The sequence below is a fragment of the Kitasatospora sp. GAS1066B genome (assembly GCF_041262605.1).
Classification (GTDB): Bacteria; Actinomycetota; Actinomycetes; order Streptomycetales; family Streptomycetaceae; genus Kitasatospora.
Genome location: NZ_JBGCCO010000003.1, coordinates 111855 through 342540 on the forward strand (window position 1 = coordinate 111855; position 230686 = coordinate 342540).

Annotated in this window: 200 protein-coding genes, 6 tRNA genes and 5 pseudogenes; 121 read left to right on the top strand and 90 right to left on the bottom strand. The window is 71.8% G+C overall.

Going from position 1 to position 230686, the window contains the following annotated elements:
- Window positions 1–179 precede the first annotated feature (179 nt).
- Window positions 180–2009 carry a phosphatidylglycerol lysyltransferase domain-containing protein gene (locus tag ABH937_RS03885; RefSeq protein WP_370146483.1) on the bottom strand — a complete coding sequence of 610 codons (1830 nt, stop codon included), beginning with the start codon at window positions 2007–2009 and terminating at the stop codon, window positions 180–182.
- A 184-nt stretch (window positions 2010–2193) separates the two neighbouring features.
- Between ABH937_RS03885 and ABH937_RS03890 the strand changes: the two genes are divergently transcribed.
- From ABH937_RS03890 to ABH937_RS03900, 3 genes are all read left to right on the top strand, one after another.
- A complete protein-coding gene (locus ABH937_RS03890; protein WP_280691273.1) occupies window positions 2194–2856 on the top strand; it encodes a response regulator transcription factor in 663 nt (220 codons plus the stop codon).
- On the top strand, window positions 2853–4070 hold the full coding sequence (locus ABH937_RS03895) for a sensor histidine kinase (protein WP_280691274.1): 1218 nt from the start codon (window positions 2853–2855) through the stop codon (window positions 4068–4070). The genes ABH937_RS03890 and ABH937_RS03895 overlap by 4 nt, the downstream gene beginning before the upstream one ends.
- Window positions 4071–4274: 204 nt before the next feature.
- A complete protein-coding gene (locus ABH937_RS03900; protein ID WP_280691275.1) occupies window positions 4275–4520 on the top strand; it encodes a chaplin in 246 nt (81 codons plus the stop codon).
- A 29-nt stretch (window positions 4521–4549) separates the two neighbouring features.
- Here the strand turns inward: ABH937_RS03900 and ABH937_RS03905 are convergent, their stop codons facing one another.
- The gene (locus ABH937_RS03905) at window positions 4550–5377 is read right to left on the bottom strand and encodes a hypothetical protein (RefSeq protein WP_280691276.1); all 828 of its coding nucleotides are present in this window, start codon (window positions 5375–5377) and stop codon (window positions 4550–4552) included.
- Window positions 5378–5503: 126 nt separating this feature from the next.
- Between ABH937_RS03905 and ABH937_RS03910 the strand changes: the two genes are divergently transcribed.
- A complete protein-coding gene (locus tag ABH937_RS03910; protein WP_370217231.1) occupies window positions 5504–6724 on the top strand; it encodes an MFS transporter in 1221 nt (406 codons plus the stop codon).
- Here ABH937_RS03910 and ABH937_RS03915 read toward each other — a convergent pair.
- Entirely contained in the window at window positions 6696–7433 is a 738-nt protein-coding gene (locus tag ABH937_RS03915; protein WP_370217232.1) for an alpha/beta hydrolase, read from the bottom strand. The two genes, ABH937_RS03910 and ABH937_RS03915, sit on opposite strands and share 29 nt — an antisense overlap.
- 183 nt (window positions 7434–7616) lie before the next feature.
- On the opposite strand from ABH937_RS03915, the gene ABH937_RS03920 reads away from it, so the two are divergent.
- Window positions 7617–7994: a hypothetical protein gene (locus tag ABH937_RS03920; RefSeq protein WP_280691279.1), complete on the top strand. Its 378-nt coding sequence runs from the start codon at window positions 7617–7619 to the stop codon at window positions 7992–7994.
- Window positions 7995–8030: 36 nt separating this feature from the next.
- Here the strand turns inward: ABH937_RS03920 and crcB are convergent, their stop codons facing one another.
- Genes crcB through ABH937_RS03940 form a run of 4 tightly spaced genes read right to left on the bottom strand, consistent with a single transcriptional unit; the run spans window position 8031 to window position 9818 of the window.
- Window positions 8031–8405: a fluoride efflux transporter CrcB gene (gene crcB, locus ABH937_RS03925; RefSeq protein ID WP_280691280.1), complete on the bottom strand. Its 375-nt coding sequence runs from the start codon at window positions 8403–8405 to the stop codon at window positions 8031–8033.
- Entirely contained in the window at window positions 8402–8734 is a 333-nt protein-coding gene (locus tag ABH937_RS03930; RefSeq protein ID WP_280691281.1) for a DUF190 domain-containing protein, read from the bottom strand. The genes crcB and ABH937_RS03930 overlap by 4 nt, the downstream gene beginning before the upstream one ends.
- Window positions 8731–9156, bottom strand: coding sequence for a CrcB family protein (locus ABH937_RS03935; protein WP_370217233.1), 426 nt, complete (start codon window positions 9154–9156; stop codon window positions 8731–8733). The genes ABH937_RS03930 and ABH937_RS03935 overlap by 4 nt, the downstream gene beginning before the upstream one ends.
- Window positions 9153–9818, bottom strand: a complete 666-nt coding sequence (locus tag ABH937_RS03940) for an MOSC domain-containing protein (RefSeq protein WP_370217234.1) — start codon at window positions 9816–9818, stop codon at window positions 9153–9155. Before ABH937_RS03940 ends, ABH937_RS03935 begins: the two co-directional genes overlap by 4 nt.
- An 89-nt stretch (window positions 9819–9907) precedes the next feature.
- Between ABH937_RS03940 and ABH937_RS03945 the strand changes: the two genes are divergently transcribed.
- Genes ABH937_RS03945 through ABH937_RS03955 form a run of 3 tightly spaced genes read left to right on the top strand, consistent with a single transcriptional unit; the run spans window position 9908 to window position 11331 of the window.
- A complete protein-coding gene (locus ABH937_RS03945; protein WP_280691284.1) occupies window positions 9908–10438 on the top strand; it encodes an ion channel in 531 nt (176 codons plus the stop codon).
- Window positions 10439–10469: 31 nt separating this feature from the next.
- A complete protein-coding gene (locus ABH937_RS03950) occupies window positions 10470–10664 on the top strand; it encodes a hypothetical protein (RefSeq protein ID WP_280691285.1) in 195 nt (64 codons plus the stop codon).
- Window positions 10665–10704: 40 nt separating this feature from the next.
- On the top strand, window positions 10705–11331 hold the full coding sequence (locus ABH937_RS03955) for an HAD family hydrolase (protein ID WP_370217235.1): 627 nt from the start codon (window positions 10705–10707) through the stop codon (window positions 11329–11331).
- A gap of 98 nt (window positions 11332–11429) precedes the next feature.
- Here the strand turns inward: ABH937_RS03955 and ABH937_RS03960 are convergent.
- A tRNA-Leu gene (locus tag ABH937_RS03960) sits at window positions 11430–11513 on the bottom strand.
- 464 nt (window positions 11514–11977) lie between these two features.
- On the opposite strand from ABH937_RS03960, the gene ABH937_RS03965 reads away from it, so the two are divergent.
- The 5 genes from ABH937_RS03965 to pknB all read left to right on the top strand — a co-directional run bounded on the left by ABH937_RS03965 (window position 11978) and on the right by pknB (window position 19186).
- Window positions 11978–12856, top strand: coding sequence for a DUF3662 and FHA domain-containing protein (locus ABH937_RS03965; protein ID WP_280691287.1), 879 nt, complete (start codon window positions 11978–11980; stop codon window positions 12854–12856).
- 11 nt (window positions 12857–12867) lie between these two features.
- On the top strand, window positions 12868–13437 hold the full coding sequence (locus ABH937_RS03970) for an FHA domain-containing protein (protein WP_280691288.1): 570 nt from the start codon (window positions 12868–12870) through the stop codon (window positions 13435–13437).
- A 98-nt stretch (window positions 13438–13535) separates the two neighbouring features.
- Window positions 13536–15200 carry a PP2C family serine/threonine-protein phosphatase gene (locus tag ABH937_RS03975; RefSeq protein WP_280691289.1) on the top strand — a complete coding sequence of 555 codons (1665 nt, stop codon included), beginning with the start codon at window positions 13536–13538 and terminating at the stop codon, window positions 15198–15200.
- 143 nt (window positions 15201–15343) lie between these two features.
- Window positions 15344–16804: a penicillin-binding protein 2 gene (locus ABH937_RS03980; protein WP_280691290.1), complete on the top strand. Its 1461-nt coding sequence runs from the start codon at window positions 15344–15346 to the stop codon at window positions 16802–16804.
- 276 nt (window positions 16805–17080) lie between these two features.
- Window positions 17081–19186: a Stk1 family PASTA domain-containing Ser/Thr kinase gene (pknB, locus tag ABH937_RS03985; protein WP_280691291.1), complete on the top strand. Its 2106-nt coding sequence runs from the start codon at window positions 17081–17083 to the stop codon at window positions 19184–19186.
- A gap of 90 nt (window positions 19187–19276) precedes the next feature.
- Here pknB and ABH937_RS03990 read toward each other — a convergent pair whose 3' ends face one another.
- The 6 genes from ABH937_RS03990 to ABH937_RS04015 all read right to left on the bottom strand — a co-directional run bounded on the left by ABH937_RS03990 (window position 19277) and on the right by ABH937_RS04015 (window position 23853).
- Window positions 19277–19948 (bottom strand): hypothetical protein, encoded by a 672-nt coding sequence (locus tag ABH937_RS03990; RefSeq protein WP_370217237.1) that lies wholly within the window; start codon window positions 19946–19948, stop codon window positions 19277–19279.
- Between the two features lie 156 nt (window positions 19949–20104).
- Window positions 20105–20851, bottom strand: coding sequence for a class E sortase (locus ABH937_RS03995; protein ID WP_370146486.1), 747 nt, complete (start codon window positions 20849–20851; stop codon window positions 20105–20107).
- Window positions 20852–20900: 49 nt separating this feature from the next.
- Window positions 20901–22040, bottom strand: coding sequence for a class E sortase (locus tag ABH937_RS04000; protein WP_370217238.1), 1140 nt, complete (start codon window positions 22038–22040; stop codon window positions 20901–20903).
- 13 nt (window positions 22041–22053) lie between these two features.
- Window positions 22054–22716: an aminodeoxychorismate/anthranilate synthase component II gene (locus ABH937_RS04005; protein WP_280691294.1), complete on the bottom strand. Its 663-nt coding sequence runs from the start codon at window positions 22714–22716 to the stop codon at window positions 22054–22056.
- An 85-nt stretch (window positions 22717–22801) separates the two neighbouring features.
- Window positions 22802–22972, bottom strand: a complete 171-nt coding sequence (locus ABH937_RS04010; protein WP_280691295.1) for a hypothetical protein — start codon at window positions 22970–22972, stop codon at window positions 22802–22804.
- Between the two features lie 98 nt (window positions 22973–23070).
- Window positions 23071–23853 (bottom strand): DUF881 domain-containing protein, encoded by a 783-nt coding sequence (locus ABH937_RS04015; protein ID WP_370146488.1) that lies wholly within the window; start codon window positions 23851–23853, stop codon window positions 23071–23073.
- A 153-nt stretch (window positions 23854–24006) separates the two neighbouring features.
- Between ABH937_RS04015 and crgA the strand changes: the two genes are divergently transcribed.
- The gene (crgA, locus tag ABH937_RS04020; protein WP_280691296.1) at window positions 24007–24258 is read left to right on the top strand and encodes a cell division protein CrgA; all 252 of its coding nucleotides are present in this window, start codon (window positions 24007–24009) and stop codon (window positions 24256–24258) included.
- Window positions 24259–24610: 352 nt separating this feature from the next.
- Here the strand turns inward: crgA and ABH937_RS04025 are convergent, their stop codons facing one another.
- Together ABH937_RS04025 and ABH937_RS04030 are read right to left on the bottom strand one after the other, a co-directional pair.
- The gene (locus ABH937_RS04025; protein WP_280691297.1) at window positions 24611–25486 is read right to left on the bottom strand and encodes a rhomboid family intramembrane serine protease; all 876 of its coding nucleotides are present in this window, start codon (window positions 25484–25486) and stop codon (window positions 24611–24613) included.
- Window positions 25487–25587: 101 nt separating this feature from the next.
- Window positions 25588–26112, bottom strand: coding sequence for a peptidylprolyl isomerase (locus ABH937_RS04030; protein ID WP_280691298.1), 525 nt, complete (start codon window positions 26110–26112; stop codon window positions 25588–25590).
- Between the two features lie 193 nt (window positions 26113–26305).
- On the opposite strand from ABH937_RS04030, the gene ABH937_RS04035 reads away from it, so the two are divergent.
- Window positions 26306–27151 carry a DUF5324 family protein gene (locus ABH937_RS04035; RefSeq protein WP_370217239.1) on the top strand — a complete coding sequence of 282 codons (846 nt, stop codon included), beginning with the start codon at window positions 26306–26308 and terminating at the stop codon, window positions 27149–27151.
- A gap of 70 nt (window positions 27152–27221) precedes the next feature.
- Here ABH937_RS04035 and ABH937_RS04040 read toward each other — a convergent pair.
- From ABH937_RS04040 to dnaA, 13 genes are all read right to left on the bottom strand, one after another.
- Window positions 27222–27294 (bottom strand) — tRNA-Ala (locus ABH937_RS04040).
- A 121-nt stretch (window positions 27295–27415) separates the two neighbouring features.
- Window positions 27416–27544, bottom strand: a complete 129-nt coding sequence (locus ABH937_RS04045; protein ID WP_211786189.1) for a DLW-39 family protein — start codon at window positions 27542–27544, stop codon at window positions 27416–27418.
- A gap of 216 nt (window positions 27545–27760) precedes the next feature.
- The gene (locus tag ABH937_RS04050) at window positions 27761–28519 is read right to left on the bottom strand and encodes a protein phosphatase 2C domain-containing protein (RefSeq protein WP_280691300.1); all 759 of its coding nucleotides are present in this window, start codon (window positions 28517–28519) and stop codon (window positions 27761–27763) included.
- 71 nt (window positions 28520–28590) lie between these two features.
- Window positions 28591–28664, bottom strand: a tRNA-Ile gene (locus ABH937_RS04055).
- A gap of 16 nt (window positions 28665–28680) precedes the next feature.
- Entirely contained in the window at window positions 28681–30093 is a 1413-nt protein-coding gene (locus ABH937_RS04060; protein ID WP_370217240.1) for a class I SAM-dependent methyltransferase, read from the bottom strand.
- Window positions 30094–30414: 321 nt separating this feature from the next.
- On the bottom strand, window positions 30415–31029 hold the full coding sequence (locus tag ABH937_RS04065; RefSeq protein WP_280691302.1) for a DUF3566 domain-containing protein: 615 nt from the start codon (window positions 31027–31029) through the stop codon (window positions 30415–30417).
- Between the two features lie 247 nt (window positions 31030–31276).
- Entirely contained in the window at window positions 31277–33901 is a 2625-nt protein-coding gene (gene gyrA, locus ABH937_RS04070; protein ID WP_280691303.1) for a DNA gyrase subunit A, read from the bottom strand.
- A 59-nt stretch (window positions 33902–33960) separates the two neighbouring features.
- Window positions 33961–35985 carry a DNA topoisomerase (ATP-hydrolyzing) subunit B gene (gene gyrB, locus ABH937_RS04075; RefSeq protein WP_280691304.1) on the bottom strand — a complete coding sequence of 675 codons (2025 nt, stop codon included), beginning with the start codon at window positions 35983–35985 and terminating at the stop codon, window positions 33961–33963.
- Window positions 35986–36245: 260 nt separating this feature from the next.
- The gene (locus ABH937_RS04080; protein WP_280691305.1) at window positions 36246–36755 is read right to left on the bottom strand and encodes a DUF721 domain-containing protein; all 510 of its coding nucleotides are present in this window, start codon (window positions 36753–36755) and stop codon (window positions 36246–36248) included.
- A 67-nt stretch (window positions 36756–36822) separates the two neighbouring features.
- On the bottom strand, window positions 36823–37956 hold the full coding sequence (gene recF / locus ABH937_RS04085) for a DNA replication/repair protein RecF (protein WP_370217242.1): 1134 nt from the start codon (window positions 37954–37956) through the stop codon (window positions 36823–36825).
- A gap of 45 nt (window positions 37957–38001) precedes the next feature.
- Window positions 38002–38877: a phosphogluconate dehydrogenase (NAD(+)-dependent, decarboxylating) gene (gene gnd, locus ABH937_RS04090; RefSeq protein ID WP_280691307.1), complete on the bottom strand. Its 876-nt coding sequence runs from the start codon at window positions 38875–38877 to the stop codon at window positions 38002–38004.
- Window positions 38878–39018: 141 nt separating this feature from the next.
- Window positions 39019–40149 carry a DNA polymerase III subunit beta gene (gene dnaN / locus ABH937_RS04095; protein WP_280691308.1) on the bottom strand — a complete coding sequence of 377 codons (1131 nt, stop codon included), beginning with the start codon at window positions 40147–40149 and terminating at the stop codon, window positions 39019–39021.
- Between the two features lie 931 nt (window positions 40150–41080).
- Complete coding sequence (gene dnaA / locus ABH937_RS04100; RefSeq protein WP_280691309.1) at window positions 41081–43105, bottom strand: chromosomal replication initiator protein DnaA; 2025 nt, start codon at window positions 43103–43105, stop codon at window positions 41081–41083.
- Window positions 43106–43525: 420 nt separating this feature from the next.
- Here dnaA and rpmH point away from each other — a divergent pair, with 420 nt between their 5' ends.
- From rpmH to ABH937_RS04145, 9 genes are all read left to right on the top strand, one after another.
- Window positions 43526–43663, top strand: a complete 138-nt coding sequence (gene rpmH / locus ABH937_RS04105) for a 50S ribosomal protein L34 (RefSeq protein ID WP_035799375.1) — start codon at window positions 43526–43528, stop codon at window positions 43661–43663.
- Between the two features lie 19 nt (window positions 43664–43682).
- Entirely contained in the window at window positions 43683–44108 is a 426-nt protein-coding gene (gene rnpA, locus ABH937_RS04110; protein ID WP_280691310.1) for a ribonuclease P protein component, read from the top strand.
- Complete coding sequence (yidD, locus tag ABH937_RS04115) at window positions 44105–44506, top strand: membrane protein insertion efficiency factor YidD (RefSeq protein WP_280691311.1); 402 nt, start codon at window positions 44105–44107, stop codon at window positions 44504–44506. Before rnpA ends, yidD begins: the two co-directional genes overlap by 4 nt.
- A 3-nt stretch (window positions 44507–44509) precedes the next feature.
- Complete coding sequence (gene yidC / locus ABH937_RS04120; RefSeq protein ID WP_280691312.1) at window positions 44510–45685, top strand: membrane protein insertase YidC; 1176 nt, start codon at window positions 44510–44512, stop codon at window positions 45683–45685.
- A 72-nt stretch (window positions 45686–45757) separates the two neighbouring features.
- Window positions 45758–46297 carry a R3H domain-containing nucleic acid-binding protein gene (locus tag ABH937_RS04125; protein ID WP_280691313.1) on the top strand — a complete coding sequence of 180 codons (540 nt, stop codon included), beginning with the start codon at window positions 45758–45760 and terminating at the stop codon, window positions 46295–46297.
- Window positions 46298–46467: 170 nt separating this feature from the next.
- Window positions 46468–47223, top strand: a complete 756-nt coding sequence (gene rsmG, locus ABH937_RS04130; protein WP_280691314.1) for a 16S rRNA (guanine(527)-N(7))-methyltransferase RsmG — start codon at window positions 46468–46470, stop codon at window positions 47221–47223.
- Between the two features lie 221 nt (window positions 47224–47444).
- Window positions 47445–48455 carry a ParA family protein gene (locus tag ABH937_RS04135; protein WP_280691315.1) on the top strand — a complete coding sequence of 337 codons (1011 nt, stop codon included), beginning with the start codon at window positions 47445–47447 and terminating at the stop codon, window positions 48453–48455.
- Complete coding sequence (locus tag ABH937_RS04140) at window positions 48452–49555, top strand: ParB/RepB/Spo0J family partition protein (protein WP_370217244.1); 1104 nt, start codon at window positions 48452–48454, stop codon at window positions 49553–49555. The genes ABH937_RS04135 and ABH937_RS04140 overlap by 4 nt, the downstream gene beginning before the upstream one ends.
- 168 nt (window positions 49556–49723) lie before the next feature.
- Window positions 49724–50341, top strand: a complete 618-nt coding sequence (locus tag ABH937_RS04145; RefSeq protein WP_280691317.1) for a GNAT family N-acetyltransferase — start codon at window positions 49724–49726, stop codon at window positions 50339–50341.
- Window positions 50342–50434: 93 nt separating this feature from the next.
- Here ABH937_RS04145 and trxA read toward each other — a convergent pair whose 3' ends face one another.
- The 7 genes from trxA to ABH937_RS04180 form a co-directional block, all read right to left on the bottom strand.
- Complete coding sequence (trxA, locus tag ABH937_RS04150; protein WP_280691318.1) at window positions 50435–50776, bottom strand: thioredoxin; 342 nt, start codon at window positions 50774–50776, stop codon at window positions 50435–50437.
- 99 nt (window positions 50777–50875) lie between these two features.
- Window positions 50876–51847, bottom strand: a complete 972-nt coding sequence (gene trxB / locus ABH937_RS04155; RefSeq protein ID WP_280691319.1) for a thioredoxin-disulfide reductase — start codon at window positions 51845–51847, stop codon at window positions 50876–50878.
- A 157-nt stretch (window positions 51848–52004) separates the two neighbouring features.
- Complete coding sequence (locus ABH937_RS04160; protein ID WP_370217246.1) at window positions 52005–52931, bottom strand: anti-sigma factor; 927 nt, start codon at window positions 52929–52931, stop codon at window positions 52005–52007.
- Entirely contained in the window at window positions 52928–53755 is an 828-nt protein-coding gene (gene sigM, locus ABH937_RS04165; protein ID WP_370217247.1) for an RNA polymerase sigma factor SigM, read from the bottom strand. The genes ABH937_RS04160 and sigM overlap by 4 nt, the downstream gene beginning before the upstream one ends.
- 80 nt (window positions 53756–53835) lie before the next feature.
- Window positions 53836–55818, bottom strand: coding sequence for a protein kinase family protein (locus ABH937_RS04170; protein WP_370217248.1), 1983 nt, complete (start codon window positions 55816–55818; stop codon window positions 53836–53838).
- Window positions 55819–56023: 205 nt separating this feature from the next.
- Window positions 56024–58417 (bottom strand): murein biosynthesis integral membrane protein MurJ, encoded by a 2394-nt coding sequence (gene murJ / locus ABH937_RS04175; RefSeq protein ID WP_370217249.1) that lies wholly within the window; start codon window positions 58415–58417, stop codon window positions 56024–56026.
- 89 nt (window positions 58418–58506) lie between these two features.
- A complete protein-coding gene (locus ABH937_RS04180) occupies window positions 58507–60915 on the bottom strand; it encodes a hypothetical protein (protein ID WP_370217250.1) in 2409 nt (802 codons plus the stop codon).
- Window positions 60916–61203: 288 nt separating this feature from the next.
- On the opposite strand from ABH937_RS04180, the gene ABH937_RS04185 reads away from it, so the two are divergent.
- Window positions 61204–62652: a CCA tRNA nucleotidyltransferase gene (locus ABH937_RS04185; RefSeq protein ID WP_370217333.1), complete on the top strand. Its 1449-nt coding sequence runs from the start codon at window positions 61204–61206 to the stop codon at window positions 62650–62652.
- A gap of 61 nt (window positions 62653–62713) precedes the next feature.
- Here ABH937_RS04185 and ABH937_RS04190 read toward each other — a convergent pair whose 3' ends face one another.
- The 4 genes from ABH937_RS04190 to ABH937_RS04205 form a co-directional block, all read right to left on the bottom strand.
- Complete coding sequence (locus ABH937_RS04190) at window positions 62714–63787, bottom strand: hypothetical protein (RefSeq protein WP_370217251.1); 1074 nt, start codon at window positions 63785–63787, stop codon at window positions 62714–62716.
- A 127-nt stretch (window positions 63788–63914) separates the two neighbouring features.
- Window positions 63915–65228, bottom strand: a complete 1314-nt coding sequence (locus tag ABH937_RS04195) for an MFS transporter (RefSeq protein ID WP_370217252.1) — start codon at window positions 65226–65228, stop codon at window positions 63915–63917.
- Between the two features lie 89 nt (window positions 65229–65317).
- Window positions 65318–66400: an inositol-3-phosphate synthase gene (locus ABH937_RS04200; RefSeq protein ID WP_280691327.1), complete on the bottom strand. Its 1083-nt coding sequence runs from the start codon at window positions 66398–66400 to the stop codon at window positions 65318–65320.
- 135 nt (window positions 66401–66535) lie between these two features.
- The gene (locus ABH937_RS04205; protein WP_280691328.1) at window positions 66536–67219 is read right to left on the bottom strand and encodes a PadR family transcriptional regulator; all 684 of its coding nucleotides are present in this window, start codon (window positions 67217–67219) and stop codon (window positions 66536–66538) included.
- A 424-nt stretch (window positions 67220–67643) separates the two neighbouring features.
- On the opposite strand from ABH937_RS04205, the gene ABH937_RS04210 reads away from it, so the two are divergent.
- Window positions 67644–70394 carry a transglycosylase domain-containing protein gene (locus tag ABH937_RS04210; protein WP_370217253.1) on the top strand — a complete coding sequence of 917 codons (2751 nt, stop codon included), beginning with the start codon at window positions 67644–67646 and terminating at the stop codon, window positions 70392–70394.
- Window positions 70395–70526: 132 nt separating this feature from the next.
- Window positions 70527–72137 carry a glycosyltransferase family 87 protein gene (locus tag ABH937_RS04215; RefSeq protein WP_370217254.1) on the top strand — a complete coding sequence of 537 codons (1611 nt, stop codon included), beginning with the start codon at window positions 70527–70529 and terminating at the stop codon, window positions 72135–72137.
- Window positions 72138–72144: 7 nt separating this feature from the next.
- Here ABH937_RS04215 and ABH937_RS04220 read toward each other — a convergent pair whose 3' ends face one another.
- The 3 genes from ABH937_RS04220 to ABH937_RS04230 form a co-directional block, all read right to left on the bottom strand.
- Window positions 72145–73242, bottom strand: a complete 1098-nt coding sequence (locus ABH937_RS04220) for an alanine racemase (RefSeq protein WP_280691331.1) — start codon at window positions 73240–73242, stop codon at window positions 72145–72147.
- A gap of 54 nt (window positions 73243–73296) precedes the next feature.
- Window positions 73297–74415, bottom strand: coding sequence for a lipid II:glycine glycyltransferase FemX (locus ABH937_RS04225; RefSeq protein WP_370217255.1), 1119 nt, complete (start codon window positions 74413–74415; stop codon window positions 73297–73299).
- 256 nt (window positions 74416–74671) lie between these two features.
- Window positions 74672–74971, bottom strand: coding sequence for a hypothetical protein (locus ABH937_RS04230; RefSeq protein ID WP_280694613.1), 300 nt, complete (start codon window positions 74969–74971; stop codon window positions 74672–74674).
- Between the two features lie 335 nt (window positions 74972–75306).
- On the opposite strand from ABH937_RS04230, the gene rpsF reads away from it, so the two are divergent.
- From rpsF to rplI, 4 genes are all read left to right on the top strand, one after another.
- On the top strand, window positions 75307–75597 hold the full coding sequence (rpsF, locus tag ABH937_RS04235; RefSeq protein ID WP_280694614.1) for a 30S ribosomal protein S6: 291 nt from the start codon (window positions 75307–75309) through the stop codon (window positions 75595–75597).
- A 98-nt stretch (window positions 75598–75695) separates the two neighbouring features.
- The gene (locus ABH937_RS04240; protein WP_280694615.1) at window positions 75696–76313 is read left to right on the top strand and encodes a single-stranded DNA-binding protein; all 618 of its coding nucleotides are present in this window, start codon (window positions 75696–75698) and stop codon (window positions 76311–76313) included.
- A 79-nt stretch (window positions 76314–76392) separates the two neighbouring features.
- Window positions 76393–76629 (top strand): 30S ribosomal protein S18, encoded by a 237-nt coding sequence (gene rpsR, locus ABH937_RS04245; protein WP_030304537.1) that lies wholly within the window; start codon window positions 76393–76395, stop codon window positions 76627–76629.
- Window positions 76630–76646: 17 nt separating this feature from the next.
- Window positions 76647–77093 (top strand): 50S ribosomal protein L9, encoded by a 447-nt coding sequence (gene rplI / locus ABH937_RS04250; RefSeq protein WP_280694617.1) that lies wholly within the window; start codon window positions 76647–76649, stop codon window positions 77091–77093.
- A gap of 133 nt (window positions 77094–77226) precedes the next feature.
- On the opposite strand, the gene ABH937_RS04255 is transcribed toward rplI, so the two are convergent.
- Window positions 77227–78627: an MATE family efflux transporter gene (locus tag ABH937_RS04255; protein ID WP_370217257.1), complete on the bottom strand. Its 1401-nt coding sequence runs from the start codon at window positions 78625–78627 to the stop codon at window positions 77227–77229.
- Between the two features lie 473 nt (window positions 78628–79100).
- On the opposite strand from ABH937_RS04255, the gene dnaB reads away from it, so the two are divergent.
- From dnaB to ABH937_RS04275, 4 genes are all read left to right on the top strand, one after another.
- The gene (gene dnaB, locus ABH937_RS04260) at window positions 79101–80651 is read left to right on the top strand and encodes a replicative DNA helicase (RefSeq protein ID WP_370146688.1); all 1551 of its coding nucleotides are present in this window, start codon (window positions 79101–79103) and stop codon (window positions 80649–80651) included.
- A gap of 49 nt (window positions 80652–80700) precedes the next feature.
- Entirely contained in the window at window positions 80701–81270 is a 570-nt protein-coding gene (locus tag ABH937_RS04265) for a sugar O-acetyltransferase (protein ID WP_370217258.1), read from the top strand.
- 232 nt (window positions 81271–81502) lie between these two features.
- The gene (locus tag ABH937_RS04270) at window positions 81503–81937 is read left to right on the top strand and encodes a YciI family protein (RefSeq protein WP_370217259.1); all 435 of its coding nucleotides are present in this window, start codon (window positions 81503–81505) and stop codon (window positions 81935–81937) included.
- A 130-nt stretch (window positions 81938–82067) separates the two neighbouring features.
- Window positions 82068–83366: an RNA polymerase sigma factor gene (locus tag ABH937_RS04275; protein WP_370217260.1), complete on the top strand. Its 1299-nt coding sequence runs from the start codon at window positions 82068–82070 to the stop codon at window positions 83364–83366.
- Window positions 83367–83418: 52 nt separating this feature from the next.
- Here ABH937_RS04275 and ABH937_RS04280 read toward each other — a convergent pair whose 3' ends face one another.
- Complete coding sequence (locus ABH937_RS04280; protein WP_280694622.1) at window positions 83419–83742, bottom strand: DUF1330 domain-containing protein; 324 nt, start codon at window positions 83740–83742, stop codon at window positions 83419–83421.
- A 129-nt stretch (window positions 83743–83871) separates the two neighbouring features.
- Between ABH937_RS04280 and ABH937_RS04285 the strand changes: the two are divergent.
- Together ABH937_RS04285 and ABH937_RS04290 are read left to right on the top strand one after the other, a co-directional pair.
- Window positions 83872–84540: pseudogene (locus ABH937_RS04285) on the top strand (HAD family hydrolase); the annotation flags it as partial.
- A 147-nt stretch (window positions 84541–84687) separates the two neighbouring features.
- On the top strand, window positions 84688–85164 hold the full coding sequence (locus tag ABH937_RS04290; protein WP_370217336.1) for a class I SAM-dependent methyltransferase: 477 nt from the start codon (window positions 84688–84690) through the stop codon (window positions 85162–85164).
- Window positions 85165–85218: 54 nt separating this feature from the next.
- On the opposite strand, the gene ABH937_RS04295 is transcribed toward ABH937_RS04290, so the two are convergent.
- The gene (locus ABH937_RS04295; RefSeq protein WP_370217338.1) at window positions 85219–85572 is read right to left on the bottom strand and encodes a winged helix-turn-helix transcriptional regulator; all 354 of its coding nucleotides are present in this window, start codon (window positions 85570–85572) and stop codon (window positions 85219–85221) included.
- A gap of 193 nt (window positions 85573–85765) precedes the next feature.
- Here ABH937_RS04295 and ABH937_RS04300 point away from each other — a divergent pair, with 193 nt between their 5' ends.
- The 5 genes and pseudogenes from ABH937_RS04300 (at window position 85766) to ABH937_RS04320 (ending at window position 89998) form a co-directional block, all read left to right on the top strand.
- Entirely contained in the window at window positions 85766–86425 is a 660-nt protein-coding gene (locus tag ABH937_RS04300; RefSeq protein WP_280694623.1) for an FMN-dependent NADH-azoreductase, read from the top strand.
- A gap of 214 nt (window positions 86426–86639) precedes the next feature.
- Window positions 86640–87593 (top strand): MBL fold metallo-hydrolase, encoded by a 954-nt coding sequence (locus ABH937_RS04305; RefSeq protein ID WP_370217261.1) that lies wholly within the window; start codon window positions 86640–86642, stop codon window positions 87591–87593.
- Window positions 87594–87624: 31 nt separating this feature from the next.
- A pseudogene (locus ABH937_RS04310) lies at window positions 87625–88292 on the top strand (molybdenum cofactor guanylyltransferase); the annotation flags it as partial.
- Window positions 88293–88463: 171 nt separating this feature from the next.
- A pseudogene (locus ABH937_RS04315) lies at window positions 88464–88757 on the top strand (DUF6457 domain-containing protein); the annotation flags it as partial.
- Window positions 88758–88807: 50 nt separating this feature from the next.
- On the top strand, window positions 88808–89998 hold the full coding sequence (locus ABH937_RS04320; protein ID WP_370217339.1) for a molybdopterin molybdotransferase MoeA: 1191 nt from the start codon (window positions 88808–88810) through the stop codon (window positions 89996–89998).
- Between the two features lie 12 nt (window positions 89999–90010).
- Here ABH937_RS04320 and ABH937_RS04325 read toward each other — a convergent pair whose 3' ends face one another.
- Window positions 90011–90856: a bifunctional 5,10-methylenetetrahydrofolate dehydrogenase/5,10-methenyltetrahydrofolate cyclohydrolase gene (locus ABH937_RS04325; protein ID WP_280694627.1), complete on the bottom strand. Its 846-nt coding sequence runs from the start codon at window positions 90854–90856 to the stop codon at window positions 90011–90013.
- Window positions 90853–91473: a cyclodeaminase/cyclohydrolase family protein gene (locus tag ABH937_RS04330; protein WP_370217263.1), complete on the bottom strand. Its 621-nt coding sequence runs from the start codon at window positions 91471–91473 to the stop codon at window positions 90853–90855. Before ABH937_RS04330 ends, ABH937_RS04325 begins: the two co-directional genes overlap by 4 nt.
- A 213-nt stretch (window positions 91474–91686) precedes the next feature.
- Here ABH937_RS04330 and ABH937_RS04335 point away from each other — a divergent pair, with 213 nt between their 5' ends.
- Window positions 91687–93735, top strand: a complete 2049-nt coding sequence (locus tag ABH937_RS04335) for a carbohydrate binding domain-containing protein (protein WP_370217265.1) — start codon at window positions 91687–91689, stop codon at window positions 93733–93735.
- A 67-nt stretch (window positions 93736–93802) separates the two neighbouring features.
- Window positions 93803–94780 carry an NAD(P)H-quinone oxidoreductase gene (locus ABH937_RS04340; protein WP_280694631.1) on the top strand — a complete coding sequence of 326 codons (978 nt, stop codon included), beginning with the start codon at window positions 93803–93805 and terminating at the stop codon, window positions 94778–94780.
- A 100-nt stretch (window positions 94781–94880) separates the two neighbouring features.
- Here the strand turns inward: ABH937_RS04340 and ABH937_RS04345 are convergent, their stop codons facing one another.
- The gene (locus ABH937_RS04345) at window positions 94881–95948 is read right to left on the bottom strand and encodes a hypothetical protein (protein WP_280694632.1); all 1068 of its coding nucleotides are present in this window, start codon (window positions 95946–95948) and stop codon (window positions 94881–94883) included.
- Between the two features lie 160 nt (window positions 95949–96108).
- Here ABH937_RS04345 and ABH937_RS04350 point away from each other — a divergent pair, with 160 nt between their 5' ends.
- From ABH937_RS04350 to ABH937_RS04440, 19 genes are all read left to right on the top strand, one after another.
- A complete protein-coding gene (locus tag ABH937_RS04350; RefSeq protein ID WP_280694633.1) occupies window positions 96109–96273 on the top strand; it encodes a hypothetical protein in 165 nt (54 codons plus the stop codon).
- A 225-nt stretch (window positions 96274–96498) separates the two neighbouring features.
- The gene (locus tag ABH937_RS04355) at window positions 96499–97674 is read left to right on the top strand and encodes a peptidogalycan biosysnthesis protein (protein ID WP_370217267.1); all 1176 of its coding nucleotides are present in this window, start codon (window positions 96499–96501) and stop codon (window positions 97672–97674) included.
- A gap of 100 nt (window positions 97675–97774) precedes the next feature.
- Entirely contained in the window at window positions 97775–99076 is a 1302-nt protein-coding gene (locus ABH937_RS04360; RefSeq protein ID WP_370217269.1) for an acetyl-CoA carboxylase biotin carboxylase subunit family protein, read from the top strand.
- 65 nt (window positions 99077–99141) lie between these two features.
- A complete protein-coding gene (locus ABH937_RS04365; protein WP_280694636.1) occupies window positions 99142–99330 on the top strand; it encodes a lysine biosynthesis protein LysW in 189 nt (62 codons plus the stop codon).
- Window positions 99327–100214: a RimK family alpha-L-glutamate ligase gene (locus ABH937_RS04370; protein WP_280694637.1), complete on the top strand. Its 888-nt coding sequence runs from the start codon at window positions 99327–99329 to the stop codon at window positions 100212–100214. The genes ABH937_RS04365 and ABH937_RS04370 overlap by 4 nt, the downstream gene beginning before the upstream one ends.
- Window positions 100215–100228: 14 nt before the next feature.
- Window positions 100229–100882 carry a degT/DnrJ/EryC1/StrS aminotransferase gene (locus ABH937_RS04375; protein WP_370217271.1) on the top strand — a complete coding sequence of 218 codons (654 nt, stop codon included), beginning with the start codon at window positions 100229–100231 and terminating at the stop codon, window positions 100880–100882.
- On the top strand, window positions 100879–102198 hold the full coding sequence (locus ABH937_RS04380) for a DegT/DnrJ/EryC1/StrS family aminotransferase (protein ID WP_370217273.1): 1320 nt from the start codon (window positions 100879–100881) through the stop codon (window positions 102196–102198). The genes ABH937_RS04375 and ABH937_RS04380 overlap by 4 nt, the downstream gene beginning before the upstream one ends.
- Window positions 102191–103234: an N-acetyl-gamma-glutamyl-phosphate reductase gene (argC, locus tag ABH937_RS04385; protein WP_280694640.1), complete on the top strand. Its 1044-nt coding sequence runs from the start codon at window positions 102191–102193 to the stop codon at window positions 103232–103234. The genes ABH937_RS04380 and argC overlap by 8 nt, the downstream gene beginning before the upstream one ends.
- Window positions 103231–105081, top strand: coding sequence for a M20/M25/M40 family metallo-hydrolase (locus ABH937_RS04390; RefSeq protein WP_370217275.1), 1851 nt, complete (start codon window positions 103231–103233; stop codon window positions 105079–105081). The genes argC and ABH937_RS04390 overlap by 4 nt, the downstream gene beginning before the upstream one ends.
- Entirely contained in the window at window positions 105078–105875 is a 798-nt protein-coding gene (locus ABH937_RS04395) for a thiamine pyrophosphate-dependent enzyme (protein WP_280694642.1), read from the top strand. Before ABH937_RS04390 ends, ABH937_RS04395 begins: the two co-directional genes overlap by 4 nt.
- Window positions 105872–106804 (top strand): transketolase, encoded by a 933-nt coding sequence (locus tag ABH937_RS04400; RefSeq protein WP_370217277.1) that lies wholly within the window; start codon window positions 105872–105874, stop codon window positions 106802–106804. Before ABH937_RS04395 ends, ABH937_RS04400 begins: the two co-directional genes overlap by 4 nt.
- Window positions 106805–106848: 44 nt before the next feature.
- A complete protein-coding gene (locus ABH937_RS04405; RefSeq protein WP_370217279.1) occupies window positions 106849–108480 on the top strand; it encodes an ABC transporter substrate-binding protein in 1632 nt (543 codons plus the stop codon).
- A gap of 53 nt (window positions 108481–108533) precedes the next feature.
- On the top strand, window positions 108534–109871 hold the full coding sequence (locus tag ABH937_RS04410) for a hypothetical protein (protein ID WP_280694645.1): 1338 nt from the start codon (window positions 108534–108536) through the stop codon (window positions 109869–109871).
- A gap of 204 nt (window positions 109872–110075) precedes the next feature.
- On the top strand, window positions 110076–111314 hold the full coding sequence (locus tag ABH937_RS04415; protein WP_370217280.1) for an MDR family MFS transporter: 1239 nt from the start codon (window positions 110076–110078) through the stop codon (window positions 111312–111314).
- A 56-nt stretch (window positions 111315–111370) separates the two neighbouring features.
- On the top strand, window positions 111371–112735 hold the full coding sequence (locus ABH937_RS04420) for a hypothetical protein (RefSeq protein ID WP_370217282.1): 1365 nt from the start codon (window positions 111371–111373) through the stop codon (window positions 112733–112735).
- Window positions 112720–115293, top strand: a complete 2574-nt coding sequence (pepN, locus tag ABH937_RS04425; RefSeq protein WP_370217284.1) for an aminopeptidase N — start codon at window positions 112720–112722, stop codon at window positions 115291–115293. The genes ABH937_RS04420 and pepN overlap by 16 nt, the downstream gene beginning before the upstream one ends.
- A gap of 161 nt (window positions 115294–115454) precedes the next feature.
- A complete protein-coding gene (gene alaS / locus ABH937_RS04430) occupies window positions 115455–118121 on the top strand; it encodes an alanine--tRNA ligase (RefSeq protein WP_370217285.1) in 2667 nt (888 codons plus the stop codon).
- A gap of 4 nt (window positions 118122–118125) precedes the next feature.
- Entirely contained in the window at window positions 118126–118929 is an 804-nt protein-coding gene (locus tag ABH937_RS04435) for a 4'-phosphopantetheinyl transferase superfamily protein (RefSeq protein WP_280691652.1), read from the top strand.
- Window positions 118922–119530: a flavodoxin family protein gene (locus ABH937_RS04440; RefSeq protein WP_280691653.1), complete on the top strand. Its 609-nt coding sequence runs from the start codon at window positions 118922–118924 to the stop codon at window positions 119528–119530. Before ABH937_RS04435 ends, ABH937_RS04440 begins: the two co-directional genes overlap by 8 nt.
- 127 nt (window positions 119531–119657) lie before the next feature.
- Here ABH937_RS04440 and ABH937_RS04445 read toward each other — a convergent pair whose 3' ends face one another.
- Entirely contained in the window at window positions 119658–120587 is a 930-nt protein-coding gene (locus ABH937_RS04445; RefSeq protein ID WP_280691654.1) for a helix-turn-helix transcriptional regulator, read from the bottom strand.
- Window positions 120588–120849: 262 nt separating this feature from the next.
- Here ABH937_RS04445 and ABH937_RS04450 point away from each other — a divergent pair, with 262 nt between their 5' ends.
- The 14 genes from ABH937_RS04450 (at window position 120850) to ABH937_RS04515 (ending at window position 137908) form a co-directional block, all read left to right on the top strand.
- Window positions 120850–121056 (top strand): hypothetical protein, encoded by a 207-nt coding sequence (locus ABH937_RS04450; protein WP_370217287.1) that lies wholly within the window; start codon window positions 120850–120852, stop codon window positions 121054–121056.
- 134 nt (window positions 121057–121190) lie between these two features.
- Entirely contained in the window at window positions 121191–122210 is a 1020-nt protein-coding gene (locus ABH937_RS04455; protein ID WP_370217288.1) for an iron-containing redox enzyme family protein, read from the top strand.
- Window positions 122211–122244: 34 nt separating this feature from the next.
- Window positions 122245–122961 carry a 2OG-Fe dioxygenase family protein gene (locus tag ABH937_RS04460; RefSeq protein WP_370146679.1) on the top strand — a complete coding sequence of 239 codons (717 nt, stop codon included), beginning with the start codon at window positions 122245–122247 and terminating at the stop codon, window positions 122959–122961.
- A gap of 105 nt (window positions 122962–123066) precedes the next feature.
- Entirely contained in the window at window positions 123067–124008 is a 942-nt protein-coding gene (gene dapF, locus ABH937_RS04465) for a diaminopimelate epimerase (protein ID WP_280691658.1), read from the top strand.
- Window positions 124005–125120, top strand: coding sequence for a pyridoxal phosphate-dependent aminotransferase (locus ABH937_RS04470; RefSeq protein WP_370217290.1), 1116 nt, complete (start codon window positions 124005–124007; stop codon window positions 125118–125120). The genes dapF and ABH937_RS04470 overlap by 4 nt, the downstream gene beginning before the upstream one ends.
- Window positions 125121–125122: 2 nt before the next feature.
- Window positions 125123–128326: an amino acid adenylation domain-containing protein gene (locus ABH937_RS04475; protein WP_280691660.1), complete on the top strand. Its 3204-nt coding sequence runs from the start codon at window positions 125123–125125 to the stop codon at window positions 128324–128326.
- Complete coding sequence (locus ABH937_RS04480; protein ID WP_280691661.1) at window positions 128319–129155, top strand: alpha/beta fold hydrolase; 837 nt, start codon at window positions 128319–128321, stop codon at window positions 129153–129155. Before ABH937_RS04475 ends, ABH937_RS04480 begins: the two co-directional genes overlap by 8 nt.
- Complete coding sequence (locus ABH937_RS04485) at window positions 129152–130492, top strand: MFS transporter (RefSeq protein ID WP_280691662.1); 1341 nt, start codon at window positions 129152–129154, stop codon at window positions 130490–130492. The genes ABH937_RS04480 and ABH937_RS04485 overlap by 4 nt, the downstream gene beginning before the upstream one ends.
- A gap of 1 nt (window position 130493) precedes the next feature.
- Window positions 130494–131384: a pyridoxamine 5'-phosphate oxidase family protein gene (locus tag ABH937_RS04490; RefSeq protein ID WP_280691663.1), complete on the top strand. Its 891-nt coding sequence runs from the start codon at window positions 130494–130496 to the stop codon at window positions 131382–131384.
- Between the two features lie 21 nt (window positions 131385–131405).
- Complete coding sequence (locus ABH937_RS04495) at window positions 131406–132620, top strand: GNAT family N-acetyltransferase (RefSeq protein WP_280691664.1); 1215 nt, start codon at window positions 131406–131408, stop codon at window positions 132618–132620.
- A gap of 157 nt (window positions 132621–132777) precedes the next feature.
- Window positions 132778–133782: a hypothetical protein gene (locus ABH937_RS04500; RefSeq protein ID WP_280691665.1), complete on the top strand. Its 1005-nt coding sequence runs from the start codon at window positions 132778–132780 to the stop codon at window positions 133780–133782.
- A 56-nt stretch (window positions 133783–133838) separates the two neighbouring features.
- Entirely contained in the window at window positions 133839–134474 is a 636-nt protein-coding gene (locus tag ABH937_RS04505; protein ID WP_280691666.1) for a bacterial proteasome activator family protein, read from the top strand.
- Window positions 134475–134590: 116 nt separating this feature from the next.
- On the top strand, window positions 134591–136045 hold the full coding sequence (locus ABH937_RS04510; RefSeq protein ID WP_280691667.1) for a protein kinase: 1455 nt from the start codon (window positions 134591–134593) through the stop codon (window positions 136043–136045).
- Between the two features lie 135 nt (window positions 136046–136180).
- Entirely contained in the window at window positions 136181–137908 is a 1728-nt protein-coding gene (locus tag ABH937_RS04515; RefSeq protein WP_370217292.1) for a protein kinase, read from the top strand.
- A gap of 12 nt (window positions 137909–137920) precedes the next feature.
- On the opposite strand, the gene ABH937_RS04520 is transcribed toward ABH937_RS04515, so the two are convergent.
- Both ABH937_RS04520 and ABH937_RS04525 read right to left on the bottom strand, forming a co-directional pair.
- Complete coding sequence (locus ABH937_RS04520; protein ID WP_370217293.1) at window positions 137921–139015, bottom strand: phosphotransferase enzyme family protein; 1095 nt, start codon at window positions 139013–139015, stop codon at window positions 137921–137923.
- Window positions 139016–139124: 109 nt separating this feature from the next.
- On the bottom strand, window positions 139125–139784 hold the full coding sequence (locus tag ABH937_RS04525) for a response regulator transcription factor (RefSeq protein WP_280691670.1): 660 nt from the start codon (window positions 139782–139784) through the stop codon (window positions 139125–139127).
- 360 nt (window positions 139785–140144) lie between these two features.
- On the opposite strand from ABH937_RS04525, the gene pdhA reads away from it, so the two are divergent.
- The 6 genes from pdhA to ABH937_RS04555 all read left to right on the top strand — a co-directional run bounded on the left by pdhA (window position 140145) and on the right by ABH937_RS04555 (window position 147872).
- Complete coding sequence (pdhA, locus tag ABH937_RS04530) at window positions 140145–141290, top strand: pyruvate dehydrogenase (acetyl-transferring) E1 component subunit alpha (RefSeq protein ID WP_370146672.1); 1146 nt, start codon at window positions 140145–140147, stop codon at window positions 141288–141290.
- Between the two features lie 6 nt (window positions 141291–141296).
- A complete protein-coding gene (locus ABH937_RS04535; RefSeq protein WP_280691672.1) occupies window positions 141297–142268 on the top strand; it encodes an alpha-ketoacid dehydrogenase subunit beta in 972 nt (323 codons plus the stop codon).
- Between the two features lie 13 nt (window positions 142269–142281).
- On the top strand, window positions 142282–143709 hold the full coding sequence (locus tag ABH937_RS04540) for a dihydrolipoamide acetyltransferase family protein (protein WP_280691673.1): 1428 nt from the start codon (window positions 142282–142284) through the stop codon (window positions 143707–143709).
- Window positions 143710–143839: 130 nt separating this feature from the next.
- Window positions 143840–145060 carry a benzoate/H(+) symporter BenE family transporter gene (locus ABH937_RS04545; protein WP_280691674.1) on the top strand — a complete coding sequence of 407 codons (1221 nt, stop codon included), beginning with the start codon at window positions 143840–143842 and terminating at the stop codon, window positions 145058–145060.
- Between the two features lie 135 nt (window positions 145061–145195).
- The gene (locus ABH937_RS04550) at window positions 145196–146440 is read left to right on the top strand and encodes a M64 family metallopeptidase (RefSeq protein WP_280691675.1); all 1245 of its coding nucleotides are present in this window, start codon (window positions 145196–145198) and stop codon (window positions 146438–146440) included.
- A gap of 151 nt (window positions 146441–146591) precedes the next feature.
- Window positions 146592–147872: a nitrate/nitrite transporter gene (locus ABH937_RS04555; RefSeq protein ID WP_370217295.1), complete on the top strand. Its 1281-nt coding sequence runs from the start codon at window positions 146592–146594 to the stop codon at window positions 147870–147872.
- A 33-nt stretch (window positions 147873–147905) separates the two neighbouring features.
- Here ABH937_RS04555 and ABH937_RS04560 read toward each other — a convergent pair whose 3' ends face one another.
- Window positions 147906–148742 (bottom strand): maleylpyruvate isomerase family mycothiol-dependent enzyme, encoded by an 837-nt coding sequence (locus ABH937_RS04560; RefSeq protein ID WP_280691676.1) that lies wholly within the window; start codon window positions 148740–148742, stop codon window positions 147906–147908.
- A 121-nt stretch (window positions 148743–148863) separates the two neighbouring features.
- On the opposite strand from ABH937_RS04560, the gene ABH937_RS04565 reads away from it, so the two are divergent.
- The 3 genes from ABH937_RS04565 to ABH937_RS04575 all read left to right on the top strand — a co-directional run bounded on the left by ABH937_RS04565 (window position 148864) and on the right by ABH937_RS04575 (window position 151408).
- Window positions 148864–149661, top strand: coding sequence for a carbon-nitrogen family hydrolase (locus ABH937_RS04565; protein ID WP_280691677.1), 798 nt, complete (start codon window positions 148864–148866; stop codon window positions 149659–149661).
- 144 nt (window positions 149662–149805) lie between these two features.
- A complete protein-coding gene (locus ABH937_RS04570) occupies window positions 149806–150663 on the top strand; it encodes a GntR family transcriptional regulator (RefSeq protein ID WP_370217297.1) in 858 nt (285 codons plus the stop codon).
- A gap of 97 nt (window positions 150664–150760) precedes the next feature.
- The gene (locus ABH937_RS04575; RefSeq protein ID WP_370217299.1) at window positions 150761–151408 is read left to right on the top strand and encodes a hypothetical protein; all 648 of its coding nucleotides are present in this window, start codon (window positions 150761–150763) and stop codon (window positions 151406–151408) included.
- A gap of 58 nt (window positions 151409–151466) precedes the next feature.
- Here ABH937_RS04575 and ABH937_RS04580 read toward each other — a convergent pair whose 3' ends face one another.
- On the bottom strand, window positions 151467–152261 hold the full coding sequence (locus ABH937_RS04580) for an SLATT domain-containing protein (protein WP_280691680.1): 795 nt from the start codon (window positions 152259–152261) through the stop codon (window positions 151467–151469).
- Window positions 152262–152642: 381 nt separating this feature from the next.
- Between ABH937_RS04580 and purD the strand changes: the two genes are divergently transcribed.
- The 4 genes from purD to ABH937_RS04600 all read left to right on the top strand — a co-directional run bounded on the left by purD (window position 152643) and on the right by ABH937_RS04600 (window position 158635).
- A complete protein-coding gene (gene purD / locus ABH937_RS04585) occupies window positions 152643–153899 on the top strand; it encodes a phosphoribosylamine--glycine ligase (RefSeq protein WP_280691681.1) in 1257 nt (418 codons plus the stop codon).
- A gap of 506 nt (window positions 153900–154405) precedes the next feature.
- Window positions 154406–155956, top strand: coding sequence for a hypothetical protein (locus ABH937_RS04590; protein WP_280691682.1), 1551 nt, complete (start codon window positions 154406–154408; stop codon window positions 155954–155956).
- Between the two features lie 112 nt (window positions 155957–156068).
- Window positions 156069–157658 (top strand): N,N-dimethylformamidase beta subunit family domain-containing protein, encoded by a 1590-nt coding sequence (locus ABH937_RS04595; RefSeq protein ID WP_370217301.1) that lies wholly within the window; start codon window positions 156069–156071, stop codon window positions 157656–157658.
- Window positions 157659–157735: 77 nt separating this feature from the next.
- Window positions 157736–158635: a phosphoribosylaminoimidazolesuccinocarboxamide synthase gene (locus ABH937_RS04600; RefSeq protein WP_370217302.1), complete on the top strand. Its 900-nt coding sequence runs from the start codon at window positions 157736–157738 to the stop codon at window positions 158633–158635.
- Window positions 158636–158678: 43 nt separating this feature from the next.
- Here ABH937_RS04600 and ABH937_RS04605 read toward each other — a convergent pair whose 3' ends face one another.
- The 7 genes from ABH937_RS04605 to ABH937_RS04635 all read right to left on the bottom strand — a co-directional run bounded on the left by ABH937_RS04605 (window position 158679) and on the right by ABH937_RS04635 (window position 163202).
- Window positions 158679–159293, bottom strand: coding sequence for a response regulator transcription factor (locus tag ABH937_RS04605; RefSeq protein ID WP_280691685.1), 615 nt, complete (start codon window positions 159291–159293; stop codon window positions 158679–158681).
- Window positions 159290–160519, bottom strand: coding sequence for a sensor histidine kinase (locus ABH937_RS04610; RefSeq protein WP_370217304.1), 1230 nt, complete (start codon window positions 160517–160519; stop codon window positions 159290–159292). The genes ABH937_RS04605 and ABH937_RS04610 overlap by 4 nt, the downstream gene beginning before the upstream one ends.
- A 43-nt stretch (window positions 160520–160562) precedes the next feature.
- Window positions 160563–161399, bottom strand: coding sequence for an ABC transporter permease (locus ABH937_RS04615; RefSeq protein ID WP_370217305.1), 837 nt, complete (start codon window positions 161397–161399; stop codon window positions 160563–160565).
- The gene (locus ABH937_RS04620) at window positions 161396–162397 is read right to left on the bottom strand and encodes an ABC transporter ATP-binding protein (protein ID WP_370217306.1); all 1002 of its coding nucleotides are present in this window, start codon (window positions 162395–162397) and stop codon (window positions 161396–161398) included. Before ABH937_RS04620 ends, ABH937_RS04615 begins: the two co-directional genes overlap by 4 nt.
- Window positions 162398–162551: 154 nt before the next feature.
- Window positions 162552–162624: transfer RNA gene (locus ABH937_RS04625), tRNA-Gly, on the bottom strand.
- 48 nt (window positions 162625–162672) lie between these two features.
- Window positions 162673–162745: transfer RNA gene (locus ABH937_RS04630), tRNA-Gly, on the bottom strand.
- Window positions 162746–162884: 139 nt separating this feature from the next.
- Complete coding sequence (locus ABH937_RS04635) at window positions 162885–163202, bottom strand: Lsr2 family protein (RefSeq protein ID WP_184936468.1); 318 nt, start codon at window positions 163200–163202, stop codon at window positions 162885–162887.
- A gap of 471 nt (window positions 163203–163673) precedes the next feature.
- Between ABH937_RS04635 and purS the strand changes: the two genes are divergently transcribed.
- The 4 genes from purS to ABH937_RS04655 all read left to right on the top strand — a co-directional run bounded on the left by purS (window position 163674) and on the right by ABH937_RS04655 (window position 167818).
- On the top strand, window positions 163674–163931 hold the full coding sequence (gene purS / locus ABH937_RS04640) for a phosphoribosylformylglycinamidine synthase subunit PurS (RefSeq protein ID WP_280691689.1): 258 nt from the start codon (window positions 163674–163676) through the stop codon (window positions 163929–163931).
- Entirely contained in the window at window positions 163928–164626 is a 699-nt protein-coding gene (gene purQ, locus ABH937_RS04645) for a phosphoribosylformylglycinamidine synthase subunit PurQ (RefSeq protein ID WP_280691690.1), read from the top strand. The genes purS and purQ overlap by 4 nt, the downstream gene beginning before the upstream one ends.
- Before the next feature lies 1 nt (window position 164627).
- Entirely contained in the window at window positions 164628–166883 is a 2256-nt protein-coding gene (purL, locus tag ABH937_RS04650) for a phosphoribosylformylglycinamidine synthase subunit PurL (protein ID WP_370217308.1), read from the top strand.
- A gap of 95 nt (window positions 166884–166978) precedes the next feature.
- Window positions 166979–167818, top strand: coding sequence for a sterol carrier family protein (locus ABH937_RS04655; protein ID WP_280691692.1), 840 nt, complete (start codon window positions 166979–166981; stop codon window positions 167816–167818).
- 78 nt (window positions 167819–167896) lie between these two features.
- On the opposite strand, the gene ABH937_RS04660 is transcribed toward ABH937_RS04655, so the two are convergent.
- The 3 genes from ABH937_RS04660 to fbaA form a co-directional block, all read right to left on the bottom strand.
- Window positions 167897–168316 carry a DUF3151 domain-containing protein gene (locus ABH937_RS04660; protein ID WP_280691693.1) on the bottom strand — a complete coding sequence of 140 codons (420 nt, stop codon included), beginning with the start codon at window positions 168314–168316 and terminating at the stop codon, window positions 167897–167899.
- Window positions 168317–168408: 92 nt separating this feature from the next.
- The gene (locus ABH937_RS04665; protein WP_370217309.1) at window positions 168409–170703 is read right to left on the bottom strand and encodes an ArnT family glycosyltransferase; all 2295 of its coding nucleotides are present in this window, start codon (window positions 170701–170703) and stop codon (window positions 168409–168411) included.
- A 229-nt stretch (window positions 170704–170932) separates the two neighbouring features.
- Entirely contained in the window at window positions 170933–171955 is a 1023-nt protein-coding gene (fbaA, locus tag ABH937_RS04670) for a class II fructose-bisphosphate aldolase (protein ID WP_280691695.1), read from the bottom strand.
- 315 nt (window positions 171956–172270) lie between these two features.
- Here fbaA and ABH937_RS04675 point away from each other — a divergent pair, with 315 nt between their 5' ends.
- On the top strand, window positions 172271–173008 hold the full coding sequence (locus tag ABH937_RS04675; RefSeq protein WP_280691696.1) for a DedA family protein: 738 nt from the start codon (window positions 172271–172273) through the stop codon (window positions 173006–173008).
- Window positions 173009–173136: 128 nt separating this feature from the next.
- Here ABH937_RS04675 and pyrE read toward each other — a convergent pair whose 3' ends face one another.
- The 6 genes from pyrE to ABH937_RS04705 form a co-directional block, all read right to left on the bottom strand.
- Complete coding sequence (gene pyrE, locus ABH937_RS04680) at window positions 173137–173700, bottom strand: orotate phosphoribosyltransferase (RefSeq protein WP_280691697.1); 564 nt, start codon at window positions 173698–173700, stop codon at window positions 173137–173139.
- A 26-nt stretch (window positions 173701–173726) separates the two neighbouring features.
- Window positions 173727–174746 (bottom strand): hypothetical protein, encoded by a 1020-nt coding sequence (locus tag ABH937_RS04685; RefSeq protein ID WP_370217310.1) that lies wholly within the window; start codon window positions 174744–174746, stop codon window positions 173727–173729.
- A 100-nt stretch (window positions 174747–174846) separates the two neighbouring features.
- Window positions 174847–176430 carry a polyamine aminopropyltransferase gene (locus ABH937_RS04690; protein ID WP_370217340.1) on the bottom strand — a complete coding sequence of 528 codons (1584 nt, stop codon included), beginning with the start codon at window positions 176428–176430 and terminating at the stop codon, window positions 174847–174849.
- Window positions 176431–176957: 527 nt separating this feature from the next.
- The gene (locus ABH937_RS04695; protein ID WP_370217311.1) at window positions 176958–177725 is read right to left on the bottom strand and encodes a DUF2617 family protein; all 768 of its coding nucleotides are present in this window, start codon (window positions 177723–177725) and stop codon (window positions 176958–176960) included.
- A 414-nt stretch (window positions 177726–178139) separates the two neighbouring features.
- Complete coding sequence (locus tag ABH937_RS04700) at window positions 178140–179468, bottom strand: MFS transporter (RefSeq protein ID WP_280691699.1); 1329 nt, start codon at window positions 179466–179468, stop codon at window positions 178140–178142.
- 157 nt (window positions 179469–179625) lie between these two features.
- Window positions 179626–180870: an Ig-like domain-containing protein gene (locus ABH937_RS04705; protein WP_370217312.1), complete on the bottom strand. Its 1245-nt coding sequence runs from the start codon at window positions 180868–180870 to the stop codon at window positions 179626–179628.
- Between the two features lie 183 nt (window positions 180871–181053).
- Between ABH937_RS04705 and ABH937_RS04710 the strand changes: the two genes are divergently transcribed.
- Entirely contained in the window at window positions 181054–181542 is a 489-nt protein-coding gene (locus ABH937_RS04710; protein WP_280691701.1) for a hypothetical protein, read from the top strand.
- Between the two features lie 51 nt (window positions 181543–181593).
- On the opposite strand, the pseudogene ABH937_RS04715 reads toward ABH937_RS04710, so the two are convergent.
- Window positions 181594–182022, bottom strand: a pseudogene (locus ABH937_RS04715) (aminotransferase class I/II-fold pyridoxal phosphate-dependent enzyme); the annotation flags it as partial.
- Window positions 182023–182414: 392 nt separating this feature from the next.
- Here ABH937_RS04715 and ABH937_RS04720 point away from each other — a divergent pair.
- Together ABH937_RS04720 and ABH937_RS04725 are read left to right on the top strand one after the other, a co-directional pair.
- Window positions 182415–183668, top strand: coding sequence for a DNA sulfur modification protein DndB (locus tag ABH937_RS04720; protein ID WP_280691702.1), 1254 nt, complete (start codon window positions 182415–182417; stop codon window positions 183666–183668).
- A gap of 158 nt (window positions 183669–183826) precedes the next feature.
- Window positions 183827–184258, top strand: coding sequence for a hypothetical protein (locus ABH937_RS04725; RefSeq protein ID WP_280691703.1), 432 nt, complete (start codon window positions 183827–183829; stop codon window positions 184256–184258).
- A 27-nt stretch (window positions 184259–184285) separates the two neighbouring features.
- Here the strand turns inward: ABH937_RS04725 and ABH937_RS04730 are convergent, their stop codons facing one another.
- Window positions 184286–185455 carry a pyridoxal phosphate-dependent aminotransferase gene (locus ABH937_RS04730; RefSeq protein ID WP_280691704.1) on the bottom strand — a complete coding sequence of 390 codons (1170 nt, stop codon included), beginning with the start codon at window positions 185453–185455 and terminating at the stop codon, window positions 184286–184288.
- Between the two features lie 178 nt (window positions 185456–185633).
- Between ABH937_RS04730 and ABH937_RS04735 the strand changes: the two genes are divergently transcribed.
- From ABH937_RS04735 to ABH937_RS04745, 3 genes are read left to right on the top strand one after another with little or no spacing between them, the layout of a single operon-like run.
- Window positions 185634–186047: a hypothetical protein gene (locus ABH937_RS04735; RefSeq protein WP_280691705.1), complete on the top strand. Its 414-nt coding sequence runs from the start codon at window positions 185634–185636 to the stop codon at window positions 186045–186047.
- A gap of 19 nt (window positions 186048–186066) precedes the next feature.
- A complete protein-coding gene (locus ABH937_RS04740) occupies window positions 186067–187818 on the top strand; it encodes an alpha/beta hydrolase (protein WP_280691706.1) in 1752 nt (583 codons plus the stop codon).
- Entirely contained in the window at window positions 187811–188434 is a 624-nt protein-coding gene (locus ABH937_RS04745; RefSeq protein WP_280691707.1) for a hypothetical protein, read from the top strand. Before ABH937_RS04740 ends, ABH937_RS04745 begins: the two co-directional genes overlap by 8 nt.
- Before the next feature lie 18 nt (window positions 188435–188452).
- Here the strand turns inward: ABH937_RS04745 and ABH937_RS04750 are convergent, their stop codons facing one another.
- From ABH937_RS04750 to ABH937_RS04765, 4 genes are all read right to left on the bottom strand, one after another.
- Window positions 188453–188803 carry a hypothetical protein gene (locus ABH937_RS04750; RefSeq protein ID WP_280691708.1) on the bottom strand — a complete coding sequence of 117 codons (351 nt, stop codon included), beginning with the start codon at window positions 188801–188803 and terminating at the stop codon, window positions 188453–188455.
- Between the two features lie 89 nt (window positions 188804–188892).
- Window positions 188893–189453, bottom strand: coding sequence for a YbjN domain-containing protein (locus tag ABH937_RS04755; protein ID WP_280691709.1), 561 nt, complete (start codon window positions 189451–189453; stop codon window positions 188893–188895).
- A gap of 184 nt (window positions 189454–189637) precedes the next feature.
- A complete protein-coding gene (gene clpB / locus ABH937_RS04760; RefSeq protein ID WP_280691710.1) occupies window positions 189638–192232 on the bottom strand; it encodes an ATP-dependent chaperone ClpB in 2595 nt (864 codons plus the stop codon).
- A gap of 105 nt (window positions 192233–192337) precedes the next feature.
- Complete coding sequence (locus ABH937_RS04765) at window positions 192338–193240, bottom strand: LysR family transcriptional regulator (RefSeq protein WP_280691711.1); 903 nt, start codon at window positions 193238–193240, stop codon at window positions 192338–192340.
- 70 nt (window positions 193241–193310) lie between these two features.
- On the opposite strand from ABH937_RS04765, the gene ABH937_RS04770 reads away from it, so the two are divergent.
- The 6 genes from ABH937_RS04770 (at window position 193311) to ABH937_RS04795 (ending at window position 200100) form a co-directional block, all read left to right on the top strand.
- Entirely contained in the window at window positions 193311–194423 is a 1113-nt protein-coding gene (locus tag ABH937_RS04770; RefSeq protein WP_280691712.1) for a TDT family transporter, read from the top strand.
- Window positions 194424–194603: 180 nt separating this feature from the next.
- Window positions 194604–195617: a LuxR C-terminal-related transcriptional regulator gene (locus ABH937_RS04775; RefSeq protein WP_280691713.1), complete on the top strand. Its 1014-nt coding sequence runs from the start codon at window positions 194604–194606 to the stop codon at window positions 195615–195617.
- A 287-nt stretch (window positions 195618–195904) separates the two neighbouring features.
- Complete coding sequence (locus ABH937_RS04780) at window positions 195905–196237, top strand: hypothetical protein (protein WP_280691714.1); 333 nt, start codon at window positions 195905–195907, stop codon at window positions 196235–196237.
- 977 nt (window positions 196238–197214) lie between these two features.
- A complete protein-coding gene (locus tag ABH937_RS04785; RefSeq protein ID WP_280691715.1) occupies window positions 197215–198225 on the top strand; it encodes a LuxR family transcriptional regulator in 1011 nt (336 codons plus the stop codon).
- A complete protein-coding gene (locus ABH937_RS04790) occupies window positions 198222–199166 on the top strand; it encodes a helix-turn-helix domain-containing protein (protein ID WP_280691716.1) in 945 nt (314 codons plus the stop codon). The genes ABH937_RS04785 and ABH937_RS04790 overlap by 4 nt, the downstream gene beginning before the upstream one ends.
- Window positions 199156–200100 (top strand): helix-turn-helix domain-containing protein, encoded by a 945-nt coding sequence (locus tag ABH937_RS04795; RefSeq protein WP_280691717.1) that lies wholly within the window; start codon window positions 199156–199158, stop codon window positions 200098–200100. The genes ABH937_RS04790 and ABH937_RS04795 overlap by 11 nt, the downstream gene beginning before the upstream one ends.
- Before the next feature lie 36 nt (window positions 200101–200136).
- On the opposite strand, the gene ABH937_RS04800 is transcribed toward ABH937_RS04795, so the two are convergent.
- Window positions 200137–200757, bottom strand: a complete 621-nt coding sequence (locus ABH937_RS04800) for a hypothetical protein (RefSeq protein ID WP_280691718.1) — start codon at window positions 200755–200757, stop codon at window positions 200137–200139.
- A 407-nt stretch (window positions 200758–201164) separates the two neighbouring features.
- On the opposite strand from ABH937_RS04800, the gene ABH937_RS04805 reads away from it, so the two are divergent.
- Window positions 201165–201353 carry a hypothetical protein gene (locus ABH937_RS04805; RefSeq protein WP_280691719.1) on the top strand — a complete coding sequence of 63 codons (189 nt, stop codon included), beginning with the start codon at window positions 201165–201167 and terminating at the stop codon, window positions 201351–201353.
- 54 nt (window positions 201354–201407) lie between these two features.
- On the opposite strand, the gene ABH937_RS04810 is transcribed toward ABH937_RS04805, so the two are convergent.
- The 5 genes from ABH937_RS04810 to dnaK all read right to left on the bottom strand — a co-directional run bounded on the left by ABH937_RS04810 (window position 201408) and on the right by dnaK (window position 206820).
- Window positions 201408–202475 carry a TrmB family transcriptional regulator gene (locus ABH937_RS04810; protein ID WP_280691720.1) on the bottom strand — a complete coding sequence of 356 codons (1068 nt, stop codon included), beginning with the start codon at window positions 202473–202475 and terminating at the stop codon, window positions 201408–201410.
- Window positions 202476–202609: 134 nt separating this feature from the next.
- Entirely contained in the window at window positions 202610–203119 is a 510-nt protein-coding gene (locus ABH937_RS04815; protein WP_280691721.1) for a heat shock protein transcriptional repressor HspR, read from the bottom strand.
- 6 nt (window positions 203120–203125) lie between these two features.
- Complete coding sequence (gene dnaJ / locus ABH937_RS04820; protein WP_280691722.1) at window positions 203126–204271, bottom strand: molecular chaperone DnaJ; 1146 nt, start codon at window positions 204269–204271, stop codon at window positions 203126–203128.
- A gap of 90 nt (window positions 204272–204361) precedes the next feature.
- A complete protein-coding gene (gene grpE, locus ABH937_RS04825) occupies window positions 204362–204982 on the bottom strand; it encodes a nucleotide exchange factor GrpE (RefSeq protein WP_280691723.1) in 621 nt (206 codons plus the stop codon).
- Entirely contained in the window at window positions 204979–206820 is a 1842-nt protein-coding gene (gene dnaK, locus ABH937_RS04830; RefSeq protein ID WP_280691724.1) for a molecular chaperone DnaK, read from the bottom strand. The genes grpE and dnaK overlap by 4 nt, the downstream gene beginning before the upstream one ends.
- A 295-nt stretch (window positions 206821–207115) precedes the next feature.
- On the opposite strand from dnaK, the gene ABH937_RS04835 reads away from it, so the two are divergent.
- The 4 genes and pseudogenes from ABH937_RS04835 to ABH937_RS04850 all read left to right on the top strand — a co-directional run bounded on the left by ABH937_RS04835 (window position 207116) and on the right by ABH937_RS04850 (window position 212891).
- Window positions 207116–209335, top strand: coding sequence for a heterodisulfide reductase-related iron-sulfur binding cluster (locus ABH937_RS04835; protein WP_280691725.1), 2220 nt, complete (start codon window positions 207116–207118; stop codon window positions 209333–209335).
- A 365-nt stretch (window positions 209336–209700) separates the two neighbouring features.
- Window positions 209701–210774: pseudogene (locus ABH937_RS04840) on the top strand (sugar phosphate nucleotidyltransferase); the annotation flags it as partial.
- Window positions 210775–210981: 207 nt separating this feature from the next.
- A complete protein-coding gene (locus ABH937_RS04845) occupies window positions 210982–211893 on the top strand; it encodes a Yip1 family protein (protein WP_370217314.1) in 912 nt (303 codons plus the stop codon).
- Window positions 211894–211949: 56 nt separating this feature from the next.
- Window positions 211950–212891 carry a metal-dependent hydrolase gene (locus ABH937_RS04850; protein WP_370217315.1) on the top strand — a complete coding sequence of 314 codons (942 nt, stop codon included), beginning with the start codon at window positions 211950–211952 and terminating at the stop codon, window positions 212889–212891.
- 7 nt (window positions 212892–212898) lie between these two features.
- On the opposite strand, the gene dcd is transcribed toward ABH937_RS04850, so the two are convergent.
- Together dcd and ABH937_RS04860 are read right to left on the bottom strand one after the other, a co-directional pair.
- Window positions 212899–213474 carry a dCTP deaminase gene (gene dcd, locus ABH937_RS04855; RefSeq protein WP_280691728.1) on the bottom strand — a complete coding sequence of 192 codons (576 nt, stop codon included), beginning with the start codon at window positions 213472–213474 and terminating at the stop codon, window positions 212899–212901.
- A gap of 112 nt (window positions 213475–213586) precedes the next feature.
- Window positions 213587–213745: a hypothetical protein gene (locus tag ABH937_RS04860; RefSeq protein WP_280691729.1), complete on the bottom strand. Its 159-nt coding sequence runs from the start codon at window positions 213743–213745 to the stop codon at window positions 213587–213589.
- Window positions 213746–214027: 282 nt separating this feature from the next.
- On the opposite strand from ABH937_RS04860, the gene ABH937_RS04865 reads away from it, so the two are divergent.
- Window positions 214028–214098: transfer RNA gene (locus ABH937_RS04865), tRNA-Gly, on the top strand.
- A gap of 658 nt (window positions 214099–214756) precedes the next feature.
- On the opposite strand, the gene ABH937_RS04870 is transcribed toward ABH937_RS04865, so the two are convergent.
- From ABH937_RS04870 to ABH937_RS04880, 3 genes are read right to left on the bottom strand one after another with little or no spacing between them, the layout of a single operon-like run.
- Window positions 214757–215155, bottom strand: coding sequence for a hypothetical protein (locus tag ABH937_RS04870; RefSeq protein ID WP_370217316.1), 399 nt, complete (start codon window positions 215153–215155; stop codon window positions 214757–214759).
- Window positions 215156–215168: 13 nt separating this feature from the next.
- On the bottom strand, window positions 215169–216305 hold the full coding sequence (locus ABH937_RS04875) for a cyclic GMP-AMP synthase DncV-like nucleotidyltransferase (RefSeq protein WP_370217317.1): 1137 nt from the start codon (window positions 216303–216305) through the stop codon (window positions 215169–215171).
- Between the two features lies 1 nt (window position 216306).
- Window positions 216307–217254 carry a CBASS cGAMP-activated phospholipase gene (locus ABH937_RS04880; protein ID WP_370217318.1) on the bottom strand — a complete coding sequence of 316 codons (948 nt, stop codon included), beginning with the start codon at window positions 217252–217254 and terminating at the stop codon, window positions 216307–216309.
- 205 nt (window positions 217255–217459) lie between these two features.
- Here ABH937_RS04880 and ABH937_RS04885 point away from each other — a divergent pair, with 205 nt between their 5' ends.
- The gene (locus ABH937_RS04885; protein ID WP_370217319.1) at window positions 217460–218485 is read left to right on the top strand and encodes an ImmA/IrrE family metallo-endopeptidase; all 1026 of its coding nucleotides are present in this window, start codon (window positions 217460–217462) and stop codon (window positions 218483–218485) included.
- 149 nt (window positions 218486–218634) lie between these two features.
- On the opposite strand, the gene xerC is transcribed toward ABH937_RS04885, so the two are convergent.
- The 3 genes from xerC to ABH937_RS04900 all read right to left on the bottom strand — a co-directional run bounded on the left by xerC (window position 218635) and on the right by ABH937_RS04900 (window position 221065).
- Window positions 218635–219792 (bottom strand): tyrosine recombinase XerC, encoded by a 1158-nt coding sequence (xerC, locus tag ABH937_RS04890; RefSeq protein WP_370217320.1) that lies wholly within the window; start codon window positions 219790–219792, stop codon window positions 218635–218637.
- Window positions 219792–220013: an excisionase family DNA-binding protein gene (locus ABH937_RS04895; RefSeq protein WP_370217321.1), complete on the bottom strand. Its 222-nt coding sequence runs from the start codon at window positions 220011–220013 to the stop codon at window positions 219792–219794. The genes xerC and ABH937_RS04895 overlap by 1 nt, the downstream gene beginning before the upstream one ends.
- Before the next feature lie 554 nt (window positions 220014–220567).
- Entirely contained in the window at window positions 220568–221065 is a 498-nt protein-coding gene (locus tag ABH937_RS04900; protein WP_370217322.1) for a helix-turn-helix domain-containing protein, read from the bottom strand.
- A gap of 502 nt (window positions 221066–221567) precedes the next feature.
- Here ABH937_RS04900 and ABH937_RS04905 point away from each other — a divergent pair.
- The 7 genes from ABH937_RS04905 (at window position 221568) to ABH937_RS04935 (ending at window position 230652) form a co-directional block, all read left to right on the top strand.
- Window positions 221568–222536 carry a hypothetical protein gene (locus ABH937_RS04905; protein WP_370217323.1) on the top strand — a complete coding sequence of 323 codons (969 nt, stop codon included), beginning with the start codon at window positions 221568–221570 and terminating at the stop codon, window positions 222534–222536.
- Window positions 222537–222676: 140 nt separating this feature from the next.
- Window positions 222677–223657 carry a DUF2637 domain-containing protein gene (locus tag ABH937_RS04910; protein ID WP_370217324.1) on the top strand — a complete coding sequence of 327 codons (981 nt, stop codon included), beginning with the start codon at window positions 222677–222679 and terminating at the stop codon, window positions 223655–223657.
- A gap of 286 nt (window positions 223658–223943) precedes the next feature.
- Complete coding sequence (locus ABH937_RS04915) at window positions 223944–224492, top strand: hypothetical protein (protein ID WP_370217325.1); 549 nt, start codon at window positions 223944–223946, stop codon at window positions 224490–224492.
- Window positions 224489–226243, top strand: a complete 1755-nt coding sequence (locus ABH937_RS04920; protein WP_370217326.1) for a hypothetical protein — start codon at window positions 224489–224491, stop codon at window positions 226241–226243. The genes ABH937_RS04915 and ABH937_RS04920 overlap by 4 nt, the downstream gene beginning before the upstream one ends.
- A 163-nt stretch (window positions 226244–226406) precedes the next feature.
- Window positions 226407–229070 carry a hypothetical protein gene (locus ABH937_RS04925; RefSeq protein ID WP_370217327.1) on the top strand — a complete coding sequence of 888 codons (2664 nt, stop codon included), beginning with the start codon at window positions 226407–226409 and terminating at the stop codon, window positions 229068–229070.
- Window positions 229071–229219: 149 nt separating this feature from the next.
- Window positions 229220–229555, top strand: coding sequence for a hypothetical protein (locus ABH937_RS04930; RefSeq protein WP_370217328.1), 336 nt, complete (start codon window positions 229220–229222; stop codon window positions 229553–229555).
- 389 nt (window positions 229556–229944) lie between these two features.
- A complete protein-coding gene (locus ABH937_RS04935) occupies window positions 229945–230652 on the top strand; it encodes a hypothetical protein (RefSeq protein WP_370217329.1) in 708 nt (235 codons plus the stop codon).
- Window positions 230653–230686: the final 34 nt, after the last annotated feature.

The window sequence follows — 230686 nt, forward strand, 5'->3', positions numbered from 1 at the left end:
CATCTCCCGCTTCGGTCTTCATACCCATATTCGACTCATCCTCAGGTGGGATATCGCACGTGTTGATCTCAGGGCCGACCCCGAGGCCCACCCCGAGAACAGCACCATCGGCTATATCCCGCCCTGAAGAACGCTCGGTCGACAGCGCGTTCGGGTTCCCTCCGCCCCCCGGCGGAGGGTTACCCCTTCCCGCCGCCTTCCGCCGTGGGCAACGTCGGGGCCGCACCGGAGGCGGCGGACCGGGTGTGCCGGCGACGGAAGAGCGAGGGGAGGCTCGGTGCGGTGATGAAGCCCTCGGCGCGGGCGCTGGCGATCCCGATCCGGGGGATCTCGCTGCTCTTCTCGAAGAGCAGGTAGCGCGGCTCCCAGATCGGCCGGTACTTGGCGTTGGCCCGGTACAGCGACTCGATCTGCCACCAGCGGGAGAAGAAGCCCAGCACCGCGCGCCACAGTCGCAGCACCGGCCCGGCGCCCAGCCGCGAGCCGCGCTCGAAGACCGAGCGGAACATCGCGAAGTTCAGCGAGACCCGCTTGAGGCGCAGTTCGCCCGCGCCCTTCTCCAGCAGTTCGATCACCATGAACTCGATCAGGCCGTTCTCGGTCTCCCGGTCCCGGCGCATCAGGTCGAGCGAGAGTCCGTTCGAGCCCCAGGGCACGAAGCTCAGCACCGCCCGCGGCTCGCCCTGGCCGTCATGGCACTCCAGCATCACGCAGCGCCCGTCGGCCGGGTCGCCGAGCCGGCCCAGCGCCATCGAGAATCCGCGCTCGGTCTGCCCGTCGCGCCAGCGGTCGGCCTTCTCCAGCAGTTCGGCCATCTCGGCCTCGGGGATGTCCTCGTGCCGGCGGATCCGGACCGTGTAGCCGGCCCGCTTGATCCGGTTGTAGGCCTGCCGGACCCCGCGCATCGCCCGGCCGTCCAGCGAGAACTCGTCCAGCTCGACGATCGCCTCGTCGCCCAGCTCCAGGGCGTCCAGGCCGTGCCGGGCGTAGATCACCCCGGCCTCCTCGGAGGCACCCATCACGGCCGGGGCCCAGGCGTGCTCGCGGGCCTCGGCCAGCCAGGCCTCGATCGCGCCCGGCCAGGCCTCCGGGTCGCCGATCGGGTCGCCGGAGGCCAGCGAGACCCCGCCGACCACCCGGTAGGTGACCGCCGCCTTGCCGGTCGGCGAGAAGACCACCGCCTTGTCCCGGCGCAGCGCGAAGTAGCCCAGCGAGTCCCGCTCGCCCTGCTTCTCCAGCAGCGCGCGCAGCTTCTGCTCGTCCTCAGGGGTGAGCAGTTCCTTGCCGCGCGGACTGCGGAACGCGACGTAGAGCACCAGCAGGAAGAGCACCGCGCCCATCGCGTTGATGAAGGCGTTCAGCCAGTTCGGGACGTCGATCACGTCCAGCAGCCGGTCCGAGGGGGTGACCGTGATCATCCGGCCCACCGCGTAGCGGAACTCGTCGCCGAAGCTCGCGTCCGACAGCCGGTTGTAGAAACCGACCAGGATCGCCCCGACCAGCCCACCGAGCACCAGCCCGCCGACGAAGGTGGCCACCGCCGTCAGCGGGTTGGACCGGTCGCCCTTGGAGGTGAACTCCTTGCGGCCGACCAGCAGGAAGAGCACGAACAGGCCGGTCAGGATGGTGGAGAAGTAGTTGAAGCCGTGCTTGCTGTAGTGGTCGGCGCCGGGCACCGCGATCGCGAGCAGGTAGAGCAGGAAGAAGAACCCGGCGAGCACGAAGTTGAAGATCCAGGCGGCCCGCTTGCGCCGCCGCATCGCCACCGCGAGGAAGATCGACAGCACCGCCGTGGCCAGGCCCGCGGTCATCAGGTACGGAGTGAAGTACTGGCCCTCGGAGTGGTGGCGCACCGTGTTGCGAAACGGAGTCAGGACCACCGCCACCACGTTGACCAGCGCGATCAGCCGCAGGTACCAGACCGTACCGGCCGCACCGATGGGCCGTAGCCGCGCCAGGAACCCGGACCGCGGCGCGGCCGCCGAGGACGGCTTGGTGGTGGTGGACACAGCTTCATTCCAAACGATCGGATCCGCAGGCGCATCCGCACTGCTGGTGGAGTGTCATCAATCGTGGCGCAGCCCGCGGCGGATCCGCGTGAACCGGTCAGCCGATTCCCACCCCGCCGTTCGGCGGGGGTGAGAACCGTCGGAAGCCCTAGGCTCGTCCCCGAGCGAGGAGTGAGGAGGGACCGTGACAGCGATCCGCGTGCTGATCGTGGACGACGAGCTGCTGGTCCGCTCGGGCCTGGGGATGATCGTCGGTTCCGCCCCGGACCTGGAGCTGGTCGGCGCCTGCAGCGGCGGCGAGGCCGAGGAGCAGGTGAAACGGCTGCGGCCGCATGTGGTGCTGCTCGACGTCCGGATGCCCGACCTGGACGGGATCTCGGTGCTGCGCCGGCTGCGGGCGCTGCCCGACCCGCCGGCCGTCTCGATGCTCACCACCTTCGACACCGACGAGTACATCGGCACCGCGCTGCGCGCCGGGGCGGCCGGGTTCCTGCTCAAGGACACCGCCCCGGACCAGCTGGTGCACGCGGTGCGGATCCTGGCGGCCGGCGGCAGCATGCTCTCGCCCGCCGTGACCCGCACGGTGATCGGCGGCTACGTCGAGGGCGGCAGTCCCGATGCCGGCGCGCTCGCCCTGGTCCGCTCGCTGACCGGCCGCGAGCTGGACGTGCTGGCGCTGCTCGGTGAGGGGCTGGCGAACGCCGAGATCGCCGAGCGGCTGTTCCTCGGCACCGGGACGGTCAAGGACCACATCAGCGCGATCCTCGGCAAGCTCGGCGCGGCGAACCGGGTGCAGGCCGCCGTGATCGCACACCGCGCCGGCCTGGTCCGGCCCGCCGGATCGTGATCACGCTCGTCGGACGCCGACCGCTCTCCCCCGCCGCCCGCCGCCGCCTGGCCCTGCTGCTCCCGGTCGCCTACGCACTGCTGGAGAGCTGGTTGCTGGACCGGGACACGGTCTGGTGGAAGAACGCGCTGAACTGCGTGGCGGCGCTCGGCCTGCTGCTGCGCCTGCGCTGGCCGGCCGTCTCGATGGTGCTGGCGCTGCCCGGCACCTTCTTCACCGAGAGCTGGCTGGCCCCGATGACCGCGCTCTACTCGGTGGCCGCCGACCGGCGCCGGCTGCCGGTGCCGGTGCTCTGCGCGGCCGCCTTCGGGCTCTGCGACTACTTCACCTGGTCGGTCACCGGGCAGAACTCCGGGGTCGACCCGCTCGCGCTGACCCAGAGCAACGGCCTGGCCGTGATGCAGTCGGTGCTGCTGGGCACCGCCCCGGTGGCGCTCGGCATGCTGGCCCGCACCCGGCGGGAGCTGACCCTGCGCCTCGAGCAGCTCACCCTGGGGCAGCGCCGCGAGGCCCGGCTGCTGGCCGAACGGGTGCTGGCCACCGAGCGGGCCAGGCTGGCCCGGGAGATGCACGACGTGGTCTCGCACCAGGTCAGCCTGATCAGCGTGCAGGCCGGCGGGCTGCAGGTGTCCACCACCGACCCGGCCGCCGCGCGGACCGCGCAGACCATCCGCGAGCTGTCGGTGCGCACCCTGCAGGAACTGCGGCAGATGGTCGGGGTGCTGCGGGCCGCGGGCGGCGCGAGCCTGCCCGGTCCTGGCGGGCCGTCCGGCCCGCCGCAGGCCCCACAGCCCCGGCTGGCCGATCTGCCGCGGCTGGTCGAGGACAGCGGACTGGTCGCGGGCAACGGACTGCTGATGGACCACGGGCTGTGCGGCCGCGACGAGCTCGACCCGGACGGGCGCCAGTGGCCCGAGGCCGTCCAGCGGGCCGCCTACCGGACGGTCCAGGAGGCGCTGACCAACATCAGCAAGCACGCGCCCGGCTCCCAGGTGCGGATCACCGTCAGCGAGCGGGCCGGCCGGCTGCTGGTGGAGGTGCGCAACGGCCCGGCGCCCAGCCGCCCGGACCGGGGCGCACCGCTGCCCGGCGGCGGGCACGGGCTCGTCGGGCTGCGCGAGCGGGCCCAGCTGCTGGGCGGGCAGCTGACCGCCGAGCCGACGGCGGACCGGGGCTTCCTGGTCCGGGCCGTGCTGCCGGCCGGCGGCCGGTAGGGGGCGGCCGGTAGGGCCGGACGAGTGCGGTTATCAGCTCGGCTGCTGCGCCGAGCGGGTGACTACGGGTGACTTGCCGGTGGCGTAACCGTTTCCTGGCCAGTCGAAGCCGAAGAGTAGCGCGAGGGACACTTTCGGTCACCGACGATCAGGAGTGCTCCCCGTCTGCCCCTGTTCTATCCGGCAAGGAATGGAGACACCCCCATGAAGGACTTCCGCAGGGCCCTCGGCCTGGCCTGCGCCGCCGGTGCGCTGGTGCTGGCCGGCGCCGGCGTCGCTTCGGCCGACAACTCCGCGACCGCGACCGGTGTGGCGGTCGGCTCGCCCGGCATCCTGTCCGGCAACGTCATCCAGGTTCCGGTCAACATCCCGATCAACCTCTGTGGCAACAGCATCGACGTGATCGGCCTGCTGAACCCGGCCATCGGGAACACCTGCACCAACGGCTGACACAGCCCCGTCCCGGCCGGTCCCGCCAGCTAGGCGGGGCCGGCCGTCGGCGTTCCGGCACCGGCCGGCCGCAGCTGACGCAGCGTCCAGCCGCGCCCCGCCGGGTCCAGCTCGCGGGTCGCGGCGGTGAAGAGCTCGGCGGCCCGGCGGTAGGAGAGCCGCCCGCGCCCGGTCAGCGGGCAGCGGTCGGCGGCGGGGACGGACCCCGGCACCCGACGATCGGTCAGCAGCAGCGGCCCACCGGCCCGGCTGACCAGCAGCAGCGGCAGCAGCCGGGCGGCACCCGGGCCCCAGCGCAGATCGGCCGCCCGACCCCGGCCGCGCCGTCCCGAGACGTCGATGTCGTCGACGTCCAGTGCCAGCACCCGCTCGATCGCGGCCCCGGACTCGTGCACCAGATGCCAGCAGACCTGGTCGCGCAGCGGCGCGGGCAGCGCCAGCACCGCGGCGACCTGAGCCACCGTCAACGGCTCGGGGCCCGCCCCGGGCGCCACCACCGGCACCAGGCCGGCCGTCGGATCGGTGCGCAGCCAGCCCTGTGCCCGCCACCACCGGACGGCACCGCGCAGCGCCGACAGCTCCCGGTCCGCGGTGCGCCGGGCGGCCCCGCCCTCGACGAGGTGCGCCCGCAGCCGGTCGGCAGCGTGCGGCTGGTCCAGCACCGCCAGCGGCAGCACCGGCGGCACCGCCCGCCGCCGCCCTGCCCCGCCGGGCGCCGGGCGGTCGGCCAGCGCCCAGGCCCAGGTGACCAGCGCGATCCGGTAGATCCGACGGGATCCGGCACTCAACGGGGCGGCCGTCAGATAGCGCTCGACGGCGACCGCGTATTCGACCGGTTCCCGCAGTAAATCACTCACCCTGTTCTCCCGGTTTCCGCAGTTCAGCGCGGATTTACTGCGCCATTCCAAGGCTACTCGGAAATTGACTCCCGATCACTCAATTACGCTTGCCTGACCGCTCTTCTGACGGGCACTCTGCTCTTCATGACGACCGCTCTCGACGGGCGCCGCGGACTCCTGCGCGCATTTCCCGAGGACCGTGAATTCCGCCGCTTCTTCCCCGGCTACGCCGTCTCCCTCTTCGGCTCCGCGATGGCGCCGATCGCGCTCGCCTTCGCGGTGCTGCGCACCGCCGGCGGCGCGGGCGCGCTCGGCCTGGTGCTGGCGGCCCGGGTCCTGCCGCTGGTGCTGGTCCTGCTGGCCGGCGGGGTGGCCGCCGACCGGCTGGGCAGCCGCCGGGTGATGCTCGCCGCCGACCTGCTGCGCTGCCTCTCCCAGGGCACCTTCGCGGTACTGCTGCTGACCGGCCGGCCGCCCCTGTGGGCGGTGCTCGCGCTGGTCGCCGTCGGCGGTGCGGGCGAGGCGGTGTTCAGCCCCGCGCTGAGCGCGCTGATCCCCCGGCTCACCCCGGCCGACCAGCTCTCCGAGGCCAACACCCTGCTCACGCTGGCCCGGTCCACCGCCACCGTGGCCGGCCCCGCGCTGGCCGGGCTGCTCACCGCCGCCGCGGGGCCCGGCGCGGTACTGGCCCTGGACGCGGCCAGCTTCGCGGTCAGCGTGCTGGCGCTGGCCCGCCTGACGGTACGGGCACCGGTCGCTGCGCCGGGCCCGTCCCTGCTGGCCGACCTGCGCGCGGGCTGGAGCGAGTTCCGCTCCCGCGGCTGGCTCTGGACCACCTGCGTGCACTTCGGCCTCTTCAACCTCCTGGTCTGGGCACCGTTCCTGGTGCTCGGCCCGGCCACCGCCGCGCAGCGGCTGGGCGGCGCGCGTTCCTGGGGCCTGGTGCTCGGCGCCTACGGCGCCGGCTCGGTGCTCGGCGCGCTCGCCCTGCTCGGCCGCCGCCCCAGGCGTCCGGTCCTGGTGGCCACCATCGCCACCATCGGCTGGGCGGCGGCCCCGGCGGCCCTGGCGCTGGGCGCCGCGCTGCCCTGGGTCTGCGCGGGCGCGGCGGTCGGCGGAGTGGGCGAGGCGGTCAACGCGACCTTCTTCAGCACCGCCGAGCAGCGCCTGATCCCGCCCGAGGCGCGGGCCAGGGTGGCTTCCTACACCAGCCTGGGTGCCTTCGCGCTCGGCCCGCTCGGCCTGGCCGCCGCAGGCCCGGCGGCCGCGCTGCTGGGCAGCAGGACGGTCTTCGGTTTCGGCGCGCTCTGGCTGCTGGCGGCCACCGCAACCGTGCTCACCGTTCCTTCGGTACGCCGCAACTGACGCCCCGTCGGCCGCGTGGCAGCGCGATCCGCAGACCGGCCCGGTCCGAGCCGCGCACCGCGAAGGCCCGGGTCACCTCGTCCGGCGCCGAGCCGACGCCGAGCAGCGCGGCGCTCAGCCCGGCCGCCGCCAGGTGCCAGTCGCGCGAGCGGCGCAGCATCGCGTGGTCGGCCCCGGCCACCTCGAAACCGGCCACCCGGGCGCCGGCCGCCCTGGCCCGGACCGCGAAGTCCCGGGTCTCGGCGGGGTCGGTGACCTTGTCGCGGTCCCCGTGCAGGGTCACCAGGGCGCGACCGGCCAGCTGCTCGGCCGCCTCCTGCGGCGGGCACCAGGGCGCCAGCGCCACGACCCCGGTGACCGCCGGGTGACCGGCGCAGCGCAGCGCGGCCCGCCCGCCCATCGAATGCCCCAGCAGCACCACCGGCACCGGCCCCAGCTCGGCCACCACCGCGTCCAACGCCTCGACGACATCGCGCGCCGGGTCCGCCCGCTCCGCGTTCCAGCCCCGATACCGGTAGCGCACCAGCCCCACCGCGACGTCGGCCCCCGCCGTGGCCCTGGCCAACGGTCCGACGAACCCGCGCATCCGCACCGCCGCCGGCTGCCACGGTCGGGCCGGCGCCGTACTGGCCACCTGACCGCCGTGCAGCACCAGCACCACCCCGCGCGCCCCCGCCGGCCCCACCCGCCACCGCACCGCTCGCACCACGCGCACCACTCCCGTCCAGCCCGAACCGATCGGTTCCGACCCACGATCACCCAAGGCCGCCGCCAACTGCCGATACTTTCGATCAACTATCGCTCAACAGCGGTCAGTAGATCGTCCGGGCCCGACCGACTCCCTACTCTCGGGAGTGGCTCGGGAGTATCCGAACGACCCGTGGAGGCAGCGATGACCGGTGTGGAGATTGCCCTCAAGGAGGCCCTGGCGATCGAGGGCGCCATCGGCGCGGCCCTGGTGGACCTCGGTAGCGGGATGGCCCTGGGCACCCTGGGCCAGGCAGCCGATCTCGACCTGACCCTCGCGGCGGCCGGCAGCACCGACGTGGTGCGGGCCACCCTGCGCTCTGCGGAGCTGCAGGGAAAGGCGGGCGGCGAGGCGATGGAGGACATCCTCACCACCCTGACCCACCAGTACCACCTGGTCCGCCCGCTCACCGGAGCCGGCGGCCAGGGCCTCTTCTTCTACCTGGTGCTGGACCGGGCCCGGGCCAACCTGGCGATGGCCCGCCATCACATCCGCCGGATCGAGAGCGAGCTGACCATCTGACAAACGGCCACCAACCAGGCCGGCCGAGCAACCGGGTCAGCCGAGCAACCGGGCCAGTTCCGCCCCGAGGTACGCGGCACCGACGCCGCCCAGCAGCGAAAGGCCGACATTGGCCGCCGCGTACCGCCGGGCCCCGCTCTCGACCAGTCGCAGCGTCTCGTAGCCGAACGTCGAGTAGGTGGTCAGCGCCCCGCAGAACCCGGTGCCGACCAGCAACTGCCAGTGCGACGAGGCGGCCCCCGCCAGCACCGCGCCGGTCACCAGGCCCAGTACCAGGGTGCCGAACAGGTTCACCGCGAAGGTCCCCCACGGGAACACCGAGTCGTGCCTGGCCTGCACCGCACGGTCCGTCAGATACCGCGCCGGTGCCCCCACCAGCGCCCCGATCGCCACCAGCAGGTATCCGCTCACCGCGGCGGCTCCCCGAACCGGACCACCTCGACCGGCTCCACCGTCACCAGCCCCCGGGTCACCAGGCCGGCCAGCTTCGGCAGGAAGGCCCGCACCCGCTCCTCCTCGTCCACGATCACCACGGCCACCGGCAGGTCCTCGCTCATCGACAGCAACCGCGCCGAGTGCACCGTACGGGACGCCCCGAAGCCCTCCACCCCGTGGAAGACCGAGGCCCCGGCCAGCCCGGCCGCGTGCGCCCGGTGCACGATCTCGGTGGCCACCGGCCGGTGGTGCCAGGTGTCGGTGTCACCGACGATCACCGTCAGCCGCAGCGTCGGCCCGTTCATCGCGTCCGCCCGGCGCGGGCCAGCACCCGCCGCGTCGCTCCGGCCCCGCCGGCCACCGCCACCATCGCCGTCACCAGGGTGAGCGCCAGGTAGCCGAACGCCGTGCCCGCCTCGCCCCTGGCCAACAGCCGCTGGATGTCCACGCAGTAGGTGGAGAACGTGGTGAACCCGCCCAGCACGCCGGTCCCGAAGAACGGGCGGACCAACCGGTGCGCCGGGCGCCCCTCGGTGATCGCCACCAGGAAGGCCCCGATCACCAGGCACCCCAACACGTTGATCAGCAGTGTGGTCCACGGGAAGCAGCCGGCCGCCGTCGGCCACAGCCGCCCCGCCTCGTACCGGGCCTCGGCCCCGAGCACGCCGCCGACCGCGACCACCGCGACGGCGTCCAGCGGCAGTTCCCGCGGCCCCCGCCCGCTCACGACACCGCCCGCCGGTCGGCCAGCCGGCGAGCCGCCCGCTCCCGGGTCGCCACCGGCAGTTCGGCGACGTCCACCAGCCGGTGCAGCAGCTCCGGCTCGCCGGTCAGCGCCCGGAACGTGGTCGCCACATCGAGCCCGTGCGAGGGCCGGTGCACCACCCGCACCGCATCGCCCGCGCACACCGCCCCGTCCCGGAGCACCCGCAGGTAGGCGCCCGGCAACGCCCGCTGGGTGAACCGCTTCACCCAGCCGCGCTCGTCCAGCCAGCCCGCGAAGGTCCGGCACGGGATCCGCGGCACCGAGACCTCCAGCAGCAGCGTCTCGCCGACCAGCCAACGCTCGCCGATCACCGCGCCGTTCACGTCCAGGCCCTCGGTGGTGAGGTTCTCGCCGAACTCCCCGGGCCGCAGCGCGCGCCCCAACTCCGCCGCCCAGCGCGCCAGGTCCTCCCAGGCATAGGCGTAGACGGCCTGCTCGGGGCCGCCGTGGTTGCGCAGGTCGCAGATCGCGTCCCCGGCCAGCCCGCTGCCCTGGACCGGCGCCGAGACCTCGACGGGGCCGGCCACGGACCGCTTGTCGATCCCGGTCACACCCGGCTCGGAGAACTCCGTCGGGGTGGCCGTGCCGATGTTCACCGACCGGACGAAGGCAACTGATTCCATACGCCCAAGCTACCGCCGTCGCCCGCCGGGCCTCCCCCTGACGGCCCAACTGGGAAGCCGCCCGCCCGCCGCCCGCACAGGCTGGGCACATGGACAAGCCGCCCCGTGCCCCGCTCTGGCTCTGGCTGCTGCTGCCCTGCGCTCCGGTGCTGCTGTTCGCCGCCTACTTCACCGTGCCGCTGGGCACCTTCGGCCCCCACCACCCGGTGCTCAGCTGGACCGTCTTCGGACTGCTGCTGGCGCTGCTGGCCGGGCTGCTGCTGCGGGAGATCCAGTCGATCATGCTGGAGCGCCCACGCGGGCTGCCCGGGATCGTCATCCTGCTGCTGAGCATCGTGACCCTGCTGGTCTTCTCCACCTGCTACCTCGCGCTGGCCCGCGCTCCGAACCAGTTCACCGGCCTGAGCACCCGGGTCGACGCGCTCTACTTCACCGTCATCACCGCGGCGACGGTGGGCTACGGCGACATCGTCCCGGTCAGCCAGACCGCCCGGGTCATCGTGATGGTGCAGATCCTCTACACCCTGGTCTTCCTCACCGCCGCCGCGACCGCGGTCGGCCAGCGGGTGCGCGGCCAGCTGGACGTCCGGGCCCGCCGCCGCCAGGACGAACGCGGTTGAGCTTTGCCACCGGCGAGGCGATGCTGGTCAGGTGACCGGCATCTTCGACGAGGAGTTGCGCGAGCAGCTGGCCCTGGCCCGCAAGGCCCTGGCCCAGGCCCGCGCCGACGGCGATCTCGACGGCGTCCAGGCCTACCAGGGCCGGATCGCCGGCCTGCTGCGCACCGCCACCAAGCACGGCATCGCCCTCGAGCACACCGAGGAGGAGGAAGGCGGCGAGAGCTGACGCCGTCCTCCACTTGCCGGTCGGTCTAAAGTGATCGGCCATGGAAGACCGAGCACCTGTGACGCCGCTGACCGTCGGCTTCGACCTCGACATGACGCTGATCGACACCCGGCCGGGCATCAAGCGGTGCTACGACCTGCTGGCCGCCGAGACCGGCACCGCCATCGACAGCGACCTGGTGGTCAGCCGGCTCGGCCCGCCCGTCGAACAGGAGCTGGCCAACTGGTTCCCCGCCGAGGCGATCCAGACCGTCGCGGACCGCTATCGCGCGCTCTACGCCGAGCACGGCATCGAGGGCTCCACCGCGCTGCCCGGTGCCCACGAGGCGATCGCCGCCGTGCGCCGGCACGGCGGGCGGGTCATCGTGGTCACCGGCAAGTACGAGCCGAACGCCCGACGCAACCTCGACGCCGCGCGGCTGCCGGTGGACGGCCTGCACGGGACGGTCTTCGGCGCGCAGAAGGGCGCCGTGCTGCGGGCCGAGGGCGCGAGCGTCTACGTCGGGGACCACCTCGGCGACATCGAGGGCGCCCGGGTCGCCGGCGCACTGGCCGTGGCGGTCGCCACCGGCCCCTACGCCGCCGCCGAACTCGCCGCGGCGGGCGCGGACGCCGTGCTGCCCCAGCTGACCGCGTTCCCCCGGTGGCTGGCGGACCTGCGGTCCTGAGCCCTGCCGAAGCGGCCCCACGGGCGGGCCGCTTCGGGGCCCGGAAATGCGTTGAGGCCGGTCGCCCCGACTTTCGTCGGACCGACCGGCCTCATCTGTGCGCGAGGGGGGAGTTGAACCCCCACGCCCTTTCGGGCACTGGAACCTGAATCCAGCGCGTCTGCCTATTCCGCCACCCGCGCAAGGTGTTGTCGAAGATGCTAACCGATCGTCCGGGTGAGGTCGAATCGGTTTGGACCCGCTTCGCTTCCCACTCGGCCGGCTTCGGCTCCCTCTCGGGCGCCCCTTCCGACGTGGAAAACATTAGCACGCCCCTCGAGCAACCTACGAATCGTTCCCAGGCCACGGCCTGCACGTCTGCCTCCGAAGCGCCACTCGAACGGCTCGACGAACAGCCCGGTCAACTGTCCGACGGACGGCTTGGCGAACGGGTGAGCGAGGGATGAGCATCCACCGCCAGGGGTACCTCTCGTTGCACCGGAACCGCCGCGGCGGCCAAGGTGTGCGCAAGCCCACCCGCCCGCGGCGGGTGGCCGGGGAACCGTACAGATGGCCAAGGCGTGGATACGATCAGTACGGAAGTTCCGCAATCGGGCCCGCGGCGGCCCGACCCAGCAGCCGAGAGACCTTTGGAAGGGGGTGCCCAGTGGGAGTCATGAAGAAGTTCGAGCAGCGACTCGAGGGTCTCGTGAACGGCACCTTCGCCAAGGTGTTCAAGTCCGAAGTCCAGCCCGTGGAGATCGCCGGTGCGCTGCAGCGCGAGTGCGACAACAACGCCACCATCTGGAACCGCGACCGCACCGTGGTGCCGAACGACTTCATCGTCGAGCTCAGCCCGCACGACTACGAGCGGCTCAGCCCCTACGCCGGCCAACTCGGCCAGGAGCTCTCCGGCATGGTGCTGGAGTACGCCGAGGCGCAGCGCTACAGCTTCCTCGGCCCGCTGCAGGTGAACCTGGAACGGGCCGACGACCTGGACACCGGTCTGTACCGGGTGCGCAGCCGCACCCTGGCCGGCGACACCCCCGAGCCGCCGGCCGCCGCGGCGCCGGCCCAGCCCGGCCACGGCCGCGCGCCGAGCGAGGCACCGGGTGCGCAGGGCGCACCGTGGCAGCAGAGCAGTGCGCCGACGTACGCCGGTGCGCCGCCCGCGCCGAGCGCGCCGCCGGCCATGCCCCCGGCACCGCCGACCGCCGGGATGGGCAGCAATGTGCGCCCGTTCCCCGGCGCCGGTACCGGCGCGGGCACCCGGCGCTGGATCGAGGTCAACGGCACCCGCCACCAGATCACCGGCAGCGCCTGTGTGCTGGGCCGCTCCACCGAGGCGGACGTGCGGATCGACGACCCCGGGGTCTCCCGCAAGCACGCCGAGATCCGCCCCGGCACCCCGGCCATGGTGCTCGACCTGGGGTCCACCAACGGCATCGTGGTGGACGGACAGCACACCCAGCGCGCTACGCTCCGCGACGGCTCGCGGATCGTCGTGGGCTCCACGACGATCATCTACCGACAGGTCGAAGGGTAGGGCGAGCTCCGGTGTCCGAACTGACTCTGACAGTCCTCCGGCTGGGTTTCCTGGCCGTGCTGTGGCTGTTCGTCATCGTCGCGGTCCAGGTGATCCGCAGCGATCTGTTCGGCGCCAAGGCAGGCGGCAGGGCCGGCCGACGCGGCGGGCGCGCCGCGGCCACGGCGACCGCCGGCGGGGCTCCGACCCCGGTCGCCGCCCCGCCGCGGCAGCAGCCCGGCGGTCCGCGGGAAGGCGCCCAGGCCGGCCAGAGCGGCGGCCAGCGCGGTCGCCGCGCCGCATCCGCCGGCCCGACCCAGCTGGTCGTGGTCGAGGGCGCGCTGGCCGGTACCACGGTCGCACTGCAGGGCCAGGTCATCACGCTCGGTCGGGCCCACGACTCCACGATCGTGCTCGACGACGACTACGCCTCATCGCGGCATGCCAGGATCTACCCCGACCAGACTGGGCAGTGGACCGTGGAGGATCTAGGCTCCACCAACGGCACGTATCTCGACCGGCAGCGGCTGACCACGCCGATGCCGCTGCAGGTGGGAGTGCCGATCCGTATCGGCAGGACCGTCATCGAACTGCGGAAGTAGTAGCGCATGAGGGACAGCACCCCGTCCAAGACCAGCCGGGACGGCAGCGCGATGGCTGCCGCGGCCCTGCGCGAGGCCCAGAGGGGGGCACGCACCGTATGAGCCTCGTGCTGCGTTTCGCCGCCGGTTCCCACAAGGGCCTGATCCGGGAGGGGAACGAGGACTCCGGCTACGCCGGCCCTCGGCTGCTCGCCGTGGCCGACGGCATGGGCGGCGCGGCGGCCGGTGAGGTGGCCTCCGCCGAGGCCCTCAGTTCGATCATCTCGCTCGACGACGCCGACCCGCACGCCGACCTGCTGACCCTGCTGAACGACGCCGTGCAGGCCGCCAACGAGCGGCTGCGCGTGATGGTCGAGCAGGACCCGCAGCTGGAGGGCATGGGCTGCACCCTCACCGCGCTGCTCTGGACCGGCGAGCGGATGGGCCTGGTGCACGTCGGCGACTCGCGGGCCTACCTGCTGCGGGACGGCGCGCTGACCCAGATCACCCAGGACCACACCTGGGTGCAGCGGCTGGTCGACGAGGGCCGGATCACTCCGGAGGAGGCCGAGACGCACCCGCAGCGCTCGCTGCTGATGCGCGCGCTGGACGGCCGCGGTCAGGTCGAGCCCGACCTGTCGATCCGCGAGGTCCGGGCCGGTGACCGCTACCTGATCTGCTCCGACGGCCTGTCCGGACCGGTCAGCCACCAGACCCTGGAAGAGACGCTGGGGAGCTTCTACGCCCCCGAGCCGACCATCCAGGAGCTGATCCAGCTCGCCCTGCGCGGCGGCGGCCCCGACAACATCACCTGCGTCGTGGCCGACGTGCTCGACGTGGGCCCCAGCGACACCCTCAGCGGCCAGTTCGCCACCGCCCCCGTGGTGGTCGGCGCGGTGGCCGAGGGCCCGCACGGCACCGCCGTGGACCACCAGATCATCGACACCCCGGCCGGCCGGGCCGCGGGCCTTGGCCGCCCGCAGTCCCCGCCGCCCGGCGCCTTCGGCCCGCCCGCCGGCTACGGCGGCGCGCCCGGTGGCTTCGGCCCGGCCGAGGGCTACGGCGAGACCTACGGCGAGGCGCACCCGGAGGGCTACGGCGAGGGGTACGGCGACGGCTACGGCCAGGCCGGCTATCCCCAGGAGGGCTACGGCACCGGCCAGCCCGGCGAGGGCTACGGCACCGCCCCGGCCGAGCCCGACGGCTACCCGGTCCCCGAGCAGCCGAAGAAGCGCCGCTGGTTCCGGCGCTCGGCGATCACCGTGCTCGCGCTCGGCCTGGTCGGCGGCGCCGCGTACGCCGGCTACCAGTGGACCCAGGGCCAGTACTACGTCGGCGAGCGCGACGGCCACGTCGCCGTGTACCAGGGGATCAACCAGGACCTGCCGGGGCTGCAGCTCTCCTCGGTCCAGCAGGAGTACCCGGACGCGGCGATCACAGACCTGCCCGCCGACCAGCAGAGCCAGCTGCGGAGCACCGTCTCCGCGGACAGCCTGAGCGCCGCCACCGCACAGGCCGACCACTTCAGGGCGCAGGCCTCGGCCTGCCACAAGCTGAAGCAGGGCGGTGCCTCGCCGGCCGCCACGGCGACCAACGCCGCCCTGGAGACCACGCCCAGGGTGGGCGCCTCACCGGCCGTGCCGAGCCCCTCGGCCACCACCACGGCGCAACCCAGCCCGAGCACGACCCCGCAGGCCGGCGGCTCGCCCAGCGCCCCCGCCTCCCCGAGCGGACCGCCCCCGCTCACCGCGGACGAGCAGCCGCTGGCGAAGAACTGCTCCTGAGCGGCCCGACCGCCGCTTCCGGGGGCGGGGCCGTCGGCCCCGCCCGCGGAAGCGACCCGGGCGGTCAGCGGGTGAGCGTTCGTGCGGTTGAATGACTTCGCCGTGCCAAGCGCAGTACGCACCGAGGAGGGGACCGCGTCTCAATGAACCAGCCCATTCGACGGGTCTCCGTCTTCTGCATGGTCCTGATCTTCGCGCTGCTGCTGCGGACCAACTGGATCCAGGCCGTGACGGCCGACTCCTACGCAAGCAACTCGCACAACCTCCGCAGCACCCTCGACGCGTACTCCTACCCGCGCGGCACCATCATGACCGCCGACGGGCAGCCGATGACCGGCTCGAACCTCACCACCGGCTACGAGTACAAGTACAAGACCACCTGGACCAACGGGCCGCTGTACGCCCCGATCACCGGCTACTCCTCGCAGGTCTTCAAATCCAGCGGCCTGGAGTCGCTGGAGAACGGGATCCTCGCCGGCACCGACGACCGGCTCTTCTTCGGCGACACCTGGGACGCGCTGACCGGTGGGAAGAAGCAGGGCGGCAACGTGATCACCACGATCAACTCCAAGGCCCAGCAGGCCGCCTTCCAGGGCCTGGGGAACAAGAAGGGTGCCGCGGTCGCCATCGACCCGCGCACCGGCGCGATCCTGGCCCTGGTCTCCACCCCGTCCTACGATCCGGGCACCTTCGCCGGCAGCAGCACCGCCGAGGGCAAGACCTACAACGCACTCAACAGCGACCCGAACCAGCCGATGCTGGACCGGGCGCTCAAGGAGACCTACCCGCCGGGTTCGACCTTCAAGATCGTCACTGCCGCCACCGCCTTCGAGACCGGCAAGTACCAGAACCCGACCGACCAGACGGACACCCCGGACCAGTACGTCCTGCCGGGCACCAACACCGTGCTGAACAACGACAGCCCCGGCGAGGCGTGCGGCCAGGCCACCCTGATCGACGCCTTCGCGATCTCCTGCAACACCGTCTACGGCAAGCTCGGCGCGGACCTCGGCGAGGAGAAGCTGCTCGCCCAGGCGAACAAGTTCGGCTTCAACGCCACCGTCGACACCCCGATCCGCTCGGCCGCCAGCACCTTCCCGAGCGACTCCACCCCCGACGGCACCGCGATGGACGCCATCGGGCAGCACAACACCGCCGCCACCCCGCTGCAGATGGCGATGGTGGCCGCCGCGGTCGCCAACAACGGCAAGCTGATGCAGCCCTACCTGGTCGGCCAGGAGAAGTCGGGCAGCGGCAGCGTGGTCTCCACGCACGCCGAGAAGGAGATGGACCAGGCGGTCAGCCCCGCCACCGCGCAGAAGCTGCAGCAGATGATGGTCGCCGTGGTGCAGAACGGCACCGGCAAGCTGGCCCAGATCCCCGGCGTCGAGGTCGGCGGCAAGACCGGCACCGCCCAGCACGGCACCGACAACAAGGGGCTGCCGTTCGCCTGGTTCGTCTCCTACGCCAAGGTCGGCAACGACATCCCGGTCGCCGTCGCCGTGGTGGTCGAGGACGGCGCCGCGAGCAGCGACGAGATCAGCGGCGGCAGCATCGCCGCGCCGATCGCCAAGTCGATCATGCAGGCGGTCATCGGGCACTGACCCTGACGGCTTTCCGACGAGCTGGGCCATACTGGGCGATCGGACGTGTGATCGGATACCGGTCTGGTCTCAGCTGCCGGGCGTGTCGAGTTGGTACGGCGGCGACCGGTAGCGTATCCGCCAGCAGCGGGTGTGCCCGCGGCTCAGGGCCACGGTTCGACGGGGCCCGGAGATCGGCGTCACAGAACCAACGTGGCGAGGGCAGCGTCAGTACTGGCACGTGCGGGGACACCTACGTCATATCCTCACCGCCCGGTGAGGGAGAGGGTCGGAACTATGGAAGAGCCTCGTCGCCTCGGCGGCAGGTACGAGCTCGGCGGCGTCCTCGGACGCGGTGGCATGGCCGAGGTCTACCTCGCCCACGACACCCGGCTCGGCCGATCCGTAGCGGTGAAGACGCTCCGGGCCGACATGGCCCGGGACCCGTCGTTCCAGGCCCGGTTCCGCCGTGAGGCCCAGTCGGCCGCCTCGCTGAACCACCCCGCGATCGTCGCCGTGTACGACACCGGCGAGGACTACATCGACGGCATCTCCATCCCGTACATCGTGATGGAGTACGTCGAGGGCTCCACGCTGCGCGAGCTGCTGCACTCCGGGCGCCGGCTGCTGCCGGAGCGCGCGCTGGAGATGACCATCGGCATCCTGCAGGCACTGGAGTACTCGCACCGGGCCGGCATCGTGCACCGCGACATCAAGCCCGCCAACGTGATGCTGACCCGGCAGGGCAACGTCAAGGTGATGGACTTCGGCATCGCGCGCGCCATGGGCGACGCCGGGATGACGATGACCCAGACCTCGGCCGTGATCGGCACCGCGCAGTACCTCTCGCCCGAGCAGGCCAAGGGCGAGACCGTGGACGCCCGCTCCGACCTCTACTCCACCGGCTGCCTGCTGTACGAGCTGCTCACCGTGCGTCCGCCGTTCATCGGCGACTCGCCGGTCGCGGTGGCGTACCAGCACGTGCGCGAGGAGGCCCAGCCGCCGTCCAGCTACGACCCCGAGGTGCGCCCCGAGGTCGACGCGATCGTGCTCAAGGCGCTCGCCAAGGACCGCGACTACCGGTACCAGAGCGCCGACGAGATGCGCGACGACATCGAGCGCTTCCTCGACGGCCTCCCGGTGGCCGCCGCCCAGCAGGCCGCCGCGTACGGCATGGGCGGCTACGGCTACGACCAGAACGGCTACCCGGTCGACCACGACCCGTACGGCCAGACCAACCTGCTGCCGCAGCAGGGCCACGGCGCCGCGCCGACCACCATGCTGCCCCCGGTCGGCCAGCAGGGCGGCCCCGGCTACGACGACGGCTACGGTGGCGACGACGGCTACGGCGAGGGCCCGCGCAGCCGCCGCCGGGACGACCAGCCGAAGAAGAGCAACACCTCCTGGATCATCCTCGCCGTCGCCGCGGTGCTGGTCCTGGTCGGCTCCTTCTTCGTCGCCTCCGCGATGTTCAAGGGCGGCGGGGGCAGCGGCGGCTCGACCCAGATCACCGTGCCGACGCTCACCGGCAAGAGCATCGCCGACGCCACCACCGCCGCGAAGGCCGCCAGCAGCAAGCTGACGGTCACTCAGGGCGACCCGATCCCCTGCAACAACGTCGCCAAGGACCTGGTCTGCCAGCAGAACCCGGCGGCCGGCGCGCAGATGGCCAACAACGGCCAGATCACCGTGCAGCTCTCCAGCGGCCCCGGCCAGAGCCCGGTCCCCACGGTCACCGGCCAGACCGCGGACGCCGCCACCCAGGCACTGACCTCGGCCGGCTTCCAGGTCAGCACCCAGTACGCCAACGACGACACCACCCCGCAGAACTCGGTCGTCTCGCAGACCCCGACGGGCGGCAGCCAGGCGGCGCCCAACAGCCAGGTCACCATCGTCATCTCGCAGGGCCCGGGCAAGATCGCGATCACCAACGTGGTCGGCCAGCCCACCGCGGCGGCCGTCCAGGCACTGCAGCAGCAGGGCTTCACGTCGATCGACTCGACCTCGAAGACCGCGCCGTCCACCAACCCGAGCCAGGTGGTCGGCACGGTCGCCGTGCAGAACCCGCCGGCCAACACCAAGACGGCCAAGGGCGCCCAGATCACCCTGACGATCTACGCCGCGCCGACGCAGGTGCAGTTGCCCGACCTGACCAACATGAACGTCAAGGACGCCACCGCGGCACTCACCGCCAAGGGCTTCACCAAGTGGACCTTCTCCGGGCCGAGCGGCAACGACGCGATCGTCACCAACACGAACCCGCCGCCGAACACCCTGGTGGACCCCAGTACCACCATCACGCTCACCACGACGGCGGCCACGCCAACCAAAGGGGGTCCCATCGGCGGGACCTTCGGCTCCCCGCCCTTCTCCAACCCCGGACAAGCACCCCAGGGCAACTAGCCCCTGAACAGCTCTGAAGGGGCTGTGGACAACGATCCTCGTTGTCCACAGCCCCTTCGCCGTTGCTGCCCCTGCTGCCCCATGGCGACCTCACCGCCGCCGGCGTCGGCGCCCACCTCCTGGGGAGGAGCTGAGGGTACAGAGCACGTCCATCCGCCCGCCCAGGGAGTGGACAACGCTCGACGTGTCGGCCAACCGCACCGTGAGCGCCGCCAGCAGCTCCTGGTCGCGCCGCACCTGGGCACTGAGCACGGCATGCCGGGCCTCGAGCGCCGCGATGCCCTGCTGGAGCTCGGTGACGCGCTGCTGGACGGCACGGGTGGCCTGGTCGACGATCTGACCGATGGTCACACCGGACAGGTCGGCCGGCCGCTCCACCGCGTCGAGGAGATGGCGGCGCACCGCTCGGGCGACCTCGCTGTCGCGCAGCAGCATGGCGACGTTGAGGACGGCGCGGCGGGGGAAGAGGCCGAGGCCGGTGCCGGGGAATTTTCTTAGCTGCAGGTTGCAGCTAAGAAATTCCTGCAGCTCAGCGCCTTTGAGCACGGTGTAGCCATTGCTACTCAACTCAACCCGGTGCCTGTGGACAACCGCGTTGATGGCTCGCTCCCCCACCTCGAAGTAGTCCGCCATCATCCGCGCGGTCACATAGATCCCATCTGGGAGCAACAACAGCGCCTTCACCTTCTCCAGCGCATCCGTCCGCTCCGCCATGCTCGCGCGCAGGGTGCGCGACTCCAGCAGTACTGCGTCGTTGTTCATCGGGTGACTCCCCTCAGGCGTGAGTGCCACCACGACCAACGCCTCGCACACCCGCCTGTCACTCCACCGGCGGCGGCGCCCGGGGTCACTCCCCCGGCGCGTTCAGATCCTGCGCGCGCCGCCCCACTGACGTGCTTCGAGCAAGTCAGTGGCCATTCACCCCCGCAACTCCACCGGTGGCGTCCGCTGCGCGTCCACCTGGTCCACCCGCACCAGGCTCCCCCACACGGCCATCCGGTAGCGCGAGGTGTACACCGGCGTGCAGGTGGTCAGCGTGATGTAGCGCCCGGGCTTCGTGTAGCCGGACTCCTGCGGCACCGGGGCGATGATGCCGGTGTCGTACTTGGTGGTCTCCGACAGCGTGGCGTCCACCCGGTAGACGTACCAGCGGTCGCGGGTCTCGACCACGATCGGGTCGTCCTTGCCCACCGCGTCCAGGTCGTGGAACTTGGCGCCGTGGCCGTCCCGGTGCGCCGCCACCGCGAAGTTGCCGACCGGGTCCCAGGGCATGGCCGCGCGGAAGGGCTCCTGGTAGACGCCCGCCACGCCCTGGTTGAGGACCTCGGGGCCGGTGCCCATCTTGATCAGCACCGCGAAGTCCTTGCCCATCGCCGGGACGTGCAGGAACCCGATGCCATCGTCGCCGGCCCGGAACGGCACGACGGGGCCGACCGGAGCGGTCCAGGTCTGCCGGAGCCGGTCGCCCGCGCGGTCGGCCTGACGGTCCGCCAGCAGGTTGGTCCACCAGAGCGAGTAGCCGACGAAGAGCGCCAGCACCAGGCCGGCCGTGATCAGCAGTTCGCCGAACACCCCGAGCGCCAGCGCGCCCCGGGTGCGGGGGCGGCGCTGCGGGGTGCCGGCGCCCGAGGGGCTCACGGTCGACTGCTGCCACTGGTCCGTCACACCGGCTCCGCTCGTCCACCTGGATGGGGCGGCGCCGGCGTGACGGCGGCTAACCGTTCGTCAGCGCCGGGGGCTGCCCTTGGCTGCGCGGCCGCTCGTCCACCATCTTGCCGAAGACGATGAGCCTTCCCACGGCACTGTACTCGGGGGTACAGGTGGTCATCGTGATGTAGCGGCCCGCCTGGCTGAACGGGGAGCCGTTGGGGATCGGGTTCAGCACCGCGACGTTGTGCGGCGAGGTCTGCGGGATGCCGCCTTCCACCTCGTAGGTGTAGTAGGTGGTCTGGGTCTCGACCACGATCTTGTCGCCGGGGTGGAGTTCGGCGAGCCGGTTGAACGGCTGGCCGTGCGTGGTGCGGTGACCGGCGACGGCGAAGTTGCCGTTCGCGTCGGAGGGCATCGCGGTCCCGGTGTAGTGGCCGACCAGGCCGTGGTCGAGCACCGTCGTGGTGTCGGTGCCCTCGGCGACCGGGTCGGTGAGGCCGATCTTGGGGATGTGGATGATCGCGAAACCCTTGCCGGGCGCGAAGGTCGGCACGGGCGCGGCGGATTGGCCGGGGGCCGGGGTCGGGGCGACGGTGGGGTTGTTCCACTGCTGCTCGAGCTGACTGCGGGTGCTGTTCGCGGCGGCGTCCGCCTGCACGTTGGTCCACCACAGCTGGTAGGCGACGAAGAGCAGCATCACCAGGCCGAAGGTGATGCACAGTTCACCGACCGCGCGGGCGGCGAGCACCCGCTTCGGCTCCTTGGGACGCACCACGGCGCTGCGGCGGCCCGCGGCCCGGCGCCGACCGGTGCCGGAGCGCATCGAGACCTTGCCCTGCGCACGGCGGGCGGCGGGCACCGGCGGAGCCCCGGCGGCGCCGTCCGGGCTGACGGATATCGTGCGCAGCTGCAGCGTCTGATCGGCCAGCCAGGGGTAGGCGGGCTGGTCATCGGGCTGCGCGGGGTCGTAGACGCTCCAGCCGTCCGGCTCGGGCCCGCCAGGGTAGGGGGCGGCGCCCGGCCCGTTCGCGGCCGTCCCGTACCCGGCTCCGCCGTATTCCGGCGTCCCGGGCGCGGGCGTCCCGTGCCTGGGCGTGTTGTACCCAGGCGTGTCGTACCCGGGCGTGTCGTAGCCGGCCGGCTGGTACCCGCCCGCCCCCTGCCCGTAGCCCGGGTAGGCGTCCCGGCGTCCCTCCGGACGCACCGCCGTCACGGTCTCAGCCCCGGCCGATCACCGGAGCGAGGCCCGCCGAGCGGCCGACCGCCTCCGGGTCGCCGCACTCGGCCAGCCAGTTGGCCAGCATCCGGTGCCCTCCCTCGGTGAGCACCGATTCCGGGTGGAACTGCACGCCCTCGACGGGCAGTTCCCGGTGCCGCAGACCCATGATGACACCGCTGTGGGTCCGCGCGGTGACCACCAGCTCGGCCGGCACCGTGGCGGGCTCCACGGCCAGCGAGTGGTAGCGGGTGGCGGTCATCGGCGAGGGCAGTCCGGCGAAGACCCCGCCGTCCTCGTGCTCGACCAGGGAGGTCTTGCCGTGCAGCAGTTCGGGCGCCCGGTCGACCACCGCGCCGTAGGCCACCGCGATCGACTGCAGGCCCAGGCAGACGCCGAACAGCGGCAGTCCGGTCGCGGCGCAGTGCCGCACCATCTCGATGCACACCCCGGCCTCCTCGGGTGCGCCCGGCCCCGGGGAGAGCAGGACGCCGTCGTAACCGGCCGCTCCGGCGCGCCTGACGGCCCGATCCACCGTCAGCTCGTCGTTGCGGACCACCTCGCAGGTCGCGCCCAGCTGGTAGAGGTACTGGACCAGGTTGAAGACGAAGCTGTCGTAGTTGTCCACCACGAGGATCCGCGGGGCGGTGTCGGGCGAGGCCATGCGTGCTGTCTCCGGGTTCGTGCGGATCGGGCGATCGGGCGGATCGGGCGAGACGAGGGGCGCGGTGACGGCGGTGACGCGGCCGTCAGCCGGACCCGCCGTTGTTCACCGTGACGTCGCCGAAGGGGAGCAGCGGTTCCGCCCAGGGGAAGACGTACTGGAAAAGGATGTAGACCGCCCCGAGGATCAGCAGGATCGAGAGGAAGGCCCGCACCAGGGTGTTCCCCGGCAGGTGCCGCCAGATCCAGCCGTACATGGTGCTCCCTAGGTGATGGGCAGTGGGAAACAGAGTAGACCTCGAAGCTGTGCGCCACGGTGGCCGTGGCCGATCTGCTGGCCGATCTACTGGCCGATCTACTGAGCGGTCGCGGCGTGCAGATCGGTGCTGCCGGTGTAGCCGGGCAGGCTCAGCTCGCTGCTCTCCTGCACCTTCCACCCGAGCCCGTAGGCGGTCACGTACTGCAGGTAGTTGCGGATCGAGGGGTCCGCGTCGACGGCGGCCCGCAGGTCGGCGGTCCGCCCGACCGCCCTGATCACGTACGGCGGCGAGTAGACCCGCCCCTGCAGCAGCAGGGTGTTGCCGACGCAGCGCACCGCGCTGGTGGCGATCAGCCGCTGGTCCATCACCTGCACGCCGCTCGCGCCGCCCCGCCACAACGCGTTGACCACGGCCTGGATGTCCTGCTGGTGGATCACCAGGTCGTTGACCCCGGGCTCGGGCACGCCGGGGATCCGGGCGGTGGCATCGGGCGGCGCGTCGTTGAGGGTGACCGTCAGGCCCGGGCCCTGCAACGGGTCCAGGCCCACCTGCTGCTGCAGGGCGGAGAGCCGGTCGCTGTCGGCGGGGCTGCGGCCCTGCTGGCCGGCCAGCTGGTCGGCGCGCTGCTGCTGGGCGGAGAGTTCGGACTGGGTCTGCCGGTTCTGGTCGCTGCGCTGCTGTATCACGTCGCTGAGCCGCAGCAGCGAGTTGTCGGTGCGCAGGTCGATGCCGTGCGCCGCGTGCGCGCTGACGTAGAAGAGCACTCCAGCGAGCGCGAAGACGCCGCAGGTCAGGACACGGCCGACAATTCGGGGCGAGCCGACACGGTCGGAAGCCGGGTCCAGGGGAGGATCACCGGAAATCGAGGAATTCGGCACCGTACCCTTATCTCCTTCCGACCCGGCGAGCCACTACGCTAACGGACGCCGGTGGCATGTGCGGAGCTCAACCCGTACGGACCCGGTCCCCACAGCCGCCCCGCCCCGCTGCACCCTGCGCGGTCTCACAGCGCATCGACAGGAGAGCCCCTCGTGCCGAAGTCTCGACTCCGCAAGAAGTCCGACTACACCCCGCCGGTCACCGCGACCGCAGTCAAGCTGAGCGCCGGGCGCAACTGGGTGGCCCCGGTGATGCTCGCGCTCTTCCTGGTGGGTCTGGTCTGGATCGTCACCTACTACGTGACCAGCGGCAGCTATCCGGTGCAAGCCTGGGGCAACTGGAACATCCTGGTCGGCTTCGGCTTCATCGCCGCCGGCTTCGGTGTCTCCACGCAGTGGAAGTAGTCACCACCCGCTGACCGCCTTCTCGAAAGCCGCCCCGCCGCACGCCGGTGGGGCGGCCCTTCGTGCTGTCCGGGACCGCCCGGCGCTTTTCGCACCAACCGCTTATCCACACGGTTATCCACAGTGGGGAAAAGTCGACCCGTCCTGTGGATAACTCTGCGACACTGCGGCGGGCATTCCTCACCCAGGGCCTGGCGAACCTCCCGCGGGTCCAGAAAACCTCGCAGCGGGACACGCGTAGACCGGGGGACGGAGCGACTGCCGGCAGACAGCCTGTGCGCAACCCGCTGCTCACTGTGGACAACCGAACACCCGACCGCCCTACGCACAGGTGCGCGAAAGCGGCGCGCGATCACCCCGTGAGGCGCGCCGTCTCGACCAGCACCATCGCGACGGTCACGGCCAGCATCAGCACGACCGTGCCCGCCTGCACCAGGTTCCGGTTGGCCCGCGGCGCGTGCATCATGCCGATCCCGGTCAGCACGCCGGCCACCAGGCCGCCCACGTGCGCCCGCCAGTCGATCCCGGGCACCGAGAAGGTGATCACCAGGTTGAAGACGATCAGCGCGACCACCGGACCGACCGGCTGCCGGGCCGCCCGGAAGAGCACCGCGGTGGCGCCGAAGACCCCGAAGATCGCGCCGGAGGCACCCAGCGAGAGCACGCCCTGTCCGGCGACCAGGTAGACCAGCGCGCTGCCGGCCAGTCCCGAAACCAGGTACAGCGCGATGAACCTGAGCCGCCCGAGCACCCGCTCCAGGGTCGGCCCCATCCACCACAGCGCCAGCATGTTGGAGCCCACGTGCAGCGGCTGGACGTGCAGGAAGGTCGCGGTCAGCAGCCGGTACCACTGGTCCGGCCCGGCGGCCACGCCGTAGGCGGTGCCGGTCCGCGAGACCTCGCTGTACAGGATCCACTGCTGCTGCAGCGACTTGTCCAGGTAGGCGGCCACCACGAAGACCGCCAGGTTGATCCCGATCAGGATCTTGGTGACCAGCGCGCCGTCCCCGGTGAGCCGGCCGCCGAACCTGGTCGTGGCCACCCGGGTGGGCTGCACCGCGGCGCCGCGCACGCACTCCGGACACTGGAAGCCGACCGCGGCGTCGATCATGCACTGCGGGCAGATCGGGCGACCGCAGCGCGCGCAGCTGACCCCGGTCTCCTGGTCGGGGTGCCGGTAGCAGCGCGGCAGGGTGTGCGCGCCGGGCGCGGCCTCGTCCTGGACCATCCGGGTTCGTCCTCCTCATGACCGATCCCGGTGCCGCTCCGCGTCGCGGAAGGTCACCGGGATCGTCAAGGCTACTGCCGCCACGGCGGCGCCGACAGGAGTCAGCGGCGGGTGATCTCCACCGACTCGATCACCACGTCGTCGACCGGACGGTCGCCCGGACGGGTCGGGGCCACCGAGATGCCCTGGACGACCTTCTGGCCGGCCTCGTCGACGACCTCGCCGAAGATGGTGTGCTTGCCGGTCAGCCAGGTGGTGGGCGCCACGGTGATGAAGAACTGCGAGCCGTTGGTGCCCGGGCCCGAGTTGGCCATGGCGAGCAGGAACGGGCGGTTGAAGGCGAGGTCCGGGTGGAACTCGTCGGCGAACTTGTAGCCCGGGCCGCCGATGCCCTTACCCAGCGGGTCGCCGCCCTGGATCATGAAGTCCGAGATCACCCGGTGGAAGATCGTGCCGTCGTACAGCTTGGCGTTGCTCTTCTCACCGGTGCCCGGGTGGGTCCACTCGCGGGTGCCCTCGGCCAGCTCCACGAAGTTGCGCACGGTCTTCGGCGCGTGGTCCGGGAAGAGCCGGATCACGATGTCGCCGTGGTTGGTCTTGAGGGTCGCGAACAGTTCCTCGGCCACGAGCTGTGCCTTCCTTCTCTCTTCAACAACTGACCACCGCATCATCCCATGAGCACTCCGCAGGCCTTGGGCCGTCCGGCGGCCTTGGCGGTACGGACGGCCCAGCCCGCCATGCGGTCGGACAAATCGGCATGCATGATCTCGAATCAGCTGGATATGTGCTTAAAGGACGCCACCCAGGAGGAGGATCCCTGTGACCCGCTTGGACACCGCACGTGAGACGGCCGGCAAGACCCTGGACACGCTGGCGCCCTACGCCGCCACCGCCAAGGACACCGCCACGCACTACGCGGACGAGGCCCGCCAGCGACTCGGTCCGGCCCTGGAGGCGCTCGGCCCGCGCTTCGAGGCGGCCGCCGGGCAGGCCAGGACCGGCACCCTGCAGGCCGCTCATTCGGCCAGGGTCGGCTACGTGCGGCACGTCGCCCCGCATGTCGAGCACGCCTTCGCCACGCTGCCGCCCAAGACCCAGGAGAGCACCCTGCGGGCCGTGCACCGGGCCCAGGAGGCCGCGCTGGCCGCCAAGCACTCCGCGGACCGGGCCGCCGCCCACACCCGCACCAGCACGCTGCCCAGGCTGAACGAGGCCATCGACGGGGCCCGGGCGAGTGCCGGCCCCGCGGTGCACGAGGCCCAGCTCCGCGGCTCGGCCGCGCTCAGCGTGCTGCAGGGCCAGGTGAACGCCGAGCAGGTCAACAAGCTGGCCGCCAGGAACGCCCGCAAGGCCAGGTGCAACCGCACCGCCACGTCGCTCGCGGTGGCCGGCACGGTGGCCATCGGCAGCGGCCTGCTGATCTGGCGCTGGTGGCACCGGCAGAGCGAGCCGGAGTGGCTGATCGAGCCGCCCGAGGTGCAGGGCCCGCCCAACACCGTGCACCCCGCCAGCGGCGCCACCGCCGCGACCGCTCCGCTGAACGGCTCGGGACCCGCTGCGGCCGACGACGATGCCGCCGACGAGGGCGGCGCCCAGGCGGCCCCCGACACCCCGCGCCCCGGCGATGAGCACCCCAAGCCGCACGACCCGCGCAAGCCCCACTGACCGGAGTCGCCCCCGGACATGCCGATGGCCGGCCTGGAGGACCCAGGCCGGCCATCGGCATGTCGAACTGTGGAGCTTAGGAGACTCGAACTCCTGACATCTGCCTTGCAAAGGCAGCGCTCTACCAACTGAGCTAAAGCCCCGTGACGGTGCACCGGGCGCCGTCGGAGAACAGCGTACCGGGTCCGTCGGAAAATCTTGAGCGGGTATCCGACCTGCGCGGCGGGGAGGCCCGGACAGGCCTCCTGTCGTCCGCGCTCGGGGTCAGCGACCGGCCGGGATCGGGTCGGTGGCCTCGGTCCACAGGTCCTGCTCGGCACGGTCGGCCTGAACCTGACGGTAGACAAAGAAGCCGCCGAGGGCGACCAGGGCGACCAGGAGGAGCTTCTTCACCGCGGGACCTCGTCCTTCTCAGCGTGTGGGCGGGCTCAGCAACCGGGGCCCGGATCGGGCGGCCGGGGCTGCGAGTCCTCGGGATGTGCACGTATCAACCGGCGGCCGGCTGGCCAAACCGCCTTGCGGCCGATGATACACACCCGTGTCCTGTCCGAGACCGGCCAGCGGTAGCTCAACCGGCGGACCCTGACCACGGTTTGACGCCCGGGCGGGTCAGCCGCCCAGACCGGGGCGTCCGAAGGCGACCGTCGCGTCGTCGTGCCGCTTGCCCCGGAACCGCCCGGGGGGATCCGCCGCCTCGGCGGCCCGCACCGCCCGCACGGCCCCGGCGGGCCCCTGCTCGTCCAGCGTGTCGAGCAGCCGCCGCCAGGACCAGCCGTACCGCTCCACCAGCCGCGACACCCCGTCGGTGAGCACCGCGAAGCGGACCACCTCGGTGAGCCGGTGGGCGCCGCTGATCGCCTGCTCGGCAGCCTCGGGGCGGGTGCTCGCGACCCAGAAGCCGCCGGGCGCGTTGCGCAGCCCGGCCACCGTCGCCAGGTCGTAGGCGGGCAGGTGGTCGACCCGGTCGTCGAGCACCAGCTCCAGCCGACCGTCCGTCAGTTCGACCAGCACCGGTGAGTCGGCGAGCACCAGGTGCTCCAGCCACGCACCGCGCCGGCGCAGCAGGGCCACGGTGGCCGAGGGGCTGTCGGGGTGATCGAGGTCACAGGTGTCCACGTGCAGCGCCCGGACCCGCTCGATCGCCGCCGCCAGCACCTGGGCCAGGGTGAGCTCGGGCTCCTCCACCAGCAGTTGCCCCAGCCGGGCGCCCAGCCGCCGGGTCACCCAGGCCACGTCGTGCTCGCACCCGGTGTTCGGCGCGCTCCTGGTGGCACCGTCCAGCACCACCACGAAGTCCTCGCCGGCCAGCACGAAGTCCTCGTTCGCCCGCTCACCGGGCGCCGCCACCGACACGTACCCGACCCGCACCCGCCGCTCCTCACGCCACCACAGAAACAGCAGCGCCCCGGATGGTGAACCATCCGGGGCGCTCTCGCAGGTGGGCCTAACAGGACTTGAACCTGTGGCCTCTTCCTTATCAGGGAAGCGCTCTAACCGTCTGAGCTATAGGCCCTTGCCGCACTGAAAGATTAGCGGACCGACGGCCGATCTCCCAAATCCATCTCCCCTGCCCCGTTCGGACGCGCGATCGCAATGTGCAGCTCAGGCGACCTGAGCCGGTCGGGGCCCGGCTGCCCGGGGCGGATCAGCCACTGCTCACGGGTGGCCGGCAGGCGGCTGGCGCCGGCCGGTGCGGTGCGCACGGCGAGCACCTGGTTGACGCCGATCCGGTTCTCCTCGAAGGCGAGCGCGGAGGCGGCCATGTAGAGCCGCCAGACCCGGGCCCGGCCGCGGCCGACCAGGCGGACGGCCTGCGCCCAGCCGGCCTCCAGGTTGGCCACCCACTCGCGCAGGGTCAGCGCGTAGTGCTCGCGCAGCGCTTCGACGTCGCGGACCTCGAAGCCGGCCTCCTCCAGCAGCGAGACGGTGCTGCCGACCGGGGCCAGCTCGCCGTCCGGGAAGACGTAGCGGTTGATGAACGGGCTGCTGCTGTAGGTCTCACCGGGAACGGTGGGGCGGCGGGCGATCTGGTGGTTGAGCAGTCGCCCGCCGGGGACCAGCAGGTCGTACAGGCCCGTCGCGTAGACGCGGTACTGCTCGCTGCCGACGTGCTCGGCCATCCCGACACTGGAGATCGCGTCGTACGGGCCGTCAGGGATCTCCCGGTAGTCCTGCAGTCGGATCTCCACCTGCTCCGCCAGACCGGCGGCGGCCACCCGCTCGCGGGCCAGCGCCACCTGCTCGGCGGAGATGCTCACCCCCACCGCGCTGACGCCGTAGTGCTCGGCCGCGTGCAGGACCAGCGAGCCCCAGCCGCAGCCGACGTCGAGCAGCCGCATGCCGGGCTCGAGGCCGAGCTTGCGGCAGATCAGGTCGAGCTTGGCGAACTGGGCGTCCTCCAGACTCCTGCTCTCGGGCGTCCAGTAGGCGCAGGAGTAGACCATCGAGCTGCCCAGCACCAGGCGGTAGAAGTCGTTGCCCACGTCGTAGTGGTGGCTGATCGCGGCCCGGTCGCGGCCCCGGCTGTGCAGCCGGCCGACCGGGCGGGCCTCCTCGGGTGGCAGCGGCGGACGCGGGCCGAGCGCGCCGGCTTTGGCCAGCACCGCCAGGGCCCGGCGCCCGCCCGGGCCGGCGAGCTCGCCGGGGCCCAGCCGCAGCGCGCGCACCGCGGGGCGCTCGGCGAAGTGGGCCGCCTCGGCCAGCACCCGGTAGAGGTCCTCGCCGGGACCGAGCTCCAGGTCGCCGGAGACGTAGGCCCGGGCCAGGCCCAGCTCGCCCGGCGCCCAGAGCAGCCGGCGCAGCGCCCGGCGGTTGCGCAGCAGCAGCACAGGGGCGTCCGACGCCCCGGCCACGCTGCCGTCCCAGGTCTGCAGCCGGAACGGCAACTGGCTGCCGAGCAGCTCCTCCGCCGCGCCGACCAGCTGCGATGCGATCTGTGCCATCCGTGAACCTCCGCGCAACCGACGGGCTGCCGCCATCTGGCGACCGCCCACTGACCAGAACCGGCAGTCGTGCAGAACGCTTCAGCCAACCCAGCCGTTGACACCCGCTCTTCGAGGCACGCCGAAGAGAGAGCGGCTGTCACCCGATTGACGACCGGACAACGAAGCGGACCCCTTCGATTCAACAACCGAAGGGGTCCGCACATGCCGCGTTTTTCGAAATCGGTTCGTACAGTAGGACGTTCCGCAGAGCGTTCCACCGCGCCCGACGGCCGGATGACGGCCGCTCAGTTCGCCCGCTGCGACCGGCAGCGGGCAGGCTCACTCCTCTTCGGCGAGGGTCAGCTCGATCCCGCCGGTGAAGCCGGCCGCCGCGTTGTAGATGAACGAGGCGAGCGTGCAGAGCGCGGTCAGCAGCACCACGTCCACCACCGCGATCAGCGCGGTGTAGGTGATCACCTGGCCGAAGCCGACGTAGTCCATGATGTTGACGCCGCTGCTGGCGCCGCCGGTACCGGAGCCGGTGGCGTCCTTCAGCATGTTGCCCACCGAGCTGAAGACGCCGAGCGAGTCGAGCGTGGTCCACAGCACCGCGGCCGCCACGATCATGACGATGCCGATGGCCAGCGACAGCAGGAAGCTGACCTTCATCACCGACCACGGGTCGGCCTTGACGATCCGCAGCCGCGCCCTGCGGGTGCGGCCCGGCGCCCCGGCGGCGGCCGCGGCGGGCGGGGTGGCGGGCCGGCGCGGCGCGGCGGCGCCCTGCGGCGGGGCGCCCGCGTTGGTCCGGGTGCCGCGCGGCGGGGTCGGCTGCCCCTTGGTGTAGGTGGTCGGCGTCGAGTACCCGGCCGCGCCGCCACCGGGCGGGCTCGGCGGCATCGGCGGCTGGGGCGGCGCCGGGTTGTACCCGCCGCCGGGGCCAACCGTGGACATCAGAGAGGTGGAGGCAGCCGGGTGCTCGGCCGGCGGCTGCGGTACACCTCCGTACGGCGCACCGCCCGGCGCGGCACCTCCCGCTGCACCCGTGGTCCCACTCACGCTGGATCCTCCTGCAGTTCCTCGCCGACGCGCGCCTTACGCCCCGGTGGCCTCCACTGTGCGGCATCAAGCTGAGAAGCCCGAAACCGGGGCCGGCCGATACCCTCGCCACTGGCCCGGGGTACCGGCCGCCCGATGTACATCAGTCCTGGTCAGCAGCGTCGGCCGAGGACGGTGCGGGATTCGCCACACCATCGGCCACGCCCTGCGCGGCGGCTTCGGGCGCGTCCTCGAGCGCCGCGTCCTCGGCGCTGTCGTCGTCCTCCGCCTCCGCGTTGCGGGCCATGCCCACCACCGCGTCGCGCTTTCCCAGGTTGATCAGTTGGACGCCCATCGTGTCACGTCCGGTTTCACGAACTCCGGAAACCCTGGTCCGGATCACCCCACCGGACAGGGTGATCGCCATGATCTCGTCGCTCTCCTCGACCACCAGCGCCCCGACCAGCGAGCCGCGGCCCTCGACGATCTTCGCCGCCTTGGTGCCGAACCCGCCGCGGCCCTGGATCCGGTACTCGTCCACCGAGGTCCGCTTGGCGTAGCCGCCGTCGGTCGCGGTGAAGACGAAGGTGCCGGGACGGACCACGTTCATCGACAGCAGCTCGTCGTCCTCGCGGAAGGCCATCCCCTTCACGCCCGAGGTGGCCCGGCTCATCGGCCGCAGCGCCTCGTCGGTGGCGGTGAAGCGGATCGACTGGGCCTTCTTGGAGACCAGCAGCAGGTCGTCCTCGGCGGAGACCAGCTCGGCACCGATCAGCTCGTCGTCGCGGCCGTCCTCGTCGGTGCGCAGGTTGATCGCGATCAGCCCGCCCGAGCGCGGCGAGTCGTAGTCCTTCAGGTGCGACTTCTTCACCAGACCCTCGCGGGTGGCCAGCACCAGGTACGGCTTGTCCTCGTAGGTGCGCACCGCCATCACCTGGGTGATGTGCTCCTCCGGCTGGAAGGCCAGCAGGTTGGCCACGTGCTGGCCGCGGGCGTCGCGGCCGGCGTCCGGCAGCTCGTAGCCCTTGGCCCGGTAGACCCGGCCCTTGTTGGTGAAGAAGAGGATCCAGTTGTGCGTCGTCGTCACGAAGAAGTGGTCGACGAGGTCGTCCTGCTTCAGCTGCGCGCCGCGCACGCCCTTGCCGCCGCGCTTCTGCGAGCGGTAGAGGTCGGAGCGGGTGCGCTTGACGTAGCCGCCACGGGTGATCGTGACGACGATGTCCTCCTCCGCGATCAGGTCCTCGACCGACATGTCGCCGTCGAAGGGGATCAGCGTGGAGCGCCGCTCGTCGCCGTACTTGTCGACGATCGCGGTCAGCTCCTCGGAGATGATCTCGCGCTGCCGGGACGGCGAGGCCAGGATCGCGTTGTACTCGTCGATCTTGCGCTGCAGCTCGTCGTGCTCGTCGGTGATCCGCTGGCGCTCCAGGGCGGCCAGCCGGCGCAGCTGCATCTCCAGGATCGCGTTGGCCTGCAGCTCGTCGATGGCGAGCAGGTTCATCAGGCCGCTGCGCGCGGCGTCGGCGCTGTCCGAGGCCCGGATCAGCGCGATCACCTCGTCGATCATGTCCAGCGCCTTGAGCAGCGCGCGCAGGATGTGCGCCCGCTCCTCGGCCTTGCGCAGCCGGAACCGGGTGCGCCGGACGATGACCTCGACCTGGTGGTTGACCCAGTGCCGGATGAAGGCGTCGAGCGAGAGCGTGCGCGGCACGCCGTCGACCAGGGCCAGCATGTTGGCGCCGAAGTTGGTCTGCAGGTCGGTGTGCTTGTAGAGGTTGTTCAGCACCACCTTGGCGACCGCGTCGCGCTTGAGCACGATCACCAGGCGCTGACCGGTGCGCGAGGAGGACTCGTCGCGGACGTCCGCGATGCCGGCCACCCGGCCGTCCTTCACCAGGTCGGCGATCTTCAGCGCCAGGTTGTCCGGGTTCACCTGGTACGGCAGCTCGGTGATCACCAGGCACTGGCGGCCCTGGATCTCCTCGACCTCGACCACCGCGCGCATGGTGATCGAGCCGCGCCCGGTCCGGTAGGCGTCCTCGATGCCTCGGCGGCCCACGATCAGCGCGCCGGTCGGGAAGTCCGGCGCCTTGATCCGCTCGATCAGCGCGTCCAGCAGTTCCTCGTTGGAGGCCTCCGGGTGCTCCAGCGCCCAGAGCGCGCCGGAGGCGACCTCGCGCAGGTTGTGCGGCGGGATGTTGGTGGCCATGCCGACCGCGATGCCGGTGGCACCGTTGACCAGCAGGTTGGGGATGCGCGACGGCAGGACGGTCGGCTCCTGCGAGCGGCCGTCGTAGTTGGCGGCGAAGTCGACGGTCTCCTCGTCGATGTCGCGCATCATCTCCATGGCCAGCGGCATCAGCTTGCACTCGGTGTAGCGCATCGCCGCGGCCGGGTCGTTGCCCGGCGAGCCGAAGTTGCCGTTGCCGTCCACCAGCGGCATCCGCAGCGACCAGGGCTGCGCCAGGCGCACCACGGTGTCGTAGATCGAGGTGTCGCCGTGCGGGTGGTAGTTGCCCATCACGTCGCCGACCACGCGGGCGCACTTGTAGTAGCCCTTCTCGGGCCGGTAGCCGCCGTCGTACATCGCGTACAGCACCCGGCGGTGCACCGGCTTGAGGCCGTCGCGGACCTCGGGCAGCGCACGGCTGACGATCACGCTCATCGCGTAGTCGAGGTAGGAGCGCTGCATCTCGGTCTCGAGCTCGATCGGCTCGACCCGGGAGACGAAGACGTCGGTGGAGGTGCTGTCCGGCTGCTCGCCGTCAGGACGGTTGTCGTCGACCACTGGTGGTCAGTTTCCTTTCACGCGTGACTGGTACGTACGGACGGGGTCGTGAGAACCCGTCACACGTCCAGGAAGCGGACGTCCTTGGCGTTGCGCTGGATGAAGGACCGGCGGGCCTCGACGTCCTCGCCCATCAGGACCGAGAAGAGGTCGTCGGCACGGGCCGCGTCCTCCAGGGTGATCTGCTGCAGCAACCGGTGCGCCTGGTCCATGGTGGTGATCCGCAGCTCCTCGGCGTTCATCTCGCCCAGACCCTTGAAGCGCTGGATCGCGTCGTCCTTGGGCAGCCGGCGCCCGGCCGCCACGCCCGCCTCGATCACCGAGTCGCGCTCGCGGTCGGAGTAGACGTAGTCGAAGTCGTCCTTGCCCCACTTGATCTTGTACAGCGGCGGCATCGCCAGGTAGACGTAGCCGGCCTCGACCAGCGGGCGCATGAAGCGGAACAGCAGGGTGAGCAGCAGGGTGCGGATGTGCTGCCCGTCGACGTCGGCGTCGGCCATCAGGACGATCTTGTGATAGCGCAGCTTGGACTCGTCGTAGTCCTCCTGGATGCCGCAGCCGAAGGCCGAGATCAGCGCCTGGACCTCGGTGTTCTGCAGCACCTTGTCGATCCGGGCCTTCTCGACGTTCAGGATCTTGCCGCGGATCGGCAGGATGGCCTGGGTGCGCGGGTCGCGGCCCTGCTTGGCCGAGCCGCCGGCCGAGTCACCCTCGACGATGAAGATCTCGCACTCGGCCGGGTCCTTGGACTGGCAGTCGCTCAGCTTGCCCGGCAGCGAGGCGCTCTCCAGCAGGCCCTTGCGGCGGGTCAGGTCGCGCGCCTTGCGGGCCGCCATCCGGGCGGTGGCCGAGTTGATCGACTTGCGGATGATGTCCGCGGCCTCGGTCGGGTTGCGGTCCAGCCAGTCGTTCAGCTGCTCGTGCACCACCTTCTGGACGAAGGTCTTCGCCTCGGTGTTGCCCAGCTTGTCCTTGGTCTGTCCCTCGAACTGCGGCTCGCCCAGCTTGACCGAGATGATCGCGGTCAGGCCCTCGCGGATGTCCTCGCCGGAGAGGTTCTCGTCCTTCTCGCGCAGCAGCTTCTTCTCGCGCGCGTAGCGGTTGACCAGACCGGTCAGCGCCGCGCGGAAGCCCTCCTCGTGAGTGCCGCCGCCGTGCGTGTGGATGGTGTTGGCGAAGGAGTAGACCCCCTCGGTGTACGAGGTGTTCCACTGCATGGCGACCTCCACCGAGATCGTCTTGTCCTTGTCCTCCGCCTCGAAGTCGATCACCGAGGGGTGGATCACCTCGCCCTTGCGGGAGTTGAGGTGCTGGACGAAGTCGGCGATGCCGCCCTCGTAGTGGTAACCGACCGAGAGCGGCTTGCCCTCGTCGTCGACGTGCTCGGGGCGCTCGTCGGTCAGCGAGATGGTCAGGCCCTTGTTGAGGAAGGCCATCTCCTGGAAGCGGCGCGAGAGCGTCTCGAAGGAGTAGACGGTGGTCTCGAAGATGTCCGGGTCGGCCCAGAAGGTGACGCTGGTGCCGGTCCGGTCGGTCGCCTCGTGCTGGACCAGCGGGGCGGTCGGGGCGCCCAGCTTGTAGTCCTGGGTCCAGCGGTGGCCGTCGGTGTGGATCTCGATCGCGAGCTTGGTGGAGAGCGCGTTGACCACCGAGACGCCGACGCCGTGCAGACCGCCGGAGACCGCGTACCCGCCGCCGCCGAACTTGCCGCCCGCGTGCAGCACCGTCAGCACGACCTCGACGGCCGGCTTCTCCTGGCCCGGGACGATGCCGACCGGGATGCCACGGCCGTTGTCGACCACCCGCACACCGCCGTCGGCCAGGATCGTGACGTCGATGGTGTCGGCGTGCCCGGCCATGGCCTCGTCGACGGAGTTGTCCACCACCTCCTGGACCAGGTGGTGCAGACCGCGCTCGCCCGTGGAACCGATGTACATACCGGGACGCTTGCGGACCGCGTCGAGGCCCTCGAGCACCTGGATGTTGCTGGCGGTGTAGGAGGTACCCGAGGACGGGTCGGTGGGGACGGGGGACTGGCTGGACTCGCCGGAATCGGCCACGAAGCGCCCTCTCTGGCACAGCACGGGCCGCATCCCCGCCCGGGTTCGGGCGAGCGTGCGACCACGGCGTTTCGACTCAGTTACCGCAAGCGGCAGTGTTTGACCCTCAGTCTACCGGTACCGCCGACATAGATGGGCGTTTGGCAGGCCCTGAGGGCGGATTTACCGCCCCGAATCCCCTCCGCACATGTCCCGATACTCGCCCCGGGGGCTCAGCGGCCTCACACGGGCCGTCAGCGGTTCCGGAAGTATGCGCTCCGTCAAGACCGGAGCCGGCCGCCGGGTCACCCCCAGGTGTCGCGCGGACCACGACTGCCCGGCGCCCGCAGCCGGCCGTACCGGCGCTCCGGCGCGGACGGGCCCTGCACCCGGATCACCTTCACCGTGCCGTGCCCCAACTCGTGGTTCAGCCGGGCCACCAACTGCCTTGCCAGCAAACGCAACTGAGTCGCCCACGCGGTGGAGTCGCAACGCACCGTCAGGACCGCCTCGGCCTCCGCGAACTGCTCGGGCGTGCAGTGCGCCGCGATGTCAGGACCGACGATCTGCGCCCACCGGCCCATCACCCCACCGACCGCGGCCGGCGCCTCCCAGCCACGCTCCGTGATCAAACGATTGAGCGCCGCCCCCAGTGGCACCGGGTCCCGGCCGTCCGCCCTGGCGCCGCTGCGCAACCCGTGCCGCTTCGCCTCGCGCTTCTCGCGGACCTGCTCGCCCCGCTGGCGGGCCTGCTCCTTGGCCGCCCGCAGCGCGACCCGCGCCAAGTCGACGCCGGAGAGTTCCGGATCGCTCATCTTCGTCCCCAGCCTGTGGACAGTCTCTTCGTTCCGCCGCCTCCCGGCGGGCCATCCAGCGTACGACTCACAGGCCGATCCGGGTCACTTCGCCACCGGAGACCGCGTAGCGCACCCCCGCGAGCGCCTTCGGGACGTCCTCCGGGACCGCCGCCGTCACCAGCACCTGCTCGCCGTCGGCCACCAGCTCGGCCAGCTGGTCGCGTCGGCGGGCGTCCAGCTCGGCGAAGACGTCGTCCAGGATCAGCACCGGCTCGCCGCCGTCGGCGCGCAGCAGCTCGTAGCTGGCCAGCCGCAGTGCCAGCGCGAACGACCAGGACTCGCCGTGGCTCGCGTACCCCTTGGCCGGCAGCGTGCCGAGCAGCAGCGACAGCTCGTCACGGTGCGGCCCGACCAGGGTCAGCCCGCGCTCGGTCTCCTGCTTGCGCACCGCCCGCAGCGCCTCCAGGAGTTGCTGGTAGGCCTCCTCACGGCTGCCCGGCAGCCCGCCCTCGAAGGAGGACCGGTACTCCAGGCGGGTCGGGCCACCGCCCGGCGCCAGCCGCTCGTACGCCTGCTCGACCAGCGGCCCGAGCGCCGCCACCAGCTGCAGCCGAAAGGCCGTCAACTCCGCGCCGGCCTGCGCCAGATGACCGTCCCAGACCTCCAGGGTCGACAGGTCGGCGCCCTTGCCGCCGCCCGACCTGCGGGCCATCGCCGCGGTCTTCAGCAGGGCGTTGCGCTGCTTCAACACGCGCTCGTAGTCCGCCCGCACGCCCGCCAGCCGGGGCGCCCTCGCGGTCAGCAGCTCGTCCAGGAACCGCCGCCGCTCCCCGGGGTCGCCCTTCACCAGGGCCAGGTCCTCGGGAGCGAAGAGCACGGTGCGCAGCAGGCCCAGCACATCGCGCGGGCGCACGTTGTCCGAGCGGTTGATCCGGGCCCGGTTGGCCTTGCCCGGGGTGATCTCCAGTTCGACCAGCGTGGTCCTGGAGCGGTCCACGATCGAGCCGCGGACCACCGCCCGGTCCGCGCCCTGGCGCACCAGCGGGGCATCGGTCGCCACCCGGTGGCTGCCCAGGGTGGACAGGTAGCCGATCGCCTCGACCAGGTTGGTCTTGCCCTGCCCGTTGGGCCCCACGAACGCGCTGACGCCCGGCTCGAGGGGCACCTCGACCCGGGCGTACGAGCGGAAATCGGCGAGCGACAGGTGCGCGACATGCATGGGTGTGGACCGCGCTCGCCTTCTTGTGGACTACTTCGTGGTGGACTACTTCGACTCGACCGCGTGGCCGCCGAACTGGTTGCGCAGCGCCGCGATCATCTTCATCTGCGGCGAGTCCTCCTGGCGGGAGGCGAAACGGGCGAAGAGCGAGGCGGTGATGGTCGGCAGCGGCACCGCGTTGTCGATCGCGGCCTCCACCGTCCAGCGGCCCTCGCCGGAGTCCGCCGCGTAGCCGCGCAGCTTGTCCAGGTGCTCGTCGCCGTCCAGCGCGCGCACCGCGAGGTCGAGCAGCCAGGACTTGATCACGGTGCCCTCCTGCCAGCTGCGGAAGACCTCGCGCACGTCGGTGACCTCGTCGACGGCCTCCAGCAGCTCCCAGCCCTCGGCGAAGGCCTGCATCATCGCGTACTCGATGCCGTTGTGGACCATCTTGGCGAAGTGGCCGGCGCCGACCTTGCCGGCGTGCACCGAGCCGAACTCGCCCTCCGGCTTGAGCGCGTCGAAGATCGGCTGCACCTTGAACACGTGCTCGGCGCCGCCGCCGTACATCAGCGCGTAGCCGTTCTGCAGGCCCCAGACGCCGCCGGAGACGCCGCAGTCCACGAAGCCGATGCCCTTGGCGGCCAGCAGCTCGGCGTGCGCGATGTCGTCGGTCCAGCGCGAGTTGCCGCCGTCCACCACCACGTCGCCGGGGGCGAGCAGGTCGGCCAGCTCCTCGATCGTCGCCTGGGTCGCGGCGCCGGCGGGGACCATCACCCAGACCACACGCGGGCCCTGGAGCTTGTCGACCAGCTCCGGGAGGCTCGCGACGTCGGCGAGGTCGGGGTTGCGGTCGTAGCCGATGACGGTGTGGCCGGCGGCGCGGATGCGCTCGCGCATGTTGCCGCCCATCTTGCCGAGACCGATGAGGCCGAGCTCCATGACAAGTCCTTACCTGGGATGTCCTGCCTGACGGCGGCGCCGTTGCCGCGACACAAGAGCCTACGCCGCAGGGGTGTCCACAGACTGTGGACGGTCCGTGGACACCCGTACGTTGTCAGGTCACCGCGCTATGAGGCGGTGTCAGCCCGACAGCCGGACCGGCATGATCAGGTACTGGTAGGCCTCGTCGACCTCGGCGTCCAACGCGGCCTTGCCCTTGAGCAGGGCCGGCTTGGTGGCCGTGGTGAAGCAGAGGTTGGCGTACGGGGAGTCGATGGCCTTGAGGCCCTCCTCCAGGTAGCCGGGGTTGAAGGCGATCGAGATGTCGTCGCCCTCGAGGTCCGCGTCGATCCGCTCGGTGGCCTGGGCGTCGTCGCCCGAGCCGGCCTCCAGGGTCAGCACGCCCTGCTCGAAGCTGAGCCGCACCGGGGTGTTGCGCTCGGCCACCAGCGAGACGCGCTTGAGCGCCTCCAGGAACGGCTGGGTCTGCACCGAGGCCTCGGCGCTGAACTCGGTCGGGAAGAGGCTGCGGAACTTCGGGAACTCGCCCTCCAGCAGGCGGGTGGTGGTGCGCCGCCCGGCCCCCTCGAAGCCGACCAGGCCCTCGCCCGCGCCGCCCGAGGAGAGCGCGATCGAGACCGTGTCGCCGCTGCCCAGGGACTTGGCGATGTCCTGCAGGGTGCGGGCCGGGACCAAGGCGACCGCCGAGATGTCCGGTTGCTCGGGCTTCCAGAGCAGCTCGCGGACGGCGAAGCGGTAGCGGTCGGTGGCGGCCAGGGTGATCTTGTCGCCCTCGATCTCCACCCGGACACCGGTGAGCACCGGCAGCGTGTCGTCGCGGCCGGCGGCCACCGCGGCCTGGCTGACGGCCGAGGCGAAGACCTCGCCGGAGACCGTGCCGGTGGCGGTGGGCATCTGAGGCAGCGACGGGTACTCGTCCACCGGCAGGGTGGGGAGCGTGAAGCGCGAACTGCCGCAGACCACGGTGACCCGCTGGCCGTCGGTGGAGATCTCCACAGGCCTGTTGGGAAGGTTGCGGGCGATGTCGTTGAGCAGCCGGCCCGAGACCAGCACGGTGCCCGACTCCTCGACATCCGCCTCCAGCTCGACCCGGGCCGAGACCTCGTAGTCGAAGCCGGACAGCGCCAGGCTGCCGTCCTGGGCGGTCAGCAGCAGGCCGGCGAGCACCGGAACCGGCGGCCGCGCCGGGAGGCTGCGAGCAGCCCAGGCCACCGCCTCCGCGAGGACGTCACGCTCCACCCGGAACTTCACCGGTCACCGCCTCCTGGGTCTGCAGTCGTGTGCAGCTCTTGATCGTCATCTGGCATCTGGCGAGCACCGGGACCGCGGGTCGAGCCCACTGCGGCTCCAGGTGCCGAAGGACAGTCTGACGTACTCCGCCGACAGACGGGGCAGACGGGCGGAAGCCAGCCGAACGGATGTCGGGCCGGCTTGTCCACAGATTTCGGGCCACCCCGCTGTTGAGCGAATCCAGGGGTCTCTAGGTGTAGTGGTAGTAGTAGGGCCTGTGGAAACCGTGGATAACCTCGTTTCCGCAGGTCAGGCCCACTTTTTTGTCCACACTGGGTGTGGACCGGCGCAGTGGATAACCAGGCGCCGCTGTGGACAGCGGAGCGTTACTCACAGGCCACCGTGCGTATCCACAGGTTTTCCCCAGCGTCGTCCCCAGATTCTCGCCCGGTTATCCACGAGCTCCGGTCAACTTCTCGTGACGCCTTTCACACCGGGCGATGAACAGGGCCCGTCCGTTGTCGAACAGTGGATAGAGCTGTGGAGAAGCTGGGGATAATCGGCCGTTCCCTGGGGACGGGCAGTGGACAACCTCCGGGGCCAACTGACGGCCCGCCAACTGTCCACACCCTGTGGATAACTGTTGTGCACAAGTCCACAGGGTGCTGACCTGCGGCGGAGAGCGTAGCGGCACAGCCGCTGTGGAGGAATTCGGGATAACTCGGCGATCCCCATGCTGTGGACGGGGGAAAACACCCGTCACTGTGGACAACACTCGCTCGGGCCCACTCTGTTCGAATCGATGCTCAGATGTGCGAGAGGGCCTGGCGCTTGGCGGATCGTCAGCTGACCGGAGCCTTCCCCGGCCGATCCAGGTTCACACCACTGCGGAGACGACGAAGGGGGCTGCGACTCGGGTGAGTCGCAGCCCCCTTCAAAAGCCCTGCCAGGCCTAGCTCTTGATCCGGTTGGTCAGCTCGGTGACCTGGTTGTAGAGCGAGCGCCGCTCGGCCATCAGGGAGCGGATCTTGCGGTCCGCGTGCATCACCGTGGTGTGGTCACGGCCGCCGAACTGGGCGCCGATCTTGGGCAGCGAGAGGTCGGTGAGCTCGCGGCAGAGGTACATGGCGATCTGACGGGCCGTCGCCAGCACTCGGCTGCGCGAGGACCCGCAGAGGTCCTCCACGGTGAGCCCGAAATAGGCGGCCGTCTGCTGCATGATGACCTGCGCCGTGATCTCCGGCCCCGCGTCCTCGTCGCCGCCCGGGATCAGGTCCTTGAGCACGATGCCGGCCAGCTCCAGGTCGACCGGCGAGCGGTTGAGGTTGGCGAAGGCGGTCACCCGGATCAGCGCGCCCTCCAGCTCCCGGATGTTCCGGGTGATCCGGGAGGCGATGAACTCCAGCACGTCGGCAGGGGCGTTGAGCCGCTCCTGGATCGCCTTCTTGCGCAGGATCGCGATCCGGGTCTCCAGCTCGGGCGGGGTGACGTCGGTGATCAGCCCCCACTCGAAGCGGTTGCGAAGCCGGTCCTCCAGGGTGATCAGCTGCTTGGGCGGCCGGTCCGACGAGAGGACGATCTGCTTGTTCGCGTTATGCAGGGTGTTGAAGGTGTGGAAGAACTCCTCCTGGGTCGACTCCTTGCTCGCCAGGAACTGGATGTCGTCGACCAGCAGGATGTCCATGTCCCGGTAGCGCTTGCGGAACGCGTCCGCCTTGCCGTCCCGGATCGAGTTGATGAACTCGTTGGTGAACTCCTCCGAGCTCACGTACCGCACCCGGGTGCCGGGGAAGAGGCTGCGCGAGTAGTGGCCGATGGCATGCAGCAGGTGGGTCTTGCCGAGGCCGGACTCGCCGTAGATGAAGAGCGGGTTGTAGGCCTTGGCCGGCGCCTCGGCCACCGCCACCGCCGCGGCGTGTGCGAAGCGGTTGCTGGCGCCGATCACGAAGGTGTCGAAGAGGTACTTCGGGTTCAACCGGGCGGCCGGCTCGTCCTTGCGCGAGCTGTCCGCCGAGGGCGCGCCGGGCGGGGCCGGCACCCCAGGGACCGGGGTGCGGTCGGTGACCCGCTCGGGCAGGGCCGGGGACGCGGGGCGGTCCAGCTCGCCGGGCCGGTGGCCCGACGGCTGACCCGGCGGACCCGGGAGGTCCTGGCCGGGTCCTGGCCGGGCGGCGGGGCGGATGGCCGGCGGCGGCAGGTCGCGGCGCCCGGGCTGGCCGGGGCGCGCGCCGCGCTGGCGCGGCTCCTCGCCGGTGGAGTCGTAGGCGCCGCCGAACAGGTCGCCCTGGGACGGCTCGCCACCGGGGCCGGGGCCGCCGGTCGGCTGCGGCCGGTTCTCGCTCTCGCGGCTCTCCCAGTCGCGGTAGCCGCGTTCCTGGTAGGGCTGCGGCGGCCCGGCGGGGTAGTTCTGGCCCGGGTAGCCGCCGTAGTTCGGCTGCTGGGGGTAGGGCTGCTCCTGGTAGCCGTCGTACGAGGGCTCGGGGTAGGCGTAGCCGTTCTCGTAGGCCTGCTCGCGGTAGCCCGGGGCCGGGTAGTCGTGCGACGGGCGGGGCGCACCGGGCCAGCCGGGCTGCTGCTGCGAGTGCTGCTGTTGCGGGTGCTGGGGCTGGGGCTGCTGGGGCTGGTGCGGTTCGGCGGGGCCCGGCTCGGGCTCGGGCTCGGCCACCGGCTGGGTCGTGGGCTGGGTCGTGGGTACTGGGGTGGGCGGCATGGCGTTGGCATCCACCATCACGGCAATCCGCACCGGGCGGCCGAACTGCTGGCTGAGCCCGTCGGTCAGCTGCGGCAGCAGCCGGCCTTCCAGCACTTGCTTGGCCCACTCGTTGGGGGCGGCCAGCAGCGCGGTGTCATGCATCATCCACATCGGCTGGGTGCGCTGCACCCACAATTTGTCCTTGTCACCCACCGAGGTGTCGTTGACCAGCCGCTCGACGACCTTCGCCCAGGCCGGGACGAGGTCGCTGTTGACATCAGCCACTGGTGCACGCTTTCTCGTTCCCCTGGAGGCAGGGGGTGGTCCTGGTCAGGATCGGAAGGCAGGGCTGGTTCGGATGGATGAACAAAACCAGACAAGTCCTGCAACGGTAGTCAGCGGGCAGAGCTGATTCAAGTTGTTGTCCACAGGCTGTGAACATCCTGCCGTAGGGATGCCGGTTTGACCCCCGGGTCCCGTCCCGCGTACCGTAACCAGGTCGAGTTGTCGATGGCCGCTGCCGCATGTCCGCGGGTCCGCCCCGCTTCCAGAAGGCGCGCAGCACGGGCGCCGTGGATTGCCTGGACCCCAGCAGACCTGGGGATTCAGGTCGGATTTCCCAGGTATGAGGGGGAGATCACGCGGCCGCACGGTGACGGCCAAGCTGCAATTCGTCACCCTACGATTCACCCCAGGAGCCCCCGAGTGAGCAAGCGCACCTTCCAGCCGAACAACCGTCGTCGCGCCAAGACCCACGGCTTCCGGCTGCGGATGCGTACCCGCGCCGGCCGCGCCATCCTGGCGACCCGCCGCGCCAAGGGCCGCACCAACATCTCCGCCTGATCCGCGCAAAGGGTCTGCAGTGCTGCCCTCCGAGAATCGGCTGCGGCGGCGCCAGGACTTCGCGATCGCGGTGAAACGCGGCCGCCGAGCCGGCCGGCCCCTGCTGGTCGTCCATCTCAGACGAGAGGACGACCAGGCTGGGCAGGCCGGCGGGTACAGCGACTCCCACCCGCACGTCGCCGAGGGGACTCCCTCGGTGCGTGCGGGTTTCGTCGTGAGCAAGGCGGTTGGTCCTGCCGTGGTGCGCAATCTGGTGAAGCGTCGCCTGCGTCACTTGGTCCGGGAGCGTCTGGGCCGGTTGCCCGCAGGTAGCCTGATAGTGGTACGGGCGCTGCCCCCGGCAGCTTCGGCCTCGTACCTGGATCTTGCACATGACCTGGACGCGGCGCTGAAGCGGTTGCTCCGGACGGATCCGGCCTCTCCGGCAACAGGATCAGGGCGATGAAGTACCTGCTGATGGGACTGATCAGGCTCTACCAGTGGACGATCAGTCCGCTGCTCGGACCGGTCTGCCGTTACTACCCCTCGTGCTCGCACTATGGCTACGAGGCGGTGCGGACGCACGGTGCGGTGAAAGGCAGTGTGCTGACCGCCTGGCGGATCCTGCGATGCAATCCCTGGTCGCCCGGTGGGGTGGACCACGTGCCGCCGCGCAAGCGTCCCGTTTGGCACCAGCGCCTGCGTGCCCTGGTGCAGTCAAGGACCGGTAGCGCCGCGAGTCCGGAGCCGGCTGGCTCCGCGGCCCACGCCCCGGTCACCACAGGCTCGACGGCTGCTGGTCAGACGTCGGTAGGCCCGATGTCCGCAAGCCTGACGACCAAGCCCAAAGCCCAAGGAGTCTGACCGGTGACCTGGTCCTTCCTGAACCCTCTCTACACCGCGGTGTCCTGGATCATCGTCCAGTTCCACTCGCTCTACAGCCACATCTTCACCCCCAACGGCGGCTGGGCCTGGGGCCTGGCCATCGCCTCGATGGTGGTGGTGATCCGGATCTGCCTGATCCCGCTCTTCGTGAAGCAGATCAAGTCGACCCGGGCCATGCAGGCGATCCAGCCGAAGATGAAGGCCATCCAGGAGCGCTACAAGAACGACCGGCAGCGCCAGTCCGAAGAGATGATGAAGCTCTACAAGGAGGCGGGCACCAACCCCTTCTCGAGCTGCCTCCCGATCCTGGTGCAGATGCCGTTCTTCACCGCCCTGTACGGGGTGCTGAGCAAGGTCGCGCACAACCAGCCGATCGGTGTCATCAAGGGCGACGTGCTCGCCAGCGCCCACCAGGCACACATCTTCGGCGCCCCGCTCTCGGCGACCTTCGTCAACAGCTCGCAGACGAGCGTCAAGGTCGTCACCGCAGTGATGATCTTGATGATGTCGGCGTCGCAGTTCATCACTCAGCGCCAGCTGATGACCAAGAACATCGACCTCTCGGTGAAGACGCCGTTCATGCAGCAGCAGAAGATGCTGATGTACGTCTTCCCGGTGATGTTCGCCGTGATGGGCATCAACTTCCCCGTCGGTGTGCTGGTCTACTGGCTGACCACCAACGTCTGGTCGATGGGCCAGCAGCTGATCGTGATCCGCAACAACCCGACGCCGGGCAGCCAGGCCTGGGACGAGCGCCAGGCGCGGCTCAAGGCGGCCGGCCGGCTCAACCCGGACGGCACGGTCATCAAGGGCACCGGCCTGTTCGGCCTCTTTGGCGGTGGCAAGACGGCGGCCGCGCAGCAGCAGGCGGCGGTGGCCCTCACCGAGTCGGTGCAGGTGCGCCGCCAGCAGCCGCGCCGGCAGACCAAGGCGCAGCGGCAGCACGTGCACGGCGCTCCGGTGAAGGCCGAGGAGGCCAAGGAGGACGCCCCGCAGGAAGCCGTACCGGTGCAGGAGGACGCGGTGCCCAGCGCGCAGGGCGCGGGCAAGGCGCAGGCCTCGGGCGGGGCCAAGCGGCCGGCCGCCAAGCAGGGTGGCGGGAGCGCCAAGCGTGGTCCGCAGCAGGGCGGCGGTCAGCGGCCCAAGAAGAAGTCCTGAGCCGGCGCCCCACTCTCTGACCCTCGATTTCGGCCCGTAACCGTGGGCCCTGTCTTTGAAGGAGTCCCTCCCGTGACGGAAGGCACCACCTCCGCCGTCGAAGCCGGATCGGGCGCTGCGGCGCAGGAGTCGGCGGACACCCTGGTCGCTCGCCTGGAGCAGGAGGGCGAGATCGCGGCCGACTACCTGGAAGGCCTGCTGGACATCGCCGACCTGGACGGCGACATCGACATGGACGTGGAGGGCGACCGGGCCCTGGTGTCCATCGTCGGCGACGGCGACGACCGCAGCCTGCAGCGGCTGGTGGGTCAGGACGGGGAGGTCCTGGAGGCGCTCCAGGAGCTGACCCGGCTGGCGGTGCACCGGGAGACCGGGGAGCGCAGCCGGTTGATGCTGGACATCGCGGGCTTCCGGGCGCGCAAGCGTTCCGAGCTGGCGGAGCTGGGCGCGAAGGCCGCGGAGCAGGCCAAGCGGACCGGTGAAGCGGTGAAGCTGCGGCCGATGACGCCGTTCGAGCGCAAGGTGGTCCACGACGCGGTGGCGGCGGCGGGCCTGCGCAGCGAGTCGGAGGGCGAGGAGCCGCAGCGCTGTGTCGTCGTCCTGGCGGGCTGAGGTCCTGGCGGACTGAGGTCCAAGAAAGCGTCCCTCGTCGACCCCGTTCGCACATGCTTGTGCGGACGGGGTCGACGTTCCTCGGGGCAGTGGCGTTCCCTCGGAGCAGACGTTTCACGTGAAACGGTGGTGTGCGGGGGTCGGTGGAATCGGTGAGCGGAGAGGCTGAGATGGCGACGGAGAGTTCGGCGGCCGACGGTGCGCCCCAGGGGCTGGCTGAGGCTCCGCCACAGGCACGGGAGATCTTCGGTGAGCGGTTCCCCGCGGCGCAGCGCTATGCGGAGCTGCTGGCGTCGGCGGGGGTGCAGCGCGGGCTGATCGGGCCGCGGGAGGTGCCCCGGCTCTGGGATCGCCATGTGCTGAACTGCGCGGTGCTCGCCGAGTTGCTGCCGGCCGGTGCGACGCTCTGCGACGTGGGCTCGGGTGCCGGACTGCCGGGGATCCCGGTGGCGCTGGTGCGTCCGGACGTCTCGGTGACGCTGCTGGAGCCGCTGCTGCGGCGCACCACCTTCCTGGAGGAGGTGGTGCGGGAGCTGGGGCTGGAGAACGTCACGGTGCTGCGGGGGCGGGCCGAGGAGATGATCGGGAAGGTCTCGGTGGACATCGTCACGGCGCGGGCGGTGGCGCCGTTGGACCGGCTCGCGGGTTGGGGGCTGCCGCTGCTGCGGCCGTACGGGCAGATGCTGGCGCTGAAGGGGGACACCGCGGAGCAGGAGCTCGCCGACTCGCGCTCCGCGCTGACCAAGCTGGGCGCCGTGGAGTGGTCGGTGATCCCGGTGGGCGAGAGCGCGCTCGGGGCGGCCACCCGCGTGGTCCAGGTGAAGGTCGGGGAGAGCCCCGGCGGGGTGAAGGCGGCGACCCGGCGGGCCAAGGCGGCCCGGGCGGGTCGGGCCGAGGCGCGCGGCACCGGGCGCCGCCGGCGCTGATCGGCGCGGTCCAGCGGGCCCCGGGAGCGCTGTGCGCTCCCGGGGCCGCTTGCGTTCTCGGAGTGTCGCACCGTCAGATTTCCGACAATGCGGGCAAGGTGTTTCACGTGAAACGTCGCTCGCTGCTTCCCGTAGTTCTCGACCTGCGGCTGCGCCGCGGGCTCGGCCGTGGTCGGGCGGAGACTGTTGCCGCTCCGGTTTCACGTGAAACACTGGGCCCCATGCAGGACTCGGAGACCATCGACCAGATCGATGACACCCCTATCGCACGGGCGGCGCAGGCCGCCGTCCAGGCACTGGGGCGGGCAGGCGAGGGTTTGCCCAGGCCGCCGGCGACTCGCGTGATCGTGGTGGCCAACCAGAAGGGCGGGGTGGGGAAGACCACCAGCACCGTCAACATGGCCGCCTCGCTGGCCATGCACGGGCTGCGGGTGCTGGTGATCGACCTCGATCCGCAGGGCAACGCCTCCACCGCGCTGGGCATCGACCACCACGCCGAGGTGCCGTCGATCTACGACGTGCTGGTGGAGGGCAAGCCGCTGGCCGATGTGGTGCAGCCGGTGGTGGACGTGGAGGGCCTGTTCTGCGTGCCGGCCACCATCGACCTGGCCGGTGCGGAGATCGAACTGGTCTCGCTGGTCGCCCGGGAGAGCCGGTTGCAGCGGGCGATCGCGGCCTATGAGCAGCCGCTGGACTACATCCTGATCGACTGTCCGCCCTCGCTGGGTCTGCTGACGGTCAACGCCCTGGTGGCCGGCCAGGAGGTGCTGATCCCGATCCAGTGCGAGTACTACGCGCTGGAGGGGCTGGGGCAGCTGCTGCGCAACGTCGAGCTGGTGCGGGCCCACCTGAACCCGGCGCTGCACGTCTCGACGATCTTGCTCACCATGTACGACGCCCGGACCAGGCTGGCCGCACAGGTCGCCGAGGAGGTCCGCAACCACTTCACTACCGAGGTGCTGCGCACCGCGATCCCGCGTTCGGTGCGGATCTCCGAGGCCCCCAGCTACGGGCAGACGGTGCTCACCTACGACCCGGGCTCCACCGGTGCGCTCTCCTACCTGGAGGCGGCCCGGGAACTGGCGATGCGCGCGGTCGGTCTGGACGCACCGCCCACCGCCGTGGAGCAGGCGGCCGCCGAGGCGCTCGGCGCGGTGGGACACAACCGGCACACGATCGGCGCGCAGGCGACGCCGATGGCACAGCACAGCACGATGGAGGGCAATCGGTGAGTGGTCGCAGGGGTCTGGGCAAGGGGCTGAGCGCGCTGATCCCGGCGGCCGGTTCGCCGGCGCCCGTCGGGGTCGCGGAGCCGACCGTACCGGAGCGGTCGGCGGTGCCCGCCGCCCAGGCGGTGCCGGCGATCGGCGCGGCGTCGCCCAGCGCGGTGCCGGTGCTGCCCTCGGGGCGCGGCACGGTGGCGGCCAGGGCGGCGGGGAGCGTTCGGCTGGAGGCGGTGCAGGCTCCGGCCTCGGTGGAGCTGGTGCCGGTGGACGGGGCGCGGTTCGCCGAGCTGCCGCTGGACGTGATCACGCCCAACCCGCGCCAGCCGCGAGAGGTGTTCGACGAGGACAAGCTGGCCGAGCTGGTCGCCTCGATCAAGGAGGTGGGCCTGCTGCAGCCGGTGGTGGTGCGTCAGGTCGCTCCGGAGCGCTATGAGCTGATCATGGGCGAGCGGCGCTGGCGGGCCTCCCGCGAGGCCGGGCTGGAGCAGATCCCGGCGATCGTGCGGGCCACCGGGGACGACAAGCTGCTGCTGGACGCGCTGCTGGAGAACCTGCACCGGGCCGAGCTGAACCCGCTGGAGGAGGCGGCCGCCTACGACCAGCTGCTGCGGGACTTCGGCTGCACCCATGACGAGCTGGCGGACCGGATCGGTCGCTCGCGCTCGCATGTCTCCAACACGATCCGGCTGCTCAAGCTCTCCTCCGCGGTGCAGCGGCGGGTGGCGGCCGGGGTGCTGACCGCGGGCCACGCCCGGGCGCTGCTCGGGGTGCTGGACGGCGAGCGGCAGGACGAGCTGGCCCGGCGGATCGTCGCCGAGGGCCTCTCGGTGCGCAGCACCGAGGAGATCGTGGCGCTGCTGGACCACGAGGAGAAGCCGCGTCCGGCGGCCCCCAAGGCGGGCAAGCTGCTCTCGCCGGCCTTCAACGACCTGGCCGGCCGGCTCTCGGACCGCTTCGAGACCCGGGTGAAGGTGGAGGTCTCCCAGCGCAACGGCAAGCTCGGCAAGGGCAAGGTGGTGCTGGAGTTCGCCTCGGTGGAGGATCTCAACCGGATCCTGGACAGCCTGGCACCGGGGGAGGACGGGCTGCGGCTCTCGCAGAGCTGAGTCGGCGTTCGGATGTCGCTGGACCGGTGGGTGCACGTTTCACGGTGGCTGTGTTTCACGTGAAACATGCACCCACCGGCGTCTGTACGGGTCCTTGGGGGCCGGGGCCGGGTGGGTGCCGGTTGATGGCAGCCCCAGGGGGAGGAACCGAACAAGGAGGTGTGCCGCATGGGTCGCAGGATCGTTCCGCTGACTTTGGACAACCTGGCGGACCTGCCCGCGCCCTGCCGCTCCTGCGTCTTCTGGGAGCTCGATCCGGTGAGCGGTCGGCAGGCGGTCGACGGGGGCAAGGCGGAGGCGGAGAAGGAGGGGTGGATCTCCGCGGTGCTGCTGGAGTGGGGGTCCTGCGGACGGCTGGTCTATGTGGACCAGGAGCCGGCCGGGTTCGTGCTCTACGCGCCGCCGGCCTACGTGCCGCGCTCGCAGTCCTTCCCGACCAGTCCGGTCTCTCCGGATGCCGTCCAGCTGATGATCAGTCGGGTGCTGCCGGGCTTTCAGGGGCAGGGCATCGGACGGGTGCTGGTGCAGCAGGTGGCCAAGGACCTACTGGGGCGCGGGTTCCGGGCGATCGAGGCCTTCGGGGCGGCGGGCGGGGCGCAGTCGAGTTGCCTGCTGCCGGCCGAGCACCTGCTCGCGGTGGGGTTCAAGACGGTCCGGCCGCACCATCGCTTCCCGCGGCTGCGGCTGGAGGCGCGCGCCACGCTCTCCTGGAAGGGCGGTGCGGAGGGGGCGTTGGAGCGGTTGCTCGGTGCGGGGCGCAAGGAGCCGGCACTGCGCCCGTTCTGATCCGCCGTCGGCCGGGGGCGGGCGGCGACCGACGGTACGACGAAGGGGCGGGCCCGCGTGGGCCCGCCCCTTCGCTCTGCCGCCCCTGGCGGCTCAGGCCTTGTTGACCGTGATGATGCCCTCGAGGTCGCGCAGCAGCGCGGCCTTCGGCTTGGCACCGACGATGCTCTTCACGACCTCGCCGTTGACGTAGACGTTCAGCGTCGGGATGGAGATGACACCGTACTGCGCGGCGACGGCCTGGTTGCTGTCGACGTCGATCTTGGCGACCGTCAGCTGGTCGCCGTACTCGTCGGCGATGGTCTCCAGGATGGGGGCCACCATCTTGCAGGGGCCGCACCACTCGGCCCAGAAGTCGACCAGGACGGGCTTGTCGCTCTTCAGGACCTCGCTGTCGAAGGTCGCGTCGGTCACGGTCTTGGTGGCGCCGGCCACGGGGACTCCTAGGGTCGCGTTTCGGGGTGCTGCTCGGTGGGGTTCAGGCATGTCAACAACAGGGAGGCGGATTCTGTTTCACCGCCTCCCAGGACGGCTTCAGACCGCGACGGCGGCCTTGGCCTCCTGCTCGGCCGCGTGGGCCAGGTGGGCGAGGTAGCGCTCGGCGTCGAGCGCGGCGGAGCAGCCGGTGCCGGCGGCGGTGATTGCCTGGCGGTAGCTGTGGTCGACCACGTCGCCGGCGCCGAAGACACCGGGGATGTTGGTGCGGGTGGTGGGGGCGTCCACCTTGAGGTAGCCCTCGGCGTCCAGCTCCAGCTGACCGGTGAAGAGCTCGGTGCGCGGGTCGTGGCCGATCGCGATGAAGAGACCGGTGACCGGCAGCTCGCGCAGCTCGCCGGTGGTCGTGTCGCGCAGGGTGACGTGGGTGAGCTTCGGGTCGCCGTGGATGGCCTCGACCGCGCTGTCCCAGGCGAAGCTGATCTTCGGGTCGGCGAAGGCGCGCTCCTGCATCGCCTTGGAGGCGCGCAGCTCGCCGCGGCGGTGCACGACGGTGACGCTCTTGGCGAAGCGGGAGAGGAAGGTGGCCTCCTCCAGAGCGGTGTCCCCGCCGCCGACCACCGCGATGTCCTGGTCCCGGAAGAAGAAGCCGTCGCAGGTCGCGCACCAGGAGACGCCGCGGCCGGACAGCGCGTCCTCGCGGGGCAGGCCGAGCTTGCGGTGCTGGGAGCCGGTGGTGACGATCACGGCGTGGGCCCGGTGGACGGTGCCCTCGGAGTCGGTGACGGTCTTGATGTCGCCGGTGAGGTCGACCGCGACGATGTCGTCCGGGACCAGCTCGGCGCCGAAGCGCTCGGCCTGGGCGCGCATGTTGTCCATCAGCTCGGGGCCCATGATGCCGTCCCGGAACCCGGGGAAGTTCTCCACCTCGGTGGTGTTCATCAGGGCACCGCCCGCCGTGACCGCGCCCTCGAAGACCAGAGGCTTGAGAGAGGCCCGTGCGGTGTAGAGAGCCGCTGTGTAGCCGGCGGGGCCGGAACCGATGATGATCACGTTACGGACGTCGCTCACTGAATCTCCTGGTTCGCATCGCGACCCGCGCCAGGCGGGCAGGGTGGCGGTCCTGCTCCGCCGCCCGGGACAACGACTGACCAGTCTGGCGCATTCCCAGGGCGTGGCCTACCAGGGCCCACCCAATGGATGGGTGCGGCGCACAGTCGCAGGCTGGTCAGGAGGCCGGGACCTCCTCGTGCAGGAGGACGCCGGCCGGGGTGCCGTCCGCGCAGCCGGGGGTGAGCAGGAAGACGTCCAGCGCGGTCGAACTCCCGCTGACCCGGAAGACGTAGACGTCCACCGGGGCGGACTGGAAGCTGCCGTGCGTGACGAGCAGCGGCTGCTCGTCACGGTGGCCGGCGACGGCGCCCTGGACGCAGCTGGGCAACTTGGCTGGCGCGGCATTCGGGGTGGGGTTCTCCTGCTCGCTGCTGGCGTGCGGCAGCGAGCTGTGGCCGCTGGGGGAGGTGGGTAGCAGTTGCCGGATCTGCTCGGGCAGGCCGGCGGCCGTGAACGCGGGGCCGCCCGGGCTGCCGCTGGGCGTGGCGGGCATGGCGGTGTCGGGCTTGCCCTGCTGGGCGCCCGCGGCGGCGGAGCCGGCCGCCTGGTGCGCGTCGTCGCCGAGGCCGGATACCACGACGACGGTGCCGAGGCCGAGCACCGCGAGGCAGGCGACGGCGGCGGCCAGCAGCGTGCCGCGGCGGCGCTGGCGGGATCGGCCGGGGCCGGTGCTCCGGTCGGCGCGGCGCGGCGGTGCGGCGGACTCCGCCGGACGCTGGGGCGCGGCGGTGGCGGCGGTGCGGGCGGTGCCGGCGGTGGTGCGGGCGGTGGCGGGCTCGGCGAGTGCAGCGGCCAGTGCGGCGTCGATCCGTCGCGCGACATCCGCTGGCATCGCCGGTGGCTCGTCCTCGGCGAGCAGCTCGGTCAGCTCGGCCAGGGCCGCCAGCGTGTCCGCACAGTCGGGGCAGCGGGACAGGTGCTCGCGCAGTTCCGCGGCCTCGGTGGCGGCGAGCAGCTCCTCCTGCAGATCGGCGAGCTGGTCGACGGTGGGATGGGACGCGGGCGGCGCCGACTCGACGGGTTCGGGTGTCTGGTTCGTCATCGGGGCGTCGCGTCTCCTTCCAGGCTCGGATCTTGGGTGGGGATGCCGGAGCCCTGGGATGGGACGGAACCGGCGCCCGATGGGTTCCCCGGTCTCGGGCCGGGTGATGTTTCACGTGAAACGTCCGGCGGTGCTTCGCGTGGCTGTGTTTCACGTGGCTGTGTTTCACGTGGCTGTGTTTCACGTGAAACGTGGTCGCCGCCGTCCTGCGGACGCAGGTGGCGGACCAGGGGCAGCAGCCGGGCCCGGCCGCGGGCACAGCGGCTCTTCACGGTGCCGACCGGGACGCCCAGCAGCTCGGCGGCCTCGGCGACCGGGTAGCCCTGCATGTCGACCAGCACCAGCGCGGCCCGCTGATCGGCCGGCAGTCCGGCCAGCGCGGCGCCGAGTTCGCGGCGCAGCTCCTGGCGGAGCACCAGGGCCTCGGCGGGCTCGGCGGCGGGGACCAGGGAGTCGAGCCGGCCCGGCTCCTCGTCCAGCGAGCCGGCCCGCCTGCTGCCGGCCCGCCGGGCCCGGTCCAGGCAGGCGTTGACCACGATCCGGTGCAGCCAGGTGGTAACGGCCGCGCGGCCCTGGAAGGTGTGTGCGGCGCGCAGGGCCGAGACCAGCGCGTCCTGCAGCGCGTCGGCGGCCTCCTCCCGGTCGCTCAGGGTGCGCACGGCGAGCGCCCAGAGGCGGTCCCGGTGGCGCCGCACCAGCAGGCCGAAGGCGGCTTGGTCGCCGGCCACGTGCCGGGCCAGCAACTCGGCGTCGCTCGCCTCGTCGAGGTCGGACGTGAGGGCTTGGTGAGCCCCGGGTGGCTCTGGTCGTGCCGGTCCTGCCATCTGCCTGCCCCTCGGGTGCCGCTTGGTGCGGTCGGCTGGTGCTCCCGGCAGCCATGCCGCGTGACGGCCTGCTGCTGGGGTCAGCCGGTGACCTTGATCGTGGTCACCTGGCCGCGGTAACTGCCGCTCCCATCCTTGGGGAGGCTGGTCAGCCAGATCAAGAGGTAGCGGGAGTTGACCGGGGAACTCAGCCGGAACTGCGCGTCCTCGCCGGTGGCGGTGGCCAGCGGCTGGCCGAAGTCGCCGAGCTGGGTCGGCGGGTTGGCGCCGGTGGCGGTGGGAACTCGTAGTTCGGCGGTGGTGCTGCCGATGAACTGGACCTCGACCGAGCGGACCGGCTTGGCCGTGCCGAGGTCGACCAGCAGGCCGGTGCCGTGGCCGAGGGTGGTCAGGTCCTGGAAGTAACCGTCGGTCTGCCAGGCGTTGTCGGGGTTGCCGCTGTTGATCTGGGAGATCAGGTTGGGGTGCATCGGGCCGGTGCCGGACGGGTTGAAGGACTGGATGGTGCTGATCGCCAACGGGGTGGGGCCGGCCGTGGCGGAGGCGCTGACCGAGGGCGTGCTGCCGAGGCCGGAGCCGCCGAGGGCCTGCCTGTCGCCGCTCTTGCCGAGCTGACCGGCCAACTCCCAGGAGCCGTAACCGATGGCGGCCAGCAGCAGCACCGAGACCGTCCAGTTCAGCACCCGCCTGGCCCGGCGGCGCGGGCGCGGGCGCGGCGCGGGCCCCGGCTGGACCGGCCTGGGCTGGACCGGGCCAGGGGCGGATGCCGGCCCCGGGCCGGGGCGGTGGCCGCCGGGCGGGACCGGGCGCAGCGTCTGGGTGCGGGGACTGCCCTGACCCGGTGCCGGGTAGCGGGGGGTGGCGCGGTCCAGGGTGCCCGGCGCCGACTCGGGCTGGCGGATCCGCGGCAGCAGCGAGATCTCCTTGGCCAGCGCGGCCGGCGAGGTGATCGGCGCCCGCTGGTCGCCCAGGGCGCGCACCGCGAGGTCGGCCAGGCCCTGGTGGACGTCGGCCCGCAGCTGGGCCGGCGGGGTCGGGCCGTTCCCCTCGGGCACGCCTGCCAGGTCGTAGCGGCCCTCGGGATCCGGCCAGCGGTGGGTCAGCGCGGCGTACAGCAGAGTGCCGATCGCCCGGGTGTCCGTCAGTTCGGCGTCCTGCTCGGGCAGTCCGCGCACCGCCGCGTCGACGGCCACCCCGTTGATCCGGTACTGGCCGGTGTCGGTGCGCAGCACGCAGCGCGGGGTCAGCCGAAGGTGGGAGCGGCCGCCCTGGTGGGCGGCGGCGATCGCGTCGGTGACCTGACGGGCCATCTGGTAGGCGTCGTAGGGCGTCATCGGGCCCGGGCCGAGCAGGGTGGCCAGGTCGGTGGCGTCCGGCAGCCACTCCCGGATCACGTAGACCAGCTCGCCCTCCTGGACGGCGTCCAGCACCTGCACGAAGCGCGGGTCGCCGAGGAGCGCGGCGGAGCGGGCGGCGGCCAGCACCTTCTCGGCCCGCCGGTTGCCCGCCGCGAGCAGGTGGACGCCCACGGCGCGGCGCAGCTTCTCGTCCACCGCGCGCCAGCTGCTGAACACGTCCGAGTGGGAGATGCACTCCTCCAGCCGGTAGCGGTCGGCGATCCGGTCGCCGCTGTGCCGCTCCGGGACCGGCAGCCGCTCGGGCAGCGCGTCGCCGTCGGGGTCCTCGTCCTCGTCCACGGCCCCGTGCTGGTCGTCGCCGGCGGCGCTCTCCGGGTCCGCCGCCGGGTCGGTGTCAGCCTCGTCGGCTGCTTCGTCGTCGGCTTCGGCCTCGGCTTCGGCCTCGGCGTCGGTCGGGGCGTCGTCGGGGGACCGTTCGGCGGCCGGTGCGGCCGTGGCGAGCGCCGGCAGGGCCTGGGTTGCGGCCAGCTCGGCGTCGGGGTCGCCCGGGGCCCCGGCGGCGCGATCGGCCAGCTCGGCGGCGATCTCGGCGGCGGAGAGCGGCGCGGTGATCTCGCCGGACACCTCGCTCGGGGTCTCGACCGCGTCCTCGGCGGTCGAACGTTCGACGACTGCCTTGGTGTGATCCTTGGTGCGATCAGCCACCGTCGTCCTGCCTCCCCTTGTAGCGCCCGGTGCGGATCCCCGCCGACTCGCCCTTCAGGGGGCGGCCAGGCGACGACCCGGGTCTGCAGACCAAGTAGTTCGACACAATTGTGCCCACTCTTGCCACCCGAGTACGACCACGGACGGGGCCATCCGGTTCCGCCCGGGCCGGAAGCGTTCGGTAGGTAGACAAACTGATCTGCGATCAGCGGCCCAGTCGGGTACGGACCATGCCGATCATCGCGTTGAGTTCCTCGATCCGCATCCGTCGGGCCAGCGTGAGGAAGACGGCCAGCTGGGCCGCTCCGGCGACCAGCACCGCGAGCACGCTGCCTAGCCAGCCGTCCAGCAGCTCGCCGAGCACCAGCGCGAGCAGGAACCCGACCAGCGCGGCCGGCAGGCAGGCGATCGCCAGGCGGGCGTAGGTCTTGGCGATCCGTGCCGTGTCCAGGCCGCCGATCCGCAGCTTGAGCTTGGGCAGCGCCACCGCCACGCCCACCAGGTAGGAGGCGCCGTAGCCGAGCGCCATCCCGGTGACCGCCCACTGGGCCGGCAGCAGCAGGAAGCAGAGCAGCGCGGCGGCGGCCTGGGCGGCGGCGACCCAGACGGTGTTGGAGAACGGGGTGCGGGTGTCCTCGTAGGCGTAGAAGCCGCGCAGCAGCACGTACTGGACCGAGTAGGGGATCAGGCCGAGGGCGAACGCGGAGAGCATGAAGCCGACCGCGGTGGTGCCGTGCGCGGCGCTGCCGCCGTTGCCCAGGCCGTAGATCGCGCCGCCGATCTGCGGGCCCAGGGCGAGGAAGAGGAAGGCGGCGGGGACGATCGCCACCGCCGAGGTGCGCAGCCCGTAGGAGAGGTCGTCGCGCACCGCGGCGGCGTCGCCGTCGGCGGCCGCGCGGGAGAGCCGGGGCAGCACCGCGCTCATCACCGAGACGGTGATCACCGCCATCGGCAGCTGCCAGATCAGCAGCGCGTTGGAGTAGGCGGCGAGGCCCACGCCGAGGTAGCCGGCCGTGGCAGCCTTGCCGCCGGCGGCGGTCGCCAGCTGAGTGACCACCAGGTAGCCGGCCTGGTTGGCCAGCACGAACAGGAAGGTCCACTTGGCCAGCCGGGCGGCCTTGCCCAGCCCGTGCCCGCGCCAGTCGAAGCGCGGCCGGAAACGGAAGTCGGCGGCCCGCAGGTACGGGATCATCGCCAGCGCCTGGACGGCCAGGCCCAGCAGGGTGCCGACACCGAGCAGCCGCAGGCCTTCGGGGCTGACGCTCGCGGGGGTGACCCGGCTGTGCTGGAAGGTGCCGAAGACCCACAGGTACATCGCGAAGGTGAAGATCACCACGACGTTGTTGAGCACCGGGGTCCACATCATGGCGCCGAACCGACCGCGCGCGTTGAGGATCTGCCCCATCACCACGTGCACGCCCATGAAGAAGATGGTCGGCAGGCAGTAGCGCGCCAGCGCCACCGTGGTGTCGGCGCCGGTCGTCGTGCTCATCAGCGAGTGCGAGATCAGCTGGACCAGGAGCGGGGCGGCCAGCACGGCCACGAAGACCACGCCGGCCAGGCCGGTCATCACCAGGGTGAGCAGGCGGTTGGCGTAGGCGGTGCCGCCGTCCTCGTCCTGCTTCATGCTGCGCACCAGCTGCGGGACGAAGACGGCGTTCAGCGCGCCGCCGCCGATCAGGATGTAGAGCAGGGTGGGCAGGGTGTTGGCGGCCGAGTAGGAGTCGCCCATGGTGCCGACGCCGATCGCGGCGGCGATCACCATGGTGCGCAGGAAGCCGGTGGCCCGGGAGACCAGGGTGCCGGCCGCCATGATCGCGCTGGAGTTCAGCAGGCCGCTGACCCGGCCGCGGGTGACGGCGGGGCCGTCGGGGTCGGCCGGGCCGTCCGCTCCGCCCTGGTCCGCGGGGTCGGTGGGATCGGTGGGGTCGGTGGGGCCGAGGGGGCCATCGGGCCGGTCCGGGCCGCCGGGCTCGGCGACCGGCGTGCCGCGCGGGGACGGCTTGTCGCGCGGGGCCGGGTCGGTGGTCGGGACGGCGGTCGCCTCGGCGGTCCGGCCGGACCGCACGCCGACCTCCTCGGCGCTCAGCGGCGGATCGAACTCGATCACCGGGAACGGCCGCTCAGGCACCTCGGCGACGGCGCCCGAGCCGCGCCGGGCGGGGGCGCCGGCCGGCTCGGGTTCGGCGGCCGGCAGGTCGAGCGCGGGAACCGTCGCGGCGGCCGGGCGGATCCAGCGGGAGATGGGGACCACCGGGTCGTCCAGCGGTTCGGCGTGGTCGCGCTGCTGCGGCGGCAGCGCGTTGCCGGTGTCGCTCTGATCCCGAGCAGGAGCAGGAGCAGGACCATCGGCCTCGGTGGAGCCGGCCGCGGCGGTGGCGGCGGGTGCCGGGTCGGTCTCCTGGTCGTACGGCCCGCGCCCGGCCCCGGTGGCGTACGGATCGGCGGCGAACGGGTCACGCGCGAAGGTCTCGGCGAGGTACCAGTCGGATTCGTCGGCCGCCGCGCCGCTGGGTGCCGTCGCCGGGCGCTGGTCGCCGTTGCGCGAGTCCTTCCCCTGCGGCCCGGCAGGGGGGACCGCCTTGCTGCGCTCGGTCATGCCACCTCATCGCTGGTCGGATCCGGCCGTCTCGCCGAGACCTACTGTCTCATCACCGAAGACCCGAATCCGGCTTTCGACGCCGAGCGCTAAGGGTGCGCCGCAGCCCCTTCAGCGGTTGCCCGCTCGTCCGGTTCGGGCGGATTCGTCCCCAAGGGTGACTCGCCGTCCGCTGTCGCGGCCCCGTCGGTGCCCTCGGGCGCGTCCGGGTCGGTCAGCGGTGCGTCCGGATCCTCGTCGGGCTCGCCACTGCGCTTGCGGCGCTGCAGGAAGATCCGCAGTCCGGCGAGCAGCACCAGCGCGCCGCCGGCGCCGACCACCCACCACACCCCGCTGGTCACCTGGGTCACCTCGACGGTGAACTGCACCTCGGTCCCGAACGGCTGCGCGTCGGGGCCGGTGGTGTACAGCTGGGCGGTCATCTGCACCGGTCCGTTGCCCTTGGCCTGGGCGAGGAACTTGGGCGAGGTGCTCTGGCCGGCGCTCAGCACGATGTCCTGCTGCTTGCTGACGTTCAGTCGGGTCGGCTGGCTCGAGGTGAGCCGCAGTTCCAGGTTGGTCACCGACTGCGTGAGCTCGTTGCGGACACTGACCTGGATCATGCCCTCATTGCCCGCGAGCGTGATCTTGCTGCTCTTCTTCGGGATGAACACCGCGCCGGTCAGCTGGGTCAGGTAGCTCTGGACGTCGTTGCGGTAGGTGCCGCCGGTCGGCTCGGCGCCGCGCCAGGCGGTGGAGACCGAGCGGAGCATGGCGGCGCCGAACGGGCCGTTGACCCGGTTCTGGAGGGTGAGGATCCGCAGCAGCGAGTCCACCTCGTTCTGGGTGTCGGCGACCGACTTGAAGCCGCTGACCGGCAGTTCGCCGCCGCGCAACGCACCGGGGTAGTTGTCGGCGGGGGCGATCACGGTGCCGTCGGTGGCCGACTCGGCGGGGGTGCTGGTCACCTGGTCCAGCGTCGTCATCCGGATCCACTGGCCCTGCGCCTTCAGCAGCGACTCCTGGAGGACCTGCGCGGTGTCGGCGGACAGGTCGCGCGGCGGCATCACCACCAGGGTCCGCGAGGTGGTCGGCCGCTCCTGGGAGATCGCCAGGGTCTCGGCGAGCAGCCGCTGCTCGGCCGCCGACTTCGCCCCCGGAGCGCCCGGGTTGTAGGACTGCAGCAGGTCCGCGATGGTGCTGTCGGCGACCACCGCCGTCTGTCCGTTCGGCAGCGGTCGCGCCGCGTTCGGGGTGTAGTTCAGGGAGCGTGGATCGGTCACGCTCGCGCCGTTCACCACCACCCGCGAGCCGCCCAACTGCTGGGCGACCTGGGCGGTCTGCTGGTCCAGGTAGCCCTGGTAGGGCCAGGCGACGTCGTCCTGCGGGTCCACCGAGAGCCGGCCCTCGACGGTCAGCTGGCCGGCCTGCTGGGCCTTGCTGAGGGCGGTGTTCAGCGCGGGCAGATTGCCGCCGTTGTGCGCGATCGAGGCCAGGTCGGGGTCGCCGTACGGCAGCGCGACCACCTCGTCGCCCGACTTGGTGACGGCGTCGCGCAGGTCCGCCAGCCACTGCGTGGCGACCGCTCGCCCGGTGCCGGCGGTGGTGGTGTCGTCCCGGGCCGGGGTACCGGGGTCCTGGCCGGGCAGCTGGACCCGGTACGGCTTGGTCATCGCGAACACCGCGTCCAGCAGGTCCGGGTCGATCACCCAGGTCAGCGACGGGATGCTCTTGCCGAGGGCGACCAGCTGGCCCAGCCGCCCGTCCGGCTTCAGATCGGTGGCCAGGCTGTCGTCGCGCAGTACCGAGGTCTGGTCCGCGTCCGGCATGGTCTGGGCGACCAGCTCGGGGGCGTGGGTGAGCGGCCAGAGGGCGGCGACCTGGCTGGGGTTGGCGTCCGTGCTGCCGCTCGGGAAGTACGGCAGCAGGGTGCGGCCGATGCCGACCGGGTGAGTGGCGGTCGGGTCGTCCGAGTTCGCGGCCTCGACCTCCACCGCCAGCTCGTAGGCGCCGAGCTGAGTCAGCTTCAGGTCGCTCTGCGCCACCTGCGGCAGGGTGAACGGGACCTTGGCGCCCGGTGCCAGGTCGCCCACGTTCGCCACGGGAGCGGACAGCGACGAGCCGTCGCTGCTGCTCGGGTCGGTCCGGGTGGTCACCGCGGCGATCGAGCTGCGGTGCAGCGGCTGCTGCCTGCTCTGGCCCAGCGCCAGGACCAGCTGCGCCGCCTTGATCGTGCTGGTGCCGGTGTTGGTGAGGGTGCCGGTGATGTTCAGCGGGTCGCCGGGGGCCGCGTTCGGCTGTTGCACGGCGGAGATGGCGACCGTGACCGGGAAATCGGGCGACTGGGCGGCGAACTCGGACCTGGTGCCGCCGGCGGCGACGGCCGGCGCGACGGTGGTGGTGCCCAGCAGCGCCAGCGCGCCGGTGAGCAGGGCGGAGGAACGCAGCGCCCGGGTCAGCCGCCCGGTGGGCGGGACGGGGTCGGCCTGACCCTTGGTGTGCCGTGCTGGCTCGCCCACGCGCTTCGCCCTCGCCGTCCTGATCCGCGGTCGTCATCGCCCCGGCCCGCGCTGCCGCGACGACACGCGGCGGCGGGCTCGCGCCCGCTGCGGACCATCGGTCCCACCGGCATGGTAACGACGCTGCCCGGTCCGCAGTGTTGCGGGCCGGGCAGCAGGGGCCGACAGCGGGGCGCATCGTGCGGCCGGAAAAAGCCGCGAGCTGCGAGGCTGCCCGGGCACGTACCCTTGTGAGCCGTGTCCAACGCCAATGAATCCACCGCCGCCCGCCCCGTTCCCGCCGACCCGATCGGCGCGCTGCCAGGCCTGAGCGAGGCCCAGACGCTGGGTCTGCACGAGTTGCTCCGGGTCTCCCCGGTCGCGGACGAGATCGCCCGGCGGTTCCAGGAGGCCGGCTTCCGGCTGGCCCTGGTCGGCGGTTCGGTACGGGACGCGCTGCTCGGCCGACTCGGCAACGACCTGGACTTCACCACCGACGCCCGGCCCAAGGAGGTGCTCAAGCTGGTCCGTGGTTGGGCCGACGCGGTCTGGGACGTGGGCATCGCCTTCGGCACGGTCGGTGCCCGCAAGGACACCTCGGACGGCAGCTTCCTGATCGAGATCACCACGTACCGCAGCGAGGCCTACGACCGCACCTCGCGCAAGCCCGAGGTGACCTACGGCGACAGCATCGAGCAGGACCTGGTCCGCCGCGACTTCACGGTGAACGCGATGGCCGTGGACCTGCCGGGGCGCGGCTTCGTCGATCCGCACCACGGCCTCGAGGACCTGGAGGCCCGGGTGCTGCGCACGCCCGCGACGCCCGAGGAGTCCTTCTCCGACGACCCGCTGCGGATGATGCGCGCCGCCCGCTTCGCCGCCCAGCTGGACTTCGAGCTCGCGCCCGAGGTGGTCGCGGCGATGACCGCGATGGCGGAGCGGATCTCCATCGTGTCGGCCGAGCGCGTCCAGGCCGAGCTGAACAAGCTGCTGCTCGCCAAGCACCCGGTGAAGGGCCTGCGGCTGCTGGTGGAGACCGGGCTGGCCGACCACGTGCTGCCCGAGCTGCCCGCCCTGCAGCTGGAGGAGGACGAGCACCACCGGCACAAGGACGTCTACGAGCACTCGCTCACCGTGCTGGAGCAGGCCATCGCGCTGGAGCAGGAGGGCCCGGACCTGACGCTGCGGCTGGCCGCGCTGCTGCACGACATCGGCAAGCCGCGCACCCGTCGCTTCGAGGCGGACGGGCGGGTCTCCTTCCACCACCACGAGATGGTCGGCGCGAAGATGACCCGCAAGCGGATGCGGGAGCTGAAGTACTCCAAGGAGCTGATCGACGACGTCGCGCGGCTGGTCGAGCTGCACCTGCGGTTCCACGGCTACGGCGGCGGCGAGTGGACCGACTCCGCCGTGCGCCGCTACGTCAACGACGCAGGTCCGCTGCTGGAGCGCCTGCACAAGCTGACCCGCTCCGACTGCACCACCCGCAACAAGAAGAAGGCCGTGACCCTGTCGCGCACCTACGACGGGCTGGAGGAGCGGATCGCCCAGCTCAAGGAGCAGGAGGAGCTCGACGCCATCCGCCCCGCGCTGGACGGCAACCAGATCATGGGGCTGCTCGACCTGAAGCCGGGCCCGCTGGTGGGCAAGGCCTACCAGCACCTGCTGGAGCTGCGCCTGGAGCACGGCCCGATGGAGCACGAGGCGGCGGTGGCGGCCCTCAAGGAGTGGTGGGCGGCGGAGCAGGGCGGCGCCTGATCGCGGCGGGCCCACCGCCGGTCGCGCGGTCGCGCGCCTGGCGGTGGGCCGAGGGCCGCTGTCAGACGCTGGCCGGGGCCCCCGAGCCGCCCCCCGAGGTGTCGTCCGGAGTGCTGCTCGGCGCGCTGCCCGGCGTGTTGGGGGCCAGGCAGAGGACGAAGCTGTCGCCGGCGTTCGGGTGCGCGTAGTAGGTGGTGGCGGCCGGGTAGCCGGCGCAGGCCGTGGCGGGGTCCTCCAGGCTGGCGACCCGGCCGAGCACCCGGTACTGGGCCTTGTTGTCGCTGCACGGCACCACGGCCACCTCGGGGTCGGCCTGGTTCTGGATCGCCGCGCCGTTGCTGTCCCGCAGGCAGTCGCCGCCGGCGGCGTTCAGCACCGAGGTGCCGACCACGTCGTCGCCGGCGGCGGGGCCGCCGAGGCCGGCGAGCAGCAGGGCCAGCACCGTGATCGAGGCCGCCACCGAGACGAGGGGCACCAGCAGCATCCAGATCGCCCCGCGCTTGGTGAGCGGGGTGCCGGGGTCGAGTTGCTGGCCGTGCGTGCCGGGTGCGGGCGGCGGGAGTTGACGGATCTTCTGATAGGCGGACCGGGTGCGCAGCAGGGCGATCAGCGTGAAGAGCGGTGAGAGGTAGCCCCACCAGCCGCGCAGCAGGGTGTACTGGGAGAGCTGACGGACCGTCGCCGTGCCGCAGACCCGGCAGTAGGGCCCCGGCTGGCGCAGGAAGCGCATCAACACGATCAAGCCCTGGTGCCCGTACACCGTGACGTTCGCGGCCGGCATGCCGCCGCAGATCCGGCAGTTGGGCGGCACCGGGTGGCCGTAGCCGTAGGCGTACCCGGCCTGGGTGTGGCCGGCGGGGGCGTGGCCGGCGTCGACCGGTGGGGCGAACGGGTCGGGGGCGTACGGGTTGGGGGCGTACGGGTTCGGCGCCGCGTCCTGCGGCTGAGCCGGTGTGGTCGGGGGGACCGGGGGCATCGGCGGCACCGGCACTGCCTGCGTCGGGAGGACCGGCGGGGGCAGCACAGGTGGCGGCAGGACGAGCGGCGGCAGGGTGGGCATCGGTGGGCGGTCGGAGGGCTCCGCCGGCGGCGTCGGCGGGGTGTGCGGGTTCGGTGGCTGGTACGGATTGCTCACGACGGCTCTCCGAGCGCGGCACGACGGCCAGGGGGCGGCAGAAAAGGAGCAGGGTGGAGTGGAACGGTGACGCGATGGTGCGCACGTACCCTAGCGATTCACGCCGCTACGGTCAGCAGTGCCCGGGTCACCCGGGTCGACGGGCGTACAGCGCGGCGCTGAGCCCGTACAGCGCGGCGACGCCGAGCACCACGCCAGGCGAGCGTCCGTTCAGCGGCAGCACCAGCGCGGTGACCCCGGCCGCCGCCACGAAGGCGACGTTGAAGAGCACGTCGTAGAGGGCGAAGACACGGCCCCGGTAGTCGTCCTCCACCGCGTTCTGCACGATCGTGTCGGCGCAGATCTTGGTCCCCTGGGTGACCACGCCGAGCAGCAGTGCGGCGGCCATTGCCGGTCCGGCGGTGAAGAAGAGTCCGAGCCCGGGGACGAAGACGGCGGCCGAGCCGAGGCAGGCGACCATCCAGCCGGTCAGCCCGAGCCGCCGGGTGAACCACGGACTGACGACCGCGGCCAGGAAGAAGCCGAGCGCCGAGAGGCCGAGCGCGGTGCCGAGGGTGGCCAGCCCCGCCTGGCTGTCGGCGGGGTTGTTGAAGGTGTAGCGGGAGAGCATCAGCACGGTGACGATCAGCACGCCGTAGCAGAACCGCGCCGCGGTGACGGCGGCGAGCGCGTGCAGGGCGGGCCGGCTCTCCTTGACCAGGTGGCGGATCCCATCGAGCAGCGCGTGCCCGGCCTGGCCGAGCGCGGCGCGCAGGTCGGGACGGTCCGGGTGGTGCTCGGGGCCGAGCAGTTCCGGGGCCATCCGGCGAGCGGCCAGCGCGGCGGCGAGGTAGAGCATGGCGGCGACGGTGACCAGGGCGGCGTCGGCGTCCGGTCCCGGGGCCATGACCTGGTGGCAGACGAAGCCGATGCCACCACCGCAGGCGGCCGCGATGGTGCCCGCGGTGGGGGAGAGCGCGTTGGCCGTGACCAGTTGGGTGGGCGCGACGACCCGGGGCAGTGCTGCCGACAGGCCGGCCAGGATGAACCGGTTGAGCGCGGTGACCAGGAGCGCGGAGGCGAAGAAGAGCCACTCGGGCGCTCGGCCGAGCAGTAGTGCGGCGGTCGCCAGGCCCAGGCCGAAGCGGGCCAGGTTGCCGACGAAGAGAACCTGGCGGCGGCGCCAGCGGTCGAGCAGCACCCCGGCGAACGGGCCGATCACCGAGAACGGCAGCAGCAGCACCGCCAGCATCGAGGCGATGTCGGTGGGGGAGGTCTGACGCTCCGGGGAGAAGATCACGTAGGAGGCCAGCGAGACCTGGAAGACCCCGTCGGAGAGCTGGGAGAGCAGCCGGACGGTCAGCAGCCGCCGGAAGTCCCGGGTGCCCAGCAGCGAGCGGAGGGTGGCGCGGTCAGCGGACGGGGTGCTGGGGGCCGGGGCCGGCCTTCTGGTGATCGCCACGCGCTCAGGGTGTCATGACGATGGCCGATGTTTCACGTGAAACATCGGCCATCGTCATGAGACAGGCTCAGCGTTCAGTACTAAGGCACTCAGCGCTCGACCTCACCGCGGATGAACTTCTCGACGTTCTCCTTGGCCTCGTCGTCGAAGTACTGCACCGGCGGGGACTTCATGAAGTACGAGGACGCCGACAGGATCGGGCCACCGATGCCACGGTCCTTGGCGATCTTCGCGGCGCGCACGGCGTCGATGATCACGCCGGCCGAGTTCGGGGAGTCCCAGACCTCGAGCTTGTACTCCAGGTTCAGCGGAACGTCACCGAAGGCGCGGCCCTCGAGGCGGACGTACGCCCACTTGCGGTCGTCGAGCCAGGCGACGTAGTCGGACGGGCCGATGTGGACGTTCTTGGCGCCCATGTCGCGGTCCCGGATCTGCGAGGTGACGGCCTGCGTCTTCGAGATCTTCTTGGACTCCAGGCGCTCGCGCTCGAGCATGTTCTTGAAGTCCATGTTGCCGCCGACGTTCAGCTGCATGGTGCGCTCGAGGACGACACCGCGGTCCTCGAAGAGCTTCGCCATCACGCGGTGCGTGATGGTGGCGCCCACCTGCGACTTGATGTCGTCACCGACGATCGGCACGCCGGCCTCGGTGAACTTGTCCGCCCACTCCTTGGTGCCCGCGATGAACACCGGCAGGGCGTTCACGAAGGCGACCTTGGCGTCGATGGCGCACTGCGCGTAGAACTTGGCAGCGTCCTCGGAACCCACCGGCAGGTAGCAGACCAGGACGTCGACCTGGCGGTCCTTGAGGATCTGCACCACGTCGACCGGAGTCTCGTCGGACTCCTCGATGGTCTCCCGGTAGTACTTGCCGAGGCCGTCGAGGGTGTGGCCCCGCTGCACGGTGATGCCGGTCGGCGGCACCTCGCAGATCTTGATGGTGTTGTTCTCGCTGGCGCCGATGGCGTGCGCGAGGTCCTGGCCGACCTTCTTGGCGTCGACGTCGAAGGCCGCGACGAACTCCACGTCGCTGACGTGGTACTCGCCGAACTGCACGTGCATCAGCCCGGGGACCTTGCCGGCCGGGTCGGCGTCCTTGTAGTACTCGACACCCTGCACCAGCGACGCGGCGCAGTTACCCACGCCGACGATGGCTACGCGAACCGAACCCATTCCGGTTGCTCCCTGTGATCTCGTGAGGTCCACCGGAGACCGGCGGCCCTCGTCCTGCTTCTCATCTGACTCATCGACGGGCGCACTGCGCCCACTTCCGCCGCGTGGCTCAGGGCAGACGCGGCAGCGGCACTCCTAGACGGAGCGCCCCGGGCGGTCGTGCGGTGGCCGGAGCGGATCGGGGGATCCGCTCTCGTCGCCACGGCCGTCCGAAGACTGTGGTGTCGCGGCCCTGCCCGGCGGGGCGACGGTACGCCCGGTCCGGTTGGCCCGCTCGGTCTCGATCAGCTCGTTCAGCCAGCGGACCTCGCGCTCCACCGACTCCAAGCCGTGCCGCTGCAGTTCGAGCGTGTAGTCGTCGAACCGCTCACGGGTGCGCGCGATCGAACTGCGCATCCGCTCCAGCCGCTCCTCCAGCCGGCTGCGACGCCCCTCCAGGACGCGCATCCGCACCGCTCTGTCGGTCTGGCCGAAGAAGGCGAAGTGCACCCCGAAGTGCTCGTCCTCCCAGGCATCCGGACCGGAATCGGCCAGCAACTCCTCGAAGCGTTCCTTGCCCTCCGGGGAGAGCCGGTAGACGATCTTCGACCGCTTGCCGTTCAGCGCGGTGGCCGGGACGTAGGCGGTGTCCGGGTTGTCCTCGACCAGGAAGCCCTGGGCGACCAGGCTCTTCAGGCAGGGGTAGAGCGTGCCATAGGAGAAGGCGCGGAACGAGCCGAGCAGCACGTTGAGGCGTTTGCGCAGCTCATAGCCGTGCATCGGAGCATCGTGCAGCAGGCCGAGAACGGCGAACTCCAGCACTCCTGAGCGCCTGCTCACGCTGTCCGGCCTCCCTTCGACGTGCCCCTGGCCGCTACTCCGCCGTCGGCTATGCCGCGGCGATGTATCGACTCGATATATCGAGAACGATAGGCCTGGGTCACGATTGGGGCAAGGGGGGCACGGGTGAATGTGATCACAAGAGTCCTGGATGTCCGCCGGCAGGCCCCCGCCGCCTGCGGGTTCCCTGCCCGTCAAGGCCAACTCGGGGTTTCTTGGCAACGGGCATGTAATGATCTGCCGGTCTTTCGCGGCTGTTGTGACGATATGCCCGATTGATGCCTCATCAGGCATGCGTACCCTGTCGCGTGTGCACGAGGACCACCACCGGGGCGGCGGCCTGAACCAGGCCTAGGGCGGTTGCGGGCATCGGAAGTGGATCCTGTCTACAGGCGTCCGTGCCTGGCCGAGGAGTTACTGGACTATGAGCGAACACCGGCGCCGGTCGCCGAACTCGGGCGGCGGCGAGCAGCCGTCCGGTGAACCGAACGGCCAACGCCCGTACGCCTACGGCTCCGCGCCCGAGGGTGCGCCCAGCTACGACACCCCGGGCCAGCCTCGCCCTGGTGGCCGGGCGGCCGGGCCGCGCGGGCCGCAGAGCGGGGTCCGGGAGACGAGCCAGCAACCGCGGTTGAGCCGTGCCGAGATGCGCAAGGCCACCCAGAAGCGCGGTCGCAAGGGCGGCAGCGGCCCTGGTGGACCGGGCGGTCCCGGCCGTGACGGCCGTGGTGCCGGTGCCAAGCCGCCGGGCAAGAAGCGCTTCATCGACTATCCGCGCTGGGGCAAGCGCGGGGTGCGGCGCTGGCTGCCCTCCTGGAAGCAGATCCTGTCGGTCTTCCTGATCTTCTTCGGCGGCGGCGTCGCCGCGATCGGCACCGCCTACTCGATGACCAGCGTGCCGCAGCTCAAGGACCTGGTGAACGACCAGCCCAACACGTACTACTGGGCCGACGGCAGCCAGATGACCACGACCGGGAGCACCCACCGGGTGATCGTCCCGATCAGCGACATCAACAAGTCCGCGCAGGACGCGGTGATCGCGGCCGAGAACGAGTCCTTCCGCACCGACAGCGGCATCGACCCCAAGGGCATCGCCCGCGCCGTCTACAACATGGCGTCCGGTGGGGCCACCCAGGGTGGTTCGACGATCACCCAGCAGTACGTGAAGAACGCCTACCTGAGCCAGAGCCAGACGATCAGTCGCAAGCTCAAGGAGTTCTTCATCACGCTGAAGATCAGTCAGAAGGAGTCCAAGGACGACATCCTGGACGGCTACCTGAACACCAGCTGGTTCGGTCGTGGCTCCAACGGCATCCAGGCCGCCGCCCGCAACTACTACGGCGTCGACGCCAAGGACCTGAACCCCTGCCAGAGTGCCATGCTGGCCGGTCTGCTCAAGGGCGCGGCGCTCTACGACCCCTCGCTCAGCGCGGCCAACCACGCGAACATGTTCGGCACGCCGAGCAATCCGAGCACCGGCCGCTGGGAGTGGATCCTGGGCCGGATGGTGGTCACCAAGGCCATCACCCAGGACCAGCTGAACCAGTGCGAGAAGGCGGGCCTGCCCGAACCGCTCAAGCAGCAGCCCTCGACCAACATGAGCGGTCAGGTCGGCTACATCGTCGCCACCGTCGACAAGTACCTGGAGCAGAAGGACCCGACCATCACCGACGCCTCGCTGGGCGCGGGCGGCTACCAGATCTACACCACCCTGCAGAAGGACAAGGTCGACGAGCTGAGCGCGGCCGTCGCGCAGATGCAGCAGCAGACCCTCGACCCCACCAAGCGCCCCAACAACGACACGTTCGTCCAGGTCGGCGCGGCCTCGGTGGTCCCGGGGGACGGCGCGCTGGTGGCGCTCTACGGCGGTCCGGGCCAGGACAAGGGCCAGTACAGCAACAACGCGGACACCACCGGTGTCCCGGTCGGCTCGACCTTCAAGCCGTACGTGCTGGCCACCGCGATGCAGGTCGGCCTGCAGACGCAGACCGGCCCGGACGGCAAACCGCTGCGGATCAACGAGGACAGCCGCTACAACGCCGACAACCTGAGCACCATCCGCAAGCCGGACGGCTCGCTGGTGACCAACCCGGACGGCTCGGTCTTCAAGCAGGTGAACGACGAGAACGGACCGCAGGGCTACGTGACGCTGCGGACCGCGATGGCCAACTCGTTCAACGTGCCCTACGTGCAGCTCGGTGAGGACGTCGGCGGTCCGAACGTGGCCAAGCTGGCCGCCCAGATGGGGCTGAACCCGGCCTCCATGCCGGTGGCCAACCAGAACACCGCCTCGTTCGCGATCGGCACCTCGACCCCGAGCGCGATCCAGATGGCCTCCGGATACTCGGTCTTCGCCGCCCGCGGGCAGCAGACCGACATGTACCCGGTGACCAAGGTGGTGTACTCCGGCAAGCAGTTGACCACCATCACCAAGCCCGCCCCGAAGCCGGTGCTGGACCAGGCGGTGGCCGACAACATCACCAGCGTGCTCCAGGACGTGGTGCAGAAGGGCACCGGCACCAAGGCCCAGCTCCCGGGGCGCCAGGTGGCCGGCAAGACCGGTACCACCGACAAGGGCACCTCGGCCTGGTTCGACGGCTACACCCCGCAGTTGGCCACCGCGATCACGATGTTCCGCGAGGACCCCACGCACCCCGGCCTGCTGTCGTTGATCGGCACCGGCGGCAAGACCTCCTTCTACGGTGGTGACCTGCCGGCCGAGATCTTCGCCAACTACATGAAGGGCGCGCTGGCCGGCACCCCGGCGCAGGACTTCCCGACGCCGGCGCCGGTGAACCAGGAGGTCGACGCCTCGGGCGCGCCGAGCACCGCCTCCCCCTCGCCCTCCACGTCGATCAGCGCGCCGCCGTCGCCGAGCGCTCCGGCGACCACCCAGGCCCCGGTCACCGCCCCGCCGACCACCCAGGCCCCGGTCCAGTCGCCCACCGGCGCCCCGACCTGTATCCCCGGCGTGGACTGTGGCGGCCAGCCGAGCCCGGGCAAATCGTCGTCCACCGGCAGCAACGGCGGGCCGGGCGGCGGCAACGGTGGGAACGGCGGCTGCATCCCGATCTTCCCGGGTGACTGCACGACCCCGTCCCCGACGTCCACCAAGACCCACGGCGGCCCCGGCGGTGGTGGCACCTCGTCACCGTCGTCCACCGCCACCCCCTGAGCAACCCTCCTCCGAGGGCGGTCCCGCGCGAGCGGGGCCGCCCTCGGGCGTTTCCTGCCCGGGCGCGCCCGGGCGCCGGCTGTTCGGGACCGGTCCTCGTCCGATCGGCGCGGGTGCGGCAGTATGTCCGGCATGACGTCCAGCACTCGTGACGAGACCCCAGCCGCCGAGAGCGCGGTGGCGCCGGCCGAGGGCCCGCTGCCCAACACCGTGGTGGTCCCCGCCGACGAGGACCCGGTCGCGGCGGCCGGCAGCGAACTGCTCGGCGGCCCGCCCGGGCGCCGGGCCCTGCTGGGCGTCTCCTGGTGGATCCCGGCCCGCTTCCTGGCGCTGGCCACCGTCCTGACGTACCTCCTCGGCATGGTGCAGAAGCTGCCCTGCTACACCAGCGGCTGGTTCTTCGGCGCCACCGCCCAGTACACCCACGCCTGCTACAGCGACATCCCGCACCTGTACACCGCGCGCGGCTTCTCGCTCGGGCTGCATCCGTACCTCGACATGCTGCCCTCGCCCTCGCCGGACATGAAGTACCTGGAGTACCCGGTGCTCACCGGCGGCTTCATGCAGATCGCCGGCTGGCTCACCCCGACCAGCGGCGTCATCGAGGACCGCGAGCGCTGGTTCTGGATGGTCAACGCCGGGATGCTGCTGATCTGCGCGGTGATCACGGTGATCGCGCTCACCCGCACCCACCGCCGCCGCCCGTGGGACGCGCTGCTCTTCGCGCTGGCGCCCTGCCTGGCGCTGGACGCCACGATCAACTGGGACCTGCTGGCGGTCGCGCTGACCGCCGTCGCGATGGCCTACTGGTCGGGCAAGCGCACCGTGTGGGCCGGTGTCTTCATCGGTCTGGCCACCGCCGCCAAGCTCTATCCGGTGCTGCTGCTCGGCCCGCTGCTGGTGCTCTGCTGGCGTTCGGGCCGCTGGCGGGAGTTCTGGCAGGCCACCGCCGGCGCGGTGGGCGCCTGGCTGCTGGTCAACGTGCCGATCATGATCGCGAACTTCGACGGCTGGGCCACCTTCTACAGCTTCAGCCAGAGCCGCAAGGAGGACTTCGGGTCCTTCTGGATGGTCCTGATGCAGGACCGCAACGCCTCGCTGGCCGGCCTGAACAACTGGATCGCCGCCCTGCTGATCGCCTGCTGCCTGGGCATCGGCTGGCTGGCCCTGGCCGCGCCGCGCCGGCCGCGCTACGCCCAGCTGGTCTTCCTGGTGGTGGCGGCCTTCGTGGTCACCAACAAGGTCTACTCCCCGCAGTACGTGCTCTGGCTGATCCCGCTGGCCGCCCTGGCCCGCCCGCGCTGGCGGGACTTCCTGATCTGGCAGGCCTGCGAGGTGCTGTACTTCCTCGGCATCTGGTCCTACCTGGCCTTCATCAGCGATTCCAAGCAGCACGGGATCGGCCAGGACTGGTACCACTTCGCGGTGATCCTGCACCTGGCCGGCACGCTCTACCTCTGCGCCAAGGTGATCCGCGACATCCTGCGCCCCGAGCACGACCCGGTGCGCTGGGACGGCAGCGACGACCCGTCGGGCGGCATCCTCGACTTCGCCCCCGACGTCTTCGTGATCGGCGCGGCGCGCCGGCTGCGGGAGCATGAGTCCTACGCCGCCTTCGCTCCGGTGGACGGCGTGGACTGGCTGACGGACGACCTGCAGGACGAGCACGGCGGGCAGGACGAGCACGATGTGCAGGACGCCCGCCCGGTGGTGGAGCCTGCGGTGGAGCCCGGGCACTTCTGAGCGCCGGTCAGGCGGTCCGGTCGGCCACCTGGTCGAAGTGCGTGGTGGTGTGCCGGACGGTGAGCGCGAGCTCGTCGCCGACCGCCGGCGGCTTGCTGCCGGCGGGCAGGAAGAGGATGCTCACCTGCATGTGCGGCGGCTCGGCGAACCAGAGCTGGCGCCCGTTCCACTGGTAGGGCGACAGGGTGCGGTTCAGCGTGGCCAGCCCGGCCCTGGCGATCCCCTTGGCGCGGGGCAGCAGCCCCCGCACGTACTTGGGCGACTCCAGGCCGATGCCGTGCGCGGTGCCGCCGCAGACCACCAGCAGGTGGCCGTCGGAGGGCGCCCTGTGCTGGCGGTAGCCGTAGCGCTCACCCTTGGCCAGCGCGGTCACGTCCAGCACGGTGGCCCCGGCGCTGAGCGCACCGACGTCGCCGAGCCAGAGCCGGGTGCCGATCCGGGAGCGGAACTCGACGCGTGGGTGGGCGGCGCGCAGCGCGGTGACTCCGGCCGAACTCAGGTGGCTCAGGTAGACGGTGCCGGTGGGCAGCCCGGCCCCGGCGATCGCGTCGATCCAGGCGGCGACCTCGGCGACCGGGTCCGGGCGGTCCAGCGGCAGGTGCAGCGCGAAACCCTCGACGGTGGCCGCCGCGCCGCCTTGGCCGGTGGCCTCGGCCAGGTAGTCGAGTTCGGCGGGCGCGATGCCGTGCCGGCGCATGCTGGTCATGCACTCCACCACCACCCGGTGCCCGGCCAGCGCGGCCAGTGCCTCCACGCTCGCCACCGTGCGCACCACCCTGCCCCGGCCATCCGCCGGGGGGGCCGCCGGCACCGCGGTCGCAGGGGCTTGAGGGGGCTCCTCGCCGATCCGATAGGGCGTCAGCACCAGCACGTCGCCCTGGTAGCCGCCGGCCCGCTCGCTGTCGCGGAGCACCTCGGTGGCCTCCGTCGCGGTGCCCACCGCCAGCATCCCGGTGCCCAGCAGTTCGGCCTCCCGGGCGAGCCGCAGGTTGCCGAAGCCGTAGCCGTTGCCCTTGGCCACCGGGACCAGGGCGGGGAACTCGGCCAGCAGCGTGCGCTGATGCGTCCGCCAGCGGTCGGTGTCGACGTAGAGCGAAAGGGTCATCGAGCTCTCCCCGGGGGGTGGTGCGGGTCGTGCGGTGGGCGGCGCGCGGCTGCGTCAGCGGCGTGACATGTAGAGGTCGAGCGCCTTGTGCAGCAGCTTGTTCAGCGGGAAGTCCCACTCCCCGAGGTATTCGGCGGCCTGCCCGCCGGTGCCGAGCTTGAACTGGATCAGGCCGAAGAGCGGGTCCTCCTCCTGGAGCGTGTCGCTGATCCCGCGCAGGTCGTAGATTCCCGCGCCCAGCGCGTACGCGTCGCGCATCATCCGCCACTGGATCGCGTTGGACGGCTTGACCTCGCGCTTGTGGTCGGCCGAGGCACCGTAGGAGTACCAGACGTGCTCGCCCACGGTCAGCATCGTGGTCCCGGCCAGCGGCTCGCCGTCGTGGTAGGCGAGGTAGAGCCGCATCCGGTTGGGGTCCTCGGAGTTGAGCGTCTGCCACATCCGCTGGAAGTAGCCCAGCGGGCGCGGGGTGAAGCGGTCGCGCTCGGCGGTCACCACGTAGAGCCGGTGGAAGACGGCCAGGTCCTCGTAGCCGCCCTGGACCACCTCGACGCCGCTCTTCTCGGCCTTCTTGATGTTGCGCCGCCAGAGCTGGTTGAAGCCGCGCTGGATGTCGTCCAGCGAGCGGCCGGCCAGCGCCACCTGGAAGACGTAGCGCGGCTGCACGTCACCGAAACCGGCCCCGCCGTCCTCGCCCTGCAGCCAGCCGCCCCGGCGCAGCCGATCGGCCAGCTCGAAGGCCTGCGGCTCGTACCAGTCGGGGTCGAGGTCCCGCAGCCGCTTGGCCTGACCACCGGCGATCGCCTCCTTGATGGTGCTGGACTCCCAACGGCGGATCACCACCGGCGGCCCCATCTTCACCGAGAACGCGCCCTGCGCCTTCAGATGCGCCAGCATCGGGCTCAGCCACCGGTCGAGATCCTGGTCGAACCAGTCGATCGTCGGCCCCTCCGGCAGATAGGCCAGGTAGCGCTTGAGCTTGGGCAGCTGCCGGTAGAGCACCAGACCGGCACCGACCACCGCACCCGAAGCATCGATCCACCCGATCGACTCGCTGCGCCACTCCGACTTCACCTCGCCCCAGGACGGCACCTGCATGTGGCTCGCTGACGGCAGGCTCCGGATGAAGGCGAGATGCTCCTCACGGGTGATCGTCCTCAGACGCAGGCTCATGCTCGGGGTGCTCCTTGGAGTGGACTGCGGGTGTCGGCCTCGCGACCCTATGGCTGTGTGACCCTATCGATGGCTCTGTGACCTTATCGTCCGAATGGTCCGTTTCGGCCGGGTCACACGCGGCGCGCTGACGGAACCCTAGGGGTGCGGTCCGCGATCGGGTGCCGGAACGGCGCGAACGGCGCCCTCCGAGGGGAGAGCGCCGTCTGATGCGCCGGCTGTGAACCGGGCTGCCGCCGGGCGGCTGCCCCGGAGGTCAGCCGAAGAGGCCGCCATGGGCCAGACCGATGCCGAGACCGAACGCGGAGGCGGCCAGTGCGATCACCGTCACGAACCGCTCGGCGGTGGTCACTGAGATGAACTGGCTCCACAGGCCGACGATGACGCCGGCGAGCCCGGTCCAGGAACTCAGCAGGTGCAGGCTGTGCACGAAGGACGTGCTGAAGGCCACCAGGCCCAGGATCACGGTCAGGCCCACCAGGGTGTTCTCCCTGGGGTGCCGGTGACCGTCGGTGTTGAGGGTGAGCGCGGGGAATCGGCGGATGGTCTGTGCCATGGAACCCACCTCCTGCGGAGGGCGAGCGCGGTGTGTGTACCCGTTCTGCCCAAGATTGCGCCGCTCCAGACGTCCCGGCAATCCATGGGTGTTTTGTTCGTCCGGATGGGTGCGGGTAGGCTGAGCGATCTGCACTGGTGTATCTGCGTCCTCGCCTGCCCGCTCGCGGGTCGGTGGCCCGTTTCGGGTCCGGCGGGGTCCGACTGTCAGACCTGGTCACTACCGTGGTCCCACCACAGTGGTCCGAGGTCGGCACGGCTCCAGTGCCGACGCCGTACAACCCTCCTGCCACGGAGAGACCGTGGCCGCTGAGTCCAAAGGAGGTGGGTTTACCCATGCGTCACTACGAGGTGATGGTCATCCTCGACCCCTCGGTCGAGGAGCGCGCTGTCTCCCCCCTGATCGAGAACTTCCTCAACGTCGTCCGCACCGGCGGTGGCACCGTTGAGAAGGTCGACACCTGGGGTCGTCGCCGCCTGGCGTACGAGATCAAGAAGCAGCCCGAGGGCATTTACTCGGTCATCGACCTCAAGGCCACGCCTGAGGTCGTCAAGGAGCTCGACCGCCAGATGTCGCTGAGCGAGTCGGTTCTGCGGACCAAGGTCCTGCGCCCGGACACCCACTGAGCCACCCTCGGGACTTCTGAAGTCCCGAAGGCTCATGTCCGATGTTTCACGTGAAACATCGCTGAACGGAACTCTTCCTCCCGAGAGGTCAGCACACCATGGCAGGCGAGACCGTCATCACCCTCGTCGGCAATCTCGTCGACGACCCCGAGCTGCGTTTCACCCCCTCGGGTGCGGCGGTCGCGAAGTTCCGCATCGCGTCCACTCCCCGCACCTTCGACCGCCAGACCAACGAGTGGAAGGACGGCGAGAGCCTCTTCCTCACGTGCAACGTCTGGCGTCAGCCGGCGGAGAACGTGGCCGAGTCGCTGCAGCGCGGCATGCGCGTGATCGTGCAGGGCCGACTGCGCCAGCGGTCTTACGAGACCAAGGAAGGCGAGAAGCGGACGGTCTTCGAGGTCGAGGTCGACGAGGTCGGACCGAGCCTGCGCTCGGCGACCGCCAAGGTGACCCGGGCCAACCGGTCCGGCGCTCCTGGTGGTGCCGGCGGCGGCTTTGCCGGCGGTGGCCAGCAGGCCGGCGGCGGCGGCCAGGGCGGCGGTTGGGGTGGCAACGGTGGCGGCCAGGGTGGCAACTGGGGCGGCAACGCCTCGGGTGGCCAGTCCGGTCCCTCCGACGACCCCTGGGCGTCCAGCGCTCCCTCTGGTGGCAACCAGGGTGGCGGCGGCTGGGGTGCCCCGTCCGGTGGCGGCTTCTCGGAAGAGCCCCCGTTCTAAGAGCTGACAGATTTCGTGCGACCCGGGACTCCCGCACTCGATGCGGGCCCCGGATCGTGATCCTCATTTGGAGCACACCATGGCGAAGCCGCCTGCTCGCAAGCCGAAGAAGAAGGTTTGCGTCTTCTGCAAGGACAAGGTCAACTACGTTGACTACAAGGACACGAACCTGCTGCGGAAGTTCATCTCCGACCGCGGAAAGATCCGTGCCCGCCGGGTCACCGGCAACTGCACCCAGCACCAGCGTGACGTCGCCACGGCCGTGAAGAACAGCCGTGAGATGGCGCTGCTGCCCTACACCAGCACCGCGCGCTAAGAGAGGGTGACCGAAAAATGAAGATCATCCTCACTCACGAGGTCCCTGGCCTCGGTGGCGCCGGCGAGATCGTCGAGGTCAAGGACGGTTACGCCCGTAACTACCTGGTTCCGCGTGGCTTCGCCATCCGCTGGACCAAGGGCGGCCAGAAGGACGTCGACGCGATCCGTCGCGCTCGCAAGATCCACGAGATCCAGACCATCGAGGCGGCCAACGAGTTCAAGGCCAAGCTCGAGGGTCTGCAGGTCAAGCTGGCCGTTCGCTCCGGCGACGCCGGCCGCCTGTTCGGCTCGGTGACCCAGGCCGACGTCGTCGAGGCCGTCAAGGCCGCCGGCGGCCCGGCGGTGGACAAGCGCGCCGTCACGATCGCCTCGCCGATCAAGACCGTGGGCACCCACAAGGTCTCGGTCAAGCTGCACGCCGACGTCAAGGCCGACCTCGACGTCGCCGTCGTCGCCGCCTGATCCAGGCTGCGGTAACGCGTCAACGAAAGGGCCGGGCCTCCCGCAGGGGAGGGCCGGCCCTTTCGCGTCTCCGGTGCCGGTCCGCGTGCCGGTCTGCGGTGCCGCCTGGCGCGCGGCGGTTCGCCTCGGGTGTTCAGGCCCGGACCGCGCCGGTCACCAGCCAGCGGCCGGTGCGCAACCGGCCGAGCAGGAAGGCGCAGCGCAGCAGGATGAAGAGGTTCAGCGCCCACCAGACGCCGGCCAGCCCCCAGCCGAGCGAGGGCACCACCAGGACCAGCGGCGCAAAGGCGGCCAGCGTGCCGAGCATCGCCCAGGCCAGGTAGCCGCCGTCGCCGGCGCCCATCAGCACCCCGTCCAGCACGAAGACCGGTCCCGAGGCGGGCTGGGTCAGCGCGACCAGCAGCAGGACCACGGAGAGCTGCGCGCGGACCGCCGGGTCGGCGGTGAAGAGGGGGACGTAGAGCGGCCGGGCCAGTACCACCAGCAGGCCGAGCAGCAGCCCCGAGCCGAGCCCCCACTCGACCATCCGCCGGGTCGCCGCCCGGGCACCGGCGCGGTCCCCGGCACCCAGGTAGCGGCCGATGGTCGCCTGCCCGGCTATCGCGATGGCATCCAGCGCGAAAGCCAGGAAACTCCAGAGCGCCATGGCGATCTGATGGGCCGCCACCTCGCGGTCGCCGAGCCGCGCGGCCACCGCGGTGGCCAGCACCAGCACCGCGCGCAGGCTGAGGGTACGGATCATCAACGGCCCGCCGGCCAGGGCACAGGCCCGGATCCCGGCGGGGTCGGGACGGAGCGCGGCCCGCTCGCGGCGGGCGCCGCGGACCACCACGGCCAGGTAGGCCGCGGCCATCGCGTTCTGGGCCAGGACCGTGCCCCAGGCCGAGCCGGCCACGCCCAGGTCGGCGCCGTAGACCAGGGCGAAGTTGAGCCCGAGGTTGGCGGTGAAGCCGGCCACGGCCACCAGCAGCGGTGTACGGGTGTCCTGCAGGCCGCGCAGCACGCCGGTGGCGGCCAGCACCATCAGCATGGCCGGGATGCCCAAGGCGCTGATCCGCAGGTAGGTCACCGCGTACGGGGCGGCGGTGGCCGAGGCGCCGAGCAGGTCGGCCACCCGTGGGGCCAGCAGGGCCGCCAGCAGCCCGACCGGGACGGCGAGCAGCAGGGCCAGCCAGACACCGTCGATGCCCTGCTGGACGGCCGCCCTGCGGTCGCCGGCGCCGATCCGCCGGGCCACCGCGGCGGTGGTCGCGTAGGCCAGGAAGACGAAGATCCCGGCGAGCGTGCTCAGCGCGGTGCCGGCCACGCCGAGGCCGGCCAGCTGGGCGGTGCCGAGGTGGCCGACGATCGCCGAGTCGCCGAGCAGGAAGAGCGGCTCGGCCACCAGCGCGCCGAAGGCCGGCACGGCCAGCGCGAGGATCTCCCGGTCGTGCCGGCGGCGCTCGTGCCGGAGCTCGGCGGCGGCCGGCCGCTCGGTGCCGGGCTTGCTGGGCGCGGGGGGAGTCGGCTCAGCGGTCGAGGGGCCAGCAGTCATGCGGATACCGTAAGGCATACACCGGTAAGCAGTACATGGAGTCTTGGTCATTACGGCTGCTGGGTGCCCAGCTGTGTGAAGTTTTTCTCATGCACAGCCGGTGGAAAGAGTCATCCCAGGTCAGCGAGTTGACACCGAGCGGATCGTCTGGTTATCCACAGGACTTTCCCCAAGCTTGTGCACAGGTTTCGGGCAGTTGTCCACAGTGATAGGCAGTTCATCCCCACCCCCTGTGGATAACTGCCCCGGATTTTCTTGGAACTAGGCCCACGCGCGCCTTAGCGTGGTCGCTCACCCGACGCGCCGCGCCCGCACCCGGCCGCCGTTCTGTCGGCCGTGTGGCGTATGAAGGAGGTGGAGCGGACCGTGATGGTGCCCTTCCACCACCCAGGCCACCTCGTCTTTGCACCAGACTCGCACCGCTCGCTGAACGGGGAACAAGCGTGACCGGCCCCCAGTACGACGACCACGACGTGCCGCCGCCCCCGGAGGACGACTGGCAGCCGTCCGACGACGCGTTCGGCCCCTCATTCCCCGCCGCCGGCCCCAGCGACCGCCTGCCGGTCACCCGCAACCGCGGCGAGGCCGCCGGGGGCGGTGGTGGTGGCAAGGGCGAGTTCCGCAAGCGTGACGGCGAGCGCGGGCGTGACGGCGGTCGGGACGGCGGGCGCGACGGCGGCCGGGAGGGCGGCGTCGAGGGTTTCGAGCGGGTCCCACCGCAGGACCTGCCGGCCGAGCAGTCCGTGCTCGGCGGCATGATGCTCTCCAAGGACGCCATCGCCGACGTCGTCGAGGTGCTCAAGCCGCTCGACTACTACCGCCCGGCCCACGAGCTCATCCACAGCGCGATCCTCGACCTCTACGCCCGCGGCGAGCCGGCCGACCCGATCACCGTCGCCAGCGAGCTGACCAAGCGCGGCGAGCTCACCCGGGTCGGCGGCCCCGGCTACCTGCACACCCTGGTCAACTCCGTCCCCACCGCCGCCAACGCCGAGTACTACGCCGAGATCGTCCACGAGCGCGCCGTGCTGCGCCGCCTGGTCGAGGCGGGCACCCGGATCGCCGGCATGGGCTACGCCGCCGAGGGCGATGTGGACGAGATCGTCAACGCCGCCCAGGCCGAGATCTACGCCGTCACCGAGCAGCGCACCAGCGAGGACTACGCGCCGCTGGCCGACATCATGGAGGGCGCCCTCGACGAGATCGAGGCGATCGGCTCCCGGCAGGGCCAGATGTCCGGCGTCCCGACCGGCTTCGCCGACCTGGACGCGCTCACCAACGGGCTGCACCCCGGGCAGATGATCGTGATCGCGGCGCGCCCGGCCATGGGAAAGTCGACACTGGCCCTGGACTTCTCGCGGGCCTGCTCGATCACCAACGGCCTGCCGAGCGTGATCTTCTCGCTCGAAATGGGCCGCAACGAGATCGCCATGCGCCTGCTCTCGGCGGAGGCCAGGGTCGCGCTGCACCACATGCGTTCGGGCAACATGACGGACGACGACTGGACCCGAGTGGCGCGCCGGATGCCGGACGTGACGGCGGCTCCGCTCTACATCGACGACTCGCCGAACCTGTCGATGATGGAGATCCGCGCCAAGTGCCGGCGCCTGAAGCAGCGCGCCGACCTCAAGCTGGTCGTCATCGACTACCTCCAGCTGATGCAGTCCGGCGGCTCGAGACGGGCCGAGAGCCGCCAGCAGGAGGTCTCCGACATGTCGCGAAACCTGAAGCTGCTGGCGAAGGAGCTGGAGGTCCCGGTGATCGCGCTCTCCCAGCTGAACCGTGGCCCCGAGCAGCGCACCGACAAGAAGCCGATGGTCTCCGACCTGCGTGAATCGGGCTCCATCGAGCAGGACGCCGACATGGTCATCCTGCTCCACCGCGAGGACGCCTACGAGAAGGAGTCCCCCCGCGCGGGCGAGGCCGACCTGATCGTGGCCAAGCACCGTAACGGTCCGACGGCCACCATCACGGTCGCCTTCCAGGGCCACTACTCGCGGTTCGTGGACATGACGCGGGACTGAGGCGGCGGCGGGTGCGGAGCGTGGCTGATCCCGATCCGAGAGGAGACCCGTGGGCGAGAACAAGCAGCGCATGCTGGCCGGGGACTGGTACCTCCCCGACGACCCCGAGCTGGGCGCGGACTCCGAGAGGCGGGCCGAGCTCTGTGCGGCGTACAACGCGGCCGGCCGGCTCGCTGCGGGCGAGCGCCGGGCGGTCCTGGAGGAGTTGCTCGGTTCGGTGGGTGACGGGGTGCGGATCCGGCCTCCGTTCCAGTGCGACTTCGGCTACCACATCAGCATCGGGGCCCGGACGTTCGTCAACTTCGGTGCGGTCTTCCTCGACGCGGCGCCCGTCACCATCGGGGCGGACGTGCAGATCGGGCCGAACGTCCAGCTCCTGACGCCGACTCACGAACTGGATCCGGATCGCCGCCGGGTCGGCTGGGAGCGGGCGATCCCGGTGACGATCGGCGACAACGTCTGGCTCGGTGGCGGGGTGATCGTCTGTCCTGGTGTGACGATCGCCGAGGACACGGTGGTCGGTGCCGGCGCGGTGGTCACCAAGGACCTGCCGGCCGGGGTGCTGGCGGTGGGCAACCCGGCCCGGATCGTGCGCGCCCTGGACGGGCGGACCAGCTGAGCGGTGGCTCAGTCGAGGACGGTCAGGTCCAGGGAGGCCAGACGTCTGCGTGCGGGAGCAGGCCGGCGCCGGCTGGGGGGGTGACGTCGGGGGAGGAGGCGCACCGGCGGGTGGTTCGGAAAAAGTTCAGCCGCGGTGTCGATTCGGCGTGCCGCCGTTCGACGCATGGGTGAAGGCTGGATGGAACCGGGTGGAGAGGCCGCTCGGGAGCCGGGCCGAGAAGGAGACTGCGATGCGCTACATGATGATCGTCCGGGCTGATGAGAACACCGAGTCCGGCGTGCTGCCGCCGCCGGGGGTGTTCGAGGAGATGGGCCGCTACAACGAGGAACTGGTGAAGGCCGGGGTGCTGCTGGCGGCCGACGGGCTGCACCCGAGTTCGAAGGGGTTCCGGGTCAGCTGGCCGGGCGGGAAGCCGAAGGTGACCGACGGGCCTTTCACCGAGGCCAAGGAGCTGATCGCGGGCTACTGGCTGATCCAGGTGAAGTCGCGCGAGGAGGCCGTCGAGTGGGCCTGCCGGGTGCCGTTCGGCGAGGGCGGGGAGGTGGAGCTGCGGCAGATCTTCGAGCCCACCGACTTCCCGGCCGACGTGCTGCCGCCGGACGCGCTGGAGCGCGAGCAGGCACTGGCCGAAGAGGTGCGGCGCCAGCAGGCGCAGGCTCGATAAGGGCGCCGAGCGGGTGAGCTGCTGAGCAGGTGAGCTACGCCCGGCTCGGGGTTTGCAAAGGTTGCAAACCCCGAGCCGGGCGTAGCTTGCGCTTGCGACCCCCCGTCGCCCGCTGCTCTGATGGGTAGCCGTGACCACCGCGCAGCCGCACCACCCTGATGCCGACCCGGCCGCGCACCGCGCGGTGGCCGCCGTCTGGCGGATCGAGTCGCCGCGGCTGATCGCCGGGCTGACCCGGATCGTGCGGGACCTCGACCTCGCCGAGGAGCTGGCGCAGGACGCGCTGGTCGCCGCGCTGGAGCAGTGGCCCAGGGACGGCGTGCCGCGCAACCCGGGCGCCTGGCTGATGACCACCGCCAAGCGCCGCGCGATCGACCTGGTCCGCCGTGAGCAGCGGCTGGCCGGCAAGCTCGACCAGTTCGGCCACCAGCTGGCCGCCGAGCCCGCGCCGGGACCCGAGCAGTTCGTCGAGCAGGCCGAGGAGATCGAGGACGACCTGCTGCGCCTGGTCTTCATCGCCTGCCACCCGGTGCTCGCCACCGAGGCGCGGGTGGCTCTGACGCTTCGGCTGCTCGGCGGGCTCACCACCGAGGAGATCGCCCGAGCCTTCCTGGTCCCGGAGGCGACGGTCGCCCAGCGGATCGTCCGCGCCAAGCGGACGCTGGCCCGCGCCGAGGTGCCGTTCGAGGTGCCCAGCGGTCCGGAGCTGGCCCAGCGGCTGGACTCGGTCCTTGAGGTGATCTACCTGATCTTCAACGAGGGTTACGCGGCGACGGCCGGCGACGACTGGATGCGCCCCGCCCTCTGCGAGGACGCGCTGCGGCTGGGGCGGGTGCTGGCCGGGCTGGTCCCGAGCGAGCCGGAGGTGCACGGGCTGGTCGCGCTGCTGGAGGTCCAGGCCTCCCGGGCGCAGGCCAGAACCGGCGCGGACGGTGCCCCGGTGCTGCTGCTCGACCAGGACCGGTCACGCTGGGACCAGCTGCTGATCCGGCGCGGCCTGGCGGCGCTGGCCCGGGCCGAGGAGCTGGCGGCCGGCCCGCCCGGCCCGTACGCGCTGCAGGCCGCGATCGCCGCCTGCCACGCCCGCGCGGTGAGCGCCGAGCAGACCGACTGGGTGCGGATCGCCGCGCTCTACGAGGCGCTGGCCCGCCGGGCGCCCTCCCCGGTGGTGGAGCTGAACCGGGCGGTCGCGCTGGGCATGGCGTTCGGCCCGGCGATCGGACTCGACCTGCTCGACCAGCTCCGCGACGAGCCCGCACTGCGTGGGTACCACCTGCTGCCCGCCGTCCGCGGTGACCTGCTGGCGAAGCTGGGTCGGGTGGCCGAGGCCCGGGCGGAGTTCGAACAGGCGGCCGCGCTCACCCGCAACGGCCGGGAGCACGCGTTGCTGCTGGCTCGGGCGGCGGAGTGCGCCCGGCAGTCGAACTGACGGGCCGACACACCGGCGCAGGCCTCGAGCGACCAGGCTCCGCAGGTGCTCCTCAGTGGGCGAGCGTTGCCACGGCGCGGTAGCCGGCGTCGACTCCGCCGACCAGCAGGACGTCGCAGACGGCGTTGTCGGTGCGCAGCGCGAGGATGTCCTGGTAGGCGGGGGAGTCGTACCAGGCCTGGGCCCGCGCCAGGTCGGGGAACTCGATCAGCACCAGGTCGCCCGACCAGCTTCCCTCGCGCAGGTCGACGGGGTTGCCGTGGACCAGGAAGCGGCCGTCGAAGGGGTCGAGGGTCGCGTCGATCCGCTCCAGGTACTCGACGATCCCGGCGTTGAAGTCGACGGTGTGCAGGTGGCCGAGGGCGTAGGCGGTCATGGTGTCCTCCAGGTTGCGACCGGTTCGTTCGTTCCGCTGTCGACAGTACGGACGGCGCGGTCCGGGCGAATCGGTCAGCCATAGGTAGGCCGGTGACCGGTGTGCGGGGGAGATGCCTAGTCTGACCCGATGACAGAAACCGACAGCCGTACGAACGATCGCGTCGACCTGGTCATCTTCGACTGCGACGGGGTGCTGGTGGACAGTGAGCGGATCGCGGTCCGGCTGCACGTGGCACTCGCTGCCGAGTTCGGCTGGCCGCTCACCGAGGCGGAGGTGGTGGCGCGGTTCGTCGGCCGCTCGACCGCCTCGATCGGCGAGCAGGTCGCCGAGCGGCTGGGCGCGGCGGTGGCCGCCGACTGGCAGCGGGCCTTCGAGGAGCGGCACCGGGTGGCGGTGGACCGGGAGTTGGCACCGGTCGACGGGATCGAGGCGGCGCTGGCGGCGCTGCACCGGCCGTCCTGCGTGGCCTCCAGCGGCAGTCACGAGAAGATGCGGCACACCCTGGGGCGGACCGGCCTGTACGACTACTTCGACGGTCGGATCTTCAGCGCCACCGAGGTCGACCGGGGCAAGCCCGCCCCTGACCTGTTCCTGCACGCGGCGGGGCGGATGGGCGTGCCGGCGGCGGGCTGCGTGGTGGTGGAGGACAGCGGCCCGGGCGTCCGGGCGGCCCGCGCGGCCGGGATGCGGGTGCTCGGCTACGCGGGCGGCCTGACCTCGGCGGAGTCGTTGGCGGAGGCGGGCGCGCAGCAGGTCTTCCACGAGATGCGCGAGCTGCCCGGGCTGCTCGCGGCCCTGGCGCGCGGGGCGGACCGGGGCGCCGCCGCGGGCACGGCCGGCTATCAGGACGAGGCCGCCGTGCTGGTCGAGCAGTACGAGAGCGTCAGCTTCGCGCAGGTTCACCACGGACGGCTGCACCTGCTGCCGCCGGCGCCCGCCCGGGTGCTGGACCTCGGCGCCGGCTCCGGCCGGGACGCCGCCGCGCTGGCGGCGCTGGGCCACCAGGTCACCGCGGTCGAGCCCACCGCCGCGTTGCGCGCGGCGGGCGAGCGGCTGCACCAGGGGGCCGGGATCCGCTGGGTGGACGACGCGCTGCCCGGGCTGCCGGCGCTGCTGGCCGAGGGCGCCCGTTTCGACCTGATCACGGTGATCGCGGTCTGGATGCACCTGGCACCCGCCGAGCGGGCGACGGCGATGCGCACCGTGGCCGGGCTGCTCGGCCCCGGCGGGATGCTGCTGCTGACCGTCCGTCACGGTCCGGTGCCGGCCGGGCGGCGGATGTTCACGGTGCGGGCCGAGGAGGTCCTCGACCAGGCACGGGCGGCGGGGCTGCGCGCCGTGCACCAGGACGAGCGCGGGGACCTGCACGGGCGGGGCGACGTGCGGTGGAGCGAGTTCGGCTTCACCAACGACCGCTGATCGGCTGGCCCCTCGAACCGCTGGCCCCTCGAACCGCTGGTCCGCTGCGGCCGCTCAGCAGCCGGGTGGGACGGCCTCCGGTAGATGGATGGCGGCCCAGTTGCGCAGCTCGTCCAGGGCCGGGCGCAGCGCCCGGCCCGCCTCGGTCAGCCGGTAGCTGACCCGCAGCGGTGGTCCGTCGTCGACCAGGCGGACCACCAGGCCGGCCTCGGCCAGTTCGGTCAGCCGGTCGGAGAGCATCCGCTCGCTGATCCCGGGGATCGCCCGGCGAAGCTGGGAGAAGTGCGCGGGGCCGTTGCTGAGCACCGCCACCACCAGCCCCGACCAGCGCTTTCCGAGCAGCGTGAAGACCCGGGTCAGCGCGTTGTCGACGCTGGTGCACGGACCGAGCGTCGCCGCGGCCGCCACCGAGGCGACCTCGCACAGCTCGTTCGGTTCCGGCACGGTCCCGGTGGTGCTCAAGCCTGTCGGATCCAGCTCTGGCTCACCCATGCCGTCCAGGGTACGGCCATTCCATCGTGACTGCGGAAAAGTTAGCTGCTACGGTAATGACAGCTGCCAAGAAAACGGCAGTACCTATCGCGATGTATGGAGGATTGCCATGCCCACGCTGCTGCACATCGACTCTTCGGCCGTGACCCAGGGCTCGGTCTCCCGTGAGGTCGCCGCGACCTTCGCCCGGGAGTGGCAGGCCGCGAACCCGGACGGCACCGTGATCCACCGCGACCTGGGCGTCACCCCGGTGCCGCACCTCAGCGGTGCCGCGATCGCCGCCCAGTGGGCCCCCGCCGAGACGCACACCGAGGAGCAGCGGGCCGCCGCCGCGCTGCGCGAGGAGCTGATCGTCGAGCTGGAGCAGGCCGACGCGGTGCTGATCGGCGCCCCGATGTACAACTTCACCATCCCCTCCACGCTGAAGGCCTGGCTCGACCAGGTGGTGCTGTTCGGCCGCACCGGCGGCGAGGGCGGCTCGGTCGCCGGCAAGCCGGTCACCGTGGCCGTCTCGAACGGTGGCGCCTACGGGCCCGGCACCCCGCGCGCCGAGTTCGAGTTCGTCCAGAGCTACCTGCGCAAGGCCTTCACCGGGCTGCTGGGCATGGACGTGGACTTCATCGTGGCGGAGATGACGCTGGCCCGGGTCAACCCCGCGCTCGCCGAGTTCATCGAGCACGCGGACGCCTCCAAGGCGCAGGCCCACGAGGACGCGGCGGCCAAGGCGAAGGCGCTGGCCGGGCGGCTGGCGGAGCGCGTCGACGCCTGACGCCCCGTTGCCACTGTGTCGCCACACTTCGTCGTCGGCGGGCCGTCGCTGACGGTCCGTCGAAGGCCGGCCGGCGGACCGTGGCAGCGGCCCGCCGAGGCTCACTCGCCCGGGCGCGCCTGCCGGGCGACGCGGGGGGTCGGCTTCCATGCTGGTCCCGACAGCGCCCCCGCCCGGCGGGGCGCGAGGACCGCCGCGGATCAGGGAGAGCCAAGTGACCTCGTCGCCACCGCCGTCATCGCCGAACCAGCCCGCTCGATCAGGCGGGAGCGGCGGCGGCAACGGCGAGGACGGCGGGACCGGCGGGCACGCCCTCACCCCCGTGCCGGTGGGCGCCACCGCGACCACCCCACCCGGCCCGCCGCTGGCGATCGAGGTCTTCACCGGCCCGGAGTCGGCCTTCTTCGCCACCTCCAGCCTGATCCTCGGCGTGCGCGACGCCATCCTGGTGGACGCCCAGCTGACCCGCAGCGCCGGGCGCGAGCTGGCCGAATGGATCGCCGGCAAGGGACGCAACCTGCTGGCCGTGGTGATCACCCACCCGCATCCCGACCACTACTTCGGGGTCGAGGAGGTGCTCCGGCTCTTCCCGCAGGCGCATCTGCTCGCCGCTCCGCCGGTGGTGGAGGCGATCGCCGCGACGGCCGCCGAGAAGGTCCGGCAGTGGCGGCCGATCTACGGTGCCGACATCCCCGAGGCCCCGATCCTGCCCCGTCCGCTGCGGCCGCAGCCGCTGATGATCGACCGTCAGCTGATCCGGGTGCTCTACCTGGGCCAGGGCGACTGCGCCACCAGCACCGTGGTGCACGTACCCGGCTCGCGCACGGTGATCGCCGGTGACCTGGTCTGGAACGGCACCCACGTGTGGACCGTCGAGACCACACCCGAGCAGCGCGCCACCTGGATCCGCAATCTGGGCCGGATCGCTGACCTGGGCGTGAACCGGGTGATCGCCGGGCACCGGGCGCCCGAGCAGGACGACGACGCGGGCCGGGTGCTGGCCTTCACCGGCGAGTACCTGCAGGACTTCGACCACCTGCTCGCCCGGTACCCGCACGATCCGGACGCGCTGATCGCCGCGGTCGGTGAGCGGTACGGTGAGCTGACCCTGCCGACCGTGCTCGCCGCCGGCGCCCAGGCGCACGCCGGGCCGGCCGCCGCGGAATAGCGCAGCCGGCGTAGCGCGGATACTGGGGGCCATGACCAGAGCAGCGGCTCACCGGCAGGGCACGGACGGCGGTGCGGACGACGGCGCGATCGGGTACGACGCGATCGTGCTCGCGGGTGGCGCGGCCCGGCGGCTCGGCGGCGCCGACAAGCCGCGGCTGACGGTCGGCGGCCGCAGCCTGCTGGACCGGGTCCTGGCCGCCTGCGCGGGGGCTCGGAGCACCGTGGTGGTGGGGCCGGCGCCTACGCGCCCTGGCGGCCCGGCGGCGACCGGTGGGCCGCGGTGGACCAGGGAGCAGCCGCCCGGAGGCGGGCCGGTGGCCGCCGCCGCGGCCGGGCTGGCGGATCCGGCCGTGCGCGCGCCGGTGGTGCTGCTGCTCGCCGCCGATCTGCCGTTCCTGGACGCGGCGACCGTGCACCGGCTGGCGGCCGCCCTCACCGCCGAGGTCGCCGAGGGCGCCGAGGTCGACGCGGCCGTGCTGGTCGATGCCGAGGGCCGCGACCAGCCGCTGGCCGCCGCCTACCGCACGTCGGCCCTGCGCGCCGCGCTGGCCGGCCTCGGCGACCCGGTGGGCCTGCCGCTACGGCGCCTGACCGGCGGCCTGCGCACGGTCCGGCTGGCCGATCCTGACGGCGTGTCGCAGGACTGCGACACCTGGGAGGAGCTGGCCGCCGCCCGCAGCCGGGCGGACCGGCAGGACTGACCGGCAGGAGTGACCCCGGGGCCGCTCGACGGTTGTTCGCTCACAGCCCCGGTGCGGCCCCGTGAGCGAAACGACCCGAGGCGCTGATCCGCGCGACACGGTGGCGGGCCGTGGATCAGGCAGCATGGACCACCATGGAACGCACGCTGGACGACTGGATGGCCGAGGCCGCGGCCGAGCTGGGTATCGACCCGAAGGCCGAGATCCGGGAACTGCTCGACCTCGCCCGGGTGGTGGCGCACGGGGTGGACCGCCCGGCCGCCCCGCTGACCACCTTCCTGGTCGGCTACGCCGCCGCGGCCCGTGGTGGCGGGGCGGGCGCGGTCGGCGAGGCCGTGCGGCAGGTGACCGCGCTGGCCGAGCGCTGGGCCGCCGGGCCGAGGGCGGAGCAGGAGGCGCAGCGGCCGGCGGCGCCGCAGCCGTCCGAGACGCCTCCGCCGCCCGCCGTGGAGCAGCCGTGAGCGCCGCCGCGCCGCCGCTGGGCACCCAGGGGGCCGCCACCCCCACCCCCATGGCGTCCTGGCCACGGGCGCGCGCGATCGCCGGCCGGGCTCCGGCGCGTCCGCTGCCCGCCGTCGAACGCGAGCTCGACGCCGCGCTCGGCCACACGCTGGCCGTCCCGCTGGCCGCGCTCACCGATCTGCCGGCCTTCGACACCTCCGCGATGGACGGCTGGGCGGTGGCCGGCCCGGGCCCGTGGCGGCTGGCCGGGAGGGTCCTGGCCGGGCGGACTCCGCCGCCGCTGGCCGACGGCTGGGCCACCGAGATCGCCACCGGTGCCCAACTGCCGCCCGGCGCGACCGCGGTGCTGCGCCGCGAGCACGGCCGGGTCGAGCGCCCGGGCAGGGGCCCCGGCACGCTGCACTCGATGGTGCCCAGCGAGCCCGCGCCGGGCCAGGACGTCCGCCCGCGCGCTCAGGAGTGCCGCACCGGCGAGGAGTTGCTGCCGGCCGGTACGCCGGTCACGGCGGCCGTCCTCGGCCTCGCCGCCGCCTGCGGCTACGACCGGCTGGCGGTCCGTCGCCGTCCCACCGTCGACCTGCTGGTGCTCGGCGACGAGTTGCTGGAGTCCGGCCTGCCGGAGCCGGGACTGGTCCGCGACGCGCTCGGCCCGCTGCTGCAGCCCTGGTTGGGCACGGCCGGTGCCGAGGTGCTGGGGCGGCGCACGGTGCGGGACGACTTCGCGCTGCTGCGGGACGCGGTGCGGCACTCGGCGGCCGATGTGGTGGTCACCACCGGCGGTACGGCGGCCGGGCCGGTGGACTTCCTGCACGCGGCGCTGGCCGACTGCGGTGCCCGGCCGCTGGTGGACGGGGTGGCGGTCCGTCCCGGACACCCGATGCTGCTGGCCGAGCTGCCACCGGCCGGCCCCGACAGGGCGGTGCGTCATCTGGTCGGACTGCCCGGCAACCCGCTGGCCGCCGTGGCCGGCATGGTCACCCTGGCGCTGCCGCTGCTGGACGCGCTCGCCGGGCGCCGGACCGGCCCGGGCCGCATCGTGCGGACCGCCGCCGCGTTGCCCGGGCACCCCGCCGACACCCGGCTGCTGCCGGTGCGGCTGGGCGAGCGGGGTCCGGTGCCGCTGGCCTTCGACGGCCCGGCGATGCTGCGTGGCCTGGCGCTGGCCGAGGCGCTGGCCGTGGTCCCGCCGGGCGGTGTGGCGTCGGGCGAGCGGGTGGAACTGCTGGGCGTGCCGGGGTGAGCGGGGTGGCGGTCAGCCGGCCCGGTCGGCGGCCAGCACCGTGTGCCGCAGCAGCAGCGCGGTGGTGACCGGACCCACGCCGCCCGGCACCGGGGTCAGCGCGCCCGCCCGTTCGGCGGCCTGCGGCGCCACGTCGCCCACCAGGCCGCCGTCCGGGGTGGGGTTGGTGCCCACGTCGATCACCACCGCGCCGGGGCGCACGTGGTCGGCCGTGATCAGCCCGGGCCGGCCCACCGCCGCGACCAGCACCTCGGCGCCGCTGGTCACCGCCGCCAGGTCGGCGGTGCGCGAGTGGCAGACCGTCACCGTGGCGTCGCGGTCGAGCAGCAGGTGCGCGGCCGGCTTGCCGACCACCGTGGAGCGGCCCACCACCACGGCCTGACGGCCGCTCAGCGGCACCCGGTAGTGGTCCAGCAGCGCGACCACGGCCTCGGCGGTGGCCGGGGCGAAGGCGGGCAGCCCGCTGGCCAGGCGGCCCAGCGAGAGCGGGTTGGCGCCGTCGACGTCCTTCTCGAAGGCGATCGCCGAGGCGAGCTCCTCCAGGGTGGTGCCGGGCGGCAGCGGGGTCTGCAGCATCAGTCCGTGCACCGCGTGGTCGGCGCTGAGTTCGGCCAGCCGGGCGCTGATCGCGTTCGGCTCGGCGTCCGGGCCCAGGTCGTGGACGGTGCACTCCAGGCCGGTCTTCTTGGCCGCTCGCACGATCGAACGGACGTACCAGGCGCTGGACTCGTCGGCCGTGGCGGTGACCACGGCCAGCTGCGGGCGCCGGCCGGCGGCGGCCAACTCCTCGGCGCGGGCGGCGGCTTCGGCCCGGATCGCGTTGGCCAGCTCGGTGCCGGAGAGCACGGTGGCGGTCACTTGGCCAGCTCCGCCCGGACGGCGGCGGTGACCCGCTCGGCGCGGGCGGCGATCTCGTCCACCCGGGCGGTGTCGGCCAGCAGCGCCTCGCGGGTGCGCTCCTCGCGGATGCCGGTCAGGTTGACCTCGACGTTGACCCGGGCGGTGGTGGCCGCCGCCCGGGCCGCCTCGGCGGCGGCGGCGATGTCGGTGATCACGTTGGGGTTGCCGATCGGCAGCAGGGTCTCGGCCAGTTCGACGATGTCCAGCGCGGCGGTGATCACCTCGGCCGGCGGGCGGGCGGCGCCGACCAGCGCCTGGGCGATCGCCGCCGTGCGGGCCGCCTTGGCCGCGTCGTCGTCCGTGGGCAGCCGGTAGGCGTCGGTGACGGCGGTGAAGGCGGCCGCGTCCTGCTCGGCCAGGGTCAGGGCCCGGCCGCGCAGCGTCTCGCTCTCCCGCAGGATCCGCTCCACCACCGGCTGGTGGGCGGCGTACTTCTCCCCGGTGCTGTAGCGGGCCACCATGGCCAGCAGCGCCGCCGCCTGAGCGGCGTGCAGCGCGGCCGACGCGCCGCCCCCCGGGGCGGGGACCCGATCGGCCAGGCGGTCCAGGAACTCGCTGATTGTGTCGTCGCGCACGGCGGCTCTTCCTTGCAGGGGGGTCGGTAGGGCGCATTCTCGCATAGCTGATCGACCGTCAGATGGCGGCTCGGCACGGTGGCGGGGCCGTTCGGTGAACCGCGGCCCTTGACGTCTCAAGAGGTCTAGTCCATCGTCGTCACGGTACGCGTCGCATCGCCCTGCCGCCCCCCACCGGAGGACTCTGTGCGCAAGCTCAACTCTGCTGTTTCCGTGATCAGTTCGGCTGCGCTGCTGGCCGGCGGACTGCTCGCGCTGGCCGCTCCCGCGCGGGCCGACGGCACCGCTCCGGTGGTCAACTCCGGGTTCGAGACCGGTGATCTGACCGGCTGGAGCTGCGATCCGGGAACCGGCGCCGTGGTCGGCTCCCCGGTCCACTCCGGCGCGCACGCGCTGGCCGGCGCGGCCACCGCGAGCGACGACGCGCAGTGCACCCAGACCGTCGCCGTCCAGCCGAACTCGACGTACACGCTCTCGGCCTACGTCCAGGGCAGCTACGTCTACCTGGGCGCCACCGACCACAGCTCGACCTGGACGCCGAGCACCAACGGCTGGCAGCAGCTGACCACCAGCTTCAGCACGGACGCCTCGACCACCTCGGTCACCCTCTACCTGCACGGCTGGTACGGCCAGGGCACGTACTTCGCCGACGACGTCTCGCTGACCGGCCCCGGTGGCGGCCCCGCGCAGAGCCCGGCCACCCCCACCGGGCTGACCGTCACTGCCACCACCGCCTCCTCGATCTCGCTGGCCTGGACCGGGCCGTCCACCGGCTCCACCGCCACCTCGTACCAGGTCGGCGAGGGCTCGACAGTGGTCGCCACCAGCGGCTCCACCACGGCGACCGTGTCCGGCCTGGCCGCGGGCAGCAGCCACACCTACACCGTCACCGCGCTCGACGCGGCCGGCCACGCGTCGGCGCCGAGCGCCCCGGTGAGCGGGGTGACGCAGACCAGCGGTGGTGGCCCGGGCGGCGGTTCCAGCTGGCACCCGTCCTACCTGTCGATCGGCAGCGTCTACACCCCCGGCGGCAACGTGGACAGCTTCTTCAGCGGCCTCGCGACACACGGCAAGCTGCCGGACTACGGATATGAATATCTGACCGGCGATGACCTGCCGAACTGGGCGGCGACCACCACGACCATGGTCCAGCACTCCGAGCAGCTGGGCATGACTCGGGTGATGGTCGAGTACGGGATGAACGGCAACGTCGACGGCACCGGCGTCGACTACACCAACATGCAGAGCGCGAGCTGGCTGACCTCGTACTTCCAGGCGCTGAAGAACGCCGCCACGGCGGCGAACGCGGCCGCGCCCGGCAAGCCGGTGGGCTGGGTGATCGAGCCCGACATGCTGGGCTACCTGCAGCAGAACTACGCCGCCCAGTACGGCGGTGACGCGTCGAAGTTCCCGGCCGCCACCAGCGCCGCGTACGCCGCCGGCGTGCTGAGCAGCGGCAGCGATCCGGCGTTCGGCGACAGCCTCAAGGGCCTGGTCGAGGCGATCGGTTACACCGTCAAGAAGTACGACCCCGCGGCCTTCCTGGGCTGGCAGGTCAACACCTGGGGCGTGCGGGACGCGCTCAAGGACACCGACACCATGGGCTGGACGGCGGGCCGCCAGTCGGTCGCCTCGACCGGCGACCAGGTGGCCGCCTTCCTGAAGAGCGCGGACATCGGCTACCGGGCCGACTTCGTCGCCTTCGACCAGTGGGGCCAGGACTTCGGCATCCTGCGCGACCCGAACCCCGCCGCCGACGTGCGGTACCTGAACGCGGCGCACTGGAGCAACTACCTGCTCTACGTGCAGACGATCCGTCAGTCGCTCGGCCTGCCAGCGGTGCTCTGGCAGATCGCGGTCGGCCACCTCAACTCCACGCACACGCCGAGCCCCGGCTACTTCAACGCCTCCGGCAGCTTCCCCGACCTGGACAACACCACCGCCGAGCAGAACGAGGACTCCGCCTCGACCTTCTTCTACGGCGACTCCTTCACCTCCAGCGGCAACAACCTCGCCTTCTACGGCAGCAATCCGGGCGCGGACCCGAAGGTCTCGGTCAGCGGATCGACCGTCACCTGGGGCTCCCACCTGCCGGAGGCCGCCGCGGCGGGCGTGGTGGCGGTCCTGTTCGGCGCGGGCACCGGGACCAGCACCTACGGCGTGCCGGAGACCTCGGGCACCGACCAGAGCGGGCCCGGCGACTTCGGCTACTGGGCCACCCGGACCCAGTCCTACCTGGCGGCACCGACCCCACTGCCGTAGGACAGGCCCTGACTTCCAGCGGGTGGCGATCGGCCCGCTCGCGGGGTGCGCCGAGTAGCGTCGAGCCATGTACGCATTCACGATTCCCCAGCCGGGCGGGCCCGAGGCGCTGACCTGGACCAAGGTCGACGATCCGGTGCCCGGCGAGGGCGAGGTGCTGGTCGAGGTGGCCGCCACCGCCGTCAACCGCGCCGACCTGTTGCAACGTCAGGGCAACTACAGCCCGCCGCCGGGAGCCTCGCCCTACCCCGGCCTGGAGTGCTCGGGCCGGATCGTCGCGCTCGGGGCCGGGGTGGCCGGCTGGGCGGTGGGCGACGAGGTCTGCGCCCTGCTGGCGGGCGGCGGTTACGCGGAGCAGGTGGCCGTGCCGGTGGGCCAGCTGCTGCCGATCCCACGCGGGTTGGGGCTGGTCGCCGCCGCGGCGCTGCCCGAGGTCACCGCGACGGTCTGGTCGAACGTGTTCATGGTGGCGCACCTGCGGCCGGGGGACACGCTGCTGCTGCACGGCGGCGCCAGCGGGATCGGGACGATGGCGACGCAGCTCGGCAAGGCGGTGGGCGCGAAGGTGATCGTGACCGCCGGCAGCGCGAAGAAGCTGGCGCGGTGCGCGGAGCTGGGCGCGGACGTCGGGGTGAACTACCGCGAGCAGGACTTCGTGGAGGTGGTGAGGGAGGCCACCGGCGGGCACGGGGCCGACGTGGTCCTGGACATCATGGGGGCGAAGTACCTGCAGCGGAACCTGGACGCGCTGGCGGTCAGCGGGCGGTTGGTGATCATCGGCCTGCAGGGCGGGGTGAAGGCCGAGGTCGACCTCGCCACCCTGCTGCGCAAGCGGGCCGCGGTGGTGGCGACGTCGCTGCGGCCGCGTCCGCTGGCGGAGAAGGCGGCGATCGTGGCGGCGGTGCGCGAGCACGTCTGGCCGTTGATCGAGTCGGGGGTGGTGAAGCCGGTGATCGACCGGGTGCTGCCGTTGACGGAGGCGGCGCAGGCGCACCGGGCGCTGGAGGCGGGGGAGCAGGTGGGGAAGGTCGTGCTGCAGGTCTGAAGAACCACCGCGGCCGCGGCCCGCGTTCTCGCGGCGCCGGAGCAGGGTCCGGCGCCGCTCGCGGCCAGGGGGGCGCTGGGGTTTGTCCGCCGAAGCGGGCTCAGTCGTCCAGCCACCCGTTCTGCCGTGCGTAGCTGCCCGCCTGGAAGCGGCTCTCGGCACCGAGCTCGTTCATCAGGTCGGTGACGTGCCTGCGGTAGGTGCTGGTCGACATCGACAGTCGCCGGGCCGCCAGGTCGTCCTTCATCCCCGACTCGAGCAACCGCACGATGGACCGCCGCAGTTCGTCCTTGGCGGAGCCGTAGCCCATGCCGCTCGGCGCCGCCTTGAAGGGCAGTCCGGATTCCCAACTGCTCTCCCAGGCCCGGTAGAGGTGGCCGACCAGAGCCGGTTCCCGAATGGCGATCGCACCGTTCCCGGGGGAGCTCTTTCCGTCGGCGATGACCGCGACCTCCTGGTCGAAGAAGAGAATTCGATCCGAGATATGACTGGTGGTCCGCACCTGTGCGCCCATCGCCGTCATCCGGGCCAGATGCTGCTGCATGTACTGATGCGCCAATACCGAATGCGGGTAGAGGGTACGCATTGCGACGCCGCGATTAATGACTCGGGCGGTGCGGGCGACCCCCTCCTCCAGGGCCTGTGGCGAGGCCAGTTGAGGATGGGCCGCCGCCGCTTCGACGCGGGCGCTCGCGGAAAGCCGCTCCAGGGTGGAACGGACGGTGTCCGGCAGGGTCAGATATTCGATGCCGTTCTGCATCGAATGGCCCTGCCAGGACTCGTCGAACACCGGCTTGAGGGCCATTACATGGCTTTTCAACCGTTCCGCCGCACGATGTCGCTCCCGAATCGCGGCCTCGATCGGACCGGTCAGGTGAGCCGCCGCGGCATCCGGGCTGCAGGGCGTGTAGCTGGCGGAGCGCGTTTCGCCGGAGTTGTCGGGACCGTCCCCGCTCTCCCCTTCGTCGCCTTCCTCCCGTTCGTGACGCAGCAGGTGGAGGCTGGTGAGATCGGCCACCGCCGCGTCCACCGCCGCCATCGGCACCGCCAGCCGGAGGGCGGCTTTCGCCGGATCCAGCCGGCCCCGCTCGAGGGCCCATCGGTAGAGGGCCAGATGCAGCTCTCCCAAAGGGGGAGGTTCGCTCCCCACTGAGGTCGGTTTGGTCATCTTCGTGCCGTTCGTCGGTGAGTGGTAGTCACCTGCAAGTTCTTATCACCGGTAACCCCCTGGCGCCAGGGAGGTGCGGCGAGGCACGGTTGTGCCAACGCAGCAAAGGCGCCGGCTGGCAGGGAATCGGCCGGTGCAACGGTACTCAGGGGGAGTCACAGTGAAGCTCAAGTTTGCCATTATGGCCGTTTTTTCCGCTCTTTCTCTCGCGGTTGTCCTCGCCGCCCAGCCGTCCTCGGCGGTGACCGTTTCGGCCACCACGTCGCCGGTTGTGGCCGCCACCGCGTCGGCGCCCGTGCTGCCCAACGACCTTACTTGGCCGTAGTCCCCGGCCGGACGCCGACCAGGAGGCGCAGATGATTCCGGTCAGGTTCGCGGCATCAGGAACAGAAAGCGATTGCTTGATGCACTGCACGGCTTCCGACTGTTCGGACGTGTGTTACCTCGACCTCTACAACCGCGTCAGCGCGGCTCGTTCGACGCAGGACGTGCGCTGGGCGGCGGACCGCCCGGAGCCCGCGGCGCCGACCCGACGCGTCGGGACGGCGGCATGAGCGAGCTCTCCGCCTTCGACGACATCACCGGTGGCCTGCCCGCCCAGGAGTGGGAGGCCCTGGCCGGCGACCGGCTCTACTCCAGCTACGACTGGCTGCGGTTCTGTGCCACCGACGTCGGTGGCAGCACGGTCACCGGCGCGGTGCACGTGGACGGCGGTTCGGTGGCCGTCACCGCGGTGGCCGAGGAGCCGAACTCCTTCTACCAGTGGCAGACCCAGCTGACGGCCCGAGGGCTGCCCGCCCCGGCGCCGGCCGGCCTGCTGGTCGGCCAGCGCCGGGGCTACCAGACCCATCTGCTCACCCGGGAGGGCGTCACGGCGCAGCAGGTGGCGCCGGCGCTGCTCGACCGGCTGCGGGCGCTGAGCCAGGAGGTGGCGGGCAGCGCGGTGCTGCCCGCCCTGCCGCCCGGCCCGGTCCCCTGCGTGGCGAGCTTCGTGACCACCCAGGACGTCCTCGCCCTGCGGTCGGCGGGAGTGCGGACGACGCCCGTCCTGCTGGCCACGGACGCCTGGGTGTCGGTGCCGGAGGGCGGCTGGTCGGAGTGGTTGCGCACGCTGCCCTCCAAGGGTCGCCGTGACTCGATCAAGCAGGAGGTCAAGGCCTTCGCGGCCGCCGGGTACGAGATCACCCGGGTGCCGCTGCTGGAGTGCTACCGGCAGGCGGCCGAACTCCTGGCGGGCACTCAGAAGCGTTACGGGCACGCATATGACATCGACATACTCACCGAATCCTTCCGTTTGCAGGCGGTGGCGATGGGTGCCAAGGCGGAGGTGCTGTTCTGTGCCCGGCAGGGCGAGCCGCCGGTCGGCTTCTGCCTCTTCTACGTGCACGGCGACACCCTGTCCGTGCGTGCGGTCGGTTTCGACTACGAACGCCTGATCCGAGGCGCCGCGGAGTATTTCAACCTCGTGTACTACACGCCGGTCCGGATAGCGGCGGAGAGCGGGCTGCGCCGGCTGCACCCCGGAATCGAATCCCCGGACGCCAAGGCTCTTCGCGGTGCGCGGCTGCGGCCGCTGTGGCTTCTCGATCTTTCCGAGGACAGCGTTCTCGCCGACCGGGGGGACCAGATCCGCGAGCACAACTCCGCTCAGGTGAGCCGGCTCTGCGACATCTCCCCGGCGGTCGCGAAGGCGCTCGAGACGGACCTCTTCGCACCCTTCTGCTGATCACCCGACGACCACCCGACGACGACGATCACCCCGATCACGCTGACCACTCGCTGATCGGACGCCGCCCGGACCCCCGAACAGGAATGAGCCCTTCAGCATGCCCATTGATCGTTCCACCCTGCCCGGAGCCGTGCTCTTCATGGGCGACCTGGTCGTCCTCGCCCGGCAGGGCCGCCTGATCCAGGAAGCCCGACGCCGGGGCTACGCCCCGGTGGCGGTGGTGAGCCTGGACACCGACCTGGCGCGGCTGGCGGCCGTCCGGGCGGACGGCACCCACCCGCTCAGCGAGCTCGCCGAGGTCGTCCAGGTGTCGGATGCCAGGATCGGCACCGTCCTGCCGGCCGTCCAGCCGCTGCTGCGCCGCTACGACGTGCGCGGCGTGATCTCGGTCGGCGAGGTGTTCGTCGAGCCGGTGGGCGTGCTCGCCGACTGCCTCGGGCTCCCCGGCGCCGGCACCGCCGCCTCGGTGATCTGCCGCAACAAGCTGCTGCAGCGCACCACCGTGCCGGAGTTCTCGCCGCGCTGGCAGGTGGTGCCCCTCGAGGAGCGGGCCGGCTTCAGCCTGCCGGACGGGGACTTCCCGGCCGTGGTCAAGCCCGCCGGCCGGTTCTACAGCTCGGGCGTTCGCCAGGTCGAGAGCCAGGCCGAACTGACCGACGCGCTGGCCCAGTTCAGCGCCGAGGAGATCTCCCTGGTGGAGAGCCGGGTGATCGGCCGCGAGTTCTCCGTCGAGGCGCTGGTCCAGCACGGCGAAGTCTTCTGGTCCGCCGTGACGGGCAAGGAGACCAACGAGCACGAGGGCCGGTTCTTCACCGAACTGTCCCACACCAGCCCGGCGTTGATCGATCCCGAGGAGGCGGCGGCGCTGCTCGCAGCCAACACCGAGATCCTGCGCCGGGTGGGCGTGCGGGACGGCATCACCCACGCCGAGTACCGGCTCACCGACGACGGCGTGGTCCTGATGGAGGTGGCCGCCCGGCTGCCCGGGGACGCGATCACCTTCCTCTGGGAGCTGGCGACCGGCGAGCCCTTCGAGCCGGTGATGCTGGACCTGGCGCTCGGCGAGCCGGCCTCCTACCCGGCCCCGCGGCGGCGCGCCCGCCAGCACTTCGTGGACCACCCGCACGGCGTCCTGCGGGACGTCACGGCGGACGGGGTCGAGGTGTCCTGGCCGAGCCGGGACGACCGTTGGCCCGTACTGACTCCGGTCGGGACACTCGCGCCGGCCCAGCCGCGCGCCGTCCTGGTCGGCCGACTGCCCGGCGACGTGCTGGGCGTGCAGTTGGACTCCGGCCACCGGTCGGCGTCCGTGATCGTCGACGCCCCGTTGGACACCGATCTCGACCTGGTGACCAAGGAGGCCGTCGAACTGGTGACGCTCCTGGTGGACCCGGTCTGAACCCGGTCCCGCTGCCGTCGGGCAGCACACCCTGACGCACAACACCCGTGAGAGGAACGAGAGAGATGACGACAGCCATCACCGCACCCAAGTGCCTGGTGTGCGACACCGACTTCGAGGTCCAGGAGGACTGGGAGACCGGCGAGATCACCGAGTGCGGGGCCTGCGGCCAGGAGCACGAGGTGGTCGAGAAGACCGACGCCACGGTCCGGATCGAGCTGGCCCCCGAGGTCGAGGAGGACTGGGGCGAGTGACCGCTCCCGAGCTCGAAGTACTGCTTTCGGTCACCATGCTGCGACCGGACGAGAAGCTGCTGCTGCAGGCGCTGCGCGCCGAGGGAGTGGCCGTCCGTCCGGTGCTGCTGGAGGATCTGGCGGGGGTGGTGGCGGGGCACACGGCCCCGCCCGGCCTCGCCCTGATCAGGAACCTGTCCCACCGTGAGGCGATCGGCGTGGCCCGCCGGCTGGAGTACATCGGGGTCACCACCCTGAACCGCGCCGCCACGATCGAGACCTGCAACGACAAGGGCCTGCAGGCCCTGCTCTTCGCCCAGCACGGCATCGCGCACCCGCGGTCCCTGCACGCCTTCAGCTATGCCCAGGTCCGCGAGGCCGTCGGCGAGCTGGGCTGGCCCTCGGTGCTCAAACCGGTCAGCGGCTCGTGGGGCCGGGGCGTCACCAAGATGGTGGACGAGGAGTGCGTCGACGCGTGGGTCGGCGGCCGTGAGTCCGCCGACGCCGCCGGCAAGCTCTTCCCGGTGCTGGTCCAGAAGTACATCGACAAGCCGGGGCACGACCTGCGGGTCGTGGTGGTCGGGCGGACCCCGGTGGTCGCCATCCAGCGGGTCTCGCAGGACTGGCGCACCAACACCCACCTCGGCGCCGAGGTCAAGCGCGTGGAGATCACCGACGCCATCGAGAAGTCCTGCGCGCAGGTGGTGGACGTGCTCGGGGACGGCTTCTACGGGGTCGACCTCGTCGAGGACCGCTCCACCGGCGAGTTGATGGTCCTGGAGGTGAACGCCAACCCGGAGTTCGCCCGCTCCTCGGCCAAGCACGGCGTGGACGTGGCCGGTCTGCTGGCCGCGTACGTCGCGGAATCGTACGGGCCGTCCGTCCCCACCGCCCAGGCCGCCTGAGACAGAGAAGAGCTATGGAACTGTTTGACACGGCCACCGTGCTGACCCGGGTCCTGACCTCGGGCGTGGTCATGAGCATCGAGAAGAGCGACCGTGAACTCCCCGGTCTGGAAAGGCTGTTGACCAAGCAGACCGGCCGCGCGAAGGCCGTCCTGCTGAACAGCCGCAGCGCGGCGGTGCACGCCGCGCTGGCCGGCCAGGGCATCGGGCACGGCGACCGGATCAACCGGCCCGGCCTCGGGCGCCAGGACCTGGCGTTCGTCAACTGGCTCGGCATCACCGTGATCGGGGAAGGGGTCGAGGGAGGGGTCGAGGAAGGCCCCGTCGCCTTCGACCACCTGGCACTCGACCCCGAGAACGCGCACCAGCTCGGCGAGTGGGCCCGCCGGTCCACCGCCCCGGCCCTGGTGGTCGACCTCACCGGCCTCGGCTTCGGCCCGGCCGCCGCGGTGCTGACCGACGACGCGGACCTCTGGGCCCGCGCCGAGCGGTTGAAGATCTTCGGCGCCTACGACCTGCGCACCATGTGGACGCAGGAGGAGGCCGATTCGAACCTGGTCCCCGGGGTCCAGTTCAACTACCGGCTCAGCCCGCTGGTCGCCGCCTGCGTCCGGATGGCGCTCAGCCAGGCGGCCCGGCCCCACACCACCTCCGGAGCGACGAAGTGATCACTGACTTCCCCGCGGCGCCGCTGCCGCTTCCCGACGAAGCCGAGCTGGCCGCCGAGCTGGCCGCGTTCGGCGGTGGGGCGATGATCCCCAAGGAGATGCGGCGCACCATCTTCCCGGTCATCACCAAGGAAGACGTCTTCAACCTGATGCTCGCTCAGCGGGCGCTGCCCGAGCGGGTGGTGGCCGACTTCGCGGAGTCCTACCGCGACTACGTCGGCGCCAACCACGCGCTGCCCACGGCCAGCGGGACGTCGAGCCTGCACCTGGCCCTGATCGGCGCGGGCGTGCAGCCCGGCGACGAGGTGATCGTCCCGGCGTTCACCTTCATCGCCACGGCGCAGGCCGTGGTCGCGGCCCACGCCATCCCGGTCTTCGTGGACATCGACCCGCGGACCTACTGCATGGACCCGCAGGCCGCCGCCGCCGCGATCACCTCCAGGACCCGCGCGATCATGCCGGTCCACGTGCACGGTCTGCCGGCCGACGTCCCGGCGCTGCGGGCGCTGTGCGACCAGCACGGCCTGGCCCTGGTCGAGGACGCCTCGCACGCCCACTCCGCGAAGATCGGCTCGGCGACCGCCGGGTCGCTGGGCGATGCGGCCGGCCAGAGCCTGATGGCCGACAAGAACTTCCCGCTGGGCGGTGAGGGCGGCATCGCCTTCTTCGCCACCGAGGAGGCCTACCGGCGCGCGGCCGACTACGTGGAGCGGCACGGCATCGACTACCGGATGTCCTGGGTCGCGGCGGCCTTCGGCGCCAGCCAGCTCAAGCGCCTGCCGTACTACGACCAGGTGCGGGCCCGCAACGCGCGGCTGCTGGGCGAGATCCTCGACGGGACCGGCCTGTTCCGCGCCCCGTACGTCCCCGAGGGCCACGTCCACGCGTACAACATGTACCGGATCACCCTGCTGCCGGAGGCCGTCGGGCTGGATGACCTGCCCGTCCACGCGGTCAAGGAGGCGGTGCACGAGCTGCTGGTCGCCGAGGGCGTCCCGGCCCGGGAGTGGCAGAACACCCCGATCCCGTGCCACCTGCCCTTCCAGCACCGGGCCGGGTTCGGCAACGGCTACCCGTTCTCGCTCAACCCGGGCGCCGTGCGCGACCACCGCCCGGAGGACTTCCCGGTCACCGTCGGCATGCTGGACAGCACCCTGGTGCTCTGCCGCGAGCTGCGCTCGCCGGTCGAGTACGAGCGGGCGCTGCGCTACGCCGACGCGTTCGCCAAGGTGGCCCGCCGTCCTGACGCGATCCGCAAGCTGGTCGCGGACAACGACTACCGCCGTCCGTACGAGAAGGCGGCTCGCCTTGGCTGAGCACAAGATCCGGGTCGCCGTCGCCGGCGCCAGCGGATACACCGGCGGCGAGGTGATCAGGCTGCTGCTCGACCACCCCAACGTGGAGCTGGCCTTCCTGTCGGCCGAGCGCAGCGCCGGCACCCCGGTGGGTGCCGTGCACCCCTGGCTGCGCAACCACCCGGGGGCGGCGGGCCTGAAGTTCCGTCCGCTGGCGGAGCTCGACGAGGTGGACGTGGCGTTCGGCTGCCTGCCGACCGGCACCCTGCCGGCCCGGCTGCCGCTGCTCGCGGAGCGGGCCAAGCGGGTGCTGAACCTGGCCGGGGACTTCCGGCTGCGCGACCCCGAGGAGATCCGCACGCACTACCCGAAGACGGCCGCCCAGCCGGCTCCGGAGGAGTTCGCCTACTACGTGCCCGAGTTGTCGGGCGCCGTGCCGGAGGGTCGCTTCATCAACCTGCCGGGCTGCATGGCGGTGGCGACCATCTACGCCCTGTACCCGCTGTTCGCCGACTCGCTGGTGCTGCCCGGCGTCGTGGTCGACGCCAAGACCGGTTCCACCGGCGGCGGTCGGGGCGGGACGGAGCAACCCGCCGAGCGTTCGGGCAACTTCCGGGTGCACAAGCTGCACGGTCACCGGCACACCCCGGAGATCCGGCAGGCGCTCACCGAACTCACCGGTGCCGCGCCCGAGTTGCGCTTCTCCACCCACAGCCTGGATGTCCCGCGCGGCATCATGGTCACCGCCTACACCCAACTGCGGCCCGAGACCTCGGCGTTGGACGTCAAGCGGGCGTTCGCCAAGGCGTACGTCGGCAAGCCGTTCGTCCGGGTCCGGCCCGCGCCGAAGGCACCGCAGGACTTCCCGATGCTCAAGGCCGTGGTCGGCTCGAACGTCGCCGAGGTGGCGATCGCGGTCAAGGGCGACCAGTGCGTCGCGGTGACCGCGCTCGACAACCTCATCAAGGGCGCTGCCGGGCAGGCGATCCAGGCGATGAACCTGGTCAGCGGGTTCGAGGAGACGGCGGGCCTGCCCCGGACGGCGGTGTCACCGTGAGGCCGCTGTACGTGGTCAAGGTGGGCAGCGCCACGCTCGACCGGGGCGCCATCCACCAGGAGCTGGCCGCGCTGGTCGCCCGGGGTGCCCGGGTGCTCCTGGTGGCCGGCGGTGCGGTCGGGATCGAGCGGCACTACCGTGCGATCGGCCGTCCGATGCCCGAACTGCGGCTCGCCAACGGCGATCTGGTGCGCTACTGCCCGCCCGCCGAGATGCCGCACCTGGTGGACGCCTACGAGCGGGTCACGCTGCCCTCGGTCGAGGCCGGCCTGCACGCGCTCGGCCTGACCGTCTTCACCTCGGTGGCCGCCCGCAGCGGGCTGGTCACCGGGCGGGCCAACCGGCCGCTCAAGACGGTGAACGCCCAGGGCCGCCCGAGCGTGGTCCGCGACCACCGGGTGGGCCTGCCGGACGAGGTCGACACGGTGCGGCTGAACGCGCTGCTGGACGCGTACGACGTGGTCTGCCTCTCGCCGCCGGTCATGGACCGGGACGGCGGCAGCCCGCTGAACGTGGATGCCGACGTCCTGGCGGCGGTGCTCAGCAACGCGCTGGACGCCGACCACCTGCGGCTGGTGACCGGCACCGCCGGACTGCTCACCGACCCGTCCGACCCGTCCTCGACGCTGCGGCACGCCCACCAGGGCGAGGCGGCAGGCTACGCGGGCGGCCGGATGCGGCAGAAGGTGCGGGCCGCCGAACTGGCCCTGGCCGGGGCCGCCGACGTGGCCATCACCGGACCGCACACCATGGCGGACCCGGCCGGCTGGACGCGCTTCTGGCGCACCACCGAGCCGGCGGCCGACCTGACGCTGCTCAGCCGCGCGGTCGCGGTGCCGTCCGTCTCCGGTGACGAGCACGAGCTCGCCGGGTACCTGCGCGACTGGTGCGAGGAGCGCGGGATCGACGCGCGGATCGACGAGGTCGGCAACCTGGTCGCCACCCGCGGCAGCGGCCCGCGCCGGCTGCTGCTGCTCGGCCACCTGGACACCGTCCCCTACCGCTGGCCGGTCCAGTGGCTCGGCGAGGAGCTGTCAGGGCGGGGCAGCGTGGACGCCAAGGGCTGCCTGGTGAACTTCCTGGAGGTGCTGGCCACGGCCGAACTGCCCGCGGACGGCCAACTGCGGGTGGTGGGAGCGGTCGAGGAGGAGATCTCCTCCTCCAAGGGCGCCTTCCACGCCCGGGACCACTACCCGGCCGACGCCGTCGTGATCGGCGAGCCGAGCGGCTCGCAGACGCTGACGCTGGGGTACTTCGGGCTGTTCAAGCTGCGCGTCACCGCCTCGGTGACCAGTGGGCACTCGGCCGGCATGGACGCGGTCTCCGCTCCCGACGCCCTGGTCCGGGTGCTGGAGCGGATCCGTGAGGCGGTGGAGAAGGAGGCGTCGGACGCCCTCAGCGCGGTGATCGACATCCGCTGCGAGCCGGGCCGGCAGAGCCACCGCGCCGTCGGCATCCTCAACTTCCGGATCCCGCCGCTCGCCGACCTGGCCGCGCTGCGCGAGGCGGCGCTGGCCCAGGCAGGGCCGGGGGTCGAGATCGAGGTGCTGCGGGCCACCCCCGGCTTCGCCGGCGGCCGGTCGACCTCGCTGGTCAAGGCGTTCACCAGGGCGTTCGGCGAGTCGGGGGTCCGCCCCCGCTACGTCGTGAAGAAGGGCACCTCGGACATGAACACCCTCGCCACCACCTGGCGCGACGTCCCGATGGTCGCGTACGGCCCGGGCGACTCCACGCTGGACCACACCGACGCCGAGCGGATCACCGCCACCGACTACCGCGCCGCGCGCTCGGTCCTGAGCGACGCGGTCGCCCGGTGGTTCGCCCGCCCGGAAGGGAGCCGGGCATGACCGCGACACTGGATCTCGATACCTCACTGGCCGAACGGGCCGTCCAGGCCCGCAAGTTGGTCATCGACATGGCGGCCAGCCCGCGCGGCTGCCACCTCGGCGGCAGCCTGTCCGTGCTGGACATCCTGATCGCGGCGCTGCACCGCTGCGAGCTCGACGACGGCACCCAGGTGGTGCTCAGCAAGGGCCACGCCGCCGCCGGGCTCTACGCCGCACTGCACGTCAGCGGGATCCTGCCGCAGAACCCGGCCCCGCTGTACGGGCAGCTCGGCCACCCGTACACCGGCCACCCGGGCCCCAAGGTGCCCGGGGTGCTCTTCCCCACCGGGAGCCTGGGCCACGGTGTGCCGTACGCGGCGGGCTGGGCGCTGGCCCGCCGCCTCGGCGGCCAGGGCGGGCTCGGCATCGCCGTCGCGGGGGACGGCGAACTGCAGGAGGGCCTGGTCTGGGAGACCTGCCAGGTCGCCGCCGCCCAGCGGCTGGGCAACTTCGTGCTGGTGGTGGACCGCAACGGCGGCCAGAACGACGGCCTGGTGCGGGACATCTCGCCGCTGCCCAACCTGGCCGCGCGGTTCGCCGCCTTCGGCTTCGAGACGGCCGAGGTGGACGGGCACGACCTGACCGCGCTGAGCGCGGTGCTGTCCGGCGACCGGTCCACCGCCGAGCGGCCGCTCGCCGTGATCGCCGACACCGTCAAGGGCAAGGGTGTGCCCGCCGTCGAGGGCAAGGCGGGCTCCCACTACGTCACCATCGACGCCGCGCGCGCCGCCAAGTGGAAGCGGATGATCCGATGACCCTCTCCGGCCGTGACGCCTACCGGGACGAACTCACCCGGCTGGCCGCCACCGACCCCACCATCGTCTGCCTGGAAGCCGATCTGGGCGGCAAGGGCCACCCGTTCCAGGCCGCCCACCCGGACCGGTTCTTCAACCTCGGCATCGCCGAGGGCGCCATGATCGACATGGCGACCGGGCTCGCCGTGGCCGGCTACAAGCCGTTCGTCAGCACCTTCGCGCCGTTCGCCGCGCTCCGGGCGGCCGAGAGCCTCAAGCTCACCCTGGGCTACCTGGGCGCCGGGGTCACCGTGGTCGCGCCCTACGCCGGTGTCTCCGGCGCCTGGTTCGGCACCACGCACCACTGCCTGGAGGACTTCGCCGTCCTGCGCAGCATCCCGGGCGTGACCATCGCGGCCCCGTACGGCGAGGCGGACATGCGCGCCGTGATCCGGTCGGCGGCCCGCTCGGGCCGTCCGCACTACCTCAGGACCGGCCGCAACGCCACGTACCAGAGCCTGAGTCGGGACGGCGACGAGCTGCCGCTGGTGAACTGGGCGCAGCCGGGCGAGGCGGGCGCGAGCTGCCTGGTCTCAGTCGGCGAGGAGGGCACCAGGCTCGCGCTGGCCGCGGGCGAGCTGCGCCCCGAGCTGGGACACGCCCACCTCACCTACCTGGATCACGATCATCTCGCCGCCGCGGCAGCCGAGTTGAGTCGGCGCCACACCCGCTTCACGGTCGTCGAGGAGCACCGGCGCGAGGGCGGGGTGGCCGAGGCGCTGGCCCTGCTGCTGCCGCAGTGCGAGGTCACCGGCGTCAACGCCGGCCACGACTGGCCCGTCCAGGGCGGCGACCACGACGAGGTGATGGGCCAACTCGGCCTGGACCTGCCGGCCGTGCTGTCCGCCCTCGACCGGCTCGACCGGCTCGACCCGCTCGTCGCGCGCTGAGCACCAGCCGACCCGTACCTTCGTTTCCCCACTGGAGTCCTGCCATGTCCGACCAGTTCGAGATCGACCACCTGGGCCAGTCGCCGACGCCGGCTCCCGCAGTGCCCGGAGCCCGCCGCGGCGGCCGGATCACCCTCCTCGCGGACGCGCCGCCGGAGCACGTGGACCCGACGCAGATGTACATCGGCACCACGCTGGGCGTCGCCACCGGCATCTTCCACCGCACCCTGACCGGCTACCTGGAGAGCTGGGACGGCGGCCCCCGCAAGCTGGTCGGCGACCTGGCCACCGACACCGGGCGCACCACCGACGGCGGCCTGACCTGGACCTACACCCTGCGCGAGGGGCTGAAGTTCGAGGACGGCACGCCGATCACCTCGTACGACGTGGCGCACGCGGTGGCCCGGTCGTTCTCCTCGAACGGCGTCTACGGACCCCAGTTCATCCAGCAGGCGCTGGACCCGGAGCGGAGCTACCAGGGCCCGTACCAGGACGGCACCCCCGCCCCGGGCGTGACCACCCCCGATGCCCGCACCATCGTCTTCGCGCTGGCCGAGCCGACCCCGGGCTTCCCCTTCCTGGCCACCACGACCACCACGACGCCGGTCCCGGCGGACCGGGACACCCGGGACGGGTACGAGACCTCGTGGCTGGCCACCGGGCCGTACCGGGTCCGGGACTTCGTCCCGAACGACCACTACCTGCTGGAGCGCAACCCGCACTGGGACCCGGCCAGCGACCCGATCCGCAGCCAGTACCCGGACGAGATCCGCTGGGAGTTCGGGGTCGCCCGGCAGCAGCAGACGGACCGTCTGCTGGAGCCGACCGAGGCCGACGCCCTGTCGATCGCGACCTTCGACGTGGCCGAGGGCAAGGTGGCCCAGGTGGCGGCCGATCCCGAGCTGCTGCGCCGGGTGATCGCCGGTCCCACGGCCTACCTCCAGTACGTCTACCTCAACACCCGCCGGGTCACCGACGTCGACGTCCGGCGCGCGCTCAACTACGCCTTCGACCGCGGCACCTGCGTCGAGCTGGCCGGCGGTGAGGCCGGGGCGCAGCCGGGCACCACGATCCTGGCGCCGATGGTCCCGGGCTACCGGCACCACGACGTCTACCCGTCCGGGCCCAACGGCGACCCGGTCAAGGCCAAGGAGCTGATCGCGGGCAAGGAGCTGCGACCGCTGGTCTTCGCCTACCCGGACACCGACCCGAACCGTCCGGTCGCACCGGCGGTCAAGCAGGCCCTGGAGCGGGCCGGTTTCGAGATCGTCCTTCGGCCGGTCGACAAGGCCGCCTTCTACAGCCTGATGGGCGACCCGGAGAACGACTGCGACCTGATCTACGGCGTCTGGGGGCCGGACTTCCCGGACGCCTCGGGCGTGTTCGACGTGCTCTTCCGCGGTGACCGGATCACCGACGGCGGCAACATGAACCTCTCCTACTTCGACGACGCCGCGATCACCGAGGAGATCGCCCGCCTGGCCCAGGAGCCGGACCGGGCGGCCGTCGCCGAGGGCTACGCCGAGCTGGACCGCCGCCTGATGGCCGAGCACGCGCCGGTCATCCCGGTCTACTACAAGCGCCAGTTCACCCTGTTCGGCCCGCGGGTCGGCGGACTCTTCCTGAGCGCGCAGTACTTCGTCCCGAACCTCACCCGCATGCACGTCGTCGACTGACGACCCGCTGCACCCCCACCAGTCAACGGCCGAGCAGAACCGGAGGGTTCGTCATGACGGACCGCATCACTGAGCTGTACAACAAGGAGAGCCTCGCCGAGGGCAGCGCGCTGCCCGGCATCATGGGCGAGGTCGAGCGCGACCCGGCGCTCGCCAACTGGACCGGGTCGTACCTGTCCAGGCCGCTCTTCATCGAGAAGCGCGAGATCGAGGCGTTCGCGGACGACGTCCTCGGGCTGTTCGACATCATCACCTCGCTGCCGAAGCGGCTGTTCGACGGTGATCTCGACCGCTACTGCGACGCCCTGGGCATCGACGAGGAGCGCAAGAAGCTGATCATCCGGCTCGGCGGCGTCACCCCGCCCCGCTACGGTCGCGCGGACATGTACCACAACGGCACCTCCTTCAAGCTCCTGGAGATCGGGATCGCCAGCGAGGTCGGCGGCGCCGACCGGGCCGGCGAGATCCCCCGCGCGCTGCTGGACGCCGAGCCGTTCGCGGCCTTCGCGGCGCAGCACGGCCTCGGGTACACCCACACCGGCCGCGCGGTCGCCGAGACCCTGGTGCAGGCGGGTGCCGCGATCGCCGCCGGTCGTGAGCCGGTGGTGGCCCTGCTCGAAGGCCCCGGCGGGCTCGCCAACTACGCCAGCCACTGGAACACCTTCCGCGACGTCATGCGCGGGTTCGGCGTGAACTTCCACGTCGCCGAGATCGGCGACGTCGAGGACCGCGACGGCAAGCTGCACCTCGGCGACACGCCGGTCGATGTCATCCTGCGCTGCTTCACCGTCGAGGAGATCATCGGGGACGAGCACGGCGCCGCGCTGGTGGAGCCGGTCTTCCGGGCCCACGAGGCCGGCACCGTCTTCCTGTTCACCCCGATGGAGAGCAACCTGTTCGCCAACAAGGCGTGCCTGGCGCTGCTCTCAGACCCGCGCCACCGGTCGAGCTTCTCCGAGGAGGAGCTGACGCTGATCGACCGGGTGCTCCCGTGGACCCGCTCGCTGAAGGGCGAGCCGTCGATCGAGCACGACGAGCTGCTCGCGTACGCCCGCGCGCACCGCGAGGAGCTGATCCTCAAGCCGAACGCCTTCTACGGCGGTGTCGGCGTCATCGCGGGCTGGACCAGCACCGAGCAGGAGTGGTCCGAGGCGCTGGAGCGGGGCGTGGTCGAGGGCGCGATCGTGCAGGAGCGGGTGGTGCCGCGCTCCGAGCCGGTGGTCGACCCGCTGACCGGCCAGCAGGAGGACTGGCAGGCGGCCTGGGGTCTCTTCTACACCCCGGGCGGCTACGCCGGTGCGTACGCGCGCGCGGTGCCGGCCTTCGAGAGCCCGGTGATCGGCGTCACGGCGTACAAGAACACCCGCACCGCCGGGGTGCTGCACTACTGAGCCCCCTGAGCCGGCCCGGCCCGCGCGCTCCGCTCCTCCCCGGTGGGGCGCGCGGCCGGGCCGGCTCCCGTCGGGACGACGACGGTAGGAAGAAGTGCGATCCGACTTGTCACCACCGGCTGGCGCTGGCCCCTGACTTGGGACCTGAGGGAGGCTGGCCACTGGAGCGGGCATGCCAACTCCCATCAACCACAAGGAAGCGAAATGAGCAGCTCACCACGTTTGCGCAGCGCGCTGGCGGCCAACTTCGGCGGCCTGCCCCGCCCGTTCTGGATCGTCTTCGCCGGGATGATCGCGAACCGGATCGGCACCATGGTCGTCCCGTTCCTGGTCTTCTACCTGGGCTCACGCGGCATCACCACCGCGCAGACCGGCGGCATCGTGGTGGCCCTCGGGGTCGGCGGGATGTTCGGCCCGATGCTGGGCGGCTCGCTGGCGGACCGGATCGGCCGCCGGCCCGCGGTCATCATCGGCCTGGTCGCCACCCCCGCCGGTCTCGGCGCGCTGCTCGCCGCACCCGGTCCGCTCACGTTGGGCGTGGCCGCCGCGCTGCTCGGGCTGACCTCGGGCATCTACCGTCCGGCCGCCTCCGCGCTGGTCGGTGACGTGGTCGGGACGGAGCTGCGCGGCAAGGCGTTCAGCCTGCTGCACTGGGGATTCAACATCGGTACGGCGGTGGCGAGCGCCGGCGCGGGCTACCTCGCGGCGCGCGGTTTCTGGCTGCTGTTCCTGCTGGACGGCGCGACCTGCCTGCTCTACGCGGCGATCGTGCTGGTCGGCATCCCCAAGGACCTGCCCAGGCCGAAGGTCGCCAAGGCGAGCGGCGGGTACGGCGTGGTCTTCCGCGACCGGCTGATGGTCGCCTACCTGGGGCTCAGCGTGCTGGGCATCACCATCTACACCCAGACCGAGTTCACCATCCCGCTCGCGATCCGCGACAACGGCCTGTCACCCGCGGTCTACGGGCTCGTCGGTGTCGCCAACGCGGCGCTGGTGGTGGCCCTGCAGCCGGTGCTCTACGGGCGGCTCGCCAAGCTGCCGCGGGTGAAGGTGCTGGCCGCCTCGTGGGCTCTGATCGGTCTGGGCGTGGCCTCCACCGGGCTCGCCCACCAGGCCTGGCAGTACCTGCCGACCGTCGCGATCTGGTCGCTCGGTGAGGTCGTCAACGGCGTGGTGGCCGGCGCGATCGTCGCCGACATCGCCCCGGAGGAGGCGCGCGGACGCTACCAGGGCGCGCTCAGCTGGGTCTGGTCGACCGCGCGGCTCGCCGCGCCCATCATCGCCGTCGGCCTGTTCACCACGGTCGGCCCGGCCGCCCTCTGGTGGGGCTGCGCGGTGGTCGGCCTGATCACCGCCGCCGCGACGGTGCGGCTGACGGCCGCCGTCGAGCGGCGCGTCAACCCGCCCCAGGCCGAGACCAAGGTGCTGGAGCCGGCGCTGTGACGTCGCCGGCCGGAGCGAGGCGCAACGACAACCCCTACGGACAGGACTGAACTCCCGTGACTGTCAACGAGACCTACCTGCGACGGACCCTGGCGGGCGACCGCGGCCTGCTGGACGCGGTGCGGGACGCGAAGCTCCCCGAGGCGTTCGCCAACGCCTTCGGCAAGGTCCTGCTGCCGCGGCCGTTCTTCGTCCCCGAGACCGAGATCCGCTCCTTCGCCGACGACCTCGCCGTCTTCTTCGAGCTGCTGTTCTCGATCCCGCAGCGCCTCTTCGACGGCGACCTGGGCCGCTACTGCGAGGCGCTGGGCATCGACCGGCCCCGGGCGGCCGTCATGCGCCGGCTGGCCGACCGGCCCGCGCTCTACGGGCGCGCCGACCTCAGCCACGACGGCGAGTCGTTCAAGCTCTTCGAGCTGAACGTCGGCAGCACGCTCGGCGGGACGGACCGCGCCGAACTCGCCCGCACGCTGCTGGAGGTGCCGGCCTTCCGCGACTTCGCCGACGAGCAGGGCCTCGGCTACGTCCACACCGGCGAACGGCTGGCCCAGACGCTGCGCGAGGTGGCACTCCCGCTGACCGACGGCGCCGAGCCGGTCGTCGCCTACGTCGAGCACAACGGCGGCCTGACCGGCACCAACCACCTGGCCCGCTCCTTCGCGGAGATGATGGCCCGCGCCGGCATCGACCTGGTCGTCGGCGAGATCGGGCAGCTCGAGGAGGTCGACGGTCGCCTGCACCTGCACGGCCGCCGGATCGACGTGGTGCTGCGGTACTTCACCCCCAACGAGATCGTGGACGACCCGGACGGGGCGCGCGACCTCGAACCGGTCCTGCGCGCCCACGAGGAGGGCCGCGTCGTCCTGTGGACCACACCGCAGAGCGCGCTGTTCGGCAACAAGGGCGCCATGGCGCTGATGTCGGACCCACGGGTGCGCGCGGGCCTGTCGGACGCCGAGACGGCACTGGTCGACCGGATCCTGCCCTGGACCCGGATGCTGACGCCCGAGTTGGTCGACCACTGCCGCCAGTACCGCGACGAGCTGATCCTCAAGCCGCGCGCCGACTACGGCGGCGCGGGCATCGTGGCCGGCTGGGAGAGCACCGACCGGGAGTGGCAGGAGACGCTCGACGCCTCCGTCGACGCGGGCTTCATCGTCCAGCGCCGGGTCGGCGCCCGCCCCGAGACGGTCGTCGACCCCGACACCGGTGAGCTCAGCGAGTGGACCGCGACCTGGGGCCTGTTCCTGCTCCCCTCCGGCTACGCCGGGTCCTACGTCCGCGCACTGGAGGACTCCGCCGGCGTCGTGCGCGCCGGGACCTTCCGCACGACGACCGTGTTCCACACCCCCGATCCGGCTCCGGCGGACCGGGCCGGGTCGGCGACCGCCACGAAGGACGCGGCGTGGCAGGCAATCTGACCCAGGGTGAGGCACGGGAGCGCGCGGCGATCCTCTCCGTCGACTCGTACCAGGTCCTGATCGACCTGACCCGGGGCCCGGACAGCTTCCGCTCCACCACCACCGTGCGCTTCGCCTGCGCGGAGCCGGGGGCGGGCACCTTCATCGAACTCGCCGGCGCCGACGTCCACGACGTCGTCCTCAACGGGGAGCGGCTGGCGGGCACTGCGCAACAGGGCACCACGCAGCCGGGCACTGTGCAGCCGGGCCGGATCGCGCTGCCGGGCCTCGCCGCCCGCAACGAGCTGCGCGTCGAGGCCGACTGCCGCTACTCGCGCACCGGCGAGGGTCTGCACCGCTTCGTCGACCCCGTCGACGACCGGGTCTACCTCTACAGCCAGTTCGCGACCGCCGACGCGCAGCGCGTCTTCGCCTGCTTCGACCAGCCCGACCTCAAGGCGAAGTTCGAGCTGACCGTGATCGCGCCCACCGGCTGGGAGGTGCTCTCCAACGCGGCCCCCGACCGGCCGGCGCAGTCCGCCGGGTCCGCCACGACCTGGCACTTCCCGCCCACCGAGCCGCTACCGAGCTACGCCCTGGCGCTGGTGGCGGGCCCGTACGCGGTCGCCCGGGACCACTACCGGGCGCAGGACGGACGGGAGTTCCCGCTGCGGCTGCTCTGCCGCGCCTCGCTGGCCGAGCACCTCGACGCCGACGTCCTCTTCGACATCACCAAGCGTGGCTTCGACTTCTTCCACGACGTCTTCGGCACCCCCTACCCGTTCGCCAAGTACGACCAGGTCTTCGCACCCGAGTTCAACGTCGGCGCGATGGAGAACGCCGCGTGCGTCACGGTCAACGAGAAGTACGTCTTCCGCTCGCGCGCCACCGCGGCGCTGCGCGAACGGCGGGCCGAGACCCTGCTGCACGAGATGGCGCACATGTGGTTCGGCGACCTGGTGACCATGCGGTGGTGGGACGACCTGTGGCTCAACGAGTCGTTCGCCACCTACGCGGGCGTGCTCGCCCAGACCGAGGCCACCGAGTGGACCGGCGCCTGGACGACGTTCGCCAACCTGCGCAAGGCGGAGGCGTACCGGCAGGACCAGTTGCCCTCGACGCATCCGATCGCCGCGGACATCCCCGACATCGCGGCCACCGAGGTCAACTTCGACGGGATCACCTATCTCAAGGGCGCCTCGGTGCTCAAGCAGCTGGTCTCCTACGTCGGTCGGGACAACTTCCTGGCGGGGATCGGGCGGTACGTACGCCGCCATGCCTGGGGGAACACGACGCTGGCCGACCTGCTGGCCGCGCTGGAGGAGACCTCGGGGCGCGATCTCGCCGCCTGGTCGAAGCAGTGGCTGGAGACCTCCGGCGTCAACACCCTGCGGGCCGAGTGGGCGTACGACGAGGCCGGCCGGGTCACCGGCTGCACCGTCGTGCAGGAGGCCCCCGAGGAGCAACCGGTGCTCCGCGCGCACCGGATGGCGATCGGCCTCTACGACCGCGGGCCCGGCGGCATCGTGCGGCGGCGCCGTGTCGTGCTCGACGTCGTCGGGGCCCGCACCGAGGTGCCCGAACTGGTCGGCGAGCCGCGTCCGGACCTGGCGCTGCTCAACGACGACGACCTGACCTACGCCAAGGTCCGGCTCGACGAGCGGTCGCTGGCGACCCTCCTCGGCCACCTCGGCGAGATCCGTGATCCGCTGGCCGCGGCACAGGCCTGGACGATCGCCTGGGACATGACCCGTGACGGCGAACTGCCGGCCCGCGACTACGTCCGCCTCGTCGTGTCGGGCCTGCGCTCGGTCACCGACGCGACGCTCGCGCAGACCCTCGTCGACCAGGCGCGCAAGGCCGTGCACGACTACGCGGCGCCGCACTGGCAGCCGATCGGCCGGCAGACGCTCGCGGCCGCGGCCCACCAGCTGCTGGAGACGGCCGAGCCGGGCTCCGACCTGCAACTGGTCCACCTACAGGCGCTCCTGGGGGTGGCCGTGGCGCCCGCGCAGCTCGCCGTGCTCCGCGGCATCCTGGACGGCACCTGGCGGCCCGAGGGCCTGACGGTCGACGCCGACCTGCGCTGGGCGGTGCTCCGCCGGCTGGTCGCGTGCGGGGCCGCCGGAGCCGCCGAGATCGACGCGGAGCTGCGCGCCGACGGCTCGGCGGCCGGCGAGCGCCACGCGGTCGTCTGCACCGCGGCGATCCCGACCGCCGACGCCAAGGAGGCGGCCTGGCAGCGGATCCGCTCCGGCGCACTGCCCAACAGCCTGCTGCGGGCCACCCTCGAAGGCTTCGCCGAGCCCGACCACCGGGACCTGCTGGTGCCCTTCGCCGACCGCTACTTCGCCGAGATCGCCCAGGTCTGGTCCGACTGGGCCGGCGGCATGGCCCAGCGCTTCGCCCGGGACGCGTTCCCCTCGGGAGCGATCGGCGAGTCGACCCTGGCCTCGGCGGACGCCTGCCTCGCCCGCGCGGACCTGCCCGCGGCCCTGCGCCGCCTGCTCGCCGAGGGGCGCGACGAGATGGCGCGGGCGATCCGGGCTCGGCGCCGTGACGCCGTGGCCACGCCCTAGGGCGTGTGTGGCGGATCTTTCCGGGCCAGCGGCTCCCCCCGGCCTTCGGCCCGAAAGGGCACCTTCGGGCCGAAGGCCTGTGGCCCGCGCGCCGATCCGAAAAGATCCGCCGTAGAGGCCCTAGTGACACCCGCGACCTTGTTCATCTGGAGGAACCACTGATGGAGTCGGCAGAGATCCGCCGCCGCTGGCTGCGCTTCTACGAGGAGCGCGGACACACCGTCGTCCCGTCGGCGTCCCTGGTCGCCGACGACCCCACCCTGCTGCTGGTCAACGCGGGCATGGTGCCGTTCAAGCCGTACTTCCTGGGCGAGGTCAAGCCTGCCTTCAGCACGGCCACCAGCGTGCAGAAGTGCGTGCGGACGCCGGACATCGAGGAGGTCGGCAAGACCACCCGGCACGGCACGTTCTTCCAGATGTGCGGCAACTTCTCCTTCGGCGACTACTTCAAGGAAGGGGCCATCAAGCTCGCCTGGGAGCTGCTGACCTCCTCGGTGGCCGACGGCGGCTACGGCCTGGAGCCGGAGAAGCTCTGGATCACCGTCTACCAGGACGACGACGAGGCCGAGCAGATCTGGCGCGAGGTCGTGGGCGTGCCGGCCGAGCGGATCCAACGCCTGGGCAAGGCCGACAACTTCTGGTCGATGGGCGTGCCGGGACCGTGCGGCCCGTGCTCGGAGATCAACTACGATCGCGGCCCCGCCTACGGCGAGGAGGGCGGTCCGGCCGTCAACGGCGAGCGGTACATGGAGATCTGGAACCTGGTCTTCATGCAGTACGAGCGCGGCGCCGGCACCGGCAAGGACGACTTCGAGATCCTCGGCGACCTGCCCGCCCGCAACATCGACACCGGCCTGGGCCTGGAGCGCCTGGCCACCATCCTGCAAGGCGTCGACAACCTCTTCGAGATCGACACCAGCCGGCTGATCCTGGGCCGGGCCGCCGAGCTGACCGGCCACCGCTACGGCGCCGGCGAGAAGAGCGACGTCTCGTTGCGCGTGGTCGCCGACCACATCCGCACCTCGGTGATGCTGGTCGCCGACGGCGTGACCCCGGGCAACGAGGGCCGCGGCTACGTGCTGCGCCGGATCCTGCGCCGCGCGATCCGCAACATGCGCCTGCTGGGCGCCACCGAGCCGGTCGCCCGGTCGCTGACCGAGGTGACCATCGAGGCGATGGGCCCGCAGTATCCGGAGCTCTTCGCGGAGCGGCAGCGGATCGAGACGGTGATCGTCGCCGAGGAGGCGTCGTTCCTGCAGACCCTGCGCAGCGGCACCGCCATCCTGGACACGGCCGTCGCCGAGACCAGGTCGGGCGGCGCCACGGTGCTCGCCGGTGCCAAGGCCTTCCAACTGCACGACACCTACGGCTTCCCGATCGACCTCACCCTGGAGATGGCCGCCGAACAGGGCCTCGCGGTGGACGAGGACGGCTTCCGCCGGCTGATGCAGGAGCAGCGCGACCGCGCCAAGGCGGACGCCCGGGCCAAGAAGTTGGGCCACGCCGACGTCTCCGCCTACCGCGCGGTGGCCGACCGCTCCGGCGCCTGCGTCTTCACCGGCTACAGCGCCACCGAGGGCGAGGCCACCGTGGTGGGCCTGCTGGTCGACGGCGTGCCGGCGCCGGCCGCGCAGGAGGGCGACGAGGTCGAACTGGTCCTGGACCGCACCCCGTTCTACGCCGAGGGCGGTGGCCAGCTCGCCGACCACGGCCGGATCCGGCTCGACTCCGGTGCCGTGGTGGAGATCCGCGACGTGCAGCAGCCGGTGCCCGGGGTGATCGTGCACAAGGGCTCGGTGCTGGTGGGCGAGGTGGTGGTCGGCGCCCACGCCTACGCGCGGCTCGACCTGGAGCGCCGTCGGGCCGTCTCCCGTGCGCACAGCGCCACCCACCTGACCCACCAGGCGCTGCGTGACGCGTTGGGTCCCACGGCCGCGCAGGCCGGCTCGGAGAACGCGCCGGGCCGGTTCCGGTTCGACTTCGGCTCGCCCGCCGCGGTGCCCGGCAGCGTGCTGGTGGATGTCGAGCAGCGGATCAACGAGGTGCTGACGCGTGAACTCGACGTCACGGCCGAGGTGATGACGATGGATCAGGCCCGCAAGCAGGGTGCGATCGCGATGTTCGGCGAGAAGTACGGCGACTCGGTGCGGGTGGTGACCATCGGCGACTTCTCCAAGGAGCTGTGCGGTGGCACGCATGTCGGCAACACCGCCCAGCTGGGTCTGGTGAAGCTGCTCGGCGAGTCCTCGATCGGCTCGGGGGTGCGTCGGGTGGAGGCGCTGGTCGGCGTGGACGCCTACAAGTTCCTGGCCCGCGAGCACACGGTGGTGGCGCAGCTGACCGAGCTGGTCAAGGGCCGTCCGGAGGAGCTGCCGGAGAAGATCTCCGCGATGCTCGGCAAGCTGAAGGACGCCGAGAAGGAGATCGAGCGGTTCCGCGCGGAGAAGGTGCTGGCCGCAGCGGCGGGTCTGGCCGACTCGGCCGAGGACGTGCGGGGTGTGGCGCTGGTCGCGGCCCGGGTCGCCGACGGTGTCGGCGCGGACGAGCTGCGCAAGCTGGTCCTGGATGTGCGCAACCGGTTGGGCTCGCGTCCGGCCGTGGTCGCGGCCTTCACGGTGGTGAACGACCGTCCGCTGACCGTGATCGCCACCAACGAGGAGGCCCGCGCGCGCGGCGTCAAGGCCGGTGAACTGGTCCGCACCGCCGCCAAGACGCTCGGCGGTGGCGGTGGCGGCAAGGACGACGTGGCCCAGGGCGGCGGCACCGACGCCCGCGCCGTGGACGCCGCCATCGCCGCCGTGCGCCACAGCGTGCACGGGAACGGCTGATCGCGTGCTGAGCGGCTACCCCCTGCCGCTGCGGGGTGCGGCGCATGTCTGGCTCGGCGACGGGAGTTCGTCCGATCCGGTCCAGGACCTGACGTTGCTCTCCGACACCGAGCGGAGCCGATGTACCAGGTTCTTCAGCCCCGAGGACCGGCGCCGTTACGTCGCCGCCTGGGCCGCGGTCCGCAGGGTGCTGGCCGGCTACCTGGACACCGGCCCCGGCGAGATCCGGCTGGGCGCCGGCCGGTCCGCGGCGCGGGACAGCGGCAGCTACCCGCAGCTCGTGGTGGAGACGTCGCAGCCGCGCGTCTGCCTGAGCGTCGCCCGGTCCGAGGATCTGTGGGTGCTCGGGCTGGCGGTCGACGACCCGATCGGGGTGGACGTCGAACACGTCCGCGGGTTCGACACCGAGGGACTCATCGACCGGTGTCTGGCACCGGAGGAGCAGCGGCAGGTGCGGACGCTGTCCGGCGGCGCGCGCGACGCGGCCTTCGTGCGGGCCTGGACCCGCAAGCAGGCGGTCATGAAGGCGGCGGGCCTGCCGCGCGCCACCGCGCCGCACCAGGTGCTGGTGCCATCGCGCGGGCCCACCGTGGTGCGGGTCGAACTGCTGCGCGACGCCCTGCGCGCACCGGGCGGCTGGCTGGTGCAGGACCTGCCGCCGGCCGGGTCCGCGCTGGCGGCGATCGCCCGGCCGGAGAGCTGCGCGGGCCCCGTGAACTGGTACGACGGCACGAGCGGGAACACCCCGGTGGGCCTCGGCCTTCCAACTCATAGCGCCGACCATGAGGAGATGTCAGAGCATGCTTGAAGCAACCGAGCCCGGTGACCGGAAGTTCCTCTTCCTGCTGGGCAGCGCCCGCCAGGGTGGCAACACCGAGACGCTCGCGCGCCGCGCGGCGGCGGGCCTGCCGGCGGACGTGCAGCAGCAGTGGCTGCGCCTGAGCGACCTGGCGCTCCCGGCCTTCGAGGACCGCCGGCACGACGGCGAAGGCATCTATCCGGACCCGGTCGACGAGGCCCGGGTGCTGCTCGACGCCACCCTGGCCGCCACCGACCTGGTGATCGCCTCGCCGCTCTACTGGTACAGCGTCTCGGCCAGCACCAAGCTCTACCTGGACCACTGGTCGGGGTGGATGCGCGTGGCGGGCCTGGACTTCAAGCCCCGGATGGGCGGCAAGACGATGTGGGCGATCAGCGCGCTCGCGACCGACGACCAGAGCGTGGCCGACCCGCTGCTCGGGACGCTGCGCAACAGCGCCGACTACATGGCGATGCGGTGGGGTGGCTCGCTGCTCGGCTACGCCAACTCTCCCGGCCAGATCCTCACCGATGCCGAGGCGCTGGAGAAGGCGGGGTCGTTCTTCGGCTTGGCGGAGCGACTCGCGGACCGCCCGCTCCAGCACAGCTGAGCTCCACCCGATCACGCTGACGGTGCGTCTTCGACGCGCCGTCAGCCGCGTTCTGGTCGCGTACGACCTTGGCAGGTCGTGCGGCGCGGAGGCCGCTGCTCGACGTCTGGTCAGCAGGGCACACCGGTCAGGACCTCCGGGGCTGCGGGTCGTCGCCGTCGGGCAGTCCGCCGCGCAGCAGGAAGCCTGCCTGGAAGCGGGAGGCGGCGCCCAGTTGGGTCATGATCTCGGAGATGTGGCGCTGGCAGGTGCGCTCCGAGACGCCGATCCGGCGGGCGATGCTCTTGTCGTCGAAACCCTCGGCCAGCAGCTTGGTGATCACGTGCTTGATGTCCCTGGAGACGGCCTTGGCCTCCTCGCGCGCGTAGCCGGTCGGGAAGTCGAGGGAGGCCAGCCAGGCGCGGTCGAACGCGGCGATCATGAAGGCGACCACATCGGGGTCGCGCACCACCAGGGCGGCGCCGGAGGACTGGCGCACTCCCATGATCCCGGTGGTCCGGTCGAAGATGATCATCCGGACGAGGCCGTCGCCATGGGTGCGGACCTGACCGCCCAGCGCGGCGACGCGTTCGGCGTAGGCGACGGCGGGCGGGTTGTAGCGGGCGGAGTGCTGGTAGATCGAGCGCATGCCGACGCCGCGGCGCAGCATGTCCTCGTCGCGGGTGACGGCGTCCTCCAGGTGGTCGATCGGGCGGCCGCCGCCCGGCTGTGAGGTCAGCACCTCGTGTTCGCAGCAGGCGGCCAGCTCGGTGAGCAACTCGCGGACGGCGTGCACATCGGTGATGAGCTCCAGCGAGCCGCGCCGGCCGCCCCGGGTGGCGGAGGCGTAGACGGGCGCCAGGCCCCGCAGGGTGCTGCGCACCTCCTCGAGGGCGAGTTGCCGCCGGTGCGCCTCCTGCTCCGCCGGGGCCAGCAGGCGGGCGGCCGCGGAGTCGGGGGCCACACAGACCCAGCCCTCGCCGTCGACGGCCGGTTGGAGCAGCCGCAGTCGAACCAGCAGCGCCACCGCCTCGTCCGCCGCCGCCGGTGGGAGCTCCAACGCGTCGGTGAGGTCCACCGATCGGAACTGATCGTGACGGGCCGCGTACCGATAGATACGAACGGCATCCTCAGTCAAGACCGGTGCACCGAGTGTAGACAGGAGTTCGTCACCTATGTCCAGCTTTCCCATAGTTGGTTCACCCTTCTGAATCCCGCCTGCCAGGAACATGATCCCCGGTAGCTGCTGACCTGCCACTGTCTGGATGAAATGTTTGAGGTGACGGGGGGACAGCGTGCCGTCCCGCGTAGAGCCACTCACCTCTCCGGAAGTTCGCGTCATGACGAAACGTCAACTCTTTCCCTTGCTGGCCACCGTGGCCCTGACGGCCTTCGCCTTCCAGGGCGCTGCCGCATCGATGGCGGGCCCGACCGCCGCCGGATCGGTCCCGCGCACCGTGCGGACGGTGCGGCAGGACTCCGCACTGATGGCCGGTCAGAGCGCCCCAACCACGGGCGCACCGGCCGGCGACACCGGCTGGGGCTGAGCCCCGATCAGGGCGCCCCACAACGAATGTCACTGAAAGTCATCAAGCGCCGATCGCGCTGACGCACAGTTGCTTTTCAATTGCTCAGGGGGTCTTCTATGTCTGCTACGCCCATCACCGGACACTCTGCATCCTTGACAGCGTCGGACTCCGACCTGCGGTCCGTCGTCGACGAGATCACCGGATGGCTCCGTTCCGCGCCCGAGACGGTGGACGCCGCGCTCACCGGCGCCGAGCGCCTGCGGATCCTCGACCAGGTGACCGCCATCAACGCGGCCGCGGCGAAGAACGACGGGGCGGCCCTGTACGCACAGCAGTTCCTGCTGGACCGGATCTACCGGATGCACACGCAGTTGACCGACCAGCCCACCGCCGAGGGCTCCTCGGCCATCCATGAGATCACCCGGCTGCTGGAGGCCGCCACGGCCGAGGCCCAGGACCGGCTGATCGAGCCCGGCCTGATCGACCAGGCCCCTGCCGAGCCCCGCGCCTACCTGTCCTGGCTCAAGCAGCTGGCCCGCGAGCACCGGGTCTACAAGCACCCCTACTACCACGAGTTCGTCCGCAACCAGGCGACCACCGACGACCTGCGCAACTACGTGATGCAGGAGTCGGTGGTGGACGGCCGGTTCGACGACCTGCTCGCGATGATGCAGGTCGGCACCGCCGGCGCGGCGAAGATGGAGATCGCCGCCAACTTCTGGGACGAGATGGGCAACGGGGACCACGAGCAGGTCCACACCCACCTGTTCAACAAGATCTTCGAGGTCTTCGACATCCCCGACAGCGAGCTGGAGAGCGCGCTGACGGCCAACTCGCTGCTCAACGGCAACCTGGCGGTCATGCTCTGCCGGTACCGCACCCTGTACCCGGAGGCGGTCGGCTACCTCGGCATGACCGAGTGGATGGCTCCCGACCGCTTCGTGCAGGTGGTGCACGCCTGGGAGCGGCTGGGGCTGCCCGAGGTCGGCATCACCTACCACAAGCTGCACATCACCATCGACTCCCAGCACGCCCAGGGCTGGTTCCACAACGTGGTGCTGCCGGCCGCGGAGTCCGAGCAGATGCGCCGCGCCATCGCGCGCGGCATCCTCTGGCGCCTGAACGCCTCCGCGGCCTACCTCGACGAGCGCATGCCGATGATCGCCGCCTGATCTCCCGTCATGGGACACCGTCCTCGTTCGCAGCATGAGCATCATGAAAGGCATCACCATGCCCCTCGGTAGCCAGGGATTCACCGTCATCGACCTGCCGGAGATCGAGCCGGACCTTCTTCCGAGCTATGACGACTGCCCGGTCGACGAGTACATGGGCAACGGCACCCGTTTCAAGCGTTTCTCACAGTACAAGCTCGAGCCGGCCGGGGCGGCGGACTGGACGTTCGAGCGCCTCGCCCACCGCGACTACACCACGTTCAAGAAGTTCAACTCGGTGGGCGGCGGCATCCGCCGCGTCTACGAGCCGATCAAGGTGGACTTCACCCCGCTGATCGCCTTCGGCGTCAAGGAGCTCGGGCTCGACCGCTCCGAGGCCTGGCAGATCAACGTCCACCAGAACCGGACCAAGGCGGACGGCGGCAAGCCCGGGCCGCTCACCCCCGAGGGCGTCCACCACGACGGCCACGAGTTCGTCATGATCGCCGTGCTGAACAAGGAGAACGTGGCCGGCGGGATGACCCGGCTGTGGCACGAGGGCGACGAAGCGCCCTTCTGGACCGGCACGTTGGAGCCGGGGCAGGCCGTGCTGCTGGACGACCGCGGGCTGGCGCACGACGTGACCGACGTGCTGTCGGCGGACGGCCGGCCGGGCCACCGCGACATCGTGATCATCGCCTTCTCCCGCTGGGCCGAGAAGTGGTACGGCGACGAGCACGACGAGGCGGCGCTGACCGACCAGGAGAGCTGAGCCACCGCTCCAGGAGAGAGGTGCCGGGCCCGTTCCCCCGCGCGATCCGCGGGGGAACGGGCCGCACCCGCAGGCCATCGACCGGACACCACAAGAGACGGGGCCATGACCGACTTCGCCAAGTACCAAGCGCTGGGCAACGACTATCTGGTGATCGACCCCCGGCACAGTGACTTCACCCCCTCTCCCGACGCGGTCCGGCTGCTCTGCGACCGCCACTTCGGCGTCGGCGCCGACGGCGTGCTGTTCGGCCCGCTGGAGCAGCCGCGTCCCGGTGTCCCGGTGCGGCTGCGCATGTTCAACTCGGACGGCAGCGTCTGCGGCCGCAGCGGCAACGGGCTGCGGCTGTTCGCGCTGTATCTTGCTGAGGAAGACGGTCAACCCCACTTCACCGAAGAGGAGTTCACCGTCCTGACCGAGTCCGGCGAGGTCGCCGTGCGGATCCTGGACCTGGCCGCCGGGGTGGTCCAGGTCGCCATGGGACAGCCCGGCTTCGCCGCCGCCGACGTCCCGCTGCTGGCCGAGGACGGCGGCGCGCCGGCCGGCCTGGCGGTCTCCGTCCCGCTCACCGTGGGCGAGGAGCGGTTCACCGTCACCTCGCTGAACAACGGCAACCCGCACACCGTGGTCCCGCTGCCCGAGGTCGACGCCGACCTGGCCCGGCGCCTGGGCCCGCTGATCGCGCGTCACCAGCGCTTCCCGCAGGCCACCAACGTGCAGTTCATGCAGGTGCTGGACCGCGCCACGGTGCGGATCGAGGTCTACGAGCGCGGCGCCGGCTACACCCTCGCCTCCGGCAGCAGCGCCTGCGCGGCGGCCGCGGTCGCCGCGCGCCTGGGCCTGGTGGACCGCCGGGTCGAGGTCCTGATGCCCGGCGGCAGCATCGACATCAGCATCGCCGAGGACGGCGGGATCACCATGACGGGCGGCGCCGAGCAGGTGGCGAAGGGGTTCTTCGCACCCGCCCTGGCCGCCCGGCTGCGCGCGCACGGCCGGGCCCCTGCTGCCGCTGTCGCCACCGACCAGCCTGCGGGAGCGACGGTATGACCGCCGGATACCCCATGCAGCGCTGGGTGTTCCAGGACGCCGCCGGACGCTTCGACATCGACCTCGGCGGCAGCAACATGCGCCCCTGGACGATGCGCGAGCTGACCGTCCCCGACGAGCTGAGCCTCGACTACGGACACGACCGCGGCATCCTCGCCCTGCGCGAGGCGGTGGCCGGCCTCTACGGCGGCACCGCCGACTCGGTCCTGATCACCCAGGGCGCCCAGCAGGCGCTCTACCTGGTGTACGCCACGCTGCTGACCCCCGGCGCGCAGGTGATCACCTTCCGCCCGGGCTGGCAGCAGTCCTGGGACATCCCGGCCGACCTGGGCTGCCGGGTCGACGCCGTCGGCTACCGGCCCGACCTGTCCTTCGACATCGAGGCCGCCCTCGCCTGCGCCGGGCCCGACCTGCGGCTGATCGTGGTCAACTCCCCCTGCAACCCGACCGGTCGGCGGATCGCGGAAGCCGACCTCGGCGTCCTGCTGGAGCTGGCCGAGCGCACCGGCGCCCACCTGCTGCTGGACGAGGAGTACCGGCTGGACCTGGCGGGCTCGCCGGCGCTGCGTAGCGACCGGGTGGTGTCGGTGTCGAGCCTGTCGAAGGTGTACGGCTTCCCGGGGCTGCGGGTCGGCTGGCTCTACGGCTCGCCGGAGTTCGTCGAAGCCTGCATGCGCCGCAAGTTCTTCTCCACCATCGCCAACTCGGTGCTCTGCGAGACGCTCGCCTGCGAGGTGCTGCGCGACCGCGAGCGGTACGTGGGCACCTACCGCGAGGTGACCGGGGCCGGGCTCGAGCTGGTGCGTGACTTCGCCCGGCGCAACGCCGACGCGGTCGAGCTGGTGGAGCCCGAGGACACCCCGTTCGCCTGGCTCTGGCTGCGGACGGGCGAGGCACCTCTGGAGATGTGCCGGCGGGCGTTGGACGCCGGCGTCCTGCTGATTCCCGGCGAGACCCTGGGGGCCCACGACGGCTTCCGGGTCTGCTTCGCCCGGGAGTCCGCCGTGGTCGCCGAAGGCCTGCGGCGCACCGAACGCGTCCTGCGGCCCGCCACCGCGGCGACCGCGGCCGCTGATCAACTACTGAACGATGTTTCGAATGGAGTGGTGTAGCCATGGCGCGCGCTGACGAGGCGACGGCAGTGGAGCCTGCGACGGCCGGGTCCGAGTTGCGACTCTCCTCCGGCCAGGAGCAGTTGTGGTTCCTGAACGAGATGTCCCCCGGCGAGACCACCTACAACGTGACCAGCGCCTACCGGCTGCGCGGTCCGCTGGACGAGGACGCGATCCGCGGGGCGCTCGATCTGCTGGTCGAGCGGCACGACATGCTGCGGGTGAGCTTCCACGCGAGGGACGGGGTGCCGCACCAGGTGGTCGCACCGCACACGCCGGTGCGGCTTCCCGTCGTGGATCTGTCCGGCTCGGCGCCGCAGGCCCGGGAGGAGGCGCTGGACGAGGCCCTGCGGATCGAGGCCGACCTGCCCTTCGACCTGGCGACCGGGCCGATGTACCGGTTCCAGCTGTTCCGGCTGGCCGCCGACCACCACGTGCTCTGCTGCAGCTACCACCACATCATCACGGACGGCTGGTCGGGCGGGGTGATCAGCCGGGAGCTCGCCCAGGCCTACCGTGACCTGCGGGCCGGGCGGACCCCCGAGCTGCCGCCGGCCCGCGCGACCTATGCCGACCACATCGCGCAGCAGCACCAGCAGCGCGCCGACGGCGAGTGGGCGCAGGAGCTGGACTTCTGGGCGGAGCGGCTGGCCGGCCTGCCGGTGCTGGAGCTGCCGGCCGACCGGGTGCGGGCGGCCCAGCCGACCCAGGACGGCGAGACCTTCCAGGTCGACTTCCCGCTGGACCTGCTGGTGAAGGCCCGTGAACTGGCCCACGAGCGGGGCGTCTCGCTCTTCATGGTGCTCACCGCGGCCCTGAACGTGGTGATCGGCCGCTACACCGGCGAGGAGGACATCCCGCTGGGCATGCCGATGCTCGGCCGCCCCGAGGAGGAACTCGAGGACGTCGTCGGGCTGTTCATCAACATGACGGTGCTGCGCACCGACCTGTCCGGCGATCCCACCTTCGCGGAGCTGGTCGACCGGCTCGCCGAGGCGAACCTGGACACCTACGACAACCAGAACGTCCCGTTCGACCAGGTGGTCGACCGGGTCCAGCCGGTCCGCGAGCCGGGCCGCAACCCGCTCTTCCAGATCGCCACGCAGGTCCTGGGCGAGAGCACCTCGGGCTTCGGCTTCGACCTGGAGGGCCTGGAGTCGGAGATCGTCCCGGTGGCCGGTACCCGGTCCCGCTTCGACCTGTCGTTCACCTTCGTCGAGGGCGCCGAACGGCTGCGGCTGACCGTGGAGTTCGCCACCGACCTGTTCGACCGCTGGCGCGTCGAGGGCCTCACCGACCAGCTCGGCACGCTGCTCGCGGCGGCCGTGGCCGACCCGGAACTGCCGATCTCCCGGCTCCCGTTGCTCACCGAGGCGGAGCGCGCGCGGCTGCTGGCGGTCGGCCGCGGCGAGGACTTCGACTACCCCACCGAGCCGGTGCACGCCACCATCGCCCGGATCGCCGCCGAGCGGCCCGAGCTGGTGGCGGCGGTCTGCCGCGGGGTGGAGATGACGTACGGCGAGCTGGTCCGGCGGGCCGGGCTGCTGGCCCGCCACCTGCGCTCGCTGGGCGTCAAGCACGAGCAGGTGGTCGCCATCGCGATGGACCGCGACCTGGACGCCCTGGTGGCGATCCTGGGCGTGATGTTCTCCGGCGCCGCCTACACGATCATGGATCCGGCGCACCCCAACGCCCGCCTGGACCACATGCTGCGCGACACCCAGGCCCCGCTGGTGATCACCCGCTCCACGGCGGTCGCCGAGCTGCCCGAGTCCAGCGGCTGGGGCACCGTGCTGATCGACACCGAGTGGGCGGCCATCGAAGCCGCAGCCGATACCGAGCCGCTGGAGGAGTGGGCCGACCGCGAGTCGCTGGTCTACATCCTCTACACCTCCGGCTCCACCGGGATGCCCAAGGGCGTCATGATCGAGCAGCGCGGCCTGCGGATGTTCGTCGAGGCCTACCGCCGCACCTTCGGCGAGTGGACCTCGGAGGACCGCCTGCTGCAGCTGCCCGCGCTGACCTTCGACATGTCGCAGGGCGAGATCTTCGCCGGCCTGATCAGCGGCGCCGCCATGGTGCTGGTGGCCCCCGAGGACGCCTCCTCGCCGGAGTCGCTGGCGGCCCTGATGCGCGATCAGCGGGTCACCTACGCCGGTCTGTCGCCCGCGATCCTCTCGCTGGTGGAGGCCGAGCCCTACCCGCACCTCAAGTACGTGATGGGCGGCGCGGAGGCGCTGCCCGGCGAGCTGGTCACCAAGTGGAACCTGCCGGGTCGCAAGTTCGTCAACCTGTACGGCCCCACCGAGGCGTCGGTGGCGACCACCGAGTACCTCTGCGAGCGGATCGAGTGGCAGTCCTCGCCGCCGATCGGACGCCCGGAGTTCAGCCGCCTGCACTACGTGGTCGACAAGGCGAACAACCTGGTCCCGATCGGGGTCCCCGGCGAGCTGCTGATCGGCGGCGACGAGGGCCTGGCCCGCGGCTACCTGAACCTGCCCGAGCTGACCGACGAGAAGTTCACCCCCGACCCCTTCCTGGGCGAGGGCCGGGTCTACCGCACCGGCGACCTGGTGCGCTGGACCCCCGACCTGCAGATCGACTTCATCGGGCGGCTCGACCACCAGGTGAAGCTGCGCGGCCTGCGGATCGAGCTCGGCGAGATCGAGTCCGGGCTGGTCGCCCACCCGCGGGTGCGGATGGCGATCGTGCTGCTGCGCGAGGACGGCGGCGAGAAGCAGCTGGTCGCCTACTACACCGTGCTCGGCGAGGTGTCGCCGACGGTGGACGAGCTGCGCGCCCACCTGGGCCGCACGATGCCCGAGTACATGGTGCCGACGGCCTACGTCGAGCTGGCGGAGTTCCCGCTGACCCCGGCCCGGAAGATCAACCGGGCGGCCCTGCCGGCCCCGGTCAACCTGGCCGGTGGAGACAGCTACGTGGCCCCCGGCACGCCCACCGAGGAGCAGGTGGCGGAGGTCTTCGCCGCCGTGCTCAGCGCGGAGCGGGTCGGTTCGACCGACAGCTTCTTCGCGCTCGGCGGCAACTCGCTGCAGGCGATGCGGGCCGTCAGCCGGCTCAACAAGCGGTTCGGGGTCAAGGTCAACGTCCGCACGCTGTACGGCAATGCCACGGTCGGCGGGGTCGCCGCGGCGGTCGAGGAGCTGCTGGCGAAGAAGCGGGAGACGGCCAAGTCCGGTGGCTGACGGTCAGGAGAGCACACTCGTCCCGCTGTCCGAGCCGGGCAGCCTGCCGCCGCTGTACTGCGTGCACCCGGTCTCGGGCTCGCCGTACGGCTACTCGGTGCTGACCCGGACGCTGGGGGCGGACCAGCCGGTGTTCGGGTTCGAGGCCCCGGGCTTCGACGGGATCGGGGAACCGGCCGCCGACATGGCGGAGTTGGCCGAGCGGCACGTGGCCTCGCTGCGTGCCGCCCGGCCGCACGGCCCCTACCACCTGCTCGGCTGGTCGCTGGGCGGGGTGGTGGCCTACGAGATGGCCCGCCGGCTGACCGCCGCCGGCGAGCGGGTGCCGGTGCTGGTGCTGGTCGACTCCCCGGTGCCCGAGCCGATCGAGTCCTGGCCGCTGAGCTCGATGCTCCCGCACTTCCTGCGGGACCTGCTCGGGCTCACCGCGGGCCGCACGCCGGAGTTGGACGCGGCTCTCGCAGGACTGGGCGACGACTCCCCGCTGGTGGAGTGGTTCGCCGCCGCCGAGCGGTCCGGGCAGTTCCCCGAGGAGCTGGACGCGGAGTTCCTCGAAGAGCGCTTCACGCTCTTCGAGGCGCACGTCTCGCTGCTGATGCGGCATCGGATCGAGGCCGTCCACCAGGGCACGCTGATCTCGGTCATGGCGGCCGAGTCGGACCCGGCCGAGACGCGGTGGGGCCCGCTGGCCACCCGGGTCGAGGAGCACACCGTGCCCGGCGACCACCACTCGATGTGGACGGGGGAGGGCCTGGCGGCGCTGAGCGCCGTCGTCGCGGCCGCCCTGCGCGCGGCCCGCGCCGAACCCGAGGAAGGAGGCACGGTGTGACGGACAAGGTGGACGACGCCGCGCAGGAGGCGGTGGAGGAGGTGCCGGAACTCGCCGCGGCACCGCCGCCGGCGGGCGCGCTCTGGCGCAACCGGGACTTCGTCACCTTCTGGACGGGGGAGACCCTCTCCCTGTACGGCACGCAGATCACCACGCTGGCGCTGCCGCTCACCGCGGTGCTGGTCTTCAACGTGGGCCCCGAGCAGCTGGGGCTGCTGCGCTTCGCCCAGCTGGTGCCCTTCCTCGCCCTCGCGCTGCTCTTCGGCGTCTGGGTGGACCGGGTCCGCAAGCGGCCGGTGATGCTGGGTGCCAACCTGGTCCGGATGGCGCTGATCAGCCTGGTGCCGATCCTGCACTACACCGGGACGCTGCGGCTGTCGCTGCTGTACCTGATCGCGGTCGGCATCGGGGTGGCGACGGTGCTGTTCGACGTCAGCTGGATGTCGTACGTGCCGGTGCTGGTGAAGGACCGCCGGTACCTGATGGAGGCCAACACCAAGCTGAACGCCACCTCGGCCTCCTCCGACATCGCCGGCCCGGGCCTTGCCGGTGTGCTGGTGAGCGCCCTGTCGGCACCCGCCGCGATGGCCGCCAACGCCTTCTCCTACGCGCTGTCGGTCGTCTCGCTGCTGATCATCCGCACGCCGGAGCCCAAGCCGGCGGCACCGGAGACCAAGCGGCGGCTGCGCACCGAGGTGGCCGAGGGGCTGCGCTGGGTCTTCGGGAACACCTGGCTGCGGGCCATGGGGCTGGTCGGCTGCTCCTGCAACTTCTTCCTCACCATGGTGCAGACGCTCTTCCTGCTCTACGCGGTCCGCGAGAAGCACCTGCCGCCGGCCGCCGTGGGGTTCATCATGGGCGCGGCGGCGGTCGGCGGCCTGCTCGGCGCCATGTTCTCCGCGGTGGTGGTGCGCCGGTTCTCGGTGGGCACCGTCTACCGGGCCTCGGTGTCGGTGATCTTCCTCGGCCCGCTGCTGGTTCCCGCCGCGGGCGGGCCGCGCTGGCTGCTGATCTCGCTCTTCGTGGTCTCCTTCTTCGTCGAGTACTTCGGCAGCAGCGTCTCGAACGTGCTGATCGTGAGCCTGCGTCAGACCATCACCCCGCACAAGCTGATGGGCCGGATGACCGCCGGCATGCGGATGCTGCTCTACGGCGGCGGTGCGCTGGGCGGCCCGGTCGGCGGGCTGCTGGCCGGGCTGATGGGGCTGCACGCCGCGCTCTGGGTCGCCGGGGTGGCCGCCGCCGTGATGCTGGTCCCGATCATCCTCTCGCCGGTGGGTAAGCTGCGGGAGATGCCGCCCTCGGCCGAGGAGGGTGCGGCCGTCGGAGGTGCTTGAGGTGAGCGTCTACCACCGGGGCGAACGGGCCGTGCAGAGCCGGGTGGACGTGCTCGCCGAGGCCGACCGGATCGGCCGGAGCGTCGGGCGCGGCATCAGCGAGATGGCCGGGGTCTTCCTGGGCGTCCAGCGGATGCTGGTGCTCGGCGCGGCGGACGACGAGGGGCGGCTGTGGGCCTCGCCGCTCACCGGGCCGGCCGGCTTCGCCCGGGCCACCGGCCCGTACACCGCCGCCGTCGCCGCCCGCCCGGTGGCCGGCGACCCGCTGGCCGAGGCGCTCACCGCGCGCCCGGCCCCGGTCGGGGTGCTCGCCCTCGATCCCCGGATCCCCCGCCGGCTGCGCGTGAACGGCACCGCGCGGCCCACCCCGCGCGGGCTCGCGATCGACACCGAGCAGGTCTTCGCCAACTGCCCCAGGTACCTGCGCAGGCGTCGACTCCTGGACGGCGCACCGGTTCTGGCCACCGGGCCAGGACCGGTGGCCAGAACCGGTGCGCTCGACGCCGAGCAGCGGCAGCTGATCGGCCGCTGCGACACCTTCTTCATCGCCACCGCCGCCGACTCCGGCAGCGCGGACGCCAGCCACCGCGGCGGCGACCCCGGCTTCGTCCAGGTGCTCTCGTCCACCCGGCTGGCCTGGCCGGACTACCCGGGCAACGCGATGTTCATGACCCTCGGCAACCTGGAACTCGACGCCCGCGCCGGCCTGCTGTTCCTCGACTGGACGACCGGGGCCACCCTGCACCTCACCGGCACGGCTCACGCCGAGTTCGGCGCGGCGGGTCGCACCGTGCACTTCGAACTGGCCGAGGCGGTGGCGAACCCGGCCGGCAGCCCGCTGCGCTGGTCGACCCCCGAGCCCCTCGATTCGGGCCGTCGCCAGCCGATCTGACCGACCGTTACGATGCCCGCCATGGACGTACGATCAGCGTTCGAATCCGAGCGGGAGAGCTTCCTGCGCACCCTGCTGGCCGCCTTCGGGCAGCTCCCGCAGCCCCCGGCCCAGGGGCAGGGCGGCTGGTGGTACGCCTACGAGATGGACCGCAACCTGTTCGCCGAGCGGGACGGCGTGCCGATCGGCACCGCCGGCGCGTACAGCTTCGAACTCACCCTGCCCGGCGGCCCGGTGGCCCCGGTCGCCGGGGTGACCGCGGTCGGCGTGCTGCCCACCCACCGGCGGCAGGGGGTGCTGACCGCGCTGATGCGCCACCAGCTCGACCAGCTGTGCGGGCAGGGCGAGTTCCTCGCCGTGCTGATCGCCTCGGAGGCGCTGATCTACCGCCGCTTCGGCTACGGCCCGGCCACCTTCCGGCAGCGGCTGACCGTGCCGCGCCACCGGGCGGCCGTCGCCGGACCCGCGGTGCCCGGTTCGATCGAACTGCGCGAGCGGGCCGGCAGCGCCGAGCTGCTGGCCGAGATCTACGACCGCTACCGGCGCACCCAGCCGGGCGAGCTCTCCCGCCCGGCGCACTGGTGGGCGCTGGGCGCGGGGCAGCCGCCGGTGTCCCTCGCCCCGCGCCACCTCGCCGTGCACCGCGATCCGAGCGGCACCGCCGACGGCTACGCCAGCTACCTGGTCGGCCCCACCGATCCGGTCTCCCGCACCCGGGAACTCACCGTGGACGAGATCGTCGCGGTCGACAGCGCGGCGCACCGGGCGCTGGTGCGCTACTGCCTCTCGCACGACCTGGTCCACCGGGTCGTGCTGGCCAACCTGCCGCCGGAGAACGACGTGCGCTGGCAGCTGGCCGATCACCGCGGCGCCCAGCTGACGGAGGATCAGGACGCGCTCTGGCTGCGCCTGCTCGACGTCCCGCGCGCGCTCACCGCCCGCCGCTACCTCGCCGACGGGCGGCTGGTGCTGGACGTCCTGGACCCGTTCCGTCCCGCCACCGGCGGCCGGTACGAGCTGACCGTGACCCCGGACGGCGCGCGCTGCGAGCCGACCGAGCGCGAGCCGGACCTCACCCTGGACATCAGCGACCTGGCCTCGCTCTACCTGGGTGGCGTGGCCGCCGGCGCCCTGGTCCGGGCCGGCCGGATCCGGGCCCACCACCCGCGGGCCGCCGCCCGCGCGGACGCCCTCTTCCGCACCGAGCGGCCCCCGCACTGCCTGCACGCGTTCTGACCGGGCCGCCGCCTGGCGCGAGCCGTGCGGTGACCGGCCCCCGGCCCGCCGATCCGTCCCGGCATGCCCGGCGCGGCGGCCTGTGTGACCCTGGAGCGGAGCTGTCCCGCCGCCGGCGCTCCTCGCGGAGCGTCGGCCGTCGGAAGGACCGTCGTCCGTGGCCAAGCCCTCGCTCTCGTCGCTCCCGCTCTCCCCTTCTTCCCCCCTGCGTTCTTCCACCCCGCGTTCTTCCGCCCCGGGCCACCCTGCCGCCTCGTCCGCGCTGCGCCGCCGGGTCCGGTGGGCCGGCCGATCCGCGGTCGGCGCCGCGGTGACGGCCCCGGTGCTGCTCTCGCTGCTGATACCCGCGACCACCGCGCAGGCGGCAGCCGTCGCCGCGCCGGTGGTCGTGCCCCTCGGTGCCTCGTCGGACCAGCCCGACCAGGCCGTCCAGCCCGCCCAGCCGGATCCGTCCGGCTCGCCGTTCCGTCCGAAGCTGCGCCCGATACCCGAGCCGTCGCCGAGCACCGCGACCCCGCCGGGGGAGGGAAGCACGGGCTCCGCGACGGCCGTCCCCGGCTCCACCCCGCCGCAGACCGCCGCCGCCACCCCGCCCGGCGCCGCGCCAGGCACCCCCGGTGCCGCCGGCTCGCCCACCGCGACCCGGCACCCGAGTCCCACCGCCGCCCGCCCCACCGCCTCGCCAACCGCCGCCGGCGTCACCGCGACCCGCCCGGCCACGACCCGGCCGACGCCCGGCGACCCGCCGACCGATCCGGCGGGCGACCCACCTGCCGATCTGGCGGGCGACCCACCTGCCGATCCGGTGGGCGACCCACCCAGCGGCCTGCCGGCCGGCCCGTCCGACGGCGGCTGCGCCGGCTGGATCTCGGTGATCCCCGCGGCCGCCCCGCCGACCGAGGCCCAGGGCGCCGTCCCCGCGGTGCCGGCCGATCCCGCCGCCCTCGCCCGGCCCGCCGACCAGGCCACGCCCGCCCCGGTGGCCGACCCGGGCACCCCCGCCCTGCCGGCCGCGCCCGCGACCGCGCGGCCGGGGGTACCCGGGTCGCTCGCCGTGGTGCGGCTGCGCGGCCCGGTGGTGCTGGTGCTGCCGATGGGCGCCGGACTGGTGCTGATCGGCCTCGGACTGGCCCTGGTCGGCCTGCGGCTGCGCCGCGACTGAGCCAGCCGTGAGGTGGTCGGTTGACCCTCCGGAGCGTCGAAGCATATGAAGGAGGTATGACGAAGCCGCTGAACGAACGGCCCGAGCACGAGCCGTACCAGGGATCGACGCGATCGGACTCTCCGTCCGAGGAGGGCCCGCAGCAGGTGCTGATCGTCGGCCCGGACGGGATGGCGGTCGGCACGGCGCCGGGCGGCGCGGGCCGCGCCTTCGGTCGCGCCGGTGAGGGACAGGGCGAGCAGCGCGAGCTGCCGGTGACCGAGATGGTCGAGCAGCCCGCCAAGGTGATGCGGATCGGCAGCATGATCAAGCAGCTGCTGGAGGAGGTCCGCGCCGCTCCCCTCGACGAGGCCAGCAGGGTCCGGTTGAAGGACATCCACGCCAGCTCGATCAAGGAGCTGGAACTCGGCCTGGCCCCGGAGCTGGTGGCCGAGCTGGAGCGGCTCTCGCTGCCGTTCACCGAGGACACCATTCCCACCGAGGCCGAGCTGCGGATCGCCCAGGCCCAGCTGGTCGGCTGGCTGGAGGGCCTGTTCCACGGCATCCAGACCGCGCTCTTCGCCCAGCAGATGGCCGCCCGGGCCCAGCTGGAGCAGATGCGCCGGGCGCTGCCGCCCGGCAGCGCGCCGCAGGACCTGGACTTCGAGGAGCCGGGCGAGGGCCGCGGCCTGCGCTCGGGCCCGTACCTGTAGCTCGTACCCGGTGCACCGCGCCCCCGCCCGCTGGGCCGGGAGCGGTGGCACCGGGCCGCACGGCAGCCGATACCCTGACCCCTGTCGACGGCCCGCCGAGGGGGAAGCAGAGGACCATGAGCGAGGACGGCAGCACCGGAGTGGACCAACCGATGGGGCAGCTCCACTCGCTGGGCCACGGCCGGTATGTCCTGCAACGCCTGTTGGGCGAGGGCGGCATGGCCTCGGTCCACCTGGCCTACGACAACACGCTGGGCCGCAATGTCGCGGTGAAGACCCTGCACACCGAGCTGGGCCGGGAGGCGTCCTTCCGCGAGCGCTTCCGCCGCGAGGCGCAGGCCGTCGCCCGGCTGTCGCACGCCAACATCGTCACCGTCTACGACAGCGGCGAGGAGGTGGCGCCGGACGGCGCGACCACCCCGTACATCGTGATGGAGCTGGTCGAGGGCCTCTCGCTGCGCGACGTGCTGAACCAGGCGATCGCCGAGCACGGCGCGATGCCCACCGAGCAGGCGCTGCGGATCACCGGCGCGGTGCTGGCCGCCCTGGACACCTCGCACGACCAGGGTCTGGTGCACCGCGACATCAAGCCGGGCAACGTCATGGTGAACACCAAGGGCGAAGTCAAGGTGATGGACTTCGGCATCGCCCGGGCCATGCAGTCGGGGGTCACCTCGATGACCCAGACCGGCATGGTGGTCGGCACCCCGCAGTACCTCTCGCCCGAGCAGGCGCTCGGCAAGAGCGTGGACGCCCGCTCCGACCTCTACTCGGTCGGCTGCATGCTCTTCGAACTGCTCACCGGGCAGCTGCCGTTCGACGGGGACTCGCCGTTCTCGATCGCCTACAAGCACGTCCAGGAGCAGCCGCCGGCGCCGTCCAGCGTGAACCGGGCGGTCAGCCCGGCGGTGGACGCGCTGGTCGCCCGCGCGCTGCGCAAGGACCCGTCGCACCGGTTCCCGACCGCCGCCGCGATGCGCGAGGAGGTCGAGCGGGTCGCGGCAGGGGAGCGGGGCGGCGGTGGTGGCGGCACCCCGCTGGTGATCAGCGAGGGCCCGCGGTCGGCGCACGCCGCCTCGTCGTCGCTGGCCAACTTCCCGCCGGTCATCGGTGACATCAACACCCCGAACCCGCAGGTCGCCCAGCCCTACCAGCCGATGCACACCGGCTCGCCGTACGGCCCGGGGCCGCACACCCCGCCGCCGCCGAGCTACGGTCCGGGCCCGACCGCCCAGCCGCCGGGCTTCCAGCAGCCGCAGGCGTACCCGACCCCGGTGCCGCAGCCGTTCCAGACCCCGCCCGCCTTCCCGCGGCAGGGCCAGACCCCGCCGCCGATGCCGGGCCCGCTGCAGCAGGGGGCCCCGTACCAGCAGCCGCCGGCCCTGGTGAAGGCCGACAACCGCGGGTGCTCCACGGCGCTGGTGGTGGTCGGGGTGATCATCGGCCTGATCGTGCTGATGGTCATCATCATCGCCATCGTGGCGACCAGGAGCACGGATACCAGCTCCAGCGGCCTGCCGCACCTGCCCGCCGTGGTCGCCCAGCTGTCGCCCGGGCCCGACCTGGGCTGACACCGGGCCGGCACCGGTTCGGCCACCCCGCCCCCCGCAACGCATTCGGGGTGCGGGGGCCGGAGGCGGTAGCGTTCTGGAGGAGCGAATCGAAAGGGCGACCGCGACCAGAGCGTCGGCCCGGGGCGAGGAGTAATGGCACAGACGCATGAGCCCAGCGACGGCGAGGAGTTCACTCCCGCCCCCGGTGCCGGTCCTGAACAGCCGCCCCTGCCCGAGAGCGACGCCGAGGAGACCACCGCGGCCCGCGCCCTGGGCCAGCCGCCCGGCGCGCCCTACGGCGGCCCCGGCACTCCGAGCCGGGGCATCGCGGCGGCGCTCGGCACTCTCGGTGACGGCCGCTACCGGCTGACCCACCGGTTGGGCCGCGGCGGCATGGCCGAGGTGCTGGCCGCCCAGGACATCCGGCTCGGCCGCCAGGTCGCCGTCAAGCTGCTCCGCCCCGAGCTGGCCCAGGACGAGGTGGCCCGGCTGCGGTTCACCCGCGAGGCGCACTCGGTGGCCTCGCTGAACCACCACTCGATCGTCGCGGTCTACGACACCGGCGAGGAGCTGGTGGGCGGTGAGTCGACCCCGTACATCGTGATGGAGCTGGTCGAGGGCCGCACGGTGCGCGAGCTGCTGGTGGCCGAGCAGGCGCCGCCGGTCGACCAGGCGCTGATCATCATCGCCGGGGTGCTGGAGGCGCTGGACTACAGCCACCGGCACGGCATCGTGCACCGCGACATCAAGCCCGCGAACGTGATCATCACGACCAGCGGCGCGGTCAAGGTGATGGACTTCGGCATCGCCCGCGCGCTCGACGGCGCGGCCAGCACGATGACCCAGACCGGCATGGTGATGGGCACCCCGCAGTACCTCTCGCCCGAGCAGGCGCTGGGCAAGCCGGTCGACCACCGCTCCGACCTGTACGCGGCCGGCTGCATGCTCTACGAACTGCTCGCGCTGCGCCCGCCGTTCACCGGCGACACCCCGCTCTCGGTGGTCTACCAGCACGTCCAGGACGCTCCGGTGCCGCCCTCGCAGGCCAACTCCCGGGTGCCCTGGCAGCTGGACGAGCTGGTGCTGCGGTCGCTGGCGAAGAACCCGGACGACCGGTTCCAGGGCGCCGACGAGTTCCGCGCCCACGTGCAGCACGCGCTGCGCGAGATGCACGGCGGCGCGGGCGGCTACCCGACCACCCTGCTCGGCGGGTACGACGGCACGCCGGGGCAGGGCACCGCGGTCACCGCGGTGCTCGGGGCGAGCGCGCTGCCGCCGAACGACCGGACCGCGGTGCTGAACGGCTACCAGACCCCGCGGGCGCCCTACGGCGGCGCGGGCGGCGGGTCCGGCAGCGGCGGTGGCGACGGCTACGGCGACGGGTACCAGGACGAGCCGCGGCCCGCGGGCCGCCGCAAGGCGCTGGCCTGGGCGGCCGGCGTGGTGCTGGTGCTGGCGGCCGGGATCGGCGTCGCGGTCGCGGCCAACGGCGGCGGTGGTGGCGGTGGCGGCCAGAACGTGCTCCCGCCGCAGCAGAGCAGCTCGGTCTCGACCGACACGCCGAGCGACTCGCCGACCACGCAGAGCCCGACGTCCACCCCGTCGGCGAGCTCGAGCCACAGCCGGAGCAGCTACCAGCCGCCCAGCGACAACACGCCGCCGAGCCAGCCCAGCTACCGGCCGACGCGGTCCGCTTCGCCGAGCGGCAGCGCGTCCTCCTCGGCGTCGGCCTCGACGTCCTCCTCGGCGTCCGCGTCCTCCTCCGCCTCGTCCAGCGCGAGCTCGGGCTCGTCGCCGAGCGGCGTCCCGAGCGGCGCGACCAGCGCGCCGCCGAGCGGGTCCAGCCACTCGCCGATCACGGGGACGCTCCTGCCCGGATAACTGCCGGTTTCGTCAGTTCACGAACGCGTCGAGGACCTGCTCGTACTCCTGGCACCACCAGACCGTCTGCGCGGCGGCGGCCGGGAAGAGCGGGTCCGCGCGCGGATCGGCGCGCTGGTAGCGCCACTGCAGCATCCAGAAGTCGTTCAGCCGCTCCCACCAGACCCGGTGCACCGCGAGCGCGAGTTCCTCGGCCCCGGCACCGGCCGTGGCCCGGTAGCCGCGGGCGTAGTGCCGCACCCGGGCCAGGTCCAGCTCGCCGGTGGCCGGGTCGTTGAAGATCAGCGTGGCGGCCCGGACGGTCTCCTCGGCACGCGGCCGCACCCGCAGCCGGTCCCAGTCCAGCACCGCCACCACCCGCTCGCCGCGGTGCAGCAGGTTGAGCCCGTGGAAGTCGCCGTGCACCCAGCCCGAGGGCGCGATCGCGGTCGGCGCGGGCCGGCGGTGCCGGTGCGCGCCGAGCAGGTCGGCCCGCTCGGCCAGCCGGTACTCGGCCAGCCGGTCGAAGGCGTGGTAGGGGCGGCGTCGGGCGGCCAGCTCGGCCAGCCGGGCGGCCAGTTCGAGGCCGGCGTCGGGGTCGGCGCTGGGCAGCGCGACGGGCTGGGTGACGGGGGCGCAGACCCGCGCCAGGGCGCCGTGCAGCTCGGCGAGCAGCGCGCCGAGCGCGCCGCACGCCGTCGGTGTCAACTCGGCGCCGGTGCGGTGCCGGCCCGCCACCCAGGGGTAGAGCGCGAAGTGGCGGTCCTGGTGGTCGGTGACGGTGCGGCCGTCCCGGGCGGCCAGCGGGGGCGGCACCGGCAGGCCCAGCTCGGCCAGCGCGCCGCTGGCCCGGTGCTGGGCGGTGATCGCGGCCGAGGTGGCGGTGGCCGGCTCGACGTAGCACTTCAGGAAGTACCGCCCGCTGTCGGTGGTCACCCGGTAGCCGCGGTTCAGCAGGCCCTCGGCCACCGGCTCGGCGGCCAGCAGCCGGCCGACCCGGAAGTCACGCAGTACCCGCGCGATGACCTGGCGCGGGACGGGTGGGCTGAGCGTGCCGACCGGCGGGGCAGCGGCGTCGGGGCCGTCCAGCGGCGGGGCGTCGGCCAGGACGATCTCACGGTAGGTCACGCTTGGTGATCGTACTTCCGCACCCTGTGTGCGGGCTGGATGGCCGAAATTGCCCGGTTGTGAGCGGCCGTCCTCGCGCGATGATCACCGATGGAGCGGCAACGACCGGCTAATGGTGCTGATCTGTGCCCAGCCGGGCCACGTACGCGGCCGCCTGGGTGCGTCGCGCCATCCCCATTTTGGCCAGCAGGCTGGAGACGTAGTTCTTCACCGTCTTCTCCGCCAGGTGAAGTTCACCGCCGATCTGCCGATTGGTCATCCCCTCGCCGATCAACTCCAGGATCCGGCGCTCCTGCTTGGTCAGCTGGGCGAGCTTCTCGTCCTCCTTCTCGCCGCCGCCGCGCAGCCGCTCCAGCACCCGGCTGGTGGCCACCGGATCGAGCAGCGAGCGGCCCGCCGCCACGTCGCGCACCGCCGAGAGCAGGTCGCTGCCGCGGATCGCCTTGAGCACGTATCCCGAGGCCCCGGCCATGATCGAGTCGAAGAGCGCCTCGTCGTCGGAGAACGAGGTGAGCATCAGGCAGCGGGTCTCGGGCCGCTGCGAGCGGATCTCCCGGCAGACCTCGACCCCGTTGCCGTCGGGCAGCCGGACGTCGAGGACCGCGACGTCCGGGGCCACCGCGGGGATCCGGGCGAGCGCCTCGGCGGCGGTGCCGGCCTCGCCGACCACCTCGATGTCCGGCTCGTCGGAGAGCAGTTCGTGCACGCCGCGCCGGACCACCTCGTGATCGTCAAGCAGGAACACCCTGATTCGCCCGGTTTCGCTCATTGTCAAAGGCTCCCATATCCAGACAGGACGGATCTATCGTCCGCACCGGTCGTCCGCACAATCCGTCCGGCAAACCCCCTTACGCGAAACGCGCTGCCCGGATAGCGTGCGCTGGTGTCCTGACGGCACCGCCGGCGCGAGCTTCATGCCCGGCTCGACCCCCACCCAGGTCGGAACAAGTAGGACGTCCTAGCGCAGGCGCGCCGAGAGCGCCCGCTGGGTAACGTTCTCGTGGGGCTGCCGTCGGAAAAGGATCACCACCTGCCGCGTATTCGGCGCGCATACCCCGCGCTCCGTGCGAGGAGGTGACCGGACCGGTCACCGGCGACCCCGGGCGGCCGGACAGACCGAGGAGTGAACGTGACCGTCAAAAGCACGGCGAGGGCGCGCAAGAAGGCGTCCCCCGGCGTCCCCGACAGCCTCGCCACGGGGAAGGACGCCCCTGCCGAGCTCGTCCAACTGCTCACCCCGGAAGGCGAGCGGGTCGAGCACCCGGACTACCCGCTGACCGTCACCCCGGAGGAGCTGCGCTCCCTCTACCGTGACCTGGTGCTGGTGCGGCGCTTCGACGCCGAGGCCACCGCACTGCAGCGGCAGGGCGAGCTGGGCCTGTGGGCCTCGCTGCTCGGCCAGGAGGCGGCGCAGGTCGGCAGCGGCCGCGCGATGCGGGAGAAGGACTACGCCTTCCCCACCTACCGCGAGCACGGCGTCGCCTGGTGCCGCGGGGTGGACCCGCTGAACCTGCTCGGGATGTTCCGTGGCGTGAACCACGGCGGCTGGGACCCGAACGAGAAGAACTTCCACCTCTACACCATCGTGATCGGCTCGCAGACCCTGCACGCGACCGGCTACGCGATGGGCATCACCAAGGACGGCGCGGACGACGCCGTGATCGCCTACTTCGGCGACGGTGCCTCCAGCCAGGGCGACGTCAACGAGGCGTTCACCTTCGCCTCGGTCTACAACGCGCCGGTGGTCTTCTTCTGCCAGAACAACCAGTGGGCGATCTCCGAGCCCACCACCACCCAGACCCGGATCCCGCTCTACCGCCGCGCCTCCGGCTTCGGCTTCCCGGGCGTCCGGGTGGACGGCAACGACGTGCTGGCCTGCCTGGCGGTCACCCGCTGGGCGCTGGACCGCGCGCGCAGCGGCAGCGGCCCGGTGCTGATCGAGGCCTTCACCTACCGGATGGGCGCGCACACCACCTCCGACGACCCGACCCGCTACCGGGCGAACGAGGAGACCGAGGCCTGGAAGGCCAAGGACCCGATCTCCCGGCTCAAGGCGCACCTGGAGCGCGAGCAGCTGGCCGACGAGGAGTTCTTCGCCGCCGTCGAGGCCGAGAGCGAGACCCTGGGGCTGCGGGTGCGCGAGGGCGTGCGCTCGATGCCGGACCCGGACGCGACGCTGATCTTCGACCATGTCTACGCGGAGCCGCACGCCCTGGTGGCGGAGGAGCGGGCCGAGTATGTCGCGTACGCGGAGTCCTTCGAGGGCGGGGAGTAGTCGAACATGTCCAAGCTCACCATGTCGAAGGCCATCAATGAGGGTCTTCGAGCCTGCCTCGAGACCGACCCGAAGACCCTGATCATGGGTGAGGACGTCGGAAAGCTCGGCGGCGTCTTCCGGGTCACCGACGGCCTGCAGAAGGACTTCGGCGAGGACCGGGTGATCGACACCCCGCTCGCCGAGTCCGGCATCGTCGGCACCGCGATCGGCCTGGCGCTGCGCGGCTACCGCCCGATCGTCGAGATCCAGTTCGACGGCTTCGTCTACCCGGCCTTCGACCAGATCGTCACCCAGCTGGCCAAGATGCACGCCCGCGCGCTCGGGCACGTCAAGATGCCCGTTACCATCCGCATCCCCTACGCGGGTGGCATCGGCGCCGTCGAGCACCACAGCGAGTCGCACGAGGCCTACTTCGCGCACACCGCGGGCCTGCGGGTGGTCACCCCGTCCAACCCGGACGACGCCTACTGGATGCTGCGCCAGTCGGTCGAGTCCGACGACCCGGTGATCTTCCTGGAGCCCAAGGCCCGTTACTGGGACAAGGCCGAGATCAGCAGCGCCCCCGAGCTGGACCTGCACGCGGCCAAGGTGGTGCGCCCCGGCACCGACCTGACGCTGCTCGCCTACGGTCCGATGGTCAAGGTCTGCCTGGAGGCCGCCCAGGCCGCCGAGCAGGACGGCCACCGGGTCGAGGTGGTCGACCTGCGCTCGCTCTCGCCGGTCGACTTCGCGACCCTGGAGGCCTCGGTGAAGCGCACCGGGCGGGCCGTGGTGGTGCACGAGGCGCCGGTCTTCATGGGCATGGGCGCCGAGCTGGCCGCCCGGCTCACCGAGCGGTGCTTCTACCACCTGGAGGCCCCCGTCCTGCGGGTCGGCGGCTACCACGCGCCGTACCCGCCGTCCCGGGTCGAGGAGCAGTACCTGCCCGACCTGGACCGGGTGCTGGACGCCGTCGACCGCGCACTGGCGTTCTGAGGGGAGTGACTCGATGACTACCGCTCTCCACGAGTTCAAGATGCCCGATGTGGGCGAGGGCCTGACCGAGGCCGAGATCCTCAAGTGGTACGTCCAGCCGGGTGACACCGTGACGGACGGCCAGATCGTCTGCGAGGTGGAGACCGCGAAGGCGGCGGTCGAGCTGCCGATCCCGTTCAACGGGACGGTCCAGGCGCTGCACTTCCCCGAGGGCACGACGGTCGACGTCGGCACCGCGATCATCGCGGTCGCGGTGGCGGGCGGGCCGGCCGCCGCGCCCGCACCGGTCGCCGCCGCTGCTCCGGCCGACGCCGAGCCGGCCGAGCCGGAGCGGCGCGAGGTGCTGGTCGGCTACGGCCCGCGCACCGGCGGGAGCCAGCGACGGGCCCGCCGCACTCCCGCGCCGGCCGCCGTGGCCGCCGCCGCCGCGGTCGTGGCCTCGGCCCCGGTCCCGGTCCAGGCCCCGGTGGCCGTCGTCCCGGCGCCCGCGCCGGCGGTGACCCAGCCGGGTGCCGAGCGGCCGCTGGCCAAGCCGCCGGTCCGCAAGCTCGCCAAGGACCTGGGCATCGACCTGCGCTCCGTGGTGCCGACCGGCCCCGACGGGATCATCACCCGCGAGGACGTGCACGCCGCGGCCGCGCCGGCCCCGGCCGCAGCGACCCCGGCCCAGGCCCCGGCCACGGTGGCCGAGCCGGTCACCGCCGCGGTGATCGAGAGCGCCCCGGTCACCGTCACCGGCGGCGACGTGCGGATCCCGATCAAGGGCGTGCGCAAGGCCACCGCCTCGGCGATGGTCGCCTCCGCCTTCACCGCGCCGCACGTCACCGAGTTCGTCCAGGTCGACGTCACCCGCACGATGAAGCTGGTGCGCACCCTGAAGGAGACCGGCGAGCTGGGCCAGGGGGTGCGGGTCAGCCCGCTGCTGGTGGTCGCCAAGGCGCTGCTCACCGCCTTCAAGCGGCACCCCGAGGTAAACGCCAGCTGGGACGAGGCGGCGCAGGAGATCGTGCTGCGCGGCCAGATCAACCTCGGCATCGCGGCCGCCACGCCGCGCGGCCTGATCGTGCCGAACATCAAGAACGCCGGCGCGCTCACCCTGGCCGGCCTGGCCACCGAGCTGGGTTCGCTGGTCGACACCGCCCGCCAGGGCAAGACGTCGCCGGCCGACATGGCCGGCGGCACCGTCACGATCACCAACGTCGGCGTCTTCGGCGTCGACACCGGCACCCCGATCCTCAACCCCGGCGAGGCCGCCATCCTGGCCTTCGGCGCGGTCCGGGAGCTGCCGTGGGTGCACAAGGGCCGGGTGGTGCCCCGCCAGGTCACCACGCTGGCGCTCTCCTTCGACCACCGGATGGTCGACGGCGAGCTGGGCTCCAAGGTGCTGGCCGACGTGGCCGCCATCCTGGAGCGGCCGAAGCGGCTGATCACCTGGGCCTGACGTTCCGTCGAGCCGACGGGCCCCGCACCTCCAGCCTGGAGGTGCGGGGCCCGTGGTCTGTCCGGCCCGTCCAAGGGGGCGGGCCGGATATTGTCCCCAGGCCCCGCGCGCGGACCTGAATACTGCTCGGATGGCTGATCTCCGTACCCTCGAAGCCCCCGCCGAGCCCGCCCCCCAGGGGTACTCGCTGCGCCGTGACGTCTCCGGCTCGGCCCTGCTGGCCGGCCTGATCGCGGTGGTGGTCTGTTACTCGGGACCGCTGGTGGTGGTGCTCGCGGCGGCCCGAGCCGGGCACCTGGACCAGGCGCAGACGGTGTCCTGGATCTGGGCGATATCCATCGGCAGCGGGGTGACCTCGCTGCTGCTGAGCTGGCGGACCAGGCTGCCGGTGGTCACCGCCTGGTCGACCCCCGGGGCGGCGCTGCTGGTCGGCGGCCTGGGCGCGTACTCCTACCCGGAGGCGATCGGGGCCTACCTGGTCAGCGGGGTCGCGGTGACGCTGATCGGGGTGACCGGGCTGTTCGGGCGGCTGATCGCGGTGATCCCGAACGCGGTCGTCAACGCGATGCTGGCGGGCATCCTGTTCGAATTCGGGACCGAGATCTTCAGCTCGCTGCACAGTGCGCCCACCCTGGTGCTCGCCGCGCTGGCGGCCTACCTGGTGGCCAGGCGGCTGCTGCCCCGGTACGCCGTGCCGGCCGCGCTGCTGGTCGGGGCGGTGGCGGCGGCGTCGACCGTGGGCCTGTCGCTGCACCTGGGGCACGGCGGGCTGACCCGTCCGGTGCTGACCATGCCGGTCTTCTCCGGCTCGGCGCTGGTCGGCCTCGCGCTGCCGCTCACCCTGGTCGCGCTGGCCTCGCAGAACGCGCCCGGGCTCGGGGTGCTGCGCACCTTCGGCTACCAGCCGCCGGACCGGCTGCTGGTCGGGGCGACCGGCGCCGTCTCGGTGCTGCTGGCGCCGTTCGGCGGTCCCGGGGTCAACATCGCCGCGATCACCGCCGCGATCTGCGCCGGCCCCGAGAGCCACCCGCAGCCGCGCCGCCGGTACCCGGCGGGCATGTCGATCGGCGTCTGCTACTTGGTGGTGGGCTGCTTCGGCGGGGTGCTGGTCAGCCTCTTCGCCGGGCTGCCCGCCGCGCTGGTCGCGGTGGTCGGCGGGGTGGCGCTGCTCGGCGCCTTCCAGGGCAGCCTGGCGGCGGCGCTGGCCGACGAGCGGGGCCGGGAGGCGGCGGCGGTCACCTTCCTGGCCACCACCTCGGGGATGACGCTGTTCGGCATCGGCGCCGCCTTCTGGGGACTGCTGCTCGGCGTCGGGACCCAGCTGGTCCTGACGGCGCGCAAGCGGGCGTGAGCCGGCGGGTGTCGCTGCTGGGCCTGGCGGGTGAGATGTGCTACGGAGAGTCGACTGCCGGGCACGCGGTGGGTACGTCTGTGCGACCCCCACCCGAGCGCCTGCCGGGTGACCGGAGCACCGAGGACCGTCCGTATGGCGCCTGGCAACCATGGCCGTCTCATCCGGAGTCTGGCCGCACTCGCCCTGCTCGCGGCAGCCGTGCTGCCCGCCGCCCTGGAACTGACCGGTCCGGCGCCGTTCGCCGTGATCGGCCCCGCCGGGACCTCGACCACCGACCGGGCCGCCCCACCCCGCGGCGCGGCGGCGGCCCAGCCGGTCCGGCTGCGCGCCGGCACCGCCCCGACCTTCGACATACGCCGCACGGGTGATCCGGCCAACCGGGTCACCCTGGTGCTGCTCGGCGACGGCTACACCGCGAGCCAGCAGGACCTCTTCCGTCAGCAGGCCGACCAGGCCTGGCGCGCGCTGATGGACATCGAGCCGTTCCGCACCTATCAGGACCTGTTCAACATACGGCGGGTCGAGGTGGTCTCCCCGACCACCGGGATAGTCGAGGGGGAGAGCAAGGGCAAACGGCCCGGCACGCCGCTGGGCATGCACTTCTGGTGCGAGGGCACAGCACGGCTGCTCTGCGCCGACGAGACCGCCACCGCCCAGTACGCGGGCCCCGGGGACGGCCCGCAGTACCTGATCGCGCTGGCCAACTCGACCGAGTACGGCGGGGCCGGCGGCACCGGGGTGACCACGCTCTCCGGCGGCAGCCCCGACGCGGGCCGGATCATCCAGCACGAGATCGGGCACACCGTCGGCGACCTCGGCGACGAGTACGACAGTGCTCCCAAGGACACCGACTATCCCAACCTCTCCAGCCAGAGCGCCGACACGATGCGGCACGACCACCTCAAGTGGTGGCGCTGGTTGGGCGCCGACTCGCCGGACGGCGGCGGCCCGGTGGGTGCCTTCCGCAGTGCCAACGGCGTCTACCGCCCCACCGCCGACTCGGTGATGCGCACCCTGGGCGGCAGCTACAACCTCCCCTCGCGGGAGGCGATCATCGAGCAGCTCTACCGCCGGATCAGCCCGTTGGACGGCGTCGAGCCGCAGCCGGGCCGGGTGGTCGGCCGACCCCGGCTGACGGTCCGCCCGCTGCACCTGACCGGTGACCGGCAGCTCCAGGTGGAGTGGAAGGTGGACGGCAAGGTGGTGGAACCCTCCTCGCCCGACCACACCTGGTTCGACCCGGCGGAGCTGGCGCTGTCGCCCGGCCGGCGGGTGACGGTCACCGCCACGGTGCGGGACGGCACCGACTGGGTGCGGGACGAGGCGTTCCGGGAGCAGCACATGACGCGGAGCGTGAGCTGGGTGCTGACGGGGTGAGCGGGATCACGGGCTCCTGACCCGGAGCATCGAATGATGGGATGACTAATCTGGGTGCACTATGACCGTGGACCCAGCCAGCGCGACCCGCTCCCCCTCCGTCCCCGGTCCCCGGCACCCCCCGGGCACGGCTGCGGGCACGGCTGGGGCAGTGGCAGCGGTGCCGCAGCCGCCCGGTGGGCGGGCCGCGTGGTTCGCCTGGAGCATCGGCGTCAGCGTCTACGTGCTCGCGGTGATCCACCGCACCAGCCTCGGCGTGGCCGGCCTGGACGCCGCGCACCGGTTCGGCGTCAACGCCGCGGCGCTGTCCACCTTCTCGATCGTCCAGGTGCTCGTCTACGCCGCGATGCAGGTCCCGGTCGGCCTGCTGGTCGACCGCTTCGGCCCGCGCCGGGTGCTGCTGCTGGGCGTGGTGCTGCTCAGCGCGGGCCAGCTGGCCTTCGCGCTCAGCACCTCCTTCGGACCCGCGCTGATCTCCCGGGGAGTCATCGGCAGCGGCGACGCGATGACCTTCATCAGCGTGCTGCGGATCGCCGCCCGATGGTTCCCGGCCGCGAAGAACCCGCTGGTCGCCCAACTCACCGGTCTGGCCGGGATGGGCGGCAACCTGGTGACCACGGTGCTGCTCGCCTCGGCGCTGCACACCGAGGGCTGGACCGCGAGCTTCACCGCGATCGCGCTGCTCGGGGTGCTGGTCTTCGCCCTGGTCGCCCTGCTGCTGCGGGAGGCTCCGCCGGGCCCGACGGTCGGCGGCACCGCCGTCGGTGGCGACCGCCCGCCGATCCGGGAGCAGATCCGCGCGTCGTGGCGCGAGCCCGGCACCCGACTCGGCCTCTGGGTGCACTTCACCACCCAGTTCCCGGCCAACGCGTTCGCCCTGCTCTGGGGCCTGCCCTACCTGGTGGAGGGCCAGGGCATGAGCCGGGGCCAGGCGGGCGGCCTGCTCACCCTGCTGGTCTTCGCCAACATGTTCTTCGGCCTGCTCTTCGGCCGCCTGCTCTCCCGCGGGCCCGCGGTGCGGATGCCGATCGTGCTCACCGTGATCGCCGCCACCGGCGCCTGCTGGGCCCTCGTCCTCGCCTGGCCCGGCGGCCACCCGCCGCTGTGGCTGCTGATCGTGCTCCTGTTCGTGATGGGCAGCAACGGCTCGGCCTCGCTGGTCGGCCTCGACTACGCCCGCTCCCACAACCCCGCACACCGCCTGGGCACCGCCTCGGGCATCGCCAACATGGGCGGTTTCATCGCCACCATGCTGACGCTGCTGGGCATCGGCGTGCTGCTCGACCTGCTGTCGCCGGGCGGAGGCGGTGACACGTACTCGGCGGCGGCGTTCCGGGGGGCGTTCTGCTGGATGTACGTGCCGCTGGTGCTGGGGATGGTGATGATCCTGCGGCTGCGGGCGAGGGTTTCCGGCCCGTCCCGGTCGGCTTAGCCTGCGAGCAGGCGGCCGACCGGGTCCGACGGCTCAGAAGGTCTGGACGAAGTTCGCCAGGACCCGCTGCGCCAGCTCCTGGTCGCCGTCGATCCGCAGCGTGCCGGCGGGCAGCCCGTCGGGGCGGACGCGACCGCAGCTGAGGCGGAGCCAGGTCTCCCAGTCGAGGGTGAACTGCACGTCGGGGCCCAGGCTGATCTGGGCGTCGATCGAGCCGCGGCCGTTCTCGTCCACCCGGACGGTGCGCAGGAACTCCAGCGGGCCGCTGACGTCGAAGGCCACCACGGCACCGGCTGGGGCGCCGGCCTCCTTGGCGACGATCTTGGGCAGCCCCTGCAGCAGCAGGTCACGGGTGACCTGGGCGGCGGGGGAGTCCAGGTTGCCGGGCAGCAGCAGCGCGCGGCGCAGGTCCTGCTCGTGCACCCAGACGTCGAGCGCCCGCATCTGCAGCAGGCGCCGGTAGGGCAGGTCGAAGGAGTACGGACCGGCCGGGAAGCGCACGATGTCGTCGGCGGCCGTGGTGGCGTTGCGCAGGGCGCGCGACCGGCGGATGATCACGTACTCCAGCTCCGAGGTCATCTCGGGTGGGGTGTGGCAGCGGCGCTTGTCCACCGGGAGTTCGAGGTAGCGGGAGACCTCGTCCTTGATGTGCCGCAGATCGCTGGGCAGCGAGTGGATCGGGCGTGGATCGCCCAACATCTCGGACTCCACGGCGATCACGTGCGAGACCACGTCGCGCACCGACCAGCCCGGACACTCGGTGGGCCGGTTCCAGGAGTCGGCGGGCAGTGCGGCCAACAACTCCGCTATGGATTCGATGGAGTGCGTCCAGGCATCCGTGTAGGACTGTACGGCCTGATTCTCGGTCACAGGTTTTCTTCTCCGGCCCATCCGTCGGCTCTACGCGCTAACCGCACGTTACGCTGCCGGGAGAGAGCAGGCAGCGCTTTCGGGTGACGATCGTAGGTCTCTTGTCGTGGACGGTGGTAGTGTGCGCGCCTCATTGATCCAACTCTCCGTGTCCGATGCCGAACCGGCGGCCGAGCGACGGGCCAGGGCAGCCGCCCTGGTGCGCGCACAACAGGGCGCGGACCTGGTGGTCCTGCCGGAGCTCTGGGCGGTCGGCGGGTTCGCGTATGACGCCTGGTCGGACGGCGCCGAACCGCTGGACGGGCCGACGGCTGACGTGATGTCAGCGGCGGCCCGGGCGACCGGAGTCTGGCTGCACGCCGGTTCGATCGTGGAGCGCGATCCGGACGGCCCGATCTACAACACCTCGCTGGTCTTCTCGCCGAGCGGCGAGCTGGTGCACACCTACCGCAAGATCCACCGCTTCGGTTTCGACAGCGGTGAGGCGGTCGTGATGGGCGCCGGGCAGGAGATCGTCACGGCGGCCACCGACTTCGGCACGCTGGGCCTGGCCACCTGCTACGACCTGCGCTTCCCCGAACTGTTCCGCGCGCTGCTGGACGCCGGCGCGCAGCTGCTGGTGGTCCCGGCGGCCTGGCCCGCGCGGCGGCGCGAGCACTGGACCCTGCTGGCGCGGGCCCGCGCGGTGGAGGAGCAGGCCTTCGTGCTGGCCTGCAACACGGGCGGCACCCACGGCGGGGTCGAGCAGGCCGGGCACAGCCTGGTGGTGGACCCGTGGGGCACCGTGCTGGCCGAGGCCGGGGCGGGCGAGGAGGTGCTGTCGGTGGAGTTCGACCCGGCCGAGGTGGCCAAGACGCGTGCGGAGTTCCCGGTGCTGCGCGACCGGCTGCTCGGCATCCCGGCGCCGGTGCAGCGCTGACGTTGGGGGGCGGCCGGACGATGGTTCCGGCCGCGTCGTGATGACAGCCACGTCGGGATGACGGCAGGTGCCGTGCCCGGTGTGGCTGCGGCCCAGATCGGGGTTGTGTGGTTTTTGCGGACCTTTTGAGAGGATGATCCCTCGATGGCGGCCCGCGGCGGGCCCGGCTGCGGGGCGAAGGAGGTCGAGCCGGTGAGCGTGGGTGGTCAGGGGCGACTCCCGATCCAGCGCAACAGCCTGCGCGAGCAGATCGCCGGCGCGCTGCGCGAGGAGTTGATGGCGGGTCGCCTTGCGGCCGGCGGCAACTTCACCGTGAAGGAGATCGCCGAGCTGTACGGCGTCTCCGCCACCCCGGCCCGGGAGGCGCTGGTCGACCTGGCGGCGCAGGGGTTGCTGCGGGCCGAGCACCACCGCGGGTTCACCGTGCCGGAGCTCGGCTGGACCGACTTCCTGGAGATCTTCGAGGCCCGCGTGATGCTCACCGACAGCGCGTTCCGCCGGCTGTCGACCCGGCCGAGCGGCTACGACTGGTCGCGGCTCAGCTCGCTGCGGCGCCGGGCCGAGGCGGCCGCGCGGGCCGCCCGGGCGGGGCAGCTGGACGTGATGGTCGGCTGCGACCGCCGGTTCTGGAACGAGATGTCCGGGTTCCTGGAGAACCAGCGGATCGCCGAGTACCTGGACTGGCTGCGGGTGCAGTCCTGGATGTTCGCGGCCCGCTACCTGCGGGCCCGCGAGCAGCTGGCCGGCGTCTGCTGGGACCGGCAGAGCCAGCTGGTCGAGCTGATCGCCTCGCGTGACCTGGCCGGGGCACGACGGATGATCAACCAGTACAACCTGTTCACCGTGCGGCTGCTGGCCGAGCTGGCGGGGGAGTCGCTGGAGAGCGTCTCGGTACTGCCGCTGCTGACGGCCGAGCCGACCGGCACGCTGCCAGGACCGGGTGAGGCCCCGCCCGGGCCGCGTTCGATCCTCCCCGCTCCGCACCCGCCGCTGGGCCGGTAGGGTGGTTCGGGCGCCACGGAGGCGGGCCGGCCGATGCCGGCGGTCTCCGGGTACCGGCGCGCCGAGGAACCGAAGCCAGTGAGAGGAAGAGCGGCCCGTGGCCTGTGACCTCTGGCTCGTACCGCTGGTGGACGTACTGAGCCGCAGCCCGGAGAACCCGTTTCGCGAGGACCTCGCGGTCTACAACGCGGCGCTGACCGCGCGCGGCCTGCCCGGGGTGCCGGTGTACGAGTTCGCCCCCGGGGTCACCGGTGGGGTGGAGCCGATAGCGGCCTTCGACTACGACTCGCTGCACTTCCTGCGCCGCGCGTACCTGCTCCAGCTGACCGGCTTCCAGCTGACCCCGGTGGACGCGCTCGGCGGCGACTACGAGCAGCTGCTGGAGATGTTCGAGGCGACGGCCGAGCAGTCGCACCTGGTCTGGCACTTCGACCACGCCGGGGCGTACGCGCCGATCGAGTTCCAGGTCCCGCTGGTGGACGAGGAACTGCTGAGCTCCGGCGGCCCGCTGGGTTCCTCCTACGGGCTGCTGCGGGAGCTGCAGGCGATCGCGCCCGCACTCGGCATCGACCCGCTGGACCCGCCGGGTCCGACCCGCCCGCTCGGGCCGACCGGTCTGGAGCAGCCGTTCGCCCCGCCGCTGGACGACGTGCACCCGTACGCGCGCGAGCGGCACGCGTGGGCCGGTCTCTACGCGGCGGCCACGCGGAGCCTGACGCAGGGTTCGATGGTGGTCTTCGCCTGAGTCGAGCCCGGGGAGCGACCTCCGCCGCCCCCGCGCTACCGCCGACTGCCCGCCCGCCCTACCGCAGGGGCCCCTCCGGCGGCCGCTGCCGCGGCATGGTGGGCCTGGTACCCGGCGCCGGCAGCACCCGGACCTGAGCCGGCGTGCCGCCCTCCGAGCGGCCGCCCCAGCTGCCGGGGGCCTGCGTGGGCAGCTGGGTCATCCGGGCCCGGAACTCCAGCATCCACTCCGAGGTCTCACCGCGGACCAGCTCCGACACGTCCTCGCAGAACCGCCGCAGCACGCCCAGGCAGCGCTCGGCCGCCTCGCCCGCGGTGCCCTCGGTGGGGCCGAGCACCTCGCGCACGCACTCCGAGGCCCAGTCGAACTGGAAGGCCTCCAGCCGCCGCTGCAGCGCCTGGGCGGTGGAGACGTCCCGCATCCACCCCGAGCTGAGCCCGAACGCCCGGTCGGTGGCCAGGCAGCCCGCCGCCAGCGCGAGGGCGACGTACCCCCAGGCGGTGCCGTGCGGCAGGCGCCCGGTCAGCTGGACCAGCGGCAGGGTCACCCCCGCCACCCCGAGGGTGGCCGCGCCGGCCCGCAGCAGCCGCGCCCAGCGGCGCTTCCAGAGCCGGTCCTGGCGGTACCACTCGATCGCCTCGACCGCGCGCTCCTCGGACCAGCGGTAGAGCTCCTCCAGCCGCTCGGCCGGCTCGCCCCAGTCGCCGAGCGGGAACTGGCGGGCGCTCAGGTCGGCCCGGTGACGGGTGGCGGCACGGTCCCGCCCGGTGGCGGCCGCCGTGCCGGGCTGGTCCTCCTCGCCGAGGTCCTTGCCCCAGGGACTCTCCTCGGGCTGCATTTCGGGCTGGCTCACCTGTGGGGCTCCCTTGACGGGCCTGACTCTGCTGACAGGCCTGACTGCTGCGCGGACTGCTGTGGGCACTGGTCGACTTCTGGCACTGCCGGGTTGGCACTGCTGGGTATCCAACAGCACTTCTTACCGCCAAATGGCTGACCGTGTGATGCCTCCCCCATGATCGTTACCCGAAAAGGCGTCCGTAACCCGTGGTGGCGGGGTTGCGGAAGTCGGCGCGATTTCACTCTTCCGAGCGAGTGCGTCGCGCGCCGCGAACCTGACCGGGGTCCGTCGCTTGGCGGATCGAACAAGCAGAATCGCCGTTCGGCGCCCGGCAGCTGGAGATCCGCACAGCCCGGTGGGTCGGCGAGAACAGGCCACCGACTACCCTTGCCAACCGTGAAGGTCCTCGTCATCGGCGGCGGCGCCCGCGAACACGCCCTGTGCCGCTCTCTGTCCCAAGATCCCGCCGTCAGTGAGCTGCACTGCGCCCCGGGCAACGCCGGGATCGCGCGGGTGGCGACGGTCCACCCCGTCGACCAGCTCGACGGCGCCCAGGTCACCGCGCTCGCCCGGCGGCTGGCCGCCGACCTGGTGGTGGTCGGCCCCGAGGCCCCGCTGGTGGCCGGCGTCGCCGATCCGCTGCGCGCGGCCGGCATCCCGGTCTTCGGCCCGTCGGCCGAGGCCGCCCAGCTGGAGGGTTCCAAGGCTTTCGCCAAGGACGTGATGGCCGCCGCGGCCGTGCCCACCGCCCGCTCCTACCTCTGCACCACGCCCGAGGAGGCCGCCGAGGCACTGGATGCCTTCGGCGCCCCGTACGTGGTCAAGGACGACGGTCTGGCGGCCGGCAAGGGCGTGGTGGTCACCGCCGACCGCACCGCCGCGCTGGCCCACGCCGCCGCCTGCGACCGGGTGGTGATCGAGGAGTACCTGGACGGCCCGGAGGTCTCGCTCTTCGCGATCACCGACGGCAGCACCGTGCTCCCGCTGCAGCCCGCGCAGGACTTCAAGCGCGCGCTGGACGGCGACGCCGGCCCCAACACCGGCGGCATGGGCGCCTATTCGCCGCTGCCCTGGGCCCCGCAGGGCCTGGTCGCCGAGGTGCTGGAGACCGTGCTGCAGCCGACCGTGGACGAGTTGCGCCGGCGCGGCACCCCGTTCTCCGGCCTGCTCTACGCGGGCCTGGCGCTCACCTCGCGCGGCACCCGGGTGATCGAGTTCAACGCGCGCTTCGGCGACCCGGAGACCCAGGTGGTGCTGGCCCGGCTGCGCACCCCGCTGGCGGGCGTGCTGCTGGCCGCCGCCAACGGCACGCTGGCCGACCTGGAGCCGCTGCGCTGGTCCGAGCAGGCCGCCGTGACCGTCGTGGTGGCTGCCGAGGGCTATCCCGCCGCGCCGCGCTCCGGTGACCCGATCGAGGGCCTGGAGAAGGCCGAGGCCGCCGACGGCACGGTCTGGGTGCTGCACGCGGGCACCAGGGCGGACGCCGAGGGCCGGGTGCTCAGTGCCGGCGGCCGGGTGCTCTCGGTCACCGCGACCGGCGCGGACCTGACCCAGGCCCGCGAGCGCGCCTACCAGGGCGTGGCCGAGATCCGGCTGGACGGCTCGCAGCACCGCACCGACATCGCGCTGCAGGCGGCCCGCGAGGCCGGCTGAACCGCTGCCGCCAGGCATTCACCAGGGGCGCTGCGCCCGGTCATCCCACCGGGCGCAGCGCCCTTCGGCGTTCGCCCGGTTGTTCGGCCCGGCGACCGATGGTTGCGTACGGCGGGGCGATTCCAGTCCTTCGAGTGAATGACGCGTCATCGGGCTGACGGATCAGCGGCGGTGGCCATAGGGTGCGCTGAACCGCGGTGCCGATGGGGGTGAATCCGCGATCGCCGCCGGGTGCGCGGGCTCGCGCGGGGGGAAGCTGCAAGGACCGGCGCGCCGTCACCAGGACGGGTGGAAACCGGGCCGGACCGGAACACCCGCGACGGTGGGCGCGTCAGAACTGGCAGCAGGACGTGCGGGACGGGTGGCCGGGCGTTTCACCGGTCGGCCAACCCCCAGCCCGGCGGCCGGCAGGTGCCCCCAGGCGTGTACCGCCCGGTCGGCAGGAGCCGATCCGGCCGCGCGAAGGAATCTCGAAGGTCCCGACTCCGAAGGGGGTGCAGCACACGATGGCCGCTTTCGACGCCGCACGCGCACGGGCGCACGCCGTGCTGCGGATCCGCGCCCTGGCCCGGGCCGCGGCGGTACTGCCCGCCGCAGTCGCCGTGGTGCTGCTGGCCGGGCGGTTCACCGGCCGGATCGGCGCGCCCGGCGCACCGGACGCCGCCGGCTGGGACGTGGTGCGCTGGGCGGTCGGCGGGTTCGCCGTGCTGGTCGGCCTGCTCGCGCTGGCCGCCGCCCACCGGCACGCCCGCGCGGTGCCACCGAGCACCCCGGCGGTGCCCGTGCCGCCCGAGCAGGCCCCCGAACTGCACCGCCTGATCCAGGAGCTGGCCGACCGGCTCGGGGTGCCGGGCCCGGTCGCGATCGCGCTCACCCCGGACTGCGACAGCTGGCTGGAGGAGCCGGCAGGCCCGGTGCCGTCGCGGCTGTCGGCGCTGCGCGGCCACCGCCAGTCCGCCGGGTCGCACCGGCCGGCCGGGCAGCTGCTGGTGATCGGCTCGCCGTTCCTGTGGTGGATGCGGGCCGGCGAGCTGCGGGCCCTGCTGGCCCCGGTGGTGGCCGGCACCGCGGCCGCCGTCGATCCGGAGATCGCCGCCGCCCGCCGCTTCGTCCGCGGTCTGGACGCCGCGCTCGGCTCGGGTCGGCGCACCCCGCTGGCCCGGCTGCTGGACCGGATCACCCGTGCGCTGCTGAAGGCCTGCCGCGAGCACGTGGCCGAGCTGGAGCGGGCCGCCGCCGCGGCCGCCTCCGAGCAGGCCAAGGCGGTCGACTACGGGCTGCGGATCGCCGCCCAGGGCCAGGTCGGCCTGGCCTACGCCGGGTGGGACCGGCTGCTCACCCGGGTGGCGCTGCCGGCCTGGCGGCTGGGGCGCTGCCCGGGCCAGCTGAACGCCGGAGTGGTCGCCGCGCTGACCGAGCTGTCCCGCCGCGACCGGCTGGCCTCGGGGTACGAGAGCCGGCTCGGCGACCGTCCGGCCTGTGACCTGCTGGAGGAGCCGGGCGGGATGGACGCGGCGGTCTCGCTGCTGGCCGCCGAGCTGTTCCACGGCCCGGTCCCGGCCGGCCAGGCCGACCTGCTCTGGGAGGACTACCCGGAGCAGGTGGTGGACCGCGGCTGGCGGCTGCAGGCGATGGCGCTGCAGGAGGCGCTTGACACCATCGCCGCGTCCGCCGGGGCCCGTCCGGTCGGGGCGGGCGCCAAGTCGCCGACCCTGGCCCGGCTGCTCGACCGGCTCGCCGCCGGCGGCGGGGACGACCTCGCCCGGGCCCTGGCGGCCGCCCCGCCCCCGGCGGTGCCCGGCGCCGCCGAGCGGGGCGGACGCGAGCTGCTGGCCGACTGCGTGACGGCGCTGGTCTGCTGCGCGGCGGTGGACGGCGCCGGCGGTCGGCCGGGCCTGGACTGGTTGGACGGCCCGGTCCTGCTGCTCGGCGGGGTGCGCCGCGGCGACCTGGCCGACCCGGTGGTCGAGGCGGTCGAGCAGGGCGCCGCGGGGCCGCTGCGGGCCTGGCTGGAGGCCGCCGGGATCCGCCTGGAGAAGCCCGTCCGGCTCGGCTGAGTACACGTCAACACCCGTGCCGGAAGTCACCGTTGAGGCGAATCATGAACTTGGGGTGACGCGTGGCGGGCCCCGTGTGGTCTGCTGGACCACACGCACATTTCGGTGGCACATGCCACTGGCGGCGCACCGTGGGAGAGGCGACGTGGACAAGGAGTCGGCGGATCGCAGATGGGAGTCCGGGACGCTCGCGCACGGCGTCCCGGATCCGTTCGGACAGGGGCCGCTGCCCTGGTTGCGCAGCCCCGACCAGTATCTGGCTGGCACCGAGGGCGCCATCCCGTGGTACGTGAGCACCGACGCCCCGGGGCAGCAGCCACTGCCCGCCGCGCCGCCCGCACCGCTGGTGGGCACCCCGCGCAACTCCGACGACGTGGTCCAGCAGATCAAGGGCTTCGCCTCGGCCGGCCCGGTCTACCCCGGCGGCTCGGTGGACCTGCGGGTCACCGTGCACCCGCCGCGCGACTTCCTGGTGGACATCTACCGGATCGGCCACGACGCGGGCGCCGGTGCCCAGCACATGACGGCCAGTCCGCTGATCGCCGGGCTGCAGCAGCCGTCCCCGCTGGTGGTCGACCGGACCGTCAGCTGCCACCACTGGTGGCACTCCTGGCGCCAGCAGATCCCGGCGCACTGGCGGCCCGGCGCCTACGTCGCGGTGCTCACCACCGCCGACCAGCGCCACCGCAGCCACGTCCCGTTCACCGTGCGCGACCAGCTGGCCGCGGGCCCGGCCGACACCGGACCGGCCGCGGACCTGCTGCTGGTGCTGCCGGACATCACCTGGCAGGCGTACAACCTGTTCCCGGAGGACGGGCACACCGGTGCCAGCCTCTACCACGCCTGGGACGGGCAGGGGCGGCTGCTCGGCGAGTCGCAGGCGGCGGTCACCGTCTCCTTCGACCGGCCGCACGCGGGCGCGGGCCTGCCGTTGCACGTCGGGCACGCCTACGACTTCATCCGCTGGGCCGAGCGCTACGGCTACGACCTCGCCTACGCCACCGCCTCCGACCTGCACGCGGGGCTGGTCGAGCCGTCCCGGCACCGGGCGCTGATCTTCCCCGGGCACGACGAGTACTGGTCGGAGCCGATGCGCCGCACCGTCGAGCGAGCCAGGGACGGCGGCACCTCGCTGATCTTCCTCTCCGCCAACACCATGTACTGGCGGGTCGATCTGACCAGTGGCGCCTCCGGTGAGCCGGGCCGGCTGCTCAACTGCCGCAAGCGCCAGCGGGTGTCCGCCGACTCGCCGGCCGCGGGCCCGGCCGGCGCGGCCAGCGCGCTGTGGCGGGACGCGGGGGAGCCCGAGCAGCACCTGCTGGGCGTCCAGTACGCGGGCCGGGTGGCCCAGCCGGTGCCGCTGCTGGCCGGCAACACCTGGCACTGGCTCTGGGCCGGCACCGGGCTGCGGGACGGCGACGAGGTGGCGAACCTGGTGGCGGGCGAGGCCGACCGCTACTTCCCCAAGGTCGCGCTGCCCCCGCACAGCGAGCGGATCCTGCTCGCCCACTCGCCCTACCAGGACGAGCGGGGCCGCCCCCGCCACCAGGAGACCTCGCTCTACCGGGCACCCAGCGGCGCCTACGTCTTCGCCTCCGGCACCTTCGCCTGGTCGCCCGCCCTGGATCGCCCTGGGCACACCGACGAACGGATCCAGAAGGCCACCGCCAACCTGCTCGACCAGGTCTGCAAGGACGGGTGAGCCCGGGCGGGCTCGGGGCCGCATGAAAGACTCGGGCTGTCCGAGCAGCGGCCCCCACTCCTGAGGACTGAACAACCTTGAGCGGATTTGTCACCAAGCCCGAGCCGGTCCAGGTCCCCGGCCTGGTCCACCTGCACACCGGCAAGGTGCGCGACCTCTACCGCGACCAGGCAGGCCGCCTGGTCATGGTGGCCAGCGACCGCACCTCGGCTTTCGACTGGGTGCTGCCCAACGAGATCCCCGACAAGGGCCGGATCCTGACCCAGCTCTCGCTCTGGTGGTTCGCTCAGATCGCCGACCTGGTGCCCAACCACGTGCTCTCCACCGAGCTGCCCGAGGGCGCCCCCGCCGACTGGGCCGGGCGCACCATGATCTGCGACGACCTGAAGATGTTCCCGGTCGAGTGCGTGGCCCGCGGCTACCTGACCGGCTCCGGCCTGCTGGAGTACCGGGAGACCCGGACGGTCTGCGGCATCGTGCTCTCCGAGGGCCTGGTGGACGGCTCCGAGCTGCCCGCGCCGATCTACACCCCGGCGCTCAAGGCCGAGGTCGGCGAGCACGACGAGAACGTCCCGTACGAGGAGACGGCACGCCGGATCGGCGCCGACTGGGCCGCCGAGCTGCGCCAGACCACGCTGGCCGTCTACATCCGGGCCCGGGACATCGCCAGGGAGCGCGGTCTGCTGCTGGCCGACACCAAGTTCGAGTTCGGCCTGCGCGACGGCGAGCTGGTGATCGGGGACGAGGTGCTGACCCCCGACTCCTCGCGCTACTGGCCGGCGGACCTGTGGGAGCCGGGCAAGCAGCAGCAGAGCTACGACAAGCAGTTCGTCCGGGACTGGCTGACCTCGCCCGCCTCCGGCTGGGACCGCACCGGCGAGCAGCCGCCGCCGGCGCTGCCCGCGGACATCGTGGAGCGCACCGGGGCCAAGTACGTCGAGGCGTACGAGCGGCTGACCGGGACCGAGTGGGTCTGAGCCCAGGTCGGCTCGGGCGTCGGCTCGGGCACCGGACGGCCGGTCAGAGCCAGCCGTGCTCGCGGGCCAGCCGGACCGCCGCGTGGCGGTTCTCGGCGCCCAGCTTGCCGGCCGCCGAGGAGAGGTAGTTGCGCACCGTGCCGGGCGAGAGCCCGGCACGGACGGCGATCTCGGCGACCGGGGTGCCGTCGGCGGCCAGCTCCAGCACGTCCGTCTCGCGCGGCGTCAGCGGGCTGTCGCCGGCGCTGATCGCCTCGGCCGCCAGCTCCGGGTCCACGTAGCGGCCGCCGGAGCGCACGGTGCGGATGATGCCGGCCAGGTCGGCGGCCGAGACGGTCTTCGGCAGGAAGCCGCGCACCCCCACCTCCAGCGCCCGCTTGAGGTATCCCGGGCGACCGTGCCCGGTGACGATCATGGTGCGGCAGTCCGGCAGCAGCCGGCGCAGTTCGGCGGCCACCTCGATCCCGTCCAGTCCCGGCATCTGCAGGTCGAGCACCGCCACCTCGGGCCGGTGCGCCTTGGCCATCGCCAGCGCCTCGGGCCCGGAGGCGGCCTGGGCGACCACGGTGAGGTCCTCCTCCAGCGCGAGCAGTGCGGCCAGCGCGCCGCGGATCAGGTGCTCGTCGTCGGCGAGCAGGATCCGGACGGGGGCGGTCATACGGCCAACTCCTGCTGCTCGGTGGCGACGCGGGCCAGCGGCAGGCTGGCGCGCAGGGTGAAGCTCGCGGCGGATCGGTCGCAGCTCAGCTCGCCGCCGTGGGCGGTCAGCCGCTCGCGCAGGCCCGCCAGTCCGCTGCCGCCCTGGGAGGGTTCGGCCGGGCGGACGCCGTCGTTGACCAACTCCAGCACTGCTTGCTCCTGGTGGGTCCAGAGCCGGACCGAGACCAGGGCGGCCTCGCTGTGCCGCAGCACGTTGGTGGCGGCCTCGCGGACCACCCAGCCGAGCACCGACTGGGTGAGTGCGGGCAGCGTGGCGGGGTCGGGCCCCAGGTCGATCCGGCACTCGATCCCGGCGGCCCGCAGCACCGAGCGGGCCCCGGTCACCTCGGCGGCCAGGTCGGCGGTCCGGTAGCCGCGCACCACCTCGCGCACCTCGCGCTGCGAGTCCTGGGCGATCCGCTGCACCTCGACCATCTGGTCGGCCGCCTCCGGTCGCCCGCGCCGGGCGAGTTGGACCGCGAGTTCGGCCTTGAGCGCCATCGTGGTCAGGTTGCGGCCGAGCACGTCGTGCAGGTCGCGGGAGAACCGCAGCCGCTCCTCGGCCACCGCGAGCCGGGCCTGGGCCTCCCGGGCCGTGTCCAGCTCCCAGGTCACCTGGACCATCCAGGCCGAGCAGCGGCAGCTCGCCGCGCATCCCGCCAGGCCGAGCAGACCGCCGAACGCCTGGCCCACCGCCGCCGCGGGGCTGTCGCCGGCGACGGCCACCGGTGGCAGGGACAGCACCACCATGGCCACCCCCCAGAGCGCCAGGGCGCGCGGTCGCAGCGCGATCGCGGGGACGACGGCCCAGAGCACCAGCAGGAACTCGGCGCAGACCAGCAGCGCGGTCGATCGGTGGCCGTGGCGCGAGCCGGCCAGCAGTGGGCCCCAGATGGCGGCCTGGGTGAGGACCGCCTGCGCCAGCAGCAGTCGCACCGGCGTCGGACCGCCGCGCAGGTGGCACTCGAAGGCGGCGCGGACCAGCGGGACCGAGAGCGCGGCGCCCAGCAGCACCAGCCCGCTTAGCAGGACCGCCGCGAACCCGGACGCCTGCCGGGTCACCTCCTCGGCGGCGAGGGGGAGCATCGTGAGTGGCACGAAGACCGTCATCGTGTACATCGACCAGCGGATGTAGATCTCGATCCGCTTCGGCTTGCTGTAGTCGCGCCAGGCCCGAACACCCATGGCCGCCCCCTCGTCCCGTGTCGCCCTCTTCCTACCAGACGCCTTACCTGCGGGGTTCCCAGCGGAACCGGCGCCGGGCCGCCCAGGCGGCGACGGCGAGCCAGGCCGCGGCGCCGCCGAGGTAGGGGAGGGCGAGGAGCCAGCTGCCGGCGAAGCCGGTGGGTGCGCCGGAACCGTCGCCGCCCAGCCAGCCGATCCGCAGCAGCTGCAGCGCCGAGCTGGCGGGCAGCAGGCGGCAGAGGTCGGCCAGTTGCGCCGGCATGACGCTGTACGGGACCACCAGGCCGGAGCCGACGAGCGTGACCAGCACCACCGGCAGGGTGGTGAGTCCGGCGGCCTCAACCGTGCGGGTGTGGCTGCTGGAGAGTGCGGCGAGCGCGGCCAGCAGGGGCACGGCCAGCAGCAGGCCGAGCAGCACCAGCACCGCGTTGACCGGGGCCGCGAGGCCGAGCAGCACGGCGGTGGCGGCCGTGATCAGCGCGGTCTGCAGCAGCGCGAGGAGCGCCGAGGGCAGTGCGGTGCCGGCCAGGATCTCGCCGTCCGTCAGCTCGCCGGTGCGCAGCCGCTTGAGCACCAGCTCGCCGCGCCGGGCGACATAAGCCGCCGTCAGGTTGGTGTGGACGCCGAAGAGCAGCGCGACCGCGGTGAGGTTGACCACCAGGGCGGCGTGCAGGTCGACCCCGGGCAACTGGGCGCGTTCGGCGCTGAGCAGCGAGTGCAGGCCGCTGACCATGGCGATCGGCATGAGCACCGCCATCGCGAGCGCGGTGCGGTTGCGGCCGAGCAGCAGCAGCTCGGTGCGGACCAGCCCGGCCGGCCGGCGCAGTGCGGGGCGCCGGGTCGGCAGCGGGCGGGCGGGACGCGGGGCGGTGAGCGTCATCGGCTCGCTCCGATCAGGGTGCGGCGGCGGCGGGGAGCGGTGCGGGCCTGGGTGTCCGGTTCGGTCGGCTCGGGCGGTGCGGCCTCGGCGGCGATGGCCAGGAAGGCCTCCTCCAGGGTGGCGCTGCGGGCGTCCAGGCCGTGCAGCGTGACGCCCCGCTCGGCGGCCCAGCCGAGCAGCTCGGTGAGGGTGCGCTGGAGTTCGCGGGTGCGCACGGTGACCTTGCGGTCCTGGAAGCCGACCTCGGCGCCGGGCAGCGAGAGCAGCGGTTCGGCCGGTTGCTCGGGCAGTTCGAAGCTGATCCGGGCGGGCCGGTCGGCGATCACCTGGGGGACCGTGCCGCTGGTGACCACCTGGCCGTGGTGCATGATCGCCAGGCGGTCGGCCAGCTCCTCGGCCTCCTCCAGGTAGTGCGTGGTGAGCAGGATCGTGGTGCCCTGGGCGCGCAGGTCGCGGACCAGCTGCCAGACGGCGGCGCGGGCCTGCGGGTCCAGGCCGGTGCTCGGTTCGTCCAGGAAGAGCACCTCGGGGCGCCCGATCAGCGCCACCGCCAGGTCGAGCCGGCGTTTCTCGCCGCCGGAGAGCTGCTTGACCCGGACCCCGGCCCGGTCGGCGAGGCCGACCAGGTCCAGGGCCTCGCCGACCGGGCGGGGCGTGCTGGTGCTGCGGGCCCAACCGGTGACCGTCTCCGCCACCGTCAGGTCGCCCGGGAAGCCGCCCTCCTGGAGCATGATCCCGATCCGCGGCCGCAGTGCCGCCCGCTCCCGGTGGGGGTCGTGGCCCAGCACCTGGACGGTGCCGGCGGTGGGCCTGGCCAGCCCCTCGATCAGTTCCATGGTGGAGGTCTTGCCGGCCCCGTTGGTGCCCAGCAGCGCGAACAGCTCGCCGCGCGCCACCGTGAGGTCCAGCCCGCGCACGGCCGTGAAGCCGCCGCCCCGGGTGCTGCCGTAGCGCCGGCGCAGGCCCTGGGCCTGGACGGCGGGAGAATCGCTGTTCATGGCCTCGACGATCCCGGCGGACCGGGCCGTCGGGCAGTGCGGGGGCTCACCGGTCCCGGATGAGTTTCCACGGGTCGGCGGTGACAAATGTCACCGGTGGGCGACGGCGGGAAACGCGAAATGGGCCTCCCGAGGGAGACCCATTTCGACTGCGAGCGGACGACGAGATTCGAACTCGCGACCCTCACCTTGGCAAGGTGATGCTCTACCAACTGAGCCACGTCCGCATGATCTTTGGTTGTCCTACGATACCGCAGGTGCACTGCTGTACTGCGAGCGGACGACGAGATTCGAACTCGCGACCCTCACCTTGGCAAGGTGATGCTCTACCAACTGAGCCACGTCCGCACGGTGCTGGTGGGCACCGGCCGCTGCTCCCGACTTGCGGTTGCGGCGACGAGAAATACTCTACCCCATCGTCGGGACTGCTCACGCATCCCTTCCGTCGCGGCCGTCCGGCGGCGACGGAAGGGCGGGTGGCACGAGGTCAGTTGGCCTCCGCGAACGCTTCGTAGACGTGCTTGGGGATCCGCCCGCGGGCCGGCAGCTCCATGCCCCGGGACTGGGCCCAGGCGCGCACGGCGGCCGGGTCGGGCGCGAGTGCGGTGCGGCGGAAGGACTTTCCGGTGCGGCTCTGACGGCGGCCGGCCGCGACGAAGGGAGCGAGTGCCTCCCGCAGCTTTTCCGCGTTGTCCAGGGACAGGTCGATCTCGTACGACTTCCCGTCGACGCCGAAGTGGACGGTTTCCGCGGCGGCGCCGCCGTCCAGGTCGTCGGAGAGCGTGACAACTACACGCTGAGCCATGGGTGTCAATCCTCTCGGCAATTCGGCCGACGGGCGCGGTGTGCCGCGGCGGCCCTGTGCTCCGGCGTTCCAGGGGCATACGGGTGCGCCTGGGGCACACCGCCTGCGCAGCTCCTGGCACCGCCGGTGGCCCTATTCTGCACCCGGAGCACGGCGAAAATCGATGGGCCTTGCATTCTTTTTCCGGATATTCACCTCGCTTCGCCTCCGTACCGATACTTCGCGCCGGATACCACCGGGTATCCGTGGTCGATCTGTCCGGTGTGCCGGTATTCGTGGGGGTCATCGAGCGGGGTCCCGGTGAACCTGGGAAGTTCTTTAAAGAGGGAGGAAACGGGCGGGCCGGAACGCCGGAACCCGTGTGACGTAAGGGGTGCGGGTCTACGCGCGTCGAGATCCCCGGCCCGTCGAACGGCCGTTGAACCCCGGTACTCTGAAGGTCCCCCGCCTTCACGCACCACACCTTTGGGAGTGCCAGTGGCACGCGTCGTAGTCGACGTCATGCTCAAGCCGGAGATCCTCGACCCCCAGGGACAGGCGGTGCAGCGCGCACTGCCCCGTCTCGGATTCACCGGGATCGCCGACGTCCGCCAGGGCAAGCGTTTCGAGCTGGAACTGGAGGGCCCGGTGGACGACGCCGCGCTCGCCCGGATCCGCGAGGCCGCCGAGACCTTCCTGGCCAACACCGTGATCGAGGACTTCACCGTCCGCGTCGAGGAGACTTCGTGACCAGCCGGGTCGGCGTCGTCACCTTCCCCGGCTCGCTGGACGACCGGGACGCGCAGCGCGCGATCCGGCTGGCCGGCGCCGAGCCGGTCGCGCTCTGGCACCGCGACAAGGACCTGCACCAGGTCGACGCGGTGGTCCTGCCCGGCGGATTCAGCTACGGCGACTATCTGCGGGCCGGGGCGATCTCGCGCTTCTCGCCGGTGATGGCCACCATCATCGAGCAGGCGAAGCTCGGAATGCCGGTCCTCGGTATCTGCAACGGCTTCCAGGTGCTCACCGAGTCGCACCTGCTGCCCGGCGCGATGCTGCGGAACAACCACCTGCACTTCATCTGCCGGGACCAGAAGCTGCGGGTGGAGAATGCCACCACGGCCTGGACCACGGATTACCAGGCGGGCCAGGAGATTTCCGTCCCGTTGAAGAACATGGACGGCCGGTACACGGCGGACGCGCGCACGATCGACGAGCTGGAGTCCGAGGGCCGGGTGGTTTTCCGTTACCTCGCCAGCGGCCCGAACGAGGTGGGTAACCCGAACGGCTCGATCAACGATATTGCCGGGATCACCAACGCGGCCGGCAACGTGGTCGGTCTGATGCCGCACCCGGAGCACGCCGTCGAACCGCTGGTCGGCACCGGCGGGACCGACGGTCTGGGCTTCTTCACGTCCGTCCTCAAGCAGTTGGTGAGTTCCTGAGATGACTCTCGACACTGTCAAGAACGCCGAGCAGACTCCGGACGCCGCCCAGCCCTGGGCCGAACTCGGCCTGAAGGAAGACGAGTACACCCGGGTCCGGGAGATCCTCGGCCGCCGCCCCACCGGCGCCGAGCTCGCGATGTACTCGGTGATGTGGTCGGAGCACTGCTCCTACAAGAGCTCCAAGGTGCACCTCAAGCAGTTCGGCGAGAAGGCCCCGCAGTCCGACGCGATGCTGGTCGGCATCGGCGAGAACGCGGGTGTGGTCGACGTCGGCCAGGGCTACGCGGTCACCTTCAAGGTGGAGTCGCACAACCACCCGTCCTACATCGAGCCCTACCAGGGCGCGGCCACCGGCATCGGCGGCATCGTGCGCGACATCCTGGCGATGGGCGCCCGCCCGGTCGCGGTGATGGACCCGCTGCGCTTCGGTGCGGCCGACCACCCCGACACCCGCCGGGTGCTGCCCGGGATCGTCGCGGGCATCGGCGGCTACGGCAACTGCCTGGGCCTGCCGAACATCGGCGGCGAGGTCGTCTTCGACCCCTGCTACCAGGGCAACCCGCTGGTCAACGCGCTCTGCGTGGGCGTGATGAAGCACGAGGACATCCACCTCGCCAAGGCCAGCGGCGCCGGCAACAAGGTCATCCTGTACGGGGCCCGGACCGGCGGCGACGGCATCGGCGGCGTCTCGGTGCTGGCCTCGGAGACCTTCGACGACTCGAAGCCGACCAAGCGTCCGGCCGTCCAGGTCGGCGACCCGTTCCAGGAGAAGCTGCTCATCGAGTGCACCCTGGAGGTGTTCCGGGAGCAGCTGGTGCTCGGCATCCAGGACCTCGGCGGCGCCGGACTCTCCTGCGCCACCTCGGAGTTGGCCTCGGCCGGCTCCGGCGGCATGCGGATCGAGCTGGACACCGTGCCGCTGCGCGACGCCACGCTCTCGCCGGAGGAGATCCTCATGAGCGAGTCGCAGGAGCGGATGTGCGCGATCGTCGAGCCCGACAAGGTCGAGCGCTTCCTGGAGATCTGCGAGAAGTGGGACGTCATCGCCACCGTGATCGGTGAGGTGACCGACGGCGAGCGGCTGGAGATCTTCTGGCACGGCGAGCTGGTGGTGGACGTGCCGCCGCGCACCGTCGCGCACGACGGACCGGTCTACCAGCGCCCGTACGCCCGCCCGTCCTGGCAGGACGCGCTGCAGGCGGACGCGCCGACGGCTTCTCGCCTCGCCCGTCCGGCGAACGGTGAGGAGCTGAAGGCGGCCCTGCTGGCCGTGGCCGGCTCGCCGAACCAGGCGTCCAAGGCGTGGATCACCGACCAGTACGACCGGTTCGTGATCGGCAACACCGTGCTGGCCACCCCCGAGGACTCCGGCATGATCCGGATCGACGAGGAGACCAACCTCGGCGTCTCGGTGGCGACCGACGGCAACGGCCGGTTCGCCAAGCTGGACCCGTACACCGGCGCCCAGTTGGCGCTGGCCGAGGCGTACCGCAACGTGGCGGCCGGTGGCGCCAAGCCGCTGGCGGTCTCCGACTGCCTCAACTTCGGCTCCCCCGAGGACCCGGACGTGATGTGGCAGTTCGCCGAGGCCACCCGCGGCCTGGCCGACGCCTGCCAGATCCTGGGCACCCCGGTGACCGGTGGCAACGTCTCGCTCTACAACCAGACCGGCGAGGTCGCCATCCACCCGACCCCGGTGGTCGCGGTGCTCGGCGTCATCGACGACGTCACCCGGCGCACCCCGATCGGCTTCGCCGAGGAGGGCCAGCACCTCTTCCTGCTCGGCGACACCGCCGACGAGCTGGGCGGCTCGGCCTGGACCCAGGTCGTCCACAACCACCTGGGCGGCCTGCCGCCGAAGGTGGACCTGGAGCGCGAGCGGCTGCTCGCCGAGATCCTGATCGCCGCCTCGCGCGACGGCATGATCGACGCGGCGCACGACCTGTCCGACGGCGGCCTGGCCCAGGCGCTGGTGGAGAGCTGCCTGCGCGGCGGCCAGGGCGCCCGGGTGATCGTGCCGGCCGAGCTGGACCCGTTCGTCTTCCTCTTCTCCGAGTCCGCGGGCCGCGCGGTCGTCGCGGTGCCGCGCAGCGAGGAGCTGCGGTTCACCGACATGTGCGGTGCGCGGGGCCTGCCGGCCACCCGGATCGGCGTGGTGGACGGGGACGCGCTGGAGGTCCAGGGCCAGTTCTCGGTCTCGCTGGCCGAGTTGACCGAGGCGCACACCGGCGTGATCGAGGCGCTGCTCGGCTGAGCCGCGCCGCCTGAACCAGCCTGAAACGGCCTGCTCCCCGCCTGGCGGAGCGGGCCGTTTCCGCTTCACTCGGAGCGCTGGGTAGGTTGGGCGGCATGGCGAAGACGGTGACCCGCAAGGCGCGTGACTACGACCCGGCGAAGGTCCGGGCCGCGCTGGGCGCGCAGACCGAGGCGCTGCGGGCCGCCGTGCACCGGCTCTGCGCTGACCCGCAGGCGGAGCGGCTGCTGGCGCTGCCGACCCGGCTGGGCGACTGGCGGGTGCGCGAGCTGGTGGCCCACCTGGCGGTCCAACTGGCCTGGGCGCCAAGCCGGCTGGACCAGCCCCCGGAGGGGCGGGCGCCGCTGGAGCTGACCGCCTGGGTGGCCGGGGTGGGCTCGCTGGCCGAGCTGCTCGACGCGGGCACCCTGGCGCACACGGCGCAGGCCTTCGCCGGTACGCCGGCCGAGGTGGCGGCGGAGTTCGACGCGGCGGCGGATGCCCTGCTCGCACTGCTGGCCGGGCCCGAAGTCCTGGACCCGCAGCGGCGGTTCGAGATCCGGCTGGGCTCGATGTCGCTGGCCGACCTGCTGGTCACCCGGCTGGTCGAGGCGGTGGTGCACGCCGACGACCTGGCGGCGGCGCTGGAGCTGCCCGAGTTCCCGCACGACCGGTTCGCGCTGGCCTCGGTCTGCCGGCTGCTGGCCGACTCCTTCGCCGCTCAACAACCCGGTGGGGCTGTCGAGTTGCGGATCCCGCCGTTCGCCGTGGTGCAGGCGGTGCCCGGCCCGCGGCACACCCGGGGCACCCCGCCGAACGTGGTCGAGACCGACCCGCTCACCTGGCTGCGGCTGGCCACCGGGCGCCAGGACTGGGCCGCGGCGGTCGACGCCGCCAGGGTGAGCGCCAGCGGCGAGCGCAGCGACCTGAGCGGGCTGCTCCCGGTGATGAACTGACGGTCGGTCAGGCTGACGTGCGAAGGGCACCCGCTCGCCGACCGGTGGTCGGCGAGCGGGTGCCCTTCGCGGCGGGAGCTACTGCTTGAGCGCGGTGTAGGCCTCGTCGCTGCTGTCCTTCAGGAACTTCCAGCAGCGCTCGGCCTCCTCGGTCTCCTTGATCGCGTCGGCGGCCCGGGCCAGGGCGGCCAGGCAGCGCAGGAAGCCGCGGTTGGCGCGGTGCTCCCACGGGACCGGGCCGTGGCCCTTCCAGCCGGCCCGGCGCAGGGCGTCCAGGCCGCGGTGGTAGCCGGTGCGGGCGTAGGCGTACGACTCGACCACCCGGCCCTCGGTGAAGGCGTCATCGGCGAGCATGGCCCAGGCGAGGGAGAACCACGGGTAGTCCGCCGCGAGCTGGGTGGGCGAAGCGGACTCCTCGGCGAGCCGGCGGTACGGCTCGGCCTCCTCGGAGAGCAGCGTCGGCTCCGGGCCCGAGAGCAAGTTCTTCCGTTCAGTCATGCCTCCCAGTCTGCCAGCCCCCGCTGAACGGCCGGGAGCGCCCGTGCACACTGCGCGCACGGACGCTCCCGGGGTGTTCAGCGGGGGTTCGTTCAGGCGGAGCACTGGTAGAGCAGCTGGAGGCTCGGGCTGCTCACCGACTGGCCGTAGTCACCGGGCGCGACCGGTGCGCAGCTGCTGCGCACCCAGTCGGTGATGGCCGTGGTCGGCGTGGACTGCGCACCGCTGCGGCCACCCCCGCCACCGCCGCCGAAGCCGCCGAACCCGCCGGTCGGACCGAGCAGCACGTACTTCAGCCGGCCGCTGCTGACCATGCCCTGGAACTGCGCCAGGCTCGGCGAGGGGACCTTGCCGGTGAAGCCGCCCATCGGCAGCACCTCCTTGCCGGTGGCCAGGATGTAGGGGGAGGAGGCGCTCCAGCTGGTGGCGGCGAACAGGTAGCGGGCGTTGCCGTCGTGCGCCTGGGTGTAGTCGAGGATGTCCTGCTGCGCCTTGGTCAGCGTGCTGCCGGACTGGCCGAAGGCGGCCGCCAGCGCGCTGCCGGCACCCGCCGCACCGCCGGTCCCGCGGCCGAAGCCGCCGGCGCCGGGGCCCGCGCCCCAGGAACCCTGGGCCCAGGCACCGCCGCCCGCACCGCCGCGCGCACCGGTGTGGCCGCCACCCGCGGCGGGCCGTCCGAAGCCGCGGGCGGCCTGCGGGCCGACCGTGCCCATGCCGGAGTTGCCGTACTTGGCGTCCAGGACCGAGGCGGCCCAGGCGCCGGGCGCCAGCAGCATCGCGAAGAGCGAGGTGATCAGGCCCACGGTGGCCAGCCGCAGCCGGCCGATCCGGCGCTCACCGAACCGGGTGCTGCGGGCCAGGCCGAGCAGCACCAGCGCCAGCGCACCGACCCCGAGGGTGGCCGGGGCCAGCCAGGGCAGGAAGGTGGGGAACAGGTGGGCCAGGTAGGCGGCCCAGCCGGCCGTCCCGGCCACCGCGACGGGCAGGGCCCAGGCCTTGCGCCCGCCCGTCCGGAAGGCCTGCCAGAGCAGCACCGTGCCCGCGCCGCTCAGCGCGGCCAGCGGGGTGGCGATCACGCCCATGTAGTAGCTGTGCCCGCCGACGCTGCCCGCGCTGAAGACCAGGAAGAACACGGCCAGCCAGCTGCCCCAGAGCAGGTAGCCGGCGCGCAGCCGGTCGGTGCGCGGCTCGCGGCGGCGCCAGGCCAGCGCGCAGAGCAGCGAGAGCGCGGCGAGCGGGTAGAGCCAGCCGGTCTGCGGGGCGAACTGGGAGCTGAACATCTTGGTCCAGCCGCCGTCGCTGCCGCCCGGGCCGCCCTGACCGCCTTGACCGGCCTGGCCGCCTTGGTGGCCGGCGCCCTGCCGAGCCTGCTGGGCGGGGTTGCCGGTACCGCCCTGGGCACCACTGCCTTGGGCACCACCTTGGGCCCCGCCGCCCGCGCCGCCGTGGCCGCCGCCACCGAAGCCCATCACGCCGCCCTGCCCCTGCCCCGAGGTCACGCTGCCGGTCTCACCGGCGTTCAGGCCCACCGAGGTGAAGCGGTTCAGGAAGTTGTAGCCGACCACCATGCTGTAGGCCGAGTTGTCGGTGGTCCCGTCGATGTACGGGCGGTCCTTGGCCGGGGTGACCGTGGCCAGCAGTATCCAGGAGGCCGAGACGGCCACCGCGACCAGACCGGCCAGCGCGACGTGGCCCAGCCGCCGGCGCAGCCGGGTCGGCGCGGCCACCAGGTAGACCAGGCCGAGCGCGGGCAGCACGGCCCAGGCCTCCAGCATCTTGGCCTGGAAGGCCAGGCCGACCCAGACGCCGGCCAGCAGCAGGGAGCGCGGCTTCGCGCTCTGCGCGGCGCGCATCGTCGCGTCGGCCGCCAGCAGGAGCAGCAGGGTGAAGAGCGGGTCCTCGACCGCGGTGCGGAACAGGCCGGCCAGCACCGGCGTCAGGGTGAAGGCGCCGGCTGCGAGCAGGGCGGCGTTGGCGCCGGCCCAGCGGCGGACGCCGCGGTACAGCACCAGGACGCAGAGCACCCCCTCGATCGCCTGAGGCAGCGTCAGCGCCCAGGGGTGGAAGCCGAAGAGCCGCGCGGAGAGGGCCTGTGGCCAGAGGAAGCCGGGCAGTTTGTCGAGGGTGATGGTGTTGGCCGGATCGTACGAGCCGAAGACGAAGGCCTTCCAACTCTCCGTCATGCTCCGTACGGCGTCGGCGTAGAAGGTGTGGTAGGTACTCTGACCGATCCCCCAGAAGTACAGGATCCCCGCGAGAATCGCGATGCCGAACAGGGCGGGCCTGGCGTAGGCCGGCTGCCCTTCGGGCGAGCGCCACGGGGCGCGGCGGATCGGCCAGGGGCTGTCCGGCAGCTCAGGGGCGATCGGTAGCACGGTGGTAGCCATGAGTGACAGCCTTCGTGGCGTCCATGAGAAGAACCTGACAGACAGGGCATTTCGGCGAAATCCATACCGGTACCAGGGAAAGATTTTGCCGTCCGGCTTCTTTACTTCCAGCTCGCCGGGCAGATTTACAGCCCGCTCTCAGGATTCGCCCGGAGCGGCAACGGGCCCGGGCACGCACGAGCCCCGGTCGACTGGTGCCGACCGGGGCTCGTGCGTTGACCGCTGGTGCCTACTTCAGGCGGGTGCCCGCCGAGCGCAGCGCCTTGGTGGCCTCGACCACGCGGGCGGCCATGCCGGCCTCGGCCAGCTTGCCCCAGGTGCGCGGGTCGTAGGTGTTCTTCTTGCCGACCTCGCCGTCGACCTTCAGCACGCCGTCGTAGTTGCGGAACATGTGGTCCACGACCGGGCGGGTGAAGGCGTACTGGGTGTCGGTGTCCAGGTTCATCTTGACCACGCCGTTCTCCAGCGCGGTGGCGATCTCCTCGGCCGAGGAGCCCGAGCCGCCGTGGAAGACGAAGTCGAACGGGTCCTTCTTGCCCGACTGGGCGCCGATCGCGTCCTGCAGGTCGCGCAGCAGCTCGGGGCGGAGCACGACGTTGCCCGGCTTGTAGACGCCGTGCACGTTGCCGAAGGAGGCGGCCAGCAGGTAGCGGCCCTTCTCGCCCAGGCCCAGCGCCTCGGCGGTGCGCACCACGTCGTTGACCGAGGTGTAGAGGTTGTCGTTGATCTCGTGCGAGACGCCGTCCTCCTCACCGCCGGTCGGGGTGATCTCGACCTCGAGGATGATCTTGGCGGCGCGGGCCTGGGCCAGCAGCTCCTCGGCGATGGCCAGGTTGTCGGCCAGGGTCTCGGCCGAGCCGTCCCACATGTGCGACTGGAAGAGCGGGTTCCGGCCGTTGGCCACGCGCTCGGCGGAGACCGCGAGCAGCGGGCGGACGTAGCCGTCCAGCTTGTCCTTGGGGCAGTGGTCGGTGTGCAGCGCGATGGTGACGTCGTACTTCGCGGCCACGATGTGGGCGAACTCGGCCAGCGCGACGGCGCCGGTCACCATGTCCTTGTTGTGCTGGCCGCCCAGGAACTCGGCGCCACCGGTGGAGATCTGGATGATGCCGTCGCTCTCCGCCTCGGCGAAGCCGCGCAGCGCCGCGTGCAGGGTCTGCGACGAGGTGACGTTGATGGCCGGGTAGGCGAACTTGCCTGCCTTGGCCCGGTCGAGCATCTCGTTGTAGGCCTCGGGGGTTGCGATAGGCATGCGAAAACGCTCCTGTCGGGGGGAATGTTGTGCGCCGCGGCCCGGACGCCGGTGACATCCTCCCAGACTCGTCCGTCGGCTTCATCATGCCGCTCGCCACACGGGACAGAAGGCCGGACCTTTGCGGACGAAAGGTAACGTTCGGGCAGGTCGGGGGCGGTATTCCGTGCGATAGGCAGTCGACTGTAACTGTCCGCGGGACCGCCCGTGGGCCCGCCGTGGCGGCCCGCCGGGCCCCGACGCCGGGTGCCGGCGGACCGGTCCGCCGTGCGAGGCTCTGCCGTCCAGGACACCCGACCGCGCTATTCTGCGCCCGTGACTACCACTACCGACCTAGCGGTCAATCTCCTCGATGCCAAGTCGCTGATCAGCTCGGTCGGGACGGTCGGCCTGCTGGCGATCATCTTCGCCGAGACCGGCCTGCTGATCGGCTTCTTCCTGCCGGGCGACTCGCTGCTGATCCTGGGCGGCGTGGCCGCCTCCTCGGCCGCCGCCAAGGCCTTCGGGCCCGGCGTGCAGATGCCGATCGCCGCCCTGCTGATCGGCGCGCCGCTCTGCGCGATCGCGGGCGCGCAGCTCGGGCACCTGCTCGGGGCGAAGGTGGGCGGCAGGCTCTTCGACAAGCCGGACTCGCGGATCTTCAAGCGCGAGTACGTGCAGAAGGCCGAGGAGTACTTCGACAAGTTCGGGCCGGAGAAGGCCGTGGTGATCGCCCGCTTCATCCCGATCGTGCGGACCTTCCTCAACCCGGTGGCCGGCACGTTGGAGATGCCGGCCCGCAAGTTCTTCGTCTGGAACGCGATCGGCGGCGTCATCTGGACCGAGGCCATGCTCTGCATCGGCTACTTCTTCGGTGACTCGATGGCTCCGGTGATCGACAAGTACCTGATCCCGGCGATGGCCCTGATCATCCTGCTGTCGATCTCGCCGATCCTGGTCGAGGTGGTGCGGGAGCGCAAGAAGCGCAAGGCGGGCGGCGCGGCCTACGCCACCGAGGCCGAGGCCGAGGCCGCCGACGCGTTGCAGGCCGGCGGGCGGCACCGCCGGGGCTGACCGAGCTGCTCAGTACCAACGGCGCAGGACCGACGGCGCAGGACCAACGGCGCAGGACCAACGGCCGGGGGCCGCACGGTTTCACGTGAAACCGTGCGGCCCCCGGCCGTTGTGCGGGGCTCGACGGCTCAGGCGAGGTCGAGGTCCTGGGCGGTGAAGACCGTGTAGTACGGCAGCCCGGTGGCCTCGATCGCCGGTGCGGCGCCACGCTCGACGATCACCGCGACGCCGACCACCTCGGCGCCCGCCTCGCGCAGCGCCTCGACGGCGGTCAGCACCGAGCCGCCGGTGGTGGAGGTGTCCTCGACGGCCAGCACCCGGCGGCCCTTGACGTCCGGGCCCTCGATCCGGCGCTGCAGGCCGTGCGCCTTGCCGGCCTTGCGGACCACGAAGGCGTCCAGCTCGCGACCGCGCGCGGCGGCGGCGTGCAGCATCGCGGCGGCGACCGGGTCGGCGCCCAGCGTCAGGCCGCCGACCGCGTCGTACGCCAGGTCGGCGGTGGCGTCCAGCAGGACCCGGCCGACCAGCGGGGCGGCCTGCGCGTCCAGGGTGATCCGGCGCAGGTCCACGTAGTAGTCGGCCTCACGGCCGGAGGAGAGGATGACCTTGCCGTGCACCACGGCCTTGGTCTTGATCTGGGCCAGCAGGGCGTCGCGGTCGGTGCTCGGGGCGTTGGTCGGCTCGTTGCTCATGGACAGTCAGTCTAAGTGGCCGCTGATCAGCGCCTGCGCAGGGCGCGGGCCACGATGACGGCACCGCCGAGCAGGGCGACGCCGCCACCGATCACCCAGGGTGTGCTGATCCGTCCCGGCAGCCGGGTGGCCACCGGCGCGGTGCTCTGCTGGTCGCCGTACCAGCGGCTGGCGGCCCGGGCCCGGGCGCTGCGGGCCGGCAGCGCCGGGGCGTAGCGGCCGCGCGGCGGGGCGTGGTCGACCTCCTCGGCCGAGCGACCGACGATGCTGCGGCGGACCGGGCCGCCCAGCGGGTCGTCGGGGGAGAACGGCTCCTCGACGGCGCGCGGGTAGCCGTAGGGGAGGTCCATCCGGGCAGCCGGCTCGACCGGCTCGGAGGTGCCCTCGCTCTCCGGGGCCTCGCCGTTGCCGGCATCCGGCTCGGCGGGGGTCTCCGGCGAGAAGGCGATCAGGTCGGAGAGGTCGTCCGCGAAGAGGTCGTCGGGGAGTTGGTCGCCGTCCTCCTCGCGCGACTCGTCCTCGTCCCGGTCGTCCGGGACCACGGTGAGGGTGGGGGCGCCCTTGAGCTCGGCGGTGAGCGCGTGGGCGAAACGATCCAGCAGCCGACGACCGGCGACCGCGAGCGCCTCGCCGTCGAACTCGGCGAGCCGCCCGCCCGGGGTGAGGTCGCCACTGAACCTCAGCACGGTGCTGCTCGCGCCGTCGGTGGCGGGCGGCTCCACGCGCAGCCGCAGGGTGGCCACCACCTCGCCTTCGCCACGGACCTCCTGGCCCTCGGCGAAGGCGGTGAGCACACCGGTGCCGCCGCTGCGGATCAGCGAGACCACGCCGCGATAGGTGATGGTGGAGCCGCCGATCCGCACCCGGAGACGACCGTTGATCTCCTCGGGGCCGCTGGCGGCGGAACGCTTGGCAGCGGTGCGCCGCTCGGCTGCGTCGGAGGCATCGGTGCTCAGGCCGGGGACGCAGCGCGCGAGCAGCGTGGCGTCCGCGAGGGCGGGCTGGACGAGTTCGGCCGGCAGCTGGATGACAACCTCATGCTCCATGCCTGTGAGCCTACCGATCTGTTCCGGGAGGTGGCGGGCACGGCACCGGGTTGGGGTACGGACGGGGGTACCCGGCGACACCGGCGCTGGTCGAGCCGGGTCAGCGCGGGTGCATCAGGGTGCTCGCCGGGGGCAGCGGGGTGGGGCGGTCGGCGGCCAGCGCGGCGGCGGCCGTGGCGAGTTGGTCGGTGGTGAGCGAGCGCGGGGGCGGCGCGTCGGCGGCCAGCGACAGGCTCGGCTGCCGGTCGTGGGCGGCGAGCAGCACCGCCGTCCGGTCACCGCTGCCGGACGGGTCGCAGGCCGGGCCGTGTCCGGGCACCGGGAAGGGCACCGTCCACAGGCCGGCCGCGCGCAGGCCCGCCTCCGCCGTCCACAGGCCGGGCCCGGTGGGTGCGGGCACCGCGAGCCGTCCGCCGGGGGTCAGCCGCGCGGCGGCCAACTGGTAGAACTCGGCCGCGTGGTACTCGCTGCGGGCCGCCCGCTCGGGTGCCGGCAGGTCGGCCAGCACCGCGTCGAAGCGCTCGCCGTCGCCGTCCGTGCGCAGCCAGGACAGCGGGTCGGCGGTGATCACCCGCACCCGGGGGTCAGCGAAGGAGTGCTCGCCGAGCGCGGCCAGCGCCGGGTCCGCCCGGGCCAGGGTCGGCAGCGCCGGGTCGAGGGTGACCACCAGCACCTCGCGCACCCCTTGGTGGCGCAGCACCTCGCGCAGCGCGAGGCCGTCGCCGCCGCCGAGCAGCAGCACCCGGCCGTCGCCGGCGCCCGCCAGCGCGGGGTGCACCAGCGCCTCGTGGTAGCGGTATTCGTCCCGGCCGCAGACGGCGAGGTGGCCGGCCTGGTAGAGCCGCAGTGGTTGGTCCCACGTGCTGCCCTGGGCCGGGACCCGGGCCGGGCCGGTCAGCACCAGTTCGCCGTAGCGGCTCTGTACCGCCTGGCGGGGTGGGCCGCCGTAGAGCGCGTGCCGGGCGGCGCGTTCGATCGCGCCGGTGCAGGCGCCGGCCAGGGCGAGGGCGGCCAGCACCGTGCCGCACCCGGTCCAGAGCAGCGGCCTGACCCGACGGCTGGGCTCGTCGCGGAACAGCCAGAGCACCACCGCCGCGCCGGCCACCGCGTTGACGGCGCCGGTCAGCAGCGCGCCGGTGGCCTGGCCGAGCAGCGGCAGCAGCACGAACGGGAAGGCGAGGCCGCCGATCAGCGCGCCCACGTAGTCGGCGGCGAACAGGTCGGCGGCGGCCCGGCCCGCCTCCTCCCGGCGGATCCGCTGCAGCAGGGTGAGCAGCAGCGGGATCTCGGCGCCGATCAGCACCCCGATCGCGCAGGTCAGGCCGACCATGGCGAGCTGGTAGCGGCCGAGCCAGGCCCAGCAGCTGTAGAGGACGAGCACGGAGAGCCCGCCGATCAGCGCGAGCGCGCATTCGACCAGCGCGAAGGAGGTGGCCGGGCGGTGGGTGAAGTGCTTGGCGATCAGTGAGCCGACGCCCATGGCGAAGACCATCACGGAGAGCACGACGGAGGTCTGGGTGACCGAGTCGCCGAGCAGGTAGCCGCCGAGCGCGACCAGCTCCAGCTCGTACACCAGCCCGCAGGCCGCACAGACGAACGCGGCCAGCAGCACCAGCAGGCGGGTCGCGCGAGGCCGCCGGCAGGCGGTGCTGGTGTGAGTGCCGGCGGTGGTGCGTGCGGTGATTCGATCGCTAGTTCGGGCGCGCGGCTCCTGCTCCCCGCGTGGGTCCGGTCGACCGCGCTCCCCCGTCCGGGCAAGGACACCCGTTCGGCTGCGGCCGTCCGGGGGAGCCGGATCGTCCGTTCGGCCGGGGGCGCCGATCGGACCGGCGCTGCCCGCCCCGGCCCGGCCGTCCTGCGGAGTGCGTCCGCCGCGCAGCCGTAGGTGGACCCGGGGACCGGGGTGCCGCACCGGCCCCGGCGGGGTCTCGGTGCGGCGCTCGGCCTGGCGGCGGGACCGGGTCCGACCATGGGTACGGGCCCTGACTCGGACGGTCCGTGGCCGCGCGGGCTGGGTGGGTCCGACGCGGTCGAGGCCGGGCTGGGTGGGCGGGTCCGCCGGCTGGTTGATCACGGAGAAACGCTAGGCGACCCCTGCCGCGAATAGTCGCACTCGTTCGAGGGATAGCTCGCTGGTTCGGCTTGACGAATCGTCACGATGTTCGGAAGTGAGCAATCGTCAGTTCGCTCCGCGGCCAGGACGATCCGCCGTCAGAGGCCGGGCCTGGCCAGCGCACAGCGCGCGCCCGGCCGCGGTGGGCCGACCGCGACCAGTCCGCGCAGCACCAGCGAGGAGCGGGTGCAGACCAGTCGGCCCTCCTGCGGGTAGGCGTGCCAGGTCCGCCAGAGCACCCGCTCCGCGCTGCCCTGCGCGACCAGGGCGGTGAAGGCGCTCGGGTCGCCGGGGAAGACCCCGGCCAGGCCGCGCGGGTGCTCGTCCACCAGGGCCAGGATCTCCTGTGCCCGGGCGGCGAAGACGTGCGGCGGCAGCGACTCGATCCGGGCCGCGAACTCGTACTCCCACCCGGCGACTTGCTCGGCCACCCGGGCCGGCAGCGGAGTGCGCCGGCCGGGCATGCAGGCCACCGTCTCCAGGCACTCGCCGGGCCCGGCCGCGATCACCACCTGGTGCGAGGCGCCCAGCAGGCGCAACTGCACGGTGCCCGCCGCGCAGCCGCCGTCGCCGTTGCCCGCGCCGCCGGCTGCCTCGCCGCCCGCGCGGCCGCCGGTCGCGGCCGCTCTGCGGCCCGCTCTGCTGCTCGTGGCGCCGCCCGTCGCGCCGCTGTCCGCCGTCGCGCGGCGCCCGTTCGAGCCGTCCAGGCGGGCCGTGCCGAGCGGCCCTGGCACCCCGGTCAGGGCGTCCGGACCGGGCAGCGGCAGATCGCGCACCGCGAGCGCGGGCAGCGGTCCGCCGCCGAGACACCAGGCCAGGTCACCGGCGCGGGTGTCGGTATAGGAGGTCTGCAGTGTGGTGAGCATGCTGGCTCCGCATTTCAGCTCCGTACGCGCCCCCCGTGCAGCGCCCGACTCGGCCGAAGGCGAGGTGGTTCGTGGCTGTGCGGTCCAGGACGCGGCCGACCGTGGAAGGAAGGATTCCGGCTGGAGATTCAGCAGCAGAGAAGCACGAATTCTCCGGGTCCGTCAGGGATTTACCCATTCTTGTTGCACATTCACCGTTCTGGGCGTAGTGCCTGGCCGGGTGTGACCGGCCCGGTGAACGAGATTGCTCGGTACGCGCCGTTCAGACCGGAGTGCGCGCCCCATGCTCGGGTTGCGCGCTGGGCTCCGCGTGCGCGTGGTGAGCAGGGCGCGCCGGGGGCGCTGCGCGCGGGCGGTGGGGGCGCGCAATGCTGCCCGAGCCGGGTTCGGCCGGCCTGGCTCCGCTGGTTCGGCTCAGCTGGCCTGCGCGGCGGCCGCGCGCGGGCAGGGCGCGACCGAGCCCGGGCCGCCGATCGGCAGCCCGTGCGGGGCGCGCGCAGGCACAGGGGCGTGAGTGAGGGCGTGGGCGGGGGCGGGGGCGGCCACCGGCTCGCGCCGCAGCAGCGAGCCGGCCAGCGCCACCGCCTCCAGCACGCAGACCGCCACCCCGTAGATCGTCGCGGTGCCGGTCAGCCCGATGTGCGAGACCGCGAGCCCGGCCGCCACCGCCGGCAGGCTCAGCGCGAGGTAGGACAACACGTAGACGGCGGTGACCACTTCGGCCCGCCGGTCGGCCGGGGCGAGCGAGACCAGGGTGCGCAGCGCGCCCGAGAAGGACGGCCCGAACCCGACCCCCGCCACCGCGCTGGCCGTGAAGAAGAGCCAGACCGAGCCGGTGCGCAGGGCGATCAGGGCCAGCCCCACACCGGCGATCAGCAGCACCGGGCCGGCCAGCAGCGAGCGCCGCACCGTCCAGTCCCTGGCCAGCACCGCCGTCACCGCCGAACTGCCCTGCAGCGCCACGATCACCAGGGCGCCGGCCAGTTGGCTGTTCAGCCCCAGCACCGAGTGGACCAGCGAGCCGCCCAGCGAGAGGTAGAGCCCCGCCAGCGCCCAGGTCGCCGTGATCGAGGGCAGCAGCGCGGTGAACGCGGCCCGCACCGGCGCCGGCACCCCCACCCGGGGCCGCAGCGAGCGCCGCCAGCCGCCGTCCGCCGCCATCGCCTCGCGCGGCACCGTCTCCGGCACGATCGCGAGCAGCGGCAGCGCCGCCGTCAGCGCGGTGACCAGCAGCCAGTACACCAGCCGGGTCGGCGCCGGGCCGTAGGAGACCAGCAGCCCGCAGCCCAGCGCGCCCAGGGCCAGGCCGCCGGCCGAGGCCACGTTGGTCAGCAGCGCGCCGAGCCGGCTGCCGGGCGGCTGCAGGTCGATCAGGCCGGCGCTCAACGCCCCGGTGGCCGCGCCGGTGGCGACGCCCTGGATGATCCGGGCGGCGAACAGCCAGGCCAGCCCGCGCGCCTCGGCGAAGACCAGCATCGAGACGAGTTCCACGGCCACGGCGGCCAGCAGCACCGGACGGCGTCCCAGGTGGTCGGAGAGCGAGCCGACGAAGAGCAGGGTGACCAGCAGCGCGAGCGAGTTGGCCGCGTAGACCGAGGTCAGGTCGAGCGGCGAGAAGTGCCAGCGCTGCTGGTAGACCAGGTAGAGCGGGGAGGGGGCGGCGGAGGCGGCGAGCAGCAGCGTCAGCACGGCGGCCAGCAGCCAGAAGGCCAGTGCGCGCGGCAGTTGCGAGCCGATGGACACGGTGCCTCCCCGATGTGCGGCCAGGTTCATCCTGCGGGGCTCGGCAGCGCCTGCGGAAACAACCGTTCCATGTCCTCGCGACAACCCCGTGTTGTGGCGCGGGTCGGGCCCGCGCCACGACGGGACGGCCTGTGCCGCCCGATCTCCCCTGTGCGGTCTACCAGTTGGCCCAGGACACGTTCCAACCGCCCAGGCCGTTGTCCGGCTGGACCTGCCCGCCGACCGAGTTCTTGACGATCACCACGTCGCCGATCAGCGCGTCGGCGTAGAACTTGCCCGCCACCGAGCCGTCGTCGCCGCTGTCGGTGTCCGGCAGGCCGATGCAGCCGTGGCTGATGTTCGCCTTCCCGGCGAACTCGACGGCCTTGGGGTTGCCGTGCACGTAGGAGCCGGAGTCGGTGATCTTCAGCGCGTGCGGCTCGTAGACGTCATAGCCCGGACCCTTGATGGTGGTGGTGCTCGAGACCATGTGCGCCATCCGGTCCTTCTCGAAGACCACCATGGTGCCGTTCCACGACGGGTTGTCATCCGCGCCCGCGGTGACGGCGATGGTCTGCGGCGCGGCGCCGTCCTCGACCACGGACATCTGGTGGGTCTTGGCGTCCACCGTGCTGATCTTGGAGCGGCCGATGGTGAAGGACTCGTCCCGGTCGGAGTTGCCGTAGACGCCGGGGGAGAGCTCCACGTTCGAGGTGCGGTAGTGGATCGTCACCTTGGTGCCCGGCTTCCAGTAGGTCTGCGGGCGCAGGTCGAGCCAGTTGTCCTCGTTGAGCCAGTGGCCCTTGACCTGGGTGCCGTCCGAGGCCTCCACCGTGATCGCCTGCTCGGCCGCCGCCTTGTTGGTGACCTTCTGCTGGAAGTCGACCCGGATGATCATGCCGACGCCGTAGCTGTCGTTGGTGGTGATGTTGTCGATGGTGCGTGCCGTCTTGGCCGGCTTGAGCGTGGTGAAGCTGCTGCTGGTGCTGGTCGCCACCCCCTTGGCGTCCACCGCCTGCGCGTTCACCGTGTAGGCCGTCCCCACGGCCAGCCCGCCCGACGGCACCCAGCTGCTCCCGTCGGCGGCCAGCGCGCCGGCCACCGGCTTGCCGTCCGCCCCCGCCACGGCCACCTGGGTCAGCTTGCCGCTGGTCACCGAGACCTTCAACGCCCCGCTCGGCGCGACGTTCTGGCTGCCGTCCTTCGGCTCCACCTCGACCACCGCCGCCGAGGTCTTCGGCGCGCTGGACGGCCCCCCGGTCACCGCGGCCGGTGCGGCCCGATGCCCGGCCCCGCTGCCGCTCGCGCTGCCCCCACCGCTCCCGCTCCCGCTGCCGCAGGCGGTCGCCAGCAGCAGTACCCCGCCCAGCAGCAGTGCCGTCCCGGCCCGGCGACCCATGGGACGTATTCGAATCGACTGCATGGCGCGTCTCCCCCTGCTTGCTCAGCTCTGTGCACAGCCGTCCGCTGGCTACGGTCGGCTCGACCCCTTCCCCCTATTCGACGCGATGACCGGCCAAGTCGTCGCACCGGCGCGGCGACTGTCACAGAACCCGGACTTTTGCCGGTGGCCACGGGCCTGCGGCCGGCTCCTAGACTGCCGGCCATGGACATCGACCTGGATCCACCGCACGGCATCACCGGGTTCCCTCTGGGCATGCCGGCGGCGGCCCTGAAGGAGGCGGCCGCGCGGTTGGGACGGGTCAAGGTCTCCGACGAGGGGTCCGCGGCGCGGTTCAAGTCCATGAAGGTGCTCGCCCTGCATCCGCAGTTCGAGATCGTCTTCCACCTCGAGGACGGCATGACGCTCGGTGCGGCAGAGGTGTGGATCCCCCGGCCCGGTCCCGAGCGGATCACGGTCCGCTTCCGCGGCATCGATGTATTCCGCACCCCCGCCCGCCAATTCGTCCAGCTGCTGGCGGACTTGGACCTGCCCCTCGTGCACGACGAGCCCGGCTACTGGCTCGTGCCCAAGCTCTCCCTCGGCCTCACCCGGGTGGCGGGGCACGAGGTCGAGCTGGACACCGACGACGAACCGCTGTACTTCCAGGCGGTACTGACCGGTTCGACGGGGTACTACGACGCACTGTCGTAGGGCTGCCCGTCGAGCGGTGGCTGCGGCCGCCGCCGACACGGCGGTCGCTCGGAGTTCCTGGAGGCGGGTGACGGCGTCCCGCAGTACCTCGTCCTTCTTGCAGAACGTGAAGCGGACGAGGCTGCGGCCGGCATCCACGTTGTCGTAGAAGACGACGTTGGGGATCGCGACGACCCCGCAGCGTTCGGGGAGGGCACGGCAGAACTCGATGCCGTCCTTCTCGCCGAGCGGGGTGATGTCGGTGGTGATGAAATATGTGCCCTCGGGGGCGAACACCTGGAAGCCGGCGGCTGAGAGTCCGTCAGCGAGCAGGTCGCGCTTGCGCCGCAGGTCGGTGCGGAACTGCTCGAAGTAGCTGTCGGGCAGCCGCAGGGCCTCGGCGACGGCGTATTGGAACGGGCCGGCGGAGACGTATGTCAGGTACTGCTTCGCGGTGCGGACGGCGGCGACCAACTCCGGTGTGGCGCTGACCCAGCCGACTCCGCGTTCGTACACTCCTTCGTGCCCAGCGAAAGAGCCCTGACCTGCGGGCCTCCGCTGGCCGACCGGTGGCCAGCTGCTGTCGGATATCCCAGGTGGACGACGGCTGGACCGGCGTGGACTCCGTGCGGCTTCGTCATCGGACTAGGGGTAGGCCAGTGCCGAAGACGAAGGACCCACCCGGTCTGGAGTCCGTCTGAGTACCTTGGTCGCAAACCCGGAGCGATCCCGACAGGCGATCGAGGGCATCCTGGGGCCGCGGGGCCGGGGTGTCCTTGGAATCTGCCCGCAGTTTTGGTGAGCGTCCTGCAGATTGCTACGCTTCCCGGGACGCGTACGGGCCCCGGAACGGCAGACGGCTCCTGGGGTTCCACGATGAACAAGGGGAGTACATGGCCGATCAGACGACTTCTTCGTTCGTTGACGAGATCGACCGAAGCAATGGCGATCCGTTTCGTGCACTGGAACTGACTCCCACTCGACTGATGACCACCATGCAATGGGGGCAGCTGGCGCGAATTGTCCCCGATCCCCGGCGGGCCGAGGATTCGAGGGAACTCAAGTATCTGTCAGCCGACGAACGGCGACAGGTCGAGATTCGCAATGGGGTCCAACGTGACATTAAGACCGGCGCAAAATGGGAAAATGCCAAGGACTATGCGCGGTATATTGCCAAGGTAATTCTTGGTGAGCGAGAGGATCGGTGGGCGACGCCGCCGTTCGCTCTCTGGATCGAGAAAGGCCTGAAGGTAGTCAGGCTGAAGAGCGCGTTCGAGACGGACAAGGTGGTGTACCTGCCACTTGGTATCGCCGGTGTCTTGGTCGATGCCGAGACCCAGCACCTTGCGCACTACCTTCTCATCCAGGATCCTGAGGCGCACGGCGTCACGGCGCAGCAGGTGATGGCGCGTACGGTCGGTGTGGAGATCTACCACAACATAGATCTCGTCTCGGCCCGTCAGATTTTCCACGATCGGAATCTCCTGGGCGTAATTCCAAACAAGAATGTCGCCTTGACGGCCGATTCGGCAAATATTGCTACGAGTGTCACGCTCGCCTTGCTTAAGCAGGTGGTGGTCACGCCGCCCGGTAGCAGCGAGCAGATTCCACTGGAGAAACTGGTTTCGCTGCGGCAGCGCCAGCTAAAGGCGGTGGACTCCGAATGGATGACGCTTTCCACGCTCAGGTCATTCGTTATCACGGCGATTTTTGGCAGGTCTGGATTCGAGAAGACCAGCGGTTCTATTTTCGAGCTGCCTGAAGGATGTGAGGAGGAGGTGGCAGGGAAGGCGATTTCCGAGGCGCTTACCGTGATCTTTTCGCGATTCGGTGACGCCTTCGCCACTCGACTGCGCACCGTCATCGCGGCACCTGCGGTCTTCGCTGCCCTGGGTGCCGTTGCGCATCGCTCGATGCCCTGGAGCGACGGGCCCAGGCGGAGTCTCGATGAGCTGCTCGAGCTGCTGTCCGACGTCAAATGGTCCAGGGATGCCCGATATTGGGAGGGAATCATCGGAAAGGAGACTGCGCGCGGGACGTTCTCGCTGGCAGGTGGGGTGAAGGACTCAGGTTCCCGGACGGCGACGGCGCTGGAGGACGAGAGCTCCGAGCGGTACGGGCGGATCCGAGGTCAGCAGACCGAGTAGCTCGACGCTCGGGTATCGACTAGAGATAGCCATCACGTCTGGGATGGATCCTCACGGATCCATCCCCTCGCTTTTTGTTGACCCCCGCACTTCTGATGTAGTGTCCCAGCGTCGCCGCGAGATGGTGGCGTGATCACACAAATCAATCTGGGGGGACCATGACCCTGACCCTGGCTATCGTCGGTGGGCTTGCGGGCATAGCGACGATCATCGGCGTCGTCTGGGCGGTGTGTACGGGTCGGCTGCAGCTGTCGCGCGCCAAGAGCGAGGGGGACCTGAAGCGCGCGGAGGACGCTCATGAGGTCTTCACGGAGATGGCGGGCAGCCAGCAACTCCCGATCTCCCCGGGCGACCTCGTGCGGGCCGAGCAGTCGCGGCTGCCGCTCGTTGCAGCTGCCGACCGGGCTTCAACTGGTGAGCTTGCGAAGGCGCTGAAGGCGGTCGTCGAGCTGTTTGAGGAGTTCATCATCCTCTCCGGTGTTCATGCATCCGACACGGATGAGCCCCTTCGCCATTACAAGGATTGGATGGAGCAGCAGGGTCGCGTCCGGGACGCGTTCAAGGGGCTGTTCCATATCCTTCAGCGCTGATGCGCCCGGAGCCTGGCTGACTTAGCGTCAGACCATACTGAGCTGCTGGAGGCGGGAGACTGCCTCCAGCAGTACCTCGTCCTTCTTGCAGAACGTGAACCGGACGAGGCTGCGGCCGGCATCCACGTTGTCGTAGAAGACGACGTTGGGGATCGCGACGACCCCGCAGCGTTCGGGCAGGGAGCGGCAGAACTCGATGCCGTCCTTCTCGCCGAGCGGGGTGATGTCGGTGGTGATGAAGTACGTGCCCTCGGGGGCGAACACCTGGAATCCCGCAGCTGAGAGTCCGTCAGCGAGCAGGTCGCGCTTGCGCCGCAGATCGGTGCGGAACTCCTCGAAGTAGCTGTCGGGCAGCCGCAGGGCCTCGGCGACGGCGTACTGGAACGGGCCGGCGGAGACGTACGTCAGGTACTGCTTCGCGGTGCGGACGGCGGCGACCAACTCCGGCGTGGCGGTGACCCAGCCGACCTTCCAGCCCGTGAAGGAGAAGGTCTTGCCGGCCGAGGAGATCGAGACGGTGCGTTCGCGCATGCCGGGCAGGGCGGCGATGGGGTGGTGGGTGCCGGTGAAGACGAGGTGTTCGTAGACCTCGTCGGTGATGACCAGCAGGTCGTGCTCGACGGCGAGTTGGGCGATGGTGCGCAGCTCGTCGGGGTGCAGCACGGTGCCGGTGGGGTTGTGCGGGGTGTTGAGCAGGAGCAGGCGGGTGCGCGGGGTGATGAGGGAGCGCAGCTCGTCGAGGTCGGGGCGGAAGGCGGGCTGACGCAGCGTCAGCGGGACGCGGACGGCGCCGGCCATGGCGATGCAGGCGGCGTAGGAGTCGTAGAACGGCTCGAAGGCGATCACCTCGTCACCGGGTTCGAGGAGGGCGAGCAGCGAGGCGGCGATGGCCTCGGTGGCGCCGGCGGTGACCAGGACCTCGGTGTCGGGGTCGTAGCCGAGGCCGTAGAAGCGCTGCTGGTGTTCGGCGATGGCGGTGCGCAGCTCGGGGATGCCGGGGCCGGGCGGGTACTGGTTGCCGCGACCGTTCAGGACCGCGTCGGCGGCGGCCTGGGCGATCTCGGCGGGGCCGTCGGTGTCGGGGAAGCCCTGGCCGAGGTTGATCGAGCCGGTGGCGGTGGCGAGCGCCGACATCTCCGCGAAGATCGTCGTTCCCATCCCCGCCAGGCGACGGTTCAGCAGCGGCCTGGCGCTCATCCGGGCTCCTCACGCTTCGTAGTTGGGCCCATCATCTGATGGTGCCTGCACGGTGACAAGCCTGCGGCCGGTCTGAGGAGCGGTGTCGCCGGCCGGAGCACGCCATGAGTGTCCCCGGCAGACTAGGGTGCCGGGAGCGATGTGACGATCACACCGCGCGAAGGGGGACCGGGGGCCAGTGGCGGTATCGAATGACGGCGGGGGCTTCTCGGTGAGCCCGGACCAGTTGACGACTTCGGGCCAGAGCGCGCAGGGCATAGCCGGGCAGATTCCCGGTGAGAGCCAGGGAATTCTCCAGCCGAGCGACCAGGCGTCGAGCGGGCTGGCCGGGTGGGCCACCGCAGGCGCCCTGCACGACTGCACCTACGACTGGCAGAAGTTGATCGACGGTCTGGCCAGTGACATGGGTGCTTACGGCGGCAAGCTGATCCAGATGGCACAGGGGTACCAGCAGAGCGACCAGAGTGCGGCCGGCACCATGCTGGCCGTGAGCTCCTCGAGCGGGGCGGCTCCGGGCCCGGGTCCGGTCGGGGGCGGGGATCCCTTCGGGACAGTGGTCGGCGGCGCGCGCGGCGCCGCGCTGAAGCAGTAGCGCGACGGGGAGAACAGGTATGGACATCGCTACCCTCAAGAATGCCGATCTGGTCGCCCTGACGGGTGCTCAGAGTGCCTATGGCCGACTGGTCACGGCGTTCGGCCAGCACGTCGACGACTGGCGGAGCCAGGTGACGGGCGGCCTGGACAAGGCGCAGTGGACCGGCAGCACGGCCGTGCAGGTGCGGGCCGATCTCGCCGCCTTCACCAGCAAGCTGCAGGCCGCCCACGACGAATTGAACCTGGTCGGCACGACCTTGGGCGACGCGGAGAAGTCGTTCGCGCTGGCCCAGGCGCAGCTGGTGCAGGCGCTGGACGACGCCCAGGCCGCGCACTTCACCGTCAACCCGGACGGCAGCATGACCTGGGACAACGATCCCTCGTCGGCTACCTACGCGGGCCCGACGGCACAGACGAAGGCGTCGGACATCGGCTCCCGGATCAGCGCCGCGCTCGCCGAGGCGGACCAGGCCGACCAGCTGATCGCCGCGCGGCTGAAGCACTTCACCGACAACGCCGTCAACGGTACCGGGCTTGACAGTGCCACCGCCGGGGCCGACCAGCAGACCGAGAACAACCGGGAGAACATTCCCCAGCAGGGCAGTGACCCGGCGGCCGTCAAGGCCTGGTGGAACGGCTTGACGCCCGCCGAGCAGCAGGACCTGATCAACAACCACCCGCAGGACATCGGCAACCTCGACGGCGTCCCCAGCGCTGCCCGGGACCAGGCCAACCGCCTCGGCCTGACCCAGATCCGGACCAACCTCCAGGCGCAGATCGACGGGCTCGGCCCGCAGCCGCCGATGTTCGACGGGCTGGTCTCCGGCGGTTTCCCGATCCAGACCGAGGCGTACACCGAGTGGAAGCAGAAGGACGACGCGCTGCAGGGCCAACTGGACCAGTACAACCACATCCAGGACCGGCTGACCGCGGATGACCAGGCCTACGCCACGGATCCGTCCAACCATCCCAGGGACTACCTACTCGGCATCGGCACGCAGGGCCAGGGGCGCGCGATCCTTTCCTTCGGGAACCCGGACACGGCGAAGAACGTCAGCGCCTACGTTCCCGGAGTGACGACCACGCTCGACTCGCTGCGCCCCATGACACCGGACCAGACGCCTGGTGAGAACGAGGCGGACAACGCCCTGAACGTCTGGAAGACGGCGAAGGACTTGAACGGTGGCGATCCGAATGCGACCGCGTCGATCGTCTGGCTCAACTACGATCCGCCGTCTTCTCTCACGGGCGGTATGGACACCGGAGCGGCGGACGCCGGCGCACCCACCTACGCCCAGTTCCTCACCGGAATCCGGGATACCCACCAGGGCGCGCCGCCGCATGTGACCTCAATGGGTGACAGCTACGGCTCGTACCTCGCCACCGAGTCGGCGAAACTGGCGGCCGATCAGCCCGGGACCTACAGAGCGCCCGACGACCTGGTTCTGACCGGAAGCCCGGGCGTTCCCGTGGCGCATGCAGCGGATCTTCATATGAACGGTCATGTGTGGGTGGGTACGTCGCCCTTGGACCCGGTCCACCTCATCACCTCGGGTACTCCTGCCGGGTTGGGCCCCGCCGACCCCCACGACTCCTCATGGGGAGGGAACAACTTCACCGTCCCCACCGGCACCATCGGCGGGCTGACCGGAGACAACCACACCGCGTACCTGACGCCTCAGCGGGGTGGGCCCTCGCTGCCGAACATCGGCAATATCGTCATCGGGAACTACGGCTCCGTGCAGCTGGAGTCGGCCAACCATGCGTGAGGGCCGCGAGAAGAAGCGCCGCAAGCGGACCTGGGCTCTGGTGGTCGTGCTAGTGCTGGTAGCCCTGCTCGGCGGCGGTTGCTGGCTGATCAATGACCACCCGTCAGTCTCCGAGGCGGCTGCGCTGACTGCGCTCGATTCGGCGGTGGACGGCTCCCTCGGTGCCATCAATCCGCCGCTGTCCTCGGCCAGCGAGGGTTCTTACCACGCGAGCCCACATGCCTCGTACGGGTTCGACCTCAAACTGCACAAGACCGGTTACGCGACCTACAGCCGCGAGCAGTTCGTGCTCACCAACATCGTGCCGGCCAAGTTCGCGGAATTCAGGGCTCAGGAGGAGAAGTACTGGAGAAGCCACGGGTACACCGACATCCACGCCAAGACGGAGACGACGATGGGCGGCGATCAGCAGCCCGTGTTGTCCGCCACGTCGCCCGCAGGCGCACAGATCACGGTGACCCTGGGGCATCCGAACCATGCCAGCGCTGATGTCATGGTCGGCGTGGACTGGGTGAAGTCCTCTTGGGACGAGGGGGACTTGCCGAACACGCGGCCGGCCGGGCCCACGGTCGGCGTCGGCTGGGGCGTGGTCGAGGACCCGTACTGGTCCCACTGACGACAGCCACGGCGCCGGTCAGTAGTCCTCGTGCTCGAAGACGTTCAGCCCCGCGCCCTCCAGGGCGAGGACGGTGAGGTGGGTGTCGGTGCCCGAGGTGTGCTCCTCGCCGGCTGACCAGAGGACGGCCGTGCCCGCGCTGATCGGGAGCCGCACGGCGTCCGGGCCGCTGATCCATCCCTCGCCGGCGATCACCAGGAAGAGTTGCTCGACCGGGGCGGGGTGGGTGCCGATGGTGCCGCCGGGGCCGATGCTCAGGCAGGTCAGGTGGTAGGACCCGGTCCCGACGGCGAGCCGGGTGGCGTAGGCCCCGGTGCTGGAGAAGCGGGCGATCAGGTGTTCGGCGCGGTCGATGGGGAGCAGGCGCATGGGTGGCTCCTCGGGCGGAGACGGGCCCGGCCCGGCCTGCTGGGAGAGCGGGCCGGGCCGGGAGGTGGTGCTGCGTGCGGGGTTCGGGCTCAGTCCTCGTCGCCCTCGGGGGCGTCCGTGTCGCCGTCGCCGTCGACCTCCTGCTGCAGGCCGAGCCGCTCGACCATCCACTGCTCGAAGCCCACGGCGGCCTGGGTCCAGTTGGCGGTGGTGGTGACGAAGTAGTCCAGGTTGACACCGTTGGCGATGATCATCTGCGACTCACCGATCAGCCGCACCACGCCGTCCTCCTGGGTGTGCGTGTAGACCTTGGGCCACAGGGTCTCGCGGTTCCACTCGTCGATCAGGTCGAGGATCTCGGCCTTCTGCTCCAAGGGGTACGAGCGGTCGTAGAAGGAGCGGACCGCGAAGAGCTCCTTGTTGTCGCCGCGGAACATGTAGTAGACGCGGAAGCCCTCCCAGGGAGCGGTGAGGTCGCCCTCCTCGTCCACCACGTGCTTGAGCTGCATCTGGTCCAGCAGCTGCGTGACCAGCTCCTGGTTCGGGACCACGATCGGCGGGGGACCGGCCGGTCGATCGCCAGGCTGCCCGCCCGGCTGGGACGGCTGGGGCGCGCCGAAGAACGGGATCGACGACGGGTCAACACTCACGGGAGGTCCCTTTCACATGTGCACGAGGGTGGCTGGTGATCGGGGGCCGCCCTTCCATGTCTCCATCCTGCCTCATCCCGGGCCTCGGGCACAGGCTGTCCTCGGCTCGCACCGAGGCCGTCGCCGGCTCGCGCCGAGGCCCGGGACGGGACAGCCCTGCGCGGCCGGTCCGCCGAGGACGCCGTCAGCCGACCGAGGCCACGGTCAACCGGTCGTTCGCCTCGTCACGGTCCACCCGCACCGTCTCCCCGTCCCGCACCTGGCCGGAGAGGATCGCCTTGGCCAGCTGGTCGCCGATCGCCGACTGGACCAGGCGGCGCAGCGGCCGGGCCCCGTACGCCGGGTCGTAGCCGGTCAGTGACAGCCAGTCCCGAGCCGCCGGGGTGACGTCCAGGGTGAGCCGCCGGTCGCGCAGCCGGGCGGCCAGCCTGGCCACCTGGAGGTCGACGATCCGGCTCAGCTCCTCGCTGCCCAGCGGGTCGAAGACCACGATGTCGTCCAGCCGGTTGAGGAACTCCGGCTTGAAGGCGGAGCGGACGTTCTCCAGCACCAGCTCCTTCTTCGCGGCCTCCGGCACGGTCGGGTCGACCAGGTACTGGGAGCCCAGGTTGGAGGTGAGGATCAGGATCGCGTTGCGGAAGTCCACCGTGCGGCCCTGGCCGTCGGTGAGCCGGCCGTCGTCCAGCACCTGGAGCAGCACGTCGAAGACCTCCGGGTGGGCCTTCTCCACCTCGTCGAGCAGCACCACGCTGTACGGGCGGCGCCGCACGGCCTCGGTGAGCTGGCCGCCCTCCTCGTAGCCGACGTAGCCGGGCGGGGCGCCGACCAGCCGCGAGACCGAGTGCTTCTCGCCGTACTCGCTCATGTCGATCCGGACCATGGCGTGCTCGTCGTCGAAGAGGAAGTCGGCCAGCGCCTTGGCGAGTTCGGTCTTGCCGACACCGGTGGGGCCGAGGAAGAGGAAGGAGCCGGTGGGGCGGTCCGGGTCGGCGATGCCGGCCCGGGTGCGGCGCACCGCGTCCGCGACGGCCCGCACGGCGGTCTGCTGGCCGATCAGGCGCTTGCCCAGCTCCTCCTCCATCCGCAGCAGCTTGGCGCTCTCGCCCTCCAGCAGCCGCCCGGCCGGGATGCCGGTCCAGGAGGCGACCACGTCGGCGACGTCGTCCGGGCCGACCTCCTCCTTGACCATCGAGGCGCTGGCGTCCTGGTCGGCGGCCTTGGCCTGGGCCTCGGCCAACTCCTGCTCGGCGGCCGGGATCTCGGCGTACATCAGCTTGGACGCCTGCTCGAACTCGCCGTCCCGCTGGGCCCGTTCCAGGGCGCTCTGCAGCCCGTCGAGGCGCTCCTTGAGCGCGCCGACCCGGTTGAGGCTCTTCTTCTCCTGCTCCCAGCGCGCGGTCAGGCCGCTGAGCTGCTCCTGCTTGTCCGCCAGGTCGAAGCGCAGCTTGGCGAGCCGGTCCACCGAAGCGGGATCCGACTCCTTCTCCAGCGCCATCTCCTCCATCCGCAGCCGGTCGACCGAGCGCTGCAGCTCGTCGATCTCGACCGGCGAGGAGTCGATCTCCATCCGCAGCTGGGAGGCGGCCTCGTCGACCAGGTCGATCGCCTTGTCGGGCAGGAAGCGGGCGGTGATGTAGCGGTCGGAGAGGGTGGCGGCGGCGACCAGCGCGGCGTCCGCGATCTGCACCTTGTGGTGCGCCTCGTAGCGGCCCTTGAGGCCGCGCAGGATCGCGATGGTGTCCTCGACGCTGGGTTCGCCGACCAGTACCTGCTGGAAGCGCCGCTCCAGCGCCGGGTCCTTCTCGATCCGCTCGCGGTACTCGTCCAGCGTGGTGGCGCCGACCATCCGCAGCTCGCCGCGGGCCAGCATCGGCTTGAGCATGTTGCCCGCGTCCATCGCCGAGTCGCCGCCGGCGCCCGCGCCGACCATGGTGTGCAGCTCGTCGATGAAGGTGATCACCTGGCCGTCGCTCTGCTTGATGTCGTTCAGCACGGCCTTCAGCCGCTCCTCGAACTCACCGCGGAACTTGGCCCCGGCCACCATCGCGCTCAGGTCCAGCGCGACCAGCCGCTTGCCGCGCAGCGACTCGGGAACGTCGCCGGCCACGATCCGCTGGGCCAGGCCCTCGACCACGGCGGTCTTGCCCACGCCGGGCTCGCCGATCAGCACCGGGTTGTTCTTGGTACGGCGGGAGAGCACCTGGACGACCCGGCGGATCTCCTGGTCCCGGCCGATCACCGGGTCGAGCTTGCCGTCCCGGGCGGCCTGGGTGAGGTCGGTGCCGTACTTCTCCAGCGCCTTGTAGGTGCTCTCCGGGTCCGGCGAGGTCACCTTGCCGGACCCGCGCACCTCGGCGAAGGCGGCGAGCAGCGCCTTGGGGGTGGCGCCCTGGCGGGTCAGCAGTTCGACCACCGCGCCGCCCTCGGCGGCCAGGCCGACCAGCAGGTGCTCGGTGGAGACGTAGGCGTCGTCCAGTTGCTCGGCCCGGCGCCCGGCGTCCTCCAGGACGGCCAGCGTGTCGCGGCCCAGCTGCGGGGCCGCGACCGTGGAGCCCTGGGCGCTGGGCAGCGCGCGGAGCTGCTGGCGGGCGCCGGCCAGCAGCTGGGCGGTGTCCGCCCCGACGGCCTCCAGCAGCGGCCGGGCGATGCCCTCGGGCTGCTCCAGCAGGGCGAGCAGGATGTGCACCGGCCTGACGTCCGGGTTTCCCGCGCCGCCGGCCTGCCGGATCGCGGCGGACAGGGCTTCCTGGGTCTTGGTGGTGAACTTGCTCGCGTCCATGGCCACTGGTCGGTACTCCTCCTGTGCAGTCGGGCGGGTGTGTATTCAGGTTTGGCGCACGCCGCCATCAGTTCAGGCAAGGCAGCTAAGTTGAGTCTAGCGCGCTCAGGTTTTCCGCGTAAAGGTGAGCAGGTCCCGAGCCGGCCCGGTCGGGCGGGTGCCGGCCGGCCAGACGGCGCGCAGCGGGCGGTGCAGGTCGAGGCCGGCCAGTGGCACCTCGACCAGGCGCCGGGTGGCCAGCTCGTCGGCCACCGCCAGCTCGCTCAGGCAGACCGGGCCCGAGCCGCTCATCGCGGCGGCCTTCAGCGCGGTGCTGGAGGCCAGTTCGAGCAGCGGGGTGGCACTGACCCCGGCCGCGCCGAGCGCGCGGTCCAGCACCTCTCGGGTGCCGGAACCCAGCTCGCGCAGCACCAGCGGGGTGGCGGCCAGCTCGGCGGCGGTGACCGGGGTGCGGCGCCGGGCCCACGCGTGGGTGGGGGCCACCACGAGCACCAGCCGGTCGGCGCCGACCACCGCTCCGGTCAGGCCCCGCGGGGTGCGGCTGCCCTCGACGAAGCCGAGGTCCGCCTCGCCCGCCAGCAACTGCTCGGCCACCGCGGTGGAGTTGGCGGTCCGCAGGGTGACCGCGGTGGCCGGGCGGGCGGCCGCCAGCGCCAGCAGCCAGCCGGGCATCAGGTACTCGGCGACGGTCAGGCTGGCCACCACCCGCAGCCGGGCGTCGCGCCGCTCGCGCAGCGCGTCGATCGCCGCGTCCAGCGCCTCGGCGGCCTCCACCACGCGGCGGGCCCAGTCGACCACCAGCAGCCCGGCCGGGGTGGGCCGGGAGCCGCGCGGGGAGCGGTCCAGCAGGGCGACGCCGAGCTGCCGCTCCATGCCCTTGATCCGTGCGCTGGCGGCCGGCTGGCTGATGCCCAGCTCGGCGGCGGCCCGCCCGACGCTGCCGTGCCGGTCCACCGCGAGCAGCAGTTCCAGGGCGCTCAGCTCGGGGACTCGGGGAGAGAGAGCCATAGGGCCAGGTTATGTCCTCATAGATCGCGGACGGCTACCGGCGCACCCGGGGGCCGAACAGAGTGGAGCCATGGCCACTCTCACCGCTCCCCGCCCCCTGCCAGCAGCCGCCGTCCGCCCCGGCTGGGACCTCGGGCAGCTCGGCCCGAACTGGTACGCCGCCGTGATGGGCACCGCGATCGTGGCCAACGGCGCGGTCGCGCTGCCCTACCGGGTGCCGGGTCAGCTGCTCTTCGCCGAGGCGGTCTGGGCGCTGGCGCTGGCCGCGCTGCTGGTCCTGCTGGCGGCCCGGCTGGTGCACCTGACCCGGCACCGGGCGGCGGCCCGCGAGCAGCTGCTGGAGAACCCGGCCACCGCCGTCTTCTACGGCTGCCCGCCGATGGCGCTGCTGGCGGTCGGCTTCGGCACGCTGGTGGTCGGCTCGCGGGTGATCGGCACCGGGCCCGCGGTGGCGCTGGACCTGCTGCTCTGGACGCTCGGCACCCTCTACGGGGTGCTGGTGGCCGCCGGCATCCCGTACCTGATGGTCACCCGGCACGAGCTGTCGGCGCTGCGGGCCAACCCGACCTGGCTGCTGCCGGTGGTCGCCCCGATGGTGTCGGCCGCGCTCGGCCCGGCGCTGCTGCCGCACCTGCCGGCCGCGCTGCGCCCGGGGCTCTTCTACGGCTGCTACGCGCTCTTCGGCGCCAGCCTGCTGGCCGTCCTGGTGCTGCTGCCGGTGGTCTTCGCCGGTCTGGTGCACAGCAAGCTGCCGACGGTCCTGCTGACCCCCTCGCTCTTCCTGGTGCTCGGGCCGCTCGGCCAGTCCACCACCGCGGTCGGCAACCTGGCCGACGCCGCGAACCCGGTGGCGCCGAAGCTGGCCACCGCGGCGCTCGGCTTCGCGGTGCTCTACGGGATCGCGATGATCGGCTTCGCGGTGCTCTGGCTGCTGATCGCGGCCACCGCCAACCTGCGTGCGCTGCGCCGCGAGCGGATGCCGTTCGCGATGACCTGGTGGGCCTTCACCTTCCCGGTCGGCACCTGCGTGACCGGCGCGGCCGGTCTGGCCCGGCACACCGGCTTCGCGGGCTTCGGCTGGCTGTCGGTCGGGCTGTTCGCGCTGCTGGTGGTGGCCTGGGCGGTGGCCGGAGTGCGGACGGTGGTGGCGCTGACCGGCGGGCGGCTGCTGCGGGCGGCGTGACCGGCGGTCCGCGTGGATTCGCCGTGCCCGGTCCCGCAGTACCGGCCGGCCGCTGACCCACCCTCAGCCCCCCTCACCCGTCCTCGCTTCCGCCGAATCCGGCTGGCAGTATGGCAGCGGACAGTCAACCCGAGGTGACGCACCGAAGCGTCAGGGATGGCCCGAGGGGGAGTGGTGGCGATGTCACGGGTCGAGCCCGGCTGCCGGTCGGCCGATCTGGCGCTCGATCCGGCCGCCCGCGCGCTGTACCTCGCGGTGGTGGCCGAGGGCGGCTGGGTGAAGTCCGCCGAGGTCCGGCCGGCCGACGAGGCCGCGCTGACCCGCCTGCTGGACGTCGGCCTGGTCCGCGGCCTGCCCGGCGGCACCTTCTACTCCGCGGTGAGCCCGCGGGCCTTCCTCGGCCGGGCCGCCGGCCAGCTGCGCGACCGGGCGGTCGGCCTGCTGCGACAGGCCGACGAGCTGCCCACCCTGCTGGACGAGTTGGCCCAGGCCTACGACACCGCGCCGCGCCGGATCGACCGCACCGGCGCGGTGGAGACGGTCCAGGACCGGGACAGCATCCGGCACCGGATCGCCCAGCTGGTCGCCGACACCGAGACCGAGATCCTCACCGCGCAGCCCGGCGGCGACCGCCCGCCGGACCACCTGGCCTGGGCGATGGCCCAGGACGTGCCGTTCCTGCGCGACGGCGGCGCGATGCGCACGCTCTACCAGCCGGTGGCCCGTACCGACCCGGCGACCAGCGCGTACGCCGCCGCCGTCACTCCGCACGGAGCGCGGATCCGGGTGCTGGACGAGGACTTCCAGCGGATGCTGATCTTCGACCGCACGGTGGCGGTGATCCCGGCCTCCGCCGACATGGGCAGCGCCGCCTTCATCACCGACGCCACCGCGGTGGAGCTGCTGGTGGAGCTCTTCGAGCGGGACTGGCGGCGGGCCCAGCGGGTGGCCTGGGGCTCGGCGCACGCCGTCCCGGACGGCGGCGTGGTCGCCGACCGGATCGCCCGGCTGCTGGCCGGCGGCCTGAGCCGGCGCGGCATCGCGGGCCGGCTGGGCCTGAGCGAGCGCACCGTCGCGGCGCACATCGGCCGGCTGCGCCAGGAGTACGAGGCGGAGACGCTGTTCCAACTCGGCTGGCTGATGCGGGGCGCGGGCGAGCGGCGGCCGAACGGGCGGCCGATCGGGACGGGGTGACGCGAGGCAGGGGAGTCGCACGCGTCCGGATGAGCCGGTCGGGGGGTGTGGGCGAGCTGCACGATCACGCAGCTGCGGGAACGCGCACCGGTCGGCGCCTTGTCGCCTGCCCGCATGCTGGGCCAGCCTGAAGGTTGGACCCTTGGCTTCGATGCGCCGAAGTCGGGGGACCGCAAGCGGATCTGATGAGCGATCAGGGATCCGTCGGGGCGGCGAACGGGGGCTCCGCGCGGTGTGGTGCGCGGTGTCGGCCTCCCCATCGGGGCACGACGGGGAGGAAGTACGCGATGTCCAGACGCTCGCACGTGCTGGTGGAGAGTCAGGCGGTCTGGGGAAAGCCCGGGGCCGGTCGCTTCCTGCGCGAGGCCGTCTCGCTGGCCGAGGCCGGTGATCGGGTGATCCTCTACCTGGTCGAGGACGGCGTCTTCGCCGCCGTCTCGGACGGCATCCCGGAACTCGCCCGGCTGGTCGAGCTGGGCTCCGAGGTCTGGGCCGACGACCATTCGCTCACCCACCGCGCGCTGGCGGCCACCCGGCTGTCGCCGTACGTCAGGGTGAAGGGCGCCGACGCCCTGGACGGCGCGGTCCGCGGTTCGAACGGGCGGGTCGCGCTGCACTGAGGCACCGCGTGCCGCGCACCTGATCACGGTGCGGGCCGGCACCCGGGAGAGACCGAACGTTCTCTCATCGTCCCAGCTCAGCGGTGTGTGGACGGACTTTCCTGGCCCGATTCTGCACGTTCGTGCAGTTGCGGGAACTTGAAGGAGAAACAACCTTGTTTGGAAGAGCGCGCGCTGTGAGGCTGTGAGCACGCCAAGCCGCCCGGGCAACCGCAGCCCGTCGGTGGTGTCTCGTCCGTCCTCCTCGCACAGGGGCAGAAGTATCTGAGCGGGGAACCGACGGGCGCCGGGTGGTCAGCCATATGTGGTGATGGCGACCGGGCCCGGTACCAGCGAGGCGTTGCTGCTCCGCCTCGCTGGAAGCACCTCGGATTTGGCGTCATGGAAGTGGATCCGCCCGGAGCACAGGAGACCGCGCGTCCCTGGCTCCGGGCCGGATCCGCTGCCCGAGGACCACCGGGCTGCCCCGCACGGGGGCGGGTAGCCCGGGACCACGGTCCCCGGGCCCTTTCGGTTACCCGGGCACCGTCGTGCCCCACTCCTGATGAGATGATGCGCACCGTGCGGTCGTTCGACCGCTGCCGGTCCAGCGCGCGGGAGGGACGGGGTGGCCGACGCGACGGCGCAGCCGCGGGACGCCGTGCCCGCGCCGAGCGTCGACGGCGCCTGCCGCGGTGTCGTCCCCCGCCGAGCTGCCAACTCCCGCCGAGCTGCCAACTCCCGCCGAGCTGCCAACTCCCGCCGCCCTGCCGGCGCCCGCCGCCCTGAGCGCCCCGCGCCGGTGGCCGACCGGATCGCCGCGCCGTGGAACCGGAACACCGTGCGGACCCTCTTCAGCATGGCCGGCCGTTGCGGACGGCGGCCGAGCCGGTGGACGACCAGCGGCAGGAGTGGCCCGAGCGGCAGGAGTGGCCCGAGCAGCGCCGGCAGCATCAGCAGCACGGGCAGACGAACCACGAACCGGGGGAGCGCGCGAGATGACCGAGGCGGACGGATCGGCGGACGGTACCGGCGGCGCGGTGGCCGGCCCGCCGCTGCCCGGTGAGGCGGCGCGGGCGCTCTACCTGGCGATCCTCGGCGAGGGCGGCCGGCTCGCGATGGCCGAGGTCGGCTCCGCCGACCAGGCGTCGGTACGGGAACTGCTCGACCTCGGCCTGCTCACCGCCGAGCCGGAACGGGGCGGCTACACCGCGGTGAACCCGCGTGCGGTCGGCGGCCGGCTCAGCGAGGAACTGCGCTCGGCCGGCACCCGACTGCTGGTCCAGGCCCAGGAGATGCCCGCCCTGCTGGAGGATCTCACCCGGGCCTACGACCTGACGCCCCGCAAGGTCGACCGCTCCGGCGAGGTGCGGCACCTGCACGGTGCCGAGGAGATCCGGGTGCTGCTCGACCGGCTGGCCGCCGAGGGACGCGAGGAGGTCCTCTCCGCCCAGCCCGGCGGCCCCCTCCCCGCAAAGCTGGTGCGCGAGGCGATCAACCGCTGCGAGGTCTTCCTGGCCCGCGGCGGCGGCATCCGCGCGCTCTACGAGCCCGGCGCCCGCAGCGACGGCCCGACCATCAGCTACGTGCTGGCCGCCACCGAACTGGGCGTCCGGTTCCGGGTGCTGGGCGAGTCGTTCAAGCGGATGATCATCTTCGATCGCACCACCGCGGTGATCCCCGCCGGCCCGGACTACGCCAGCGCCGCGGTGGTCGAGGACCCGGCGGTGGTCGCCTTCCTGGTCGGCATGTTCGAACGCGACTGGCAGCGCGGCGAACCGGTCCAGTGGAGCACCGCGCCCGAGGCCGTCGGCCAGCCGGTCCACGCCCAGGTCGGCCGCCTGCTCTCGCAGGGCCTGACCCAGCGCATGGTCGCCACCCGCCTCGGCCTGAGCGAGCGCACCGTGGCCGGCCACATCTCCCGGCTGCGCGAGCTGTACGACGCCGAGACGCTGTTCCAGCTGGGCTGGCTGATGCGCGCGGCGGCCGGGGAGGGACGGCAGGCGTGAGGCCGCCGGTGGTGCTGGATGCCCGAGGGCGGGCGCTCTACCTGCGGTTGCTGGCGGCCGGCGGCCTGTTCCGGCTGACCGAGCTCGCGAGCGACGAGTTGGCCGCCCTGGAGCAGCTGCGGGCGGCCGGGCTGGTGCTCAGGCAGCAGGACGCGCTCTTCTGGACCGTGGTCGACCCGCGCACCGCGGCCGCCCGGCTCAGCGCCGAACTGCGCGCGGCGGGATCGGAGCTGCTGGCCCGCGCCGACGAGTCGTCAGCCGCGCTCGCCGACCTGGCCCGTGCCTACGACCGCACGCCGCAGGCCGGCGGCGCGGCCCGCGGTCTGCTCCGGCACCTGGACGACCTGCCGCAGATCCAGCAGCGGCTGGACCAGTTGGGCCGCGAGTGCGAGCACGAGGTCCTGGCGGCGCAGCCCGGGGTGCGCCGGACCCCGCAGCTCGCGGAGCAGGCCGAGCGGGCGGCCCGCGAGCTGTCCGCCCGCGGCGTGCGGATGCGCGTCCTGTACCAGCCCGAGGCCGAGCGGGACCCGGTGATCAGGGACTACGCGGCGCACGTCAGCCGGCTCGGCACGCGCCTGCGGGTGCTGGACGAGCCGTTCCAGCGGGTGGTCGTCTTCGACCGCGAGGTGGCCGTCGTCTGCGCCGGCGCGGGGCACTGGACGGCGACGTTCATCGAGGACCCGCTGCTGGTGGGCGTGGTGGTCGACCAGTTCGAGCGGGACTGGGCCCGGGCGGCACAGGTCCGTTGGGACGATTCGCCGGCGGACGGTCCGCTGGTGCGGCTGCTGGCCGAGGGCCTGACCCAGCGGGCGATCGCGACGCGGTTGGGGTTGAGCGAGCGGACGGTGGCGGCGCAGATCTCCCGGCTGCGGGAACGCCACGACGCGCGGACGCAGTTCCAACTGGGGTGGCAGATGGGGGGTGGCAGCGGTGAACGCTGAGCGGTCGGTGCCGGATGGCGCGGCGCGGGAGCTGTACCTGCGGCTGGTAGGTGAAGGCGGTGAGTTCACGACCGATGGGCTGAGTCCCGAGGAGCTGCCGCTGTTGGAGCAGCTGTCATCGGTCGGGCTGGTGACGGCGATCAGTGACCGGAGTTGGACCGTAGCGAGCCCGCGTGCGGTTGGCGAGCGCCTGCGCGAGGACTTGCGGACCAGCGGGCTGGAGCTGTTCGAGCGGGCCCGCGAGCTACCGGCCGCCCTGGCCGAGTTGACCGATGCCTACGATCGCTCGTCCAGGCCGTCGACCGGCGCAGTCGCGATTCGGCAGTCGGACGTGCACACGTACACCCAGCGGGTGGTGCAGCAACTGGCACAGGATTGCACCCGGGAGATCCTCGTGATGCAGCCAGGTGGGGCCAGACCGGCCTACATGTTGCCGCAGGCCGGCAAGGACGCGCGGGAGACGGCTTCGCGCGGTCTCTTCCTCCACGTGATCTACCAGCCCGGGGCCCGTACGGATCCCGGTACGGCGGCGTACGCGGCCTACGCGACCAGTCTGGGGCACCGGATTCGGATACTGGACGAGGACTTCCGCCGGGTGATGGTCTTCGACCGCAAGGTGGCGGTGGTCGCCGGGTACGGGGACCCCGCTATCGCTTCGTTCATCGAGGACCCGGTGCTGGTCGAGGTCGTGGTGGAGACCTTTGAGCGGGACTGGGCGCGGGCGGAGCGGGTGCACTGGGACGAGCCCGAGGCGATCAGCGACGGCCCGTTGGTGGAGCTGCTGGCGCGGGGCCTGACCCAGCGGGCGATCGCGACGAGGTTGGGGCTGAGCGAGCGGACGGTGGCGGCGCAGATCGCCCGGTTGCGGGAGCGCTACGACGCGCGGACCCTTTTCCAGTTGGGCTGGCAGATGCAGGGTGGCGCGGCTGAGTGAGCGTCGATCCCAGGGGCCGACCCAGCCGGTGGCCGCTCAGCCGGTGGCCGCGCCGGTGTTCGGCCAGGGGTCGTACGAACCCCGGGAGGCGGGGATCGGCTTGAACTGCTCACCGGGCGCGGTCCAGAATCCTTCGCGCAGCGAGAGCGCCATGCCGGCCCAGTCCAGGGCGGTCTCCACGATGTGCCGCAGGCTCTCCTGCGACCAGCTGTCGTCGAAGACCAGCGGCAGCACCGGGGCGACCTGCTCGATGGTGGCGATCAGCGGGTTGTGCGTGATCGCCTCGTCCACCAGCAGCACGATCGGCTTGCGCAGCGCCGAGCCCCAGCCGAGCTCCAGCGAGACGCCGGCCGACAGCGGCGAGCCGACGTAGGCGAAGACCAGGTCGGCGGTCTGCATCGCGCGGAAGTCGGACGGAACCCGCGGCTCCGGCGTCCGCCCCTCCACCGTCCAGGCGTCGCTGTGGTGCGCGCTGAACACGGCCGCGCCGCTGTGCAGCAGCGAGCTGCGCAGGGCGGTCAGCCGGGTCCGGCTGGCGAGCGTGACGACGCTGTCGGCCGGACCGGTCAGCCGCATGAGCGGTGCGGCGAGGAAGACACGGGCCCGGCGGCCTTCGGGGGCCTGGGCTGCGTGCTGGCGCATGTACGGCTCACTCATGGCGATGGCTCCGGGGAAGTGGACGAGCCTGCGGAGTGTGGTCTCAGCAGGTCAAGCGGGGGATGCGAGACGGGCGAGGCGGTCGCTGACACCGCTTCGGAGCCGGGGATGCTCGAAATCCGTCTGCCCACTGATCGTCACCGTTGGCGGCACATGCCGTCCACAGAACCGGTGTGTCATCTCCCTGACTGGCGCTTGGATGACACCGACGTCCGAGGAGGCGCAAGCGCTCCGACAAACAGCTGTCATATTTATGCCTGGCAGCACGATGACACGGGTGAGTTGATGTCTGCACTTGCCTCGGAGTCGGAGTGTGGCTTTGATAAACACTTGTTCGCGTCTATCCGCGAGGGCATGGCAGACGTCAAGGCGTCCGTTATATCAGGTTCATGACAAGGAGGCACCGAATGCGTCGTGCACCTCGACCCAGGATTCGCCTGCTGGTGACGGCTGCAGTTGGTGCGGCGCTGTTGGTACCGGCCATTGCTTCGGTTCAGGCAGCCGGCCCGAAGGCCGCCGACTTGGGGCGCAGCGACCGGAGCGTGACCGTCAGTGCGCTCGCCATGTCACCCGAAGACCTCGTCTGGCACGGCTGACACGGAGTCGGCCGCCGACATGGTGGTACCCGGCTGTCCGCAGGTTCGCGCTGCTCAGTGCCCGGCGGCGTCCGGGAGAAGCGTGGGCTCGTCCCCGGTCTGCTCGCCGTCCTCACCGTCCTCGCCGTAGAGGCTGCTGGGCGTGCTCAGCGCCATCCGCCAGCCGAGCTGAAAGAGGGTCTCCGAGCCGTACTCCTCGCGGAAGTCGGCAATGTGCCTGGCCAGCGTCCGTTCGCTGATGCCGAGGTTGCGGGCGATCACCCGGTGCCCCACGCCCTGGACCATCATGCGCAGGATATTGGTGCGCATGCGGGAGATGACCTCCGGCGGTACCTCGGTGGCCCCTGGGAACACGCTCGACCGCTCCCACATCCGCTCGAACGAGTCCAGCATGTAGGCGACGATCGCCTGGTCGCTGACGAACGCGGCCTTCTCCAGGTCCCCCTGGACCGGTATCACGGCCACTCGGCGGTCGATGATGAACAGCCGGGTGAACGGCTCCTCCAACGTCCGCACCTCGCCGCCCTCCTCGGTTATGCGCTCGACGTAGTGCCGTGCGGGTGCCGAGTATCTGGCGCTCGGGTGATAGAGGACCCGTCGGGCGACGCCGCGTCGGATGAGTGACAGGTCCTCCTCCAGCGCGGCCTCATTGACATTCGACTGGCGTCGGCTGCCGCCCGGCTGTGCGGTGACGATCTCGCGTTGCGCGCCGTCGATCAACGCGCTGAGCCGCTGGCCGATCTCGACCAGGCCGTGGATGTGCTCCACCGGCCCGCCGCGGTGCGGTTGCTGATCGAGCGACTGATAAGCCTGGCCCAGTTCCCGCATGGCGCTGGGGAGTGCAATGGCCTGGGTGAGCAGAGAAAGGGCCTGCTTCTGCCACGCTGAACCGAGCCGATTGGCCAGCCTGTTCGGATCTGTGGCGGTGACGAGTGACGGTTTTCCTTGGCTGATAACCAATAGACCGAGCCCGGCCAGTTCCGTGTACGGCCCGCCCAGATCGGCTTCGCTGACCTCGACGCTCCCCCCTGCCGCAATCACCTCAAGGTAGCGGGCTCTTGCCTCGGCGGACACGAAGTCGGTGTGCTCCTTCTCCACCTCGCCCCCGCCCGTCGAACTCACCCTTGGCTCCCCCTCTCGGGAAATCGACCGCTCATTCGGCTGGCAGCACTCTACGCAAGCGCGGGAGCGCTTGGCACCCCACCATCCGATGGGTACCAAACGCTCCCGCCCGTTCCGCTTCTCCGGCTACCGGACTACCGCCGCGGCCGCCACACCACCAGCGCGCTCGACTGCTGGGCCGGCTGGTACGGCACCAGGTCCCGCCGGTACGAGGCGTGCACGGCAGCTTCCCGGGCCTGCAGCGCGGCACCGGCGCCGTCCACCGCGGCCGCCAGCTCGGCGACCCGTGACTGCAGGGCGGCCACCTGGTTCTCCAGCTCGATGATCCGCTTGATGCCGGCCAGGTTGATGCCCTCGTCCTGGGAGAGACGCTGGACCTCGCGCAACTGCTGGATGTCCCGGGCCGAGTAGCGCCGGCCGCCGCCACCGGTGCGGTCCGGGCAGACCAGGCCGAGGCGGTCGTACTGGCGCAGGGTCTGCGGGTGCAGGCCGGAGAGCTCGGCGGCCACCGAGATCACGTAGACCGGGGTCTCCTCGGTGAGCACGTAGCCGGTGCCCGGCTGGGCCGCCCGGCGGGTACGGGGGGTGGGGCCGCCGGGCAGGCCCTCGCCCAGGCCTACGCCGATGGAGTCGGGGGGGTTCATGTCAGGTCACGCTCCCTCCGCCGCCTTGAAGAGGGCGGCTCGCGGGTCCTCGGATGCGGTCGCGTCGCGGTACTGCTCCAGTGCGCTCAGGGCCTCGCCGCTGGTCTCCTGAGGGACCGTCACCTCGACGGTGACCAGCAGGTCGCCCCGAGTGCCGTCCTTGCGGGTGGCACCCTTGCCGCGGGCCCGCAGGGTCAGGCCGTTGGCGCTGCCGGCCGGGAGCCGCAGTTTCACGGCGGGGCCGTTCAGGGTCGGTACCTCGATGGTGCCGCCCAGCGCGGCTTCGGGGAAGGAGACCGGGACGGTCACCGTGAGGTTGTCGCCCTTGCGGCCGAAGACCGGGTGGGTGCTGACGTGCACCGTGACGTAGAGGTCGCCGGGCTGGCCGCCGCGCTCTCCTTGGGCACCCTTGCCCTTGAGCCGGATCCGCTGGGCGTCCTGCACCCCGGCCGGGATCCGCACCTGCATGGTGCGGGCCGAGCTGGCGCGTCCGCTGCCGTGGCACTCGGTGCACGGGTCGTCGACGATCATGCCGCGGCCCTTGCAGTCGCGGCACGGGTCGGAGAGCGCGAACGCGCCCTGGCCCCGGCTGACCGTGCCGGCGCCGACGCAGGTCGGGCAGACCCGGGGCGTGGTGCCGGCCTTGGCACCGGTGCCCGAACAGGCCCGGCAGGCGGCCTGGCTGGTCATCCGCAGCGGGACGGTGGCGCCGTCCACCGCCTCGTCGAAGCTGAGGGTGACCTCGGTCTCCACGTCCGCGCCGCGCCGCGGCTGGGCCTGCCGGCCGCCGCGGTTGAACAGGCCGCCGAAGACGTCGCCGATGCCGCCGCCGCTCGTCTGCGAGCCGGTGAACAGGTCGCCGAAGTCGAAGCCGTAGCCGTTGGTGCCCGGGCCGCCCGAGCGCATCCCGCCGGCCCCGAAGAGGCTGCGGGCCTCGTCGTACTCCTTGCGGCGCTTCTCGTCCGACAGGACGTCATAGGCCTCGGAGATGTCCTTGAAGCGGTCCTCCGCCTTGGCGTCGCCCTTGTTCGCGTCCGGGTGGAACTCGCGGGCGAGCTTGCGGTACGTCTTCTTGATCTCCGCGGTGGTGGCGTCCTTGGGCACGCCGAGGACCTTGTAGTAGTCCTTCTCCACGTAGTCCTTCGTGCTCATGGCTGCTGCCACCTCCCGGGATGGGTCGATACGGCGCTGCGGAGCCGCGCGTCACCGAAGGCGACGTGCGACCCCGCAGCGCACAGCGTGTCAGTTCTCTGCGGCACCGTCAGCCTCGGGGCCCGTGTCCGGGCCGCCGGCGGCCGGGCCGCCGGTGCTCTGGGTCCCGGGCTGCGGCTCCGCGACGGCCACCATCGCCGGGCGGATGATCCGCTCGCCGATCCGGTAACCGGGCTGCAGGACCTGCACACAGGTGTCCTCGGTGACGTCCGAGGAGTAGCTGTGCATCAGCGCCTCGTGCAGGTTCGGGTCGAAGGGCTCGCCCTCCTTGCCGAACTGCTGAAGGCCCAGCTTGGCGACGACCGTCTCCAGGTTGTCGGAGACCGACTTGAAGCCGCCGGTCACCTCGCCGTGCTCGCGGGCCCGGCCGATGTCGTCCAGCACCGGGATCAGCGCCTCCAGGATGTTGGAGATCGCGATCTCACGGACCGTCAGCCGGTCGCGCTCGACCCGCTTGCGGTAGTTCTGGTACTCGGCCTGCAGCCGCTGGAGGTCACCGGTGCGCTCGGTCAGCTCGCGCTTGGCGGTCGCCAGCTCGTCGCCGTCCGCCGCGGCGGCGGCGCCCTTGAGCGCCTCCTCCGCGGCCTTCACGACGTCCTCATCGGCGTTGGAGTCGTCGCCGGGCTCCACGCCCCGCGCCTTCTCCGTCATGCGGCACCACCCTTGGGCTTCTCGTCGTCGATGATCTCGGCGTCGACCACGTCGTCCTCGACCTTGGCACCGGCGTCGCCCGCGGCACCGGCCGCGGCGGAGGCGTCGGCGTTGGCGTAGAGCGCCTGGCCGAGCTTCTGCGCGGTGGTGGAGACCTTCTCGGAGGCCTCGCGGATGGCCGCGATGTCCTCGCCCTTCAGGGTCTCCTTGAGCTCGCCGATCGAGGTCTCGACCTCGGTCTTGACGTCCGCCGGGAGCTTGTCGGTGTTGTCCGCGATGAACTTCTCGGTCGAGTAGACGAGCTGCTCGGCCTGGTTGCGGGTCTCCACGGCCTCGCGGCGCTTGTGGTCCTCCTCCGCGTACTGCTCGGCCTCGCGGGTCATCCGCTCGATGTCGTCCTTCGGCAGCGAGGAGCCGCCGGTGACGGTCATCCGCTGCTCCTTGCCGGTGCCGAGGTCCTTGGCACCGACGTGCATGATGCCGTTGGCGTCGATGTCGAAGGTGACCTCGATCTGCGGCAGGCCGCGCGGGGCCGGCGGCAGGCCGGTCAGCTCGAACATGCCGAGCTTCTTGTTGTACGCCGCGATCTCGCGCTCGCCCTGGTACACCTGGATCTGCACGGAGGGCTGGTTGTCCTCGGCAGTGGTGAAGATCTCCGAGCGCTTGGTCGGGATCGTGGTGTTGCGCTCGATCAGCTTGGTCATGATGCCGCCCTTGGTCTCGATACCAAGGGAGAGCGGGGTGACGTCCAGCAGCAGGACGTCCTTGACCTCGCCCTTCAGCACACCGGCCTGCAGCGCGGCGCCGATCGCGACGACCTCGTCCGGGTTGACGCCCTTGTTGGCGTCCTTGCCTCCGGTCAGCTCCTTGACCAGCTCGGCGACGGCCGGCATGCGGGTGGAGCCACCGACCAGGACGACGTGGTCGATCTCGGAGAGCGAGATGCCGGCGTCCTTGATCACGTTGTGGAACGGGTGCTTGCAGCGGTCCAGCAGGTCCGCGGTCAGCTGCTGGAACTGGGCCCGGGTGAGCTTCTCGTCCAGGTGCAGCGGGCCCTCGGCGGAGGCCGTGATGTAGGGCAGGTTGATCGAGGTCTCGGAGGACGAGGAGAGCTCGATCTTGGCCTTCTCGGCCGCCTCGCGCAGGCGCTGCAGCGCCATCTTGTCCTTGGAGAGGTCCACGCCGTGGCCGGCCTGGAAGACCTTCACCAGGTGGTCGACGACGCGCTGGTCCCAGTCGTCACCACCGAGGTGGTTGTCACCGTTGGTCGCCTTGACCTCGACCACGCCGTCGCCGATCTCCAGCAGCGACACGTCGAAGGTGCCACCACCGAGGTCGAAGACCAGGATGGTCTGGTCGTCCTTGTCCAGGCCGTAGGCGAGAGCGGCGGCGGTCGGCTCGTTGACGATGCGCAGGACGTTGAGGCCCGCGATCTCACCGGCCTCCTTGGTCGCCTGGCGCTCGGAGTCGTTGAAGTAGGCCGGGACGGTGATGACGGCGTCGGTGACCGTCTCGCCCAGGTAGGCCTCCGCGTCGCGCTTCAGCTTCTGCAGGATGAAGGCGCTGATCTGCTGCGGGTTGAAGTCCTTGCCGTCCAGGTTGATCTTCCACCCGGTGCCCATGTGGCGCTTGACCGAGCGGATGGTCCGGTCGACGTTGGTGACCGCCTGGCGCTTGGCGACCTCGCCGACCAGCACCTCGCCGTTCTTGGCGAAGGCGACGACGGACGGCGTGGTCCGGGCGCCCTCGGCGTTGGTGATGACGGTGGGCTCACCGCCTTCGAGAACACTGACGACCGAGTTCGTCGTGCCGAGGTCGATACCGACCGCGCGTGCCATCGCAAATACCTCCACAGAAGAGTTGAGCTTTACGGGCTCAAGCATGCCTGAGGCCCGGGGCAGCGTCAACAGCCATGAGTCGATGGCGCTCAACTTTTATGCTGCCCCTACCGGACCCTCTGTGATTTTGCCCCTTATGGGTGAGTATGGCCTTACGTGACTGCCGCCATACCTTGAGCATCTTCTGGACGGGTGCTAGAGGGCGATAAGGTCCGGGCCGGTGGGTGGTTAAGTTACCCACGAGTACACTTGACCGACCTCTATCCCCACCGCCGCTGGAGTACGGAGAAGCCGGATGCAGCTAGCAGCGATCCTCATCTCACTGGGCACGACCGTGGTCGGCGTGGCGCTGTTCGCTCGTGCCATCGCGCAGATCTTCCACTTCGTCCGGCTCGGCCAGCCGGTTCCGGCCGGGTCGCGGATCAACGACCCGGCGGCCCGCACGGTGACCCTGATCCGGGAGTTCCTCGGGCACTCCCGGATGAACAAGTGGGGCATCGTCGGCGTCGCCCACTGGTGCGTCGCCGTCGGCTTCTACGCGCTGATCCTCACCCTGGTCGGCGCGTTCGGTCAGCTCTTCGACCCGACGTTCGTGGTCCCGGTCATCGGCGACTGGACGCCGTACCTGGTGTTCCAGGAGCTGCTCGGCCTGGTGACCTTCCTCGGCATCGCGGTGCTGACCGTGATCCGCCAGCTGAGCCTGCCGAACAAGGCGGGCCGCAAGTCCCGCTTCGCCGGCTCCAACATGGGCTTCGCGTACTTCATCGAAGCGGTCATCCTGATCATCGGTGCGGCGATCCTGACCCTGCGCGGCCTGGAGGGCGCGCAGGCCGGGGTGGACCACTACTCGGCCGCCTACGTGGTCTCGTACCCGCTGGTGCTCGCGTTCAAGGGGCTGAGCATCGGCACCCTGCACAACCTGCTCTGGCTGACCGCGACGATCAAGATCTCGGTCTCCTTCATCTGGATGATCACGGTCTCGCTCAACACCAACATGGGCGTCGCCTGGCACCGGTTCCTGGGCTTCCCGAACATCTGGTTCAAGCGCAACGCGGACGGCGCGGTGGCGCTGGGCGCGCTGCAGCCGATGACCAGCGGCGGCGCTCCGATCGACTTCGAGGACCCGGCGGAGGACGCCGTGTTCGGTGTCTCCCAGGTCGAGCACTTCTCCTGGAAGGGCATCCTCGACTTCTCCACCTGCACCGAGTGCGGGCGTTGCCAGTCGCAGTGCCCGGCCTGGAACACCGGAAAGCCGCTCTCGCCGAAGCTGCTGATCATGAGTCTGCGGGAGCACGCCTTCGCCAAGGCGCCGTACCTGCTGGCCGGTGGCGGCAAGGACGCGGAGGGCAACGAGAAGGCCACCGCCGAGCAGCTGGCCGGCGTCCCCGCGGCCGCGCTGGCCGAGGCCGAGCGCCCGCTGATCGGCACCGCCGAAGAGAACGGCGTCATCGACCCCGACGTGCTCTGGTCCTGCACCACTTGTGGGGCGTGCGTCGAGCAGTGCCCGGTGGACATCGAGCACATCGACCACATCGTCGACATGCGCCGCTACCAGGTGATGATCGAGTCCTCGTTCCCGACCGAGGCCGGGACGATGCTCAAGAACCTGGAGAACAAGGGCAACCCGTGGGGCATGGCCACCAAGGCGCGCCTGGACTGGGTCAAGGAGCTGAAGAAGGACACCGGCATCGAGGTGCCGGTGATCGGCCAGGACATCGAGCCCGCCGAGGTCGAGTACCTCTACTGGGTCGGCTGCGCCGGCGCGTTGGAGGACCGGGCGAAGAAGACCACCAAGGCCTTCGCCGAACTGCTGCACACCGCCGGTGTGAAGTTCGCGATCCTCGGCAAGGAGGAGTCCTGCACCGGTGATTCGGCCCGCCGGCTGGGCAACGAGTTCCTCTTCCAGATGCTCGGCGCGCAGAACGTCGAGACGTTGAACGCGGCGCTGGAGGACGCTCCGAAGAAGCGGATCGTGGCCACCTGCCCGCACTGCTTCAACACCATCGCCAACGAGTACCCGCAGCTCGGCGGTCACTTCGAGGTGATCCACCACACCCAGCTGCTGCAGCACCTGATCGACGAGGGTCGCCTGATTCCGGTCAACCCGGTGGAGGGCCTGATCACTTACCACGACCCGTGCTACCTGGGCCGCCACAACAAGGTCTACAGCCCGCCGCGCGAGATCATGGACAAGGTCCCCGGTCTGCGCCAGCAGGAGATGCACCGGCACAAGGAGCGCGGTTTCTGCTGCGGCGCCGGTGGTGCGCGGATGTGGATGGAGGAGCGGATCGGCAAGCGGATCAACACCGAGCGGGTGGACGAGGCGCTGTCGCTGAACCCCGACATCATCTCCACCGCCTGCCCGTTCTGCCTGGTGATGCTCTCCGACTCGGTCAACGGCAAGAAGAACGAGGGGGCGGCCAAGGAGCACCTGAAGGTGGTCGACGTCGCTCAGCTGCTGCTGGACTCGGTGAAGGCCGAGCCGCTGGAGGCCGTCGAGCCGGCCGGGGTGTAGTCGGCGGCAGGGCCCTGGGGCCGCGGGCCGTTGGGCCTTCTGGTCCTTGGGTCCGCCGGGATTTCCGGCGGACCGGATTTCCTCGAACTGAGGTCCGACCGAGACGCGAATGTGCTTGCAGTCCAGCGGCTCACATATGATGCCTGCCCCGGGTGGATTCCACCCGGGGCAGTCTGCTTACTAATAAAGAACGCATATTCTCGACGAACTCGGGATGCGGCACGGGGGTCGCGTCCACTTGGTGCGGCAGCCGGCACGCATGCGCCCGGCAGTCAGGTCGGCGCCCCGACAGCACCAAGCACCCAAGCGATCTGGTGACACTCCAGGCCAGGTCGCTGAACGGAACCAAGGGGAGAAACGCGCAGATGACCCAGGCGATCATGCTGGTCGGCGGTCAGGGCACCCGGTTGCGCCCGCTCACCACGCACACCCCGAAGCCGATACTGCCGGTCGCGGGTGTGCCGTTCATCGCACACCAGCTCGCCCGGGCCGCGGCCGCCGGCGTCACCCGCGTGGTGCTCGCCACGTCCTACCTGGCCGAGGTCTTCGAAGAGCACTTTCCCGACGGTTCCGCGTACGGCCTGGAGATCGTCTACCTGACCGAGGTCGAGCCGCTCGGCACCGGTGGTGCCATCCGCAACGCGGCCGAAGGCCTGACCTGCGGCGCCGACGACCCGGTGCTGATCTTCAACGGTGACATCCTCTCGGGCCTGGACATCGCCGAGCTGCGGGACGGCCACGTGGCCGCCGGCGCCGACGTCACCCTGCACCTGACCCGGGTCGAGGACCCGCGCGCCTTCGGCCTGGTGCCGACCGACGAGAGCGGCCGGGTGCTGGAATTCCTCGAGAAGCCGGAGACCGCCGAGCAGATCGTCACCGACCAGATCAACGCGGGCTGCTACGTCTTCACTCGTTCGGTTATCGACCGCATCCCGGCCGGCCGGGTGGTCTCGGTCGAGCGTGAGACCTTCCCCGAGCTGCTGCGGACCGGCGCCCTGGTGCGCGGTGTGGTCGACAGCTCGTACTGGCTGGACCTGGGCACCCCCGCCGCCTTCGTGCGCGGCTCGGCCGACCTGGTGCTCGGCCGCGTCGACTCGCCGGCCGTCCCCGGCCCCACCGGCGACGCGCTGCTGCTGGACGGCGCCACCGTGGACCCGGCTGCCGTGCTCAGCGCGGGCACCGTGGTCGCGGCCGGTGCCGTGGTCGCGGCCGGCGCGATCGTCGAGGGCAGTGTCGTGCTGCCGGGCGCCGTGATCAGTGCGGACGCCTTCGTGAAGGACTCCATCGTGGGCGCCTACGCCACCGTCGGCGAGCGGACCTCGCTGGACGGCGCGGTGATCGGCGACGGCGCGGTGGTCGAGGCCGACAACGAGCTGCCGAACGGCATCCGGATCGCCTGCGGCACGCGACTGCCGGTCGGCGCGGTGCGGATCAGCGCCGGCCCCGGCGGCTGTCCCGCGGGCGAGACCTCGGCGGCGGCGGTGCACGGGTCGGTGCTGCAGAAGTAGCCCGGGCGGTCGGTCGGGCAGTTGGTTCGGTCGGTTCGGTCGGCAGGGCGTGGTGCCTTGCGTCACAGCCCTGCTGCAATCCCCTTGGTCCCGCTGGCTGGTGGGGCTGCCGGTCGCCTTTCCGGGTACCTTCGGAGGGTGGCTGGCAACGGAAGTCTGAGCGGGAACGGATGGGGCGGCGGCGAGCGTGAATACGCCGCCGGCGCTGCGGCCTACGAGCCGACCGAGCCCCGCGGGGTCGACCCGTACCGGGGGGATCAGCCCGGGCACACGCGGGCGTTCGCGGTGAATCCGGCGGGGTATCCCGCAGGGGAGGACACCGCCGGATACGGCGGGCAGTACGTCGGAGAGCCGTACTACTACGGCGAGGAGCCGAGGTACCCGCGTGAGGCCGGGGCCGGGCCGGGTCCGGGCGCGACCCAGCCCGACGCGCCGTCCTGGGCCCGCTCCCCGGACCACGTCGCCACCTACCGTGCCGGCGGCCGTAGCGGCCCGCGCACCGGCGGCCCGCGGCTGCGCTGGCGTGAGCTGCTGCTCGGCATCTACCGGGCGCCGGCCCGCACCTTCGACCAGATGCGCGACCACCAGGTCTGGCTGCCCGCGATCACGGTCTCGCTGCTCTACGCGGTGCTCGCCGTGCTCGGTTTCGGCGACACCCACAACGAGGTGGTCAACTCCACCTTCGCCATCGCCGCCTGGTCACTGCTCGGCGCCGCCGTCGCCTTCACGGTGGCCGGTCTGATGCTGGGCTCGGTGACGTACGCGCTGGCCAGGCAGCTGGGCGGCGACGGCCCGTGGGCCTCCACGGTCGGCCTCTCCGTCCTGGTCGGCTGGACCAGTGACGTGCCGCGCATGCTTCTCGCGCTCTTCCTGCCGTCCGCCAACGTGGTGGTGCAGGCGGTCGGTTGGCTGACCTGGGTGTTCTGCGCCGTCCTGCTGACCACCCTGGTCCGCCGGGTGCACGACCTGCCCTGGGGCAAGGCGGCCGGTGCCGTCTCGCTGCAACTGCTGGCGCTGCTGGTGCTGATCAAGCTGCCGACCCTGGGCTGACCTGGCCCGCAGACCGTTGTTTCTCTGTCCGTCCCCCCACTGCACGGAGCAACCGAATGACCCTCCCCACCACCCGCGTCAGCTTCCCCGGCGGCGCGGTGACCGGTGAGTCCACCGTCCTCGCCGTCCACCCGCTCGGCGACGGCCGGTGGGGCGTCGTCACCGCCGACACCCCGTTCCACCCGCTCGACCACACCTGGCCCGACCAGCCCGCCGACACCGGCACGTTGACCGTGCCCGGGGCAGCGGGTGCCGAGGCCGTCGAGCTGGCGGTGGTGGACTGCCTGACCGGTGCCGTGGACCCGGCGAGCGGCGAGCTGTTGGTGGGCGCCGACATTCCGGTGCGCCGTGGTGACGAGGCGTGGTCCTGGCTGGTGCTGCACGTGCTGCCCGAGCTGGCGCAGGGGGTGTCGCCGGAGTCGCCTGTTGCGCCCGAGTCGCTGGTGGCCCGGCCGGTGACGCTGTCGGTGGACGCCGAGCGCCGCACCGCTCTCAGTGCCGCGCACACCGGCTGCCACCTGCTCGCCCTGGCCCTGAACGCCGCGCTGGCCGCCCGTTGGCGCAAGGACCCGGGCCGTGCCGACGCCTTCGGCAACCCGGACTTCGACAGTCTGGCGATGGCCTCCTCGGTGATGGACACCGAGGCCAGCACCGACGTCTACCGGCTCGGCAAGTCGCTGCGCAAGAAGGGCTTCACGGCGGAGGCGGTCGACGAGTTGCCCGCCCTGGCCGATGCGCTGCCCGCGATCACCGCCGACGTCAACCAGCGCCTCGCCGCCTGGGTCGCCGCCGACGCGCCGGTGCGGATCGAGGTCCCCGGCCCCGAGCTGACCGCCCGCCGCCGCTGGCACTGCGAACTCCCGGCGGGCTCCGCCACGATCGCCTGCGGCGGCACCCACCTCCACCGGCTCGGCCAACTCTCCTCGCTGGAGACGGAGTTGATCCTCTCGGCGGACGGTACTGAACTGACCGCGGTCACCCGCCCCAAGCGGATCTGACCGGAGGCTAGATCTTGCTCCGGTGGAAGTTCAGGTAGGAACGCGACGGCGTCGGCCCGCGCTGCCCCTGGTAGCGCGAGCCGTAGCGCGCGGAGCCGTACGGGTGCTCGGAGGGCGAGGAGAGCCGGAACAGGCAGAGCTGCCCGATCTTCATCCCCGGGTAGAGCTTGATCGGCAGCGTGGCGACGTTCGACAGCTCCAGCGTCACGTGCCCGCTGAATCCCGGGTCGATGAAGCCGGCCGTCGAGTGCGTCAGCAGCCCGAGCCGCCCCAGGCTCGACTTGCCCTCCAGTCGCGAGGCCACGTCGTCCGGCAGCGTGATCACCTCGTACGTGGAGGCGAGCACGAACTCGCCCGGGTGCAGGATGAACGCGTCATCGCCGTCCGGTTCCACCAGCCGGGTCAGGTCCGGCTGTTCCTCGGAGGGGTCGATGTGCGGGTATCGGTGGTTCTCGAACACCCGGAAGAACCGGTCCAGTCGGACGTCGATACTGGACGGCTGGACCATGGCCGGTTCGAACGGGTCGACCACGACCCGGCCGTTGTCGATCTCACTTCGGATGTCTTTATCGGAGAGCAGCACGCCACGAGGTTACGTGCTCGTGCGCGCGTCCTCCCAATCCGTTCACCATCCGGCGGCCCTCCCGCACACCTGTCCGCTGCCCGGGAGGGCCCACCTTCCCTCAGGCCTCCCCTCAGGCCAGGAACGCCCCGGCCTCCAGCCGCAAGGCCCGCTCCAACTGCGGCGCCGTCAACACACTCACGTCCGCCGGCACCGAACTGCGCATCCGCCCGCACTGCGGACAGCGGATCAACCGCCCCGGCCCCAGCCGCGCGGCTCCGAGCTGCTGCATCGGGAACGTGCTGGTACTGAACAGGTGCCCCTCGGCACACCGAACAACGGTCCGCTGCTCCATCGATCCCCTTCCCACGCTTCCCCAACAAGGCCGAGCTCCCCACGAGCCGGGGCCCTCCACCTCACCACGACAGCGTCACATTAGGGGATCTTCCGGACATCCCCACCACGGCTCGCCGTCGCATTCGCGGCACCACCGTATCCGCGGCAGCCGTTTCGGCGCAGGGTGCGGGATGGGGTAGCATGATGCATGATCGAGCCGTTGCTGACGGGTCGTCATGCGGGCGTAGTTTAATGGTAGAACATGAGCTTCCCAAGCTTATAGCGCGAGTTCGATTCTCGTCGCCCGCTCAGAAGGAAAGCCCCAGGTCAACGGCCTGGGGCTTTCTTGTTGTCTGGACCAATTCGGGGTCGTCGTGCCAGATTCGTGCCAGATGGTCGCTGACGAAGCGTTAGTTTCGTGGGATTTCGGTCGCGATCCGTGTCCGCAAGGTTTGGCGGGCGGCAATCGTCTCGAATAGTAAGACCAGATTTTTGTGACCCGCATCACGTCTCTGGCACCCTAGTTGGGAGATCCACGCGGTGGGTGACCGGCCGTCGATCATGGCGAGCTGCCCGCCTTGCTTGTAGACGCTCGACAACTCCCGTACTCGGTGGGGCTGTCGAGGTGTCCGACGTCAGCCGGCCATACCGAGGGCTTCAGCGAGGCGGGCGTCTTGATCAGGTGAGAGCCCGAGACGGGCCGCTCGCGGGCTGTAGCTGCCGCCGCAGGACAGGACCTGGCCAGCGCCGATGGTAGGGCCACCGCTGAGCGGGAGCCGACCGCTTCGAGGTACCAGGTCTCGCCGTCCCAGAAGGGTTGGTCGAGCAGGGCCTCGGCGAGGGTCGCCCCGGCCTCTGGTGGGAGTGCCGATGGCGGCGAGGGCGCTCGCGATAGTCACGGAGGCGTCCGCCGGTAGGTCAGCATCGGAGGCGTGGTCACCGGTTCTCGCCGCGCGGCGTCCGATGATCAAATCGGGTCCTCGGGCTCCTGGGTGGCCGGTGGCACGGCATGGTCGTGGCCGCTGCCAGCCCAGCGTCCCGTGACCAGCCACAGTTCATAGTGCAGGAGCCATTCCGAAGTCCACGGCAGGATCGTGTGGGCAAGGAGCATATTCTCCTTCCACTCTCCTGGCAGGTACAGGCAAAGGTCACCACCGGGATACACGTGCGGCAGAGCCGTGGCACGCGGATGCAGCGTCAGCGGCGGCTCGGTGATCGTCACACACGGCCTGCGCCGGTGCCGGTAGGCGATCCGCGCCATGTAGTGCCTGCTCGCGGGAGTGGGTTGCAGGGGGACCGTGCAGACGAGTTCGCCGCCGCGCACGGTTCCCTGCGCGGCGGGAAGGACTGCCTTGATCGCGGCCATCTGCAGCCCGAGGTTAATCGCGCGCGGAGGAGTGCTGGCCATAGAAGGTGTGGCTCGGCTTGCGGGGCCCGGCTGCGGTCGGGGACAGTCGCCCGGTCGCACCCATCCTGTTGTCGGTGGCTGCACCGATACTGGCGGCATAGCGCTTGTAGGAGTGGAGCACGGGGTCGCGATCGAAGGACTTGGCGAGGCGCTCGTAGACGGTGTCAAGCCCCTTGCCTTCCATGTGGGCGAGTTCGCTCATGGTCGTGTCGATATCGGTGAACCAGGCGTTGAACGCTTTCCGTCGCTCGGGGTACTCGTTCCACTTGTCGGTGAAGTTCTCCTCTTCGTGCGCCGGGTTGGCCACCCACCACTTGCCGTTGGTCTTACTGATGAAGCGCGGCATGTTGTCCAACACGCTGCGGACGGCCGTGAACAGATCCTCCTCGCCGTTGTAGGCGTGGCCGGCCAGCGTCGTGATGAGGATGGACGGCGGACGGTTGTCAGGGTCATTCGCGAACATGATCATGCAGTGCCATTTGAGGATCTGGACAACGCGCTGGAGCGGGCTGCGGACGTGCCAGATGGGGACGTCCGCCACGTTGGCGTGCCGCTTCTCCAGGATCCTGGTGGACAGGTCTGAGCGTCCCCGGAACCAGTCCGCGTATCCGATGGGGTTGCTGCGCTGCCATTCCCAGAGGTCCTTGTCCGTCAGACGGATGCCGGTGGGCAGGTGTTCGTCGTCCGGGATGGCTGGCAGGACGTCGAGGTGGAACCCCGGGTACCCCAGGGTCCAGCAGCGGCGCCGGGCTTCGAGGCTTTCCGGGGCGTCGGTGTGACCCTGATCCTTCTTCCAGCGCCGATAGGCGACCAACTGCTCGCCGACCCGCTGCTTAAGCCGCTCCTGCGTCGTGCTCTCGTGGTGCAGCGGCAGCCGGCAGACTAGATCGATGTCGTACTCGCCGCCAGGAGTCCCGGGGCGGACCACGGTACCCAGGCGGAAGGAGCCCTGAGGATAGATCTGCCACCCGGGGCTGCCGTGCTCGGCGAGCCAGGTGCCGACCTCCTCGTAGCGCTCGACGGCGCCGTCGTACAGATCGGGAGAGATGTCGAGCACCTCCACGGCGCCGTCGAGCAGCATCGACAGCATTTGATCGAGTGAGTCCACGTTATTCCTCCCGTGCGGGGTAGAACGGAACGAACACCGGAGCGAGGTGGTCGCAGAAGGTGCGGTGGACGGTCGGCGAGACGTCGCGGCTGACGTGGCCGGCCAGCCCGTAGAGGGTCTCGGTGTTGACCTTGTCCAGTGCGACGGCGCCGGTGGGCACCGTCGGATTGAGGCGGAGGACGTTGTCCTTCCCGACGAGGTGCCGCACCTGCTTGGCGGCGCTCTCGCTTTGCGCCCGCATGAGCACCTCCACGGCGTCGCTGGCCCAGGGCAGCAGACCACCACGGTCGAGACGGCGATGGCGGCGGCGGACGTCGATCGTGGTGCCGAGGCTGAACACGCGGATCGCCTCGAGCGGAATGGAGAGCGGTCCCACTGCCTCTGTCAGCGCGACCATGGTCGGGTTGTTCGCCCATACCCCGCCGTCGATGAGCCGTGCTCCGTCCAACGGCATTCCCGGCAGATAGGTCGGCGCGGCGGAGGTGGCCAGCCCGACGTTCACGGCCTTCTCTCGCCAGTCGCGCTTCAGGGTGGGCAGATGCGGGGTTCGGAAAAGATAGACGTCATCGGCTGCGATGTTGTACGAGGTGATCACCAGCCGCTTGGTGCTCTCCCCGAAGGTTCGGCCACCGAAGACCTCGGTGAGCGCCGACCGCAGCGGCCCGGAGCCGTACTTCGCCCGAAGCAGATGCCGGAGGCCGCGCAACCGACTGCGGTCACGGAAGATCCGCGGGCCGTGCTCGGTGTAGAAGCTGAGGATCTCCCGGGGGGACAGCCCGAGACCGAGGCCCAGCGCGATGATCCCGCCCGTCGAGGTGCCCGCGATCAAGTCGAAGTGATCAGTGATCCGCACGCCGAGATCGTCCTCCAGGCGTGCGAGGACCGCCGCGGAGAACATGCCGCGAAAACCTCCGCCATCCAAGCTCAGAATCTGAAACCGCTCGGTCACCCTCTGTTGCCCCCGTGTCGTCGCCCGCGCGGGCCGGCCCACCCGGGCCGGCCTCCACTATCGATTGTACTTAATATCACGGCACGATTTTCCGCGCATCTTTCTATACTGAGAGTGCAACGCCTTCGCCCGGGGTGCCCACGAGGGCGCCTACGGCCTCCACGATCCGCCAAGATGTGGGGAACAAGATCAACCAAGGGGAGAGATGAGTACGCAGGCGTTCGAACGGACACGCCTTCGCGCTGCCCGCGAGCTGGCCGGGCTGAGCCAGGCACAGCTGGCTCGCGAGGCTGGGCTCACACCTGCCGCGATCAGCCAGTTCGAGAGCGCTGCGGCGCGTCCGAGTCCGGAGACGATCGACGACTTGTGTCAGATCCTCGAGGTGCCTCCAGGCTTCTTCCGTGAGTCGGCGGCCGAGAGCCATGAGGGCTTCTTCCGGTCGCTGCGCCGGACATCAGTGGTTGACCGCCGCCGCGCCCGAGCGATTGCTCTCGTAGCCCACGACCTCGCTACCCGCGCGGCCGCCGCAGGGCGGTTCTCTACGGCTGACCTGCCGACGATTCCCGTGAGCGGCCTGGATGCCGGTGCAGCCGAGATCGAGCGGGCCGCAGCCCAGGTCCGGTCGCTCTGGGGTGTCTCCTCAGGCCCGGTTTCGGATGTGGTCGGGCTGCTGGAGGCGCACGGGGTCGCCGTGATCCGCCTCCCACTCGGCACCGCCGACGTCGATGCCTTCTCTCTGCCCTTCCCTAACCATCCGGTCATCGTCCTGGGCACTGACAAGAACGACCGCGCCCGGTCCCGGTTCGACGGTGCGCACGAACTCGCCCATCTTGTCCTGCACGGCCAGCAGATCTGGGGCGTCAAAGAGGTTGAGACCCAGGCTCACCAATTCGCCGCGGCCTTCCTCATGCCTGCTGACGAGATCCGCGATCAGTTGCCGACCACGGTTGACTGGCCAGCCCTATTCGAACTCAAGCGGCTCTGGCAGGTGTCCCTGGCCGCCCTTCTCATGCGCGCTCGGACCTTGGGTCGCATGAGTGAAACGACATACTTGACGGCCATCAAGGCGGCGTCCGCCAGAGGGTGGCGTCGCGTCGAACCAGTCCCGCTAGGCCGACCGGAACGGCCGGCGCGACTCCTGCACTACCTTGCCTCCCCCGATAGCGGCCCCGCCAGAGCTGTCCTGCCACCAGGGATTGTGCAGAGCATCGAGACGGCGTCGGCGGCATAGTCGCTAGTCGCCATATTGGCCCTTACGGACCTTGAATCGTGATGTCGTCGAGCGCCGAAGCCCCTGCGATTCGGCTGACCAGGTCTCCCGACCACACCGAAAGAGCCCGGCCAGCGCGATGGCTGACCGGGCTTCTCGCGGCTGGGCTTCTACGCCTCGCGAGCTTCCGCTGTGGTCTCGGAGGGAGCGCGTCGACGGCGGCTGCGGATGTCGACGACGGCGGCGCTGATGCCGTTGGCGATCTTGGTCTGCTGCTCGGCGGTGGCGTGCTGGTAAATCAGCGCTGCTCGGACGGAGGCGTGGCCCATGTGGGCCATCAGGTCCCTGAGGCTCGCGCCGGTGCTGGCAGCGAGGACGTTGCCGGTGTGGCGGAGGTCGTAGAAGTGGAGGTCGTCCAGGCCGAGCTTCGCGCGGGCCTTGCGCCACTTGCGGCCGAAGGTCGAGCGGCGGAACGGTGCTCCGCGCTCGCCGACGAACAGCAGGCCGTCGTCTCCCTCCTGTGCGTAGCAGGCCAGGTGGTGCTCGAACTCCGGGACGATCTCCGGCGGGATGCCGACGGGGCGCTTGCCGGCCTTGGACTTCGGGTCGCCCAGGACCCGCTCGCCGGTGGTCAGTTCGGGGGCCGCGCGGCGCACCCACACGAGCTTCTTGGTCAGGTCGACATCGCTGCGCCGGAGCTCGGCCTGCTCCTCGGGGCGCAGGGCCATGAACGCGGCGATGAACACCATGAGCTGCCAGCGCGGGCCGATGAGGTCGGCGAGCTGGAGGACCTGCTCGATGGTCGCGTGCGGACGCTCGGCGGCTTCCTCCTTGCCGCCGCCCTTGACGCGGCAGGGGTTGCGGCGGATGAGGTCGTCGTCGACGGCGGTCTCCATGATGGACTTGAGCTGGCGGTAGCACTTGGCGGCGGTGGTCTTCTTGCCGGCCTTGCGCAGGGTCGCGCGCCAGGCCCGCACTTGGGGAGCAGTGATCTCCTTCAGCTCCAGCTCGCCGAAGGCCGGTGCCAGGTGCAGGCGAAGGTTGCGGCGGTACAGCTGCTCGGTGAGCGGAGCGAGGTCGCGCTCGTCGATCCAAGCGGTAGCGTAGAGAAGGAAGTTGACGGCTCCCGCGTTCGGATCGCGCCACTGCTCGCGGCGTATGTCGGCCTCGGTCTCGACGAGCCACGCCTCGGCGTCGCCTTTGGTGGCGAAGGTCTCCTCGGCGTTGCGCAGGAGGCCGTCGGGGCCGGGGTAGCGGGCCTGGAACCGGCCGGAGGGGAGCTTGCGCACGGAGCCCCAGCGGCGCCGTCGGCCGGAGTTGTTCGCCATCAGGCGGTCCTCCCGGAGCGCGAGCGGCCGGAGCGGACCGAGCGGATGGCGGGGACGGTGCTGGCCTCGATGTAGGCGGCGAGCGCGCTCTCGGAGATGCGGACGTGGGTGCCGATCTTGGCGAAGGCGATGCGGCGCTCGGCGATGAGCCGACGGGGGAAGCGCTCGCTGGTACCCAGGCGCTCCGCGACCTGGGCGACGGTGAGGTACTGCTCGGGCATGCGGCTCCTCGCGCGGTGGCTGACGGGCAAGCGTCGGCCACCGCGTTGCGGTGTCAGTGATGTGCGGTTGGGGAGGGGGCTCCAGAGCGGGAGCGGTGAAGGGGCAACCGGCCAGCAGGGCAGGGCGCCAGGAACCTGACCAGCCGAGACATTCGGTGGTCGGTGCGGAAGCTGTGTCAGCCGGCTTGCGGCAGCGGAGCGTTGGGGCTCGGCGGAGACAACTGGAGAAGAACCGCCAAATCGGTCTGCGAGACGCGTTGGTGGCGGTTGGGGCGCACGTGGCGCTGGAACATGGCAGTCCTCTCGGCGGCGCTTTCGGCCATGCGCCGTCGTGTCGACGGGTCCAGGGATGGGGCTTGCTATTCGGTTGTGGTCGGGCCAGGGGTCTCGGCGTTCGTAGCGCCGGGACCGTTGGCGTGGGTGGGCAGATGGGAGGGACGGCAGTGTCGGTTGGCTGGACCGGTCTGCCGAGGTGTGGAGATTAGCTCTTGGTTCCGGCCGGACCAAGTCGCTGACGGAGGTATTCGCTGTGCGCGTCAGCGTTCCTGGTCGGGCTACCAGTCACGGCGTTCGCTCGCTTGAGGGGGAAGGCGGCCTTCCTGGCGGGCGATGCTGATGCTGATGGTGTACTCGTCGATGGCCTCGTACGCGTCGGGGTGCTGGTCGGCGTAGACGTAGAGGGCGCTCTCGGCGGCGTCCATCGCGTCGAGCGCGTCCTGGGCGGCGTTGGCGGCCTCCTGGAAGACCTCGAAGAGGTGGAGCATCTTCGCGCTCACGGCGCCGCCGGACGGGCCGGTCAGTTCGGTGAGGGTGATGCCGAAGATCTTGGCGAAGCCGATGGCCTCGTCGAGGTTGATGCGCCGGGGTGGCTCGCCGCTCTCGATGCGCCACACGGAGGACTGGTTGATGGGGAAGCCGGCCTCGGACATGCGGCGGGCGACCTCGGCGGTGCTCCAGCCGCGGCTCTCGCGTTCCATCTTCAAGCGCTGGGCTGCGTTCTCCTCGCCGGCCAGTCGGGGGTTCTTGGACTCGGGGCCTCCGGCGCCAGCCATCTATCCTCCCTGCATTGCCTCGATGCGACTTGCAATCTGTTCAGGGGGAGCCTATCGTGATGCATAACGAGATGCAAGCAACTCGCTCTGCATCGCGCTTTGGGCGGGTTGCCGCTCGCCCCAAGCGCGAAGCATGCGCCTTGCGGAGGGGATCGACAGCCGGTGGCCAGCCACCCCGGCCGAGAGAACCCCGGCAAAGGCAAGGGCCCCAGGTGCTACGAACACCGGGGGCCCGACGCAGATCCTCGTAACAGCCCATCCCTGGACGTGTCGACCACGGTGGAGCCGGGTAGCCGCCCGGCGCCGCCGACTGAGGAGTCGCTGTGCTCAACAGTACGGGCTTTCACCTGCCCGCCGCACCCCCGCCGGTCACCCCGGCGTTCCGGCCCCCCGCCGCTACGGCCGCCTCTGGCTCGGCGACGTCCGGGCTGATGGCTGCTCAGCAGCCGCTCGGACTGAGCGGAACATCGGCGCGGATCAGCGAGGGGAGCGCGCGCTCCTGATGCGTGTCCATCGCAGCCGCCATGACCGCGGCTTCACTGCCCTGCCCAACGCCCTGCTCCAGGACCGCAGCCTGTCCTACACCGCCCGCGGTCTGCTGGCCGACTTGCTGTCGCGCCCGGACGGGTGGCGCGAGGACGGTCGGCGGATGGCCGACACCAGCCCCCAAGGCCGCACCGCCGTGTCCAAGGCGCTGCGGGAGCTGGCTGAGGCCGGCTTCTACCGGGTGGAGAAGGTCCGCCAACCGGACGGCACGTTCGTCAGCGTCGCCCACGTGTACGACACCCCGCAGCTGGTGTCTCCGGGGCACTTCGTTCCGGGCTCCGGTGGTGCAGCAGCCGATGCGGCTGGCGCCAACCCCGTAAAGGACCGGAAGAAAGAACCCTCCCTCCCCGAGCCTCCGTCGGCAGCGCAGCCGCGCAGCGGCGACGCGCACGGGGCAGGGGAGGGAGGGAGGGACATCTCCGGCGACTCCATCACCACCGGCGGACCCGGTCCGGACGCGGCGGTGCCGCTCGACCCGTCGGTGCGCGAGACGGTCGCGACGCTGTTCCGCGTCCTGCGGCCCGAACCACGTCTGCACGTCGGGACGGTGGAGGCGCTGGAACTGGCGCCGCTGGTCGCTCGGTGGCTGGAGCAGGGGCACGGCGAGCAGGACCTCGCACGCGCCGTCCTGCCGGGCCTGCCCACACGCGTGCACTCCCCGGCGGCCCTGCTGCGCGACCGGCTCGTCCGCAAGCTGCCGCCTGTCCCGCAGCCGGTAGCCGCCGCGCCGGCAACGCCGCGCTGGAGCGAGTGCCCCACCTGCGCGGACCCCGTGCCACAGGCGGGGATCTGCCGCTCATGCGCGGGCCTGGCGCCGCGTCCGGTCGCGGTCGGCGACGGCCAAGCCGCAACCGTACGTGGCATGGCCAAGGTCCGAGCCGCACTCCGCGCCAGCGCTACGCGCACGGCACCCGCCGCAGGCTGACCTTCCTTCTCCCCACGCCTAGCGGGTAGGCCGGGCGTCCCCTCGGCCTATCCACCGCGCGCCTCTTACCTTCACCCCGCCATCGCCTGGCCGCTGCGCCACGCCCGCCCTGCGGCCAGGCCACCCTGGAGCACACCGACTTGACCACTCTGTCGATACCCCCTGCCCGCACGCCAAGCTCCCGCGTCACCGTCTGGGACCGCCTCGCGGTCGCCCTGCTCGGCGTCATCGGCTTCGCCCTGTCCTACGACGCGCTGCAGCAGATGGCCGTTGCGATCCACGTGCGCGGCCCGCTGACATACGTGTTCCCGCTGATCATCGACGGCTTCGTCGCCTACGGAGTTCGCGCGCTGCTCGTCCTGCGCGAGGCCCCGTGGCCGGCCCGCGCCTACGCCTGGACTCTTTTCGGCGGAGCTACCGGCGCCAGCGTGTGGGCCAACGCCCTGCACGCGGTCCGCCTCAACGAGCTGCCCAGCCTCAGCAGTCGGCTGCGGCTCGGCGACAGCGTCGTCGGCCTGCTGTCCACACTCGCCCCACTCGCGCTCGCCGGCGCCGTCCATCTGTACATCCTGATTGCCCGGCACGCCCCGGCGGTCCGCACCTCCGACGAGATGCGGTCCGCGGATGGCGATCTGTGCGGTAGTGCGAGCTGCGGTTCCGCTGACCCGTGCGGATCTGGGGACAGTGCTAGCGCGCGGGCGGCGGAGCTCGACGGCCTCAGCCCCGATCATGGCTCGGTCATCACCCTGGACGATGCTGCCGTCCAGAGCTGGTACGCCAGTTCCGCCGGGGCTTCACCGAGCAGCCCGTCCGGCCCGGAACACGCGCGGGCCGAGGATGCTGTCGCCGCTGACTTCGCAGTTCACAAGCCGGACGGATATTCCGCTGGGCTTCGGGTGAGGGTGACCAAGCCCGCTGGGCGACCTCCGGGCGCATCGCTGGACGAACTGGTCGAGATCGGCCGAGCGGCATGGCGCGCCTCTGGACGCCTGAGCCGCACGGTCGTGGACGACGCGGTCCGTGCGCGGGGTACCACGCTTGCCAGCAAGCGGCTCACCAAGGTCATGGACATCCTTCGGGCCGAGGAAGAGGACGCCGCCGAGCAGCTCACCCTCGGCTGATCCGCGTAGGCGGGGCGGCTGCCGGGGCCGAACTTGTAGCCGCCCCGCCTGCGAAGTCCCGGCCGGACCAAATCGCCATCGCCCTGATGCTGACCATCGCGCCGACCGCCCGCTCCAGGAGCACACCGTGCACGACACCCACCAGACCCCGATAGACCGGCCAGAGGGGGCTATAAGCTCCGTGGACCGCAATGGAGTTGACCATCAGTCTGTCTCAGGCGGAGCAAGCGAGTGCGTGCGGGGCCCCTACGGGGCCACGCACGCGGGTGTCCACGCCCAGGGGGGCGTGGACGTGCCGGTGCTGCCGAGGGCGGCAGCACCGGAGCTTCACCGCGAGGGCGCGGCGAAGCAGGAGGAGATGCCTGCCGTCGAGCCGTTGACGCCCGTCCGAGCTGCTGACCGCTCTTTGCGTGTGAGCGCGCGTCGTCCCAAGCGCCGTCGACGTGACAACGAGAACCCCAAGACGAAGAAGCTCGGTTTTCGCTGCACCGCGGAGCGGGAAGCGGAGATCAAGCGGCTCGCGCAGGCGGCGGGCCTGAACGTGGCCGACTACCTGGAGCGCCAGGCCCTGACCGTCGACGGCGCCGGCCTGGTGACCCGCGACGAGCAGCTGGACGAGGCCGTGCAGGCGCTCGATGGCGCGCGGTTCCAGGTCGGCCGGGTCGGCGTCAACGTCAACCAGATCGCCTTCCAGCTCAACGCTCAGATCGGCATCGCCCACGGCCCGGCGCAGGTCACTCTGGAGAAGGCCAGGGAGCTGATGATCGAGACCCGCCGGGCCGCCGCGCAGGTCGACGCCTCGGCGATGCGCGTGGCGAAGGCCGGCCGCCGGTGATCACCACTGCCCGATCCGGTAAGAACACGCTCAAGGCGCTGCAGTACCTGTACGGCCCGGGCAGGCGCAACGAGCACACCGACCCGCACCTCGTCGCGTCCTGGGACGGCTTCGCCCCGGACCCGGGCCGCGACCCCGAGGCCACCCTGGCCCAGCTGCGGGACGTCCTCGACCTGCACGTCATCCGCTACGGCCAGCCGGTCAAGAAGCACGTCTACCACCGCATGGTCCGCGCCGACCCTTCCGACCGGAACCTGAGCGACGAGGAGTGGGCGGACATCGCCCGCCGGATCGTGGCCGCCACCGGTATCGCCCCCGACTGCGATCCGGACGGCTGCCGGTGGATCGCCGTGCACCACGGGGACAACCACATCCACATCCTCGCCACTGTGGTCCGCGCCGATCTCACCCAGGCCCGCCTGCGCGGCGACCAGTACCGGGCCGAGACCGAACTCACCGAGATCGAACGGCAGTACCGGCTCAAGGACCTGTCCGACACCCGAACACCCGAGTACCGGGCCGCGATCCCCAAGCGCGCCAAGGCAGCTGAGCTGCGCAAGGCCGAGCGTCTGGGGCAGGAGGAGACCGGGCGGGCCCGGCTGCGGACCGGTGTGCGCCGGGCCCTGGCCGGCGCCGCCACTGAGGAGGAGTTCCTTGCCCGCCTCACGATGCAGGGGATCCAGTTCGAGGTCCGCCGTCTGCCCTCCGGCGACGCCAAGGGCTACACGTTCGCCCTGCCCACGGGTGATCCGGGTGGTCCGGTGTGGTTCTCCGGCAGCCAGCTCGCCGCCGACCTGACCCTGCCCAAGATCCACGGGCGGTTCGCCATCGGCGTCGACGAGCCCGCACCCAGCCGCCCGGGTGATCAGGGGCGGTCGGTCGCGGTCCGGTACCGGGCCAGCACCACCACTGACCGTGCCGTGCGCACCATCGACGACGAAGCTCGGGCCGGTCAGGTTGCCGCGGTGGTCGGCGGCGCCATCGAGGTGCTCGACACCCTCGCCCTGACCAGCCCAGTCCTGTCCCGAAAGGAGATCAACCAGGCTGCCCGGGCCTTGGAGTTCACCGCCGTCGCCCGCACCCGCGCCGCCCGCACTGAGGTCAGGGCGATGCGCTCCGCTGCCCGGGAACTCCTCTACGGCGGTCCCGCCGGCGGAAGCGGCGAGGAGGGAACGGCCGCCGCCACGGTCTTGTCCAGTCTGGTGCTGCTGGCGATCGTCATCGCCAAGTGGCATGCCGCCCAAGGAAACCAGCGCCAGGCCGAGGCCGCGCACGCGGCAGCCACACATCTGCGTGCCGCCTACGGCAGGCATGCCGGACGCCCGATCGCCCTGCTCGACACCCGGGGCCGCCAGCTCCCGGAGCCGGTCCGAGAGCGGCAGGAGACAGCGGTCCGCCAGGCGCTGCCCGCCGACCAGGCCGCCCGGGTGCTCGCCGAGGACGGCTGGGCGGCGCTCGCCGCCACCCTGGCCGAAGCCGAACAGGCAGGCCACGACCCGCAGGCCCTGCTCGCCCAGGCCGCCGGGCAGCGCGAGTTGGCCAGTGCCGACTCGCCCGCCGCCGTGCTGACCTGGCGAATCCGACGCGATGTCGGCCTCCCGGCCCCCGCGCCGAAGGTCACGGCACAGGACCGTCGCACCAGCGCGGCCCTGTTTCGCTCCACCACCAAGCGCACCACCAGCTCACCGGCCGCCGCGGTCACCCCGCCGCCGGCGCTGCCCGTACCCGATCGGGTCCGCCGCACGAGGTGACCAACCCCGGTGGGCGGGTGCCGGCACCATGCCGCACTCGCCCACCAAGCACACTCCCTGCTGGCAGCTACGAGGCCAGCAGGCTCTTCTGCCCTCTTCGCTCCCGTTGCCCAGTCGGTGGCCGGGCAACCCACCATCCTCACCAGCATTTGGAGACAGCTTCTTGAGTTCGATCCCGGTCGTGCAGCGCACCGTGTTCTCGACGTCCCGCACCGCGGAGTTCCTGGAAGAGCGGGCCTTGCAGTCCCAGACCGGTCAGCCCCGCGCGAGGTTCGGTGACGTCGTCATCAAGGAGCTGCTCGACAACGCCCTCGACGCGGCGGAGACCGGGAGCGACCGCCTCGGGAGCGACCGCCCCGAGATCGGCCTCGCGGTGACGTGGGCCGACGGTGTGGCGCGGGTTTGTGTGACGGACAACGGGCCCGGCATGGCGGGCGGGGTGGTCGAGCGGATCCTGGATTTCACCTGCAACGTGTCCGACAAGGAGAGCCTGCGCTCGCCGACCCGCGGAATGCAGGGCAACGCGTTCAAGACCCTGCTCGGCATCCCCTACGCGCTCGGCATCGCCGAGCCGGTGGTGGTCGAGGCGCTGGGGGTGCGGCACGAGATCGCTGTGTCCGCCGACCCCTTGGGCGACGTGGCCCCCCGCCACACGAAGGTCCCCTCCAGCCGCACCACCGGTACCTCGGTCATCGTGCCGCTGCCCGCCGAGCAGGTCACGGCCGAGAAGGCGGCTGCCTGGCTGCAAAAGTTCGCCCTCGTCAACCCGCACGCGCGCTTCGTTGACCACGGTCAGACCGGCGGCGCGGACAGGGCCGGAATTTACGAGCCCACTGCGCCCAAGGGGTGGTGCAAGCCGCTGCCCACCGACCCGACCTGTGCACATCACTACGACGAGGCCGCGATGACGAAGCTGGTCTTCGCCCACATCCGCGAGCACCGCGCGGGTGGTGCGGACCTGACGGTTCGGGCGTTCACCAATACCTTCGCGGGCCTGACCGGCTCGGCCAAGGCCAAGAAGATCGCCGAGCAGGTTCCCCAGGTCACGCACCTGTCCGGGTTCGAGGAGCACCCGGACCAGATCCCGGTGCTGCTGGCCGCGATGAAGGAGCACAGCAAGCCGCAAACGCCCTCCTGCCTCGGCCAGGTCCCCCGCGACCACTACACCCACATCCTCGACCACGCCTTCGGTGTCGAGGAGGCATGGTTCTCCCGCAAGCAGCTGACCGACGCGGCGGGGATCCCGTGGAGCATCGAGGTGGCGGTTGCCCGCACGAAGCGCGCCGGCGCCGTGTGCTTTGCCGTGAACTACTCGGCGACCTTCGGCGACCCGCTGGCCGCCACCCGCCTGGTCGGCGACAAGCTTGCCAGCACCGGGGCGGCCTCGTTCCTGTCCAGGGCCGACGCCGCCCCCGATCCGGGCAACCTGTGGTGCCGGGCCGCCATCGTGCACCTGGTGTGCCCGGTCCCGCAGTTCACCGACAAGGGCAAGACGGCACTCGTCATCCCGCCCGAGATCGCCGAGGCCTGCGCGAAGGCCCTCACCGCCGCGACGAAGGTGCTGGCCAAGGACCAGCGCTCCAAGCAGGCCGCCGACCGGCGTGAGCAGCGGGCTGCGATGCGCGCGTACAAGGCCAGCACCGCCAACCTGACCGCGCCGAAGCTGTCCAAGAAGGACGCCGTGTTCACGGTCATGCGTGAGGCCATCAGCCAGGCCCGAGGCACCGAGGGCCTGTCGTTCTCCGCCCACACCCTGTTCTACAAGATCCGGCCGCTCGCGCTGAAGCTCCTCCCCATCGGGTCCAAGCTCAACGCCCCCTACGTCGAGCAGACGCTGATCCCCGACTGGGAACGCCAGAACGGACCCATCCAGGGCCTCTACCGCGAGCCGCGCGGAACCCTGCACCACCCCCATGACCCCACCGGGCTGATGGACGTGCGGCTGGGTACCCGCGAGGTCCAGCAGTACATCCCGCCGAAGTGGAGCTACAACAAGATCCTCGTCATCGAGAAGACGGGCCTGTGGCCGCCGGTACGCGAGTCGGGCCTCGCCGAGAAGTACGACATGGCCGTCATCACCAACGAGGGCTACGGCACCGAGGCGTGCCGCGAACTGCTCGCCAAGATGCCCCCCGGCGACGTGCAGATCTTCGTCCTCCACGACGCCGACCCCTACGGCTACAACATCGCCCGCACCCTCGGGGAGGAGACCACCCGCATGCCCGACCACCGCGTGAAGGTCATCGACCTCGGCCTGACCGTCGAAGACGCCCAGGCCAAGGGACTCGAGGCCGAGCCCGACACCCGCGACGCCGCCCTGCCCGCTCGCATCCTGCCCCACCTGTCCGACGCCGGCCGCCAGTGGTTCACGGGCAAGCCCTGCGCCTGGCGCCCGAACGGCGAGCCCGCCAAGTGGCGCTACCAGCGCGTCGAACTCAACGCCTTCTCCTCCCCGGAGCTCATCGCCTACATCGAGGAAGGACTCGCCCGCCACCAAGCCCTCGGCAAGGTCGTACCGCCCGACGGACAGCTGTGGTCCACCGCCCAACAGCGCCTGCAGCACCGTGTCGTCGCGGCTGTCGGCGAGGCGATCGGCGCCATGTTCCCCATGGGCCGGCTCGTCCAAGCAGTATTCGCCGGCATCGACACCGACCAGATCACCGCCATCGGCTCAGCCGACCTCGGCCAGCTCCACGCCGACCACCCCGCCCTCTCCTGGGAAGACGCCGTCACCACCCTCGTCGACAACCGGATGCCAGACGACCCCTACCTCACTGCCCTCGCCCGCCAGGCCGTAGCCGCACAACAGGCCACGCACAGCCGGTAGCCAGGACACCTCATGGCGGCTGCCCCACCATCGGGGCGGCCGCCACAGGCACGGGTGTCGTTTCGATGTCCATTGCGCCCGCCGGGATCCATTCAACGGCCGTGCGTCATATGGTCCTTGCTGCCCAGCAGCCGATGCGAAAGGACCGCATGACCGACTACGACCACGACTTCCACAACCCTGCCCCCGAACCCACCCCCACCGTCATCCTCGCCGTCCCCCACCCCGCCGAGCTCAACCCCCGCGGCATCACCATCACCTGCCCCAACTGCCGAGCCCACCGCGACTGGCTCCTCCTGAACGTCGGGCCCCAGGTCTTCGTCCGCTGCCGCTGCGCCCACGAGTGGCGCGAGCACGACCTGGAGGCCGCCGACGTCACCGCCGCCCGAGGCGACATCGGGGACGAGCGGGAATGGGAGTCGTTCGAGGAGCTGTACCGCGGACTCGGCTTCGACGGCCTCTTCCGCTACACCTACCTCAACTAGGGTCGCCTCTAACGCCAGCTCCCAGCACTGGAACCGGTCGGCTGGCGGCGCGTCAGAGGCCCAAGTGGCTGACGATGGCCAGCATCGGCTGCGCCAGCCTCAACTTGGTGCTCTGCTGGGACTGTCACCGGGCTGCCGTAGCCTGGCCGGCGTCCTGGTGACGCTATGACGGAGGGGTGGGCCGTGATGGGCCAGCACGCCACAAGCCAGGCGAATCCCGGCCCGGCGTCAAGCGCGCGGAAGCTTCACCACGGCTGGCCTCGGCGCGGGGGAACCACTTCCCGGCTGGGCTCTGAGAGCGTAGGAGCGCCACATTCCAGCGACGCCAGTACCTGGTGTGGCCGCCGGGTGATGGCTCTGCTCCCTTGACGCGCAGAAGGGCCGACGCGATGTGGGAAGGTCTGAACATCCGTCAGCGAGCCTATCTGCTCGCCTGCTTCCATGAGGATCGGGAAGCTGAGCTCCGCGCAAGGGCAGCCCGCGCAGCCTTTCGCGACCCGGGGCCGGCGTCCGCGTGGCGCAAGCTGCCCTTCTCGATGAAGACCGAGCTCCCGTTCGCCGACTACACCACCATCCAGGAGCGACTTCGCGAGGAAGGCCACCTCGACGCTGGAGCCGGAGCCACCCTGCACGCGCTTGCCCGCGGGGGGCTTCTCGAGATCACTGAAGATCGGGTCGACATCCCCCAGGTCGGTCTCGTTCACCGGGTCCTGGTGGAACTGACCCGTGCGGGCCGGGCCTGCGCACGCGCCGGACTCGGCATTGCCCCCACGCCGCGCAGGCCCGCGCACCTGCTGTCGGAGCGGCTGTGGCGCAACCTGGCCAGGGTCGCCGAAGCTGGAACTGACGGTCGGCCAGAGGGCGCCATGGGAGGCACCTCGAGGTTCTACCTCGGCGTCGGCTACCGCCCCAACGGCAGACCAAGCCGGGGATACATCGACTCCTTCGCTGTCCGCGTCGAGAAGGGACGCGGGACATTCGTCCTTGAGTACCGGTGGCGGATCACCGAGGCAGGCAGGCAGCACATCAACGCGCACCGGTCCGAATACCAAAGCCGTTACCCAGCTGTCCAGTTCAGCATCCCGGATCCTCTGTGATTGGTCGATCCGAGCGCGACTGTCGTACCCCAGG

Coding starts and splice junctions, on each gene's coding strand:
- ABH937_RS04065 (WP_280691302.1), bottom strand. CDS start 31,029: ATGTCCACGGTTGGCCCCGGCGGCGGGTACAACCCGGCGCCGCCCCAG.
- ABH937_RS04400 (WP_370217277.1), top strand. CDS start 105,872: ATGACCCTCTCCGGCCGTGACGCCTACCGGGACGAACTCACCCGGCTG.
- ABH937_RS04210 (WP_370217253.1), top strand. CDS start 67,644: ATGAGCGAACACCGGCGCCGGTCGCCGAACTCGGGCGGCGGCGAGCAG.
- ABH937_RS04750 (WP_280691708.1), bottom strand. CDS start 188,803: ATGCGCCTGCTCCCCATCGACCGCGCCGAACACCTGATCGCCCGCTTC.
- ABH937_RS04270 (WP_370217259.1), top strand. CDS start 81,503: ATGCGCTACATGATGATCGTCCGGGCTGATGAGAACACCGAGTCCGGC.
- ABH937_RS04415 (WP_370217280.1), top strand. CDS start 110,076: ATGAGCAGCTCACCACGTTTGCGCAGCGCGCTGGCGGCCAACTTCGGC.
- ABH937_RS04475 (WP_280691660.1), top strand. CDS start 125,123: ATGGCGCGCGCTGACGAGGCGACGGCAGTGGAGCCTGCGACGGCCGGG.
- sigM (WP_370217247.1), bottom strand. CDS start 53,755: ATGGCAGGACCGGCACGACCAGAGCCACCCGGGGCTCACCAAGCCCTC.
- ABH937_RS04905 (WP_370217323.1), top strand. CDS start 221,568: ATGCGTGTCCATCGCAGCCGCCATGACCGCGGCTTCACTGCCCTGCCC.
- ABH937_RS04355 (WP_370217267.1), top strand. CDS start 96,499: ATGAGCGAGCTCTCCGCCTTCGACGACATCACCGGTGGCCTGCCCGCC.
- ABH937_RS04025 (WP_280691297.1), bottom strand. CDS start 25,486: ATGGTCCAGGACGAGGCCGCGCCCGGCGCGCACACCCTGCCGCGCTGC.
- ABH937_RS04620 (WP_370217306.1), bottom strand. CDS start 162,397: ATGAACAGCGATTCTCCCGCCGTCCAGGCCCAGGGCCTGCGCCGGCGC.
- ABH937_RS04135 (WP_280691315.1), top strand. CDS start 47,445: ATGCAGGACTCGGAGACCATCGACCAGATCGATGACACCCCTATCGCA.
- ABH937_RS04895 (WP_370217321.1), bottom strand. CDS start 220,013: ATGCCCGAGCAGTACCTCACCGTCGCCCAGGTCGCGGAGCGCCTGGGT.
- pyrE (WP_280691697.1), bottom strand. CDS start 173,700: ATGAGCAACGAGCCGACCAACGCCCCGAGCACCGACCGCGACGCCCTG.
- ABH937_RS04605 (WP_280691685.1), bottom strand. CDS start 159,293: ATGACCGCCCCCGTCCGGATCCTGCTCGCCGACGACGAGCACCTGATC.
- ABH937_RS03975 (WP_280691289.1), top strand. CDS start 13,536: ATGAGCCTCGTGCTGCGTTTCGCCGCCGGTTCCCACAAGGGCCTGATC.
- rpsR (WP_030304537.1), top strand. CDS start 76,393: ATGGCGAAGCCGCCTGCTCGCAAGCCGAAGAAGAAGGTTTGCGTCTTC.
- ABH937_RS04080 (WP_280691305.1), bottom strand. CDS start 36,755: ATGAGCGATCCGGAACTCTCCGGCGTCGACTTGGCGCGGGTCGCGCTG.
- ABH937_RS04595 (WP_370217301.1), top strand. CDS start 156,069: ATGCCACTGGCGGCGCACCGTGGGAGAGGCGACGTGGACAAGGAGTCG.
- ABH937_RS04615 (WP_370217305.1), bottom strand. CDS start 161,399: ATGACGCTCACCGCCCCGCGTCCCGCCCGCCCGCTGCCGACCCGGCGC.
- ABH937_RS04410 (WP_280694645.1), top strand. CDS start 108,534: ATGACGGACCGCATCACTGAGCTGTACAACAAGGAGAGCCTCGCCGAG.
- ABH937_RS03945 (WP_280691284.1), top strand. CDS start 9,908: ATGGACAAGCCGCCCCGTGCCCCGCTCTGGCTCTGGCTGCTGCTGCCC.
- dnaJ (WP_280691722.1), bottom strand. CDS start 204,271: ATGAGCACGAAGGACTACGTGGAGAAGGACTACTACAAGGTCCTCGGC.
- ABH937_RS04570 (WP_370217297.1), top strand. CDS start 149,806: ATGGCGGCCCGCGGCGGGCCCGGCTGCGGGGCGAAGGAGGTCGAGCCG.
- ABH937_RS04460 (WP_370146679.1), top strand. CDS start 122,245: ATGAGCATCATGAAAGGCATCACCATGCCCCTCGGTAGCCAGGGATTC.
- ABH937_RS04395 (WP_280694642.1), top strand. CDS start 105,078: ATGACCGCGACACTGGATCTCGATACCTCACTGGCCGAACGGGCCGTC.
- ABH937_RS04220 (WP_280691331.1), bottom strand. CDS start 73,242: ATGACCCTTTCGCTCTACGTCGACACCGACCGCTGGCGGACGCATCAG.
- alaS (WP_370217285.1), top strand. CDS start 115,455: ATGGAGTCGGCAGAGATCCGCCGCCGCTGGCTGCGCTTCTACGAGGAG.
- ABH937_RS03990 (WP_370217237.1), bottom strand. CDS start 19,948: ATGAACAACGACGCAGTACTGCTGGAGTCGCGCACCCTGCGCGCGAGC.
- ABH937_RS04885 (WP_370217319.1), top strand. CDS start 217,460: ATGAGTACGCAGGCGTTCGAACGGACACGCCTTCGCGCTGCCCGCGAG.
- ABH937_RS04515 (WP_370217292.1), top strand. CDS start 136,181: ATGGCACAGACGCATGAGCCCAGCGACGGCGAGGAGTTCACTCCCGCC.
- ABH937_RS04375 (WP_370217271.1), top strand. CDS start 100,229: ATGGAACTGTTTGACACGGCCACCGTGCTGACCCGGGTCCTGACCTCG.
- recF (WP_370217242.1), bottom strand. CDS start 37,956: ATGCATGTCGCGCACCTGTCGCTCGCCGATTTCCGCTCGTACGCCCGG.
- ABH937_RS04540 (WP_280691673.1), top strand. CDS start 142,282: ATGACTACCGCTCTCCACGAGTTCAAGATGCCCGATGTGGGCGAGGGC.
- ABH937_RS03930 (WP_280691281.1), bottom strand. CDS start 8,734: ATGAACGGGCCGACGCTGCGGCTGACGGTGATCGTCGGTGACACCGAC.
- ABH937_RS04800 (WP_280691718.1), bottom strand. CDS start 200,757: ATGAGTGAGCCGTACATGCGCCAGCACGCAGCCCAGGCCCCCGAAGGC.
- ABH937_RS04930 (WP_370217328.1), top strand. CDS start 229,220: ATGACCGACTACGACCACGACTTCCACAACCCTGCCCCCGAACCCACC.
- ABH937_RS04805 (WP_280691719.1), top strand. CDS start 201,165: ATGCGTCGTGCACCTCGACCCAGGATTCGCCTGCTGGTGACGGCTGCA.
- ABH937_RS04360 (WP_370217269.1), top strand. CDS start 97,775: ATGCCCATTGATCGTTCCACCCTGCCCGGAGCCGTGCTCTTCATGGGC.
- ABH937_RS04365 (WP_280694636.1), top strand. CDS start 99,142: ATGACGACAGCCATCACCGCACCCAAGTGCCTGGTGTGCGACACCGAC.
- ABH937_RS04440 (WP_280691653.1), top strand. CDS start 118,922: ATGCTTGAAGCAACCGAGCCCGGTGACCGGAAGTTCCTCTTCCTGCTG.
- ABH937_RS04815 (WP_280691721.1), bottom strand. CDS start 203,119: ATGAACCCCCCCGACTCCATCGGCGTAGGCCTGGGCGAGGGCCTGCCC.
- ABH937_RS03900 (WP_280691275.1), top strand. CDS start 4,275: ATGAAGGACTTCCGCAGGGCCCTCGGCCTGGCCTGCGCCGCCGGTGCG.
- ABH937_RS04320 (WP_370217339.1), top strand. CDS start 88,808: ATGGCGTCCTGGCCACGGGCGCGCGCGATCGCCGGCCGGGCTCCGGCG.
- ABH937_RS04720 (WP_280691702.1), top strand. CDS start 182,415: ATGGCCGATCAGACGACTTCTTCGTTCGTTGACGAGATCGACCGAAGC.
- ABH937_RS04710 (WP_280691701.1), top strand. CDS start 181,054: ATGGACATCGACCTGGATCCACCGCACGGCATCACCGGGTTCCCTCTG.
- ABH937_RS04725 (WP_280691703.1), top strand. CDS start 183,827: ATGACCCTGACCCTGGCTATCGTCGGTGGGCTTGCGGGCATAGCGACG.
- ABH937_RS04655 (WP_280691692.1), top strand. CDS start 166,979: ATGGCGAAGACGGTGACCCGCAAGGCGCGTGACTACGACCCGGCGAAG.
- ABH937_RS04665 (WP_370217309.1), bottom strand. CDS start 170,703: ATGGCTACCACCGTGCTACCGATCGCCCCTGAGCTGCCGGACAGCCCC.
- ABH937_RS04770 (WP_280691712.1), top strand. CDS start 193,311: ATGGCCACTCTCACCGCTCCCCGCCCCCTGCCAGCAGCCGCCGTCCGC.
- ABH937_RS04525 (WP_280691670.1), bottom strand. CDS start 139,784: ATGAGCGAAACCGGGCGAATCAGGGTGTTCCTGCTTGACGATCACGAG.
- ABH937_RS04060 (WP_370217240.1), bottom strand. CDS start 30,093: ATGGCACAGATCGCATCGCAGCTGGTCGGCGCGGCGGAGGAGCTGCTC.
- ABH937_RS04280 (WP_280694622.1), bottom strand. CDS start 83,742: ATGACCGCCTACGCCCTCGGCCACCTGCACACCGTCGACTTCAACGCC.
- ABH937_RS04695 (WP_370217311.1), bottom strand. CDS start 177,725: ATGCTCACCACACTGCAGACCTCCTATACCGACACCCGCGCCGGTGAC.
- ABH937_RS04935 (WP_370217329.1), top strand. CDS start 229,945: ATGTGGGAAGGTCTGAACATCCGTCAGCGAGCCTATCTGCTCGCCTGC.
- ABH937_RS03955 (WP_370217235.1), top strand. CDS start 10,705: ATGGAAGACCGAGCACCTGTGACGCCGCTGACCGTCGGCTTCGACCTC.
- ABH937_RS04010 (WP_280691295.1), bottom strand. CDS start 22,972: ATGTACGGCTGGATCTGGCGGCACCTGCCGGGGAACACCCTGGTGCGG.
- ABH937_RS03980 (WP_280691290.1), top strand. CDS start 15,344: ATGAACCAGCCCATTCGACGGGTCTCCGTCTTCTGCATGGTCCTGATC.
- ABH937_RS04745 (WP_280691707.1), top strand. CDS start 187,811: ATGCGTGAGGGCCGCGAGAAGAAGCGCCGCAAGCGGACCTGGGCTCTG.
- ABH937_RS03910 (WP_370217231.1), top strand. CDS start 5,504: ATGACGACCGCTCTCGACGGGCGCCGCGGACTCCTGCGCGCATTTCCC.
- ABH937_RS04765 (WP_280691711.1), bottom strand. CDS start 193,240: ATGGCTCTCTCTCCCCGAGTCCCCGAGCTGAGCGCCCTGGAACTGCTG.
- ABH937_RS04740 (WP_280691706.1), top strand. CDS start 186,067: ATGGACATCGCTACCCTCAAGAATGCCGATCTGGTCGCCCTGACGGGT.
- ABH937_RS04870 (WP_370217316.1), bottom strand. CDS start 215,155: ATGGCCGCGATCAAGGCAGTCCTTCCCGCCGCGCAGGGAACCGTGCGC.
- purL (WP_370217308.1), top strand. CDS start 164,628: ATGACTCTCGACACTGTCAAGAACGCCGAGCAGACTCCGGACGCCGCC.
- ABH937_RS04225 (WP_370217255.1), bottom strand. CDS start 74,415: ATGAGCCTGCGTCTGAGGACGATCACCCGTGAGGAGCATCTCGCCTTC.
- ABH937_RS04255 (WP_370217257.1), bottom strand. CDS start 78,627: ATGACTGCTGGCCCCTCGACCGCTGAGCCGACTCCCCCCGCGCCCAGC.
- fbaA (WP_280691695.1), bottom strand. CDS start 171,955: ATGCCTATCGCAACCCCCGAGGCCTACAACGAGATGCTCGACCGGGCC.
- ABH937_RS04610 (WP_370217304.1), bottom strand. CDS start 160,519: ATGGGTGTTCGGGCCTGGCGCGACTACAGCAAGCCGAAGCGGATCGAG.
- ABH937_RS04450 (WP_370217287.1), top strand. CDS start 120,850: ATGACGAAACGTCAACTCTTTCCCTTGCTGGCCACCGTGGCCCTGACG.
- ABH937_RS04730 (WP_280691704.1), bottom strand. CDS start 185,455: ATGAGCGCCAGGCCGCTGCTGAACCGTCGCCTGGCGGGGATGGGAACG.
- dnaK (WP_280691724.1), bottom strand. CDS start 206,820: ATGGCACGCGCGGTCGGTATCGACCTCGGCACGACGAACTCGGTCGTC.
- grpE (WP_280691723.1), bottom strand. CDS start 204,982: ATGACGGAGAAGGCGCGGGGCGTGGAGCCCGGCGACGACTCCAACGCC.
- ABH937_RS04535 (WP_280691672.1), top strand. CDS start 141,297: ATGTCCAAGCTCACCATGTCGAAGGCCATCAATGAGGGTCTTCGAGCC.
- ABH937_RS04900 (WP_370217322.1), bottom strand. CDS start 221,065: ATGGCTGGCGCCGGAGGCCCCGAGTCCAAGAACCCCCGACTGGCCGGC.
- ABH937_RS04230 (WP_280694613.1), bottom strand. CDS start 74,971: ATGGCACAGACCATCCGCCGATTCCCCGCGCTCACCCTCAACACCGAC.
- ABH937_RS04160 (WP_370217246.1), bottom strand. CDS start 52,931: ATGACGAACCAGACACCCGAACCCGTCGAGTCGGCGCCGCCCGCGTCC.
- ABH937_RS04200 (WP_280691327.1), bottom strand. CDS start 66,400: ATGGGTTCGGTTCGCGTAGCCATCGTCGGCGTGGGTAACTGCGCCGCG.
- ABH937_RS04505 (WP_280691666.1), top strand. CDS start 133,839: ATGACGAAGCCGCTGAACGAACGGCCCGAGCACGAGCCGTACCAGGGA.
- dapF (WP_280691658.1), top strand. CDS start 123,067: ATGACCGACTTCGCCAAGTACCAAGCGCTGGGCAACGACTATCTGGTG.
- ABH937_RS04780 (WP_280691714.1), top strand. CDS start 195,905: ATGTCCAGACGCTCGCACGTGCTGGTGGAGAGTCAGGCGGTCTGGGGA.
- rsmG (WP_280691314.1), top strand. CDS start 46,468: ATGGCGACGGAGAGTTCGGCGGCCGACGGTGCGCCCCAGGGGCTGGCT.
- murJ (WP_370217249.1), bottom strand. CDS start 58,417: ATGACCGAGCGCAGCAAGGCGGTCCCCCCTGCCGGGCCGCAGGGGAAG.
- ABH937_RS04215 (WP_370217254.1), top strand. CDS start 70,527: ATGACGTCCAGCACTCGTGACGAGACCCCAGCCGCCGAGAGCGCGGTG.
- ABH937_RS04145 (WP_280691317.1), top strand. CDS start 49,724: ATGGGTCGCAGGATCGTTCCGCTGACTTTGGACAACCTGGCGGACCTG.
- yidD (WP_280691311.1), top strand. CDS start 44,105: ATGAAGTACCTGCTGATGGGACTGATCAGGCTCTACCAGTGGACGATC.
- ABH937_RS04005 (WP_280691294.1), bottom strand. CDS start 22,716: ATGGCCTCGCCCGACACCGCCCCGCGGATCCTCGTGGTGGACAACTAC.
- ABH937_RS04635 (WP_184936468.1), bottom strand. CDS start 163,202: ATGGCTCAGCGTGTAGTTGTCACGCTCTCCGACGACCTGGACGGCGGC.
- ABH937_RS04495 (WP_280691664.1), top strand. CDS start 131,406: ATGGACGTACGATCAGCGTTCGAATCCGAGCGGGAGAGCTTCCTGCGC.
- ABH937_RS04300 (WP_280694623.1), top strand. CDS start 85,766: ATGCCCACGCTGCTGCACATCGACTCTTCGGCCGTGACCCAGGGCTCG.
- ABH937_RS03940 (WP_370217234.1), bottom strand. CDS start 9,818: ATGGAATCAGTTGCCTTCGTCCGGTCGGTGAACATCGGCACGGCCACC.
- ABH937_RS04660 (WP_280691693.1), bottom strand. CDS start 168,316: ATGACTGAACGGAAGAACTTGCTCTCGGGCCCGGAGCCGACGCTGCTC.
- ABH937_RS04240 (WP_280694615.1), top strand. CDS start 75,696: ATGGCAGGCGAGACCGTCATCACCCTCGTCGGCAATCTCGTCGACGAC.
- pknB (WP_280691291.1), top strand. CDS start 17,081: ATGGAAGAGCCTCGTCGCCTCGGCGGCAGGTACGAGCTCGGCGGCGTC.
- ABH937_RS03920 (WP_280691279.1), top strand. CDS start 7,617: ATGACCGGTGTGGAGATTGCCCTCAAGGAGGCCCTGGCGATCGAGGGC.
- ABH937_RS04835 (WP_280691725.1), top strand. CDS start 207,116: ATGCAGCTAGCAGCGATCCTCATCTCACTGGGCACGACCGTGGTCGGC.
- ABH937_RS04685 (WP_370217310.1), bottom strand. CDS start 174,746: ATGGAGCATGAGGTTGTCATCCAGCTGCCGGCCGAACTCGTCCAGCCC.
- rpsF (WP_280694614.1), top strand. CDS start 75,307: ATGCGTCACTACGAGGTGATGGTCATCCTCGACCCCTCGGTCGAGGAG.
- ABH937_RS04345 (WP_280694632.1), bottom strand. CDS start 95,948: ATGACCAAACCGACCTCAGTGGGGAGCGAACCTCCCCCTTTGGGAGAG.
- ABH937_RS04590 (WP_280691682.1), top strand. CDS start 154,406: ATGGCCGCTTTCGACGCCGCACGCGCACGGGCGCACGCCGTGCTGCGG.
- ABH937_RS04470 (WP_370217290.1), top strand. CDS start 124,005: ATGACCGCCGGATACCCCATGCAGCGCTGGGTGTTCCAGGACGCCGCC.
- gnd (WP_280691307.1), bottom strand. CDS start 38,877: ATGGAGCTCGGCCTCATCGGTCTCGGCAAGATGGGCGGCAACATGCGC.
- ABH937_RS04545 (WP_280691674.1), top strand. CDS start 143,840: ATGGCTGATCTCCGTACCCTCGAAGCCCCCGCCGAGCCCGCCCCCCAG.
- ABH937_RS04860 (WP_280691729.1), bottom strand. CDS start 213,745: ATGCAGCAGCTCGGAGCCGCGCGGCTGGGGCCGGGGCGGTTGATCCGC.
- ABH937_RS04340 (WP_280694631.1), top strand. CDS start 93,803: ATGTACGCATTCACGATTCCCCAGCCGGGCGGGCCCGAGGCGCTGACC.
- ABH937_RS04705 (WP_370217312.1), bottom strand. CDS start 180,870: ATGCAGTCGATTCGAATACGTCCCATGGGTCGCCGGGCCGGGACGGCA.
- ABH937_RS04785 (WP_280691715.1), top strand. CDS start 197,215: ATGACCGAGGCGGACGGATCGGCGGACGGTACCGGCGGCGCGGTGGCC.
- rplI (WP_280694617.1), top strand. CDS start 76,647: ATGAAGATCATCCTCACTCACGAGGTCCCTGGCCTCGGTGGCGCCGGC.
- ABH937_RS04510 (WP_280691667.1), top strand. CDS start 134,591: ATGAGCGAGGACGGCAGCACCGGAGTGGACCAACCGATGGGGCAGCTC.
- ABH937_RS04850 (WP_370217315.1), top strand. CDS start 211,950: ATGACCCTCCCCACCACCCGCGTCAGCTTCCCCGGCGGCGCGGTGACC.
- ABH937_RS04775 (WP_280691713.1), top strand. CDS start 194,604: ATGTCACGGGTCGAGCCCGGCTGCCGGTCGGCCGATCTGGCGCTCGAT.
- ABH937_RS04550 (WP_280691675.1), top strand. CDS start 145,196: ATGGCGCCTGGCAACCATGGCCGTCTCATCCGGAGTCTGGCCGCACTC.
- clpB (WP_280691710.1), bottom strand. CDS start 192,232: ATGGACGCGAGCAAGTTCACCACCAAGACCCAGGAAGCCCTGTCCGCC.
- ABH937_RS04405 (WP_370217279.1), top strand. CDS start 106,849: ATGTCCGACCAGTTCGAGATCGACCACCTGGGCCAGTCGCCGACGCCG.
- xerC (WP_370217320.1), bottom strand. CDS start 219,792: ATGGCGAACAACTCCGGCCGACGGCGCCGCTGGGGCTCCGTGCGCAAG.